We start from the raw sequence: 230,150 nt of genomic DNA on the forward strand, positions 1-230,150 counted from the left end.
CAGCCCCGCGTGTTGTCCATATTGCCTCGAATGTTAGTGTATCCATTTTCTATTTACAGCATTGATGGCAAGAAAAAAGCGCTGGAAAAAACGTTCCCCGCTTTTTTCCAGCGCCGCCATTACACCTGCGGTTCGGCCTCGGCCGCCGCTTTTTTGGCTCCTTTTCCTTTTTTAAGCTCCTGGCCCTTCCAAACGACCCAAAGCTGTGAAGCGATGCAAAGCGACGAATAGACTCCGCACACAAGCCCAACAAGCAGAGCGAGGTTGAAATTGCGGATGGCCTCGCTGCCAAAGAGGAGCAACGCGATGACCGTAAACAAGACGGTCAATACCGTGTTGACCGAGCGTGTAAATGTTTGCTGCAACGCCCGGTTGACGATATGTTTCAAGTCGTCGATCGTTTTCACTTTCCGCTTTTTCATCAAATCCCGGATGCGGTCAAACGTGACAATCGTGTCGTTGATCGAATAACCGATGATCGTCAGCACTGCAGCGATGAATGTCAAATCAACCTCAAGGCGCGTCAAGCTGAACACGGTGACAATGAAAAAGGCGTCATGCAACAGAGCGACGATCGCCGCCAGCGCCATCCGCCACTCAAAGCGGATCGTCACGTAAAGAATGATGCCGATCGAGGAAATCAGCACAGCAATAAGCGCATTGCGGGCGAGCTGCTTGCCGACGACCGGCGAGACGGTGCTGATGTTCGGTTCGCTTCCGTATACTTGCTTCAATTCATTTTTCAGCTTGGCAATTTCTTGCTTATCGAGCACGCCAATCAAGCGGACGACGCCTGTTTTCCCGTCCGTGCCGGATAAAACGACATCCTCCGGCTTGTAGCCGAGCCGCTCGAAATAGCCGCTCAGTTCCTTGGCGTCGATCGGCTGGTTGCTCGTCACCTCAACGCGCGTTCCGCTCGTGAAGTCAATGCCGAGATTCAGCCCCATCGCGAACAACGAGATAACGCCAGCGATCGTCAAGACGCTGGAAAATACGAAAAACTTTTTGCTATGTTTGACAAAATCCCAGTGGTCAAACTTCGTCGGCACTTCCGTTTCCTCGGTCGTTTCCGCAATGTTTAAGATTTCTGACTTCTTGACGCCGAACCACTCCGGCTTTTTATCGAACCAACGGCTTGACACAAGCAGGCCGAGCAACAGCCGCGTGCCGTAAACAGCGGTGAGGAAGCTGACGACGATGCTGATGATAAGCGTCGTCGCAAATCCTTTCACCGAGCTTGTCCCATAAATAAAAAGGACAGCACCGGCGATGATCGTTGTAAGGTTGGCGTCAAAAATCGTCGCAAACGACCCGCGGTTGCCGGCGCGGAACGCCGACAGCATCGACTTGCCGAGCTTGAGCTCCTCTTTGATCCGTTCGTACGTAATAATGTTGGCATCGACCGCCATCCCAACCCCTAAAATAAGGGCAGCAATGCCCGGCAGTGTCATGACAACATTCATCCAATCAAACAACAGCAAAATCAAATAAATGTACACTGACAGCGTAATGACGGCAATGATCCCGGGAAGCCGGTAAAACCAAATCATGAACAAGAAGATCGCCGCCACACCGATGATGCCGGCCAATACCGTTTTTTGCAGGGCGTTTTTTCCAAACTGAGCACCGACGGAGGTGGAGTAAATTTCATGCAGCTCAACCGGCAGCGCGCCGGCATTGAGCAAATCAGCCAGCTGCTGGGCTTCTTTGACCGTAAAATTGCCGACGATCGACACATCCGTCTGATTGAACACTTGATTGACCGAAGCGGCGGAAATAAATTTCGGATCGGCTTTGCCCGCTTCTTTCCGGTAGGAATCCACTCCTTCTTTAAAATCAAGCCAAATGACTAAAATGTTGTTTGGCGGCCCCATTTTATATACTTTTTCCGTCACTTGACGGAATTTGTCGGCGTCTTTCAATTTCAGAGCGACGCTTGGCCGGCCGTTTTCATCAAACGACAGCTTCGCTCCGCCTTGGACGAGGTCGCTCCCGTCCATAAGCACGTTGTCATTGACGTCGCGGAACGTCAATTTCGCCTGTGTGGACAAAATTTCGCGCGCCTCATTTTGGTCTTTCACTCCAGCGAGCTGGACGCGGATGCGGTTTCCTCCCTCGATGTCAACGCGCGGCTCGCTGACGCCAAGGACGTTGATCCGTTTATTCAGCGCGCTGACGGTGCTTTGCAGCGTCTCTTGGTCAATCTTGTCGCCCTTTTTGGCCGGCTTCACTTCATACAGCACTTCAAAACCGCCTTGCAAGTCAAGGCCCAGTTTGATGTTATGTACAATTCCTTGAACCGTCGGCCCCATCACTCCGGCGAACAAAAGCAGGAGCAGAAAAAAGGCGACGATGCGGCTTCGTTTTACCATTTCTCCTTAAGATCCTCCTTCAACTTGCCTCGGCGCCGTCCGCTATAGCACCAAGCAAAACATTAGCCTCGCCTTCCATTATGAAACAGCAGCCGGCCAGTGTCAATTTTCGGCTATAACAATTCCTTTAAAACCCACTCCAGCTCATCATCGCCGGCCGCCTGTTGTTTATACGAACGCATCGTCAAAAATGTCATATACTCGCCCGGCGAAAGAGAGAAAATGTCGCTGACCAACTCATGCAGCCTCTTTTCCGCCGGCCGATGTTTCCACTTGCGAGAACATAAGCATTCCCACAGTCCATCCATCGTCACTTGTGTATAGCCGAGCAGACGAAACTCGTCATACTTGCACTCAAGTGCTGGCATGAGTTGTTCGCGCAGCTTTCGGTTTTCATCCATCCCCCATCCCCCCTCATATCCAGTGCCGCCGGCCAATCTTGTCATGCTTGGCCATGGGCCTTGCATATATTGTATAAAAGATGGAGGCATTTGAGAAGGCAGGGGGAGAAAATGTCTAAATTTTTACAAGGTACGGTCATTTTAATCGCTGCTGGTTTTGTTACGAAAATCCTCGGCTTTATCAACCGAATTGTCATCGCCCGCATGATCGGCGATGAAGGAGTTGGGCTGTACATGATGGCCGTGCCAACGCTCGTTTTGGCCATTACCGCGACGCAGATCGGTCTGCCGGTCGCCATTTCGAAACTCGTCGCCGAAGCGGAGGCAGCCGGCGATCGGCAACGAGTGAAAAAGATTCTCGTCGTGTCGCTGGCTACCACGGGCGCGTTAAGCGTCGTGCTCCTGCCGATGCTCATCGCCGCCGCGCCGTGGCTTTCGCGGACGATGTTTACCGACCCGCGCACGTACTATCCGCTCCTTGCCATCGCTCCGGTCGTGCCGATCGTCGCCATCTCTTCGGTGCTGCGCGGCTACTTTCAAGGGCGTCAGCAAATGAAACCGTACGCCTATTCGCTCTTGTTGGAACAAATCGTCCGCATCAGCTTGATCGCCTTATGCACACGGCCGCTTTTGCCGTATGGCGTGGAGTATGCCGCCGCCGGCGCCATGGCATCTTCCGTTCTCGGCGAGTTGGCATCGTTACTGTATTTGCTGTTTTTATTTAAGGTGAAAAAATCGATTCCCCTGCGGACAAAGTTTTTTCACTACGTCCAAGCCGGCAAAGAAACGTTCGTCCGCCTCATGCGCATTGCCTTGCCGACGACCGGCGGTCGTTTGATCGGCTCGCTTTCTTGGTTTTTTGAGCCAATCGTCGTCGCCAACAGCTTGGCGTTGGCCGGCGTCGCCGCCTCCACTGCCACGAAGCAATACGGACAGCTTGTCGGCTACGCGCTGCCGTTGTTGACGTTGCCATCGTTTATTACGTACGCGCTCTCGACCGCGCTTGTGCCGGCCATCAGCGAAGCGATGGCACAAAATAAGCTGCTTTTGGTCGAATACCGGATCACCCAGGCAATGCGCTTGTCGCTTGTCACCGGCGGTTTTTCCACTGTTATTCTCTACTTGTTCGCCGAACCGCTTATGCGCTGGATGTACGGCACAGAGGAAGCGGCGATCTTCATCCAAGTCATGGCGCCGTTTTTCTTGCTTTACTATTTCCAAGGCCCGCTGCAAGCTATTTTGCAAGGGCTCGACTTAGCAAACGCCGCCATGACGAACAGCTTGATCGGAGCGATGGTGAAGCTCGCGTGCATCTTCGTCCTTGCTTCCCGTCCAAGTTTGGGCATTATGGGGGCGGCGCTGGCGACTGCAGTCAGCACCGTTCTTGTGACACTGCTTCACTTTGCCACGGTCGTCAAGGCAGTGTCGTTTTCCATCGATGGGCGCGAGTACATCAAAGCGCTTGGCGCCATCATCGCCGCTGGCGCAGTCGGCTATGCGCTCTTCCGCCATCCGCTTTTGGCCGTGCCCGCACCATTTTGGACGCTGCTTGCCATGGCCGCGACAGCCGCCCTATATGCCGCCTGCCTCATTCTGTTCCGGCTCATCCGGCGCGAAGAGCTCGTCTACCTTCCGGGGCTGCACTGGCTGGCCGGCAAAAACAAGCGAAAATAAACGTCTAAACCTGTCCGGTGGCGAATATATTGTGGTAAAAAGCGTTTTGGCCAAGGAGGGATTGCGGTGTCACGGCTTGGCAGCGCACTGGTGTATGGAATCGCTACAGTTTTTATGTTGGCGGCGCTCGTCAGCTTCATTTTTTCGTTGTTGCTGAAATGGACGGACATTCACGAATCGTCGCTCACCTGGATCATATTTGCCGCCTCAGTCGTCTCGCTGTTTATCGGCGGCATCGTCGCCGGCGGAAAAAGCCAAGAAAAAGGATGGCTCGCTGGCGGGCTGACCGGCCTCTTATTTACGGCGATCATCTTTTCATTTCAATTTCTTGGCATGGAAAAATCGTTTACCGTCGAACAATGGCTGTACCACCTTGTCTTTTTCGCCGCCGCTTCCTTGGGCGGCATCGTCGGGGTCAATTTGTCATCGTCGCGCCATGAACGGACGTAAAAACGACAAACCGGTGCAAAAGCAAAAGGTGTCCTCAAAGCAAACAGGACACCTTTTGTGATGGACGCAGCGCGATGGTTAAGAAGCGAAACCGCGTCTCGCTCGCGCTTTTCGCGCCGCCGTTCAAATCGGCGCCCGACTTGGGCGTCGATGGCCGCGCTTTCGCTACGCCTTGCTTTCCGCCACCACTTCTCTCACCGCGGAGCGGTCGAACGTCAGCCGCGTGCCGTCGCCGGCGCGAACGATGATTTTGTCCTCATCGACTGAGTCGATGATGCCGTGCAATCCGCCGATCGTGATGATTTTATCGCCTTTTTTCAAATTCGCCTGCATTTGTTGGATGGCGCGTTGCCGTTTTTGCTGCGGACGAATGAGCAAAAAGTAGAAAATCACAAAAAACAGCACAATCGGCAATAAATTGGCGATGGTCGCGTTCATGCAATCCCCCCTCCTTTCCGGTCGTCAAAAGTTTTTTGCATTCGGCTTATTGAAGCCGTAGCGTTCGAAAAATTCCTCGCGGAAATCGGCGAGCCGATCTTCGCGGATCGCTTGTCTCACCTGCTTCATCAATTTTATCAAAAAATAGACGTTATGGTAAGACGTGAGGCGGATGCCAAATGTTTCATCACATTTGATGAGATGGCGGATGTACGCGCGCGTATAGTTCCGGCACGTGTAGCAGTCGCAGTTCGGATCGAGCGGCGAGAAGTCGCGGGCGTACTGGGCGTTTTTGATCACCACCCGCCCTTCGCTCGTCATCACGGTGCCGTTGCGGCCGATGCGCGTCGGCAGCACGCAGTCGAACATGTCGATGCCGCGGATCGCCCCGTCGATGAGCGAATCCGGGGAACCGACGCCCATTAAATAACGAGGCTTGTCCGCCGGCAGAAGCGGCGTCGTAAACTCGAGCACCCGATTCATGACCTCTTTCGGCTCGCCGACCGACAACCCGCCGACCGCATAGCCAGGGAAGTCGAGCGACACTAAATCGCGGGCGCTTTGTCGGCGCAGTTCTTCGTATTCACCGCCTTGGACAATGCCAAACAGCCCTTGCTCCTTCGGACGGCGGTGCGCTTTCAAGCAGCGTTCCGCCCAACGGCTCGTCCGTTCGACCGATTGTTTCATATATTCATACGTCGCCGGATACGGCGGGCATTCGTCAAACGCCATGATGATGTCAGCGCCAAGTGCATTTTGAATTTCCGTCGCTTTTTCCGGCGACAAAAACAGCTTGTCGCCGTTTAAATGGTTGCGGAAATAGACGCCGTCCTCCTCAATGCGGCGGAATTCGCTGAGGCTGAACACTTGAAAGCCGCCGGAGTCCGTCAAAATGCCGCGATCCCAGTTCATAAACGCATGCAGCCCGCCCGCTTCCGCCACAATGTCATGCCCCGGCCGCAGCCAAAGATGATAGGTGTTGCTTAAAATGACACCGGCCCCCATTTCTTTCAATTCTTCCGGCGACAACGTCTTGACCGTCGCAAGCGTGCCGACCGGCATAAACATCGGCGTTTCAAACGAGCCGTGCGGCGTATGGAGAATGCCAAGACGTGCGCCCGTCTGCCGGCACGTTTTGATCAGTTCAAAGCGAATCGGTGTCGTCAACGTGTGGCTCTCCTTTCTCAAATGATGAGCATCGCATCACCGAAGCTGAAAAAGCGGTACCGCTCTTGGACCGCGACTTCATACGCGTGCAAAATGTTTTCGCGCCCGGCGAGCGCGCTCACGAGCATGATGAGCGTCGATTTTGGCAGATGGAAGTTCGTCACCAGCCCATCAATGCCTTTGAACTCATAGCCCGGATAGATGAAAATGTCGGTCCAGCCGCTTTCCGCGACAAACCGGCCGTTATGTTTGCCGGCGATCGTCTCGAGCGTCCGTGTCGACGTCGTACCGACGGCAATGATGCGGCCGCCCTGCCCCCGAACGCGGTTTAACGTCTCCGCTGTTTCTTCACTCATTTGGTAAAACTCGGCATGCATATCGTGCTTTTCGACTTCGTCCACTTGCACCGGCCGGAACGTGCCAAGGCCGACATGAAGCGTAATGAAGACGATCTGCACCCCTTTTTCGCGAATGGCATCAAGCAGCTCTTCGGTGAAATGCAAACCAGCGGTCGGCGCCGCCGCCGAACCGATTTCGCGGGCGTAAACCGTCTGATATCGTTCTGGGTCGTCAAGCTTTTCTTTAATGTACGGGGGCAGCGGCATCTCCCCAAGTTCAGCCAATACTTCATAAAACACGCCATCATACGAAAACTCGAGCACTCGCCCTCCATGTTCAAGCGTATCGAGGCAGACCGCTTCCAGCTTCCCGCCGCCAAAGGTGAGCTTCGTCCCCGGCTTGACCCGTTTGCCCGGCTTGACGAGCGTTTCCCAACGGTCGCCATCAAGCTGCTTTAAGAGCAGCACTTCAACCGTTCCGCCTGTTTCCGCTTTTTCCCCATAAAGACGCGCCGGCATGACGCGCGTATCATTTAAGACGAGGCAATCGCCCGGATTCAAGTACGAAATAATGTTGCGAAATGTTTCATGGCGGATGGCGCCGGTGCGTTTATCAAGCACCATCAGCCTCGACGCCGCCCGGTCTGGAAGCGGCGTTTGCGCGATCAATTCTTCCGGCAAATGGAAATCAAACAAATCGACTTTCATAAACGTCTCCTTCCTTCAGCGAAATCGTCCGAGTACATAAAAAATCAAAGAGAGCACAACACTCAGCAATATGGATGTCACAATAGGAAAATAAAACGTCATATTCCCTTTTCGGATGACGATATCCCCCGGCAGGCGGCCGAGTTTGACAAACTGCATGACAAACCCGACAATGATGAGCACAACGCCGATCGTCATGATCAACTTCGGCAAGCTGTTCACCGCTTCGGCACCTCCATTCCGAAATGGGTGTACGCCGCCGGCGTGACGACACGCCCGCGCGGCGTACGTTGCAAGAGACCGATTTGCATCAAGTACGGCTCATACACTTCTTCAATCGTTTGCGCTTCTTCACCGATGACAGCCGCCAGCGTTTCGAGCCCGACCGGACCACCGGCGAATTTTTCAATCATCGCTGAAAGCAGCTTATGGTCGATTTGGTCGAGTCCGAGCCGGTCGACTTGCAGCCGCTCGAGGGCTTCGACAGCGAGGGGCTGCGTAATGTCCCCATCCCCGCGCACTTGCGCGAAATCGCGGACGCGCCGCAGCAAGCGATTGGCGATGCGCGGCGTGCCGCGCGCCCGGCGGGCAAGCTCAAGCGCCGCTTCTCGATCAATGCCGATTTGCAAGATGGCCGCCGCCCGCTCAATGATTTGGGCAAGTTGGTCGACGTGATAGTATTCGAGCCGGCTGATGACGCCAAACCGGTCGCGCAGCGGCGCTGACAGCGCCCCAGCTCGCGTCGTCGCCCCAACGAGCGTAAACGGCGGCAAGTCAAGGCGGAGCGTACGCGCATCCGGCCCCCTGCCGATCGCGATATCTAAGCAATAATCCTCCATCGCCGGATAGAGCACCTCTTCCACCGCCCGCGACAGCCGGTGGATCTCATCAATAAAGAGCACATCCCCCGGCTCGAGCGACGTTAACAGCGCCGCTAAATCGCCGGGCCGCTCGAGCGCCGGGCCGGACGTCGCCCGCAGCTTGACGCCCATTTCATTGGCAATGATCACCGCCAGCGTCGTTTTCCCAAGCCCCGGCGGTCCATACAGCAGCACATGGTCGAGCGTCTCTCCGCGGAGCTTGGCCGCTTCAATGAACACTTTTAAGTTTTCTTTGATCTTATCTTGCCCGATATATTCATGCAAATATTGCGGGCGCAAACTTGGTTCAAACACAGCCTCTTCCCCTAAGACCTCCCCAGATACAAGCCGTTCCTCCACCGTTATCCCTCCCTTTGGCCGCTGTTTATCCCAAAAGCAGCGCCAGCGCCCGCTTCACATACTGTTCCGTCGACATCACTTCTTCGCGGAGCGCCGGAATGATTTTCTCAATCTCCCGTTCAGCATAGCCGAGCGCCTTGAGCGCCGCCACCGCCTCGGCGAGCGCACCAGAAAGCGGCGCGGCCGAACGCGTATCCGCCGGCGCCGCAAGCGTCCCGAGCTTCCCTTTTAAATCCAAAATCATTTGTCGGGCCGTCTTTTTGCCCACACCTGGAAACTTGCATAAAAACGCCTCGTTTTCTTCCTCGATGGCCCGCGCCAGTTCATCCGGACGCCCAGCCGCCAAAATGGCGAGGCCGCCTTTCGGCCCGATGCCCGACACTTGCAGCAGCTTGGCGAACAAGTTGCGCTCTTCGCGCGTTGGGAACCCGTACAAGGCGTGCACATCTTCGCGCACATATTCGTATGTATAGACGGTCACCGCTACCTCACGGCTTTCCTGAAACGCAAACGGGTTCGGCGTAAAGATCTCGTAGCCGATGCCGTTATGGTCGATGACGATATATTCCGGACAGACGTAATCAACATACCCACGAATAAACTCGATCAATGGTTGCTCCTCTCCTTTTTTCGTCCTTTCATTGTATCATATGATTCCATTATAGCAAAAAGAAATCCCGCAATGCGCTTTGCACCACGGGCTTTCGCTTCGCTTATTGGACGACCGCAAAATGGCGGTACATTTCGATCACTTGTTCATACTGTTCCTTCGAGAGGACGCGAATTCCTTGCTTCAACTTCTCTTGCTGGCGGCTTTCGAGCTTTTGCACGTCGATTTGGAAAAACGACTGGATGATTTCGCTCGACCGGCCCGGTTTGCCGTTGAAAATAGACAACGTGCCATCGTCTGTAATCCCGAAATAGCCGTTTGTTTTTAACAACGGCGAAATGTCGTTGATTGTTTTGCGAAACACGATCGTCTGATCATCGAGCGTCACGAGTTGCCAATCGCGATATTTTTTCCATATTTCTTTCAGCGAATCGACGGTTTCGGTGACCTTCTCTTCGCTCATCTCTCCGTCCAAATATTGCCGCTCGAGCACGATCGTCATCTTGACCGCTTCAGCGGAGACCGAATGAACCGGTGACACGATGGCGGCGATCCACAGTATGAAGAAAAGAATTCGCATCGTTTGTTCCTCTCTTCTCGGATGATGGTTCCTTTACACCACTAGTTTCACCAGCGGACGCCATTTTATTCCTTCCCCATCAGCTTTTTTGCAAGACAAGCTGCCGCGGATCCAAAAAGTGAGGCGAGGATTCGAGCCAATGGCGCTCGATCATCATATTCGATTATGTTCCGCGACCTTGGAACGTCTGCACAAAAAATCCGCCGGCTTCGCCGACGGACGTCGCTACTCTTCAAGCACTGATTCGTCCAAATTATGGTACACTTCTTGGACGTCATCATCATCTTCGAGCGTATCGATCAACTTCAACATTTTTTTCAAATCGTCGCCCTCAAGCATCGTATACGTTTGCGGAATCATCGTCATTTCGGCGCTCGCAAACGTGAATCCATGCTGTTCCAGCTCGTTTTTGACCGTTTCAAACGATTCGGGCGCTGTATAAATCTCAAACGATTCATCCGTTGTTTCCATCTCCTCGGCGCCCGCTTCAATGGCCAACAGCAGCAATTCATCCTCATCGACGCTGTGCTGTTCGCGGTCTATCACGAGCAGCCCTTTTCGCTCGAACAAATAGGAGACGCATCCCGTTTCCCCTAAATTGCCGCCGTTTTTTGAAAACGCCGCGCGCACATTGGCGGCGGTGCGGTTTTTATTATCCGTCAAGCAAACGACCATAACGGCAACGCCGCCTGGTCCATATCCTTCATAGCGAATTTCCTCATAGTTGGTATGTTCTTGGGTTCCAGTTGCTTTTTTAATCGCCCGTTCAATGTTTTCGCTCGGCATGTTGGCCGCCTTCGCCTTCTCAATGACAAGGCGCAAGCTCGGATTGGACGCTGGATCGCCTCCGCCACTTTTGGCAGCGACGTAAATTTCTTTCGCCAATTTCATGAACAGTTTGCCGCGTTTCGCATCTTGGGCATTTTTCCGCCGTTGGATATTTTTCCACTTCGAATGTCCAGCCATCGAAAGTTCCCCTCTCATCACAACGGAATGTTCCGACTATTACTATAGCAAAAAACGCGGAAAATGTCAGCTGAGCCCCGGCGGGAAGCAGCAAGGAAAGAAGGCGCCCCGTCTTTTAGGACGCCTTCCCTGCCCTTTGTCACCGGTTGTTTTCCGGCCGCTCTTGAATCGTGTCGCCGATAAAAATGGTGCGCAAGTCACGGCGGATTTCTTCCATATTGATCGGAGTCCCGCGTCGAAGCGCGTTGTCGATCGTGCGGATGCGATGGTACATGCTTGGGTTGGACGTGACGCGCACCCGCTTGCCGTCGGCATACGGAGCGACCGCTTGCTCGACACGCTTCTCAAGCCGCTCCGGATGGCGGTCGTCTGTCGCAATGGCAACAAGCGCCTGATCGCCATACACAACCGCGCGGGCATCGTCCACTCCACTCACCGCTGCAGCTCGGCGGGAAAGTTTTTCCGCTAGACCACCGTCATAGCTTCGATAGTACGACGGATGCGGATCGACGTTTAACGAATGCAAATGCCCGTGATAGTTGTAATCGCTATCGCCGAAATCAACATCGGGCGGAAGAGCCGGAACGTCGGTGTCAAAACGGGTCGCCGCCGGTCCGCCGAGACGGCCGCCGTCCGTCAAATAATCGGTGACCGGACCGCGGCGCGCCCATATATAACGGTTGTCATAATTGAGCGCATTCGTCCCGTATCGGCCATAGCGGAAATCGTCGCCCCGCTCTGTCGAGTAATAGCCAATCGGTCTCGCCGCATCGTTGTAGCGCTGAGCTCCTTCGTCATTCGCCCCGTAGTTGGCGCACGAAGCGAGCAAGCCGGCGGCCGACAGCACACCGATCCATTTGACCGCGTATTTCAATGGAAAACCCCCCTTGGTTTCCTTCACCCAAGGCTGGCACGAAGCCAGCCTTACGTTTAGCTTACGGAAAACGCGGGGGGTTTATCGCTGTCAGTTCACACCAATGAAGCAACGGCTAAAATTTCGGCGGCGCGATCGCCAAGCGCCGTTTATGATGCGAACGTTCATGAAGCTGTTCGATGATTTTTCGATCGCGTTCCGGAATGTCTTCCCCTTTTAAATATTTATCGATCATTTCATACGTCGTGCCCATTTCGCTTTCATCGGTCTGCCCTTCCCATAATCCGGCGCTCGGCGCTTTCACAATGATTTCTTCCGGAACGCCGAGCAGGCGGCCCATTTCGCGCACTTCGCCTTTTGTAAAGTGAATGAGCGGCACTAAATCGACCCCGCCGTCTCCGTATTTCGTAAAGTAGCCCGTATGCCACTCGGCGGCGTTGTCCGTACCGACGACGAGATAGCCGTAATTGTTGGCGACGGCATACAATGTCGTCATGCGCAAGCGCGCCCTTGTATTGGCATCGCCAAGCCGCGCACGTTCTTCCTTCCACTCCCCGATGGCTTTCAGCTCGGCCTCGACTGCGCCAAACAACGTCCGGTGCGCCTCGGTCAAATCAATGATCAAATGTCGGATGCCGCAACTCTTCACCACTTTCAGCGCGTCTTCCATATCTTTCGGATTGCTTTTGCACGGCATGATGAGTCCGAGCGAGTTGTCCGGAAAGGCGCGCTTAATCAAATGGGCGACGACCGCCGAGTCGATGCCGCCGCTGATGCCGACGACCGCCCCGTTCAACCCGGCTGATGAGACTTGGTCACGCAACCATTGCACGAGCTTGTCAATTTTTTCTTGCATCCGTCCTCGACTCCTTTTCCAAAGATTCCATTCTTCATTGTAGCATAGCATAAAGGCGGCGGACAAACCGTTCTCTCCGCTTGCGGTCAAACACAAGGGGGCGGCGGCGTGCGGCGGCTGACCGCCATTCGCGAAACACATCAGCCGGAAATAAGAGCGCATGCAAAAACCAGCGTGTTTCCAACCAACGGCGAAGCGGAGCGAAACGGGCAAGTGTTGAATAGGACCAGCCGATATACGGCAAAAGGCGATTGGCGTATTGGCAATAGTCAAGCCCGGGCGAGGCAAGAGCGGCCGCATCATAGTCGATGAGGTACATATGGCCGGTTGTGGTGCGCAAAAAATTATGGGAGGCGACATCACCATGAATGATGGCAGCAGAAGCCGCCGCCAACTCTGGAGCATGCTCGCGACATGTTGATAGACAGTAATCCGCCCAGCGCAGCGTAAACAAAATGTCTTCTTTGTCCATGATCGTTTCAACAATAGGCAAATGTCGGCAAAACTCCTCATAGCGATGCCGCCATTTGTCATACAGCTGCGCACGCGGCAGCCCCATCGCCTCCTGTTCGCTGCTGGCGATGTTTGCCGTTGCTGTATGGTAACGTTCAAGCAAACGAAGTCCGTCGGCGGCGTCAGCCCAAGCAGCAAGCGCGAGCGGACGCGCTCCGGCTACATATTCCGTCAGCAGCCAATAGCATCCGCCGGCTTCAACCACTCCCCCGCGCCCGATCGGCATAGGAGCCGGCGCGGAGGAAAAACCGGCCTTCCTTAAGGCGGCAAGAAGCCAGGCTTGCCGCGCGGCCGCAACAGGAAAGCGATACGCCTTGGCGACAAACATTCCTTGGCGGGCGGCAATGGCTAAGACATGCGGTTTCAATGCCACAACTTGTTGAATAACAAGCCCATATTGGCGGTCAAGAAGAAAAAAGAGACGGCCGGCGGCGTCTCTTTTCACTTGGTTATTGTTCCTCGCCATGCCCGCTCTCCTCATCCGGCGGTTCGCTAAACAAACGCGGACCGGCAGTCGGCGGAGCGGATGATGGCGGGTAGGATGGCGGCGCGTATCCCGCTGGACTTGTCGGGTAAACGACGCCTGGCCACGGAAGCGGCGGCGCTGACTGCGGCGCATATCCGTATGGACCCGGCAGGGCGTACCCTCCGTAGTACGGGGGCGGCGCATAGGCCGGCGCATATCCAAAAGGCGGATAGCCGGCAGGCGAAGTATACGCCGCAGGCGGCGCATAAACTGCCGTTGCAGCGCCGGGCGGTGGGAGAACGCCCCCTGTGGACGGGACAAACGGAGCGGCAACCCCAGGCCCAGAAAACGGCGGCTCTAATGATTCACTGCTGCTTTCGTGAATGCCGGGAAACGGCGCCGAACCGTTTTCCGGACTTTCACCGCTTTTCCCAACGGCCGACGGTGCAGACGATGGCGGATAGGACGACGGCATGATCGGCAGCGGCGGCACGTAAAATCCGCTCCCCGGCCAAACTGGCGTCACTGGCGTGCATCCTTGGTCAGTGCCAAATATTGGGGCCGTCGGCGGGGCGACAGGAACGTATGGAATGTTCGGCAGCGGCGGCGCGTCTTCGCTCTCAGCCGCCGGTTCCCCTTTCCATTCAGTTGGGCTTTCATTGTCCTCCTCTTTCATCACGTCAGGCAAAATATTGCTCGGCTTCGGTGGAATCGGCGGCACGTTGGCCAGCGATTGAGCGAACGAAAGCTGAGGAGGCGGGGCCACCGGCGGAATCGTATGCACAAGCGGCGGCACAGAGGCGCTTTTCGCTTTTGCCCCTTCTTTTGCCTCCGCTTTCGGCGTTTTTGGTGCTTCTTTTGCCGTTGCTTTTGGCGCTTTTTTCTCGACAGGCTTGGGCATTTCGCTCACCACCGCTTTCGGCGCCTCACCCATCGAGGCCTTTGGTGCTTCATTGATAGGCGCATTCGGCGTTTCGTTCACCGGTACATTTGGCGTTTCATTTACCGGTACATTTGGCGTTTCATTTACCGGTACATTTGGCGTTTCGTTTACCGGCACGTTCGGCGCTTCATTCACCACTGCTTTTGGTGCCGTTTTTGGCGCTTCCTTCTCGACAGCCTTTGGCGTTTCGTTCACTGGTGTTTTCGGCGCTTCATTCACTGGCATAGTCTCCGCCTTTTTCTCCGGCGCTTTCGGCGTTTCCTTTACGACCGATTTGGGCGTTTTCTTTACTGCTGCCCCGCCCTCCGGAGCAGGGGCGACAGCGGTGTCAAGCTCGGTATCCATGTGGAATGAGACAAACGGCTTTGCCTCCGCGTAGGGGTGCTCTTTCACATACATGTTTTTGGGTGATCCAGGCGCCTTCGCCTCTTTTTTGATCGGCACCCCTGCTGTCGGCACTTTGATTTTCATTCCAGGCATAATCATATTCGGGTCGCTCAAATGCCCATTTATTTTTTTCAGTTGTTCAAAATCCACTCCATATTTCTGGGCGATGTTCCAAAGGGTGTCGCCCTTTTGGACAATATGGATTTTCACTCCGTTCCCCTCCTAAACCGAGACTGTTTACGCTCGATCGAACCGATGCTTGTTTCCCGTTATCGTCTTTCAACACAATGTATGACGATGATCGTTGATTTATGATAAAAAAATCCCTGGCCAAACGAGATTCCTCTCATCAAGCCAGGGAAAAAGCTAGGCAAGTGAAAGCATGCGGTCGAGCGCCTCTTTTGCCTCTGCGGCAATGTCTTTCGCAACGGTGATTTGGTTGACGACCGCCCCCTGTTCCAACGATTCGAGCGCCCAGACAAAATGCGGCAAATCAATTCGATTCATCGTTAAACACGGACACATATATGGGTTGAGGGACACGATCTCTTTGTCTGGATGCTCGTGCTTCAGCCGGTTCACCAAATTCATTTCCGTTCCAACCGCCCACTGGGTGCCAGGTGGAGCATTGCGGATCGTTTCAATAATGTATTTTGTCGAACCGGCGTAGTCCGCTTGCTGGACAACTTCCCAGCTGCATTCCGGGTGGACGATCACGTTGATCCCCGGTTTTATCCGCCGAATATGCTCGATTTGCTGGACGGTGAAGTTTTCATGCACGGAACAATGCCCTTTCCAAAGAATGACCTTCACCTTGTCGAGATCGTCAGCGCCTTGGAGCGTCTCCTCATGCGGGTCCCACACCGCCATCTCATCAAGGCTGACGCCAAGTGCGTAAGCTGTATTTCTCCCTAAATGCTGATCCGGCAAAAAGAAAATTCGTTCCTTTTGTGAAAATGCCCATGCCATCATTTTTTTGGCATTTGACGACGTGACGGTCGCCCCGCCGTGGCGCCCGACAAACGCTTTGATCGCCGCGGTCGAATTGACGTACACAAGCGGTACGATCGTCTCGCCAAACCGCTCAGTAAGCGCCCCCCATGCCCGCTCGACTTGAAAAATATCGGCCATATCGGCCATTGAACAGCCGGCGCGCAAATCCGGCAAAATGACCGTTTGGTCGTCGCTCGTTAAAATATCGGCGGTTTCTGCCATAAAATGGACACCGCAAAACACAATATATTCCGCCTCGCTGTTTTTTGCCGCGAGTTGGGCAAGCTGAAGCGAATCGCCAGTCGCGTCGGCGAACTGAATGACTTCATCCTTTTGATAGTGATGGCCCGGGATGAAAAGACGCCGTCCGAACCGTTCTTTCACCGCGCGCGCCCGCGCTTCAAGCTCGCTTTGTTCCATTGTTTTATACCATTCCGGCATCTCATCCATCCGTTTCAACTGTTCAAGGACGTTCACGGTTCTCTCCTCCATTATCGCAAATTGAAACTTAGATCAAGCGCCGGGGCGGAATGGGTTAAACATCCGAGCGAAATGTAGTCGACTCCGGTCGCGCCGTACGCCGCCACATTCGCGAGCGTAATTCCCCCCGATGCTTCCGTGATGATCGGCTTCGGCACAAGCCGGACGAACGCCCGCACTTCATCCGGCGTCCGGTTGTCAAACATAATGACGTCCGCCCCGGCTTCGACCGCCTCGAGCACTTCGTCTTCCGTTTCCGTCTCCACCTCGATTTTCACCATATGTCCAAGGCGCTCCCGCACCATTTTGACAGCGCGGGCAATCGATCCACAAAAGGCGATATGATTATCTTTAATCATGACGCCGTCGTACAGGCCGAAGCGGTGGTTGTAGCCGCCGCCGCATGTGACGGCATATTTTTCAAGCATGCGCAGCCCCGGCGTCGTTTTCCTTGTGTCACAAATGCGCGTGTGGCTTTGGCCAATCAAGTCAACGGCCTGCCGCGTCACGGTGGCAATGCCGCTTAACCGCTGCAGCAAGTTTAGAATGACGCGCTCGCCGGACAACAGCGGCCCGACCGGCCCGGACACGGCGGCGATCGTTTCACCCGCTTGGACCCGTTCGCCGTCCTGTTTCATGATGGTTACTTCGACGCGTGGATCCAGCAACTGATAGCCCGCCGCAATAATGCCGACGCCGGCCACCACCCCGTCCGCTTTGGCCATAAACATGCCTGATGCCCGTTCATGAGCCGGAAAAATCATCTCGCTCGTCACATCGCCATCGCCAATATCTTCAAGAAAAAACTGTCGCAGCAGTTGTTCGAGCTTCAACCGGTTCATCTTTCATCCCTCCGTTTTCTTTGCCGCTTTACCGCCTAGCCCCAAGGCGGGCCCACTCTTCTTTCGTCCGCACAAGGCGCCGTCCCCGCCACTCCGGGCGTTCACGCGGAAAATCGCTCCGGTAATGACCGCCGCGGCTTTCCGTGCGCCCAAGCGCTGATGAGGCGACAAGCCAGCCCACTAGCAGCATATATCCTGTTTCAATCTCCTCTGCTGACAATCGTTCAAGGTCGCCATCCAGCCAATCCGGCAATGAAAACTGTTCCAACCAGTCGACCGCTTTGCGAAGCCGATCGCCGTCACGGACGATGCCAACAAGCGTTGACAGCTGTTCGCGAATCAACGCCCGCCCGGGCAGCCGCGGCGCAAACGAACGGCGCGGATGTGACGGGGCCGCCTGCCGCATCGTTTTCGGCCACGCGGCACGGCGGCGGATGGCGCAGGCCGCTCGGGATCCAAAGACGATCGCTTCAAGCAGCGAGTTGCTCGCAAGACGATTGGCACCGTGCACACCGGTGCACGCCGCTTCCCCGACGGCGTACAAGCCCGGCACCGTCGTCTGCCCCCACTCGTTGACGACAACGCCGCCCATTAAAAAATGGGCGCCCGGCGCAACCGGAAGGCGGCCGGCTTCAAGGTCGACGCCATAGGCCTCACATAGCGCGGCGATCGTCGGAAAGCGGCGGCGGAAGTGAGACACGCGGGAAATATTCAAATAGACGCGGCCGCCCCGGTCTTGCTCCGTTGCAATCGCCCGGGCGACCACATCGCGCGGCGCAAGATCGCCAAGCGGATGGATGCCGTCCATCAACGGCCGTCCGTCTTCGGCTTCAAGCACCGCCCCTTCGCCGCGCACCGCTTCCGAGACGAGCCCGACCGCTTTTCCGCCGGCAACGAGCATCGTCGGGTGAAATTGGATAAACTCCATATCCGCGACCGCCGCGCCGGCGCGGTACGCCATGGCAATGCCGTCGCCGGTCGCCGTCGGCGCGTTGGACGTCACCGTGTACAATCCCGCGCATCCGCCGGTCGCCAACACGACGGCCGACGCCGGCCAAATGGAGACCGAACCGTCTTCCCGCTTTGTTTTCACCCCGACGCAACGCCCTTCTTCCACAAGCAAATCGATCACCTGCTCGCCTTCTTCCATCCATACGCGTCCCTCGAGCCGCTCAAGCAAAAACGAAACGAGCGCCTTGCCCGTCTGATCGCCGCCGGCATGCAAAATCCGGCGGCAGCTATGCCCGCCTTCAAGGCCGAAACAAAGCCGGCCGCGTTCGTCCTGATCAAACGCCATGCCGGCGTTGATCCATTCTTGCAGCCGCCTCGGCCCTTCACGGACGAGCCGTTCGACCATTCGTTCATCATTATGAAAGCATCCGGCGACCATCGTATCGCGGAAATGAGCGCGCCAATCGTCGCTCTCTGCCAGCGCCGCGGCCACCCCTCCTTGCGCCCGCCATGAATTGCTGTCGGTGCGGCGCTTTTTCGTGAAAATGATCACATGTTCATGTTGCGACAAATGATCGGCGACCGTTAAAGCAGCCAGCCCACTCCCAACAATAATGACGCCACCTTCCTTCACTCTCGGACGCCCCTTTCTTTTCACCTGTCTTGACATATATATTTACACATATTTAAACTAATGACAAGAGGTTTAGCGAAAAAAATGATGCAAAGGCGGGGAGAATATGATTTATTTGGATTACGCGGCAACAACGCCAATGTGCCAAGAGGCGATCGCCGCTTACGCTGAAGCGGCTTCCGTTTACTTTGGCAACGAAAGCAGCCTGCATGACATCGGAACGAAAGCGAAACAACTGCTTTCCTTATGCCGGCGCGAACTCGCCGCCATGATCAACGGAGAAGCGGAAGGAATCTATTTCACAAGCGGCGGAACGGAAGCGAATGTTCTTGCGGTCCGTTCGCTGGCCGCCGCCTACCGGCATAAGGGAAACCACCTGATCACGACTGAAATCGAGCATGCCTCGCTCCATCATCTGTTCAAACAGTTGGAAACAGAAGGATATACGGTCACGTATTTGCCCGTTGACCGATTCGGGCGCATTCGGCTGGCCGATTTAGAACGCGCCATCACGCCGCAGACCATTCTCGTTTCCATTCAACATGCCAACTCAGAGATCGGCACGATTCAGCCGCTCGCCGACATCGGACGCCTCCTGCGGGCGCACGGCATCCTTTTTCATAGCGACTGCGTGCAAACTTTTGCTAAAATACAGCTAGATGTTCAAGCGATCGGGTTGGACAGCCTATCGGTCTCCGCACATAAAGTGTACGGCCCCAAAGGAGTCGGCGCCGTATACATCAACCCTCGCCGGTGTTGGAAGCCGGTGTTTCCGGGGGCAACGCATGAATCCGGTTTTCGTCCGGGGACAGTGAACGTTCCGGGGATCGCCGCCTTCATCACAGCCGCCCAACGTCTTCACGGGCGGATGGCGGACGAACAGGCGCACTTGGAACGGCTGCGGAATCGGCTGCTCCATACGCTTGCTGCCAAACGGTTGCCCGTGGCGGTGGAAGGGCATCCCCATTTCCGTCTTGCCCATATCGTCGGTTTGTCCGTCATGGGATACGAAGGGCAGTTGGTGATGCTTGAATGCAACCGCGCCGGCATCGCCATTTCCACCGGCAGCGCCTGCCAAGTCGGGCTGCAGGCGCCGTCGCGGACGATGCTCGCCGTCGGAAAAACACCGGAAGAAGCCAAGCAATTCATCCGCGTCTCGTTCGGTGAAGCGACGACCGAAACAGAGATTGACCAGTTCGCTTCCACATTGGAACGACTCATATCGGCGTGAAAGGAGGTATGTCAGATGAAGGAGGAAAAAAAAATTTTAGGAGAAAGGCGGCGCCAGCTTATTTTGCAATGGTTGAAAGAAAGCGAAGCGCCGCTTACAGGGGCTGAGCTGGCAGCGAAAACGAATGTCAGCCGCCAAGTGATCGTCCAAGACATTTCACTGTTAAAGGCGCGCAACGAACCGATCATCGCCACAAGCCAAGGGTATTTGTATTTAAAGCCGGCCGAACCGGCCAAAACGTACACGAGAACGGTCGCCTGCTTCCATACGCCGGAACAGACGAAAGAAGAGTTGTATTTGCTCGTCGACTGCGGTGTGACGGTGAAAGACGTCAAAATCGAGCATCCGGTCTACGGCGATTTGACCGCCTCGATCATGGTGAGCAACCGCCTGGAAGTCGACCAATTCATCGCCAAAATCGAAGCGACAAAATCGTCGTATTTGTTGCAGCTGACAGACGGCACGCATTTGCATACGCTGGAAGCCGATTCACCAGTGAAGCTTGACGCCGCCTGCCGCGCCTTGAAACAAGCGGGCTTTCTCATCGAAGCGTAAACTGGACCTAGCCGCGCGGCGGCTCATTCCCTGCGGAATACCGCGCGGCGGACCGTCTAAAATGGAACAGGCGGACGGCAACAGACCGCCCGCCTTTTTTTGTCTATGTCAGGCAAAATAATATGGATAGCTGCCCAACAGCTGCACTGTGCAGCCGAGCGCCTCAATTTCCGCGATCGCCCCCGGGATGAGGACGTCATCCATCGGCGCGTCGATGTCAATAATAAAAAAGTAGTTGCCAAGGCCCGTTTTTGCTGGGCGCGATTCAATTTTCGTCAAGTTGAGCCGCCGCCAAGCAAACGCCGACAATACTTGATGAAGCGCGCCCGGACGGTCTTGCGGCAGCATCACGACGACGGTCGTCTTGTCCCCGGCGTAGAGGGGCGAATCAGGCGAAAGCGGCTCTTTGCGCCGGCTGACAACGATAAAGCGCGTGTGGTTGTAATCATAATCGTGAATGTTTTCCTGCACGATCGCCAATCCATACTCATCCGCCGCCAGTCGATTGGCAATCGCCGCCACCGGCAAGTGCGGATGTTCGCTGACGAACTTCGCGGCAGCGCTCGTTGATGTCATCGGCACTTGCTTCGCCCCTTTCAGCACGGTATGCAAAAACTTGCGGCATTGGGCGATGGCATGTGAGTGAGAGTACACTTCTTTCACTTCGCGCCAATGCGGGGTGAAATACGGGTGCACCATCAAATGTTGTTCGATCGGTACGACGATTTCACCGATGATCGGCAACGGCTGTTCATGAATTAAATAGTCGAGTGTCAAATTAACCGATCCTTCCAAGGCATTCTCGAGCGGCACCACGGCTGCTTCGATCTCCCCGACCGCCGCGGCATCCATGCAGTCGGGAATCGTGTCATACGGCTCCCGCGGCTGCGACGGAAAAAGGAGAGCAGCCGCCGCTTCGGTGAACGTCGCCTTCGGTCCTAGATAACCGATTTTCATCTTGTTTGCCTCTCCCTTGCTTTAATACACTCCTGAACCGACAATTTCTACTTTTTCGACAAATTCAAGCTGTTTGAGCTTGGCAAGGAGCTCATCAATCTCCTCGTTCATATCGTTTGTGCTGACCGACAACGTCACGTTCGCCCGCCCTTGAAGCGGAATCGTCTGATGAATGGTCAGCACGTTGCAGCCGGCTGCTGCCACAACACCAAGCAACTGCGACAACGTTCCGGAGCGGTCTTCTAAATGGAAAAAGAGCGTGATGATGTTTTCTTTCGTCACCGCTTGGAACGGAAAAATGGCGTCGCGGTATTTGTAAAACACGCCGCGGCTGATGTTGGCGAGCTGCGCCGCCTCGGCGACCGAGGCGGCTTTTTTCCGCTCAAGCAGCTGTTTGGCGAGCACGACTTTCTTCATGGCTTCCGGCAGAACGTCTTCGCGCACCAAATAAAATTTTTTTTCCACCGCACTTTCCCCCGCTTTAGCTATTCATCCCAGTCGTCGACAAACTCAAACTCATAATCAAGCAACCGGATCGTGTCCCCGTCTTTCGCGCCGCGCTCGCGCAGGGCATCGTCGACGCCCATGGCCCGCAATTGGCGGGCGAAGCGGCGCACCGATTCTTCGCGCGAGAAATCCGTCATCTTAAACAACTTTTCCACTTTGTCACCAGACAAAATGAACGCTCCGTCGCTGGCGCGGGTGATCACAAACGGCGGTTCTTCTTTTTCGTATTTGTACACGACGCGTTGCACGGCCGGATCTTCTCGTTCATGGAGTGGGAATTCCGGCGTCGTTTCCAACAAGTCGGCGATGGCAAACAACAGCTCGCGCACTCCTTGCCTTGTCGCCGCAGAAATCGGAAAGACCGGCACCGCATCGCCGATTTTCTCTTTGAAGCGGCGCAAGTTTTCCTCGGCGTTTGGCATGTCCATTTTATTGGCGGCAACAATTTGCGGCCGCTCGGTCAAGCGCAAGTTGTACTGTTTCAGCTCTTCGTTGATGACGAGATAATCGTTGTACGGATCGCGCCCTTCGACCGCCGCCATGTCGATGACATGAACGATGACGCGAGTCCGTTCGATATGGCGCAAAAACTGATGCCCAAGCCCAACTCCCTGATGCGCTCCTTCAATCAGCCCCGGCAAGTCGGCCATCACAAAACTGCGTCCGTCCTCCGTTTCGACAACGCCCAAGTTCGGGACAAGCGTCGTAAAATGGTACTCAGCGATTTTCGGACGGGCTGCGGAGACAACCGACAGCAGCGTCGATTTGCCGACGCTCGGAAACCCAACAAGACCGACGTCAGCGAGCAGCTTCAGCTCTAAAATGATGTTGCGCTCTTCGCCCGGCTCACCGTTTTCCGCGATTTCCGGCGCTGGGTTGGATGCCGTCGCAAATCGGGTATTGCCGCGCCCGCCGCGTCCGCCTTTGGCGACGACAAATCGCTGGCCCGCCTCGGTCAAATCAGCGAGCACTTCGTTCGTATCTGCATCAATGACGACTGTGCCGGGCGGCACTTTGACGAGCAAGTCTTCCCCATTTTTGCCATGCTGGTTTTTCGACATGCCGTTTTCGCCGCGCGGCGCTTTAAAATGGCGCTGGTAGCGGAAATCCATCAACGTCCGCAGCCCTTCATCAACGACAAAGACGACATCGCCGCCTTTGCCGCCGTCTCCGCCGGCTGGTCCGCCTTTTGGGACATATTTTTCCCGGCGGAACGCGACCATGCCGTTGCCGCCGTCCCCGCCTTTCACATAAATTTTCACTTGATCAACAAACATGGCTGTTCCTCCGATTCGCTTTCATCATGGTATCATGGTGAAATGAGTACGACTAATACTTATTATTGTATACAGAGTCGATTCCATGATGTCAATATGTACCCAAGCACCGGCTGTCTGAGGGCTGGCGGGCGGTTCAAGCCCAGCCGCTGCTTTTTGGTCCGATTGGATCGAGACGTTCGCACCCCATGGACCTCGTCCATTCTCCTTCGTCCAACCAATGGTCAAGATTCCACTGCCAAAAGCTCAAGCTCCACCGTTAATTCGCCCTCACCAACGGCAAACGACGCGAGCCGAAGCGGCGGTGATGGTTCGCAGTGCTCAAGCCAAGTGCGAATGGCTTCGCCGTCCCGCCACGTGCCGCGGTAATCAAAAAACAGCGCCGCCCGTCGATCGGACAGCTCAATGGACAAACATAAATGGTTTTCTGTCCGCTCATCGGATTGCGCTTCGAGCAGGCGAAAAAAGTTGCGGCACCATTCAGCCAGCTGTTCATCGCACCGCGACCAATCGGCTTCGCCGTCCGTGATTTCATACTCAAGAAAAAGCGGGCGCGGCTCCCAGTTATAGGTCATGATCAGCTCAGCGAACCGCTCGGCCTTCAAGTTCGTCAACCGCGTTTCCTGATGCATCTCACCGATAATCTCTTCAATAATTTCCTGCACCCGTTCGATTTTATTAAGCGCCAAATGCCCTTTGATGAGCTGGATTTTGTTCAACCAATCATGGCGGGCATGGCGCATCACCTCAACGACAGTCCATCGTTTCTCCATCCGACGCTCCCCTATCCACTAAGCGCAGGCTCCAAGGCCCCGCTTGGACTTCCGCCTCCATGGGGGAGGCATGTACTTTTACTATAACATTTTTTGACATTGAACGGGAACGATTTTTTCTACGCCAAAAAGAAAAAACCCTAACCGAACGGTTAGAGTTTTTTCCACATCGATTACGCTTCTTGGCTGACCGGGTAGACGCTGACACGTTTGCGGTCGCGGCCGAGCCGCTCGAAACGGACGATGCCGTCGATTTTCGCATACAGCGTATCGTCGCCGCCGCGGCCGACGTTCAAGCCCGGATGGACTTTCGTTCCGCGTTGACGGTACAAAATCGAACCGCTGGTGACGAATTGGCCGTCAGCCCGTTTTGCGCCAAGACGTTTCGCGATCGAGTCGCGGCCGTTTTTCGTCGAACCGACCCCTTTTTTCGAAGCAAAAAACTGCAGGTCAAGTCTCAGCATGGCAGTCACCTCCTGCTAGATGGATGTCACGCGAATGAATGTTCCGTAATCGCGTTCGATCGTCTTTAGCGAAACGACCATCGCTTCCAACAACAACTGCACTTTCTCTGCCGCCGCTTCTTCCAGCTTCGGAAGCTCGCAGCGGAGGTAGCCGCCGTCTTTGCCGAGCGAAACATGAGGGCGGACGCCAAGGAGCGCCTCAATGGCGTTGATCGTGCCAAACGAGACCGCCGAAGCGCCGGCGCATACAATGTCCTTTCCGCGTTTCGCAAAATGGGCATGCCCTTCCATCGTAAACGCACGGATGCGGCCGTCCGCTTCTCGTTCAATCGTGACGCGAATCATCTTTACGCGTTGATTTTTTCAATAACGACTTTCGTGTACGGCTGACGGTGGCCTTGTTTGCGGCGATAGTTCTTTTTCGCTTTATATTTGAAGACGATAATTTTCTTTTGTCGGCCGTGTTTTTGCACCTTCGCCGTCACGGTTGCGCCTTCGACCGTCGGGTTGCCAATTTTCACCGTTTCCCCGCCGATGAACAGCACTTTGTCAAACGTGACCGTATCGCCTTCATTCGCATCCAATTTTTCGATGTAAATTTCTTGGCCTTCTTCGACTTTTACTTGTTTGCCGCCAGTTTCGATAATTGCGTACATGCATCGCACCTCCTTCATAGACTCAGACTCGCCAGCGCCAAGGCGGCCCAAGACGGAGCGCTTCATCGCCCGCGCTGAGCGGTTGTAGTGCGGGTGCGTCTTTTTGCGACAGCCGCCCTCTTTTGCCCTTGTTGACAGGACAAAAAGTCTACAACGTCATCTATCGTAACATAGAAACACCCAGCCGTCAACCACCATCTTCGTTCCCCGGCGAACGGCGATGAAACGGTGCAAACGACTACATAGAGAGACCATTTGAAGCTTTGTCATTTGCAGCTTTACCGAGTATTTGATCGACCGTTGAGCGACCGAACAACGCCGCTTTCAGTTCCATGTATAGGTCTGTGAAGCGGGCCGTTGTTCGGTCTTCCGTCACGCCTTGGCGTGACGGGGCAAGCCACAGTCTTGCCCTCGACAGTCGAAAAATAGATCAGCGACCTTTCCATCAAGGATCGATCAAACGTTTTCGCTGCATCCATGATATATAGCCACGATCAATAGATGAGAGCGCCAAGCGGCGCATCGGTCCGCTTTTCGGCAAAAAACGCATGCAGCAGCTCATTTTCATCGAGCGTCGCCCGTTCGCGCCCGTCGCGAACGACGATAATCGCATGCTTTTGTCCACGGTAAAAGCGGTGCAGCACGGCCGAGATTCGTTCGTCCGCCGGAGCCGTAATCGTCCGCAGCTTTGTATAGCCGCCTTTGTTTCCATAATACCGCTCAAGCAAAAAGCGCATGACAACATACGGATGCTGCTTTTTCTCCTGCCAAAGGGCATAGGCTAAAAAAGCAGCGATCGCCCATAAATCAAGCTGGCGCGGCGCCAACACAAACAAAAGAACGACGCCGACAGCAAGCACGGCGGCCGATACGGCGATCGTGTTTCGATGTGCATCGCTGAACGGACGGCGGTAGGAAAGCAGCAGGAACAACAATTTTCCCCCATCAAGCGGCCAGATCGGCAGCAAGTTCAAAGCGAAAATGGCCGCATTGTAGCGAAAAAAGAGCTCCCAGCTTCCGCCATCCATCATGCCGGCCTTCCACAAAAAAAACGCCGCCGCTACGAGCCACAGATGCTGGGCCGGCCCGGCGAGCGTCACGATCCACTCCTCGCGGAACGGCCGGTTGCCGTGCTCTTCGACTTCCGCTACTCCTCCGAACGGCAACAGCAAAATCCGCTTCACCCGCCAAGCGAAAAACGCGGCCGCCACCGCATGGCCGAGCTCATGAACGAGGACGATGAAAAACAACAGGCAAAGCTGCTTGAAATGGGCGGTAAGCACCGCGATACCGCCAATCAGCCATAACAGCGGGTGGATGTGCATCTTCCCGAGCAGCGCCATGTACTTATTCAAAGGAAATCACCTGAATCGGATCGATAAATTCATCTCCTTGTTTAATAGCAAAATAAAACAGCCCTTTCTGTTTATTTGTCTCGCTCGCCTCGGCCGTGCCAACTTCCTGCCCCATTTCAACAAAGTCATACAATTTCACCGAAATGGCCCCCAAATGTCCATACCACGTCTCCGTGCCGTCCGCATGTTGGATGATGACCGTTTTGCCAAGACGGTCTTTCGTACCGGCAAAGGTGACAATTCCTTCTTTCATCGCTTCCACTTTGGCTCCATTCTCGGTTTCGATCATCACTCCTTGCCCGTTTTGGTCAAAGCTCTCCAACACCCGGCCGGAAGCAGGCACAGCGTAGGAAGGCGAAGGTTTCGTCTTCGTTTCTTTTTGCGGCGCAAAAAAAGCGAGCGGCTCACCGAACGCTTTCTCATACCACGCTGAGACAGCCGCAAACTGAAACTCCGTTTCCATCGTCCGGGCAATAAACTGCCGCGCCGGCTCGAGCGAAGCGGAAGGATGCCGGAACAAAATGGCCGTCACTAGCACGAGACAAGCGGCGATGAGTGTTTGAAAAAGAAACCACTCTTTGCGAAACAGCGGATGCGGCTCTGATTCAAACGAATAGCGGTCATACGTGACGACCGGCAGCCCGTACCGTTCCTCGTCCAATGTTCCCCAATCCGGTTCCTTTTGACGTTTCGTCTCGTGTTGGCGCTCTTTTCGCCGCCGTTCAATCCGTTTTCTGATTTCCCGAACGCGTCGGTCCATACGTCCCCCCTCCACCTTTCCAACAACGTTTGTACTAATTTATGAGACAACCTCATGGAATATGAACGGGCGTTTTTCATTTGCCGGGCTAATCGGTTGGGAAGAGACGCAATGGGAACACTCTCCCACCTATGCTCACGATTAGAAGCGGGGGCTTCTCGGTTAGAAAGGACAAAAGGCCCTGACTCAAAAGATCTTCTTCCTTCAAGAAAGACCATATAAAAGGGAATTCGCCCCCAATATAGGCGATCCTAAAGGGGCGGACCCAAAAGATCGTCTTTCTTGCAGAGAGAGACAAGAAGGTGGTTCATGGGTATAGATCATAATGAGAAAAGGTGCCCCATTGCTTTGGGACACCCTCTTCTTTCATTTTTTATTTCAAGCTAAATATTTTCCGAATCTTTGAAAACAACCCCTTCTCCTCTTCCTCAAGCGGCGGCAGCGGCACCGACTCGCCGAGGATGCGGCGGGCAATGTTGCGGAAGGCGATCGATGCTTTGCTGTTTGGATCCAGCACAATCGGCTCGCCGCGGTTCGACGCTTTGATCACGTTTTCATCGTCGGCGATAATGCCGAGCAGCTCGATCGATAAATGCGAGATGATTTCGTCGACATCCAACATATCGCCGTTTTTCACCATATGGCTGCGAATGCGGTTGATGATAAGGCGCGGCGGTTTGACGTGCTCCTCAGCCTCAAGCAAGCCGATGATGCGGTCGGCGTCGCGGACCGCCGACACTTCCGGCGTCGTGACGACGATCGCTTCGTCCGCGCCGGCGACAGCGTTGCGATAGCCCTGTTCGATGCCGGCCGGACAGTCGATGAGCACATAATCGTATTCCTGCTTCAGCTCCTCAATGAGCTGTTTCATTTGCGCGGGGTTGACCGCCGACTTATCGCTCGTTTGCGCGGCCGGCAGCAAATACAAATGGTTATCGAACCGCTTGTCTTTCACAAGCGCTTTTTGCACCGTGCAACGACCTTCAACGACATCGACCAAATCATAAATAATTCGATTCTCAAGCCCAAGCACGACATCGAGGTTGCGCAGCCCGATGTCGGTGTCGACAAGGCACACCCGCTTCCCGAGAATGGCGAGGGCCGTCCCAAGGTTCGCGGTCGTCGTCGTTTTGCCGACGCCGCCTTTTCCGGAAGTGATGACGATCGCTTCTCCCACGGTCACATTCTCCTTTCTAAGCGCGTCAAATTCGGCCGCAAATGCATAAGCAGCTGAAGGCGGTCGACAACAATTTGGTTATGTTCATCAATATAGGCGCATTCCATTTCATTTCCTTCATCCGTTTTCGAATCGGGCGCCCGGCTCATGACGTCGCCGATGCGCAACTGCATCGGTTTCATGACCGATGCAGCGATGATCGCCTGTTTATTGCCGGCATACCCGGCATGGGCGATGCCGCGCAAGGCGCCGAGAATGAAAATGTTGCCTCCGGCAATGACCGTTCCGCCAGGGTTCACGTCGCCGATCAGCAGCAAATCTCCTTCGACATGAAGCACTTGTCCTGAACGGACAATGCGCGAAACGGGCACAATTTCCGTTTTTCTCATCCATTCTATCGCTTCTGCTTTCGACATGACATTGCTTTCGATCGAATCGACGACCAAATTTTTGGAACGGCGGATGAGCGCACGCACCTCTTCCTCTTGGGCAGGCGTCAAATAGCGGTTCCCGATTTTCAGATGAACGGAGACAAGCGGGCTGTCTGGCGCGACGCCAGCTTGTTTGACAAGCCGCTCCTCAATTTCTGTCAATAAATCATCATACGAGCAGCGGTCGTCGAGATGCAACGTCAGCCCATCTTTCGTCCCTTTAATCGTCACGTACTGCTGCTTTTGTTTCGCCACAACGTTCACCCCAACGAATAATTCTACAAAGCGGGCCGTTTTTCCTCTTTTATTCTTCCTGCTCAAACCGGCGAATTTTGGCCAACCGCCGTTCGAGCGGGTACGAAAAGACGAGCAAAAACGCAACGTTCAGAAGCAGCGTCGGCCATAGACGGCGTTCCCAAAAAACAGAAAACGACCAATCGGTCCGTCCGATCAACAACTGGATGCCGTAGACATAACTGTCAAGCAGCACAATGGAAAGCAGCGACAAGAGCGATGCAACGAACCAGTTTTGGTGGAACCATTTCATCGCTTTGCCCGCCAAGTAGGCAATAAGCGTATAGGCAAACGCATAAACACCGAGCAGCTCTGTGTAGACGCAGTCATACAGAAACCCGAAGATGAACCCGTACGCCATCGCCCGCGTCCCGCCGAAATGCATCGCTGTGAGCACGAGAAAAACAAGAAAAAACCGGGGAACAAAAAAATAGTGGATGTACAAGTCGCCTTTCGGCCATACATCAACAAAAAGACTCTCACTCACAAAACATAACACCGCAAGGAAAGGAAGACGCCACTTGTTCACTTTGCCTCCTCCTTTTCCTGCAGTGCTGCATCGATGGTTCGTTTCACAATCATGACATCGTCAATGTCATACAAGTTGGCAAACGGCTTGACATAGACGACTTTTGTCAAGCCGTATTGATCCGGCTTGACTTCCGTCACCTCTCCGATCGGCAGCCCTTTCGGAAACACGCCGCCAAGGCCAGACGTCAACACCTTTTGCTTTTTTTCCACTTTCGCGTCAATCGGAATTTCGCCAAGCAGCAACTCGCGCCGCTTCTCATCGTAGCCTTCAATCAGCCCAAACACATTTTCCTTCCCTTGGACATAAGCGGAAATGCGGTTGTTTTGGTCAAGCGCGCTTAACAGCTGCACAGTGGACGTAAATTGGGAAGCATGTTGCACCTTGCCGACAAGCCCCGCTGGGGTGATGACGGCCATATCTTTTTTCACGCCTTGTTGCTCGCCTTTGTTGATGATGATCGTTTCCCGCCAACGATCCGGGTTCCGCCCGATCACCGTCGCCTGAATCGAAACAAAATCACGCAAGCTCTCTTTTTTATCGAGCAACGCACGCAGCCGTGCGTTTTCTTGCCGCAGCGCCTCGACTTCGGTCTCAAGCGCCGCATATTCCTCAAGTCTTGTCTTCAGCAGCTCATTTTCCTTATATGTGCGGCGAAGATCGTTCACATTTTCAAAGAAGCCCGCGATTTCCTGTGCGGGCTTCCCAAACAGAAGCTGAACAAAACCGACCGTATCTTTGACAAACTGCTCCGGCCACGTCAACTCTTCGCGGTTGCGCAGGGAAAAGCCGATCAACATGACAAGGATGACGATGCTGACGAGCAAAAAAATGAGACGCTTATTCCCAAAAAGCTGTGGCATGCGTCACACCTTCTTACCGTCAGCGATGGTCTCTCGCTTTGTTTTTAAACAAGTCGATGTGGTCGAGCGCCTTCCCGGTGCCGATGGCCACGCAATCAAGCGGGTTTTCCGCAACGATGACAGGCATGTCCGTCTCTTGGCTGATGACCTTGTCCAAATTGCGCAACAAAGCGCCGCCGCCTGTCAGCACGATGCCGCGGTCCATAATGTCCGCCGCCAGCTCCGGTGGCGTTTTTTCGAGCGTGTTTTTCACCGACTCGACGATCGCATAAACGGTATCACGCAACGCTTCCGCCACTTCTTCGGCGCTGATCTCGATCGTTTTCGGCAGCCCCGTGAGCAAGTCGCGCCCGCGAATTTCCATGTTTCCGATTCCTTCCGGATTTCCGGCTGAGCCGATCTCAACTTTAATCGCCTCCGCCGTCCGTTCCCCGATCATCAAATTGTACGTTTTTCGGATGTATTGAATGATCGCCTCATCCATTTCATCGCCGGCAATGCGGATCGACTGGCTGGTGACGATGCCGCCGAGCGAAATCACGGCCACCTCAGTCGTGCCGCCGCCGATGTCGACGACCATGCTCCCGGTCGGCTCCCACACCGGCAAATTGGCGCCGATCGCAGCCGCAAACGGCTCTTCAATCGTGTAGGCGTCGCGCGCACCGGCCTGGCGCGTCGCATCGATGACCGCGCGCTCCTCCACCGCCGTGATGCCGTACGGCACACATACCATCACATACGGCTTGCTGGCAAACAGCCCTTTCGTTTTGACCGCCTTGCGAATGAAATATTTCATCATCGTCGCCGTCGTTTCATAATCGGCGATGACGCCGTCTTTCATCGGGCGAAGGGCCACGATGTTGCCCGGCGTGCGCCCGATCATGTTTTTCGCCTCATTGCCGACGGCGACGATTTGTTTCGTGTCGCGCTGAATGGCGACAACCGACGGCTCGCGCAGCACAATGCCCTTTCCTTTTACATAAACGAGCGTGTTCGCTGTTCCTAAATCAATCCCGAGATCTTTCGTTCCAATTCCAAACATATGATCCATCTTCCTTTCCGAAACGAAATGCATATGATTTTCTATTGACAACATGGACCCGATGTCAGTCATTTATAAATTGTACAACACCGCCCGAACGGATTCGGAAAAACTCATAGTTGATATTATAACTGATTCGACAAAAAATGAGAACCGTCAGACATAGCCTTTTTCTTTCAAACTGACGAATTTTTGATCGCCGATGATGAGGTGATCAAGCAACTCGATGCCGATGATGCGGCCGCATTCCGCGAGCCGTTTCGTCACATCGATGTCTTCGCGGCTTGGGGTCGGATCGCCAGAAGGGTGGTTATGCACGCAAATGACGGAGGCGGCGGAACGTTTGATCGCCTCTTTAAACACTTCGCGCGGATGGACAATCGAGGCGTTTAAACTGCCGATGAACACTGTTTTGCGGTGGATGACTTGATTTTTCGTGTTGAGGTAAATGGCAACAAAATGTTCCTGCGATAAAAAGCGCATATCTTCCATCACGTATTTCGCTCCGTCTTCCGGGCAGCGGATCACATAGCGGTCGGCACAGCCGGACTGGTGGATGCGTCGGCCGAGCTCCAACGCTGCCAAAATTTGCACCGCTTTCGTCGGCCCGATCCCTTTGATGTTTGTCATTTCTTCAACCGTTGCATCTTTGAGCGGCCTCAGCCCCTCAAAGTGGCGAAGAAGGCGCTGGGCGAGCTGCACGACCGATTCCTTTTTCGTGCCGGTTCGGAGCAAAATGGCAATCAACTCATGGTCGGATAAACTTTCCGGCCCCGACGACAACAGCCGTTCCCGCGGCCGGCTGTCTTTCGGCACATCGCGAATCATCCAAGCCATCATACTCCTCCTTTTTTGTTTTGCTTTATCGAAAGATGGAAAGGCTTAAACCGCCCCTCGGTACGCGAACACAATCTGTTTGCGAGGGATTCTTTTTTTCAAAAAGTTCCAGAAGGCAGCCGCCTTTGCTTTGGTCTATGCCGGCGGCCACCCGAGCCGGCGCAATTCCCTCACCGTCCGCGACAGCGGCAGGCCGACAACCGTCAAATAGTCGCCTTCGATTCGTTTGACAAACAGAGCAGCGCGGCCTTGGATGCCATACGCCCCCGCCTTGTCCATCGGCTCCCCGGTCGCAATATAGGCGGCGATTTCCTCGTCGGCCAACTCCCAAAACGTCACCGCTGTTTTTTCGGCAAACGAGGTGATGGACCCTTGAGGGAGTGCGATGGCGACACCGGTCCATACGTGATGCGTCCGCCCGGACAACTGACGCAGCATGGCGAATGCTTCTTCTTCCGTGCGCGGCTTCCCTAACAAGCGGCCATCGCACACAACGATCGTATCAGCGCCAAGAACATATGCATCGGGAAAAGAGGACATCACCGCCTCCACTTTCCGGCGGGCAAGAAGTTGAACCGCTTCATCAGGGGGCGTTCCGGGGGGAATCGTCTCATCGGCATGGCTTTCCTGCACATCAAACGGCCAGCCGGCCAGTTCGAGGATCTGCCTGCGTCGAGGGGAGCGGGATGCAAGCACGAACCGTGGAAGCATCGCTCATTCTCCTTTCGCTCGTTTCGGTTCGGAAGATTCACTTGTATCGTAGCAAATTTTGCAGTGAAAGGCAATTTTCTGTCCAGGTGCAATTGAACGTAATTCCGTAAAGAAGTCTCCCCTCAAGGAGCGTGAAGGGCGACAGCCCAGCGAGCCGATGGGAGATGAATGTCGGTTGGCTTTAGCCAAAGGTTCCTTTTCTCAACAGCTCTAAGATGGCAGCTGTTCGAGTGGGAATCCCATTTTTCTTCTGATATTGTTCCAATTTTTCTACTATCATCTTAGGCATACGAATTTCTACACGTTCTTTTTCTTCTTTCATGAGGATCACCTCCTATTAGATTGGACGGTATTTTTACGGTACAACCAAATATAGATATAAAAAAACGGGGCCTCTAGCTCCCTAGCGGCACCCATTGGATATAAGCGGCGAGCGCCTCGAGCAGCTGTTGCTGGGCTTTGGCCAACAGCGCTTCATCCCGTTGCTCTTTGTATGCGGCAAGGGCGACATATGCCTGCTTCAGCGCTTCGATATAGTCTCCCGCTGTTTTGCCGTCATCCATTTTGCTTTTTTCGAATGCGTCATACGCGGTTTGCAACGTCCGCCAATCATCCTCGCCGACATTCCGGCCGCTAAGCAAGGCAGCGGAGACTGACGCCATCTGTTTGTACAGAGCCTCTCCCTTTTGGACAACCTCTAAACGGCGCGCTTTTGCATCCGCAGAAAACACCAGCTCCTTGACGTACGTGCTCGACACCGCTTCGCGATATTTGTCGTTGACCGCCCGCAACGTTTCCTTATCCGCGCCGACGGCGATATAGAGCGCTGCCGGTTTTTGACCCGCGACAACGACCGGCACACCTGCTGTTTTGATCGATTCGGACGCCTGCTTGGCCGCCGCCGCATTCGAATAGACGCCCGCTTGAATGACCGCAATGGAAAACGGCGCGGCCAGCGCGCTTTTCCCACCCGCCGTTTCCGGTTCCGCCAGTTCTGTCATCGCTTCAGATGCCGGTGACAAAGCGGCTTTTTCCTTCGGAATGATGCGCAGCACCGTCATGCCCAACGCCATGCCAACCAACGCGGCGACCAACGCGGCGGCGAGCAGCGACTTGGCTTGAGCCGGCAGCCGCCATAGCCGCCGCTTGCCGCTTTTCTTTTGTTGGATCGCCTCGGAAGCGGAAATGATCCGTTCATCTGCCTCAACGGCGGCGGCTTCTTCCCGACCCCTGGCTTCTATATATCCCCTAACCTGATCGTCCTCTACGAAAGAGAAATCGGCTGACCGTTCATCCATGAATGGCTGTCGTTCTTGGAACGCGTTCGTCCGCGATTCCCCTTCGCCCATCCCGTTCGCCTGTCGCTCTTTCTGAAGACGATCGTCCATCCGGGGCCCACCCGACTCCTCGGACGGCCGTTCTTCCAATGAACGCTCCACGGTAAATGGGCGGGGCTTGCCATTGATATTCACCGTAATGTGCATGCGCTGCTTGTCCATTTTGCCACCGTCCTTCTTCATGCTTCGATTCCTTTCGCCTATCTTACCATAAACGAAAAAAAAAAGAACAAGACATTTGTCGTCTTGTCCCTGCTTCTGTTCTTCATTTTCCGACATCAACGGCTGCGAATCGCCTCGGCCCCCAGCGCTTCGACAGGAATCGGCTGCTCACGCCCCTCATAGGTGCAAAGCTGCTTTGTCTCGCCTTTCAAGCAAACGGCGTAATCGATTCCGCCGTCGTCGCGCTTCATCACCAACACGTACGACGGATTCGCCTCTGGCGCCAGCATACGGCCGGTGAACGGGTCTTTGATCGGTTCAAGCAGATCATGTTCTACCAGCTCCCGGTAAGACAGCACAGCAGAGGAGCGAGCGGGCAAAAACTCGACCTTTTCCGCGCCGACGTACAGCCGCGCCGCCTCATACAAACCGTACGCATCAGACACAAACGCCCGTTCGCGCGCCCTTTCCATCACCGTCAGCACGGCAACGGCAACGATCGCCGCCACAATGCCGACGATGGCCAGCACGGCCAACAATTCGATCAGCGTCATCCCCCGCTTCATGCGAATGAGCATATCGGCCTTCCACCATCCCCGCTACCGGCCCGAAGACGGCGCCACTTCCACGAGCGGATTGTCTTTGCCGCTTGGCGGAGGGACATCGCGGATGGGAATGAGTTGCTTCCATTTCTCAAGCTGCGGCGCGTAAAAGGCGCGGACATTGATGGAATAGGCGAGCGGTTGCACGTCGACAGCGGTGGATGTCAACTCCGGCGGACCGGTAAACGTCAATCCTTCCACCGCCAAAATGCGCTCGGAGTGCTCAAGCACTTCTAAAAACCGTTCGAGCTGGTAATAGGAAGGCGATTGCACCGTCAGCTGGGCGGTGATGGACTGGATGCCGCTTGGAGGAATCAACGCCTTGTCTCCGGAGGCCTTGCTTTCCCCCCCATTCACGTTTCCTGGCGAAGAAAATTCCCCGGTTCCTTGCCCTTCAGCGAAACTGACGCTCAATAGCCGGCTGTCAGAAATATATTCCGCTTTTTGAAACGCGAGCAACAGTTGGTCGGTGAACGGGCGCACCGGCACTTTCCTCTGCAAAGCCGCCAGGCTTTCTGCCGTTTCTTCTCGATTCCCCGCCGCCTGCTTTTTCATTGCAGCCAATACGTTTTTCTCGCTTTGTACGACCGCCTCGAGGCGCTCCATTTGTTCGTAGCGCGGCATGAGCACAAGAACATAGAAAACGACAAACAAAAGGGCGGCAAGAAGAAACACCCCGGTCAACACGAGCGGCCATTTGCCAAAACGGCCCATCATTCGTTGCCCCCCTCTTTTCCTGTCGGCTGAAGTTCCAACTCATATTGGGCGATATACCGCGGCACGATCGCTTCCCCCTCTGCCCTGCCGCTTTCGCCGCTGGCTGAGATGCCGGTCAATTTGACGGCTTTGACCAAATGAACTTTCTCAAGCCGCTCTAAATAATAGGCCGCTTCTTCCGCCGCATCAAACTGCACTGTCATCGTCACCGTCTTTTGACCGGCATAGGAAAAGTTCATGATAAAGCCACGCTCCGGCAGTTGTTTGGCCAACGCGCGCAACAGCGGCACCGTTTTGAGCGGATAACGGTTCGCCCATTCGACCGCTTTAGCAAGCTCTTGCTCAGCTTGCTGCTGCTCCGTCGTTTTTCCCTTCGCCTCCATCGCCGCCTGCTCGGCGCGCACCTGCCGAAGCTCCCCTTCAAGCGCCGCAAGCCGTTGATTGGCACGCTCCATCAGCCAATAGCCTCCCCCAGCGCCAAGCAGCAGAAGAAAAACGGCGAAGGCCGCCAGCACGGCGCCCGCCGCCCGGCGCGGCTCTTTGCGCGGCAGCAAGTTGATGTCAACGATCATGGTCAGCCATTCCTTCTTTCAACGCCAATCCCCAGGCGAGATGATAACGGTCGGGCAACGGATCAAGCGAGCGAGAAAGCCGCTCCAGCGGCACATCAAGCCGCTCTGACACAACGGCAAACACATCGTCAAGCCGCGGATGGTCGCCGGTGAGGAAGAGGCGCGTAATTTGCTGTTTTCCTTGCTGGAGGGAAAACGAATAAAAGCTCATCATCCGCTCGATTTCTTTATACACGTCAATAAACGGGTCGACGATCGCCGCCGTTGGCTCCCCGGGCGCCTCAAGCGGCACATGGCGCATAAACTGCGGCAAATGGCGGTGGAAGACGCTCAAATTGACAGCCGATTCGTCAAATTGGACAAGCAAAATGTGGTCGTCCACCGCGGCTTGTCCGGCAACAAAAAACGGGCGATAGGCGCAAAGCGGGGACACATCGGCCGCCACCGGGCGCAGGCCGGCTTCTTCCAAGAGCGCCGCATATTCGGCCACCGCCTCTTCCGGCGCGGCAAACAACAGCACGTTCAGCGCCTCGTTTGTTCTCTCGGCCACGACGTAGTCAAACACCGGATCGGCGAACGGAAGCGGAATCGATTCACCAAGCTCCATAAACAAATAGCCGCGGATGTCCTCGTCCAGCAAATGAGCGGGGAGCGGCAAATGGCGGATCATCACAAACGGATCGGGGACGACAAAGCGGACACGCCGCCCGTCAAGTTTCCATTCGTCAACACATTCGTCCAAAATCATTGCCAACGTTTCCCGATCGGCGATTTTTCCATCGCGAATGATGCCGGGCGGCAAGGCTCGCTCGCCCCATCGCCTTGCCTCGGGCGGCTGCCCCGGCTTTGCTTCCACATAGCGGAGGACATGATCTTTGATGACGATGTTCGCCTGTTTCGCCTTTCGCCGCCATAACGCCATCTTCATTCCGCTTCCTTTCTGCCGTCTTTACACAATGAGTGAAATATACGCGCGCACGATCGCTTCTCCGAAGAAAAACGCGGTCAACGCCCCGAGTGCGATCGCCGGCGCAAACGGCATCGGCTTGCCGCGCCGCACACGGCCGAGCGCCATGCCGACAAGCCCGATCACCGTTCCATACAACGTCGCCAAGAAAAACGCGAGCAACACCATTTTCCAACCGTGCACGAATCCAAGCACGGCAAACAGCTTCACATCGCCGCCGCCCATCCCGCCGTTGGACAGCACGGCGATCAGCCACAAAAGGAAAAAGCCGACCGCCGCGCCAAGAAGCATATCGGCCCACGGCAAAAACGGGATCACAAGCCGTTCAACCAAAAACAAACCGGCAAACACGAGAAGCACCCGGTCGGGAATGAGCATGTAGCGGAGATCAGACACGACGATGATCGCCAACAGGCTGATCAACGTCCACGCCACGATCAACCGCCCGCCCCAGCCGACCCACATCGGCGCGGCCGTAAACAAGGCAGCGGTGGCCAATTCCATCGCCGGGTAAAGAGGAGAAATGCTCCCCCCGCACCCTTTGCACCGCCCGCGCTGCACGACATACGACACAACCGGAATGAGCTCCCTCGCCGATAGCGTTCGTCCGCATGCCGGACAATGCGACCGCGGCCGGACGATCGACTTCCCGGCCGGCACCCGCAGCCCGACGACGTTGAAAAAGGAGGCGAGGAGGAGGGAACAGAGAAACACGAAAATGTATTGCATGTCACTTAAACCATTAACGAACTTCAGAACGTTTCAAATTTGATTCTGTAACTGCTGAACCATCAGCAGCACGGATACCACGACTGCTATTTATTAACTTGACGGAATAGCTTAATTTATTTGCACTATTTTGTATAAGTACATAGGAATAGGCAGCCTTAGGGTCAGCAGTCAAGCCTTTTTGGATTTGAGTTGCATCTTCACCTGTAGGTCCTTTATTGTACGATGTTGTATCCCCATCTGGATCCTTTACAGTCTCTAGGTATCCCTCATCTTCTAAATATTTAAGCGTAACAAGTGTATACTTCCCATTCGCCGGTATCAAATCCTTATCCGCCGTCACGGCGATTTTCGCTGCGTTGATCATTTGTTGTGCATTGGAAACGTGTGCATCTTTTTTCGAATTGTCAATCAATCCCCCGATCGCCGGAATGGCAATCGCCGCGATAATCCCTAAAATGACGATGACGGCGAGCAGTTCGATGAGCGTCAAGCCGCGCTCGCTTTTCAACACCCGTTTGAACATGGTTCTCTCTCCCTTTCTTTCATTTTTAGCATGTTTTCCCTATTATTCTACAACAAAGGAAGAGAAATAGGAATATATTCTTATTTTATTGTTGAATATGGTTGAAAATATCATACATCGGCACGATGATCGAAGTGACGATCGTCCCGACGACGCCGGCGAGAAGCACGATCATGAGCGGTTCGATGAGCGATTTCAACCGGTCGGTGGCCGCATCGACTTCCGCCTCGTAAAAATCGGCGACTTTGCCGAGCATGGCGTCAAGCGCACCGGTCTGTTCGCCGATCGTGATCATTTGCGCAACAAGCGGCGGAAACGCCCAATGGCGGCGGAGCGGCTCCGAGAGCGATTGCCCGCGCTCGAGGGAGGTCCGCGCTTGAGCAAGCACAGATGCGATCACTTCATTTTCAACGACGCGCCCAGCGATGGAAAGCGCCTCTAAAATCGGCACCGAGCTTGCAACAAGCGAGCTGAGCGTCCGTGTCAGGCGGGCGAGCGCCGCTTTTTGCACGAGCGTGCCAAACATCGGCATCCGCAAGGCGACATAATCCAAATAGTACTTCGTTGTCTTTTGCCGCCGAAGGGCCACAAACGATGCGTACACGCCGGCAAACAGCAGGACGACGGCCCACCAATACCGCTCCATCACACTGCTCGCCTTGAGCACAAGCTTCGTAATCGCCGGCAGTTCGGCGTGGAACTCGGCGAACATCTCGACAAACGTTGGCACAACGGCGACAAGCAAAAAAATGACGACCGCGGTGGCAATAATGGCAACGGCAATCGGATAGGCGAGCGCCGAGGCGATTTTTTGCCGCGTCCGATGCATTTTTTCAAAATGATCGGCCAAGCGGTCAAGCGTCTCGTCAAGCGTCCCGCTCGCTTCACCGGCGCGCACCATGTTGACAAACAGCGGCGGAAAGATGCGCGGATGATTCGCCGCTGCCGCCGAGAGCGGGTTCCCGTTGCGCAATGACTGTTCGATGTCAAGAAGCGTCTTAGCGAGCAGCTTGCTTTCCGTTTGCTCCGCCAAAATGCGGATCGAATCGACGATCGTCACCCCGGCGCGCACAAGCGTCGCGAACTGGCGCAAAAAGATGACAAAGTGCTGCAGCTTGACAGCGCGGCCGAACGAAATTTCTTTATTCCATATCGACGGCGGCACTTCGGCGAGTTCCAGCGGGCGAATTCCTTTTTCCCGAAGCTTTGCCGCCGCCTCGCTCCGTGAAACGGCAACGATCACTCCAACTTTTTTTCGTCCGCTCCGATCGCGCCCCTCGTACTTAAACTGCGCCATCGTCCCCACGCTCCCCTGCCAAATACACTTCAGCCGCCAACGGATCGATGCGTCCATCAGCTACAAGCTCCTTAACGCTCATTTCCATCGTCTGCATGCCGATGCTGCGGCTCGTTTGCATAATGTTGATGATTTGATGCTCTTTTTCGTTGCGGATTAAGTTGGCGACGGCCGCATTGTTGATTAAAATTTCCAGCGCGGCTGTCCGCCCGCTTTTGCGGCTGTTTGGAAACAAGCGCTGAGCGATGATGGCCACGAGCACGGAAGCGAGCTGCAGCCGGATTTGCGCCTGCTGGGCCGGCGGGAAGACGTCAATCATCCGCTCAATCGCCGCCGGCGCGCTCGCCGTATGAAGCGTGCCTAGCACTAAATGGCCCGTTTCCGCGGCGGTGATCGCCGTTTGGATCGTTTCCAAATCGCGCATTTCCCCGACTAAAATGACGTCTGGATCTTGACGAAGCGCAGCGCGCAACCCGGCGGCAAAACTGCCGGTGTCGAATCCCACCTCGCGTTGGTCGATGATCGACTTCCCGTGTCTATGCAAATACTCGATCGGATCTTCGAGCGTGATGATATGTTTCGACATCGTTTTGTTCATATAGTCGATCATCGCCGCCAATGTCGTCGATTTGCCGCTGCCGGTCGGTCCGGTGACAAGCACGAGTCCGTGCGGCTTTTCGGCAATGCGCTTTAACACATTCGGCAGGCCAAGCTCCTCCAGCGTCGGAATGCGCACCGGGATGAGGCGCACGGCGAGCGACACGCATGACCGCTGTTTAAACACGTTTAAGCGAAAGCGGGAAACGCCGGCAATGCCATACGAAAAATCAAGCTCTCCGGTTTCCTGAAACTGCTGCCAAAGCGACGCCGGAATGACGGCTTTCGCCATTTGCTCCGTTTCCTCCGGGCGCAGGCGTTCATGGCCGTAGGCTCTCAACTCCCCGTTCACACGAAAAATCGGCGGCGCGCCGACGGTCAAATGCACGTCGGAAGCGCGACATTCAAAGGCCGCGCGCAATAACGCCTCAAGCTTTTCCTTCATCCGTCTCACCCATCAATGCAAAATGGCCACTTTCAGCACTTCTTCAAGCGTGGTCAACCCTTGCTTCACTTTCAACAGCCCGTCATCCAGCAAAAAAATCATTTTGTTTTGCATAGCAAGCTCGCGCAATTTCGAAAACGGTTCATTGTTTAAAATGACGCGCCGCATCTCCTCGGTGACGACAAGCAGCTCGTGAATCGCCAGCCGTCCGCGGTAACCGGTCATGTTGCACGTCGGACAGCCGCGGCCACGGACGAGTTGGCGGACGTCGATGCCGCGGCGGGCGAAAATGTCCCGCTCCCGCTTCGTCGGCTCATACACCTCTTGGCAGTCGCGGCAGACGCGGCGCACAAGCCGCTGCGAGACAACGCCGGCAAGCGATGTGGCCACTAAAAACGGCTCAATTCCCATATCGATCAGGCGGGTAATCGTGCTTAATGCATCGTTCGTATGGAGCGTGCTCAACACTAAATGGCCCGTAAGCGAAGCGCGAATCGCCACTTCCGCCGTCTCGCGGTCGCGAATCTCCCCAACCATGATGATGTTCGGGTCTTGACGCAAAATCGAGCGGAGCCCTTGGGCGAACGTCAAGCCGACATTCGGGTTGACTTGAATTTGGTTGACGCCTTCGATCTGATATTCGACTGGATCTTCAATCGTAATAATGTTCACATGCTCGCTGTTTAAATGGTTGAGCGCCGCATAGAGCGTCGACGATTTCCCCGAACCGGTCGGTCCGGTGATCAAGACGATGCCGTTCGGCCGCTCGATCAAGCGAATGAACCGATCGAAATTAACCGGATTGAAGCCAAGTTTATGAATATCATTTAAAGCTGCACCCAAGTCGAGAACGCGCATGACGATTTTCTCGCCGTATACGGTCGGCAGCGTGGAAACGCGCAAATCGACCGGATGAAAATCGATGTCCATTTTGATCCGCCCATCTTGCGGCACGCGGTGTTCAGTGATGTCCATATGGGCCAAAATTTTAATTCTCGCCGTCAACATGCTTTGCATATGTTTCGGCAGCGCTCGTTCGGTGCGAAGCAAACCGTCGATCCGATAGCGGATGAGCACTTTCGTCTCCTGTGGATCGATATGAATGTCGCTCGCCCGCTGTTCAACAGCGAGCTGCAAAATTTGGTTCACCAAGCGAACGATGGGAGAATCGTCCTCAGCAGCCCGCTCGTCGACGCGCACCTCAGGGGGCGGCGTTTGCAAAAAATCCTCAAACGCTTCGTCGATGTCGTAATATTTATTGATCGCCCGCAAAATATCGTCTTTTGAAGCAATCGCCGTTTCAATTTGAAACCCGGTCGACAGGCGTAAATCGTCGATGGCGAAAAAGTCCATTGGATCGGCCATGGCAACGAGCAGACGATCGCCTTCCACCTTGAGCGGCATGACCATATGGCGGCGGGCAAACTCTTTCGGCACAAGGTTTGTCGCTTTTGGATCGATCGGGTAGCGGTACAAACTGACGTGCGGAATGCCGAGCTGAAACTCGAGCGCTTCAATCAACTGCTGTTCCGTGATGTAGCCGCGCTGCAGCAAGGCGTCGCCGAGCTTTTGTCCGGGCGCCTTCTCGCGCAGCGCCTCGGCCAGCTGGCTTTCGGTGATCAACCCCGCTTCGACAAGCAAATCACCAAGCCGTTTCCGTTCGTGCTTTTTGCTCATTTTTCCTTCCCTCCGCCCGCATCCGTCTTCTCTTCACTGCCAACGGCAGAGACCGATTCCCCGTTGCCTGCCTCATCGCCTTTCTTTGACGTGGTCCCCCTCTCTATATTCCTGCCGCTGTTTTCCGCAGTCGAATCCGGTTGATTCGCCGCTCCATTGTTTTCCGTCACCCCATTCGACGGCTCCATCGTTCCGCCTTCTCTGTCGCCGCTTTGCCCAACATTGCTTTCCGGCACTTCCAGGCCGCGCACGTGAATCGTATACGTTGGCGGATAAAAATCTTCGCTCACCGTTTCTTTGCGCACGAGCCGAGCGCCGTCGCGCACTTCGCGCTCCACCGTCACAACCAGCCCCGGCCGCCCGATTTGTTCCGTCCTCTTCTCGCCCGGCGCCAGGCGCGCGTCATAGCGGACGATGACACGCGGTTCGATGGACTCCGCCTCGCCCAGGCGGATGATATATTGATAGGCAAACGGCAAGCCAAGAATGGCAACATGCACTTTTCGCCCATCATGCCGGAGAAGAAGCGTGTAGTCGGTCGTGTTGGGGTTGAACCATTCCAAATCGCGGCCGCCGCTAATGGCCGCCTCAAAGCCGGGAGCCACTCCATCCGGCAACATACGGCTTGTATAGCGCTCCACGACAGTGAAATTGGTCGCCAGCACCGCCCGGTACACCGCTGAAGCGATCGCATCAGCCGCCTCATCGGACAAATCGGCCTTCACCCTTTTCATATAGTCGCCAAACGAAAACAACTGTTTCGCCTTGATCACCGCGCGCCGCTCGCCAGACAGCCAGCGGACGGCCGAAGAGTCAGGCAACGATGCGGCCGCTTCGCTGACGACTGGCTGTCGACCGTTTGCCAATGATATGTAACGAGCCAGGTCGATCGGAGATGATGGCTTTTGCAGCTGAGCCGCCTGTCCCTCTAAATCCGCCCCAAGCTTCTTGATGTCAAGCGCCGATAACGCCGCTGGAGGAACAATGGCCGCCGCCGCTTGGAGGCACTTTTCTAAATCAGCGATCACAAACAGCGGCGTGCGCCTCCCGTCGACAAACCGCTTCGTGCTCTCGGCAAGACGAAACGCAAACGCATCCGCCGGCAGGTCAATGCGCTTCTCTTGGTACTGCAAAGAAATGGAAGCGGTCGCCCGCCACTCGTTTACTCGCTCGGCAACCGCCTGTCGGGCTGTTTCCGGCGTCATGCCGGAGAGTGACACCGGACCGACGGCCGTGCCCGGGCCAAGGCGGCCGTCATCCGGGGCTAACGCATCATAGGCGAGGGTGCCCAGATGCGAAAAAGCGATAAAATAGACGGTGCAAACAGCCATGACAACAAACAATTTCCACGCGGCAGCCTTTTTCACCGCCGACCCTCCTTACATTACGCCTCCACATTCATCGAGACATCGACGATGACGCTTGGCCCCGCCTCTTGCGCCCTGCGCACATCCTCTTCACCAAGCAGAGCGCCCGCCTTAAACAGCAGGCGGCCGTCTGTATCATAAATGTCTTTTGTCAGCCGCTTTCCAGCCAACAACGCAACTTGTTTTTCCCTCAGCGACTGCAGCGCTTCAACATTTTCCGCACTTTCGGCCATCGCCTCTATTTGCGCGGAAACGTCCTCTTCCGCCATGCTGCCGGTTGGCTCGATGCTTTCTGCCTTCAACAACTGCGCTGGGTCATCAAGAAGCGATTCGTTCGCTCCGTCATTGACGACCAAAATATCTTTGCCGTACGTCAACACTTCCGAGGCCGGCAGCACCGCTTCCCCCTTCTCGAGCTGAAGAGCGATGCCGACAATATCCCCCGACTCTTCATCGACGAAAAACTCGCGGGCCTCGCCGAGCAGCTGCCCTTTGCGCGTGATGGCTTTCGTATTTTTAATGCGGATTTGCTTATTGACGAGCTGATTGGCGATCGGAATTTCTGAGAGGTCAATTACATCGTGCCCTTGCTCCACCGTCACGGCAAACTCGCCGATGCCGACGACTTTTTTAAACGGAATGGCCTTTAAACTGAGTTGCACATCGTCTTGTTCCACGGTCAAAAAATCGATCGATCCTTTGTCCGGGTTGATCACCAAACTTTTCACCGTGCCGATTTGTGCACCGTCAGCAATGCTGATGATCGGCAGTCCAATGATTTGCGCGCTAGCTTTCATCCTTTTCACCCCAACTGTTTGCTAGTGTTGCGGCAAACTGCCGCCAAAGCGCCAACTCTTCGGACACAACCGGATAGGCGTGAAAACGGTCAGCGAGCTCCTCAAGCCATGCTGCGAGCTTGGCGTACTGTTGTTCTACTGCATAATGTTCCATTAACAAACGGGCCAATACGTAATAGTCGCGGTCAGAAAGCGGAGCGTCCAAACATCGGCGGAGGCAGCGCTCGTAATCGGCGGCGCCCAACCGATGGCGGTTGAAGCGCAATTCAAGAGCGACCGCTTGCACGACTTCCGGACCAATCATTCGTGTTGCCCGTTCGCTCTCTTTCTCCCGCCGGCTTTCCGTTTGCCCATCTTCTTCCGGCTCACGGCGTTCGGTTGATTGTTCGCCTTCCGACCAGCCATGCTCCGCTCGATGCCCTTCCTGCCTGTCAGACCCTGCTTTCATCGCCTCCTCCTGACAGGGCGGTTCAGCAGCCTCGTCCGTTCCCGACAGCGAACGGTCGACAATACCTGGCATTGCTTCTTCCAAAAACGCCCCTTCACGCGGCATTGCCTGGCCGGAAGGCAGTCTGTTTTCTACAGCAAAAACGCCCGCCGAGCTAGAAGACATGAACGCGGAAAGTTGCGCCTCCTCTTCTTCATGGCTGAAATCAAGCACCTGCAACAGGCCGCGGCCGTCGTCGGCCGCTCCCGTCTGCATCACCGCCGCTTCGATGTCTGGCGTCATCGAGACCGGCAGCTCATCAAGCCAATCGCGCAGGCGGCGCGTTGGCTCGACATTCGGCCCGCCACCGTCACCCGTCATGGCGGCCGGCTCTGCTCCATTCAAATCCAAGGCGGACAACTTCTCCAGCTCCGCACGATCCGAATCCAACGGGAAAAACCCCTCTCGCTCGGCATCGTCTCGGTCCACGGAGCGCATTTTTTGCTCCGCATCGGCCGAATCCACCGAAAGCAGCTCCTCCAACCTCGTTTGATCCGCTCCGGGATCGGAAGCGGCTTCCTCTATGCCATCCATCGATCGAAGCAAGAAAGCAGTCTGTTCTTCCCGGCGCCCCTCGCTGGATTTCGGCGCCCGCTCCGTCTCCCCCGAAGTTGCTTCCGACTCTGCAAGCGACGCTCCTGAAACGGTGTTACCGGTTTCCTGTACGTGCGATCGCAACGCTTCCCCACTCGAGTCAGCGCCTTGAAATCCCCTAGAGGCGTCATTTTGTCCAAAAGCTGCCGTCCAGGCTGAATCGACTAGATTCTCCGTTGCATTCTGGACCATCGTCCTATCCCTATCGCCGGCCGCCGTCTGGTCACCACTCCCTTTCCATCCTCCCGTTCTCCGCTCGCCAGCTTCCTCCGTTTCCACCGATCGGTAAAGAAGCGGGCCGAACCAACGATCAAGCAAATACGATCCCGCCAACAGCAACCCTCCAACGAGCAGGATGATCTGCCACAAAGGAATCACCGATTCAGCCAACTGCGCCAGCCCCGCAGCCAAAAAAGCAGCCGCCACAACCGCCGCGCCCCCGGCCCGGCTGAAGCCAAGCGGCAACAGCCAAACAGCCAACAGCGCTACTATGAATGCAATAACGTAAACAACCGCCTCTTTCCACATGCCTACCCGTTCCTTCCCGGCGTATCATTGGCAATAACGCGCCAAATATGCCATTGCTCGTTCTCTTATCCTAAAATTCTACATGGTTCGACTCGAAAATATTGTATAATAAAGTTACATATTTTGAAAGAAGGTTATGACAAATGGCGGGAAGCAATTTTCCTCTTCCTAGTCGTCAAGCAGGATTTACGTTGATCGAAACGTTGCTGGCCATCACTCTTTTATCGGGCGTCGCAATCGGTTTGTTTTACTTTTTCACGAATGCGATGATGCATACGTCTTACAACCAAGGGCGGACGGTGGCCGTCAACGTCGCCCGCGGCGTCGCTGTCTATTTTGAAAAAAACACAGATTTCTCCCGGCTAAAAGAGTATATGGAAGACCATCAAACACCGTTTCTTGAGCTAACCAAAGACGACTGCGGCAACGAATCGTTGGCGGCGCTGTTTTTTGCCGGTGAATCTGGCCAACTGCATACGGTATGCGAAGCGCAGTTCATCCCGAAAATCAACGATGTCCGCTACGAAGCTTCCGTTTACCTTGTCCGATACGACAAGGAGGCATGGGATGCATTCACTTCATCGTCGGAATTCGCTTCCTTGCCTGCGCCGCTGCAGGCGCGCATCCGTGCTGAAACGAAAAAAGCAGCCGAATCAAACGCCGGCGGCTACATGACCAAATTATACACCACCGTCCGTTGGGGCGAACGAGCGAACGAAACAGCGTGGGTCGAAGGGGTGATCACCGATGAAACGATCCGCTAGAAGCGAAGCCGGCATGACGATGATCGAGCTGTTGGCCGCCGTTTCCATTTCTTTGCTCATCATCGGCGCTATCTACACCGTGTTTTTAACCGGCATTCGCGCCTACGAACGCATCGGCATCGAAAACGACTTGCGCAGCGAAGCGGACTACGCCATGGCCCGAATAATGAACGAGCTGTACATGCTCTCTCCGGATGGAATGGAAAGTCAAGAGGAGAACAAGCCGTTAACGGCCGTCACCTTTGTGAAAAACGAAGAATTCAAAGCCGATGCGGACACCGGGCTTGTCTCCCGTGAAGAGAAAAAGCCGGAAAGCATCGAGCGGATGACGCTGTCCATCCAAGACGGCGCGCTCGCGATCAATGGCGAAACGATCACCTCTTCCCGCTTTTTGCTGAGCGACTCTTCATCGTTTTCATTCCGTTGCGCACGAAAAGAAGGCAACCTTTGCCGCAGCGGCGTCATGACAATCCGTCTCATTGTCTCCGACCGTCGACACGCCGATCCGAGTGGTTGGCTGTATGTGCCGCCGTTTACATTGACAACGGAATTTGGTTTTTAAATATTGCATTCCGAAACTTTGTCTGCGAAAGGAGGGGCTGCGATGAACCGACTGCGCTTGAACGCCGCTGGCTACAGTTTGGTGACAACGATGCTCATGATCACCCTCTTTTTTTTGCTCGGCTTGACGATTTTTACAGTCGCCGTCCAGCAAGCGCGATTTACCACGGTGCGCGTCGAGAACATCGAATCGTTTCACGAAGCCAAAACAGCCCTTAATGAAGCAATTGCTGAGCTTAAAGCTGAGCTTTCAGACGATGATTTTTTTGTTCACCATGACATTTTCACCCCTAGTCAATGGGATGCATTTCTCGGTATTAACGAGGACACCCCCAGCCCGGAGACGATCGCCGGCAAGCTGAAAGCGCGCTACGGCGTGGAGGTGGAAGACGTGTCCTATCGCTTGTACAACATTCCGACGAACAAAGTGTTCCTCCGCGCGCTCAATTTGTCCAAACCGTTTACGGACGGCCATCGCGAGCGGAAAGTCAAACGGCTCGTCTTTTTAACGAATACGCCCAGTTTTCTCAAATACGCGCTCGGATCAAAAGAAACCGTCATCTTAAACGGCGGCGTCTACGTGGAGCAAGGGAACGTATACGCCGGACAAAACGCTTACATCAGCAACGCGGCAAACTACGTGAAAAAAAGCGGCGAGTTAACGATCGCTCCTATCGATGGCGGACTGCCTGCATCAATGAACGATTCGATTTGGCACATTCATGACAAGCTGCTGTTTTCATGCACGCAAACGAGCAGTTGTTGGAAGACTGGCGGCCGAACTTTCCAAATGGAAGAAGGCCTTTTCTTCCCAGGATGGCCGGACGATGGCGGCCCCCTCATTCAACAAGAGACGGACGATTTCATCGATACTGATTTCGAGCGCACCGTGAAAGATAAATTGCTTCAAGCGGCCGGTCTCTCGCCGTTGTCGCCTGAAACCCAACAAGCGTATATCGAGCGCATTGAAAACGATCACCAGCCGCCGCTCGATGTAGCGCGGGAGCTTGAGCAAGAAGGGAAATTGGCTCGGGTCGTGACAGACGACGAAACGCCGTATGAACAATCTATCAATCAGATGCCCAAAGACAAGCCGCTTTGGTTGGACGCAGAAGGGAAGGAGATCACCCTTTATCGCGGCATTGACGTGCAACAAAATGGCCAAAACCAATGGCTCATTGTCAATGGCAATCTCCGCATTGAAGGACCGACAAAATCAACAGCGGCTGTCCGCGGCAATTTGATCGTGTTCGGTGATTTGACGCTCACTGGAAACTTGGCGTTGAACGCGAGCATTTACGTCACTGGCAAGACGACCATTTACAACAGCCATATCGACGGAGTAGATGGAAAAGGGCTCGTGTTGTTGTCCAAAGGCACGCTCGATATCGCCCGCATCAATGAATTTCAAGACTCAAGCGAAATTCCGAACTTAAAAGGGTATTTTTATACAGACAGCAGCGCGACGATTTATGCTGTCGGGTCGTATTTGTACATTGAAGGCGGGTTGTTCGCCCGCGGGAACGGAGCGGCTGCTCCGGATACAGACATCAACGGGCTCGTCATCAACGCCTTTCGCGGCCGGATCGAGCCGAAAGACGGTGAGCCGTGGAACTTCATTCCAAGCTCTGACATGCGACAATCCCGTCTGATCGTCAAATATAATCCACGGGTGTTAGTCGAACAAGGAACAGGATTGCCATTTGTCAATCAAATCTCACTCGTCGCCGACCGGCTTGAAGTTGAGTGAACGAAGACGGCTAAATTCCCTCTCTCATGCTCTCGATCCCTTGGACACAATGAAAAAAAGCGGCTCTCCAATTCAGGAGGCCGCTTTTTCCATCATCACCAACGCCCACCACTGCTGCCGCTTCCCCCCTCATCTTCACGCGGTTGGACAAAGACCCACACTGAGGCTTGAATTGGCCTGCCATCCGGCGTTTTCGCGTTGGCGGTCGCCGTCACAACCGCGTAGCCGACATCCACTGCTTCCAAATACCATCGGCCATTTTCTTGGACAACGTCGACAAACCGGGAGTCAGACGATGTCAAAGAGCGGAGCGTTCGGTCGCTTGCATTTTCCGGAATAAAGCGGAGCTCTGGCGCCACCTCCAGCCGGTCGCCAACGTTCATGCGTACGATCGGGTTGCGGAACTCCATACCTTGAAGCGCCGGATTCATCACCTTGATGACCGCCGATGCCGACGCGTTGCTGCCGTCAGTCGCGCGGACGGTGATCGTCACCGTTCCAGGCTTTCGCGCTGTCACCATGCCGTTTTGATCTACGGATGCGACATTCGGGTCGCTTGATGTCCACGCAAGCGTTTTGTTCGTCGCGTCGCTCGGAACGATCGTCACTGGAATGGTTTGCATTTCGTCAACGTTCATCGTCGGTTTGTAATCGCCAAGCGTCAAGCTATGAACCTTAACAACGATCGAGATCGTGGCCGATTTTGCGATCGGCGGCTGCAGTTGCCCATACACATCGCGGTATGTCAACTCTGCGGTCAACGTATAGGTCCCTTTTTGCTTAAAGGAGACGGAAACCGGAATCGTAATAGGAGCCGGCGCCGGCTTCCCGACCTCATACGGAATCGAAAACGAAATATACGCATTTTGCTTATTTTCATCCAGCCATACTTGGCCGTTTTCCGCAACAGCGATATTGCCGCCAAACGACGAAAGCGGGATGCGGATCGTTCCGGTGATCGCCGGCGTGGTGGCAAGCTGGGAAAACTGTTGGAACAAGGCGGTCAAATTTTGCGTCGTTCCTTGCCGCGCCTCGCCGCCAGCAGTCGCGGACAGCGTTTGCAAAAAGCTCATATCGACTTCATCGTTGCTGCCAAAACCGATCGAATAAAGCGTAATATTGTTCATTCCGAGCGCCTTAGCCACGTTGATAGCATGATCACGAATTTTCTTCTCTATGCTGCTGTAACTAAATGGATAGTCGCTTCGACCTAGAGGGATATCAGCACCGTTTACATAGTCCCATCCGTCGCTTGTAAACAAGCGGGAAAAACCGCGTTTGTCGATAAAACGAATGCCGGCCTTTCCATTTGTATACAATTCGTACGTCAGCGGCAACGGCGCCGTGATTTTTTCTCCTGTATAGTAGTAGAACCAAAGAATCCGTTCGACTTCCCGATAGGTGATTGTTTCTGTTGCGTTAAGGGTGGTCGGCATCCCGTCTGTCAAGAAAATTACATACTTTTTGCGCACCGGGTCGTTAAAATACGACTGCGCAAGCGACAGCGCCGCCGAATAGTTCGTGCCGCCTCCAGCGGTCAAACTGTCGCCGACCGTCCGAATTTTCTCGAGTTGGGCGGCGACATTCGGCTGATCCCCAAACGGAACGACTTGTTTCACTTGGTCGGAAAACGGAATGAGGGCAAACCGGTCGTTCGGATGCGAATGGGCTTTAAAGTAATCGACAGCCGAACGGAGCGCCGTCTTGGCGCTCGAAAGCTTCTCCCATGTCATCGAGCCCGAGACGTCAAACACAAACACAACATCGATCGGCGGACGGACGGGCGACGAAACGGCCCCTTGTGGAATGAGCGTCACATCGAGCCGGCCTTGGGCATCGCCGTTCGGCGGCTTAGCGTATTCCGGCTGTGAAAACGCAAGGGAAAAATCCAATTTCGCCGTGCTCGCCTCCATTTGCCTCGTATATAGATAAGGCATCTGTGGAAATGAAAAATACACATCCTCTTTTCCATTTCCCAACACGCGATACGCATCGACAGTGATTTGGTAAGTCGCCCTTGTTCCCGAAGCCGACGGCCACTTCCCGCGCATATCAAGAGAAAACGTATATTTTTTCTCCCCGTTTCGGTCCGCCGGCGCTTCCACCGCTTCGGCTCGGTAGCTGACTGCCGCGCCGCTTTGTTCCTTCGGCTGAATGCGAATCATAAAGTAGCGAATGCTGTTCCCTTGCCCGTTGCCGCTCCCTGGTGCGGTCGCCCATCCCTCGATCTTCTCATCCGAAACGAACGTAATGGCCCCCTCTGTTTGATCGGCATACACAACACCTGCTTTCATCGGCCATAGGCTTGTCATCAGCCAAAACAACATTCCCCATAAAAGCCAGCCGCGCCACCGCTCCATGCGCCTCCCCTCCCACGCCAAAAGGACTATCTTTCTTCCATTATATCAAGCCTTTTCATCGCTTGGCATTATTTTTTTAAACGTTTTCGCACTTCAGATATAAAGTAAAGCGATCCCGTAATGAGCAGCAACTCATTTCTCCCCATTCGGTTTTTCTTCCCATCGACCCAGCCGATCCAATCACCTGTCACCGCTTTCTGCGGATGAGACGAAAGGTCCGCCAACTGTTCCGCTGCTGCCGCGCGCGGAAAATCAAACGTGGTAAACGTGATCGTATCCGCGAGCTCATCAAGCCGTTGAATCATCCGCTCAAGCGGCTTGTCCGCCAAAGCAGCAAACAAGACATGGACGCGTTTGTCCGGATAATGGGCGCGCACCGTCTCCACGAGCGAGCGAATCCCGGCTTCGTTATGGGCGCCATCGAGAATGATCAGCGGTTTGTCGCTCACCCGCTCAAACCGGCCGGGCCAAGCAGCTGCAGCCAGCCCATCGGCGATATGCTCCGGGTCGATCAAAAACGAATAGCCAAGCCGCAATAGTTCGGCCGCCATCACCGCCACCGCCGCGTTTTCGACTTGATGGGCGCCGGGCATGTGAATGCGCACATCGCGGTATTCAGAAAACGGCGTGACAAGCGAAAACTGCTCCCCTTCCACCGTCGCCTGCCGGTCGGAAACAATGAAATCGACGCCGAGACGATATGTTTTCGCTTTCCGCTCCGCGGCCGTCTTGGCGATCACCTCCCACGCCTCGGGCTCGTTGACGGCTGTCACGAGCGGCACCCCGGATTTGATGATTCCCGCTTTCTCGGCGGCAATTTGTCCGAGCGTATCGCCTAAAATGTTCATATGGTCATAGCTGACGTTCGTGATGACGGAAACGAGCGGGTAAATGACGTTGGTTGAGTCCAAGCGGCCGCCGAGCCCGACTTCAATGAGCACAATATCTTGAATCTGTTTTTTGCCGAAATAATACAACATCATGGCCGTGATCACTTCAAACTCGGTCGGCCCGCCAAGTTCTGTCCGTTCCAATTCGTCCGCAAGCGGTTGGATCGTTTGCACAAGCTCCACGATCTCTTCATCGCGGATCGGTTCGCCGTTGACGCTGATCCGTTCGTTGAACTGCTCGACATACGGCGAAGTGAACGTCCCGACCGAATACCCCGCCGCCTGCAAAATCGAGCGCAAATAAGCGACCGTCGACCCTTTTCCGTTCGTTCCGCCGATATGGACGGCGCGGACGCGGCGTTCCGGGTGGCCGAGCTTTTCCATCATCCATTCCATCCGTTTTAGCCCCGGCTTCATGCCAAGCCGCAGCCGCCCGTGAATCCAAGCGACGGCTTCCTCATATGTGCGGATCATATTCACGACTCCTCCCTTGAGAAGATCAAGATCGAAAGGCTGGCGATGGGCCAAGCAGCTTCCGCCAGCGAAAAAGACGAACCCGCATGATGGCGGATTCGTCTTCATCATAATCAACCAAACAATCGTTTGTCTACCGTTTCAGCTCAGCGAGACGCGCTTTCACCGCTTCGCGTTTTTCGATGTAGTCTTGCCGCTTGCGCCGCTCTTCTTCGACGACATGGGCCGGCGCTTTCGCCAAAAAGCCTTCGTTGGCCAGTTTCTTTTCGACGCGCTCGACTTCTTTGTTCCACTTGTCAAGCTCTTTTTCAAGCCGCTTGATTTCTTCTTCAATATTGATCAGCCCTTCAAGCGGCAAAATAAGCTCCGCTCCGGTGACGACAGCGGTCATCGCTTTTTCCGGCGCCGGGACATCGGTGTCGATGACCAGCTCGCTCGGATTGCAGAACCGTTCCAAATAAGCGCGGTTTTTCAAAAGCGCTTCCCGCACGCGCTCGTCTTTTGTCTTAATGTAGAGCGCAATCGGTTTGCTCGGCGGCGTGTTCACTTCAGCGCGAACGTTGCGGACCGCGCGGATGATGTCCACAAGCATCCGCATTTCTTCAGCCGCTTCTTCGTTCGACAGTTCGGGACGCACTTGCGGCCACGGAGCAACGGTGATCGATTCCCCTTCATGAGGCAAGTTTTGCCAAATTTCCTCGGTAATGAACGGCATGAACGGGTGAAGCAGGCGCATCGTGTTGTCGAGCACATACGCCAACACCGAACGCGTCGTCTTTTTCGCCGCCTCGTCATCACCGTACAGCGGCAGCTTGGCCATTTCGATGTACCAGTCGCACAAGTCGTCCCAAATAAAGTTGTACAGCGTGCGCCCGGCTTCACCGAATTCGTATTTCTCCGCGAGCTTCGTCACCGTGTCGATCGTTTCGTTTAAGCGCGTTAAAATCCAATGGTCGGCGACCGTTTTTTCGCCGCTCAAATCCAGCTCCTCGTACGTCATGCCGCCCATGTTCATCAAGGCAAAGCGCGAGGCGTTCCAAATTTTGTTGGCAAAATTCCACGTCGCTTCGACTTTTTCCGTGCTGAAGCGCAAATCTTGGCCCGGCGAGCTGCCGGTCGCCAAGAAATAGCGGAGCGCATCGGCGCCGTACTGGTCGATCACATCCATCGGATCGACGCCATTGCCGAGCGACTTGCTCATTTTCCGTCCTTGGGCGTCGCGGACGAGACCGTGGATGAGAACGTCCTTGAACGGCCGCTTCCCGGTGAATTCAAGCCCTTGGAAAATCATGCGCGATACCCAGAAGAAAATGATGTCATAGCCGGTGACAAGCACATCGGTCGGGTAATAGCGCTTGTAGTCCGGCGAGTCGGTATCCGGCCACCCCATTGTCGAGAACGGCCAAAGTGCCGAGCTGAACCACGTATCAAGCACGTCGGGGTCTTGCTCCCAGTTTTCAATGTCTTTCGGCGGCTCATGGTCGACGTAAATTTCCCCCGTTTCTTTATGATACCACGCCGGAATCCGGTGCCCCCACCAAAGCTGGCGCGAAATGCACCAGTCGCGGATGTTTTCCAGCCAGTGCAAGTACGTTTTTTCAAACCGCTCCGGCACGAACTGCACTTTTCCGTCCGTTTGCTGGAGCTTGATGGCGGCTTCAGCGAGCGGCTTCATTTTCACGAACCATTGCGTCGACAAATACGGCTCAACGACCGCGCCGCTCCGCTCGCTATGGCCGACCGAGTGCACGTGCTCCTCGATTTTAAACAGGACGCCTTGCTCCTGCAAATCGTGGACGATTTGCTTCCGGCATTCAAACCGGTCAAGCCCTTGGTATTGCATGGCGTTTTCATTCATCGTGCCGTCTTCATTCATGACGAGAATGCGCGGCAAGTTGTGGCGGTTGCCGATTTCAAAATCGTTCGGGTCGTGCGCCGGCGTAATTTTCACCGCCCCGGAGCCGAATTCCATATCGACATATTCATCGGCAATGATCGGAATTTCGCGGCCGACGATCGGCAATTTCACCATTTTGCCGATCAAGTGCTTATATCGCTCATCATCTGGATGAACCGCAACAGCCGTATCGCCGAGCATCGTTTCCGGACGGGTCGTCGCCACTTCGATGTAGCCCGAGCCGTCAGCGAGCGGATAGCGCAAATGATAGAGCGCGCCTTTTACTTCTTTATAAACCACCTCAATGTCCGACAACGCCGTTTTCGTCACCGGGTCCCAGTTGATGATGTACTCGCCGCGGTAAATGAGCCCTTTCCGGTAAAGCGAGACGAACACTTCGCGCACCGCTTTGGAGAGCCCTTCATCCAGCGTAAACCGCTCGCGCTTGTAATCGAGGCCAAGCCCTAACTTCGCCCATTGGCTGCGAATATGGCCGGCGTATTCTTCCTTCCACTTCCACGTTTCTTCTAAAAATTTTTCCCGGCCTAAATCGTAGCGCGACAGCCCTTGGCTGCGCAATTTTTCCTCCACTTTCGCCTGGGTGGCGATGCCGGCATGATCCATCCCTGGAAGCCAAAGAACGTCATAGCCTTGCATCCGCTTCATGCGGGTAATGATGTCCTGCAGCGTCGTATCCCACGCATGCCCCAAATGCAGTTTGCCGGTGACGTTCGGTGGCGGAATGACGATCGTAAATGGTTGTTTGTCCGGATCGCCGGTCGCTTCAAAAAACTTGCCTTTCAGCCACCATTCATAACGCCCCGCCTCAACGGCGCGATGGTCGTATTTGGGCGGCATTGACACTTCATGCTGTGCCATAATCATTCCCTCCTTCGACATGATGGACAATGCGGCCGACGGCGGCTTTCCTGCTTGGCAATGCCGCGCCGCCGGCAAGCAAAAAAGCCCCTTTCATCCGAAAAGGACGAAAGGAGCTGCTTTCGCGGTACCACCTTTTTTCTTAAGCCTGGAGGCTTAAGCGCTTCATTGGCATAACGGCATGATGCCGGCTTCCTCTACTTGGCGGCAGCGCCGTTCAAAGAAGCAGCTCAAGGGCGACCTTCCAGCAGCCGTCATCCTAGGAAATCTCGCAGCTTCTGATTTCCCTCTCTGCAGGCGCGGACCGCTGTACTCCTCCCCGTCTTCGCTTTTGTCGTCATCGTTCGATTATTATACTACCATTGTCCATCATCTTTGCCAAGTTTTTATTTATTTATTCCATCCGTGTGCATTTGGTGACAAACCATCGCACATTTCATATTGTATAGTAAACCGGAGAAGGAGGGAATGTCGATGCGGCGATTCAATCCGTATTCGTGGCCGCCGTGGCTTCGGCAAGTACGCGCCGTCTGCGCCCAAGTGATCATCCCGCTCACCATTTTTCAAGCGATCCGCACCATTTTTCTGCCAACAACGTTTGATGTCATTTTATTGGCCATCTTCGTTTTCATTGCGGTGGCGCTCCATTTGGAATGGATTTAGTGCGACGCCGTTTTGTTGGGCTGGATTCAAAATCCATTTAACCATTGCTGCTTTCATCCGCCGGCTGTTCATTATCCATCGCCTCTTCCTGCTGCGCGGCGTCGCGTTGGACAAGATGCATGACAACGGCCTCCATGTTTTTGAACGCCCAGTAACAACGTTGCAGCGCGGTCACATATTCCCGCTCGTTCCGCTCGTTCCGCGAAGCGGCCTCATATCGCTCCAAACAACGGACAAACCCGCGCGGCTCCGCCAAATGGCTGTATAAAAACGCCCGCTCCCCGTCGGACAGCGGCAGCTCCTTCTCGTACTCCTCCATCCCTTCAAGCCACTCGCGCCCCAGCGGCGGCATCGTTCGCACGTGAAAACGGAGAGCGGCGATCACGTCAAAGAGCGGTGAATTCCAATGCGCCCGCTCCCAACTGATCCAATACGGCGGGAGATGGTGGGAGAGACGCGCTTTGCCATGCACCCAAGCGATGCGCCATTGCTTCGTCTCTTTCAGCGTCTCTTCCCAGGCATCGAGCCGCTCCTCAGCAAACGCGTACGCGCGCATCACCTCATGAAAATAGGTGCAACATTGAAGTTGAAACGGTGACATGTACCACGCCGCTTCGTACCGTTCGACCCGCTCTTCCCATACGGCTCGCGTCCGTTGCCATTCGTCCCTTTTTTGCTTTCGGTACGCCGCCGCCTCTTCCTCACCCACCTCGATCGTGCGGACGGTGGCGCGATGGAGGCGGGCGAGTTCGCGAAAAAAGGTGTGGATCACATCCTTCTCTACCTTCGATTCGCCGTCATGCCATGCTTGCAAATAATAAAGGCGCCTGCCTTCTGTGGCAAACAGCGACCGCTGCTGCGTAAAGTACAATGGGAGGCAGCGGCGGCCGCCATGTTGCAGAGACTGCCAAATAGCAGCGGCTTCTTGCTCGCTTTCAAGCGGCTTTAAGGCGAAAACACCGCGGTTCGTGTATACCTTGACGGCTTTGCCTCGCTGCTCCATGCGCTCTGGACGAAGACCGTACTGGGCGAGCACAGCCTCATATCGGTCAGCCTGTGCGGCCATTCGTTACGCCCCCTTACTGATCGGCAAAAGAAACGGAAAGCGTTCCTTTCATGAGAAAGGACGGCTTCCCGCCATGGCCGGAATATAGAGCAGCTGCCCCTCGTGCACGTCATCTGGGCCTTCCAAATCGTTGGCGCGCAAAAGCTGCGAGACGGTCACATCATACCGTTCGGCAATCTTGTCCAATGAATCTCCTTGCTGGACGATGCAAATTTTCAGTTTCGTAAACTCTTCTGCCTCGCTTTTCGCAAACAGCTTCGTCAAGTAAAGCGCATTTTCGCTTTTTGTTTTCGTTTCTTCTTCCTCTTCTTCCTCTGCCACCTTTTTCGCCGCCCCGATCGATACTTTCGCCTCAGTTGGCGGCAGCAATGAAGCGATGTCTTCCTCCGTCTGTGCGCTGACCGCCTTCGTTTCCGTCTCGAGCGGCAAAAACGGCTCTTTGGCCTCCTCTTCTTCCTCAGCCTCCGCTTCTTCATGGCGCATAGCGGCTGGCTCCATGACGGAGACCGGCGTTTCGTCGGCGGCAAACGCGGGCTGTTCAGCCGCCTCATCGGCGAGATCATCCGCCGAAGCAAACACTTCCTCACCGGCCGCTTCCTTGCGGGCGATCGATTCAAACGGGGCAAACAGCGGCTCATCGTCCTCCTCATCGTCCGGCAAATCATCGTCAAGCGGCGCTTCACTGATCCCACTGATCGAAATGTCGGCAGTGATCAGCAATCTTCCGTTTTCATCCAAATCATAATCAAACGATTCAACCGTCACGTATACATCCTCAAGGGAACGAATGCGGTTTTTTGGAATCGTAATATCGATTGGAAACCGGTGCGACAGTTCGCTGATCCCGTCTTCGCGCACCGCAATGTGCTGAATGAACCGATAGCTGGCCAGCTCAAACACGTCGTCATCCGCTTCGGCCTGCCCTTCGTCCGCTTGGCGGAATTCGCCGCTCAACTCAAGCGCGCCGCGGATCGTAATATATTGGTCGTACTCATCGACGGAAATGACCGGATCAAGAGAAATGGATAAAAACTCGGCGACTTCCTGTCCTCTTTTAAACCAGACCGATTCTTCCAATGAAAAACGCAAATACGATTGCTCCAACCGGGCCTCCTCCTTCCGTCCCTTCGGCAAATGGTTTCTATGACATTATCCATTGTATGAACGGAAAAGAGGCGGTATGATAAAAAATTGGGCTGCCGACCGTCGGCAGCCCCTTTCCTTATCCACGCAGACGGGCAAACACCCGCTCAGCAGCGGCAATCGTATATTCAATATCATCATCACTGTGCGCCGTCGACAAAAACAGCCCCTCAAATTGCGACGGCGGCAGGAAAATACCCTCATTCGCCATTTCCTGATAATAGGCGGCAAACAGCTTCAAGTCGGACGTTTTCGCTGTCTCGTAGTTGACCACCGGCTCGTTCGTGAAGAAAAAGCCGATCATCGATCCAGCGCGGTTGATCGTATGCGGAATGCCGTACTTCTCCGCCGCCTGATGAAGACCGTCCGCAAGGCGCGCCGCTTTGCGGCCAAGCTCTTCGTACGTTTCCGGCGTCAGCTGGCGGAGCGTCTCGTACCCGGCCGTCATGGCGAGCGGGTTGCCGGAAAGCGTGCCGGCTTGGTACACCGGGCCGCTCGGCGCGACAAGCTCCATGATCTCGGCTTTGCCCCCGTACGCTCCGACTGGCAAGCCGCCACCAATCACTTTGCCAAGGCACGTCAAATCCGGCTCAATGCCGTAATACCCTTGGGCGCAATGGTAATCGACGCGGAATCCGGTCATGACCTCATCAAAAATCAATAAAGCGCCGTATTGTTTCGTCACCTCGCGCAGCCCTTCCAAAAAGCCAGGCACTGGCGGAACGACGCCCATGTTGCCGGCGACCGGTTCGACGATCACCGCGGCGATGTCTTCGCCAAACCGCTCAAACGCATAGCGGACGCTGTCCAAGTCGTTGTACGGCACGGTGATCGTATGCTGGGCGATCGACTCCGGCACGCCCGGGCTGTCCGGCAGGCCGAGCGTCGCCACGCCAGAGCCGGCTTTAATGAGCAGCGAATCGCCATGGCCATGGTAGCTGCCTTCAAATTTGATAATTTTGTTGCGCTTCGTATAGCCGCGCGCTAAACGGAGGGCGCTCATCGTCGCCTCGGTGCCGGAGTTGACCATGCGCACAACCTCGACGGACGGCACCCGCTCGATGACGAGCTTAGCGAGCTCATTTTCAAGCAATGTCGGAGCGCCAAAACTCGTGCCTTGTTCCGCCACGCGCTTCAACGCTTCCACGACCTGCGGGTTGGCATGCCCTAAAATGAGCGGACCCCATGACAGCACATAATCGATGTATTCATTGCCGTCAATATCGTAAATTTTCGCTCCTTGGCCGCGCGCCATAAAAATCGGCGTCATCCCGACCGACTTGAAGGCGCGCACCGGGCTGTTCACCCCGCCTGGCATCAATTTCACCGCTTCTTCGTATGCTGCCTTTGACCGTTCATAGCTCCGCATCATTCCGTCCTCCTCTTTATTCCGCCAGCCAGCGGGCGACATCTTTAGCAAAATACGTAATGATCAAATCCGCGCCCGCCCGTTTCATCCCTGTCAACATTTCCATGACGACCGGTTTCTCATCGATCCAACCGTTTTGTGCCGCCGCTTTGACCATCGCATACTCGCCGCTCACATTATAGGCGACAAGCGGAAGCGGAAAACGATTTTTGATGTCGCGGATGATGTCCATATACGCAAGAGCTGGCTTCACCATCAAGAAATCAGCGCCTTCTTTGACATCCGACTCCGCTTCACGGAACGCCTCAAGGCGGTTGGCCGGATCCATTTGGTACGTCTTCCGGTCGCCAAACTGCGGTGCGCTGTCGGCAGCATCGCGGAATGGACCGTAAAACGCCGACGCGTATTTGATCGCATACGACATGATCGGCACATACTCAAACCCTGCTTCATCAAGCCCTTGGCGAATGGCGGCCACAAAACCGTCCATCATATTCGACGGCGCGATGATGTCAGCGCCGGCTTGCGCTTGGCTGACAGCTGTTTTGACAAGCAAATCAAGCGACGGATCGTTCAGCACGCGCTCGTTTTCGACAACGCCGCAATGGCCGTGACTCGTATATTCACATAAACACGTATCGGCAATGACGACTAGATCTGGGTGTTCGGCTTTGATTTGGCGGATCGCCCGCTGAACAATCCCTGTGTCGCAATACGCCTGTGAACCGACTTCATCTTTTTCATTTGGCACTCCAAACACCATGACGGCAGGGATGCCAAGCCTGGCGATGTCGTCCATTTCCTCAGATAAACGGTCAAGCGACAAATGATAAACCCCTGGCATCGACGGCACTTCCCGCTTCATGCCGCTTCCCTCGACTACAAACAGCGGATAAATGAGATCCTCGACGCGAAGATGCGTCTCACGCACCATCGCCCGAATCGCAGCCGTTTGCCGCAGACGGCGATGGCGGTCAAATGACAGTGCCATTCATCGTCCCTCCATGGAAAAATATTGTTCCATCGCTTCCATTATACCATCGGTCGTGTAATCCGTCGGACAAATATGGACTGGAATGCCCGCCCGTTCAGCCGCTTCTTTCGTCACCGGCCCAATGCAGGCGACCGCAACACCGGAAAGAAGGGCGTCCGCTTCTTGATCGAGAAGGCGGGCAAGGCTGTCGACCGCCGACGGGCTCATCAACGTCACCACATCAATCTTCCGACTGTGCAAAAGCGCCAATAGCTGCTCCCGGCCGCTTTCATCAGGCTCGGTCTCATACACCGTGAGTTCGTCGACGACAGCGCCGGCGCTTCGCAACGCCTCAGACAAGGTCGGACGAGCCAAATTGCCTTTGACAAACAGCACTCGATCGCCTTGTTTGACGTGCGGCATAAGCAAGTCAGCCAACCGTTCAGCCGTGTAATCGTCCGGCACGAGCGCCGGGGAAAGGCCGTATTCGGCGAGCGCCGCCGCCGTTTTCCGCCCAACGACAGCCATCTCCGGCAGTGGACGCGGCAATGAAACATGTGGAAAAAAGAAGCGAACAGCGTTGGCACTCGTGAAGATGAGCCAACGATATTCACCAAGCCGCCCAGCCGCAGCGGCGATTTCTTCCGGCGCCGTCGGTCGGATGGCAATGAGCGGGATCTCGACCGGCACGGCGCCGACAGCGCGCAGCTTGGCAGAAAACGATGCCGCCTGCTCCTTGCCACGCGTCACGAGCACCGTTTTGCCAACGAGCGCGCTGTATGTCATGATTGACTCAACTCCTCTTTTACTCGCTCAATGAGCGCTTTCGCCCCTTGATCGCTGAGCATCGCGGCCGCCTGCCGGCCGACCGCTTCTGGATCAGCGCCGGTGACGATTTCTTTATACCTTTCTTTGCCATCCGGTGAAGCGACAAGGGCCGTGAGGCGCACCATGCCGCCGTCTGCTTCGGCGTAACCGGCAATCGGCACTTGACAGCCGCCTTCCATTTGTTGCAAAAAAGCGCGCTCCGCCCGAACAGCCCGCTCGGTTTGCTCGTCGTTCAGTCGGTTGAGCCATTCACGCAATTCCTCATCCTCTTCGCGGCACTCGACGGCGAGCGCCCCTTGACCGACCGCTGGAACGCAGACGTCAAGCGGCAAATAATCGCTGATCACCTCATCGCTCCAGCCCATGCGCGCAAGACCCGCCGCCGCTAACACGATCGCATCGTAATCTTCGTTCTCGAGTTTCGCCAATCTCGTATCAATATTGCCGCGAATCCACTTAATCGTCAAATCCGGGCGATAGGCAAGCAGCTGCGCCGAGCGGCGCAGGCTGCTCGTGCCGACAACCGCTCCTGTTGGCAAGTCGGACAACGGGCGGTTTTGCTTGCTGATGAGCACATCGCGCGCATCTTCGCGGCGCGGCACCGCGCCGATCACTAAACCTTTGGGCAGCACAGCCGGCATATCTTTCATGCTATGGACCGCCATATCGATGCCGCCGGCGAGCAATTCGTGCTCGATCTCTTTCACAAACAACCCTTTGCCCCCCACTTTCGAGAGCGTAACATCAAGCACCCGATCGCCTTTCGTGACGATTTCTTTCACTTCAAACGTAAACGGCGCCCCAAGCTGTTTCAACTCGTTGATCACCCACTTCGTCTGGGTCAAAGCAAGCTTGCTGCGCCGCGAGCCAACGACAATGTTCCGCATCTCGTTCCACCTCAATTATGAATACCAAAAATGAAATTTTGACAAACTGCCAAACAAGAAAAAGTTGACAAGCAAAAATAAAAACGAGCCAATGTTCCATAGCGCGATCGCCTTTCCTTGCATCTGCCGGACGGCTCGCTTGTAAAAATAGACGCCATAGACGAGAAGAACGACAAACGACCCGAGCACTTTCGCATCATACCAATGGAAATGGTCGATTTGAATGTACGCCCAAATCACGCCAAGAATGAGCCCTAATAACAACATAGGCAAGCCGAGCACATTTAAAACATAGGACAAAAAATCAAGCCGCGACAAATCCGCCATGCGCCAAAGACGCGCCCCCCACTTTTTCTTTTTCAGCAAACTGTACTGCAACATGTAAAGCACCGAAAACAGAAACGACAGGGTAAACGCCGCATACGCTCCGAGCGAAAGGGTGATGTGGATGATCAGCAGCTCCGAAACGAGCCGCTCTGCAACAGCCGGCGACTGGGAAGACGGTGCGAACGTATGAACGGCCAAAATAAAAAACGCCAGCACATTGGTAAAAAAAACGATGAAATCTACGCGCAGCAGCCGATTGATGACGAGCGACAGCGTAATGAGAAGCCAGGCGTAAAAATAAAGCCCTTCCGACACTGTTAAAATCGGAAAGCGCTTCGTCTCCATGATGCGAGAAACAAACGTCACTGTCTGCAAAAGCCAAACAATAGAAAGCAACCAGAAGGCGATGTCGTTCGCCTTCCGGTTTTGCTGCAAAAAATCGATGAAGTAGAAAAGGATCGAGGCGATGTAAAGCAAAATGGACAGCTCATACAACAGCGCCACCATCCATCCCACCTTACAGCTGCCATGATGGGCGGGCGGCACGGACCGCTTCCGCGTCTTGTTCATCGCGCTGCACGGATTTTGCCTGCTGCATATGCCGCTCGGATTTCACCGCATCTTCGATATTGAAAATTTTCATAAACAGCTGAAGCGCCTCCTCGGCATTCGGGCCGGCGGCGAGTTCCTTCGCCTGCAAAATCGGATCGCGAAGCAGCTGGTTAATAATGCTTTTTGTATGCTTATTCAACACTTTCCAGTCACGCTCCGACAAATGCGGCAGTTTCCGCTCCAAACTTTTCATTGTTTCCGCTTGGATAGCCAGCGCCTTTTCGCGCAAGGCGGCGATGACTGGAACGACGCCGAGCGTCTGCAGCCATTGGCTGAACGCCATAAGTTCCGCTTCGATCATCCTTTCAATGCGAGCCGCTGCCTTTTGCCGTTCCGCCAAGTTAGCCGCCACCACATCTTGCAAATCGTCAATGTCGTACAAAAACACGGTTTCCAAATCAGCCAACGCTGGATCCAAATCGCGCGGCACCGCGATGTCGACCATAAAGAGCGGGCGGCCTTTGCGCATTTTCTCAAGCGGCGCCACCATTTCTTTCGTCAAAATATAGCCTTTGGCTCCCGTCGAGCTGATGACGATATCCGCTTCCAGCAAAGCGCATGACAATTCACCAAGCGGCTTCGCTTCGCCGGCAAACTGCTTAGCCAGCTGTTTCGCTTTTTCAAACGTCCGATTGACGACCGTCACCTTGCCGACGCCGCTGCCGTACAAGTTTTGCGCCGCCAGCGTCCCCATTTTGCCTGCCCCGATAATCAGGACGTGCTTGCCGGCAAGGCGTCCGAAAATCTTCTTCGCCAGCTCAACCGCCGCATAGCTGACCGATACAGCATGCGCGCCGATGCCCGTTTCCGAGTGGGCGCGTTTGGCAAACGTCACCGCCTGCTTGAACAGATGATTGAAAATCGTGCCGCTCGTCCCGACCTCTTGAGCGAGCAAATAGCTGTCTTTCACTTGCCCTAAAATTTGCGTTTCCCCAAGCACCATCGAATCAAGGCCGGCTGCCACGCGGAACAAATGCTGGATGGCCGCCTCTCCTTCAAGCACACGCAAATACGGAGCAATCGCTTCCACTCCAACGTCAAACCATTCGGCTAAAAATGCTTTGATATAGTAACGGCCGGTATGCAGTTGATCGACCACTGCATAAACTTCCGTCCGGTTGCACGTCGAGACGATCACATTTTCGAGCACGCTTTTTTGCTTGGCGAGCTGTTTCATCGCCGCACCGAGTTCCGCTTCGGCAAACGCGAGCTTTTCGCGGATTTCTACAGGGGCGGTTTTATAGTCGACGCCAACGACTACGATTTGCACGATGCCAACCCCCTTATTGACCGAATCCCTTTTATCATTATATCACAACCGTCCATCGTTCCAGTTTGAAAAAATTGTGAACATGCCTCTAAAGCTATGCTAAACTGTAGACAGTGATCATTCTATCATAAACATGTCCAAAAGGGAAACGGAGGACGCGACGATCATGAAAACCCGAACGGTATTCTCCGCCATCTTGTTCATCGGCCTCGGGCTGTATTTTCTTGCCGGACAGTTGGAAACACCCTTTTTCCGTTTCTTTCAAGGGTGGCCGGCCTTGCTTGCCATTTGCGGGGCAGCTTTGCTCGGCCAAGCGCATGCAGCGCGCGAATATGCTTACCTTTTCCCCGGCTTTCTTTTGCTTAGCTTTGGCGCCCAGCTGTTGCTCTCCGGGGCGTTTTCGTTTTGGCCCCGCGGCGTGAACATGTTTTTTTTCCTCATTGCGCTCGCTTTTTTCGCCAGCAGCCGGAAACAAAAAGGTGGAGCCGGCTTCGGCGTGCTTTTTTTGCTTCTCGCTGTCGTGCTGACGTTTTCCGGGCGCGGCCAGCCGTTCTTTCACCTCGTCCAAGCCGGTCTTTCCTCTGTCTGGCAATTTTGGCCGCTCGGACTCATCGCCATCGGCGTCTATCTATTATGGGCTAGGCGAAAATAGCCTTGAAAGTGAAAACACCAGCCGAATCGCTGGTGTTTTCATCATGAGGACACAAACGGCAAAAGCGCCGCCCATGCTTCGTCTTTCCCTTGCCCGGTCTCCGCGGAAAACAAAAGGAGCGGGTCGCCGTCAGCCATTCGCAGCGTCTCGCGCGCGATTTTCGCGTGTTTTTGATGCTTGCCGCGCGGCACTTTATCCGCTTTCGTCGCGATGACGATCACCGGGATCTCGTAATGTTTCAAAAACTCGTACATCATCACATCGTCTTTCGTCGGCGGATGGCGCAAGTCAACGAGCAGGACCGCCGCCTTAAGCGTCTCGCGCGTGGTAAAGTACGTCTCCATCATTTTCCCCCATTTTTGCCGCTCCTGCTTCGACACGCGGGCAAAGCCATAACCGGGCACGTCCACAAAGTAAAACGAGTCGTTAATCAAATAAAAATTCAATGTCTGCGTTTTGCCTGGCTTTGAGGAGGTGCGCGCTAAGTTTTTTCTGTTGATCATTTTGTTGATGAATGATGATTTGCCGACGTTCGAACGGCCAGCGAGCGCCACCTCCGGCCGTCCGCCGTCCGGATATTGTTCTGGCTTGACGGCACTGGTCACAAGCTCTGCTTTCTTCACATTCATCGCTTCCACCCCACCAGCGCGTGCGGCAGCACCTCATCGAGATGGGAGACGAGCACAAAGCGCAAGTCGCTCTTCACCGTTTCTGGAATGTCAGCCAAATCTTTTTCATTGTCTTTCGGCAAAATGACTGTTTTCAATCCGGCACGGTGGGCGCTTAACGTTTTCTCTTTCAACCCCCCGATCGCAAGAACGCGGCCGCGCAGCGTAATTTCCCCGGTCATGCCGACGAAGCGGCTCACCGGCTTGCCCGTCAACGCGGAAATGAGTGCGGTCGCAATCGTGATGCCGGCCGATGGCCCATCTTTTGGCACCGCGCCTTCCGGGACATGAATATGGATATCGTACGTTTCATGAAACTTCGGGTCAATGCCGAGCTCCTCGGCGCGCGAACGCACATAGCTGAACGCCGCTTGCGCCGACTCTTTCATCACATCGCCGAGCTTCCCGGTTAACACGAGCTTGCCGTTGCCTTTTGCAAGCGACACTTCAATCGCAAGCGTATCGCCGCCAAACGCGGTGTAGGCAAGCCCGGTCGCCACGCCGACTTGGTCTTCCGCTTCGGCCTGGCCGTAGCGGTATTTTCGCTTCCCTAAAAATTCCTCAAGATTGTTTTCTGTGATCACCACCCGCTTTTTCTCGCCGGAGACGATGAGGCGGGCCGCTTTTCGGCAGATAGCGGCGAGCTGCCGCTCCAGCTCCCGGACGCCGGCTTCGCGCGTGTAATGGCGGATGATAGCCAACATCGCCTCATCACGAACTTGGAGCGCCGCCTTTTTCAGCCCGTGCTCGGTGATTTGTTTCGGCAGCAAATGCCGCTTGGCGATATGCAGCTTCTCCACTTCTGTGTAGCCTGGTATGTGGATCACTTCCATCCGGTCCAAGAGCGGCTGCGGAATCGCCGCCAAATGGTTGGCCGTGGCGATAAACATGACTTTCGATAGATCGTACGGCTCTTCAATGTAATGGTCGCTGAACGTATGATTTTGCTCCGGGTCAAGCACCTCCAGCATGGCCGCCGATGGATCGCCACGAAAATCGCTCGACATTTTGTCAATTTCATCAAGCAAAAAGACAGGGTTGATCGTACCGGCTTTTTTCATTCCTTGGATAATGCGGCCCGGCATGGCGCCGACGTACGTGCGGCGATGACCGCGAATTTCCGATTCGTCGCGGACGCCGCCGAGCGAAACACGGACGAAGCGGCGGCCGAGCGCTTTGGCGATCGATCGGGCGAGCGACGTTTTGCCGACCCCCGGCGGTCCGGCAAGGCAAAGAATCGGGCCTTTTAACGATTTCGTCAGCTGCTTGACGGATAAAAATTCAAGCACTCGTTCTTTCACTTGATCGAGCCCGTAATGCTCCTCGTTTAAAATCGCTTCCGCCCGCTTAATGTCGTGGATGTCTTCCGTTTCTTTCGACCACGGCAAGGCGATGAGCCAATCGAGGTAGTTGCGGATGACCTCGCTTTCCGCTGAGGTGGCCGGAATTTTTTCATAACGGTCAAGCTCCTTCAATGCCGTTTGTTTCACGTGCTCCGGCATGCCGGCCGCCTCAATTTTTTCTTTCAGCTCCTCAACTTCGCCTGTTTTTCCTTCTTTTTCGCCAAGCTCTTTTTGAATCGCCTTCATTTGCTCGCGCAAATAATACTCTTTTTGCGTCCGCTCCATCGACTGCTTGACGCGGGCGCTGATCTTTTTCTCAAGCTGGAGCACTTCTTTTTCGTTGTGCAAAATTTGGATGATTTTATTGAGGCGCTCTTTCACGTCGATCGTTTCTAAAATGCGCTGCTTTTCCTCAAGCTTAAGCGGCAAGTGCGAGGCGATGATGTCCGCCATTCGCCCCGGCTCATCGATGTCGACGATCGAGGCGTAAATGTCGACCGACAGTCGCTTGGACAAGTTTATGTACTGCTCGAAATATTCCAGCATCGTCCGCTTGAGCGCCTCATCTTCTAAATCTTTCGCCGCCCGGTCGGCAAACTTTTCAACTTTGACGAGAAAGTACGGCTCCTCGCTGATCACTTCCGTGATGAGCGCCCGGGCGACGCCTTCAACAAGCACGCGGAACGTGCCGTTCGGGAGTTTTAGAAGTTGCTTGACGCGCGCGATCGTCCCCATTTTATATAAGTCATCCATATCCGGTTCGTCGATGGCAACGTCTTTTTGTGACGTCAGCAAAATCATATGATCCTCGACCATGGCTTGTTCGAGCGCTTTGACCGATTTCTCGCGCCCGACATCCAAATGGAGCACCATCGTCGGAAACACGAGCAGCCCCCGCAGCGGCAAAAGCGGAACGACCGTCTCCTTTTTCTTTCCGTTCACGCCGAACACCTCCATCTCTCGCTTCTATTCGTTTATTGTATAGTACGGTAGCCGGGTTTGTAAAATTTGACGAATGAGAAAGAGCGCGACACTCCGTCTGCAGGCAAAGAAAAACCGACTTCAGCGACGATCCGCTTGCGCCGAAGCCGTACATAAAAGAGGGGCCGGGCGAACCGCCCGACTCGGTTACGAGCGGACCGCCCGCTTTGGTTGCCAATCGTTCGCCTTGCCGCCGTTTCCTTTGGCTAGACGAGCTTTTTCTCCGAGCGGTCCATAGCTGCGGGCAGCAGCGCGGGGCCGCGGCGGAGCGCCTCTTCGCCGAACACATGGACGAGCACTTCCTCAAGGCGGCGGACGGCGATGATTTGAATGCCGTTGACTTCGCCTAGAAGCGATTGCATATTCTCAATCGGGATGATGACTTTTTTCGCCCCGGCTTGTTTGGCCGCTTTGATTTTGGCGAACACGCCGCCGACCGGTTTCACGCAGCCGCGGATGCTGATTTCTCCGGTCATCGCGACCGTATGATCGACTGGCAGCTGGTAAATGGCGGAATAAATGCCGACCGCAATCGCCACTCCGGCTGAAGGACCGTCAACCGGCGCCCCGCCCGGAAAGTTGACATGAATGTCGTAGCGGTCCGCTGGCACGCCCATCGCTCGCAACACTGTAATGACGTTTTCCGCCGAGCCGCGCGCCATGCTTTTGCGCCGCACCGATTTTTCTGCGCTGCCGATGCTTTCCTCTTCGATAATGCCGGTGACATTGATCGATCCTTTTCCTTTCGCCGGCAAGGCGGTCACCTCAATTTCGAGCAGCGCACCGGTGTTCGGACCGTACACGGCAAGGCCATTGACGACGCCGACCGCCGGGGCAGACGCAATTTTCTTCTCATAACGCGGGGTCATCTGACTTGATTGAATCACCCATTCAATATCTTTGTCTAAAATTTTCTCCCGGTTTTCTGTAATAGCGAGACCAGCAGCGATTTGCATCATGTTGACCGCCTCCCGTCCATTGCGCGCATAGGAGGCAAGGAGGCGAATGCCGCTTTCTGACACATTCAAGCGAATTTTTTCCGCCGCCTTTCTGGCGATCAAGGCGATTTCGTCTTGATCGAGTTCACGGAAAAACACTTCCAAGCAGCGGGAGCGAATGGCCGGAGGAATTTCGTTCGGCGTGCGAGTCGTCGCCCCGACAAGACGGAAATCAGCCGGCAGCCCATTTTGGAAAATATCGTGAATATGGCTTGGGATTTGCGGATTTTCTTTGCTGTAATAGGCGCTTTCAAAAAATACTTTCCGGTCCTCCAACACTTTCAACAACTTGTTCATTTGGATCGGATGAAGCTCGCCGATTTCGTCGATGAATAAAACGCCGCCGTGGGCGTTCGTCACCGCCCCTTGCTTCGGCTGGGGAATGCCGGCTTGCCCCATCGCCCCGGCCCCCTGGTAAATCGGGTCGTGCACCGAGCCGATGAGCGGGTCAGCGATGCCGCGCTCGTCAAAGCGCGCCGTCGTCGCGTCAAGCTCCACGAACACCGCATTTTTCTTAAACGGGGAGAGCGGGTTTTTTTTCGCTTCCTCAAGCACAAGACGAGCCGCCGCTGTCTTGCCGACGCCAGGGGGGCCGTAAATGATGACATGCTGCGGGTTTGGCCCGCATAAAGCCGCTTTTAACGCCTTGATGCCATCTTCCTGACCGACAATGTCAGCAAAACTTTTCGGCCGCACTTTTTCCGCCAGCGGCTCGGTGAGCGAAATCGAACGCAGCTTGCGGAGCTGTTCCATCTCTTTGCGCGACTCTTTATCAATCGAGACTTTTTGCACACGCTGCCCTCTTAGCAAATTCCAAAAATAAAGGCCGATGATGACCCCGAAAAACAGCTGAATAAGAAGCACGATGTTCGTCCAATCCATGCCCCGATATCCTCCTGCCTCTAGATGGTATGTAGTATGATAGTATCTCCGTGAACGGACGGGAATAAACAAAAAAAGCGCCGGCCGGCGCCCAGGGCATGGGCGGCAAAAAAAGAAACCGCCGGAAAAAGGCGGTTTTCCATCAGGCAGATGTTTTCCGTTCCAACTCGATGACGGTGCCGTCATGGCGGATGAGTGTCGGCGGCTTCGTGCCGCGCACGGTCTCTAGGGTAATAATGCATTTTTGCACATCTTCGCGCGACGGCAACTCAAACATCACATCGAGCATAATCCCTTCGATGATCGAACGAAGACCGCGCGCGCCCGTTTTCCGTTCAATCGCTTTTTTCGCGATTTCGCGAAGCGCCGCTTCCTCAAACTCAAGCTCAACACCGTCAAGCTCAAGCATTTTTTGGTATTGCTTGACAATGGCATTTTTCGGTTTCGTCAAAATGTCAATCAACGCCTGTTCGTCGAGCGGCTCGAGCGTCGTAATGACCGGCAGGCGGCCGATGAACTCCGGAATGAGCCCAAACTTGAGCAAGTCTTCCGGCAGCACTTTCGACAACAAGTTTTTCTCGTCGACATCCGTCTGGTTCATTTCCGCGCCAAACCCGATCACTTTTTTGCCAAGGCGGCGCTTGATGATCGGCTCGATGCCGTCAAACGCCCCTCCGCAAATGAACAAAATGTTCGTCGTGTCGATTTGGATGAACTCTTGATGCGGATGTTTGCGGCCGCCCTGCGGCGGAACGCTGGCAATGGTCCCTTCTAAAATTTTCAACAGCGCCTGTTGCACGCCTTCACCGGATACGTCACGGGTGATGGAAGGGTTTTCCGATTTACGGGCGATTTTGTCAATTTCATCGATGTAAATGATGCCTTTTTCCGCCCGTTCGACGTCATAATCAGCCGCTTGGATGAGCTTTAACAAAATGTTTTCGACATCCTCGCCGACGTAGCCCGCTTCCGTGAGCGACGTCGCGTCAGCGATGGCAAACGGCACGTTCAAAATGCGCGCCAATGTTTGCGCCAACAGCGTTTTCCCGCTCCCGGTCGGCCCGATCATCAAAATGTTGCTTTTCGACAGCTCAACATCGTCGATTTTGCTGCCGGAATTGATCCGTTTATAATGGTTGTAAACAGCAACGGCGAGCGATTTTTTCGCCTCGTCTTGACCGATGACGTACTCATCTAGAATTTCCCGAATTTCCAACGGTTTCGGCACGTCTTTAAATTCAAATTCTTCCTCATTGCCAAGCTCTTCTTCCACAATCTCGGTGCACAATTCGATGCACTCATCGCAAATGTAAACGCCCGGACCGGCGACCAGCTTGCGCACTTGATCTTGTGTTTTGCCGCAGAACGAGCATTTCAATTGCCCTTTTTCATCATTAAACTTAAACATGTCATTTCACCCCTTGCCAACGAAATCGCACGTGCGTATGTATCGTGTCTCGCCACCCTTTGTTGCAAAAACGTATGTATTCGCTATTTTACCATAAACATTTGTGAAAAAGCGAATGAAAAAACTGTTATTCGTTAGAAAAGTTTGAAAATTGCTGTTCAGCTGCCATTGGTGAGAGAAAGAACAAGGCACGAACGTCTCGCGCCTTGTTCTTTCCTTACATTTATTATTATGCCGCAACCTTGCTGTGCTCTACAAGAAAATCGACCGTTTTTCGCCATTTTAAATCTTCTTTGACGCCATCTAAGCTGCCGAGCAGCTCTTTGATCTTGTCGACGCTCAGCTTGTAGGCTTCCGCCATTTTTTCCAGCTCTTTGTTCACTTCCTCATCGGTTACTTCGATGTTTTCCGCTTTCGCGATCGCCTCGAGCGTCAGCGCCGCACGCACCCGTTTTTCAGCATCCTCTCTCATTTGCTCGCGCAATGCCGCTTCGTCTTGGCCGGAGAACTGATAGTACATTTGCAAGTTCATCCCTTGCATTTGCAGGCGCTGATCAAACTCGCGAAGCATCCGGTCTGTTTCATTTTTGATCATGACCTCTGGAATATCCATTTCGGCGTTGGCCGCCGCTTTTTCGACAACCGCGTTGCGCAGCGCGGTTTCCGCTTCATTCTTTTTCGCTTCTTCCAGCCGAGCGCGGATTTTCGCCTTCAGCTCGTCGAGCGTTTCGACTTCGTCATCGACGTCTTTGGCAAACTCATCGTCAAGCGCTGGCAGCTGTTTCGCTTTCACTTCATGCACTTTCACTTTAAATGTCGCCGCTTTGCCGGCCAATTGCTTCGCATGGTATTCGTCCGGAAACGTGACTTGAATTTCTTTTTCTTCACCGGCTTTCATGCCGACAAGCTGCTCTTCAAAGCCCGGAATGAACGTTCCAGAGCCGATTTCAAGCGAATAGTTCTCCGCCTTGCCGCCTTCAAACGGTTCGCCGTCAACAAACCCTTCGAAATCGATGACGACCGTATCGCCGTTTTCCACCGTCCCGTCTTCTTTAACGACAAGTTCGGCGTAATTTTCTTGCAAACGTTTCAATTCGTTTTCGACATCTTCGTCCGCCACGGTTGTATCCATTTTTTCCACTTCAAGCCCTTTGTATTGACCGAGCTTCACTTCCGGCTTTACAGTCACTTTCGCTTTGAAAATTAAACTTTTGCCTTTTTCCATTTGCTCAATGTCAATCTCTGGCATTGACACCGGTTCGATGCCTGCCTCTTCGACCGCTTTGGCATACGCCTCTGGCAGCAAAATGTCGAGCGCATCTTGATAGAGCGCTTCAACGCCGAACCGTTTTTCAAACAGAACGCGCGGCACTTTCCCCTTGCGGAAGCCCGGAAGCGTGATGTTTTTCACCACTTTTTTAAACGCGGCGTCCAAGCCTTTGTTCACTTTCTCGGCGTCAACCTCAACGGTCAATACGCCTTCGTTCCCTTCAAGCTTTTCCCATTTGACTGACATCCTTGTTCCCTCCACCTGAAATCATTGCTCGGACCATAGCGCAATCCGCTTGTCCATGACTTTTTATGATGCCCGATTATGTAGACCATTATGCGAAAACAGATACATAGCACAGCCATTATATTATAACATACAAAAGCCATGTTTCAACAGAGAACGAGTCATTAGAGGAAGGAAAGTTCTTCGATTTCGTATAGCTTTTGGCAAAGCCTTGCCATCTTCGCCTCCTCCACACCATAGCGATCGGCCAAAGCGGTTGTGTCAGCATCCAAGCCTAAAAACCGATTCGCCATCCAATGAAGGGCGGCAAGCCATGCATCGACGTCCGCCGGATCAGGCGGGAACGGATACAAAACGTATGCATAGCGAAGCCAAATTTCCGCCGCTGTTTCGTATAAGCTCGGGCTTTCCGCCGCAAGCTGCTGTTCAAGCCGACTCAGCAGCGATGAAGCAAATTCCGTCTCCGTCTGTTCGTCCAACATGGACGGGACGACCTCCACACAACGGCCAAACTTTTCAACCGTCACCGTTTCGCTGACTCGCTTCCCTGTCAACAAGCGAAGAAGCATCGTTTTCGCCATCGGGCTTTTTTCCGGTGTGCATAAATATTGCTTGAGCAGCGGGAGCACCGGGGTGATGTCTTCTTTTTCGAGCTGCTTAATGAGCTGCAGCTGCTCCGCAATGTCCCCAGACTCAAGCAGCCGTTTCACCTGCTTCCACTCCGCTGGCGGAAGCGTGCGGGCGTTCATTTTTTCACTGAAGCGAAGCAGCTGGTGAAGCTGTTCGCGCAACGAAACGGATAGGGACGGACGGCGCAAGGCGTTGTGGATCACCATTTCCGCCTTGCTGTATCGGTTTGTTTGCAACAGCACGGCGAGATACATTTGCAACAGATCGCTGTTGTTCGGCTGTTCGTCAAGCAAGGCGGCGAGGCGCCGCTCCGCCTCATCGTATTCCCCAAGCTCATAGCAACAAACAGCAAGCCCAAACCGGATGGGGAAGCTGTCATCACCGAGCTGCTCAGCGGTGCGCAAAAAGCGGAGCGCTTCCTTATACCGCTTCGCCTCGAGCGCGGCAAACGCCTCTTCCATCAGCCGTTCTTTCGTTTGCGGAAACATGATGATTTTTCCTTTTTTTTCGTTCATCTTCGCCCGCTCCTATGTGTGTTTACCACAAGTGTAACAAGTTTTCTTAACCGAAACAAGCTGACCCTTTTGGCACTTGCTGCCGCCATCCGTTTTCTTCATCCTCCTATAGGCAAAACAAATCGGCTGTTCCTGCCAAAATAACGGCGGAACAGCCGATGTTTGCCGCCACGTTGCACCGCAAAAGACAGACGCTTACGGCCGTGGGCTATGCTGTTGTTCATACGCTTGAATATACGGTTCATATACAAACGTTAAATCAATTTCATCCCATCCTTTTAACAGCAGCTGTTTTCGATACGGGTCGATGTCAAACCGACGCGAAAACCCTTCATCGTCAAATACCCGCTGTTCTTCAAGCGAAATGGTCAGTTCATAATCGGGGCGCTCGCTTTGGCGCAACAGGTAGCGGACGTCCGCTTTATCCAGCCGGATCGGCAACAGCCCATTTTTTAAGCAGTTGTTGTAAAAAATGTCGGCGAACGATGGAGCAATGATTGCGCGGAATCTGTAATCTTGCAGCGCCCACGGTGCATGTTCGCGCGATGAGCCGCAGCCGAAGTTTTCATCGGCGACTAAAATCGTCGCCCCTTCGTTTTCCGGGCGGTTGAGCTCAAACTCTGGATTTGGCGTGCCGTCGCTCAAATACCGCCAATCGTAAAAGAGAAACTGGCCAAAGCCGGTGCGTTCAATCCGCTTCAAAAACTGCTTTGGAATGATTTGATCGGTATCAATATTCGCCCGATCGATGCCGGCGGTTTTTCCACGGTGGATTGTAAACGGCTTCATCGTCCTTTCCCCTTCCGTTATGGATGTCACTGATGGCGGAGGGGCGCGGCCTCCTAGGATGCCGCGCCGCCCCTTTTGCAGTCACGATCGTCGATTTAACAGACCGGCTCGGCTTCAAGCTGGCGCACATCGACAAAATGTCCGTAAATCGCGGCCGCCGCTGCCATCACTGGGCTGACGAGATGCGTGCGCGCTCCTTTTCCTTGCCGCCCTTCAAAGTTGCGGTTCGACGTTGACGCACAGTGCTCGCCTTCGGGGATGATGTCCGGGTTCATGCCCAAGCAGGCGCTGCAGCCGGAGTCGCGCCATTCAAAACCGGCGTCAATGAAAATTTGCGCCAACCCTTCCGCTTCGGCTTGCTTTTTCACTTGCTGCGACCCAGGCACGACGAGCGCCCGTACGCCTGGGGCTACTTTTTTGCCTTTGACGATGCTCGCCGCCGCGCGCAAATCGCTAAGGCGCGAGTTCGTACATGAACCGATGAAGACGTGCTGCACCGGAATATCCGTAATCGGCGTGCCCGGCTTGAGCCCCATATACTCAAGCGCCCGACGCACCGCGTTTTGCTCTGTTTTGCTTTCAAATTGCTCGGGATGCGGCACGACACCGTCAACCGATGTGCTCATCGCCGGGTTCGTGCCCCACGTCACCATGGGGGCGATCGTCGAGGCATCGATTTCAATCGTTCGGTCGTATTCCGCCCCTTCATCGGTGGCAAGCGCCTTCCACCGCTCCACGGCCTTGTCAAACTCCTCACCTTTTGGCGCATATTTGCGCCCGCGCAAATAGGCAAACGTCGTTTCATCCGGGCTGATGAGTCCAGCCCGGGCCCCGGCTTCGATCGACATGTTGCAAATCGTCATCCGCTCTTCCATCGACATGCGGCGAATGGCCTCCCCGGTAAACTCGATGATGTAGCCGGTGCCGACGCCGACGCCATAGCGGCCGATGATGGCCAAAATGACGTCTTTCGCCGTCACCCCTTTGCCAAGGCGGCCGTTGATGCGGATTTGCAGCGTTTTCGGCTTATGCTGCCAAAGCGTTTGGGTCGCCAGCACGTGTTCGACTTCGCTCGTGCCGATGCCAAACGCCAAGGCGCCAAACGCCCCGTGCGTCGAGGTGTGGCTGTCGCCGCAGACGATCGTTTTTCCCGGCTGAGTCAAGCCGAGCTCGGGGCCGATGACGTGAACGATCCCTTGCTCGTCGCTATGCAAATCGGCGAGTGGAATCCCAAATTCGCGGCAGTTGCGCTCCAAGGCGGCAATTTGGTTGCGCGCCACTTCGTCGGTAATCACAAATCGGTTAACGGTCGGCACGTTATGGTCCATCGTCGCAAACGTCAAGTCCGGCCGCCGCACCTTCCGCCCTTTTTGCCGCAACCCTTCAAACGCTTGCGGCGAGGTCACTTCATGCACTAAGTGCAAATCAATGTACAATAAATCCGGTTTGCCCTCCTCACGGTAGACGACGTGGTTTTCCCAAATTTTATCAATAATCGTTTTCGGCTTCATTGGCTTTCACCTCGCGCATCTTAGGCATAAACGGTCATAATTTGCGCAATGGCTGTATCATCCAGCACCGCCGTTTTGATTTCTTCGACCATTTCGTTCGTTGATACGACGCGGCCGCCGCTTGGCGCCAAGTCGGCAGTGCGCAAACCTGCCTCAAGCGCCTGATGCACCGCCTGTTCGATCGCTTCCGCCTCGGTGGCAAGCCCGAACGACAGGCGAAGCATCATCGCAGCGGACAAAATCGCCGCGATCGGATTGGCTTTGTTCATGCCGGCGATATCAGGCGCTGAACCGTGCACCGGCTCATACAAGCTCGGACCGGAAGCGGATAAGCTGGCTGACGGCAGCATCCCGAGCGATCCGGACAACATGGAGGCTTCGTCGCTTAAAATATCGCCAAACATGTTTTCCGTCACGATGACGTCAAACTGCTTCGGCGCGCGGATGAGCTGCATGGCCGCATTGTCGACAAGCATATGTTCAAGCTCGACATCTGGGAATTGTTTGGCCACCTCCTCGGCCACTTCCCGCCATAGACGGCTTGACGAGAGGACGTTCGCCTTGTCGACCGACGTCACTTTTTTCTTCCGCCCGCGTGCAAGTATAAACGCCATGCGGACGATCCGTTCGATTTCCTCCTTTTTATATAGCAAGGTATCCACTGCTTTTTCTTCGCCGTTTTCGACGACGCGGCCGCTCGGCTGGCCGAAGTAAATGCCGCCGGTCAGCTCACGGACGATGACAAAATCGACTCCTTGCACGAGATCCGGTTTTAACGGCGAAGCGGAAGCCAAACGATCATAACAAACAACTGGCCGCAAGTTGGCATATAAGTCAAGCTGCTTGCGAACGGCAAGCAATCCTCTTTCCGGGCGCAAATGCGGAGGGTTGTCATCCCACTTCGGACCGCCGACCGCCCCGAGAAGCACCGCATCGCTTTCCCGACAAAGGCGAAGCGTTTCCTCAGGGAGCGGCGTCCCCGTTTCATCGATTGCCGCTCCGCCGATCAATCCATATTCAAACGTAAATTCGTGGCCAAAGCGAATCCCGACCGCTTTCAATACCTCTACCGCTCCGGCCGTCACTTCTTGGCCGATGCCGTCCCCTGGCAAGACAGCAATCCGATAGTTTCCCATGCTGACCCCTCCATTTTATGGTGTTGTTACTTTCTCGTTTTCGCCGCGCATCGCTTCGATCATAAACACACGGTTGATGGCGTTGATGTACGCTTTTGCAGATGCTTCCAACACGTCTTGCGCGGTGCCGCGCCCGCTCGTCTCGATGTCATGGGCGCGCACTTTGACAAACACTTGCGCCAACGCATCGCGGCCGCCGCCGACCGATTCAATCCGATAGTCAAGCAGCATCACCGGCGTTTGGAAACAACGTTCCAATGTATTGTACAGCGCCTCGACGCTGCCGGCGCCGGTCGCCGCTTCTTGGATTTCGTTCCCCTTCCCGTCTTTCAGCACAACAACCGCCGTCGGAATTTGATTGGTCCCGTATTGCACTTGAATGGAAGACAATTGATAAAAATCTTTGAAGTGGTCGAACTTCTCTTCGAAAATCAACGCGATTAAATCGTCGTCGGTAATGTCCTTCTTTTTGTCGGCCAATTCTTTAAAACGGACAAACAGCTGATTGATTTCTTCGTCGGACAACGTGTAGCCGAGCTCCTCGACCCGATTGCGGAGCGCATGGCGGCCGGAATGTTTGCCGAGCACCATCGAGTTTGACGGCACGCCGACAAGCTCCGGAGAAATGATTTCGTATGTCGTTTTTTCTTTTAAGACGCCGTCTTGATGGATGCCCGATTCATGCGCAAACGCGTTTTTGCCGACCACCGCTTTGTTCGGCGGAACGACCATCCCAGTCAGCTTGCTGACAAGATTGCTTGTGCGCTTAATTTCCTGCAAATTGAGGCGCGTTTCCACCTGATAGTAGTCTTTGCGGATGTGAAGAGCGACGGCGATTTCCTCGAGCGCCGCATTGCCGGCCCGCTCGCCGATGCCGTTGATCGTACACTCGACTTGCGTCGCCCCGTGTTCAATGGCCGACAGCGAATTCACCACCGCCATCCCCAAGTCATCATGACAATGAGCGGAGAGTGAAACATTTTCAATATTCGGAACATTGTTTCGTAAATAGAGGAAAATCTCCCCGTATTCTTTCGGCGTAATATAGCCGACCGTATCGGGAATGTTGATCACCGAGGCGCCCGCTTTAATGACCTCGGCGACGATTCTCGCCAAAAACGGCAACTCGCTCCGGCACGCGTCTTCCGCCGACCATTGGACGATCGGGAAAAAGCGTTTGGCGTATTTCACCGCTTCCACTGCCGTCTCAATCACTTGTTCCGGCGTCATCCGCAATTTATGCACCATATGGATCGGCGAGGTGGCGATGAATAGGTGGAGCCGCGGCTCTGCGCCGCCCTTTAACGCCTCCCATGCCGCATCGATGTCGCTTCGGACCGAGCGCGACAACCCGGTGACCGAGCATGTTCTCACCGTTTCCGCGATTTGTTTGACCGCCTCAAAATCCCCTTTGGATGAGGCGGGGAAGCCCGCCTCGATGATGTCCACCCGCAGCCGTTCAAGCTGGCGGGCAATTTCTAATTTTTCTTGCAAATTCAAATTCACGCCAGCGGATTGTTCCCCGTCACGCAATGTGGTATCAAAAAACTTAATGTTTCGCACCTGGCACCACCGCCTCCACTTGTTTTGCTTTCACAAACGGCATCATGCTTCGCAGTTCGCGTCCGACGATTTCGATCAAATGCTCGTTTTCACGCCGGTTGATGGCGTTGAACTCCGGACGGTTCGCTTGGTTTTCCAAAATCCAGCTCTTCGCGAATTTGCCGGTTTGAATGTCATCGAGCACCTTTTTCATTTCCTCTTTCACCGCGTCATTAATAATGCGCGGGCCGGTGATAAAGTCCCCCCATTGCGCCGTATCAGAAATCGAATACCGCATCCACGACAACCCGCCCTCATAAAGGAGGTCGACGATTAGCTTCATTTCGTGCAAACATTCAAAATACGCGACTTCCGGTTGATACCCGGCTTCAACAAGCGTCTCAAACCCCGCTTTAATGAGCGCGGTCAGCCCGCCGCAAAGCACCGCTTGTTCCCCGAACAAGTCCGTTTCCGTTTCTTCTTTGAACGTCGTCTCCAGCACTCCAGCCCGAGTGGCACCAATCGCCTTCGCGTAGGCGAGCGCCGTTTCTTTGGCGTGTCCGGTCACATCCTGATAGACAGCGATGAGCGCCGGCACGCCCGCTCCTTCGGCATACGTGCGCCGCACGAGATGGCCTGGACCTTTCGGCGCAACCAAGAAGACGTCAACATGATTCGGCGGGACGATTTGGCTGAAATGGATGTTAAAGCCGTGCGCGAATACAAGCGCGTTGCCCGGCTCGAGCGCCGGCTCGATTTCCTCTTTGTACACGGCCGGCTGCTTCTCATCCGGCAGCAGCACCATGACGAGATCCGCCTGCTTCGCCGCTTCGCGGACTGAATACACCTCAAATCCGTCTTGTTCTGCCTGCTCCCATGATTTTCCTTTCCGCAGTCCGACGATGACGCGAACGCCGCTGTCGCGCAAGTTTTGCGCATGAGCGTGGCCTTGCGAGCCGTAACCGATGATCGCGACCGTTTTCCCTTGCAGGTATTGTTCGTTTGCATCCCCGTTATAGTAGACTTTTGCCATGATTACCCTCTCCTTTGTTCTGTAGTTTGACCATCCCTACGCTTGGCCGCCCCTTGTTTGGCGGTTCCATGAAGCGATCAGCACGGTTTTGTTATGATAGCTGTTAAATCATGAACACCGTTTTTTGATGCGCGTTGAAAGAACAAGCGCTGGCGCTGGCGAGCAAGATTTAAATAATGAACGCCGTTTTCTGATTCGTCGTCGCTTTTTGCGCCCCGCGGGTAAACGCGGTCGTTCCCGTGCGCGCCACTTCTTTGATGCCATATGGGCGCAGCAGTTCAATCAGCGCCTCGACTTTGTCCGGCTCGCCGGTCACTTGAATGACAAGGCTGTCTTTGCTGACGTCGACGATCGAGGCGCGGAACGGCTCGATGAGCGTGTAAATTTCCTGGCGGACCGAAGGCGGAGCAGACACTTTAATGAGCGCCAGCTCGCGGGCGACGATCGCCTGGTCGGTGATGTCATTGACTTTCAACACGTCGATCTGCTTGTTCAGCTGCTTGATGATTTGTTCCGCGGTCCGTTCGTCGTCGACATTGACGACAAATGTCATCCGCGAAATCCCCTCGATTTCCGTATGGCCGACGGTGATGCTTTCGATGTTGTAATGCCGCTTCGTAAACAGCCCGGTGATGCGGTTTAAGACGCCGGGGCGGTTGTTGACGGTCATTGTGATGATTCTTCGCATGCTTTCACCCCCACCATTTGATGAAGCCCTTTGCCGGGCGCGACCATCGGATAGACGTTCTCGTCGGCGCGGACATGAAAGTCAAGCAGCACCGGACCGTTGATGGCAAACGCCTGTTTTAACACGTCGGCCGCTTCCGCCTCGGTCTTCGCCCGCAGCCCCAGCATGCCGTACGCTTCGGCAAGCTTGACGAAATCCGGTTGGTTCGGAATGAGCGAATGGGAGTACCGTTTGTCATAAAACAGCTCCTGCCATTGCCGCACCATGCCGAGCGCTTGATTGTTGACGATGACGATTTTGATCGGCAGCTGCAATTCTTGAATGACCGACAGCTCTTGGAACGTCATTTGGAAACCGCCGTCGCCGACGATCGACACGACCGTGGCGCTCCGGTCGGCGAGCTGGGCGCCGATCGCCGCCGGAAGACCGAACCCCATCGTGCCGAGCCCCCCGGACGTCACCCACCGATGCGGCCGGTTGAATTTGTAATATTGCGCCGCCCACATTTGATGCTGGCCGACGTCAGTCGTCACGATCGCCTCGCCGTTTGTCATTTCATAGATCATCTCGATCAGTTTTTGCGGTTTGATCGCGCCGGCTTCCGGTTCGTAATGAAGTGGGAAGCGCCGCTTCCATTCATCAAGCTGCGCAAGCCACGCCGCCGTGTCCGCCGGCTTGCCTTGCTGGGCGATCAGCTCTTGCAAGGCGGCTTTCGCATCGCTGACGATCGGAATCTTCGTCGGCACGTTTTTGCCGATCTCCGCCGGGTCGATGTCAATATGGGCGACCGTCGCCTTTGGCGCAAAATCCTTTAAATTGCCGGTGACCCGGTCATCGAATCGGGCGCCGATGTTGATGAGCAAATCGCATTCGTACAGCGCCATATTCGCCGTATACGTACCATGCATGCCGGCCATGCCGAGGAAAAGCGGATGGTCGGCCGGGAAGCCGCCAAGGCCAAGAAGCGTATGGACGACCGGAATGTTTTGCTGCTCGGCGTATTGCCGCAATTCGTCAGCCGCATTGGCGTGCAAGACGCCGGCGCCGGCTAAAATGACCGGCCGCTTTGATTGGCTGACCGCCTCGACAAGCCGACGGATTTGCCAATGGTTCGGCTGCGTCGTCGGCTGATAGCCAGGCAAATGAACGTCTTGATCATAATCAAACTCCCCTTCGGCCGTCGTAATGTCTTTTGGAATGTCGATCAACACCGGCCCCGGCCGCCCGGTCGTCGCAATGTGAAACGCCTCTTTGATGATCCTTGGCAACTCGCTGATGTCGCGCACTTGGTAGTTGTGCTTGGTGATTGGCATCGTAATGCCGACGACGTCCGCCTCTTGAAACGCGTCCGAGCCGATGACGCTTGTCGCCACTTGCCCGGTAAAGACGACGAGCGGCAACGAATCCATCATCGCATCGGTCAATCCGGTGACGAGGTTGGTCGCCCCCGGGCCGGAAGTGGCGATGACGACCCCCGGTTTCCCCGAAATGCGCGCGTATCCTTCCGCTGCATGAATCGCCCCCTGCTCATGACGAGTCAACACGTGAAACACTCCCGCCTTATACAGCTCATCATACAGCGGGAGCACCGCCCCGCCCGGATAGCCGAAAATGACTTCCACCCGCTCCGCTTTCAGCGCCTCAATCAACATCAATGATCCGTTCATTCTCGTTTTCGTCTTCGCCTTTTCCTGTTCCTCGACCTTCATTTTTGCCATCATCCATCCTCCCCGTTGTTTGTCATGCATATAAAAAACCTTTTCGCCCACGATGGCTGGTATTTTCCAGCCAAAGGGGCGAAAAGGTTTCCTTTCCGCGGTACCACCCTTCTTCACGGCCATGACGGCCGCCTCAGGAGCGGCCAGTCAAAACCGGCCGCTCATTTTGGTAACGAGTGAAGCGCGCGTCTTCACTCGTCCAGCCCTACTAACCGTCCGGCGTTCAGGCTGGCGCTCAGAGGTGAGTTCATCAAGCGGCAACATCACCGGTTCGCAGCTCCCCCGGCTCTCTGTGGATGTTGGCCCCGCTGACTACTTATCCTCGTCAACGCTTTTTCGCTATCCACTTGTCATGGACGATCAACCGACATTGGCGTTCGTCGGATACACTTTCACTCCTTCGACGACCACGCGGCGGCGGAACTCTTCAAGCAACCGCTTTGTATGCGGACCCGGCGCCCCGTCGCCGATCGTCCGGCCGTCGACTTTAATGACGGAAATGACTTCGGCCGCCGTCCCTGTCAAAAACACTTCATCCGCGACATACACATCATGGCGGGTGAACGGCTCCTCTTTCACCGTATAGCCGAGATCCCCAGCGATTTCGATGATCGCTTGGCGCGTGATGCCTTCAAGCGCCCCAACATACCCAGGCGGCGTATAAATGACGCCGTTTTTGATGATGAACACATTGTCTCCCGAACCTTCCGCGACATAGCCTTGATCGTTTAAGATGAGCGCTTCGCTCACATTCGCCAAATGGGCCTCAATTTTGACCAGCACGTTGTTTAAATAGTTGAGCGATTTGACTTTCGGACTCAACACATCGGAGCGGTTGCGGCGCGTCGCCACTGTCACCACTTCGATGCCGGTTTCATATAAATGTTTTGGAAAGAGTGCGAGCGGTTCGACGATAATGACGACCTGCGGCGTTTTGCATTTGTACGGATCCAGCCCTAAATCGCCGACCCCGCGCGAGACGACTAAGCGAATGTACGCATCTTGATAGCCGTTGCGGCGGATCGTTTCGAGCACGTGGCCAATCATTTCGTCCTTTGTATATGGAATGTCAAGCAAAATCGATTTCGCTGAATTGTACAGCCGATCGATATGCTCTTCAAGACGAAATACGTTGCCGCTGTAGACGCGGATGCCCTCAAACACTCCATCGCCGTACAAAAACCCATGGTCATACACAGAAATTTTGGCGTTTTCTTTCGTGACAAATTCCCCGTTTAAAAAGATCCATTGTTCGCCCACTTCGGTTCCCCTCTTCCTTGATCAGTCAGCAGTTGCTTTGAACGGCTCGATCATCGTGTTGAGTCGTTTCTCTTATTTGAAAATTATAATAATCCGAAACCTTTGCGCCGTCAATAACGTTTTTTGAAAATTCGGATTGGTCAAACTATTTGAATGCGCTTACATTGTGATAGAATCAAGGTTTTGCCGATATAAAAAAATTTTTTCTTTCTTTGCCGTCTCATAGAAAACGCCCTTGAGCGCAGTTCGCTCCTCATTCGATATGAACATAACGGGCTCAAGGCGCGCTCATTTTTCTGATAGAAAAGATCAGATCCGTAAGCAACGTTCGCTTCTCACTCGGACATGAAAATGGCGAATCAAAACGATGCGCCTTTTTCCACTTCATCTCCCCAAAACGAAAAAAGGCGGCCCAAACACGGGCCCCCTTTCCAAACACGCTATATGACACTTCCATTTTGAAAGCGAACCTATTGAAGCGGCCTTGCTTACCGTGAAAAAGCCGGCGGTTTTGCCGGCTTAGATAGAAAACGTTCGTTCCATTTTGAGAATAGGCTGCCCATCCACTTCATAAAACTGGACGTGCGCCCGTCCGCTGTCGACCGTCAGCACCGCGTACGTTTTTTCTTTTCTTCCCCGGGGCAAGGCGATGCTGCCGGGATTGATGAACAGCAACCCATCGATTTGTTCAGCACCGGCCAAATGCGAGTGGCCGAAACAAATGACATGTGCCCCTGTTTCTTGCGCGCGATAGGATAAACGCAAAAGCGACGTTTTCACCCCATATAAATGGCCGTGGGTGACAAAAAACCGAACGCCGCCTACCTCTTCGATGCGCTCGGCAGGAAACGCGGCGAAATCGCAATTGCCGCGCACGACGGCAAATGGGGCGATCTCGTCTGCCCCCACCTCCAGCTCCGAGTCGCCGCAATGGATAAACAAATCCGCTTCATGGCGATGGCGTTCAACAATGCGGCGAAGTTCGGCCGTCAACCCATGGCTGTCGCTCACAATGACCGCCTTCATTCCGTCCGCCCCTTTCCACCGACGATCTCCTCCCACTGCTCATCGAGCTTCGCCAGCGCCTTGGCGCGATGGCTAATTTGATTTTTTTCCTCCGGCGCGAGCTCCGCCATTGTTTTTCCTCGTTCTGGAAGATAAAAAATCGGATCATAACCGAAGCCGCCTTCCCCCCGCGGCGCTTCGGCGATATAACCATCGCATGTCGCTTCAACGACGGCGGTAGGCCGCCCTGGGATTGCGACCGCGAGCGCGCAATGAAAGCGGGCTGTGCGCCGCCCCATTGGCACTCCGTCAAGCTCGCGAAGCAACTTGGCTATGTTGCGTGCATCGTTTTTATCTTCGCCGGCGTAACGGGCCGAATGGACGCCCGGCCGGCCGCCGAGCGCATCGACCACGAGCCCGGAATCATCAGCGATCACCGGCCGCTTTAGACACCGCGACGCTGTTTCTGCTTTGAGCACTGCATTTTCTGCAAAGGTGTTCCCCGTTTCTTCGATATCCGGGACGTCTGGAAAATCAAGCAGCGATTTCACGCGGATGCCTCGCTTGGCGAACAAAGCGGCGAATTCGCGCGCTTTGCCGGCGTTTTTGGTCGCAATGACGATCTCCTTCACTCTCCCTCTCCCTCTCTGTACGCTTCGTTCTGCCCGCCACCGATCTGCGCTGCCCACTCACCCAACGCGCGGCGCTGAAGCGCAATGAGCTGTATGATTCCCGCTTGCGCCGCTTCCAACAATTCGTCAAGCTCGGCGCGCGAAAAAGACGCTTCCTCTCCAGTCCCCTGAATTTCGACGAATTGACCGCTTCCCGTCATGACGACGTTCATATCGACTTTCGCCCGCGCATCCTCGATGTAATTCAAATCGAGAACGACCCCATGTTCCGGATCGATGCCGACCGATGTCGCGGCAAGGAAATCGCGAACCGGAAGCGTCTCGAGCCTCCCTTCTTCGACCAGTTTCGCAAGCGCCAACACGAGCGCGACATACGCACCAGTGATTGACGCCGTCCGCGTTCCGCCATCCGCCTGAATGACATCGCAATCAATCCAAACGGTCCGCTCGCCCAGCCGCTCGAGATCCACCACCGAGCGAAGCGCGCGGCCGATCAAGCGCTGAATTTCCATCGTCCGCCCTGAAACTTTCCCTTTGCTCGCCTCCCTCGCATTCCGCTGCTCTGTCGCCCGCGGCAGCATCCCATATTCGGCCGTAATCCATCCTTTGCCGCCGCCGCGCATAAACGACGGCACTTTCTCTTCGACCGTCGCCGTGCAAATGACTTTCGTATCACCGATTTCAATGAGCACTGAGCCTTCCGCGTGTTTCATATAATGCGGGTGTATATGTACAGGGCGCAGCTCGCGGTTGCTTCGTCCGTCCATTCTCATCAGCTGGATCCTCCTTTTCCATCTTCCATTCATCTCCATACGCTGACACGTTGCATACCGCCCGGCTGAAAAAAGAAAGAGGCGGAATTGTTCCACCTCTTTGTTATACCATAACAGCCTATTCGTTTCCAGCTTGCCAAGCGTCAACCAGGCGAACCGCCCGCCACCTGCGCTTGGCGGAGAGGGGCAGGCTTCAAGCAGCTTGTATGTGTTCGTTGAACGGCAAGCCACACACCAAAACCCTTTCGCTTCCCTTCGTTGCGAAGGCGTCCGTTCTAACCATATATGATCTCCGATTGGTTGGCTATCACCAACCGAAAATTCATCTCCCACTTTCACTCCGCCTTCGAAGTGGAAGACTTCTTTCGGAACTATGTTAAAACGTTCCGGTATTGACGTTTTGCGGCCGGGCAACCGGCTTGGTGAGCGGCTTGCCATCCTCTGTAACGAGATTGGCTTTTCCGTTGACTGTAATCGCCACGCTTTCGACTCCCTTTTGCTCAGTGAGCGACAAAACGAGGGAATTCAACACGACGTCGGAAATGACGTTTTTCTTGTTGCTGCCATAAATGCCTTCGTTAAAGTTGAGCGTCACTTTGCCATCCTCATATTTCGGGGCATCGACAAGCTTCGCGTCCGGCTGAAAGACACCGACAAGCCCGCTTCCTTGTTCCGGCCCTTGAATCAGTTCGTTGACGGCCGCGGCAATATCATCTTTCTCCTTGTTGGACACACGCCGCGTCACCGGCACATAGTATGTGTTGTTCCCTTGTTGGGCGACAAAATAAACGGTGACCGGATGCGTATTCGTAATGTCTGGCACACCGCTCGCTTCCATATTGATGCCATCGGCGCGGCTCACCCCGTCTTGAATCGGTGTTTTATTGACCGGCATCACGTTTTGATCGTAGCCGTTGATGCGGATTTTGACGCGCTTGATATTGTCAAATTGCGTCAATGTCCACGTAATCGCCTGCAAAATTCGTTTTTCGTCCTCCGGCTTATAGTTTTTAAACTCCGGTGAAAAGTCGGCGATCAATGTTCCATCTTTTTCTAATTTTGTACCAAGCACCGTTGTGCCTGCCGGAATGACGGCGCGGAAGCCGTTCGGCAACATTTCTGACACAGGTCCGTCTTCAACCAAATATTCGAGTACTTGTTTCGCCACGGCCTGCGTTTTCGGCAATTCTACTGTTTGCGGCACGACAAAGCCGTTTTTGTCAATTAAATACAGCTCTCTTTTCACCGTCTCGGTGGCCTTCGCTTTCTCTTTTCCTTCCTTTTGGCTTTCCGTCGTTTCCTGAAGCGCTTGGCCGTCTTTGACATAACTCGTCTCTTGCGGCGGATCGATCTCCTTCACCGCCTCATCTCGCCCAAACAAGCCGCAACCGCCAAGCAACAACAGCGAGGCGAGCAGCGGCGCCGCCCATATGTGAGTCGTCCGATTCATTGACGTTCCCTCCTACTCGTAGTTTGTACTACTATGTATACGAGCCGTTTGCCAAAATAGAATAAAAAAATCCTTTAGCGCATGGACGCTAAAGGATTTTTGCTTACAGCCGAATCGCCTCAACCGTGCCGATCGGCTTGCCAAACCACTTCCCGGAAATCTTTTCAAACAGCTCTTTCGGCCCAGTCGTGAAAAACAAATGCTCCGGTTCGCGCTCACCGGTGTAAAGGAGCTGGCTGTGATGCAAAATCGCGCTCACTTCACGAGCTGTCTCACCGCCTGAGCAAATGAGCTTCACGCGTTTGCCCATATACGTGCGAATGAGCGGCGCGAGCAACGGATAATGCGTGCAGCCTAAAATCAGCACATCGATCGGCAGCGGGCGGAGCGGAGCGAGCGATTCGGCGACGATCGCCATCGCCTCCTGCCCTTCAAAGTCGCCGCTTTCCACCAGCGGAACGAACTTCGGACAGGCCAAACTCTCGACTTGGACGCGCGGATTGATCGATTGAAGCGCCTTTTCATACGCCCGGCTTCGGATCGTGCCAATCGTGCCGATGACGCCGATGTGCCCGTGCCTGGTCGCTTTCAGGGCGGCGCGAGCGCCGGGATGAATGACGCCAAGCACAGGAATGTCCAGCTTCGCTCGCACATCGTCAAGCGCGACCGCCGTGGCGGTGTTGCAGGCGATAACAAGCATTTTCAACGGATATTGCCGCAAGTAATCGATCATTTGCCACGTAAATCGACGGACTTCTTCCACCGGCCGCGGCCCGTATGGGCAACGCGCGGTGTCTCCTAAGTAAATAATTTGTTCTTTCGGCAGCTGCCTCATAATTTCTTTGGCGACGGTCAAACCGCCGACTCCTGAGTCAATGACACCAATTGCTCTTTCCAAGTGATCGCCTCATTCTTTCGTCATTTCTTGATGCAATTTGCGCAAACAACGCTCAAAGACGACGATTTCCTCGTCTGAAAAGCTTTCCAGCACACTGGCTAGATCGCGCTGGCGTTTCTCAATCACTTCTTCGATAATGCGCTCCCCTTTTTCAAGCAAGTGGATGCGGACGACGCGGCGGTCGTGTTCGTCGCGGACTCTGGCGACAAGTCCATTCCGCTCCATGCGGTCGACCAAGTCGGTCGTTGTGCTGCACGCCAAATACATTTTGTTCGATAACTCGCCGACCGTCAAGTCCCCTTCTTCAAGCAGCCATTGCAAAGCGACAAACTGCGGGGGCGTGATCGGATAGTTGGTTAAAATTTCACGGCCGCGCTGTTTCAAATTGGCGGCGATATAGCGAAGCAATTTTTCTAACTCAGCAACCGTTCTTTCATTCATCGCAGACGGCATACCATCTCTCCTTGATCGTTTCCGCGGCCAGCCTCAAACGGCGGCTTGCGTCGACAGCTATTCTTACTTTTCATTTTACAACACCGGCAAAGATAATCAACATAAAAAATGCGGCGGCTGCCGCGGACGAAGGCCGGACGGGCGCCAAGCCTCGTCCGGCCGCAAGGGAACATAACAGCCGGCTGTCCAACAAGGAAAGCCGGCATCGTTTATAGTTCAAGTTCGCCCATTCGAAGCAATTCGATGACAGCTTGCGAGCGCCCCTTGACCCCAAGCTTTTGCATCGCATTCGAAATATGGTTGCGAACTGTTTTCTCGCTGATAAACAGCTCTTTGGCGATCTCTTTCGTCGTCTTGTCTTGCACGAGCAATTCGAAGACTTCTTTTTCTCTTTTTGTCAAAAGCGGCTTCGATTGAAACGATTTGTCCTTCAACGGTTGTAACCCTCCTTGCTCTCAATGGGCCCGAACTGCCGGATGGGTATTTCCTCGCCATATCGTATGTGAGAGCAAGAACGGCGGTGACGAAAATTTGCTTATCTAATAGAAAAATGGGTCTTTTTTCTTCATCTTTCGGTTCGCCGGAGACGGTTAGCTTCCGCTTGTCCAGCAAAACAAAAAAATCCCCCTCATGTCTATTTCGAATGAAGGGGATTTTGATTCCGCCGCTACACTTCGTCGCTGCCAAAGAAATCGCGGAACATTTGAATCGTCGTTTCGCGGTTTAACGCCGCAATCGATGTCGTCAACGGAATGCCTTTCGGGCACGATTGCACGCAGTTTTGCGAGTTGCCGCAGTTGGCCAGTCCGCCGTCGCCCATAATCGCCCGCAACCGTTCCGCTTTATGCATCGCCCCGGTCGGATGGGCGTTAAAGAGCCGCACTTGCGACAGCGGAGCCGGGCCAATAAAGTTCGACTTGCTGTTGACGTTCGGACACGCTTCGAGGCAGACGCCGCACGTCATGCATTTTGACAGCTCGTACGCCCATTGCCGCTTCCGCTCCGGCATGCGCGGCCCCGGACCCAAGTCGTACGTTCCGTCGATCGGAATCCAAGCTTTCACTCGCTTCAACGCATCAAACATCCGGCTTCGATCGATGACCAAATCGCGGATGACCGGGAACGTGCGCATCGGCTCAAGACGGATCGGCTGCTCGAGCTTGTCAATGAGCGCGGCGCACGCCTGGCGCGGCTTGCCGTTAATCACCATCGAACAGGCTCCGCACACTTCTTCCAAACAGTTCATTTCCCAAGCGACCGGCGTCGTTTTTTCCCCTTTGGCGTTGACCGGATTGCGGCGGATCTCCATGAGCGCCGAGATGACGTTCATGTTCGGGCGATACGGAATCACAAACTCTTCTTCATACGGCGCAGAATCCGGACGATCTTGGCGCGTAATGATCAAACGAACCGTTTTGTTCTCGCTCATCTTACTTCACTTCCTCTTTCTTTTTGCTGTAATCGCGCTTGCGCGGTTTAATCAACGAGACGTCAACATCTTCATAATGGAACGCCGGACCGTCTGGCGTGTAGCGAGCCATCGTCGTTTTCAGCCACTCTTCGTCATTGCGCTCCGGAAACTCCGGCTTATAATGCGCCCCACGGCTTTCATTGCGATGGTAAGCGCCAAGCGTAATGACGCGGGCGAGCTGCAACATGTTGTACAGCTGACGGATAAACGTCGCTCCTTGGTTGCTCCATCTCGACGTATCGGTGACGCTGATGTTTTTGTAACGCTCCATCAGCTCCTGAATTTTTTCATCCGTCTTCAACAGCCGGTCGTTGTAGCGGACGATCGTCACGTTCGCCGTCATCCATTCACCGAGCTCTTTATGCAGCACATAGGCGTTTTCAGTGCCGTCCATCGCCAAAATGTTTTCCCACTTTTCTTGCTCTCGTTTCACATAGCTGTCGTACAGCGTCGACGGCATTGCATCCGCCGATTTCTCAAGACCGCGGATGTAGCGAACGGCGTTCGGACCAGCGACCATTCCGCCGTAAATCGCCGATAGCAGCGAGTTCGCCCCGAGGCGGTTCGCCCCATGAATGGAATAATCGCACTCGCCGGCGGCGAACAGCCCTTTGATGTTCGTCATTTGATCATAATCGACCCATAAGCCGCCCATCGAGTAGTGAACGGCCGGGAACACCTTCATCGGCACTTTGCGCGGGTCTTCGCCCATGAACTTCTCGTAAATTTCGATAATGCCGCCGAGCTTGACATCCAACTCTTTCGGATCTTTATGCGACAAATCCAAATACACCATGTTCTCGCCGTTGATGCCGAGCTTCAAATCGACGCACACATGGAAAATTTCCCGAGCCGCGATGTCGCGCGGCACCAAGTTTCCGTAAGCCGGATATTTTTCCTCAAGGAAGTACCACGGTTTCCCGTCTTTATATGTCCAAATGCGTCCGCCTTCCCCGCGCGCCGATTCGCTCATAAGGCGGAGCTTGTCATCGCCTGGAATGGCCGTCGGGTGGATTTGGATGAACTCGCCGTTCGCGTAGTAAACGCCTTGCTGATAAGCGATCGAAGCCGCGGAACCGGTGTTGATCACCGAGTTCGTCGATTTCCCGAAAATGATCCCCGGGCCGCCGGTCGCCAAAATGACGGCATCGGCTGGAAACGCTTTGATTTCCATGGATCGCAGATCTTGTGCGACGATGCCGCGGCAAATTTGCTCGTCATCCAAAACGACGCCTAAAAACTCCCAATGTTCGTACTTCGTGACGAGCCCGGCCACTTCATGGCGGCGCACTTGTTCGTCAAGCGCATACAAAATTTGCTGGCCAGTCGTCGCCCCCGCATAGGCGGTCCGGTGGTGCTGCGTCCCCCCGAAACGGCGGAAGTCAAGCAATCCCTCCGGCGTCCGATTGAACATGACGCCCATCCGATCGAGCATGTAAATGATCCCCGGCGCCGCTTCACACATCGCTTTGACCGGAGGCTGATTCGCCAAGAAGTCCCCGCCATAGACGGTATCGTCAAAATGCTCCCACGGAGAGTCGCCTTCTCCTTTTGTATTGACCGCTCCGTTGATGCCGCCTTGGGCACAGACAGAGTGAGAACGCTTTACCGGAACGAGCGAAAACAGTTCGACAGGCACTCCTGCTTCAGCGATTTTAATCGTGGCCATCAAACCGGCCAACCCGCCGCCAACAACGATGATTTTTCCTTTTTTCATAGCTACTCACTCCCTAATAGATTGCTGCTTTTGCTTGCATGCCGCACGTTTTGCCTTGCCGTCCCGCCATCGACCAAGCGATCGTTCGGCGAACGGCTAGGGCGCGATCCGTCACGAGCCAACGCAGCGGTTCATCGTCGAATCATTCCCCAGGAATGGAATGGTTGTCTCACGCAAACGCCAAAATGGCGCGAATGCCGACAATGGAAAGCGCGACGAAAATGATCATCGTAATGTACGTAAATACTTGCTGCGAACGAGGGGACACCGTCAACCCCCAGCTGACGCAGAACGACCATAAGCCGTTGGCGAAGTGAAAGACCGTGGACAAAATTCCAACAATATAAAATCCAAGCATAAACGGATTGTCGACAATGTTGGCCATCATGTCGTAGTTCACTTCGGCGCCGAATGCGGCTTGCACCCGCGTCTCGTACACGTGCCAGACGACAAAAATCAATGTAATGATGCCGGTGATCCGCTGAAGCATAAACATCCAGTTGCGGAAATAGCCGTACTGGCGGGTGTTGAATTTCGCTGTAAACGCGATATAAATGCCGTATACAGCGTGGAACAGCAATGGGAGAAAAATAACAAAAATTTCAAGAAAATAGCGGAACGGCAAGTTTTCCATAAACGCCGCCGCCCGGTTAAACGCTTCCGGCCCACGCGTCGCAAAATGATTGACGACCAAGTGCTGCACTAAAAAGATGCCGACGGGAACAACCCCCAGCAGCGAATGGAGCCGGCGATAGTAAAACTCGCGATTCCCTGCCATTATGTAAACCCCCTTCAATGGAATAAAAAATATGCCCCTCTCGCTCGCCATGCAGAAACGGAAACGCCTTCCATTCCCTTATTCGCTTTGTCACATTCATTGTACTCCCACATTGTACAAGCGTCAAGAAAACACTGCCACAAAATGTTCAAACATTCTCATAGTTGCGCCGACATCGAAAAAACGTATGAGCAACGTGTGTTCTCTACCCAAGCATGAAAACGGCGGCTTCGGGCGCATGCATTTTTGCGCAAAAGAGGATGCACGGCGAGGGCAATTCCGCTATAATGGGAAAATGGAAAGAAAGAGGGGGACATAATGAAACAGCCATCATTAGAGGATCAGTATCAAGCGTTTAGCGCGATCACGCAGTCCGCCTTCGGGACGGAGCTGCTTCGCCATTCGCTTCTTCCTGAGCTGCTTGGCAAAGACGCCGCTTCACTGCTGTACTGGGCCGGCAAACAGTTGGCGCGGCGCTATCCGCTCAACACGCTCGACGATGTCGCCCTGTTTTTTGAACGAGCGGGATGGGGAGCTTTGTCGGTTGGCGAAGAGCGGAACGACGAACTATCTGTCGAGTTGTCAGGCCCCATCATCGCCGCCCGCTTTTCCTTGTACGGCAGCTGCTCGTTCCAGCTTGAGGCTGGATTTCTCGCCCAGCAAATCGAACATCAAAAGCGGTTCGTCACCGAAGCGGTCGAGCTGCCGCCAAAGCGGGATGGCAAAGCGCGCATTTTAGTGAAATGGGATCGGAAGCAGGGGGTCGATTGACAAAGGGCTTCGGCGGCAGCTGATGAATAAAGCCGAAGGGCGCCCCGAAAGACGAAGGGCGCCCTTTTGTCCGCTATTCATGCAGCTTTTCGTAGATTTTCTCCGCCACCGCCCGCGGAATGTTCGCCCGCTGCAGCTCCTCCACCGTCGCCTCTTTCATCTTTTTCACCGAGCCGAAATAATTCAAAAGCGCTTGTTTCCGCCTTTCCCCAACACCTGGGATGTCATCCAGCACGGAATGAAGCATCGTTTTCTGCCGCGTCTTTCGGTGGAAGGCAATCGCAAACCGGTGCACCTCATCTTGGATGCGTTGCAATAGATAAAACTCTTGGCTTTGCCGGTCAAGCGGCACGACCGCCGGCGGGTCGCCGGCCAAAAGCTCCGATGTGCGATGTTTTTCGTCCTTCGCCAATCCGACAAGTGGCACGTCAAGGCCGAGCTCGTTTTCGAGCACATCGCGCACCGCCGACAAGTGGCCCTTGCCGCCGTCGATGATGATCAAATCAGGGAGCGGCAATCCTTCTTTCAACACGCGCGTATAGCGGCGGCGCACGACTTCGCGCATCGTTTCATAATCGTTCGGGCCTGCAACCGTCTTTACCTTGTATTTCCGATATTCTTTTTTCGCCGGCTTGCCGTCCAGGAACACGACGAGCGCCGAGACCGGATCAGCTCCGTATATGTTTGAGTTATCGAACGCCTCGATGCGGCGCGGCGTCGGAATGCCGAGACGCTCTCCGAGACGCTCGATGGCTTTGATCGTCCGTTCTTCGTCCCGCTCGATGAAATAAAATTTTTCTTTCAGAGCAATGGCCGCGTTTTTGCTTGCCAGCTCAACAAGCTCTTTTTTCTTCCCTTTTTTCGGCTGGATGACGGCAACGCCGAGCAGCTCGCGGGCGAGCTCGCCGTCGATGTCGGACGGGAGGACGACTTCTTTTGGCTTCAAATGATGCGCTTTCGCATAAAACTGGCCTAAAAACGTAAGCATTTCCTCATCCGGGTCCTGATAGAGCGGAAAGATCGACACGTCGCGCTCGATCAACTTCCCTTGGCGGAGGAAAAACACTTGTACGCACATCCAGCCTTTGTCGTACGCATATCCGAATACATCGCGGTCAATGAAGTCATTGAGCACCATTTTTTGCTTTTCCATCGTCATCTCAATCGCCGCGATTTGATCGCGGTATTCCTTCGCTCGTTCAAACTCGAGCGCTTCCGCCGCCTCGTACATTTTCTCCGCGAGCTCCCGCTTGACCTCTTCGTATCCGCCGTTTAAAAAGCGGACGATTTGCTCCACCATCGCCTTGTTCTGCTCGTCTGACACCGGATGAACGCACGGGGCCAGGCATTGGCCCATATGGTAATACAAACAGGCGCGCGCCGGCATCGTCGAACATTTACGGAGCGGATATAAGCGGTCGAGCAGCTTTTTTGTTTCGTTCGCCGCCTGCACGTTCGGATAGGGGCCGAAGTATTTGCCGCCGTCTTTTTTTACTTTGCGGGTGATCAATAGGCGCGGATGTTTTTCCGCAGTGATTTTAATAAACGGATAGCTTTTGTCATCCTTCAGCATGACGTTGTATTTCGGATCATGCTTTTTGATCAAATTCATCTCTAAAATGAGCGCTTCAGCGTTTGACGAAGTGACGATGTATTCGAAATCGGCGATTTCCTCCACGAGCCGCTGCGTCTTGCCGTCATGCGTCCCGGTAAAATAGGAGCGGACGCGCGTTTTCAGCGATTTCGCTTTGCCGACGTAAATGACCGTTCCGTGTTTGTCTTTCATTAAATAGCAGCCCGGCTGCTCCGGCAGCACAGCCAGTTTTTCTTTCAGCCGCTCGTTCATTGGCCATCACCTCACTGCTCCATCCACCCATTCGTACAGCGTAATCGTCCCATACACTGGATCGGCAAGCAAACTGGAACGATACGTTTTCACTTTGCGCACATGGCGGGAAACATCGATCCCTTGGGCCTTGAACCCTTCGATAACGTGATTGGTCATATAGATCGCAGCATGGCGGTAGTTTTCTTTGTCTTGCAAAAAAAAGGAAAAATGGAGCACCTCTTTATGCGGAAACGGCACGCGCAAATAATCAAACACGCGCGTCTCTTCCCACGTATATACCACAAACGGTTGCCGTTTGTCACGCAAATCATCGGCCAGCTGATACACCGCCGGCGGCGTCACCACTTGCTCGCGCAGCTGCCCGATGCCGACGGCCGCCTGCAGCAGCACAGCCGCTGCCGCCAACGCTGCCCCCCATGGCCGCGGCGAGGCAAAAAAGCGGCCCCACACATAAAACAGTGTAAAATGAATCAACGGAAGAAGGTGGCGCGGTTTTTCAATGTTTTGCGCCAATAGCGCCCAGACGGCATACAGCAGGGCGGAAACGACAAGTGCGCGCGGCAGTCGAAACCGCCCGGCGCGCCAGGCGATGGCGCCGATTGCCGCATAGGCGGCCAGCAGCCAAGCGTTTTGGCAGGCGATTCCTGTCCAAAGAAAGTTGTCGATCAAAAACCGTTGCACCCGCTCGGAAAACGGAAGCGGGCTCGCTGCCGCCGTTCCGCCCCAATCGCTGAAATGGCCGTGGACAAACGCCCAGCCGAGCTGAAAAAACGAGAAAAGGCCGCCCTCTGTGCGCGCCGCCGCCGCCACCCAAATCAACTGAAACAACGCAGCCGCCAAAACGGAGGCCGCCACCCGGCCAAAGCGGCGATGCCTGTTCCAGTCTTCATGCCAAAGGAACAAAAGCGCGGCGCCAAACGGAGCATACGACAGGCGAATGCCCATGAGCACGCTGAAGAAAGCGGCCGGCAACAGTTGCGCCTTCCATGTCTTCTGTCGGTGCGCCCGCTCCACCGCCCACATGTACCACCAAAGCACGCCGAGCGCCGCACCGTCAGACATCGGTCGGGCGGAGGCAAGAAGCACATAGCTTGAAGAAAGCACCGAAAGCGCCGCCCATAACGCCGCTGGACGCGGCATATGCCGAGCAAGCAGCAAAACGATGGGAAAGGCGGCGGAAAACAACACGAGCACATTCAAGATCGAAAGCGCTTTGGCCGGATTGGCAATGAAAGCGTGCACCGCCATGCCCCCGAGGACGAAATACGGATAGCCTGGGAAATGCGGCTGCATGGCTAACACGTCATAGCGCTCAAGCGCCAAGGAAAAATCGACTTCATCCCATGTGGCCGCATACGGGCTCGCCCAATACAAACAGGCGCCAACCAACAAAGCGGCCGTTCCGACACCAAAGCCAATCCAAAAGCGGTCGCCGAACCGTTTGTTCACCGTGTTCCCCTCCAAAGAAAAAGTACAAGGCGCAGCTGCCTTGTACGTTACATGACGTTTTTTGCTTTTTCCTCCAAAGCGGCAATCGCCGGTTTCTCGACCACTGCGCTCTTTTGACCGCGGCGGCTCGTCACCAGCAAATACACGACGGCGAAGTAGCCGATATAGGCGATCACTTCTTCAAGCGACGGCATCGCTGAATAGCCAAACAACGCTTTTAAAAAGACGCCGACTTCGCCGGAAAAGACGGGGGCGACGCCATGATCGCGCACGTAATGTTCGTAGTCAATCGGATGTTCTGGAAGCAGCCATGTCAAATCATATACATGCGGCATGACGCTGCCGATGAGCCCAATGTCCTGCATCATCGAAATGGCTTGCACGAGCAGGCCAGCGGCGATCAAGACGATAAAAGCTCCGGTTACTTTAAAGAAAGCTTTCAGCGGAATGCGCATCGTTCCTTTAAAGAAGAAGTAGCTGACCAAAGCGGCAATGGCGATGCCTGTCGCCGCTCCCCAGCCTTGCAGCGCCGCGCCGATGTTGCCGTGCGTGATGGCGGCGAAGAAAAAAACGGTTTCCACTCCTTCGCGCAGCACGACTAAAAACGAGTGAATGACCATGCCGGCGACATTACCGGCGGTAATAAACTGGTCCATTTTCCCTTCAACGTTTTGTTTCATGTCCCGGCTATGCTCGGCCATCCAAAACACCATCTGCGTCAAGAGCAACGCGGAGACGATCATGATGCCGATTTTTAAGTAGATTTCACTGCCCATCGCGGCAAATCCCGTGAACACCACTTGAAACAAAATGGCCGCCCCGATGCTCGCCAACACGGCCAAACCAGCACCAAGCCATACGTACTTCGTGTATTCGCGGTGATCGACACGTTTCAAATACGATGTAATGATGCCGACGATCAGCAACGCTTCCAGCGCTTCACGAAACGTAATGAGCAGCGCTTGGACTTCCATGTCTCCGCCTCCCCTTATATTTGGACTAAGCCCGTTTCCGACGCCGCACATAAATGAGAGCCGCGCCGAGAACCACAATAACGATGACAACGAGCGGAATCCAGTTTTTTACTTTAGACAAATCGGTCCACTCTTTCTTTTGCACTGCATCCGGCTTTTCTGCAGCGTTTTCCGAAAAATGGCCGACTTTTAGGCTTTTCAGGCCGAATTGCTTCTGCAGCGTTGTTAAAATCGTCTCTTTGCTTTTCTTAAACACGTTGATATCCAATTTTTTCTCGCCGACACCGAACAGCCCCGGGTTGCCAAGCGACTGAAGCGCCTTGTCAAACTCGGTGCGCAGCTGTTTATCAAGTGCAGGGTCTTTCCCTTGGATGACCGGCGACAGCGCTTCATACGTCGCAAACGCCTTCGCCAACAGCCGCTTGCTCGTGTCGTACTGATCAAAGTTTGCCTCAATATTGTCCAAACGGCGAGCGATATTGAGCACTAAAATGTTTTCCATGTCCTTGATCACCGTTTGACGGTCCTTCTCTTCGATGGCCGCAAGCACCGCCTTGGACGGCTCAGGTCCCATATGCATGTCGATTTCTTCTTTTACGGTTTCGAAAATTTCCTTCGCTGCAGCAAAGTTCGGTGGCTGCTCGTTCAACTTTTCTTTCATCTCTTTATACGCCTCAGCAACCGCCTCTTTGTTCGGGTCTCCATACGAATAGGCGAACGCTTTCAGCGGAATGAGATTGAGAATAACTATCACTGCTATGTAAAAAAAGAAACGAAACGATTTCACGTTCCCTTCTCCCTCCATCAAGATCAATGATAATCATTATCATACTTATTGTCAATAAAAAATCATCCATCGTCGAAAAGGCTGGTGAAAAAACGATCATCTTCCTCAATCCATCGTTCGCGATTAGAGAGAAAAACAGGATTCCTCAAGTTGAGAAGTAGATCCGCATGTCTCATGACATCACCCGCCTTCTAAAAGGCTGGTGATTTAGTGCAAAATACTACTGATTCCATCTATTTCTCAATTAGAGAAACCTCGCAGAATCAGCTTTCTGTTCTGATGAAAATGCCGCCGATTGGCGCGTGAATGCAGTTTTTCGCCTGCCTTCTAAGCACGAACTGCCTTACGAGCAATGGCGCGCCCGCTCTTGGGAGCGCCCATGCGCTTCTCGATCGACGGCCACCTTTTTCACCGGACGGCGCATTTCCTTCCATATGGCCGGAATGACCGCGGTCATATAGGCGGTGAATTTGATGAACGAACGGCCGGTCGTCCGCACTTGATAGCGGATCGGCACTTCTTTCAAGCGAAACCCTTTGCGCACCAAGTTGAGCGTCAGCACTTGGGCGTAGTTGTAATCGTGGATGATTTCCGCCTCCTCCATCGCTTGGCGCGAAAAGGCGCGCATCCCCGACTGTCCGTCATAGAGCCGCTGTCCGAGAAGCAGCGACTGCAGCCAAGTGAACAAATAATTCCCGAGGCGGCGATGCCATTTCATGCCGCGAATCGTGCCAAGGAAGCGCGAGCCAATCGTATAATCGGCCTCGCCGGCAAAAATCGGCGCCAACAGGTCGGGGATTTGTTCCGGCGGATATTCGTTGTCAGCGTCGATCATCACGCCGATATCGGCGCCGAGGCGGACACACTCTTCAAGCCCCCGCCGCACCGCCGCCCCGAGGCCGCGGTTTTCCGGCAAGCGGCAAATGATATCGGCCCCCGCTTCTTTCGCTACTTCGGCCGTTCGGTCCGTCGATCCATCATCAATGACCAAGACGCTGACCTCTACATCGGGATGAAAATGACGCGGAATGCGGCGGATGACGTCGCCAATCGCTTCTTCTTCATTGTGCGCCGGCAAAAAGACGATGACGCGCTGCTTCTTCATCGCGCTCCTCCTTTCGTATCGCCTCAATTAAAACCGGGCCGCGGCTATGGCTCGGATATGGCGCCCCAAGCAAATAGGCGATCGTCGGCGCCAGCGAAACGAGGCTTCTTTTCTCGTCGATTCGTTTTCCTCGCTCAATCGCCGGACCGTATAGAAAAAACGGCACATACCGCTCCCCTTCATCGAGGTGGCCGTGGCCGCCGATGCCATCCGCTTGGCCATGGTCGGCGCAGACGATCAATGTCGCGCGCTCGAGCTCGCCCCGTTCCTCAAGCCAGCTGACAAACTCAGCGATCAAGGCGTCCGCTTCTTCAATTTTTTCGATATACTCATCATACAAGACACCGCGGCTATGACCGGTCTGATCGGTGGCGATCAATTGCACGACGAGCAAGTCCGGGTTTTGTTCCTCGACGATGCGCTTCGCCCGCTCGATAATATAACGATCGGCCAGGTCGTTCGGCATGACGGCCGTCACCGTTTCGACATCGTCGCCGAACGAATCGACCAAATGGGCGATGCCGAGCAAGCGGCCGGTTTTTCCGATTTTCCGAAGCGAATCGAAAATCGTCTCCACTTTCGCCCCAAGCTTCCATACCATATTGGACCGGATGCCGTGCTCAAACGGATACGTCCCCGTCAGCATCGAGGTGAAGCAGACGACGGTGCGCGCCGGATAGACGGTTTCCATTTGCGCAAATTCCGTTCCTTGCGCGCGCAGCCGTTTCAAAAACGGGGCGTTCGCCGCTTCAAACCGGTCTTTGCGCATCCCGTCAATCACGATGACGTACACTTTGTCACTGACCGGCGCGGTGGGACTCGGCACGTTGCTCGTGTAAGTCGGAATGATCTCCGGCTGCCAGTCAAACAAATGACGGTGCAAAATCCATGAAAACAGCCACACCGCAGCGGCAAACAGCCAAAACGGCCCGCACAGCGGCAGCCAATCGGCTCCGCCTTCCGCCAAAGACGCCGCATATTCCCACACCGACAGCAAAAGGAACAATTTCGGCAGCTGCTCTTGGGCGTTGCCGCTCGTCGAATCACTGTTTTTCAGCACCAGTTTCCAAAAGCGGGTGAAATTCCACCATGACGTGCCGATGCGCAAATGGTAATACAGCGTCCCCCAAAAAAAGACGGTAAAGAAAAAATAGAGCCCGGCCGAAAGCAGCAATAAGGCAACATCGGCAAACGACCACACGATGAGAAAGACCATATACGGAATCCATAAATAATTGCGCAAAAACAGCGGATAATCGTAAACGTAGTAGACAACAAAAAGTGGCAGCGCCGCCGCCAAGCCGAGCAGCCAAGCCAAAGCGTGCCCATGAATGAGGTCAGCGGCATGACCGATGACCATCACCCCGAAAGCGAAAATCGGCGTGAACGGCTTTCCTTCATTCAACAAATTCCAGCAGCGCGCCGCAATTTTTTCGAATCGTGATGCTTCTTTCATCGCTTCTCCCTTCCCTTTTTCCACACGCCCTGCACCACCTGCCAGTCGGACCGCCAAAACGCGAGCACAACGGCCCCGGCCGCGTAGGAAAATAGAAATTTCACCGCATGGGTGACTACGGCCGCCGCATAGGCGCGTTCTCCTGAGGCCCCCAACGTCGTCAGCGCAAACGCCATCACCGCCTCATACGTTCCGAGCCCGCCGGGAGCCACTTGGACGATTTGGCCGGAAACGGTCGCGCTGTTGACCCATACCGCCTGCCAAAAGGAAAGCGAAAGGCCCACGGTCTCAGCGACCGCGCCAATGACCGCCGCCTCGCACAGCCAGCTCGCCGCCACCGCCGCGACGATCCCCACTCCGCGGCGGCCCTGAAACACCGTCCGCCAGCGCCGCCATAACCGCTCGAGGCGGAGCGGGCGGCGAAGCACGACCACGGTCAGCGCGAACGCGGCGGCAACGGCCGCTGCCAAGAGCGGAACCCGGGGAATATGATGGCTATACGCATACGTCCCAATGACCGTCCATCCGCCCAGCATCGCCATATCAAGGAACCGCATCACCGCCACCGATTCCACCGCCTCGCCGAGCGAAACGCCGGGCTGGCGGGCGAGCACGGCGACACGGGCGGCATCGCCGATTTTCACAGGGGCGACATGATTGACAAACAAACTGAGGAGCACGGCGCGCCCATAGACCGACAGCCCAAGCGGCTTCCCGACATATTGCTTCCACGCCCACGCCCGCAGCCAAAACGAAGCGCCATACACAAGCAGCACAGCGGCGAAGCGAACGGGCTGGCGGGCCAGTTCTGCGAGAGGGGCAAGCAAGAGGCGGCCGTCAAAATAGCGATGCGTCAGCCAGGCGAACAGCACGATGAGCGCCGCGCCAACCATGGCGCGCGCCAAACGGGCCGCCCGCTTACCGTTCATGTTCGCGCGCCCACGCCACCGTCCGCGCCAACCCTTCGGCAAACGGTACGTTTGGCTCATAGCCAAACGCCTGCTTCGCCTTCGTAATGTCCGCCCACGTCGCTTTCACATCACCTTTCCGCTCCGGCGCCTGCACGATTTTCATATCGGGAAAATGCTTCCGCAGCTCAGCGAGCAGCTGCTCCATCGTAACGGGCGACCCCGCCCCCAAGTTGAACACTTCGCTTCGTCCGCCGCCGCGGTGAAGCGCTGCGATCATACCGGCGACGATATCATCGATGTACGTATAATCGCGCGCCGTCCCTTGGCCATATACGACAATCTCCTCGCCTGCCAACAACCGGTGCAAAAACGTGCCGATCGCCATATCGGGCCGCCCCCACGGGCCATACACCGTAAAATAGCGGAACATCGTCATCCGGTATCCGTACAAATGCGCGTACGCGTGACAAAACGACTCTGCTCCGTATTTCGCGGCTGCATACGGCGAGACGACGCGGCCGTCCGCCATTTCTTCCTTGAGCGGGACATTGCCGCGGTCGCCGTACACCGATGACGACGAGGCGAACAACACATGGCCGGTTCCCGCCTCTCCCGCCGCCGCCAAAACGTTCACGGTCGCCTTAATGTCATAATCGATGTAAGCGAGCGGATGCGCCAACGAATACGGCACGCCCGGCAGCGCCGCCAAATGAAAGACGACATCAGGGCGAAACTGGCTGAACCAGCGCTTCGTCGCTTCCCCATCAAGCAAGTCGAAGCGGGCAAGCGGCACCCGGCCGCCGGTGAGCGCGTGAAACTGCCGCTCCTTCCGTTCAGCAGGATAATACGGATGAAAACAATCGATCGCTGCCACTTCATGACCTTGTTCGTGCAGACGAGCGGCCAAATGGCTGCCAATAAACCCCGCTCCCCCGGTCACCACCACTTTCATCGCCTTCACCTCATCATCTTCCATTGTCCATTAGCATCTTACCATAAACCGCCGGGGAACGTCGTGGCGAACCGGCAAAAACCAAATATTTTCATTTCCCGCCTTGGCTTGAGCGTTTCCCAATTCACCATGACGCCATCCTCAAAACCAACTGTATTTATTCCGCCTTTGGCGCGGTGAAGCAGCAGTTTAGCCAGCGCGGCCTTCGCCCGGGATGGACGCCTGCAAAAAAAGGGCGCCGCGCCGGACACCCTTTCTGATCATTTAGTTCGCTTTCTGGATCACTTGCTGAAGCGCAGCCTCGATTTGAGGCAGCCATTTGTCGGCCTCCGCTTTGTTTTTCGCCTTCGCCGCTTCTAAGTAGCGTGTCGCTTGATCGTTCAAATCGGCGTACGCCTTGTCGCCGAGCAGCGTTTTGATATCCTGCTCGATCATGTGAATAAAGAGCGCGCCTTCCAAAGCGGTAATCACCGATTTGTCCTGCCCCCAATTTTCTTGGCTTTCTTCATATTCGTGAAGCGCCACTTTCGCCCAGCCGCGCACGAACGCGTGGTTTACTGCTTTCGGGTCGAGCGTTTTGACGTCCGTCTGCAAGTCGAACTGTTTCAAAATATAATCGGCTTCCTCGGCCGCATGCCGTTTCATATACGGGTAGACGGACTGATAAAACGCCCAGCCTTCCGCCTGTTCCACTTTGGCTTCCTCGGCGTTTTCCTTGGCCGCAGCCGCCGCCTTCGCCGCATAGCCGTGCGGCAGCGCTCCGCTCGCTAAGTAGAATGTTTTCATCAATGTTTTGTCCACCACTTGCTTGCCGAGGGCAAATGAGAGCGCATCATCGTTTTGGACGGCTTGCTCCATTTGCGCAAACGCGCCGTTGATTGCGTCAGCGAGCTTCGTTCCATACGCCGCATCGCGTTTTTCCACGGTCGGCTGCAAAATCGCATAAAACGCTTTTGCTTCCTCGATCTCTTCTTTCACTTCTTCTTTGTCGGCCCAATGCTCCTCTGCCTCGGTAAACTCGTGTTTGATCGTTGTGTAAAACGCTTTTTGCATCAACTTGTCAAAAATTTGCTTGACGACCAACGGCTCAAGCGACCCGTCCTTGCCGGCGGCCAGGGCGGTGGTAATATGTTCGTCAACCGCATCCTCAAATTCGGCGTCGCGTTTTTGCACAAGCGGCTGCAGCGTTTCTTTGTAGATGCTCTCCACCTTGCCGAAGTCAACCGCCCCGCCTTGCTTCGCTTTCTCAAGCTCGGCCAACGCTGCGCTGAACGCACCGGCGTAATCCACTTCCGCCTGTTCGTTTTCCCCTTCTGCTTTCGTCTCCGTGTTCGGCTTTTCTTGTTTCTCTGCGGCCGTTTTGTTTTCTTTTTCTGTCCCCGCTGTCTGTTCACTTTGGCCGCATGCACCAAGTGCCAACGCTGCTACGGCGAATACGGCCAGCCATTTCCACTTCAATGTCATTATGTATCCCCCCGTTTACACACCAAAAAATGATAATCAATATCAATGCAATAAGATTATAAGAGAAAATGAATTTCAATGTCAATATATGTTGAAAAAGAGAGGACTCCCTCGTTACAGGGCATCCTCTCTTTCTCGATCGATCACACTTTAATCACATTAGGGAAAAATTCATGGCCCACAACCTCTCCGCGAATCGATGGAGAAGGAATATTCAAAGGCAACAATGGGAATAACAGCTCCGCCACTCGATACGCCTCTTCCAGATGCGGGTAGCCGGATAAAATGAAGTAGCGGATGCCCAGCTGCTCATACTCGCGAAGACGCTCGGCCACGGTTTCCGGATCGCCGACAAGAGCGGTGCCGGCTCCGCCGCGCACAAGTCCAATGCCCGCCCAAAGATTCGGACTGATCTCCAACGCTTCTTTTCTGCCGCTGTGCAGCTGCCGCATCCGTTGCTGCCCGACCGAATCGTACCGGGCAAAGACCCGCTGCGCTTCTTCAATCGTCCGCTCATCCACGTAGCGAATCAATCGCTCCGCCGCTTCCCATGCTTCCGTTTCCGTTTCGCGCACGATAATGTGAAGGCGAATGCCAAATTCGATTTCTCTTCCCGCTTGGCGGGCAAGTTCTTTTACTTGTTCGATTTTCTCTTTCACTTGTTCCAGCGGCTCTCCCCAAGTCAAATATACATCCGCATGGCGGGCCGCCACCCGTTGCCCCGCCTCTGACGATCCGCCAAAAAAGACGCGTGGATACGGTTTTTGCACCGCTGGAAACAACAGCTTGGCTCCTTGGACGGACACATGCTTTCCCGTCAACGTCACTTCCTCTCCCGCGAGCAATCGACGCCAAACGGTCAAAAACTCATCTGTTGCCTCGTAGCGTTCATCATGGGATAAAAACAAGCCATCGCCCGCAAGTTCAACCGGATCGCCCCCGGCGACCACGTTGACGAGGAGCCGCCCGTTCGAAAGGCGATCCAACGTCGACGTCATGCGGGCCGCCAACGTCGGCGTCATCAGTCCTGGACGAACAGCGACAAGAAAGCGCAATCGTTCCGTTTCGGCCGCCAATGCCGAAGCAAGCAGCCACGGATCTTCGCACGATTTGCCGGTCGGAATGAGCACACCCGTATATCCTAAGCGGTCAGCCGCTTGAGCCACTTGTTTAAAATAGCTGTATTCAGGAGAGCGGCCGCCTTTCGTCGTCCCTAAATATCGCCCATCCCCGTGAGAAGGAATAAACCAAAGCAATTCCATCGTGAATCGCCTCCTTATGAAACGGCCCGATCTTGATTGAGTTGAGAAACCGCATGAATGACTTCCTGCATGCGTGATAGCAAGTCATCCGAAAGCACAAGCCGACCTTCATCATCATGACCCAACGTCCAGTCTAAAATAAAGACGCCATGCAAAATGTCTCGGGCTCCCAAAATGGAGAAAATCGGTTTGAGCGCATATTCGAGCGCCAACAAATGAGCAATGGTTCCTCCGGTGACAATCGGCACAACGAGTTTTTCTTTAAACGCTTTTTCCGGCAGCAAATCCAAATATGCTTTTAAAATGCCAGTATAACTTCCTTTATACACAGGGCTCAACACAATGATCGCTTTCGACTGCTGGATCCAATCATGTGTTTTGGCGATCGGCTCACTTGAGTCGTTCGCATAAAGCAAATCTTCAGCAGGCAAATCGCGTAAACGAATGAGATGCACGGTGTGGCCAAGCAGTTGCAGTTGCTCCTTCACCCATTCAGCTACACGATTCGTTTTGGAAACACGTGATGGGCTTCCCGAAAGGATGGTCACCGTTGTCATTGGCCTTCCCCCATTCTTTTTCCTCATTGTCTGAGTAGGACGTTTCCCGCTCATCGTTCAAGCCCCCAACTTTGGTCCATGAAACGGCTCGGATCGATGAATGCTTGCGTCATTTTGTCTTCCGCTCTTCCTTGACAAACACAACCGCCTCGTTTACATTGACTCGTTTCGAAACCAATCCGGCTTTATAAAACTGATCGGCAATGCGTTGTTGAGCCGCGATCACCTCCTTGGTCAGCGGGAACACGCCATATCCCCTTCGACTCAACGTCCGTTTCCAAACGGCTGCATCAATTTTCGTTTCTTTGGCCAATAATTTCGCAGCTTCGTCTGGAGAAGAATGGATTTCTTGATGGACGTGGTTCAGTTGGTCAATCACTGTTTTCGCTACATTGGCATACTGTTTCACGTATTGGTTTCGTGCCACAATAAATCCATATTGTTTCGGCAATCGGTTCGCATCGATCAATATACGTGCTCCCCCATTCACCTCTGCATCAGCCAAAAAGGGATCCCAAATCACCCAAGCGTCCACATCGCCGCGCTCAAATGCAGTGCGCGCCTCAGCTGGTTGTAAATACACCGGGGTAATATCGTTCAACGTCAGTCCGGCCGTTTCCAAAGCGGTCAAGAGTGTATAGTGAGCGCTTGACCCTTTCCCAAAAGCCACTTTTTTTCCTTTTAAGTCCGCTACCGTATGGATCGATGATGTTTTCGGCACAATGATCGCCCGCGCCACTTCGGGTTCATATGCAATATAAGCCAATTGCGAATGCGGATTCGCTTGCGCCAGTATGGCCGGCGCACCTCCCACATATCCAATGTCGATTTGTCCACTATTTAATGCCTCAAGCAAGGGCGGACCCGATTGAAATTCAAACCATTTTACTTGCACACCGTGCTTTTGCAATTGTTTTTCCAAATACCCCTTCTCTTTTAAAAAGAGGGAAAACGATGATTTTTGATAGCCGATATGCAATTCTTCCGGCCATGAATCGACGGATGCCGCGCCCTTGGACGCGGAGGAAGAGGTGCTTCGTTCTTGGCCGCACGCCGCTAGCAGCAGGCACACGAATGCGCTGAACCCAAGCAGCCAACTGAACCTCTTTTTCATCTATAACGCCCTCCTTTTTTCACCGAGCGAACTGGCAGCGACAGCGCCCCGTTCGGATTCAGGCCCCAAAATGCGGCGCAAAATCGCCTCCACCAAATCCGCAAACGCCGCATCGCCGCGCTGCCGCGGCCGCGGCAGGCGCACCGGCCAATCAAACGCGCACGTTCCGTTTTCAATCAGCACCACGCGGTCCGCCAACATCACCGCTTCATCGACATCGTGCGTGACCAACAAAGCGGTGAAACGTTGTTCCTGCCATAGCCGTTCGATCAACCGTTGCATGTCAATTCTCGTCAAGGCGTCGAGCGCACCAAGCGGTTCATCGAGCAACAATACCTGCGGCTGACTGATCAGCGCACGGGCGAGCGCCACCCGTTGCCGTTGGCCGCCGGACAGCACCGACGGCCACTCATTGGCGCGCTCTGCTAACCCGACTTGTTCAAGCGCCTTGGCCGCCTGTTCCCGCCAATTCCCTTTCAAACCGAGGCCAACGTTGTCGATGACGCGCCGCCATGGCAACAGACGAGCATCTTGAAACATGACCCGGGCTTTCGTATTGATTCCTTGGAGCGGCTCGCCATCGAGTTGAATGATTCCCGATGTGGGCTCCTCCAAGCCGGCAGCCAAGCGCAATAACGTGCTTTTGCCGCAGCCGCTTCGTCCGATGATGGCGATAAACTCCCCGCGTTTCACCGTCAAATCGATGCCGCTTAACACCGATTGAGCACCAAATCGCTTGGCCACTTGAACAAAGACCAGTTCTGCTCCTTGCCCTGCCCCCATTTTTGCCTTCCCCTTTCCTCGCAGACTTGCACCCTACGGCCGATGTTGATAGTTCACATTCCAGCGAAGCAAACGGCTTTCCAAAAAACGGGCGATGCTGTCGGCGAGCTTGCCAAACAGCGCGTAAAGCAAAATACTGAAGACGACGACATCGGTTTGCATAAACTCGCGCGCATTCATGGCCAAATACCCGATGCCGCGGTCGGCGGCGATCGTTTCCGCTACGATTAAGGTCAACCACATGATGCCGAGCGCATAACGCACGCCAACCAAAATCGCTGGCAACGCTCCCGGCAGCCAGATGCGCCAAAACAACGCCCACGGCCCCAACCCATAGACCCGCCCCATTTCCAGCAAGCCCGCATCCACATTGCGAATGCCATGCCACGTGTTGACATAAATCGGAAAAAGAACGCCAAGCGCGACGAGAAACACTTTCGCCTCTTCACCGATGCCAAACCATAAAATGACGAGCGGAATCATCGCCAAATGCGGAATATTGCGAATCATTTGGATCGATGTGTCCAACAAACGCTCCGCCGGGCGAAACACCCCGTTGACTAGGCCAAGAAGAAAACCGATAGACCCGCCGATCGCAAATCCAGCCACCGCCCGCCCAAAGCTGATGGATAAATGCTGCCATAGCTCCCCGTTCGACCCGAGGTTCCAAGCGGCCGCCATGACGGCGGTCGGCGCCGGCAGCACCCGCGAAGACAACCAACCGGTTTCTACAGCCACTTGCCATGCCACAAGCAGAGCAACAGGCAACACCCACGGCACCGCCTTCCCCCAGGTCCATTCTGTCCATCTCGACGATTTCATCGCGTTCACCCCGCCTTCCTAGTGTGGTTTCTCATCCAAGCTGCCGCCGTCCTTCACCCTTGTTGACGGATGACGCTGCGGACGAAGGCAGCCAATGATCCTTTTGTCAAGAGTCAAACCCGTTTTCTCTCCCCATTCCGTCTCCGCTTCATTTGGCTTCACGCCAAACCGCTTCGTTTACATCGATTTTCTTTGGCAACAACCCTAGCTGGTAAAATTGATCTGCAATCGTTTGCTGTTGGGTGATGACCTCGTTTGTGATCGATTCCAGGCCATACGTGCGGCGTTTGGATGCGACTTCAAGCGCCGCTTCATCAATGCCGAGTTCCGGCGCCAAAAACGTTGCCACCCCTTTCGGATCGCGGTTTGCCCACTGGTCGACTTTCTTCAGCTCCTCTAAGATGACATGCACGACATCGACATGCTTTTGCGCAAACGAACGCGAAGCGAAGAAAAACTCACGGTTCGCCACCAACCCTTGACCGTCAGCGAGCACGCGAACCTTTCCCGTTTGTTCGGCCGCGGCATAAAACGGATCCCAAATCACCCAAGCGTCAACGCTTCCTTGCTCAAAGGCGGCACGGGCATCGGCGGGCGGCAAATAAACGGGACGAATGTCAGAAAGCGTCAATCCAGCCTTGCTGAGCGCCTGGACAAGCAGATAATGGACGTTCGACCCTTTGTTTAACGCCACTTTTTTCCCTTTCAAATCGGCCACCGTCCGAATCGGGGAATCACGCCGAACCAAAATGGCTTCCGCCTTTGGGTTCGGCGGAGTCGTTGCCACATACAGCAACGGCGTCCCAGCCGCTTGGGCGAACACAGGTGGCGCCTCACCGGTATGGCCGAAATCAAGGCTGCCGGCATTCATCGCCTCCAACAATTGCGGCCCGCCCGGAAATAATGACCATTGCACCGTATAACCGAGCTGTTTTAATCGTTGTTCCAAGTCGCCGCGCGCTTTCAACATATTGAGCGTGCCGTATTTTTGATAGCCGATGCGGATGACTTCTCCCTCCTCCTTCTTGGTGGGAGATGCTTTCTGGGCATTGGCGGATTCGCTATGTCCTCCGCATCCCGAGACCATCCCTAACAAAACCGCCATGAGCACGAGCCATTTCCCCATTTTCCATTTGTTCATCATCGTTCCCCCTCGTTTCTTCTTAAAATCACAGCGGGAAGGTTGGTGAAAAACAGCGCTCACCCCTCGCTCACGTCGGATACACGAAACTTGAAGCCGATGCCGCGAAGTTTCTCCATTTGAGAAGAGCGACTTGCTCGTTTGATCACCGGTCTTCTAGATTTCGTGAACCATTCTCACCCCCTAAAAATAACTATATAGATAGGAAAACTATGAATAACAACGATAAAAACCAATATATCCAATAGGATTTATTGGTTATTACTATAAAAAAATCATCCCCGTCTGTCAACCATTTTTTTCATATGGAAAAAAGAAAAAATCCAGAGGTTTCTTCCCCTCTGGATTTTCCTGTTTCTCCGTCATGATACATACTTGCCAACAAGCTGCGCTAATGCCTCTTTCGGTTGATAGCCGATCGCTTTATCGACGAGCTCGCCGTTTTTGAACACAAGCAGCGTCGGAATGCTCATGACGCCGAATTTTGAGGCCGTTTCTTGATTTTCGTCGACATTCACTTTGACGATTTTCACTTTGTCGCCCATTTCTTGGTCGAGCTCCTCAAGCACCGGGGCGATCATGCGGCACGGACCGCACCATGGCGCCCAGAAGTCAACGAGCGTGACGCCGTCTTTCGTTTCCGCGGCGAACGTTTGATCTGTCGCATTGACAATGGCCATGCGGATTTCCCTCCCTGTTCGAAAATGCTGCAAGCAAAGTATACCATGGAAATCGACAGCGGTGCGAATGTTTTGCTTTCGTTTCTAATATTCGCTCCGCACCGGAATTTATCCAAGAAAAACGGGCGGCGCGCGCCACCCGTTTCAGCGATTACGAATGCACTTTCAGTTTTTTGAATTCTTCCGTGAGAAGCGGAACGACTTCAAACAAATCGCCGACAATGCCGTAATCGGCGACTTTGAAAATGTTCGCTTCCGGGTCTTTGTTAATCGCCACGATGACTTTTGAGTTCGACATGCCCGCCAAGTGTTGGATGGCTCCGGAAATGCCGCAGGCGATGTACAGATCCGGCGTGACGACTTTCCCTGTTTGCCCGATCTGCAGCGAATAGTCGCAATAGCCGGCATCGCACGCCCCGCGCGACGCGCCAACCGCGCCGCCCAACACTTCGGCCAGCTCTTTGAGCGGCTTGAAGCCTTCGGCGCTTTTCACCCCGCGGCCGCCGGCGACGATCACTTTCGCTTCCGTCAGGTCGACGCCTTCCGCCGTTTTGCGGACGACTTCTTTGACGATCGCACGTAAGTCTTTGATCTCAACGGCGAGCGCTTCCACGTTGCCTGTGCGCGACTCATCGCGCTCGAGCGGCGCAATGTTGTTCGGACGCACCGTCGCAAAGATGATGCCGCTTGTGACGATTTTCTTTTCAAACGCTTTGCCGGAGTAGATCGGGCGCGTAAACACAATGTTGCCGCCCGCTTCTTCGACCGCGATGACGTCGGAAACGAGGCCGGCGTCGAGCTTGATGGCCAATTTCGGCGATAAGTCTTTGCCGAGCGCCGTATGGCCGAAGACGATGCCTTCCGGCTGTTCTTTGTCAATCACGGCTTTTACCGCCTGTGAATAACCGTCGGATGTATAAAATTTCAAATTCGGATGCTCAACGACAACGACGCGATCCGCACCGCGGTAAATGAGTTCGTTCGCATGCGCCGCGACTTGATCGCCGACGAGCACCGAGACGACTTCCCCGCCTTCGGCGATCGTTTTGGCTGCTGCGATGGCTTCAAACGAAACGTTTCGCAGCGATCCGTCGCGTACTTCCGCCAATGTCAAAACTTTGCGTGCCATTCTTTCAGTCCCCCTATCCTTTGATTCCCTGTTGTTTTTCATCCGAACGCCGACAGCGGTTCCGGCTTATACCACTTTCGCTTCAGAACGGAGCAGCTGAACGAGTTCCTTCACTTGATCGGCGATCTCACCTTGCAAAATTTTTCCTGCTTCACGCTTCGGCGGCAAGAACACTTCGATCGTTTTCGTTTTCGCTTCGACGTCGTCTTCGTCAAGATCCAAATCGTCAAGCTCCAACTCGTCAAGCGGCTTTTTCTTCGCCTTCATAATACCCGGCAGCGACGGATAGCGCGGTTCATTCAGCCCTTGTTGAGCCGTGACAAGGAGCGGCAGCGACGTTTCGATGATTTCCTCATCCCCTTCCACATCACGCACAACGGTCACTTTGCCGCCGTCGGCAATATCCAGCTTCGTGATCGTCGTCACATACGGAATGCCGAGCAATTCCGCGACGCGCGGACCTACTTGCCCCGAACCGCCGTCAATAGCGACGTTGCCGGCCAAAATCAAATCCGGATTTTTATCTTTCAAATACTCGGCAAGCACTTTCGCGGTCGTATATTGGTCCTGTTCTTCGACATCATCGTCAATGTTGATGAGCACCGCTTTATCGCAGCCCATGGCGAGCGCCGTGCGCAGCTCTTTTTCCGCCTCTTCGCTTCCGACAGTGACGACCGTCACTTCGCCGCCATGTTTGTCGCGCACTTGAATGGCCTCTTCGATGGCGTATTCGTCATATGGATTGATAATGAATTCAGCGCCTTCCTCATTGATCTTGCCGTTAGCGATCGAGATTTTTTCCTCTGTGTCAAAGGTGCGTTTCATGAGGACAAAAATATTCATGTCGTTTCCCTCCTCAGTTTGATCCAACATTGTTTCAGTTGCCAACATTCAGACATTGATGGCGATTATTTTCCTTGAAAGACGGGCGGCCGTTTTTCCAAAAACGCCTGCACGCCTTCTTTTGCATCCTCGGATACAAACACGCGGCCAAACCATTCCGCTTCCTCGCGCACCGCCTCGGCGAACGATTTTTCCTTCGCGGCGTTGAGCAGTTCAATGGTTGCCCGAACGGAAAGCGGGCTTTTGGCGGCGATCTTTTTCGCCAACGCTTTTGCCTCGTCAAGAAGCCGCTCTTCCGGCACCGCCTTGTTGGCCAGCCCCCATTCGACCGCTTCGATTCCGGTGATCGGTTCGCTCGTCCACATCATTTCCGCCGCTTTGCCAAAGCCAACGCAGCGCACGAGCCGCTGCGTGCCGGCAAAACCAGGAATGAGTCCGAGCTGCAGCTCCGGCAAACCGAGCTTGGCGTTTTCGGCAACAAGGCGAATATGGCAGCTCATCGCCAGCTCCAGCCCTCCGCCTAACGCCGCCCCATGAATCGCCGCGATCACCGGTTTCGGGAAACGTTCGATCCGCTCCATCACGAGTTGGCCGTTGCGCGACAAGACCGATGCCTCCTCAGCGGAAGCGATGGACGTGAATTCTTTAATATCGGCGCCGGCTGAGAAAAAACGCCCCTCGCCATGAAGCAGCACGACGCGCACTTCCGGATCGGTCTCGAGCTCGTCCAATATGGTTGAAAGCTCTTTCAAAACTGCTGATGAAAGGGCGTTCGCCGGCGGCCGCGAAAACGTCGCGATGGCGACGAACTCCTCTTTCGCTACGCGAAAATGCTCCACGAAGCCTCTCCCCTTTCTGCCTTTCCTAACGCCCGGCGGCGCACCCTTTGATCAACAGTTCATACACCGGACCAGCGAGGGCGACCAAGTCATACTTTTGCTCGTTCATCACCCACGTCGTCACGGTTTCATCCAAGGTGCCGAAGATCATTTGCCGGGTGAGCCGGACGTCTAAATCTTGGCGAAACTCCCCTTTTTCCATCCCTTCGATAATGATGCGGTCAATGAGACGCAAGTATCCTTTCAGCACCTCATTGATGCGATGGCGCAGCTCTTTATTCGACTGGCGCAGCTCGAGCTGCGTCACGACCGCCATATGCGGATCAGCGGCAAGGGCGGAAAAATGAGTTTTCACCAATACATACAATTTCTCTAGGGGGCTTGAAATTCCTTCTGTCTCTTGTTCAATTTTCTCGATGAACGCCCCCATCTTTTCTTGAAAAAGCGAAATTAAAATATCCTCTTTGTTTTTAAAATAAAGGTAGATCGTGCCGTCGGCGACACCGGCCTGCTTGGCGATTTTCGACACTTGGGCTTGATGGTAGCCGTGCTCGGCGATGACGACGACGGCAGCGTCAATGATTTGTTTAAACTTCGGCTTTTCCCTCCGCAATATCGATTCTCCTTTTCTCACTTTCCATCCGCCAAATGAATGAACCATCATTCATATTTTCATTTTACGGTCAATTCTGCCGATTTGTCAAGCTTCTTTTTCTCCTCTTCGACCAACACGCGACGCAAAATTTTTCCAACTGCCGTCTTCGGCAGTTCGCTGCGGAACTCATACAGACGTGGCACTTTGTAAGCAGCAAGCCGTTCGCGCATAAACACATCAAGCTCCTGTTCGCTGCACGTTTCCCCCGGTTTTACCACGACGAACGCTTTCACCGTCTCCCCGCGGTACGGATCAGGAACGCCGATCACGGCTGCTTCCTGCACTTTCGGATGCTCATACAGCGCTTCTTCGACTTCGCGCGGGTAAATGTTGTAACCGCCGGCGATAATGACATCTTTCTTGCGGTCGACGATGTAAAAATAGCCGCGCTCATCCATATATCCGATGTCGCCGGTGTACAGCCATCCGTCGCGCAGCACTTGCTCGGTCTCTTCCGGGCGGTTCCAGTAGCCTTTCATCACTTGTGGACCGCGCACGACCAGCTCTCCGACCTCGCCAGGCTTTCCTTCTTCCCCCGTTTCAAGCAAAACGATTTTCGCTTCCGTATCCGGCCATGGGACGCCGATGCTTCCTTTCACCCGCTCCCCATGCCAAAGGAAGTTGCTGTGGGTGACAGGGGACGCCTCGGTCAACCCATATCCTTCAATGAGTTTTCCGCCCGTCGCCCGCTCAAACTGCTCCTGCACTTCGACCGGCAGCGGAGCGGAGCCGCTGATGCAGACGTTGATTGAAGATAAATCATATTTCGGCAAATCTGGGTGGTTCAACAAAGCGATGTACATCGTCGGCGCGCCTGGAAACATCGTCGGCCGGGTGCGCTCGATCGTTTTCAATGTTTGTTTCACATCAAACCGCGGGAGCAGCACCATTTTGCTTGCCATCATCACGGACAAATTCATGACCGTCGTCATGCCGTACACGTGGAAAAACGGAAGCACGCCGAGCACCGTTTCCTTGCCTTTTTTACACTTATACACCCAATGGGCGCACATGAGTGTATTCGCAATCAAATTGCGATGCGTCAACATAGCCGCTTTCGGATGCCCCGTCGTGCCGCCTGTATATTGCAGCAGCGCCACATCGTCCACCGGATCGATGTTCACCCCGATCGGCGCCGTTTCCTTCCGGCTGACGATCGTGCGGAACAAATGAACGGTTTCGCTTTCCTCGATGCGGACGATGGGCATGTTTTGCTTCCGCTGCACAAACGGATACAGCCATTTCTTCACCGTGGGCAAATACTCTTGCATTCTCGTGACAATCCAATGTTTGACCAGCGTTCTCCCTTTCAATCCTTCCGCCTTTGGATACAGAATATCCATCGTCACGAACACCGAGGCGCCGCTGTCGTTGAGCTGGTATTCAAGCTCATGCTCGGTGTAAAGCGGGTTCGTCTGCACGACAATGCCGCCAGCCATGAGCGTCCCGTAGTAGCTGATGACCGCCTGCGGGCAATTCGGCAGCATAATCGCCACCCGATCCCCTTTTTTCAATCCGATCGTCCGCAAATAATGCGCGAATGTCAATGCTTGCTCGTACAGCTGGCGAAACGTCATCGTCTTGCCCAAAAAGTCGATCGCCTCATGGTCTCCGAATTGCTCCGCCGTCTCCCGCAAATAATCAGAAAGCGTTTTCCTTGGATAGTCAAGCGTATGCGGAATCTCCGGCGGGTAATGAGCAAGCCATGGTTTTTCCATCCCAATCCCCCCTTGCCTTTATTTTATTTCACTTTTTCTAATTTTTCATCAAAAAAAGAACGCCAGGCTTGAACCCGAGCGTTACCAAAACCAGTACACTAAGCCAATAAAGAAAAAACACGCGCAGATGGCAAACAAGATTTTCGCCAGTACATCGACTGACCGATTGCGCACCGCCATATAGACGATGCCGGCGATCAACAGCAGCCCGACCGCGATCAACAACCATTTGACTACTGCGTTCATTCGTTGTTCCCCTTTACTGAATGCCTTCGCCGATGACAAACGACAAGCCGACGGAAATGGACAGCGAAATGAATCCGACGGCCCGGTTGTCATTGGCAATTTCGTCATCAATATTGAATTTCGGCGTCAAAAATTCATAAATAAAGTAAGCGGCGAGCAGAAGAAAAAACCCATACATTCCCCAGCCGATCATCGACGGCAGCGACTCATGGCGGGCGAGTGCATAGCGAAAAATGTTGGCGATGCCGAAAATTTTCCCGCCGGTTGCCATCGCCACCGCCACATTGCCTTTGCGAATCTCTTCCCAGTTTTTGTACTTCGTCACCAATTCAAATACGGCTAAAAAGACGACGATGCACAACACGGCAACGCTGAAATTGGCCGCCGTTTTCACCATGTCTTGCTCCCAAAACGATGCCATTGCCATCGCCCCCATCATTTCAGTTCCACGATCGTCACTCCGGTGCCGCCTTCATTCGCCTCTCCGAACCGGAAGCTTTTCACCGCTCGGTGTTGTTTTAAAAACTGCTGCACTCCTTGACGGAGAGCGCCCGTCCCTTTGCCGTGGATGATCGAAACGCGCGGGTAGCCGGCGAGCACGGCATCATCCAAGTATTTCTCAAGCCGAATGAGAGCGTCTTCGTACCGTTCGCCGCGCAAGTCAAGCTCGAGGCTCACATGGGCGTCCTTGCCTTTCACCGTCGCAACCGGCGTCACTTCGTTCGCCGGCGCGCTGCCCATATACTCCAAATCGCGCTCATGAATTTTCATTTTCAAAATGCCAAGCTGCACTTGCCATTCGTCGTCCGACACTTTTTCGATCAAATAGCCTTTTTGGTTGAGGCTCGTGACTCTCACTTCATCGCCCGGCTGGAACACATGGCGTGAGACGGCCTTTTTCGCCTTTTTCCGCTTCTCCACTTTTGGCACCGCAGCAGCGAGCCGCTGTTTCGCCTCGACGAGCTCCTGCTCGTTTACTTCCGCCCGCTTTTCTTTTTGCAAGCGGCGCAGCTCCTTTATGATCCGCTCCGCCTCGCTCTCAGCCGCACGGATGATGTCAGTTGCCTGCTTCGCCGCTTCAGCAAGCCGCTCTTCTTTTTCCTCTTCCAGCGCCTCGAGCTTTTGCTCCCACTCAGCGCGCATCCGCTCGGCTTCCTCAAGCGCCGCGCGCGCCCGCGCTTCGTCTTCCTCGGCTTGCTTTTTGCTTTTCTCCAGCGAGGCGATCATGTTTTCCACGCTATGGCTTTCCGCGCTCACTTGGGCTTTCGCCCGCTCGATAATCCGCTCATCAAGCCCCAAGCGGCGTGAAATGTCAAAGGCGTTGCTGCGTCCGGGAATGCCGATCAACAGTTTATACGTCGGGCGGAGCGTTTCGGTGTCAAATTCGACGCTCGCATTTACCACGCCCGCGCGGTTGTAGCCGTAGGCTTTCAACTCGGGATAATGCGTCGTCGCCACCGTCCGCGCCCCGCGGCCGTGCACTTCATCCAAAATGGCGATCGCCAGCGCCGCTCCTTCCTGCGGGTCGGTGCCGGCCCCAAGCTCGTCAAACAACACGAGGCTTTCGCCATCGACATGGCGCAAAATGTCAACAATATTGACCATATGGGACGAGAACGTGCTCAAGCTTTGTTCAATCGACTGCTCATCGCCAATATCAGCGAAAACAGAACGGAACACCGCCGCTTCCGATCCGTCGGCCGCCGGGATGAACAGCCCCGCTTGCGCCATTACTGTCAACAAGCCGATCGTTTTTAACGTCACCGTTTTCCCGCCGGTGTTCGGTCCGGTGATGACGATCGTCGTATAATCGCCGCCCAGCTCAATGTCATTCGGCACCGCCTTCTCTTGATCAAGCAGCGGATGGCGAGCCTGGCAAAAGCGAAGGTAGCCGCGGTTGTTGACGGCTGGTTTGGTCGCCTGAATCCGGCGGGCGTACTTCGCCTTGGCGAACGCAAAATCAAGCGCCGCGAGCGCTTCGACCGCCCGCGCAAGCGGCTCGGCCTGTGCGGCGACTTTGGCCGAAAGTTCGCGCAAAATGCGTTCGATTTCCTGCTTTTCTTTCATCCGCGCCTCGCGCAGCGCGTTGTTTAACTCCACGACCGCCTGCGGCTCGATAAACAGCGTCGCCCCGGACGCCGACTGGTCATGGACGATGCCGCCGTAAGCGCTTCGATACTCTTGTTTCACCGGGATGACGTACCGGTCGTTGCGGATCGTAACAATGGCGTCCGACAGCCGCTTTTGCGCCGACGGCGAGCGGATGATGCTCTCGAGTTTCTCGCGGATGCGCGCTTCCACTGACCGAATTTGCCCGCGCAGCGAGCGAAGGCGGTCGCTCGCCGCATCCAATACTTCGCCATGGTCGTCGATCGAGCGGCGAACGTCATGCTCGAGTTCCGGCGCCTCGGCAAGCTCATCGGCATACGAAGCAAGGCGCTCCAGGCCGCCGTGCTCCTCTTGCAGATCGGTGATCAGCCGCTTCATTTGCCGGCTTGCGGCCGCTGTCGCCGCCACTTCCAGCAGCTCTTGTGGGCTGAGCGTACCGCCGATCGCCGCCCGCTTCAAATGCGGACGAACGTCGACCACCCCGTCGAGCGGCGCATAGCCGGCCAGCCGCAAGACCGCAGCGGCTTCATCCGTTTCCTCGAGCCAAGCGGACACCTCCTTGAAATCAGAAGACGGTATGAGCGCATCGATTTTTTCCAAACCGAGCGGCGAGGACGCATGCTCGGCCAACTGCGCTTTCACTTTATCGAATTCTAGGGTGTGAAGCACTTTTTGTTGCACGTATCTAACCCCCAGCTGATTCATTTCTTTCGTTTGTCGCGCAAAAACTGTTGCAGCTTCTCAAGCGGCCATGTGTTGACGACCGTGTCTTTCTTGATCCAGCCTTTCCGGGCCGTGGCCACCCCCACCGCCATATCGTCAAGCATGTCCAAATGGTGGGCGTCCGTGCTGATGGCGATGTACGCCCCTGCTTCCTCCGCTTTTTTCACATAAGCAGCCGACAAATCAAGCCGGTTTGGATTGGCATTCAGCTCAAGGATCGTCTTTGTCTCCGCCGCCAGCTCGATCAGCCGCTCGATATCGACGTCATAGCCGGCGCGCTGGCCGATCAGCCTGCCGGTCGGGTGGGCGATGACATCGACGCACGGATGGCGAAGCGCCGCTTCCAACCGCTTCATGATCGTCTCACGCGGCTGTTTGAACCCGGAATGAATGGCGGCGATGACAAAATCAAGCTCCTCGAGCACATCATCATCATAATCTAGCGTTCCATCCGGCAAAATATCCATTTCGACGCCGGCCAAAATCGTCAAATCCGAATAGCGCGCGTTCAGCCGCTCAATTTCCTCGCGCTGGCGCCGCAGCCGCTCCGGCGTCAAGCCGTTGGCGACCTTCAAATAGTGCGAATGGTCGGTAATGGCGATATACCGGTAGCCGCGGCGGCGGCACGCCTCGGCAAGCTCCTCGAGCGAACACGCGCCGTCGCTCCATGCCGAATGCATATGCAAATCGCCTTGCATGTCTTCAAGGCGCACAAGCGGCCAATCAGCCGAAAACCGCTCCACCTCCGTGCCGTCTTCACGCAGCTCAGGCGGAATATACGGCAGCCCGAAATGGGCGTAAAACGCCGCTTCATTCGGGAACGTTTTCACCTTGCCTGTCGTTTGGTCTTCGACGCCGTATTCGCTGATTTTTTCCCCGCGTTCTTTGGCGAGCTGGCGCATCCGCACATTATGGTCCTTCGATCCAGTGAAATGGTGAAGAGCGGTCGCAAATTGCGCTTCGCTGACCAACCGGAAGTCCGCGGCGATCTCATCCTCATACTGAAACAGAAGCGACACTTTCGTCTCCCCGGCGGCGATCACCTCGCGGATGTGCGGCAGCCGAAGCAGCGCCTCGCGCACCACCGCCGGGCGGGCGGTGGCAATGACATAGTCCAAATCTTTCACCGTTTCGTTCCAGCGCCGCAAACTGCCGGCCCGCGAAAAGCGAACCACCCCATCCATTTCGGCAAGCTGGCGCTCGATATCGGCCGCCATCGGCAACACCCGGGCAAGCGGCAGCCGCTCGGGGCGTTTGCCCGCCTCTTCCATGGCCATCAGCAGCTTTTCCTCCGTTTTCGCGCCGAAGCCGGGAAGCGCCCGCACCTTTCCCGCCAGGCACGCTTCTTTCAATCCGTCCATATCGACAATGCCCAGCTCTTGATGCAGCTTGGCGATTTTTTTGCCGCCAAGCCCCGGGATCTTAAGCAAGGCGAGCAGCGTTTCCGGAATATCGCGCTTTAATTCTTCGAGCACCGACGATGAACCGGTTTCGACAAACTCGGTGATGATCGCCGCCGTGCTTTTGCCGATGCTGGGAATGGCGGTGAAATCGCCGATTTCCGTCAGGCTTCGTTCGTCCGTTTCCAAGGCGTTCGCCGCTTTGCGAAACGCGTTCACCTTAAACGGATTTTCCCCTTTGATCTCCATATACAATGCGATCGTTTCGAGCAGGCGGATAACCTCTTTTTTATGGACGTTCATTCTCGTCCCCTTCCTTTCCCAAAACACCGCGGCCGCGCTCGGTCAGACGCGGCCATGAATCCACCAATGGTCAAGCATCTCCGACAACACCGGCGTATGTTTCACAATCGCGGTTGCCATGAGCGAACGCTGCAGCTGCTCTTGGACGCTGTCAATCGGCACGAGCGCGCCGATATACAAAAGCAAAAAGACAAGCAAATACACTTCCGCAAATCCGAGCGCCGCCCCGGCCAAGCGGTTGACGCTGCGCAACAGCGGCAGCTGAGCGACGAAATCGAGCATCGAGCCGATGATCTGAAGAACGATTTTCACCACAAAAAATAAAAGTGCAAAAGAAATCGCCCGATAATAGGCATCATCTAAATGGGTGCTCTGAAACAACAGCTTCACCGTCTCCGGGTCGCCAAACGTCGGATACGGAATCCAAAGACGCAATGTCGGCACAAACCGCTCATAATAGCGGTAGGCGACGAAAAAAGCAATGAAAAACCCGGCCATATGAATGAATTGGAGAATAAAGCCGCGCTTTAAGCCAATCATCGCTCCGAGCAACAGGACAAACAGCAACACGACATCAAGCATCGCGTCCCCCATCCTTCTCCTTCTTCAGCTGTTCACGAAGCCGGTTGTATTCTTCCTTTAACTTTAAATACTCACTAGCAATATTGACGGCCGTCAAGACGGCCAGTTTCGGCACATCAAGCATCGGGTTTCTTTCGCTGAACTCATGCATTTTATCGTCAACGAACGCCGCCACAAGCCGGATATGGGCCGGGCTTTCCGTGCCGACGATCGTATAGTCTTGACCGTAGATGCGGACGCTCACCCGCGTTTTTGGCTGTTCTGTCAAGCTTTCTCCCCCATTTCGCCAAATCCTACTGTTTATCATATCACGAACGCTGGTATAATGGAAAGATGCGACACAAAGGGATCCAGAAGAGGATAAAGGAGAGAGGGAACGTTGTCAAACTATGTGATTCAAGCCGACCGACAGCTTCTTGACGCCTTGCGCGCTCACTACCAAGACGCCTTGTCCGACCGGCTTCCACCCGGAGCGTTGTTTGCCGTCAAGCGCCCGGATGTCGCGATCACCGCCTACCGCTCGGGGAAAGTGCTGTTTCAAGGGAAAGCGGCGGAACAAGAAGCGGCGAAATGGATGGGGAAGCAGGGAGCTGACCCAGCCAAACGACAGGGGAGAGAGAGCACCTCGCCCCCATTGGAACATAGGCTCGCGAAGCTTTCTGCCATCGGTTCGGATGAAGTCGGCACCGGGGACTATTTCGGCCCGATCGTCGTCGCCGCCGCCTACGTTGATCGGCCGCATATCGCCAACATCGCGGCGCTCGGCGTGAAAGATTCGAAACAATTGAACGATGAAGCGATCAAACGGATCGCACCGGCTATGATGGAAACGACGCCGCATGCGGTCACCGTGCTCGACAACGCCGCATACAACCGCTGGCAGCGAAGCGGCATGCCGCAGACGAAAATGAAGGCGCTCCTTCACAACCGGACGCTCGCGAAACTCGTTGACGCCATCGCGCCCATCGAACCGGAAGCGATCATCATCGACCAATTTTTAGAACGCGACTTGTATTTCCGCTACCTCGCGGATGAAACGCGCATCGTCAGCGAGCGGGTGCATTGCCTGCCGAAAGCAGAAAGCGTGCACGTGGCGGTCGCCGCGGCTTCGATCATCGCCCGCTATGTGTTTTTAGAAGAGATGGAGCGATTATCCCGCACCATCGGCCTCCCGCTTCCGAAAGGGGCCGGCGCCATCGTTGACGAAGCCGCCGCCCGAATCATCCGCGTGCGAGGGGAAGAGATGCTTGAGACGTGCGCCAAGCTTCATTTTGCCAATACGAAAAAGGCGCTTGCCATCGCCAAGCGCCGGTAATCGTTTCGATCCGCGCCCATGGGAAACGTTAGCGCCGGCTCCGCTGCAACGGCCAATCCGCCGCGGCTGAACGACACCAATGACACCGTTTCCCATTTTTCCCGCGTGTCTTCGTTTTTGCAGGTATTTTCAAACGAAAAAGGCTGTCCGATCCGGCAAGCCGGGTGTTTCGGACAGCCTTTTCCCCTAGAAGGCTGGTGAAAAACCGCTGATTCCTTTCATCAATGGGAGAATGAGCGAAAAGCAGGACCGATGTAACAAGGTTTTTCTAATTGAGAAATAACATTGTAAAGCGGTATCCACGATTAAATCACCAGCCTCCTAGGTTACCGATGGCCAACGACCGGATGCGGCACATACGGTTCTTCTAAATAAGCGATTTCTTCCGGCGTTAATGAAACGGATAGCGCACCGACAGCCTCTTCGAGATGGGACAGCTTCGTCGCCCCGACGATCGGCGCGGTGACCGGTTCTTTATGCAGCAGCCAAGCAAGCGCGATTTGCGCGCGCTTCACGCCGTGTTTTTTGGAGAGCTCAGCGACCCGTTCGATGATCACTCGATCCGCTTCGGCCGTGGTGTCGTATTTCGACCGTTGGATTTGATCGGTTTCCGAACGATGCGTTGTTTCCGATGCGTCGCGCGCCAGTCTTCCTGACGCCAGCGGGCTGTATGGAATGACGGCAATGTTTTCTTCTTGGCAAAGCGGCAACATTTCCCGTTCTTCCTCGCGATATATGAGATTATAATGATTTTGCATCGACACAAATTTCGTCCACCCGTGTTTTTCTGCTGTGTGGTTGGCTTTCAAAAACTGCCAGGCGTACATCGAAGAGGCGCCGATGTACCGCGCTTTTCCCGCTTTCACCACGTCATGCAGCGCTTCCATCGTTTCTTCAATCGGCGTATCGTAATCCCAGCGGTGAATTTGATACAGATCGACATAATCAGTGCCTAGACGTTTCAAACTTTTGTCGATCTCGCTCATGATGGCTTTTCGGGACAGCCCTTTCCGATTGGGTCCTTCGTGCACAGAGAAATACACTTTCGTGGCGATGACGATTTCCTCCCGATTGGCGTACTCTTTTAAAATGCGCCCGATAATTTCCTCACTCGTTCCGTCAGAATACACATTGGCCGTATCAAAAAAGTTAATCCCCAACTCCAGAGCTTTTTTGATGATCGGACGGCTTTTCTCCTCATCCAACACCCACGGGTGAATCCATCGATCGGCGACGCCGAAGCTCATGCAGCCAAGGCAAATGCGCGACACGTCCAAACCGGTGTTGCCAAGTTTCACATATTCCATATCATTCCACCCCATCCTTTCCCTCTGTTTGCTCGACACTGTTTGCAATCATTCGTTGTCGAAACGGTGTGAAAAGCACGAAAGAAACGACCACAGCCAATGCGCTGCATCGAAAACATGTCCCCTGCGCTCCACAGCCGCATGAATGAGCGCAATCATCTCTTTTTTGTCCGCAGCCGGTCCATAGCCGTAGCTCATCCCCATGCAGCCGAGTCCAATCGCGGACACTTCCAATCCGCTTTCGCCTAGTTGACGTTTTTGCATCCTTTTCCCCCCCTTTTTATTCCCCATTAAATTTCCAATCGGTACTGGCAGAGCCATTTCACGAATTCCGGGTCGCGATGGGAAAAGAACAAGCTTTGCTTCGTATCAAGTGCGGCGATTTTGTTCATATCGTCTTGATCAAGCTCAAAATCAAAGATTTGGAAGTTCTCCACAATGCGCTCTTTATGCACCGACTTAGGAATCGCTACAATCCCCCTTTGTGTCAGCCAACGCAAAATGACTTGGGCAACCGATTTATGATGCTTTTTCGCGATGGATACTAACACTTCATTTTGGAAGATGCCGTTTCTTCCTTCCGCAAACGGCGCCCACGACTCAAGTTGGACATTGTGCTGTTTCATCCATTCTGCACTCTCCGTTTGCTGGCAGAACGGATGCGTCTCAATTTGGTTGACGGCTGGAGTCACTTCATGATGAAGAATCAAATCGATGAGACGATCCGTGTGGAAGTTGCTCACGCCAATCGCGCGAATTTTCCCTTCGCGATACAGTTCTTCCATGGCGCGCCATGAGCCGTATATATCACCAAATGGCTGGTGAATTAAATACAAATCAACATAATCGAGCTGCAACCGCTCGAGCGATCTCGCAAAGGCTCGTTTCGTGTTCTCATAGCCGGCGTCTTGAATCCACAGCTTCGTCGTCACAAAGATGTCTTCCCTTGGAATGCCGCTCCGTTTGATCGCCCGCCCGACCGCCTCTTCATTTTGATAAGCAGCTGCTGTGTCAATGAGGCGATAGCCGGTCATGAGCGCATCATAGACGCATTGTTCGCACAAATCGAAATCGGTGATTTGATATACACCAAACCCTAGGATCGGCATCTTAACACCATTGTTCAACGTAACGGTTTGCATCGCACTCTCCCTTTCATCGTCATTTAGGTCACTCATATCGCCCAAAGGATGCGCTAGCAAGCTTCATCCTTAGCGCGCACCGGACAATGTTATTATGCTCCCTTTTGCCCAGCAACCGGTATCACAATCCTCGCAAATCATTGCCTAATTCTCTCAGACCTCTTTCGGTTGTGGAAGAAGTTTGCGTAAAATAAATTGTAGTGGAAGGGGGAAAAACAATTGAAATCAATCATTGAACAACAACATGAATTGGTGGTGCTCATCGAGCGCCATACAGGAAAAGACGGCGTTTACGAAACAGAGATTCCATCGCTTCTTCTTTTTCGCGAATCGCATCCCACAACACCGAAACATGGCGTCCAACGCCCGGCGTTTTGTCTAATCGTGCAAGGCAGAAAAGATGTCTGGCTGGCGGGGGAACGGTTTACGTACAATCCGACTCACTATCTTGTCGCCTCTGTCGACTTGCCAGTTATTTCCCAAGTGGTCGAAGCAAGCGAACAGACGCCGTATTTGGCCTTGCGGATGGAATTTGCGCTCCATCAAATCGTCGAACTGCTGCAGCACACCGACAACGACGTTTCCCTGCAAAAAAAGCCAAAACGAGCAATGTTCGTCAGTGCGGTTGAGCCTCCGCTGCTCGATGCGGTCATGAGGCTCGTGCGCCTGCTCGACACCCCAGAACATATCGACGTCTTAGCACCGATTTACAAAAAAGAAATTTTGTATCGCGTTTTGCACGGGCCGTATGGCGATGTCCTCCAACAAATGGCCGTCCAAACCAGCCATGCCCGCCAAATTTATCATGTCATCGAATATATTAAAGAACACTATCATCAACCGATCCGCATCGAAGAGCTGGCTGATTTATCTCATATGAGCGCAGCATCGCTCCATCGTCATTTTAAAGAGGTGACAGGGATGAGCCCGATTCAGTTTCAAAAACAGCTGCGGCTTCAGGAAGCCCGGCGGCTCTTGTTAACAGAGTTGATCGATGCCGCTGATGTCGCTTTTCAAGTCGGCTATGAAAGCCCGTCACAGTTCAGCCGCGAATATTCCCGCCTATTCGGACGACCGCCGAAAGAAGATGCGAAACGTTTGCGGGCTGAATATGGAGACAGAGCGAATGCGTAAATGAAAGAGAGGCCGGTTTGTTCACAGGCCTCTCCTTGCTTCTTGCGCGAACATCGATTCGCCTGATGTCGCGCCGTCTTCCTTTCTTGTTCATGCCAGCTGCTCGCCTGTCCATCCCTCGCATGCCTCCTGCAAGACGATGGAGCGCCTTCGTTGTTCAAACGTCACCGGCAAATTGTTTCTCTACGAAAATCAATATTGATTCAATAATCAACATTCGTTTATTATTATCAAAAAAGCGGGTATGCGTCATCATTTGGCGATGATTCGATCAAAAATAGTCGACAATCTTTAGGAGAGGTGGGGAATTCAGTCATGGCGAAAATCGACCGCAGAGTCATCAAAAGCCAAGAAGCCATTAAAAATGCCGTTATTGAATTGATGGCGGAAAAACCGTTTGACGACATTACGATTCAAGAAATCGCCGATCGGGCAAACGTGAACCGGGGAACCATTTATCTCCATTACACGGATAAATACGATTTATTGGACAAGATGATCGAAGAACATATGGACAATTTGCGGCAGCTTTGCCGCGAGGCTTCCGATTTGACGTTTGAGGAAGGAAATTATATCTGGTACGAATACTTTGAACGCCATCGGCTCTTTTTCTCGACGATGTTATCGAGCAAAGGCGCTCCTCACTTCCGTCATCGTTTTTTACAGTTGGTGATCGAGGAATTCAAACCGGACGTCGACACATCGAACGGAAAGAACAAGGGGCTTAGCGAAGATCTTGTCTTGCAATTTTTTGCTTCCGCCGTCGTTGGAATTGTCGAATGGTGGTTCAAGCACGGCATGCCGCTTCCGGCGCGCGTCATCGCCGAACAGACAGGGCGGCTGTTGGACCGCAATTTTGACTAACAAAAAGCGTCACCGACCATTGCCTGTAGACGGTTGTCGGTGACGTTTCTGAAGCATTTAGCGTGGAACGATTTTGACCGTCGCCGCCCGAGCGCGGGTGCTGATCATCGCGTCGAGATACGGGCTTCCTTTGTACTTTTCCCGGTACGCGTCATCGATGAGGTCGTTGATAGATCCAGCAACCGGTTCGAATGCGACTTCTTTCGTCATGCCGGCGACTGTAATCCGTCCAGCCCTTTGCCGGATGGCCGCTTGATACCAACGGGATTGCTGACCATGATAGGCGCGCACATAAAGAGAATCGCCGACAATCACCGACCAAACCCATGTCGGCGTTCCATACGTTTTGCCGTCCTCGCGGAACGGCGAAATGTGAAGATCATCAGCCGCAGCGATTTGGTGCAGCTCCTCGTTTGACCATGACGCCACGTTTTCCGCCCCCTATTCACTCTTGTGATATTGCTCATCAGTCACTTTTTCGAGCCACTCGACCCCTTTGCCGTTGGCAACTCCCGTTAAGGCGATATGGGTCATCGCCGTGGTTGGCGTCGCTCCGTGCCAATGCTTGACGCCCGGCGGGAACCAAACGACATCCCCCGCCCGCACTTCACGAACGGGTCCACCCCATTCTTGCACCCACCCAACGCCGTAGGTAACGATCAATCGCTGCCCCGTCGGATGGATGTGCCATGCCGTGCGAGCCCCTGGCTCAAAGGTAACATACGCCGCCGAGTACGGGGCGAACTCATTTTCTTGAAAGAGTGAATCAACACGGACATAGCCGGTAAAATAGTCTTCTTGCCCTTTCGTTGACGGCTGGGCGCCGTTGCGGATGACCTCGATGGTTTCTCCCATTCTCGTTGGCTCCTTTCCGTTGTCATTCAGGCTGGCTGGCATTCCTCAACGTTTTTGAAAAGCTCAGCCTCATCGTGACATTTGTTTATTATGATAGCAAAGTTCAACTTCCAATCAATGGTTAAAATAGAGCAATTTGTTGATTAATGAACACGGATACGAAATTTGTAAAAAAGAAGACGCGCCTCGCTGTTTGGGCGCGTCTTGTCCTTGACGAGCGGCCGTACGTTCCGCTCGTCTCTCCAACTGTCTGTCATTCGCTTCCTCATGCCCGTTCTTCGAGCGCCGCGACGACTTTTTCCGCCGTGCTCCGGCTCGATTGCGGGTTTTGCCCGGTGATCAAGTTGCCGTCGCGCACCGAGAAATCGGTCCATTTCTCGCCGCGGACGAAATTCGCCCCGCGCAGGCGCAAGGTCGACTCAAGCAAAAACGGCATATGCACATCAAGCTCGACCTCGCGTTCTTCCTCATCGGTAAACGACGTGACCGTTTTCCCTTTCACGATCGGCGCCCCGTCTTTGTATGTCGCGTTCACCAACCCTGACGGCCCATGGCAGACAGCGGCGATGATCCGGCCGTCTTCGGCGAATTGCTGCAACACGTATTGCAGCGTTTCGTTGTCCGGGAAATCAAACATCGTCCCGTGTCCCCCGGGGAGAAAAATGGCGTCAAATCCGTTCGCGTCATCTTTGCTTAAACGTGCCGTGTTTTTCAGCGCCGCTTCCGCCTCGGCCCAAGACGGGTCTTTCTCATTGATGCTGCGCGGATCCAACGGCACGTCGCCGCCTTTGATGCTCGCCACTTTCACGTCATACCCTTTTTCTTTAAACACCAAATACGGCACGGCAAACTCTTCAAGCCAAAGCCCAGTTTTGTGATCGTCGGTGATCGTCGTATGGTTCGTCACCACCATAAGCACTCGTTTCGTCATGCCCGCCTTCCTCCTTTACAATCTGGAATGTTCTCTGCTTCTCATCATACTTTACATTGGGCAAAATAGGGAAAAAATATGCTTGTGCAATCGAATCGCTCTTGATCAAAATCAGTGGAGGAAACGAAACATCATTCCCCCACTGCTTCTTTCACTTTCGCTTTGAACGCCTTTACCTCTTCAGGTTTATAAATCTCCAGCAAATCCTTTTCTTTCGTCTTTAGCACCACTTGGTTGTTCTCAAGGGCAAAGAAAAACGGATCTCCAACACTGTAATAGCGGCCGGTCAAATTCGATTTTTTGACAAAAAAGATATAGGTTTGTCCGGATGTCAAACCGATGTAATGCTCATCCACAACCATCGGCTCGTCCTTGCCTAACTTCGTTTGCTTTTGTTCCGTGACAAGAACATGAGAATCTGCTTTCCCTTTCAAGACTTCGATCACTTTTACGTTATAGTCCACTCCTTCAACATAAATATTCGGATCTTCTTCGGCTGGATCGTTTGGATTGCGCGCCAAATTTCGTGTGCCAGCCACTCCTTCAACAGTTCCGACAAAGATGCAGTCGGACGCCTTGCCCAAGTCCTTTATATTTGTATATTTTGGGCGATCAGAATAGCTGACGGTATGAGTCTGTCTGGCTACGTTGGCAGACCCTATTTGTTTATCGGTATTCCCTCCATCTTTTATGAAATAGACGACTCCGCCCATAAAGATAACACCAAGCGTCACGATGGACAGCACCATTTTTTTCATCCTCTTCTCCTCCCCATGGATAGATGAACAATTAATATCTTGCATTCACACCATTAATATCATCTTGCTGTGGAGTATAGATGCGTGTCCGATCACGGTTCGAGTTCATAATCGCTGTTGCCGTGGAATGATCCAGTCCAATTCCGTGTCCTAATTCATGCCCGGCTGCACTCCGAGCCACGTTGCTTTTTCCGATATTGATATTTCCCGCGTTGACCATAGCTGTAAAGCGGAGTATCTCACTGCCTGAATACGTGATGTTGCAAACGCCATATTCGGAAGAATCGGAAACATAGTAGGAGTTAAGCGTGTTGGAAGAACTGCTGCTGTAGGAAAACCAAACGGGGGTTGGCGTTCCATTCCAATCGGAGAGGGCATTTTCAAAAGCCGTCCGAATCACCGTGCCGGAAGTTTGAAGATTGCTTCCCCATTTGTACGTGAGGCCGGTTACTCCATTCTTCCAATAGTAAGGTTCTAAAACATAGGCGCGCACCATTAGTGGTGCTATCAAAATAGCTAACGTCACCGAGAATAGAACGGCGATTTTCCCCAACTTCATTTTCATCACCCCAGTATTCAATATTTCATAGCCATTTTAACAAAAAAAAATAAATAATATTCAATATATTTAAACAAAATATTCTTTTCTATGCGCCATGCTATCCGCATTCACGGGGGAAAGAATCAGGGAAAACAACTAGACATTGTACATAGAATATACGTTCCTGTTGAATCAAACAGAGCGCCTCGCTTTCTTTTTATACCTACAGGACTAAGAAAAAGAGGCTGATCCAAGAGGGTAATGCTCCTTAAACACAACATATTGTTTTCTATCAACCATTTTGCTTCTACATACATTAATAAGAAAGGGTGTCCCAGTCTGTTGGAACACCCTTGTTGACTCGCCTTCCTAACTGATTTTTTGTTGTTCGAGCCCATCCGCTTCGCTCACCGGCTGCCCAAACGGCCACCAGTTGGCGCGGCCGAACGTGTGGACCATGACCGGGACAAACAGCGGCAGGACGACAAGAGCGTAAAGCAAAAGCCCTGTCAATACAATCGTCGCGATTTGCAAGAGCGACAGAACGCCGGACGGATACATCGCAGCAAACGTCCCGCCCAAAATGACGGCGGCCGAGATGATGACCGTCCCCATATGGCCCATCGCTGACAGCATCGCTTCTCTCACCGGCCGGTCGCGGTATTCATTGAACCGGTCCATCAGGAAGATGCTGTAGTCGATGCCGAGGGCCATAAGCAGGACGAAGGCGAAAAACGACACCGCCCAGTTCAAGCCGGCGTAGCCAAGGCCGTTGACGAAGATGAGCTCGGTGACGGCCATCGACGTGTAATACGTCAACACAAGCGACAAAATCAAGTAGAGCGGCATGATCAACGACCGGAGCAGGGCAGCCAGCACGATGGCGATCCCCGCTAGCATGAGCACCGCTGTGTGCCGATAGTCGGCGTTCGAAATCGCCCGCAAATCGGCATACGTGCTTGTGACGCCGCCGACGGCGATGCTCACCCCGTCCAGCTTTGCTCCTTTCACCGCCCGTTCGGCAGCGGCGCGAATGTCATCGATGCGGCCGAGCGCCGATATGGAATACGGATTTTCTTTGAAAATGACATCAAATGTGACGATGCGCCGGTCTTTTGACATATACGCGTCTTTCGCCTGCGCAAATTCTTTGCTTTCAAGCGCCGCTTTCGGCACATGCCAGCCGGCCATGTCCTTCGCCGGCGCCGATGACAAATCGGCCAAATACGTTTCCGCCGTTCCCAGACCGCTGGCCACCTTCTGCAAGCCGGACGCGCTTTGGTCCAAGCCGTTGACAAGCTGGCCGAGCTGGCCGCCAAGGGCCGAGAAGTGCTCAAGCAGCTGCCGCTGGCCGCCGTTGACTTGCTCGAGGCCGGACGCGAATCGCGGCAGTTGATCAACGGCTTGTTGTTGGCCGTCGGCCGCTTTCGTCAAGCCGGCTTCAAGCTCGCCAAGCCCGGCGATGATTCGATCCAAACCGCCGTTAATCGCGGCTTGCCCGGCCGCCAGTTGGGCAAACGACTCATTCGCTTTCGCCAAGCCGGCGCGCGCTCGCTCAAGCGCCCCGTTCAACTGCGCCAAGCCGTTGGCCATGTCGTTCGTCTGGCCGACTAAGGAGGCGACGGTCATTTTCGCTTGTTGATATTGCGCGTCTTCGCCGAGCTCCGGATGCGACTGCTCGACTTGCGCAAGCAGCGTTTGCACGGCGGCGAGCTGATCAGCGACCGCCTTGAGGCCCGTTTCGACTTGCCGGTATTGGCTGCTGATCGTCGCCAAGCCTTGTTCCGCCTGCTTGTAGCCGCCAAGCAGCTGGTTCGCGCCCGCTTGCAGTTTTTTGGCATTGGCGCGCAGGGTCGCCAAGCCGTTTTTCAGCTCGCCGGCCCCGATCGCTCCGCGGCGCACGCCTTGTTCAATTTGGCTCAAGCCGCTTTGCAGCTGGCGCAGGCCGTTCTCAAGCCGCTCCGTTCCCGAGACGAGCTGGCCGATGCCGGATGACGCTTGCTTCAGCTGCGGCGCGGAAGCGGAGAGCTGATTGCTTGCCGTCTCGAGCCCGGCGCCGATTTTCTCGATGCCGTCTTTGCCGGCGCCAAGGCCGTTTTTCAGCTGTTTCGCCTGCTCGGTGACAAACAGCTCTTTGATCGGCTCGCCTGTGGGCCGCGTTGCCGAGCGGACGCTCGCCACGCCGTCGACGTTTTCGACTTCGCGGCTGATTTTTTCGATCAACGCCATCCCTTCTTCAGAATCAAGCGGCTCTTTGCTTTTCAACACAATTTGTGTCGGCATGGCGTCTCCGGGATGAAAGTGGTCGGCAATGATGTGAAACGCTTTGACCGAGCGATAATGGTCGCCGATCTCTTCCATTGAATCAAACGACAGTTTGCCATCGTACGTCACGAGCACCGGCACCGTTACCGCTGCGACGATAGCGAGCGCGAGCAGCGGACGGGCGAACGCGAACCGGCCTGCCGCCAGCCAAAGCCGGCTTTGTCCGTGCTCGAGCTTCCCGCGAACCGGCCAAAACAGCTTCTCGCCAAGCACCGCCATAAAAAACGGCACGAGCGTCATAAGCGCCATAAGCAGCACCGCCACCCCAACGGCGACGGCCGCCGCTGATTGATAGAGCTGAAACGTCGACAAACCGATCGCGGCAAAACCGATCATGACCGCCAATCCGCTCGCCGCCACTGTTTTTCCCGCCGTCCGGTACGTGGCGATGACCGCTTCCGTGCGGTCACCGTGTTTCACTAGTTCTTCCTTAAACCGGCTTAAAAGCAAAATGCAGTAATCCGTTCCGATTCCGAACAACACGGCCACCAAAAATGTCTGCGTAAACGTCGACAGCGGAAAGTTGACCTCATCGACCAAAAACGCGACGATCGACTGGGAAACGACGTACGTCGCTCCGACCGTCAACAACGGAATCAACGACGCGACCGGCGAACGGAATACGGCCAACAGCACGATCAAAATAAAGACAACGGTAATTCCTTCCGTCTTTTTCACGCCTTCAAGCGAGCTGGTCACCACATCTTCATCGATCATCCACCCACCGGTGAAGTAATGCTCGACCTTGACGCCGTCCACAGCCTGATAGAGCGCGTCCGTCAACTGTTTCGCCGTCCGTCCGGCCGGGTCGATGCTGATCGAAATGAGCATCGTCGTCCCGTCTTTGGACACCAGCTTTTTTTCCAGCTCCTTGTTGGCCAGCGGCGAAACGATTTCGGTAATATGCAGCTCGCTTTTTTTCTTTTCCAGCGCTTGAACCGCCTGTTCGATTTCCCGTTTGTCTTCCGGCGTCAATCCGTCTTTCTGATAAAAAACGAGCACGGCGGAGCGCTCATGTTCTTTGTTTTCCTGTTCGTTCGCCACTTTGATCCATTTCGCTGCCAATGACGACGAATAGCCGTCCGGCACGCTCAGCTGCCCTTTCTCCCGAACGAGCTCGCCCATGTTCGGCGCGGTCATCATGAGCACCGCCGCGATGATGATCCACCCGATGAGCACGAACCATTTCCCTTTGATGATTGCTCTCATTTCGCTTCTTCCACCTCCTGCAACACGCGGGCCAACCGTTCATACGTGCGGATGAACGTTTCAATTTCTTCTTCCGGGAAGCGGGCAATCACTTCTTCCACGAGCCGATAGACGTTCCGGTCCATTTCCGCAATCCATGCTTCCCCTTGTTCTGTCAGCGATAAGACGATGACGCGGCGGTCGTTCCCGTCACGCTCGCGGCGCAGCCAGCCTTTGTCGACGAGGCGGTTCGTCATCGCCGTCACCGCGCTTTTGTTCACGCCGAACATCGCCGCCAGCTCGGTTGACGTGCACGTCCCCCGCCGGCGAATATAGCGAAGCAAATAATATTGGTCGTGCGTCATCTCTTCGCAAAGGCTGTCTTTGACAAGCGCCGCCCCGCGCTTCATCACGAGAAATGATACGGACAAATAACGGTCGATCCACTCGTCGATGTTTCGCCTTGCCACTTCTTCACCTCCCAGTCGTTGTATCCATCTTGGATCGTCCATTTGGTTCAACAATTGAACTATTAATCAATGTATCAGGCCAAAGAAAAAAAGTCAATGAAAGAGGAAGTGAACGTTTGGAACCATTCTTTACAAAACCGTTACATGGAATTCATCCCCATTTCATATGCCGCTTGTACAATCAAAATGACAAAATCATCTGAAAAGGGAGAGGAGAACGATGTTCCGAATGAAACGCCGCACGGCTTTGCTTATGGCCGGACTGAGCGCCGGGCTGACGCTGTATGCCGCCGGACAACACACATGGGCTGCACCGGATAAGCCGGACAAGCCAGCCGGGCCACCGGCAGTGAAAAATGTCATCCTTTTTGTCGGCGACGGCATGGGCACCGCCCATCGCGATGCGATCCGCCTAGCCACGAAAGGGATCACGGGAGAATTGGAAATGGACGACATGCCGTACAGCGGGCTCATCCATACGAACTCCGCCGATCCGAAATCGTTCATCACCGACTCCGCCGCGGCAGCGACAGCGATAGCGACGGGCGTCAAAACGTACAACGGCGCCATCGCTGTTGATTTGCAAGGAAAACCGGTGGAAACGATTCTCGAACAAGCGAAAAAAGCCGGAAAAGCGACCGGGCTCGTCACGACCGCCCAAGTGACAGACGCCACCCCAGCGGCGTTCGGCGCCCATACCGCCAAGCGCTCGGCGCAAAGCGATATTGCCAAACAGTACATCGAACAAACGAAAGTGGACGTCATATTGGGCGGCGGCGAAGACTACTGGTATCCGGCCGGACAGCCCGGCTATTACCCCGACCATCCCGCTGAAGATCCCGAAGAAGGAAGCAAAGGCACGCAAGGAAACTTAGTGGAGCGCGCCAAGCAGCTCGGCTATACGTACGTCCGCACCGCCGATGAGCTGAAACAGGCAACGGACCGCAAGCTGCTTGGGCTGTTTGCCAACGAGGAGATGTTCCAACAACGCCCCGAAGGAGAAGGGGATGTGTACAATCCCGCCGTGCCGCTGCCCGATATGACAAAAAAAGCGCTTGACGTGCTGTCGCAAAATAAAAAAGGCTTTTTCCTCGTTGTTGAAGAAGAAGCCATTGATGAAATGAGCCATGAAAACAACGGACCGCTCATGATCAAAGCCGGCCAGCAGCTTGACGAAGCGGTCGCCGTGGCGAAATAGTACGCCAAGCGCCATCGGGATACGCTCGTCCTCGTGCTCGCCGACCATGAATGCGGCGGCTTAACGGTGGAAACGCCAGGCGGCGCCGATGAGTCGGGAGACGGCAAAACGATTTCTGGCGAAGACGGCCCCTTTTCCATCGCTCATTCTGCGCAAACGTTCGCCTTGGACTGGACGACCACCGGCCACACCGCCGCCGATGTGCCGCTGACTGCCATGGGTCCGGGGGCGGAACGGTTTGTCGGCGTTTATGAAAATACGCGTATTCATGACATTCTCGAACAAGTATTGTTTGCGAAAAACAGAAGATAACGCCGTCTCCCTTTCGCTCGTTTCCCCGCTCGTTCCTTGCTTGTGGACAGGGCGGGGAAGATTTTTTGATCCATTCAACCAGTGCTTCTCCGCTCATGCGCCGTTGCGTTTGCCCCTATCTTCCGCGCCGGCCCGAACTGAGGAACAAGGCCGCGCCGCTTTTCCTCTGGCGGCTCATTGACCGACAGGGCTGCCTCATTTGCCCTAGTTGCCATCCAAACGGCAAGCGCGGCGGAAAAAGGCTTCAAGCTGACGTTCCTGCCTCATTGCCCTAGCTGCCAGCCAAACCATGCCAGCAGGATTCCGCAGGAGTAAGTGGCCGCCACATAACCGATCACCTTCGCCCATTGGCGTTGCTGCATCATTTGCACGCTTTCCCATTTGAACGTGGAAAACGTCGTGAACGCGCCCATAAAACCGGTGCCGATCAGTAGTTTTTCAGCATCGGCGGCGCCGCTTCCAGCCAGCCACCCGAGCAAAAACGAGCCAAGTAGGTTCACAATGAGCGTGCCGAGCGGGAAGCGCGGCGAGCGCCGGGCGGCCCAGCGGCTGACGGCGTAACGGCAGATGGCGCCAAAAAAACCGCCGAGCATCACCAATAGCAGTGCCATCATCGGGCCATTTCCCCCTTTCGCTTTGGATGGGCGGCAGCGGAGCCCGCCCATGCCGCGGTTAGACCGCCGAACAAACTGGCGGCGATATAACCAGCGGCCATGCCCCATCGCCCTTGTTTCAGCAATTCGACACACTCGACGCTAAGGGTGGAAAACGTCGTATACGAGCCGACAAAACCAGTCGTCATCGCCGTTTGCAGCCATGGCGGCCACGCCGGGCGGCGGGTGAATGTGACCGTGAGCCAGCTGAGCAAAAACGAGCCTGTCCAATTGATGAAAAGCGTCGCAAACGGAAAGCCATGGGCGGCGGGAACAAGCAAACCGAGCCCATAACGGACAAGCGCGCCGATCATGCCGGCGATGCCGACGGCGAGATAGACCAATCAGACCCCCTCCTTCCGAAAAATGAACAGACTCCTGCCGCTTCCATTCGCAGCAGGAGTCATCAGCCGGAAACCGGCGGTTATGGCGAACTCCATCGCCTATGAAGTTCGGTTTTTCTTCATTGTACCATATGTCTCCGCTTGCTGTGAAGACCACCCTAGAAGGATGGGGATTGAAGCCGGCATGTCGCTTCCCCGCATCGTTTCTCACATAGCCCCCTGTAGCATCGGTGCTGCTTTTCCCACATTCCCCCATCGATGAAGGGAAACAGTAGGCTTTCACGCGCTTTCTAACGGGCGCGGCGGAACCCGTGTTGTTCGAAGGTGTGGAGCGCCTGTTCACTCGTCAAATAAGAGTAAAACTCCCGTGCCTCCTTGAGATGTTTGCTCGTTTTGACCACACCGAGCGGATAGACGATCGGGCCGTGCATACGGCTTGGCACCGCGGCGGCGATGTTGACGTTGTCGGACACGAGCGCATCCGTCCGATACACAAAACCGGCGTCGACGTTGCCGGTTTCCACGTAGGTCAGCACTTGGCGCACGTCTTTCGCGTAGACGAGCTTCGGCTTGACTTGCTTCCACAGCCCGGCCTGCTCTAGCGTTTGTTTCGCGTACATGCCGGCCGGCACCGACTCCGGAATGCCGATCGCCACCCGTTTGGCGCGAATCAGGTCACCGAGCGACCGAATCGCTCCTTCTCCTTGTTTTGGCACAATGAGCACCAGCTCGTTGGCGAGCACCGTTTTTTCGTGCCCGGAATCGATCAGCCCTTCTTGTTTCAGCTTCGCGAACGGCTCGACCGCGGCGGAGAAAAACAAATCGACCGGCGCCCCTTCAGAAATTTGTTTTTGCAAAGCGCCCGATGCGCCAAAATTATAGTGAATGCGGATGTTCGGATGCTTTCGTTCAAACGCCGTTTTCGCTTCTTCCAGCGCTTCTTGCAGACTGGCCGCGGCGGAAACAATCAGCTCTGCTTGGCCCGCTGATTCCATTCGCTCGGCGCGTTCTTTTCGATCGCCGCCGCAGCCATACAAACCGAACAACAAAAACACCGCGATGAGCCATGCCATGTTTCGCATTTACATCCCCCTTATCTTCGCCTAGAAGATCAGTGATTTCAGCAGAAAATCAGCGCAAAACCGGCCCTTCCCAATTGCGAAACGCTGACATACGCGCCGAAACGAAACGGAGGGTGTCCCAACAGGATGGAAACACCCTCTTTCGCTGCGATCTTGTTTTTGCCCGACGATAGGTTGCGCCCTATCCTAAGGGCAGGCGACCTCTTCGGTCAGTTTCGGCGGTTCCTGTCACCCGCGCAACACCGCGCCAAACTGCTCTTCGACCGCAGCCAATACCCGCTCGTGAACGGTCGTGACTTCTTCATCGGTGAGCGTCCGCTCCGGATCATAGTAGCGGAGCGAGAAGGCGAGCGATTTTTTCCCGGCCGGCAGACGGTCGCCTTGGTAGACGTCAAAGAGGGAGACGTCTTTCAGCAGCGGCTTCCCGGCTTCTTCGATCGCTTGCTTGAGGGCGCCGGCTTCGACGTTTTCGTCGACGACTAAGGCGATGTCGCGCACGACGGACGGGAAGCGCGGAATCGACTCGTAGCGGATCGCTTCTCCTTCCGCGTTCAACAGCTCGGCCAAGGCGAGCTCAAAGACGTACGTTTCTTTCAAATCGTACTCTTTTTGCACGGCTGGGTGGAGCTGGCCGACAAAGCCGATCACCGTTCCGTCAAGCGCAATCTCGGCCGTCCGCCCCGGATGCAAATCGGCGCGCTTCGCCGGGCGGTAGCTGATGCGATCAGACAGCCCAAGCAGGTCGAACAAGCCGTCAAGCACGCCTTTTGCAACATAGAAATCGGCTGCTTTTTTCTCCCCTTGCCAAAGGTGAGCATGCCATAAACCGGTGATGACGCCGGCGAGCCGCTCGTTTTCCGCCGGCTGGACGTTTTCCCCGCGCGACAAATAGACGGAGCCGATTTCGTATAAGGCGACGTTCTCGACTTGGCGGGCGCGGTTGTAGCTCGCCGCTTCAAGCAGATGCGGAATCAAGCTTTGCCGCAAAACGCTCCGCTCTTCGCTCATCGGCAGCGCCAAGCGGATCGGTTCCGCCGTCTCGAGCGCAAAACGCGCCGCTTTGTCCGGGCTCGTCAATGAATACGTGATCGCTTGGAACAAGCCGGCTCCTTCCAAATAGCGGCGGACGCGGCGGCGCTTCGCCTGGTACGGCGTGAGCCCGCCCGGTTTCGCCTCGGCCACCGGCAACGTCGCCGGCAAATGGTCGTAGCCGTACAAGCGGGCGACTTCCTCGATGATATCTTCTTCGATGGCAATGTCACGGCGGCGCGATGGGACATGAACCGTGAACGTTCCGTTGTCTTCGGTGAACGGAAATTGCAAGTTCGCCAAAATCGCGGCCACTTCCTCTTTCGACATCGCCGTGCCGAGGACGCCGTTGATCCGTTCAAGCGTGACCGTCACGACCACCGGCTCTTCTTTCCATGTGCTGGCTTCGACGATGCCGCCGACGACCTCACCGTCGGCGTATTCGGCCATCAACGCCGCGGCGCGTTCAAGCGCTTCTTTTGTCCGCGCCGGATCGATCCCTTTTTCAAAGCGGGTGCTCGCCTCGCTGCGCAGCCCGTGGTCTTTCACCGCCTGGCGGATGACCGGGCTCGCAAAATACGCCGCTTCAATGAACACCGTCTTTGTGTCATCGCGCACTTCCGAATTGGCCCCGCCCATTACGCCGGCTAAGGCGACCGGCTCGCGGCCGTTCGTGATGACCAGATGATTGTCGGTCAGCTTCCGTTCGACATCGTCAAGCGTCACAATCGTTTCGCCTTCCTTCGCGCGGCGGACGACGATCTCCCGCGAACCGAGGCGGTCGTAGTCAAACGCGTGCAGCGGTTGGCCGTACTCAAGCAAAATATAGTTCGTAATGTCGACGACGTTGTTGTGCGGGCGAATGCCGGCGGCCATCAAGCGCGCCTGCATCCAAAGCGGCGACGGGCCGATCCGGACGTTTTTCACGATCCGCCCGGCGTACAGCGGATTGTCTTCCGGCGCTTCGACGCGGACGGAAATGTAGTCGTGGATCATTTCATTGTTTTCTTTGACCGCCGCTTCCGGCAGCTTCACCGCGCGGCCGAGAATGGCGGCCACTTCATAGGCGACGCCGATCATGCTTAAGCAGTCAGCGCGGTTGGGCGTTAACGAGAGTTCGAGCACTTCATCGTGCAAGCCGAGCCATTCCAACGCATCGGCGCCGACCGGCGCGTCGCTCGGGAAGACGAAAATGCCGTCGGCGTATTCTTTTGGCACGACTTTCGTTTCGACGCCGAGCTCTTGGAGCGAACAAATCATGCCGTTCGATTCTTCGCCGCGCAGCTTGGCCCGTTTGATTTTAAAATGTCCCGGCAGCACCGCCCCGACTTTGGCGACGGCGACGTTTTGCCCTTTCGCGACGTTCGGGGCGCCGCAAATGATTTGCACCGGCTCGCCATCACCGAGATCAACAAGGCACTTCCGCAGTTTGTCGGCATTCGGATGCGGCTCGCATTCAAGCACATGACCGATGACGACTCCTTTCATTCCCCGGTCGAGCGCTTCGACCCGCTCGACTTCAATGCCGCTTTTGGTGATGCGGTCAGCGAGCTCTTTGGCGGTGATGCCGGTCAAATCGACATACTCGCTTAGCCAACGGTAAGACACGAGCATTTATAACCCCTCCTTTTTCTGCTATACACGCAAAAATTGCCGCAAGAAACGTAGATCGTTTTGATAGAAATGGCGGATGTCATCAATGCCATACTTCAGCATCGCGATCCGCTCCGGTCCCATGCCGAACGCAAAACCGGTGTACGTTTTCGAATCAAAGCCAGCCATCTCAAGCACGTTCGGATGCACCATGCCGGCGCCTAAAATTTCGATCCAGCCCGTGCCTTTGCAGACGCTGCAGCCATGCCCTTCGCAGCGGAAACAGGACACGTCGACCTCGACCGACGGCTCGGTGAACGGGAAAAAGCTCGGCCGGAAGCGGATGTCGCGCCCTTCCCCGAACAGCTTGCGGGCGAATTCGCGCAGCGTCCCTTTCAAGTCGCTCATCCGGATGTTGCGGTCCACCACCAAGCCTTCAATTTGTGTAAACTGGTGCGAATGGGTCGCATCGTCGGTGTCGCGGCGGTACACTTTGCCCGGGCAAATGATTTTCACCGGGCCGCGCCCGCGGTGCTTCTCCATCGTCCGCGCTTGCATCGGCGATGTATGGGTGCGAAGCAAAATCTCTTCGGTGATGTAAAACGAATCTTGCATGTCACGGGCCGGGTGCCCTTTCGGCAAATTAAGGGCTTCAAAGTTGTAGTAGTCGGTCTCGACTTCCGGCCCTTCGGCGATTGTGTAGCCCATGCCGATAAACAAGTCTTCGATTTCCTCGATCACACGCGTCAGCGGATGCGCATTGCCGAGCCGCACCGGCCAGCCCGGCAGCGTCACATCGATCGCTTCGGCCGCCAATTTTCGTTCGATTTCTTCTTCTTCCAGTTTCGTTTGTTTCGCCTCAAGCGCCTGTTGAATCGCCTCTCTCACTTCGTTGGCCAGCGCGCCGAGTTTCGGGCGTTCCTCCGGCGGCAGCGCCCCCATGCCGCGCAGCACTTCGGTAATCGGCCCTTTTTTGCCTAAGTAGGCGACGCGCACCTCATTGAGCGCTTTTAAATCGCCAGCTTGTTCAATTTTGGCAAGCGCTTCTCGCTCTAGTTCATGCAACCGTTCTTTCACGCCTATCCCTCCTCGTTTCAAATAAAAAAACCCGCCCCAGTAAGGGACGAGTTGTTGCTCGCGGTACCACCCTTGTTAACAGCACAAGCGTGCTGTTCCCTTCATTGCGATAACGGTCGAAAGCCGGACCACCTTTACATCCCACGCTGGGATGGTCCCGGTGTCAACTCGGGAGGTGAACTTCACTTGCGTCAGCCATAAAAACGCTCCCAGTCTATGGCGTTTTCTCCCTGGATGGCGAGCAGCAAGCTACTTTTCTCCGTCATCGTTGTTGTCGGTATGGGAAATGTCGCTATTCATTATACGCAAATGGGCGGGCAAAGGCAAGGTCAGGCCGAAATTTCTTTAGGCAGCTCATCGATTTCCGCTTCCTGTTCAATCGAGCGGATCGCAAGGCGCTCCATCATTTTTTCCTTCCGCACTTGCCCTTCCTTGAGCGCGGCAACATCTTTTTTGACCACTACCATGTCTTTTTTCATGGCGTCCATGTCTTTTTTGATGACATCCACATCACGTTGAAGGCGATCGACTTTGTCTTCGAGTTGTTTCACGCTTCCTTGCAGCTTGACAATATCCATGCGCATTTGTTCGATGTAGGTCCCCCGAACGTCAAGACGCTCAAGCACCGCGTTCAACAGCGCCCGCAGTTCGTCATCCATACGCCTCCGCTCCCTTTTCCGATTGATTTTCAAATTTTATTTTACCGCACCGCCCGCAAAGAATAAAGCAAAATTCCGGCCGCCACCGCGACGTTGAGCGACTCCGCCTGGCCGTAAATCGGAATGCAGACGGTTTCCGCCGCCATCGCCAGCAGCTCGCGCCGGACGCCGCTTCCTTCGTTGCCGACAAGCAAGGCGAACGAAAGCGACGGACGAACGGTGCGGTAATCGACGGCGTTCTCCAAGGCGGTGCCGTACACAGGAATGCCCCGCTTTTGGAAACGCGCGATCCACTGCGCCAGATCGCCTTTGACAACCGGAAGGTGAAACAGCGATCCTTGCGTCGCACGGACGACTTTCGGGTTGTACAAATCGGCGCATCCTTCCCCTAAAATGACCGCATCGATGCCAGCCGCATCAGCCGTGCGAATCATCGTGCCGAGATTGCCGGGATCTTGCACGGCGTCAATGAGCAGCGCCGTGTTCACATCACCAAGCTCGGCCGCGGCTTGCCGGCAGACAGCCATGATCCCTTGCGGCGTTTCCGTGCTGCTGATCGCCTTCATCACCGCTTCCGTTACAATCACCACCGGAACATCGCTGACGTTCCATCCCGGCGGAATGGCGGCCCGCTCATCCACAATCAGCTCAACAAGCGGCGCTTGGCTTTTTAGCGCCTCTTCGATGAGATGAAATCCTTCGAGCAAAAACCACCCGGTTTCGTCGCGCCCTTTTTTCGTCAGTAACTTTTTCCATTGCTTCACGCGCGCGTTTTTTGGCGATTCGATCCGCTTCACCGCTTCGCCCCCCAATGTTTGGCGATAAATTCGTCGCGGCCGGAAGCGGCCCGGTCTTGCTTGTAATGTTCCGGATTTTTCTTATGGTAGTTTTGATGGTACTCTTCCGCCGGATAAAACGTCGTGGCCGGCAAAATTTTCGTCACGATCGGCTTCGAGAAGCGCCCGCTTTCTTCCAACGCCCGCTTGGACTGCTCAGCGAGCTGGCGCTGTCTTTCGTTATGGTAAAAAATCGCCGTCCGGTATTGCGGGCCGCGGTCGTGAAACTGGCCGCCGTCATCGGTCGGATCGATTTGACACCAATACAGCTCCAAAAGCCGCTCATATGGGAACACGTCCGGATCGAAGGTGATTTGCACCGCTTCGTAATGGCCGGTCGTCCCGGTTTTCACTTGCTCATACGTCGGATTCTCGACATGCCCGCCCGTATAGCCGGAGACGATGCCGTAAATGCCGTCGAGTTCTTCAAACGGCGTCACCATGCACCAAAAGCAACCGCCAGCGAATGTCGCTTTTTCCATTTGTGTCGTCACCTCATGCGTCAAGTTTCTTCTTTCTGATTATAGCAAACGGTGTACGATTGTCATCTTTCACGCCCAAAGCCAAGTTCCTTCACAAAGCCAGACGCGTTCCGTTCCGCACGCCAGCCGCTCATGTCTCCGAGTCAAGCCGTTGTTTCATTTCGGCAAGCAAGCGGTCAAACAGCGGGATATAGTCGGTGCGAATGCGTTCATAAATGTCCATCGCCGTTTCTTCATCATACGTATGGGACGTCCGGTTGCGGTCTTCCAGCATGCGAAGCCATGTCTCTCCGTCTTCAATCAACCCTTTCCGAAACGCCTCGCGCTGAAACAGATGAATCAGCTGGCGAAACACCGCTCGCTCGAATCCATATCTTGTTTGAGCCGCCATCCTCTCTTCCCTCGTTTCCAAGATCTTTGCCTTCATTATACCATAGTCTGGCAAGCGCAACGACTTCGACCGCCGATGCATAAATCCGCCGCCATCGGCAAACGATAAAGATGTACCATACGGCTAACGAGGTGAGACAGATGGATTTGAACTTGCGGAAAGCCATTATGCACAATGTCGCCAACAATTCCAAAGAACAGCTTGAAAACACGATTGAAGACGCGATCCAACGCGGCGAGGAAAAATATTTGCCCGGCCTCGGCGTCCTGTTTGAAGCCATTTGGACGCACGCCACCGAGCAGCAAAAAGACATGATGCTCACGACACTCGAGCAGGCGGTGAAACAATAACCGCCTGCTTTGTTTCTGGTCGGAACGTTTGGGAAATCCAAGTCCCCGTTCCTTCATTAATCATGACGGGGATCGGTTCCTTTTTTCTATTTACCAACTATACAAATAGCTGGAATAATGACAATAAATTATGATAAAATAAACAAAAAATAGAAAGGGTTGATTATTTTGAAAACTAAAAAATGGACAACCCTCTTTCTCTTCGTGCTTTTGTTTTTCGTCCCGCTCCGCGTGTCCGGCGCCGGTTCATCCGCTCTGACGGAAGCGGTAAACAAGCAGTTTAAAGACACGTTGACTTACTACAAAGATGGTTCTGTCCAAATCCTCGACAGCATGACCACATCAACGGAAGTAACCGAAAACGACACGAAAACGACAAAAACCGTGCAAGTCGTGTTCGCTCAAGGGAGCGAGATCAGGGACAGCGTGTTCGTTTTTCATGCCAAACAAATTTTCTATTACGATGCTGATAGCCAAAAGCTGCTGGATTCCGCTTCCCTTTCCAAAAATGAGGCCATCAAGCAATTTGAGAAAAAGCATAAAGGTGAACTGGGCAAAAAGCTGAGCCCGTTCTCCTTTACCGTTTTGCTCGTTGCTTTGCTGCTGACCATCACATTTCCGCCGCTTGTGGCCATTTGGTTCTACGGCGATGCTTCGATCTCGCATCGCTATACATCCAAAGCGGTAAGCATGAAAGCTTGATCTCCGCCCTCGCGTCGTCTGCGGGAGAAGCCGAAAACAGCTGTTCCGCCAAGGATATGTTAAACTTCTTCGTTGCATCTATAAAGGCCGGTGAAAAACGATGATGTTTGTCAAATCGATAGAGTTTGTCAGGAAAGTAAGAGCCGATTTGACAAGACTTCTCCTTTTGAGAAGAATCGGTCTGAAATGGCTTTTCTCATGAAATCACCAGCCTTCTAAGGGAGGCTGTGTTTCAACCGGCGCCCTGCCGTCTGCCCCGCCGCAATATCAAAAAACACCGGCCGCTTGGGCCGGTGTTTCCATTAGTCAAACGTCAGTTGCTTCACTTTGTCGGCATCAAGCCGTTTGATCACTTCGACAAGCAGCTTGACCGTATTTTCGTAGTCATCACGGTGCAAAATGGCGGCGTGTGAATGAATGTAGCGCGTCGGGATGGCAATCGTCAGCGACGGAACACCGCTGCCGGTCAAGTGGATCGCCCCCGCGTCCGTGCCGCCGCCCGGCATGGCGTCAAAATGATACGGAATGTTCAGCTCTTCGGCCACCTCGATGACAAACTCACGCAAGCCGCGGTGCGAGACCATCGTCGCATCGTACAAGACGATGTGCGGGCCGGCGCCGAGTTTGCCCATCGCTTCTTTTTCTGACACCCCCGGCGTGTCGCCAGCCACGCCGACATCAACAGCAAAGGCAATGTCTGGCTGGATGGACTGGGCCGCTGTGCGCGCGCCGCGCAAGCCGACTTCTTCCTGCACCGTGCCAACGCCGTATACCGTGTTCGGATGGTCGACGCCCTTCAGCTGCTTGAGCACATCGATGGCGACCGCACAGCCGATCCGGTTGTCCCACGCTTTGGCCAGCAACATTTTTTCATTGTTTAACACCGTGAATTCAAAATACGGCACGATCATATCGCCCGGGCGGACGCCCCATTCCATGGCTTCCTCGCGGCTCGTCGCGCCGATGTCGATGAACATGTCTTTGATGTCGACCGGCTTTTTGCGCGCTTCCGGCGGAAGAATGTGCGGCGGCTTCGAACCGATGACACCGGTGATGTCGCCTTTTTTCGTCACAATCGTCACGCGCTGGGCAAGCATCACTTGGCTCCACCAGCCGCCGAGCGTCTGAAAGCGGATGAACCCCTTGTCATCGATTTGCGTCACCATGAAGCCGACTTCGTCCAAATGGCCGGCGATCATCACTTTCGGTCCACCGGATTTCCCTTCTTTTTTAGCGATCAAGCTGCCGAGCCCGTCAGTTGTCACTTCATCGGCATAAGGAGCTATGTACGTTTTCATCACCTCGCGCGCTTCCCGTTCGTTGCCCGGCACGCCTTTGGCATCGGTCAGCGCTTTCAGCATCGTCAACGTTTCGTCCAACTTGGACATCTTGGCACCCCTTTCCGTTTTTGTCCACTTTTTTATTATACTTCTAACGGTTGGCAATATTCAATCATTCGTCCTTCGAAAAAATCAGTTAATACCGTTCATTTTGCCGTTGGTGGTTCACTTCATTTTTCCGTCGATACGCGGCGGCAACCGCCTCGGACGAAAAGCCGAGCGTCACGCCGAGACGCCAATATTCCGTGAACAGCGCATCATAATCTTCAGGCGCTTTCGTCTCCCCAAATCGGTCAGCGTGGCGGAACACGGCGAGAAACTGTTCAACAGGCAGCCGCTCAACCGACGGGATCTCTCTCTTTTCGTAGAAAAATCCGCATTCCAGTCCGAGCGATAAAAGAAAATGCAAACCATCCACATACTCCTCGAGCACCCGCTCCATCGGCGCCGGCGGCTTCACGCTCCAAAACTTAAAACAACGCGTCTCGTTGGCCAGTTCGCCAAGTTCGACGAGAAAAGCAAGCATTTTTCGGTCGAACAGATCTTCATGCTCAAGGCCGTGTTCCGTTTCAATCCGCTCATCCAAGGCGCGCTGCAGACGGTAAAGCGAAGGCCAGTTCATTCTCTTTTCCCCCTTCTACGATATCCATTTCCAACAAAAAAGCCATTCCGCGATCGACAACAGCGGCAAACCATAGCGAAACGTCCGATGGCGCGTTTTATGGCGGAATGCATACATCCCGACGGCGGCGCCGGTGGCGCCCCCAGCGAGCGACAACAGCCACAGCGTCCGCTCGGCGATGCGGAAGCGGCGATGTTTTGCCTTGAATTTGTCGAGCCCCATCATCAAAAACGCGAGGACGTTGATCACTATTCCGTATTGTACCATATCGATCCCTTCCTTTGGTTAAGAAAAACGGCCATCCCGATCCAGGATGGCCATCGTTGTTACTTATTCAAATTTGCTTTTGCCAAGTCAGCAAGTTGGGCAAACGCCGCTTGGTCGTTCACCGCCAAGTCGGCGAGCATTTTTCGGTTCACTTCCACACCAGCCAGTTTCAAGCCGTGCATCAGACGGCTGTAAGACAGGCCGTTTTGGCGGGCTGCAGCGTTGATGCGGGCGATCCACAATTTGCGGAAGTCGCGCTTCCGTTGACGGCGGTCGCGATACGCATACATGAGCGATTTCATCACTTGCTGGTTCGCGACTCTATATAACGCGTGTTTCGCGCCGAAATAGCCCTTGGCAAGCTTCAATACTTTTTTGCGACGTCTGCGCGTCACTGGTCCACCTTTTACGCGTGGCATAATCGTTCCCTCCTATAGTCGGTCATTATTTCAAGTTGTCGAGCATTTGGCGGATGCGTTTGAAATCGCCAGGCGAGACGAGCGTCGCTTTGCGAAGATGACGCTTTTGTTTTTTCGTTTTATTGGCAAACAAATGGCTCGTATACGCATGGCCGCGTTTTAATTTGCCGCTCGCCGTTTTTTTGAACCGTTTCGCCGAGCCGCGGTGAGTTTTCATTTTAGGCATCCCAAGTTCCTCCTTACTTGTTGTCATTTTTCGGTGCGAGCACTAAAAACATGTTGCGCCCGTCCATTTTCGGCGCCGTTTCGACGATGGCGATGTCGGCGCACGCTTCGGAGAAGCGGTCAAGGACGCGCTGCCCGATTTCTTTATGGGTGATGGCCCGCCCTTTAAAACGGATCGTCGCCTTCACTTTATCGCCTTTTTCGAGAAACTTGCGCGCGTTGCGCAGCTTCGTGTTGAAATCATGCTCCTCGATCGTCGGGCTAAGGCGCACTTCTTTCACATTGATGACTTTTTGCTTTTTGCGCGCTTCTTTTTCTTTCTTTTGCTGCTCGAAGCGGAATTTGCCGTAATCCATGATGCGGCAAACGGGCGGTTTGGCGTTCGGCGCAACAAGCACGAGGTCCAAATTGCGCCTTGCCGCAATCTCAAGCGCTTCCTGCTTCGACTTGATGCCAAGCTGTTCGCCGTTTTGGTCGATCAAGCGCACTTCCCGGGCACGAATTTGTTCGTTGATAATAAAATCTTTGCTAATAATGAGCCACCTCCAAGGTTTTTTCCGACTGGCTTGTTTGCCAGCAGAGCTCCGCTTCCAGCAAAAAAGCGCGGGTGCACAAAAGCACCCGCGCACGACGTTCGAACAAAAAGGCTGGCGAACCGTAACAACCTGCCAACAGCCGCCCTGGCGTCGGTCAGGTGAGAAGCGGGCGCTTCTGCTTTCGTTACAAACAAGCAATCATTCCACTTTATAAACTATACCACCTTGGCGATGGCGTGTCAAGGAGCGGCTCTTGATAAACACAACGCTCTTCATTATAGCGGAACATCTTTTTGTTGACAAGAGAAAACTTATGATTTTTTGCAAAAAAGTTTTGCTGTCCTTCTCTTCCCTGTTTTCTGTGCAACGCGGCCGTCCTCCATGAAACAAACGCGGCCCGGCAAGCGGGCATGCCGCCTGCGGGCCGTCGTTGGTTCATCGTTCTTTCGCCCGTTTTTGCCGCACCTCTTCCGCAAGCGCAGCGATAAACTCTTCAAGCCCCATCGTCCGGCTCTCTTTTTCGCCATAGCGGCGGACATTGACCGCTCGTTCAGACACTTCTTTATCGCCGACAACGAGCATATACGGGATTTTTTGCATTTGCGCCTCGCGGATTTTATAGCCGATTTTTTCATCGCGCTCGTCGACTTCGACGCGGAATCCGTGTTCTTTCAGGGTCCGATGCACGTCATACGCATAGTCAAGATGCGCTTCCGGCGACACCGGAATCACTTTCACCTGCACCGGGGCGAGCCACGTCGGGAACGCGCCTTTGTATTCTTCGATCAAGAAGGCGACAAACCGCTCCATTGTCGAAACGACGCCGCGGTGGATGACGACCGGGCGATGCGGCTTTCCGTCTTCGCCGATGTACGTCAAATCAAAGCGCTCCGGCAAGAGGAAGTCAAGCTGCACCGTTGAGAGCGTTTCGTCTTTGCCGAGCGCCGTGCGCACTTGCACATCGAGCTTCGGCCCGTAAAACGCCGCTTCCCCCTCAGCCTCATAGTAGTCGAGGCCGAGCTCGTCCATCGCTTCGCGAAGCATGCGCTGCGCTTTTTCCCACATTTCATCGTCGTCGTAATATTTTTCCTTGTCATGCGGATCGCGGTATGACAAACGGAACGAGTATTCCTGAATGCCGAAATCCTTATAGACTTCCAAAATCAAGTTCACGACGCGTTTGAACTCGTCTTTGATTTGATCGGGGCGCACGAAAATATGAGCGTCATTGAGCGTCATGCCGCGGACGCGCTGCAGTCCGGTGAGAGCGCCCGACATTTCATAGCGGTGCATCGTGCCCAATTCGGCGATGCGGATCGGCAGCTCGCGGTAGCTGTGCAGCTTGCTTTTGTAAATCATCATGTGATGCGGGCAGTTCATCGGCCGCAGCACGAGCTGTTCATTGTCCATCTCCATCGGCGGGAACATGTTTTCTTTGTAATGGTCCCAATGGCCCGATGTTTTGTACAGCTCGACGCTGCCGAGCACCGGCGTGTAGACATGATCGTACCCGAGCGCCACTTCTTTATCGACGATGTACCGTTCAATGATGCGGCGGATCGTCGCTCCTTTCGGCAGCCAAAGCGGCAGCCCTTGTCCGACTTGCTGCGACGTCATAAACAGCTCGAGCTCTTTGCCGAGTTTGCGGTGGTCGCGCTCTTTCGCTTCTTCAAGCAAGTGCAAATAATGATCCAAATCTTCTTTTTTGAAAAAGGCCGTGCCATAGATGCGCTGCAGCATTTTGTTGCTGCTGTCGCCGCGCCAGTAGGCGCCCGAGATGCTGAGCAGCTTAAACTCTTTGATTTTGCCGGTCGACGGCACGTGCACGCCGCGGCAAAGGTCGAAAAACTCGCCTTGCTCGTAAATGGAAATCGTCTCGCCTTCCGGAATGTCGCGGATCAACTCGAGCTTCAATTCATCGCCGATTTCTTCATACCGCCGGATGGCTTCTTCGCGGCTCACTTCTTTGCGGACGATCTCGAGATTTTCTTTGACAATGTTGCGCATTTCCGCTTCGATTTTTGGAAGATCGTCTGGCGTCAGCTTATGCTCCATGTCGATATCATAGTAAAAGCCGTTTTCAATGACCGGACCGACGCCGAGCTTGACGTTGCCGTACAGCCGCTTGATGGCCTGCGCCATTAAATGGGCAGCGCTATGGCGCAAAATGTCAAGCGCTTCCGGCATGTCTTGAGTAATAATGACCAGTTCACCGTCTTCGTGAAGCGGCGTGCGCAAATCAACGAACCGGCCGTTCCATTTTCCAGCGATCGCTTTTTTCTTCAGCCCCGGGCTGATCGAGGCAGCGATGTCTTCCGTCGTCGTCCCCTTTGGAAACTCCTTTTCCGCCCCGTCTGGGAACGTAATGCGAATGACGTCTGGCATCGGCAATCACTCTCCTTTATCATGATGATGAAAAAGAAAAAAACTCCTCCCTCCGAAAGGGACGAGTTTTCATCGTGGTTCCACCCTTCTTCCCATGGCAGTGTCTCGCCATGCCATGGCTCAACAAGGATAACGGCCGTCCACCGGCGGCAACTACTGGGCATTGCGTTCGCTGCCGCAGCTCTGAGGGGGTAAGCGCATTTTTCGTGTTAGGAAGGTTCCAGCCGCTGCCTTCCCTCTCTGGAAACCGTAAAAATGCGCCCATGTCCTCGTCATCGCTTGTATTCATCCATATTCATGACGACATTATAGCGAAAACAGCAGGAAAAATCAAGCTTCTCCTCCATTTCCAGCGTTGGCGGCAAACAAGCGGGAAAAATCGGCGCGGCGGCAGACCGTCAGCCGTTCTTGAAACACGTTTTGCAGCGTCTGCACCATGCCATCATCCGGATGATCGGTGTACAGCTCAATTTCCGCCGGAGCAAGCGAGACAAGCGGAGCAAGCACCGATGCATCAATATACATCGGCTGGCTGAACACGAGATGGCGATCGATCAACTGTCTCACTTCCGCCGTCGACAGCTCCCGCTGCTCGCTGTCGTAAAACACGAAGTGCGGCGGATCGTGCACCAAATACAGGCGCGGCCATTGCGGCGCCCGGCCAGCCAAGCAGTCGCGCAGCATTTGCACAAAATTTTGATACTCCTGCTCCAGCTTGTATTCATCGATCGCCAGCTCGACATAATGTTGGAGGCGCTCCATATACGGCTTCAACCGGAACGTAACGAACGAAGAAAACGAAAACGACAAGCCGTCGCGCAAAAAGGAGGCGAAAGCGTCGCGCAACATCGCGGTGCGCGAGGCGGCAAACGCCGCGCTTTTCCGGTAATCGCGCCGCTCGCCGTCCAAAAACGAATGAGCGAGGGCCAAAATTTGCTGCTGTTCTTCGACATCGCGGAAATAAAAAACATTGGCAATGATGGATAGCAGCAGCCGGTCTTCCATCACCTCCTGCATAAATGCGGTCATCGCTGGGACGATTTGCGACTCAAGCACATATTTCTCTTCGCCGTGTATGTAAACGGCCACCGTTTTCTTCCCATCATAGGCGGCATGAAACAGCGGACTGTCATCCGGTTGCGGCCGGTGATGCAACAGCCAAAACAGTTTTTCCGCCTCGCTTGCCTCGTCGAAATGGATTTCGATCACCCGCCGTCCCCCCTTTGGTTCGAAAGGAATGCTTGGTTTATATATATGGGGACAACCGGCCATTTAGACTAAAAAAGCACAAAGCTTGGCGGAGTTGATTGTTCGAGGAGGGGGGCCCCAAACGAATCGGGGCCCCCTTTCTTATTACCGTATACAGGCATAAAACAATATGTGTTGTGTTTGGTTTATAAGGAAATTCCCCTTTTTATCCCGTCCCTGTCGACAAACGAACCGCTTGCCGGCTGCAGCAGAAAAGTTATATAGATGCAATGAAGAAGTTGAACACATCCCTTGACGGAAAAGCGATTGGTCCATTTTCGACTGTCGAAGCAGGCCTGTGGCTTGGGAGACCGAGCAACCGCCCGCTTCACAGCCCCATCGATGGGTCTGGAAGCGGCGTGGTTCGGTCGCCCGACAGTCGATTAAATCCTCGGTAAAAACTCCAAATGGGAACACTTCAAATGGCATCTATCCTGAAAATACCCGAATTCGAAAATGGGCAAAATATAGAGGGATATTTTCATCCTTCCATTGGTGACCAATTTTTTCCGTCATGGGAGTCTATATCGTTTTTATTGGTTCATCAACATGTCTGTGCAAACGATAACGTTTCAAATCGCCTTTATATATTTTGCTCGCGGCGGTTCGGCCCGGTGATTTCAATCGGATAGGCCAAATAGCGGATTCGTTCCATAATGCGCGCCGCCTTCACCTTCTCTTCTTCGCCGCGCTGCGAATACGTTAAATGGTGGGAAAGCTGCTGCATATTAAAGTTCGACGTGAAAAACGTCGGCAAGTTTTCAAACATCCGGTATTGCAAGATCGGGCCGAGCACATCATCGCGCACCCAGCTTGACATCGCCTCCGCCCCGAGGTCATCGAGCATCAGCACCGGCACTTTTTTGATATAATCGAGCTTTTCGTTCATCGTCTGGTCTTGAAGCGAATGTTTCATCTCACGAAACAGCTCGGGCACGTAGACGATCAGCGACGGGACGTTCCGCTTCGCCAACTCGTTGGCGATCGCGGCGAGCAAATACGTCTTGCCCACCCCAAACGATCCGTGCAAATACAAGCCTTTCATTTTTTTCCCTGGCTCATATTCCGACACAAACCGCTCGGCAAATCGGATCGCTTTGATCCGTCCATCGTCATTGAGATCAACGTCAGAGAGCGAAGCACGCAAAATTTCACGCGGCATGAACATGCTTTGAATGAGCGACTCTTGCCGCTTCCTCTCGTCGTATTGCACTTTTTTTGGGCAGCGGTCATACTCAATCTCAATCCGGCCGCTGCTGATCACCAAGTTCGGCCGATACCCTTGCAGCATGTTCGGGCACCGCTCGAGCCCCGGACATTGGCGGCAATTCCCGTGCTGCTCGATGAATTCATGCAGCTTCATCAAGCTGCGGTCAACTGCATCGGCCGACAATTGCCGTTCGTGCGCCCGCAAAAACGGCTGCACGTCCGGATGCTCCAAAATGTAGCGTTTCATTTGTTCGTAGCGTTGTTTAAACCGTTGATTGCCAAGCAACCGCTGCAACAGGTGGTTTACTCGTTCCATGGCTTTTCCCTCTATGATTCATCACGGTATTTTTTCAGCCGTTCCTCCAGCTCTTTGCGCGCCTGTTCGACATCAAAATCATCATTCTCCGGCTGGCTGTAATCCATGTTCAGCCAGTCGGGGACGATTTCCGTGCGCACGACTTTGCGCACCGCCCTCGTCCCTTTTTCCTTTTCGTTCGCCCAGTTTTGGTATGTTTTCGCCTCTTCTTTCGCCAGTTCCATTGCTTCCTTCACCGTTTTCACTTTCTTGCGCGCCCAATGGCTGGCGATTTTTTCTACGTACTTTTTCGACAGCTTCATATTCGTCCGGAGCATGACGTAATAAATGAGCACGTTCACAACTCCCGGGAGCAGCTGCTGCTTAAACATCACATCTTCGATCAGCTGCAAATCAGCGAGCGACGGCTCAACGCCGCCTGAAATTTCCTTGAGCAGCTGGCGTGGGGAAATCGTTTCCAGCTGTTTCATTAGTTGCTCCTCTTTTGTGCGCGGTTCGATGTTTTCCATCGTCCGATAGGCGAGCGGCTGCACTCGTTCCACGAGACGCGGCTCGACACCGCCATGTTCGAGCTCATACCATTCGCGCGCCGCTCGGCGCAACGCGTCAATATCGATATGATAGGCCGGATCGATGACGCCAAGAACCAGTTTTTGCATCTCCAGCGGCGGAATGCCGTATAAAAACGCCAGCTTTTTAATCGCTTCCTTCACTTTTGCTGTCACAGCCCGGCGCGGCACCAGCTGCTTGGACAGGCCGGCAAAAAACAGCTCAAAGTCGAATACATCATCATCGAGCACATATGACGACTCCTCCCGCCCGATGTGATCCTTCCCCTCAAGCAGCTCGGGCCCGGCTTCTTCGCTAAAGCCGGCGACGATTTGTTCAGCAGGCACAGCCGAAAACACATCGGAAAACGACCGCGTCACTCGGGTGAATTTCGTTTCATCAATGGACGGACGGGCAAAAAAGTTGCTCAGCTGAATAAACAAATGACGGCCGACTTGCCGATGCAAAAAAGCGCTCAACATCTCATCGCGGAAAAACTGGTCTGGCGCCAACGGCGGGCGCAGCTCATAAAGAAACAGCTTCGGTTCATCCGCCTCTGGAGCGTGGACGTATGTGTTGAGCAGCCCGATTCCTTCGAGTTTCAACCGTTCACTGTAAATGTCCGGCAGTCCGCACTGCATGAGCGCCATGAGCCGATGATGGGTCGCTTCCTGGCCGTCAAGCAGCTCAAGCTCTCCCCAAAGCGTCATATAAAGCGCCAACGCGCGGCAGCCGATGAGCGGCTGGTAAAGCAGCGTCAGCACTTTTCGGTCCACCTCATGCAACACCCCACGGCTTTGCACGGTATAACGGTCGACAGCAATCAGCTCTTTCCAATGGTGTTGCATCGCTCCGACCTTCCATTCCGCCCTATTCGTTTCAAACCGGCTCTCCCCTTTCCTGCCGAAAAGACGTTGAAAAAAGGGCTTGCCGCCTAATGCCAAAGCCCTTTTTACCGTTGCCCTTTTTTAATCAACTCTTTCAGTTCTTCAATGAACACATTAATATCTTTAAACTGACGATAGACGGAAGCGAAGCGGACATAAGCCACCTCATCGATGTGTGATAGGCGCTCCATCACCATTTCGCCGATCGTTTCGCTTTTCACTTCCGAAACGCCTTGATTGCGCAGCTCTCGCTCGATTTCCTGCGTCACTTTTTCAAGCTCCTCGAGCGCCACCGGCCGCTTCTCGCATGCTTTGATCAAGCCGCGCAAAATTTTCTCCCGGCTGAATTCTTCGCGCGTTCCTTCTTTTTTCACGACAATCAGCGGCGGCTCCTCGATTCTCTCAAACGTCGTAAACCGATAATGGCACTGTTCGCACTCCCGGCGGCGGCGGATTGAACGACCCTCTTCAACCGGGCGCGAGTCAAGCACGCGCGTACCTTGATGATGGCATGAAGGACATCGCATAACATCCACTCCGTTGATTTTCTTATTCTCTATCATACCGGAATGGACGAAAGCAGACAAGATATAGTTAGCTGTTCAGTCCAGAACCGATATATGGCAAGCGGGCGTTGAGCTTCCGATACAAATCGAGAATGACCGCTCGGCTATGCCCAAAATCAAACGGCAATAGCTTCGTCTCCGTCGTCACGGAAAAGTCGACTGCCGTTTCAAACGGCCGCACAGAAATGACGGTAGCGACGATGAACAACTTTTTGCCGCGCCTTGTTTGCGCACAAATTTCACCGCGCTCTTCGGAAACAGAAACGAGCTCGGCGCCGGGCAACGACGAGAGCAGCTCTTTGACCGCATCGATGACGGCGCGGTTCGTCGCTTTGTAATAATGGCTCCTTAGCTCTTCGTCTTCATGATTTTCCCGCGTTTCACAATGGTTTGTGAAGGCGTATTTCAGTGTTTTCCACATGCTCATGGCCACGTCTCCCTAAAGTCATTCTTTTTCTTCCATCATACCATGATTTTCGCCGCCGTTGCACCGCCAAGGACGCAAAAAAAGGAGCGTCTCGCTTACGCTCCTTTTGGTTCCATCCTTATTCCATTACAGCGCCTGCGCCTTTTTCACTTCGATCGGGCGCATGCCGCGCGGAAGTTCAATCGTTTCCCGCGTTTGCGCGCCCAGCATTTCGGCAATGTAATCGGCGGCAATCGTCGGGTCTAAATGGCCGCATGTATACACATCAATGCTCGCATAGCCGTGTTCGGGAAACGTATGAATCGTCAAATGCGATTCCGAAATAATGACAACTCCGCTTACGCCTTGCGGAGCGAATTTATGGAACGCCACTTCACGAATCTCCGCTCCCGACTTTAACGCGGCGTCAACGAACGTTTTTTCAATAAAATCCATATCATTCAGTTTGTCAAAGTCGCATCCCCAAAGTTCCGAGATAACGTGACGACCCATCGTGTCCATGAAAAGAATCCCCCTTTTAACCAATTTTCTCAAACAAATAAAAAAACAGAAAGTGAGCTGCAAAATGGCATGTATAACTACCACGGGGGAAAGTTAGTCCTAAGAGGTCCTAACCCTTTAAGTAGTCACATTACCCTTGCCGTTAAGAAGTTCACGAGACATAGTATACTTTGTTTAGGTTTTTTTTGCAACAGGCTTTTTTAATTTTTTTGCATGAAAAAAAGAAAAAGCGCCACACCCGCGCCGTGGCCCGATCCGTTTGTGCGGATCGCAAAGGCCATAGCGCGGGCAGCGCGCTTCGCATCGGACCGCCGCCAAGGCGGGGGGTCCATTACGCATTGACGCTGAGGCGCTCATTCATTTTGGCTGCGACAAGGTGAGCTAAATCGACGACGCGGCACGAATAGCCCCACTCGTTGTCATACCAGGCAAGCACTTTCACTTTTCGTCCTTCCATCACCATCGTCGACAAGCCATCAATGATGGCAGAGTGCGGATTCGTGTTGAAATCGATCGAGACAAGCGGTTCCAATGTGAAATCCAAAATGCCGTTGAGCGGACCGTTAGCGGCGCGGATGAACGCTTCGTTCACCTCATCAACCGTCACGTCGCGCTTCAAATCCACAACCAAATCGACAAGCGAGACGTTCGGCGTCGGGACGCGGAGCGCCATGCCGTGCAATTTTCCCTTTAAATGCGGCAAAACGAGCCCAAGCGCTTTCGCCGCTCCCGTTGTCGTCGGGATGATCGACTGCGCGCATGAGCGAGCGCGGCGCAAATCTTTATGCGGGTTGTCGATGTTTTTTTGGTCGTTCGTATACGCATGAACCGTCGTCATCAGGCCGTTTTCAATCCCAAACGCTTCATCGAGTACTTTGACGACCGGAGCCAAGCAGTTGGTCGTGCACGAAGCGTTCGAAATGATAAAATGGCGGTCGATGTCCAGCATATGCTCGTTGACGCCAATGACGATCGTTACATCTTCATTTTTGCCCGGGGCAGTTAAAATGACGCGTTTGGCCCCAGCCTCAAGGTGAAGGCTTGCCTTTTCGCGGTCGTTGAATTTTCCTGTTGCTTCAATCACCATATCAATATCAAGCTCTTTCCACGGCAGCTGTTTTGGGTCGCGCGAGTTTACTAGCTTCACTTTTTTGCCGTTGACCAGCAGGCCATCTTCCAAAGCGATGACCTCGCCGTCAAATTTGCCGTGGTTGGAGTCATATTTCACTAAATGGGCTAACGTTTCCGGCGGGTAGCTGGCGTTTACCGCCACAATGTCGAGTTCAGAAGAATGGATGGCGCGCCGAAAGACCATCCGTCCGATTCGTCCGAAACCGTTAATCGCCACTTTCGCCTTCATTGACTTTGTTCTCCCTTCATATATGTCATACTATTTTCTTGTTTCTGTATAAATAGTATATCATATTTTTAGGAAATGTGGAGAACAAAATAATCAAAACGAAACAAAAAAGACGCCTATTTTTCCAAGGCGTCCCATTGTTTCAAAATCGTCAATAGCTGACGACGTGTCTCTTCCCTTGTCCCGTTATTGTTGATGACTGCGTCGGCCTGTTTGATTTTTTCCGCCAACGGCCATTGGGCGCGGATGCGGGCGCGCGCTTCTTCCTCTGTAAACCCGTTCCGCTCCATCAGCCGACGGAGCTGGACGTCATCATCGACGTAGACGACCAATATTTTATCAACCCAAGCAGTCAACCCGCTTTCAAATAAAAGCGGAATGTCCAGCACGATCGTTTTCGCCCCAGAGCGGACGAGCGCTTCTTTCTCCGCCAGCATTTTCCGACGCACGGCCGGGTGAACGATGGCGTTTAGCTTTTTCCGTTCTTCTTCGTCGTGGAACACGATCGCCCCGAGTTTCACCCGATCGATCTCTCCGTTGGCCTGCACGATGTCCGGACCGAAGGCAGCGACAATCTGTCGGTAGGCCTCTTCCCCCGGCCGGACGACGGCGCGCGCCGCTTCGTCAGCATCGATGACGGGAAGGCCGAGCTCGCGCATCATCGCGCTCACCGTGCTTTTGCCGCTGGCGATCCCACCGGTCAGCCCGATCGTCAACGTCATGGTCTCTCTCTCCTTTTTACGCGCCGCCTAGCGCTGGCAGCGCGGACAATAATGCGTGCCGCGGCCGGCGACGACTATTTTTTCAATCGACGTGCCGCATCGTTTGCACGGCTGGCCTTGGCGGCCATACACGTACAAATGATGTTGAAACGTGCCGGCCTCACCTTGCGTGTTCACGTACGTGCGCACCGTGCTCCCCCCTTTCATGACCGCCTCGCCGATCGTCGCCACCATTTCCTTATGCAGGCGCTCGATCTCTTTGCCGGAGAGCGAGGCGGCTGGCCGTCTGGGAAGAATGCCGGCGCGAAACAGCGATTCGTCGACATAAATGTTGCCGAATCCGGCGACAACCGTCTGGTCAAGGAGCAGCGCCTTGACCGGCCTCTTCGTTGTCATCGCCCGCTCGGCCAATACGGCCGGAGAAAACGCCGGGGAAAGCGGCTCCGGCCCAAGCTCAGCAAGCGGCGGCCGGCGGTCAGCTTCCTCTTTCTCATAAACGTGCATCGTGCCGAACTTGCGCACGTCGCGGTAACGGAGTTCGCTGCCGTCAGCGAAGCGAAACACCACGTGCGTATGCGGTTCGAGCGGCTCCAGAGCAGAAGCGACAGCATAGCGTCCTTCCATGCGCAAATGGGAAATGAGCACATCTCGGTCGAGCAGAAATTTTAAAAATTTTCCTCTCCGCTCCACACCGCGCACCGTCTGTCCGATCATTCTGGCCGCGAATACCTTGGGGTCTTGTGGATGGCGGATGATGTTGGGCCAAAAGATGCGCACATCCTCAATCGTTTTGCCGACCACAAGCGGCAAAAGCGTCCGGCGGATCGTTTCCACTTCCGGCAATTCCGGCATGATTCCCCCTCCTTTCCTTCCTTTGCATCGCTTCAGCCGATGCTTTCGCATGGACGCCGGTCCAGCCAACGTGAGAAAGATTTTTCATGAGGCGGCGGCCGTTTCGCGCCCATTCATCGGCCCTCGGCCGCGAATCGTCGCCTTGAAAGATTCTTCACGGAGTGCCAGCGTTTCATGCCAAGGACTCTTTTTATTTCGCGTCATACCACGTCGGCCCGTAATGGTAGTCGACTTTGAGCGGCACGCGAAGCGCAACGGCTTGCTCCATCACCTCGGGAACGAGCCGGCACAGTCGCTCGATCTCTTCTTTCGGCGCTTCCAAAATGAGCTCGTCATGCACTTGCAGCAAAAGGCGCGCTTGCAGCCGCTCTTCCTTCAGCCTCGCGTGCAAATCGATCATCGCCTTTTTGATAATGTCAGCCGCGCTTCCTTGAATCGGCGTGTTCATCGCCGTCCGCTCGGCAAAGCTGCGGACATTGAAGTTGCGGCTTGTAATATCCGGCAAATAGCGGCGCCGGTGCAACAACGTCGTCACATACCCTTTTTGTTTCGCTTCTTGCACAATATGTTCCATATACCGCTTCACCCCAGGGAAGCTTTCGAAATAGCGCTCGATGAAGTGGGCCGCTTCTTTGCGCGAAATATTTAAGTTTTGCGCCAAGCCGTAATCGCTGATACCGTAAACGATGCCGAAGTTGACTGCTTTTGCCTGGCGGCGCATATTGGGCGTCACCTCATTCTCGCTTACATGGAAAATGTCCATCGCGGTTTTCGTATGAATGTCCAAATCGCGGCGGAACGCTTCTATTAAATTGTCATCTTCGGCAATATGGGCGAGAACGCGCAACTCAATTTGCGAGTAGTCAGCGGCGAAAATAAGCCAATCCGGCTCCGACGGCACGAACGCTTGGCGGATTTTCCGTCCTTCCTCAAGCCGAATCGGAATGTTTTGCAAGTTCGGCTCCGTCGAGCTGAGCCGCCCGGTCTGCGTCAGCGCCTGGTTGAAAATCGTATGCACCTTCTTTGTATCGGGGCGCACGACTTTCAACAACCCTTCAATGTACGTCGATTGCAGTTTGCCAAGCTGGCGGTAATGCAAAATGTTTTCGACAATTTCATGATACGGCGCCAATTTTTCCAGCACGTCCGCCGAAGTGGAGTAGCCGGTTTTCGTTTTTTTCAACACCGGCAGCTGCAGTTTTTCAAATAAAATGACGCCGAGCTGTTTCGGAGAATTGATGTTGAACTCCTGGCCGGCGAGCTCATAAATGCGCTGCTCGACCGTGCGCAGCTGCTCGGCGAGCTCTTCTCCCATCTGTTCGAGCCGCTTCGTGTCCACTTTCACCCCGGCAAATTCCATTTCCGCCAAAATTGAAGACAACGGCTGCTCGAGCTCGACAAGCAACCCATCTTGTTCATTGCGGCGCAGCTCATCCAAAAACAGCCGTTCGAGCGACCAAATCGCCTCCGCCTTGCGAACGAGATGCTCGGCGAGCACTGACTCATCCGGCACGACCCGCTTCGCCCCTTTGCCATACACCGCTTCATCCGGCCGCACCGCTTCGTATTGTTTCATTTTTGCTGCGGCAGCCACGTCATCAGCACCTTGGGCCGGATCAAGCAAATAGGCGGCCAGCAATAAATCAAAGGAAACGCCGCATAGCTCAATTCCTTTCCATTTTAAGGCGACTGCCGCGCGCTTTGAGTCAAACATACTTTTTTTCTTCGTTTCATCGCCAAGCCAAGCCACAAACTGCGGATCAGAAAGCGCCGCCTCCGGGCGCAGGAAAAACCGTCCATGTTCATTGACGAGAGCGATGCCGACGATCGGCGCATCATGATAATTTTCCTCGACCACCTCAACGACAAGCGCCGCCTTGTCAGCAAGCATCTCCTCTGTTACGCGATCGGCCATCGCGAAGGCCATCTCCGCGAGTGGTTTTTCCTCTTCTGATGATGGCAAATCCATTTTCTCTAAAAATGATTGAAACCCAAGCTCTTTAAATAACGCGATCACTTTCTCCCGGTCTTCGCCTTGATAGGCAATGTCATCAAGCGAGAGCTCGACCGGGGCGTCGCGGCGAATGGCGGCGAGCTTTTTGCTTAACAGCGCCATATCGCGGTGTTGGCGCAGCGTTTCTTTCAACTTTTCGCCTTTGATCTCATCAATGGAGGCGAGCACGTTTTCAACCGTGCCGAATTGCCTGAGCAACTTGACCGCCGTTTTTTCCCCGATGCCCGGCACCCCAGGAATATTGTCCGACTTGTCGCCCATCAATCCTTTCAAATCGACGATTTGCTCCGGGGATAAGCCATATTTTTCGCGGACCGTCTCCGGCGTGTACGATTCAATATCGGTAATCCCTTTTTTCGTAATGTCCACCATCACATGGGGGGAAGCGAGCTGGGTCAGGTCGCGGTCGCCGGAAATGACTTTCACCTCAAACCCTTCCTGCTCGGCGCGGACGGCGAGCGTCCCAATAATATCGTCCGCTTCGTAGAGGTCGAGTTCATAGGCGGGGATGCGATACGCCCTCAGCAGCTCGCGCAACAGCGGGAACTGTTCCGACAGTTCCGGCGGCGTCTGTTGCCGCCCGCCTTTATAAGCTTGAAACGTTTCATGCCGAAACGTCGTTTTCCCCGCGTCAAACGCGACAAGCATATGGGTTGGCTCTTCTTCCGCCAAAATTTTATTCAACATCATCGTAAATCCGTAGACGGCGTTCGTATGGATGCCTTTGTCGTTATGCAGCAGCGGCAAAGCGAAAAACGCGCGGTACGCCACGCTGTTGCCATCGATTAAAACCAACTTTTTTTTCAATCTCATCCCTCCTCGGATGCTTCCTTGTCCTATTGTACCATGCCCGCCCCCTGTCTTGAACGCTCACCCATCACGATGAGCGGTGCCCATTCACTCCCCACTGACATTCCCGCTGAAAAGCGGGGTTTCTCGGTCGGAGAGGATAAAAAAAGAGGCCGGCTACCGCCCCGGCTTTGGAAAATGAATGGTAAACACGGTGCCGCGCCCCACTTGGCTCGCTACGGTAATATATCCGTGGTGAGCCTCAACCAAATGTTTCACAATCGCAAGGCCCAACCCCGTTCCGCCGGAATCGCGGCTGCGCGCCTTGTCGACGCGGTAAAAACGTTCAAAAATGCGCGGGATTTCCTTTTCCTCAATGCCGATGCCGGTGTCTTTCACATGGATCCGCACTTCTTTCTCTGCCTCTTCCGCCTCGACGGCAACCCTCCCCCGCTCCGGCGTATACGTAATGGCGTTGGCGAGCAAGTTCAGCAAAATTTGCTTCATCCGATTTCTGTCACCGCGGATGACAAGCCCGGGTGGCGATGCGATATGCAAATCAATTTGTTTTTCCGCCGCTTTTTGGCGAAACACAGCAGCTGCTTCGGCGATGACTTGAGCGATATCCACGTCTTCGAGTTGCAGCTGAAACCCGTGTTGCTCGATTTTCGACAAGTCCAACAGTTCCTCAACGAGCGTTTGCAGCCGTTCGCTTTCTTTTAAGATGATGGTCAAAAAATGTTCGAGCGCCTCTTCATCCTTCATAGCGCCATCCAATAACGTTTCAGCGAATCCTTTAATGGACGTCACCGGCGTTTTCAATTCGTGCGACACGTTGGCGACAAAGTCTTTGCGGATTTGCTCGAGCCGCTTCAGCTCCGTAATATCGTGAAACACGACGACAATCCCTGTCCATTCGGCGTTCGTGCCGATGATCGGGGCCCCGTATACATCGAAATGTTTCCGCTCGATGCCAACCGTCAGCCGCATATGCTGACGCATCGTCGTTTCGGTGATGAAAATATCGTCGATAAACCGGACGATGTCACGGTGCGGCAGCACATCGGCATACGGACGGTACAAACAATCCGACGGATCGAGATGAAACTGAGTCTGAAACGCCCGATTGATGAGAGAAATATGTCCGCGGTGGTCAATAAACAGCAGGCCGCTGCCGACGTTTTCAATGAGCGTATGAAGCCGATCGGTCTGAATTTCGCGCGCCCTGCTCATCTCCTGCAAATGGCGAGCCAGTCGGTTGATCGAACGCACAAGCATACCAGCCTCGTTATATTCACCATCAGGCACACGGGCGGCGTAATTGCCTTTTTCCAGCTCAAACGCCACTTTCGTCGCTTCTTCAATCGGCTTCATATATTGATTAGCGATTTTCCAGACAAGGGCGATGATGACAACGAGCGCCATTCCGAGGCTGCTCGTGAGCACACCCCAAATTTGCTCGTTTACTTTTTGAAGTGAGCTCGTCGGTGTGCTTAAAACGACGTACCCGCTCCGTTCACCGCGCTCGTACGGGACGATGTAGTAATAGACGTCGTTTGTTTTTTCAATTACGGAAAAGCGAGGAAACTGCTTTTTGCGCAAAATCGCCCGGACGATGCGCTCATGGTCTTTGTCGCTGATCGTTGCGACGCGACCGCTGTCAAACCTCACCCGTTCTTCTTTATCGAGCACGGTGATGCGGGACGACAGCTCATTCCCCATTTCCTGCAAATCGGCGCGGATTTGCTCGAGCGGTTCATTTTCAAGCAAAATCGCAAGCGCTTGAGCCTCTTTTTCCATACGCTTGTTCATCGTCTCGGTGTAAAAGTCTTTCAGCAATTGCCCAAGCAAAAGCCCGAGGGCAATCAACACCGTAGCAATGAGCGTCACAAGCCAAAACAAAAGGCGGGTGCGGAAGCTATTCATGCCGCTTCGGTTCCTCCAATTTGTAACCAAGGCCGCGCACCGTTTTAATATATATCGGTTTTCTCGTATCGGTTTCAATCTTCTCACGCAAGTGACTGATATGGACGTCGACAATGCGTGTATCGCCGGCAAACTCATAGTTCCATACAGCGCTGAGCAACTGGTCGCGTGTCAACACCCGCCCTTTATGGCGAGCCAAATAAAGGAGCAGCTCAAACTCTTTCGGTGTCAGCTCAAGCGGCTTGCCTCCTATGGTCGCCTCATAGCGATCTGGAAAAATTTCCAGCTCGCCAACAACAAGTCGCTCACTCGATTCAGCCGCCGGCTGAACGAGCTCCGTGCGGCGCAAAATCGCCTTGACGCGCGCAATGACTTCGCGCGGGCTGAACGGCTTCGTCATATAATCGTCAGCGCCAAGCTCAAGGCCAAGCACTTTGTCAAATTCATCATCTCGAGCCGTCAACATTAAAATCGGCGTCATGATTTGCTGCTGGCGAAGCCGCTTGCATACATCCACGCCGTCAAGCTTCGGCAGCATCAAATCCAAAATGATGAGCGCCGGCTGTTCGGACGCCACTTTCGCAAGCGCCTCTTCCCCATCGTGAGCGGTCACGACATGAAATCCGGCTTTCTCCAAATTGTACGACAACAGAGTCACGATTGGCTGTTCGTCATCGACAACTAAAATTTTTCGTCCCATGCCGCTCCTCCATCCCAATCAATGGTTTCTGCCTTTATGATACCACAATTGACGCTTTGATTCGGACAAAAAAGAAAAAAAGGGAGTTTTCCTGCAGACCGGTCACCCGCGGAAAACTGACCCTCGCGTTTTGTTGGCTTCTTTTGGCGGAAAACGGCACGAAACTTCCCCTTTGTTTCGAAGTGAAGAACTTCTTTCGGAAATGACGTTAAAAGTTCTCGAACACACGCCCGTCTAGGCGCGGGAGGGTATGCGGCGGACAAACGGACAACGCCCCTTCCAACACCGTCTCTGCGCCGCGCGTCGCCATGACGGACAACGTCACGCAATGACCCGCCTCATCGACATCGGCGACTTCGAGCAAAAATTCGAGCGTTTCATAATGATACACTGGCCGGAGAAAGCGAATGTCCTGCCGTGTAATATAGCTGCCCGGACCTGGCAAATATTTAGAAACCGCCGACGTGATCATCCCCGTCAACATGACCGGCGGAACGACTGGTTTTCCAAACGGCGTCTGTGAAGCATAATCGTGCTGAATGTAAAGCGGATTGGCGTCATCGGTCAGTCCAAGATAAAGAAGCAAATCTTTGTCTTCGATGGCGGCTTGGAACACGAGCTTTTCCCCCGCTTGAATTTCCCCGATCCTTCTTCCGATTTTTCGTTTTTTCAACATGTTCCCACCCCTTTGCTTTCTAGAAAGCGCTTTCATTGACTGTGGGCAAAAACCCGGGACAATGCCCGAATTTTTGCCCTGCTGCTATTCCAGCATACGCATGACATTTTTGACGGATTCGACGGATTTAGCGAGCGCCGCTTTTTCCTCTTCGGTCAGCTCGAGTTCGATCACTTTCTCGATGCCGTTGCCGCCAAGGATCGTCGGCACACCCAAATAAATGCCGTCATAGCCGTATTCGCCTTCAAGGTAGGCGATGGCCGGCAAAATGCGGCGCTGGTCTTTCACAATCGCTTCGACCATTTCGGCAAGCGACGCAGCCGGTGCATAGTAGGCGCTGCCGTTGCCGAGCAGGTTGACGATTTCACCGCCGCCTTTGCGCGTCCGCTCAACGATGGCGTCCAAACGATCTTTCGGAATGAGTTTTTCAAGCGGGATGCCGCCGGCGTACGAATAGCGGACGAGCGGCACCATGTCGTCGCCATGGCCGCCGAGCACAAACCCGGTGACATCCTTCACCGAAATGTTCAGCTCCTGGGCGACGAACGTACGGAAGCGCGCCGTATCGAGAACGCCTGACTGCCCAATGACGCGGTTTTTCGGAAACCCGGACTCTTTAAACACCGTGTATGTCATGGCATCAACCGGGTTCGTCAAGACAATGATGTAGCAGTTCGGCGAGTATTTGACGACTTCTTTCGTCACTTGCTTCATAATTTTCTGGTTCGTCGTCACCAAATCGTCGCGGCTCATTCCCGGTTTGCGGGCGATGCCAGCTGTGATGACGACGATGTCCGAATCGGCTGTGTCAGCGTAATCCGATGTGCCAACGATGTTCGCGTCAAACCCAAGCACCGGGCTCGACTCCAGCATGTCGAGCGCCTTTCCTTTCGTTGGGTTTTCGAGCTGCGGAATGTCAACCAACACGACGTCGCCAAGCTCTTTTTGCGCCAACAGGAATGCCGTCGTCGCCCCCGTGAATCCGGCGCCGATCACCGAGATTTTTTTCCGTTTCATCGCCATCGTTTTGCCATTCCCTTCGTTAAATTAGTCCATGTTGCGGATGAGCGCATCAGCAAATTCGGAGCATTTCACTTCCGTCGCCCCTTCCATCAGGCGGGCGAAGTCATAGGTGACGATTTTCGCGGCGATCGTTTTCTCCATGGCTTTGATGATCAATTTCGCCGCCTCGTTCCAGCCGAGATGCTCAAACATCATGACGCCCGAGAGAATGACGGAGGACGGATTGACTTTGTCAAGCCCTGCGTATTTCGGCGCCGTGCCGTGCGTCGCTTCGAAAATGGCGTGGCCGGTTTCATAGTTGATGTTGGCCCCCGGCGCGATGCCAATGCCGCCGACTTGAGCCGCGAGCGCGTCGGAAATGTAGTCACCGTTTAAGTTCATCGTCGCGATGACGTCAAATTCGCGCGGACGCGTCAAAATTTGTTGCAGGAAGATGTCGGCGATGACGTCTTTGATAATGATTTTGCCGGACGCTTCCGCATCAGCAAGCGCTTTGTTCGCCGCTTCTTTTCCTTCCGACTCGACGATGCGGTCGTATTGCGCCCACGTGAACACTTTGTCGGCGAATTCTTCCTCCGCCAATTCATAACCCCAGTTTTTAAACGCGCCTTCAGTGAATTTCATAATATTCCCTTTATGAACGAGCGTCACCGACTTGCGGCCGTGTTCGATCGCGTAGTTGATCGCCGCGCGCACAAGCCGTTTCGTCCCTTGTTCGGAAATCGGCTTAATGCCGATGCCGGACGTTTCCGGGAAGCGGATTTTGCGCACGCCCATTTCGTTTTGCAAAAAGTCGATGACTTTTTTCACTTCCGGCGTCCCTTTGGCATATTCAATGCCGGCGTAAATGTCTTCCGTATTTTCCCGGAAAATGACCATATCGGTGTCTTCCGGGCGTTTCACTGGCGACGGAACGCCTGGAAAGTAGCGGACCGGGCGCAGGCAGACAAACAGGTCGAGCTCTTGGCGAAGCGCGACGTTCAGCGAGCGGATGCCTCCGCCAACCGGCGTCGTCAGCGGCCCTTTAATGGCGATTATGTATTCGCGGATCGTCTCGAGCGTTTCATCCGGAAGCCAGTTGCCCGTCAGCTTGTATGCTTTCTCGCCGGCGAGCACTTCCTTCCAGACGATTTTTTTCTCGCCTTTGTATGCTTTTTCCACTGCTGCTTCGAGCACGCGCGAAGCGGCCGCCCAGATGTCCGGGCCGGTTCCATCCCCCTCGATAAACGGGATGATCGGGTTGTTCGGAACGTTGAGCACACCATTTTGGACTGTAATTTTTTCTCCTTGCGTCACGAGCAAAACCCCCAATGCCATTTTTTTATAAAAAGGCGTGAAGGCACGCCTTCACCGCCTTGTCCACGTGTTTTAGCCGCGCTCGTCGATCGGCACGTACACCCGTTTGCCCGGGCCGGTGTACTCGGCGCGCGGACGGATGAGACGGTTGTTGTCATATTGCTCTAAAATGTGGGCCAACCATCCAGACGTGCGGCTGACGGCAAAAATCGGCGTAAACAAATCATGATCGATTCCTAAACAATGGTAAACCGAGGCGGAATAAAAGTCAACGTTCGGCGGCAACGCTTTTTCCGATGTGACGATTTCTTCAATCTTCGTCGACATTTCATACCAATGCGGCTCGCCGACGAGCTTCGTCAGTTTTTCCGACATTTTTTTCAAATGTTTGGCGCGCGGGTCGCCTTTTCGGTAAACGCGGTGGCCGAAGCCCATAATTTTTTCTTTGTTGGCCAGCTTGGCGCGGATGTATGGCTCGACGTTGTCGACGGTGCCGATTTCCTTCAACATTTTCATCACCGCTTCGTTCGCCCCACCGTGAAGCGGCCCTTTCAAGGCGCCGATCGCCGCGGTGATGCCAGAATACATATCGGACAGCGTGGCGACGCAGACGCGCGCTGTGAATGTCGACGCGTTCAACTCGTGGTCGGCATGCAGCACGAGCGCCTTGTTGAACGCTTCCACAGCAATGGGATCTGGTTCTTTGCCGGTCAGCATGTACAAGAAATTGGCAGCAAAGCTCAAATCTTTGCGCGGCGCAACCGGTTCCAGCCCTTTGCGCACGCGGGCGAAGGCGGTGACGATCGTCGGGATTTTCGCCTGCAGCCGAATCGCTTTCCGATAGTTCGCCTCTTTCGTCATGACATCCGCCTCTTCGTCATACAAGCCGAGAAGCGATACCGCGGTGCGCAAAGCCGCCATCGGATGCACTTTGTCAATGGGATACAGCTTGAAATGTTCAATGATTTCGTTTGGAATTTCAGCGTTTTCCGCTAATTGCTGCTTTAATTCCTCAAGCTGCTCTTTCGTCGGCAGTTCGCGATGCCAAAGCAAATAAACGACTTCTTCGAAGGAAGCGTTTTCGGCTAAATCATCAATGTCATAGCCAACATACGTCAACGTGTCATCGATGATCGAACTGATGCTTGACGTCGTGGCCACGACTCCTTCTAAACCACGGGTTACTGTCATGTTCAATCTCCCCTTCTTTTCATAAGTTCCGGCCATGATGACGAATGGCCGGTGAGCGCCTGCTCGAAATGGAGGCAAAAACAAACGCGCGCGAAAGTGCTTACATGGCGCCGGCGACAACCGCTCCGTTGCAACAGCTGCACAATGCTTGGCCGAAAACTCACTCTCGTTCATTATTATAAACAATTATCAGACTTTTGTCAGCTGTCACACGTCAAAAGAAATGATGATCAGGAACAAAATGGAAATCCATTCGTTTCAAAACAGAGGATCCGACGCACCGCCTGATGATCAAAAATATTCTATCATTTTGATGACCGTATAGGCAATGCCGGCGCCGATCAAGGGCCCAACCGCCACCCCGTGAAACAAGGATACGGCAATGATGGTGCCGAACACAAGCGCTGCCGTCATATGGGGGTCATTGGCCAGCATCTCCACCCCCTCTTTGGCGATCAAGGCGACGAAAACGCCGGATAAAAGAGCGACCCAGGCCGACAACGACTGCAGAGAGCTGACAAGCTGCTTAAAGCCGATCTCCCCCGAAGCGATGGGAGCGAGCACAGCGATCGTAATGACCGTCACCCCCCAATGGATGCCTTTCGCTTGAATGATTGGCAGCATTTTTTGATCCAACCCCGTGAATTTGACGGCCAGTAGCACAGCGACCGCCACAATAAGCGATTCGTTTTTCGCCAGAAAACCGAGTGCGAGCAACAAAAGCAAAAACCATACCGGTTCGTTCACGCTCGTCCATCCTTTCCTATGAAACTTGTCTTTTTGCTTCCCCGTAAGAAAACGTGTAATATATCAATATGGAACATCGTTGGAGGTGAAACATTGTCCCGAATATACGCTGAGCGTCTTTTGCGCTTTTTTCTCGTCGTCGCCGCTCTAGTCCTTGGCATCATCGCCGCATACTACATTTCGACCGTAACGTATCCGTTCATCATCGCCTTTTTCATCGCGATGATCATCAACCCGCTCGTCGATGTTTTGGAACGGAAGGCGAAAATGCCGCGGTGGCTCGCAGTCAGCGTCACGCTCATCATTTTGTTTGCCGCAGTCGCCGGTTTGGTCACGCTTCTCGTTGCTGAAATTGTTTCGGGAACGCAATATTTAGCCAACGTCGTGCCAGAAAAATTTCAAACATTGATCACATACATGGAGACGTTCGTCGCCGACCAAATCATCCCGATTTACAAAGATTTGGCCGGGATGTTTAAAAGTTTAAGCGCCGCCCAACAGGATACGATTATGCAAAATATTCAAGCCGTCGGAAAAAAAATTGGAACGACGGTTGGCGAATTTGTCCAGAGCATCCTGCAAAACATTCCGCAGCTCCTCGCTTGGCTGCCGAATGCCGCGACCGTATTTATTTTTTCGCTGCTGGCGACGTTTTTCATCAGCAAAGACTGGCACCGCTTAATGCGCATGGCCCAGCAATGGCTGCCGGCGAAAGCTCGCACAAGCGGAAAAACGGTGTTTCTCGACTTAAAGCGGGCGCTGTTTGGCTTTATCAAAGCGCAGGCGACGCTCATTTCGATTACGACCGTCATCGTGCTGATCGGCCTGCTGATTTTGCGCGTTGATTACGCGATTACGATCGCGTTGATCATCGGGTTCGTCGATCTTTTGCCATATTTGGGAACGGGGATTGTATTTGTTCCTTGGATCATTTACGCCGCTGTGAGCGGCAACATTCCGTTTGCGATTGGGCTTGGCGTGCTGTATATCGTTGTCCTCGTCCAACGGCAAATCATGGAGCCAAAAGTGCTTTCTTCAACGATCGGCCTCGACCCGCTCGCCACGCTCATCGCCTTGTTCGTCGGTTTCAAGCTGCTCGGTTTTCTCGGCTTGATTGCCGGTCCTGTCACGCTTGTCATCATCCGCACGCTCCATAGCGCCAATGTGTTTCGCGATCTTTGGCGCTTTATTATCGGCAAACCGACCGCGTAATCGAAGGGAGCTGTCTCAAAAGCTCGGCTTTCCCTAAATGGATATCGATCGTTTAACGTAATTTCCGACAGAAGTCTCCCACCTCAAGGAATGTGCAGGGCAAAGCCCAATGAGTAGGTGGGAGATGAATGTCGGTTGATGATCGCTGACGGATGTGGTCATCTATTGTTCGAACGGACGCCTTCGGAGCGAAGGAAAGCGTAAAGGGTTCTTGTGTGTGGCTTACCGTTCGGCGAACACGCACAAGTCGCTTGAAGCCTCCACCTCTAAGTGAAGCGTAGGTGGCGGGTAGTTCACTAAAAGTGCTTAATGCATATATATGGCGATACGAAAGGGTGTCCCGCTGCTTTTTGGGACACCCTTTTTTTGCTGCATCGTCCGTTACAACACGCTTGCATGGCCGCGGTACACGGCGCCAAAGCCGCCATCAACCGTGATCTCTTGCCCATCTTTAAACAAGTTGGTGGCATTTTCCACCCCGACGACGACCGGAATGCCAAGGCTTAAGCCGACGACCGCCGCATGGCTCGTCAATCCGCCTTCCTCGGTGATGATCGCCGCCGCTTTTTCGAGCGCCGGCATCATATCAGCATCGGTGCTGATGGTGACTAAAATGCCACCTTCTACCATTTTTCGGCATGCCTCTTCTGCCGTTTTGGCAACGACCGCCTTGCCGAACGCCGACTTGCGGCCGATGCCTTGCCCTTTGGCAAGCAAGTCGCTGATGACGTGCACTTTCATTAAGTTGGTCGATCCTGTTTCGCCGACCGGCACGCCGGCGGTGATGACGACCAAGTCGCCGTGCTTGACCAAGCCGGAGCGCACCGCTGCGTCGACCGCCACATCGAGCATTTCATCGGTCGTATTGACATGCGGGGCTTCTTTCGTATACACGCCCCAAATGAGCGCCAAGCGGCGCGACACTGCTTCGTTCGATGTCACGGCGATGATCGGTGCTTTCGGGCGGTATTTCGCCACCATCTGCGGTGTTTTCCCGCTCACCGTCGGTGTCACGATGGCCGCCACATCCAAATTGAGCGCCGTGTGAGCGACCGATTGGCCGATGGCATCGGTGATCGTCGTTCGGCTCTCTTTCGTGCGCTGGGACAAAATGTCGCGATGCTCCAACGCCTGCTCGGTGCGGAGGGCAATTTGGTGCATCGTTTTTACCGCTTCGACCGGATACTGGCCGGCTGCCGTTTCCCCGGAAAGCATGACGGCGTCCGTGCCGTCAAAAATGGCGTTGGCGACATCGCTTGCCTCCGCCCGCGTCGGCCGCGGATTTCGCTGCATCGAATCAAGCATTTGCGTCGCCGTGATGACCGGCTTGCCAAGCATGTTGCACTTTTTAATAAGCATTTTTTGAATGAGCGGCACTTCCTCAGCGGGAATCTCCACGCCAAGGTCACCGCGCGCCACCATGAGGCCGTCGGCGGCTTCCAAAATTTCATCGATGTTGGCGACGCCTTCTTCATTTTCAATTTTCGCGATGATTTGGATGTGCAGGGCGTCATTGGCCTCGAGCAGCTCACGGATTTCGAGCACATCAGACGCCCGACGCACAAACGAGGCAGCGATGAAGTCGATGCCTTGGCGGATGCCAAACAAAATATCCGCTCGATCTTTCTCGGTGATGCCCGGCAAATTGACACGCACGCCCGGAACATTGACTCCTTTTTTGTTTTTGAGCACGCCGCTGTTGAGCACGGTCGTGACAATTTCCCCAGCTTGCTTGTCGACCGCGTTGACTTCAAGGCCGATCAGTCCATCGTCGAGCAAAATTTTCGAACCAACGGACACATCATCAATCAGCCCCGGATAGGTGACCGAGATTTTTTCCGGCGTGCCAAGCACTTCGCTCACCGAAATGATGAGCTTGGCCCCCTCCTTCAGTTCGATGGCGCCGTTCTCCATATTGTGCGTGCGGATTTCCGGTCCTTTCGTATCGAGCAAAATGGCAACCGTTTGGCCCGTTCGCCGCGCCGCCTCGCGAATGTTGGCGATGCGCCGCCCGTGTTCCTCGTGATCGCCATGCGAAAAGTTGAGGCGCGCCACGTTCATCCCCGCTTCGATCAATTGCACGAGCTTGTCTACGCTCTCGCTTGCCGGCCCGATCGTACAGACGATTTTCGTTTTCCGCTTCATCACTTCTTCTTCCTTTCCCATCGGGAATTAAATCGACAGCTCTTTCGATAAGGCATACATGCGTTGATCGACGGTATGTGTTTTCGCTAACGCCTCGGCAATGTCATGGTCAACGATTTGGTTGTTTTGGATGCCAACGCAACGGCCGCCTTTGCCTTCAAGCAAAAGCTCGACCGCACGGGCGCCGAGGCGGCTCGCTAACACGCGGTCAAACGCCGTCGGCGATCCGCCGCGCTGCACATGGCCAAGCACCGTCACACGCGTCTCAAAGCCGGTCGCTTCTTGAATTTGCCGACCGAAGTCAACGCCGCTGCCGACTCCTTCGGCGACGATGATGATGCTGTGTTTTTTGCCGCGTTCATGACCGCGCTTCAGGCGAGCGATGATGTCGTCCATGTCGTAGTCCGCTTCCGGAATCAAAATCGTCTCCGCCCCGCCGGCAAGCCCCGACCATAACGCGATATCGCCGGCATGGCGGCCCATCACTTCGACGACGTACGTCCGTTCATGCGATGTCGCCGTGTCGCGGATTTTGTCAATGGCATCGATGACCGTATTGAGCGCTGTGTCAAAGCCGATCGTAAAATCGGTGCCCGGAATGTCGTTGTCGATCGTCCCGGGCACGCCGACGCACGGGAAGCCGTGCTCCGTCAATTTTTTCGCCCCTTGATACGACCCGTCGCCGCCGATGACGACCAGCCCTTCAATGCCGTGCTTTTTCAGCTGTTCGATCCCTTTTTTCTGTCCTTCTTCCGTCTTAAACTCCGGGCAACGGGCGGTGTAAAGGATGGTGCCGCCGCGATGGATGATGTCCCCGACATCCCCGACTTCCAACTTTTTGATATTACCGGCAATCAACCCGGCATACCCGTGGTAGATTCCGTACACCTCCACCCCATGATAAATCGCTTTGCGGACGACAGCGCGAATGGCCGCATTCATGCCCGGCGAGTCGCCGCCGCTTGTCAACACACCAATCCGTTTCATCGTTTCCACCTCATTTGCATCGAATTGCACACGTCCGACCTCATACGTCTTCTTGAACATTCCTAATGTACCATGAACAACTGCGGAACACAATATAGAAGCTATCGCTGAAACGGCTTACAAACGCAGTTTTCTCCGGTTGGTCCTCTTGTTCTTTCCACCAGTGCGGGCGGAAGAGAGGTTGGAAAACAAGCGGCCTGCTTGTCGATCACGCCATCCCACTGGGACAAAACCTCGCTGATGAGAAAAGCTGCCCCGCAGATGGAGACAGCTTTTTCCCTATCTTGCCCGAATCGTTTCCGGCAAAAACGACACTTGGCCCATTTGTTTAAATTTTTCGTAGCGCTGCCGGACGAGCTCTTCGCCGTCAAGCGCCAACAGCTGCTTGAGCGAACGACGCAGCACGCGGTCAATTTCCTTTGCCTGCTCGTCAGCGTCGCGGTGAGCGCCGCCTTTCACTTCTGGGATGATTTCATCAATGACGCCAAGCGCTTTTAAGTCATGGGCGGTGATTTTCATCGTTTCCGCCGCCCGCTGCGCCAATGAGGCGTCTTTCCACAAAATCGCCGCCGCCCCTTCCGGCGAGATGACCGAGTACGTGGAGTTTTCCAGCATATGAATATGGTTGCCGACGCCAAGCGCCAGCGCCCCGCCGCTTCCGCCCTCTCCGATGACGATGCAGACAACCGGCACGGTGAGCCCCGCCATTTCAAACAAGTTGCGGGCGATCGCCTCGCTTTGCCCGCGCTCTTCCGCCGCTTTCCCCGGATAGGCGCCTTTCGTGTCGATAAAGCAGATGATCGGCCGAGAAAACTTTTCCGCCTGTTTCATGAGCCGCAGCGCCTTCCGGTATCCTTCCGGATGCGGCATGCCAAAGTTGCGGCGCAAATTTTCTTTCGTATCTTTGCCGCGCTGGTGGCCGATGACCGTCACGGGGAGTCCATCGTATTTGGCGATGCCGCCGACGATCGCTTCGTCATCGCCAAAGCAGCGGTCGCCGTGGCACTCAAGAAAGTTCGTAAACAGCCGCTCGATGTAATCGAGCGTCGTCGGCCGCTGCGGATGGCGGGCGATTTGCACGCGATCCCATGGCGTCAAATTCGCATAAATCTCGTTTTCCAGCTTGGCGAGGCGCGCCTCAAGCTTTTCGATTTCCGCCGATAAGTCAACGTCTGCCGTTTTCATGAACTCTTTCAACTCTTGAATTTTGCGGCGCAGCTCGACAAGCGGTTTTTCGAATTCTAATTCCGCCACCATCCCTCTTCCCCTCCTTTTTGATGAAGATCCAAAACGACCGCAAGCGTTTCTTTCAGCTCGTGGCGGTGAATGACAGCATCCAACTGCCCGTGCTTCAGCAAAAACTCCGCCGTCTGGAAGTCTTCCGGCAGCTCTTCGCGCACCGTCTGCTCGATGACGCGGCGGCCGGCAAAACCAATGAGCGCCCCCGGTTCGGCAAAGTTATAATCCCCAAGCGAGGCAAAGCTCGCCGATACACCGCCGGTCGTCGGATGGGTCATGACGGAGATGAACAAGCCGCCGTCGTTGCTGAACCGTTTGAGCGCCGCGCTCGTTTTCGCCATTTGCATGAGGCTTAACACCCCTTCTTGCATGCGGGCGCCGCCGGAAGCGGTGAAAATGAGAAACGGCATCTGCTGTTCACGCGCCTGCTCGACGGCGCGGGTGATTTTTTCGCCGACAACCGATCCCATGCTGCCCATGCGGAACGACGAATCCATGACGGCAATGACGAGCGGATGGCCGTCAAGCGTCCCTTCGCCGGTGACGACCGCCTCGTTCAGTCCCGACTTGCGCCGGTCTTCTTCCAGTTTTTCTATGTAGCCCGGAAAGCCGAGCGGATTGACCGAGATCATATCGGCGTCATACTCGCGGAAGCTGCCGTCATCCAGAAGGCTTGCAATCCGTTCACGCGCCGGCATCGGGTGATGGTAGCCGCAGCTTAGGCAAACGCGCAAGTTTTTGACCAACTCTTTTGTATACATAATTTTCTTGCATTGCGGACATTTCGTCATCACGCCCTCCGGCACTTCATGCCTCACTTGTTCTGAAGGCAGCGGTGCATACTTTTTCTTTTTCCCAAACAAGTCTTTCCACACGAGGGAGCTCCTCCTTTGCGTTTTCGCCTCTCTACTACTTTATCGAAAATGGACATCATTGTTTGTCAAACGATGTCTGGCCTGTTTCGACAACGGCGAAGGCCGCTGCGCCTCCCAGACGGCGGCAATCTCCGCCGGATCTTGCCTTTCCAACGCGGCGAGCAGCTGTTCATAGCCGGCGTCGTCAAGGGGCGGCTCGGACGCAAACGAAGCAGCAAACCCCGACAGCACCCACCAAATGCGGGCGAGCAAAACATTGCCAGCCGCTTCGGCCACCGTCTCGAAAAATCGCGCGAAATCAATCGGTTTTTGACGAACGATTTTTTTTAACTCGTTTACGTCCACTGCGCTCCGGCGTCGGCATGCAAGCACAAGCAACAGGCGCTCAATGAGCCATTTTGTTTCCGCCCAATCGTCCTTCGCCCGTTCGTTTTCCAACAAAAACATCGCCAACAGGTCGATCGGCTGGCGGCTGCCGACCTCACGCATATACCTTCCCTCGCCACGCCGCGTTTCAATCAAGCCGAGAAATTCAAGCGCCCGCAACGCCTCGCGCACTGATGAACGCCCGACGCCGAGCCGTTCGGCCAGCTCTCGCTCCGACGGCAGCTTGTCGCCAGGGGCTAGGTTGTCTTCTATCATCATGCGGCGGATATGTTTCAACGTCTCCGCATATACGTTCTCGTCTTTGATACCATGATCCCTCTTCCTTCGCTTTATCCACTGGTCTGACCACCTAATGGTTATACGATATAACAAAATAATGAAATAGTAAAGAGCGATTTACTTGACGGCCACGCGTCCGAAGCCGAACAAGGAAAGCAGTTCATCGACAAGCAGCGCGGTGAGATCGGCCGCGTACCGTTCGGGAAGACGGAGAAGCTTCCGCTTTGCTTCGTCGTACAAATACACCGGGGTGCGGCCTCGGTGTCGTTCCAACAGCGGCTTCAGCGCGGCAAGACGCTCTTTGTCTTGGCGGCTGACGTCGATATACAGCGCCGACGCCGTCAAGCGTTCGGCTCGGCGGATGGTGAGCTGGGGCCGTCCGCCACGCGCGTCGACCGTTCCAGCAAGCAACACGAAATTTCCTTCCTTGAGTTCATCGGACGCCCGGCGATAAACGGCCGGAAACGCCACCGCCTCCAATTCCCCACTTTCATCGCTCACCGTCAGAAACGCCATCTCTTCACCAAATTTCGTTCTCGTTTTCCGCAGACGGACGATTGATCCGCCGACAAACGCCGACGACCGTTGCACCTCAGCAACAGGCGCCGCTCCAGCCGCTTGCAGCAACGGGCGAAGCACCACCGCCGGGTGCGGGGTGACAGCGAAGCCAAGAAACTCCGCTTCCCGCCGACGCCGCTCAGCCGGCGATAGGGGAGGCGCATCAGCGCATTTCGGCTTTAACGACAGCCCTCCGGCTTGCAGCGCCTGAACCCATTGCGCATGTTCGATCGCAACGTCAATGCTGGCAAGAAGCGAAGCCCGATCTGTGCCGAACTCGTCAAACGCCCCAACGGAAATCAGCGCCTCGAGCGCCGGGCGCCCGAGGCCTTTTGGCAGCAGGCGGACGGCGAAATCGAAGAAATCAGCAAACGGCCCGTTCGCGTTCCGCTCTCGGACAATCACCTTCGCCGCTTGGCCGACTTGCTTGACCATCGCGAGCCCCAGGCGAATGGCGCCCCCTTCGATCGAAGCATGAACCCCGCTTTCATTGACCGATGGCGAGAGAACGCGGATGCCTTTATGCGCCGCCTCCCGATAGTACAACGCGGCTTTTTCCCGGTCTCCGGAAGCGCCATCAAGCATGACCGCATAAAAACAGAGCGGGTGATGGGCTTTCATATAAGCCATGGCATAGGACAACCGCGCATAGCTGACCGCGTGGCTTCGGTTGAAGCCGTAATCGGCGAAACGGGCGATGTGCTGATACAATTCTTCAGCGATTTCTTGCGGATAGCCGTTCGCCGCGCAACCGGCGATAAACGCCTGGCGCCGCTCATCAAGCAGCGCTTTTTCTTTTTTCGCCACCGCCCGGCGCAGCACGTCCGCTTGTCCGAGCGAAAAGCCGGCAAGCCGGGCGGCGATTTGCATAATTTGCTCCTGATAGATCAATACCCCGTATGTCGGCGCCAAAATCGGCGCAAGGTCGGGATGGATGTACTCGACCGGCTCCTCGCCGCGCTTGCGCCGGATGTAAACGGGGATCATTTGCATCGGCCCCGGTCGATACAAAGCATTGACGGCGACGACATCTTCAAACTCGGACGGCTGCAGCTCGGCGAGAATGCGTTTCATCCCGCTTGATTCGAGCTGGAAAACGCCGTTTGTATCCCCAGCGCCAAGCAGTGCGTACGTTTTTTTATCATCGAGCGGCAGCGTGCGGATGTCAAACGGCTTTCCCGTCTGCCGCTCGATCAAGCGCGCGATCTGCCCGATCAACGTGAGCGTGCGCAAACCGAGAAAGTCAATTTTCAACAATCCGAGCGCTTCAAGCGCCCCCATGGCGTATTGCGTCAACGGCCATTCGCCATGGCTTGGCTGCAACGGCACAAGGCGCACAAGCGGCTCCGGGCTGATGATGACGCCGGCGGCGTGAATCGACGTATGGCGCGGCAGCCCTTCCAGTTTTTGCGCGACAGCGAACCATTCTTCCCCTTGAGGAACGGCAGCCATCGCGCGGCGAAACGCGGCGGACTCGGCATGCCATTGGCGGAGCGTCACACTTGGTTTGTTCGGCAGCAGTGAAGCGATCTGTTCCACCTCCCCCACAGGGATGCCAAGCGCTTTGGCCGTCTCGCGCAGCGCCGCCTTGGCGCCGAACGTGCCGAACGTAATGATTTGCGCGACGCGATCGCGCCCGTATTTATCCGCCACATAGCGAATCACTTCCTCGCGCCGGTCATCGGGAAAATCGAGGTCAATATCAGGCACCGACACCCGCTCCGGGTTTAAAAACCGTTCAAACAAAAGTCCGTACTTGATCGGGTCAACGTCGGTGATTGACAGAGCATAGGCGACGAGAGACCCGGCCGCCGAACCTCGGCCCGGGCCGGTTAAGATGCCGCGCCGGCGGGCGTAGTCGACCACATCGGCGACGATCAAAAAATAGTCGCTGAAATGAAGCGACTGAATGATGTCAAGCTCATGCGCGAGGCGCCGCCGATAGCGCTCATCGGCCGACGGCACACGGCGGGCGAGCCCTTGTTCGCACAGGCTGCGCAAATAACGGTCGGCCGTTTCTCCGTCCGGAACGGGGTACGCCGGCAGCCGCCAGCCGCCAAACTCGATCTGCAGCTCGCATTGATCAGCGATCGCCAAGCTGTTCTTCAGCGCCTCGGGCAAGTCGGCAAACCGCCGCGCCATCTCCTCTCGCCCCGCCAAATAGCGGCTGTCATCGTCCTCAATGTCAGCGAGCAGCGCGCCGCGGTCGATGGCCTGCAAACAGCGCCACGCCACGGCATCACTGCGCTCCACATAACGGACGTCGTTCGTTGCCACGATCGGCACGCCAGTTTCCTCCGCCAGTTGCAACAACCCTGCTTCATACAGGGCGCGCGTTTGCTCGCCGCGCTGAACGGCGACATACAGCCGTCCAGGAAACAACCGCTGGTAGCGAACAAGCGCCTCTTTCGCCCGCTCCCATTCCCCAGCGGCCATAAGCGACTCGACGCGTCCCTCGCTTCCGGGAGTGATGGCGATGATTCCACCGCTTAAACGTACAAGAGCAGCTTCCTCAACATACTTTGTTTCCCCCATTTGCATCATGGTGCTGATTTCAAGCAAATGCCGGTATCCCTCTTCATTGGCGGCCAACAGCACGAGCGGAAACGCCTCGTCCCCAAAAAGAGCGACATCAGCCGTCATGCCGATGATCGGGCGGATGCCGTGGCGCTGGCATTCCCGGTAAAAGGAAACGGCGCCATACAGCACATTCCGGTCAGTGAGCGCAAGCGCTTGATAGCCAAGTTGCTTCGCCCTCGCTACAAGCCCCTCCACCGTCGCCGCACTTTGAAACAAACTGTATCCGCTCAACACATGCAAGTGGACGAACATAGTGACCATCCCTCCCTCATCCGTGCGCTTGACGGGCGAAAACTTCTCTTTCGGCTACATACTCCGTCCACCCTATCGATATACATAGATAAGAGAGAAAGAAAGGACGGGAAAACGCATGAACGAAAAAGCGGCCTTTTTGCCGGCGTTTATTCAAAGCTATTTTATCGCCGTCGGCGTGCTGCTTGGCGGCGCCATCATCGGCGCGCTCGGCGCGTTTTTGAGCGGCGGCCAGCCGTTGACGGCCATGTACCGATTTGCCGGCGATTTGCGCATTTGGGCGGTCGTCGCCGCCATCGGCGGGACGTTTGACACGTTTTACGTCGTTGAGCGAGGGCTGTTTTTAGGGGAAACGAAAGACATCGTGCGGCAATTTTTGCTCATTTTGTCCGCTATGGGCGGAGCACAGACGGGAGTGGCCATCATTACGTGGCTGACACAGGAGCACATTTCGCCATGAGAATTCCTCCGTACTACCAATCCCCGTCATGGCAACGCTTTTTCGCCGGCGCGGCGATCGGAGCGCTCATCAGCTGGTTTGTCTTTTTGTATGTTTTCGGCGTCTTGCAGGAAAAACAAGTGCGGCACGTCAATGAGCTCAACGAACAGATCGCCGATTTGCAAAACGAAATTCGCATTTGGCAGGAAGACTATATTCATTACAACAAGGAAATGAAAAAAAAGCTGACCGTGCAGGACGTTTCCGTCCATCTCGCCAACGCCGAGCAATATAAACTTGATTCATACACGACGTTTCGCATTGAAGACAGCGTCAAAGAAGATTTGTCCCATTTGATTACGAAAGATATCGAAACGGTGTACAACAGCCGCGAACTGATTGAGCGGGCGATTGAAAACAAAACGTATACGATCCACGAGAAGCGATACCGGCTTGAACTCCACACACTCACGATCTTTACCTTGCTGGCCGTCGAAGTCAAGCTGACGCCGCTTCCATAGAGCGCTCCTTGCCGCCGCGGCGATGCCAAACAAGCGCGTCTTGAGGGAAAAGAGGGTGTCCTGAAAGCCTTCAGGACACCTTCTCTTATCAACATGACGCTTCGCCGAAACAACATTTTCTAAAACCATCCGGGTTCGTCACCGCTCAGCCCGGCAGACTTCTTTTACATCTTCCATCACGCGATCCGCTTCCTCCCAAGAAGCAATGGACGCGCCGGCTGCGAGCGGATGGCCGCCGCCGCCGTAGCGTTTGGCAACGACATTGATGATGGGGCCTTTGGAACGGAAGCGGACGCGGATTTCCCGTTCTTCCTCTACAAAAAACACCCAAGCGACGATGCCGTCAATATTGCCGAGCAAACTGACGAGCTGCGACGCCTCAAGCGGGGTGACTCCATATTCCTCAAGCAGCGCCCGCGGCATTTTGACGGCCGCCACTCCTTCCTCGATCGTAAAGTTCGACAGCACATAGCCGCTTAAGCGGGCAAGCGGCAAGCTCGTTCGATACAATCCGTCGTACAATTCCGTCAGCGAAAAGCCGTACGAAATGAGCTCCCCAGCGTAGCGGAACGTTTTTTCGCTCGTGCGCGGAAATAAAAAGCGGCCCGTATCGCCGACAATGCCGGCGTAAATGAGGCGCGCCGCCTCAGCGGTCATCGTCAGCCCTTCATCTTTCCCCGCCAAATACAACTCATAAATCATCTCGCTGGTCGAACTGGCGTCGGTGTCGACCCACATGATGTCGCCATACGGCGTGTCGTTCGGATGATGATCGATTTTAATGAGCTTTCGCCCGAGCCGATAGCGGCTGTCGCAAATCCGTTCTTCATTCGCCGTGTCGCAGACGATGACGAGCGCCTGCTCATAGACCACATCGTCAATGACATCCATTTGGCGTAAAAATGACAACGACGGGTCGTCCGTCCCCACCGCATACACCCGCTTTTTTGGAAACGACGCCCGCAACAGCGCCGCCAACCCGCCTTGCGACCCGTACGCGTCCGGATCCGGACGCACGTGGCGGTGGATGATGATCGTGTCAAATTCACGAATCGCATCAAGAATTTGTTGATGAACCGGTTTCATTTGTTTTTCCCCTTTAGTCACCTGTCATAGTCAACCGCTGGCCTTTTTCCCTGCTTCTATGTACAATGGAAAAAGAAATGGACAACGGAGGGATCAACCATGCCAGCCCTGGTTATTTTCATTATATTTTCCTTTTCGTTTTACGTCTATTATAAAATCCGCTACGTCCGTTCCGAACGTCCGATCGAGCGCCGCTTTCTCTCGGCGAAATCGAGCATGGCGCTCGGACTGTTCGTCGCCTTGTTCGGGATCAACCAATTGTTTTTGTATCAGACAATGGTGACGTATATCATCTCCGCCATTTTTATCATCTTAGGCTTCGGCAGCGTCTGGGCCGGCTACCGCGCCTACCGCTACTACTTGCCGCAGGCGGTCGAAGAGGCGGAGGAGGCGGCCAAACAAAGGTAATGTCGTTTGGCGTATACACCGGCCAACGGTACAAGGAAAAGGATGTCCCCATAAGAAAGTGGGCATCCTTTTCGTTTGCCTTCCCGTTTACCGGTCGATCAGCTGGCACATCATCATCGCTTTGCCGACAAGATCGCCTTCGTTATACACTTCGACATCCACTTTCCCGAACTTGCGCCCGAGCTCTAAAAGCTTTGCCCGCACGTCGACCGTGCTGTCGATTTGCACCGGTTTGATGAAGTAGACAGTGATGTTTTCCATCACCAAATCGCCGCGTTTGTACGCCCGAAGCATGCGCGCCGCCGCTTCGGTGACGATCGTCGTAAACACGCCGTACGAGAGCGTCCCTAAATAGTTCGTCATCTGCGGCGTGATCGTGCAGCGGAACAGCGTTTCTTTGTCGCCTGACTCACGAAACTGAGCAGTGATGAGATCATCGATCGTCTCCCCGACTTGCGGCTGGCGCTGCGCCATTTGCAGCGCTTTTAACACGTCTTGGCGGCTGATGATTCCTTGCAGCCGGTTATAGTCATCCACCACCGGGAGAAGCTCAATTCCTTCCCATACCATGATATGAGAAGCGAACGCAACGGATGTTTTCCCGTTCACCGTAATCGGCTGCTTCGTCATCACTTTTTCGATCGGCAGCTGCCGATCGACATCCAGCACGTCTTTTGCCGTCACAACCCCTTGCACTTTCAACTCATCATCGACGACCGGGAATCGGCTGTGGCGTGTTTCCTTGTTTAGTGCGTACCAGCGCTCAACCGGATCATTGACGCGCAAGTATGCTGTCTTGTCAAGCGGAATGAGAATATCCTCGACCAACACAATTTCTTTTTTGATGAGCTGGTCGTAAATCGCCCGGTTGATCATTGTCGCGACCGTAAACGTGTCATAGCTCGTCGAAATGATCGGCAGCTGCCGCTCATCGGCGAGCTTTTTGACGTGGTCGGCCGTGTCAAACCCGCCCGTGATGAGCACCGCCGCCCCGGCTTGAAGCGCCAGCTCGTGCGCCTTCGTCCGGTTGCCGACGATCAACAGATCCCCTGCACCGGTATAGCGCATCATCGCCTCAAGCTGCATGGCGCCGATGACAAAGCGGTTGAGCGTCTTATGCAGCCCTTCACGTCCGCCAAGCACCTGCCCGTCCACAATGTTGACGACCTCGGCATACGTGAGCTTCTCAATGTTTTCCTTCCGCTTCTTCTCAATCCGGATCGTGCCGACGCGTTCAATCGTGCTCACATACCCTTTGTTCTCGGCATCCTTGATCGCCCGGTACGCCGTTCCTTCGCTCACGCCCATTTCCTTGGCAATTTGCCGGACAGAAATTTTTTCACCAATCGGCAGCCGGTGGATATATTCCAAAATTTGCTCGTGTTTTGTCGCCAACGGTTCTTCACCCTTTACGCGTTGTTACTTTCATTATACCGGGCCAAGCGGCGGGGATTCAACGGTCGCGCCGACCATTAGAAAGCGCCCTTCCCAAAGCGGGAAGAGCGCCTCTGTTACAGCTCGATGCTTTCTCCTGGTTTCAACGCGCGGCCAACGCCCGGCGGAAGGAGCGAGATGAACCGCTCGGGATCTTGGGCAATCGGCGGGAACGTGTTGTAATGGATCGGCACGACCAGTTTGGCTCCGAGCCACTCGGCGGCAACAGCCGCATCTTCCGGCCCCATCGTGAAGCTGTCCCCAATCGGCAGGAAAGCGACATCGATGTGATGGCGCTCGCCGATCAGTTTCATGTCGGAAAACAGTCCGGTGTCGCCGGCATGGTAAATCGTTTTGCCTTCGGCAGTGAACAAAATGCCGGTCGGCATGCCTAAATAAATGATTTGCTTGTCATTCGTCACAAACCCGGAGCTGTGGAACGCCTGCGTAAACTTGACCGTGCCAAAGTCAAATTCGCGCGCCCCGCCGATGTTCATGCCAAACGTCTCGACGCCTTGCCAGCTTAAATACGTCGCCAACTCAAACGTCGCCACGACAAGGGCGTTGTTCCGCTTTGCGATCTCCACCGTATCGCCGACATGATCCCCGTGCCCATGAGTCAACAAAATGACATCCGCTTTCACATCCGCTGCGTTTAAATCGGTCGTCGTATTGCCGGTGATGAACGGGTCGATCAAAATCGTTTTTCCGTTCGTCTCAATGCGGACAACCGAATGGCCGTGGTAGCTGATTTTCATCGCCACATCTCTCCTTTCCACTACACATGTTTCGCCGCCGCCCATCCATTTCCTTCTTTTCCCGCCTGCCCATTTACAAGCGGCCTGTTTCTTGGTACGCTCAAAATGGACAACAGCAAAAATAAGGAAGGAAGGGAACGATGAACAAACGGCTGCAAGCATTTTCCTCTTGGCTTCAACATCAACATAGTTCATTCGCCTTCATCACGTCAAGCGCGAACGTGTTTTATTTGAGCGGATTTTGGTGCGACCCGCACGAACGGCTGTTGGCGCTTTTGGTTTTCCCTGACGGCGAACCGGCGCTCGTTTGCCCGCAAATGGAGGTCACGCGCGCCCGCCGGAGCGGCTTTGGGTGTACGGTGATCGGCTATGACGACAGCGCCGACCCGTGGGACGAGATCCGCCGCCATCTCGAAGCGCGCGGCATCAAGGCTGTCTCGATTGCCGTCGAAAAAAACGATTTGTCGTTCGCCCGCTTCGAGCGGCTCTCGGCGTTGTTTCCAAACGCCAAATGGCACGACGCCGAAGAAAAACTGCGCCAGCTTCGCCTCTTAAAAGACGAACAGGAAATGGCGCTTTTGCGCCAGGCGGCGAAGTTGGCCGACAAGGCGGTCGAAATCGGCGTATCGGCCATCCGCCCCGGCGTGACGGAGCTCGAACTTGTCGCCGTCATTGAATATGAGCTGAAAAAACTCGGCGTCGAAGGGATGTCGTTCCCCACGACTGTGCTCACGGGCGCGAAAACGGCCGACCCGCACGGCGTACCGGGAACGACGGCGATCGCACCGGGTGATTTCGTCTTGTTCGATTTAGGCGTCATCGTGGACGGGTATTGCTCCGACATTACCCGCACCGTCGTCTGCCAGACGGCGAGCGACGAACAGCGGCTCATTTACGACACCGTCCGGCGCGCCCAGCAGGCAGCGATCGACGCCTGCTGCCCGCAAACCGCGATGAAGGAGATCGACCGCGCCGCCCGCAACATCATCGAACAAGCCGGCTACGGCCCGTATTTCACCCACCGCGTCGGCCACGGCTTAGGGATCGAAATCCACGAATACCCGTCACTTCATGGCGCCAACACCGAACCGCTTGCCCCCGGCATGGTGTTTACGATCGAACCGGGCATTTACATTCCGTCCATCGGCGGCGTGCGCATTGAGGACGACGTCGCGGTTACGGATCACGGAGTTGAGGTGTTGACGTCGTTTTCGAAGGAATTGCTCATTGTCTAACAAGAGGGGGCACTGGCAAAGGCGGCCGCGAATGAGCGCATCAAAAAAGCTGTCCGCCGGCTCTGTCCGATCTCGACCGTCAATAGACAAGCGCAAAAAGGCCTCTCCCCTTTTTTGAATCAAGGGCGAGAGGCCTGGCCTAGCCGCTGTCGAACCCGGTTCATCCTCGCAGCAACGAATGAACATCCGTATACGGCATGTTGTGCGCCGCCGCCACTGCTTCATACACGATGTGCCCGTCAAGCGTGTTGATCCCTTTCAACAGCGCCGGATTGTCAAGGCAAGCGGCGCGGTAGCCTTTGTTGGCGATTTGCAAAGCATAGGGGATCGTGACGTTCGTCAGCGCGAATGTCGACGTGCGCGGGACAGCGCCCGGCATGTTGGCAACCGCGTAATGGACGACGCCGTGCTTGACATATGTTGGATCGTCGTGCGTCGTGACGCGGTCGGTTGTTTCAAAAATGCCGCCTTGGTCAATGGCGACGTCGACCAACACCGAGCCTGGCATCATCGAGCGCACCATTTCTTCCGTCACCAGCTTCGGCGCTTTCGCCCCTGGGATGAGAACAGCACCGACGACCAAATCCGATTCGCGCACGCATTCAGCGATATGGTACGAGTTGGACATCAATGTCGTTACCTGATCGCCGAACAAATCATCGAGCTCGCGCAGCCGCTCAGCGTTAATGTCCAAAATGGTCACATCCGCCCCAAGGCCGACTGCGATTTTCGCCGCGTTCGTTCCCGCCGTTCCGCCGCCGATGATCGTCACTTTGCCGCGCCGCACCCCGGGGACGCCGCCAAGCAAAACACCTTTCCCGCCGTGCGGCTTCTCGAGAAACTGGGCGCCGACTTGCACCGACATGCGGCCGGCGACTTCGCTCATCGGCGTCAACAGCGGCAGCGATCCGTTCTCAAGCTGCACCGTCTCGTAAGCGATGCCGACCACCTTTTGCTCGACGAGCGCTTTCGTGAGCGCTTCGGCCGCGGCCAAGTGCAAATACGTAAACAAAATGAGCCCAGGACGGAAATAGCGGAACTCTTCCGGGAGAGGCTCCTTCACTTTCAACACCATCTCCGCCGCCCAGGCATCTTCCGCGTTCGACACGATCACCGCTCCGGCTTTTTCATACTCGGAATCGGAAAACCCCGACCCAGCGCCGGCTTCTGTCTCCACATACACGTCATGCCCGGCTTTGACGAGCGTCATCACGCCAGCCGGGGTGATGGCGACGCGGTTTTCATTGTTTTTGATTTCTTTTGGAATGCCGATCTTCATCGCTTTTTCCTCCTTTTTCCTTCCCGCTTCTCCTTTTATTGTGCCCCGTTTCGCGCGAAAGCAAACGAAAAAGGAGGCGCTGTTCTCAACGGAAAAAGTGGCGGTAAATGACGTTCGCTCCACCGGTGACGTCAATGACGGCGCCGGTGATGAAGTCGGAATCGTCGTCGCACAAGAACGCGATGACGCGGGCGATATCTTCGCCGGTGCCCGGGCGTCCAATGGGCGTTTCGTCGTCGCGCTTTTTGCGGGCATCGGCGATCCCGGCCTCTTTCATCTCGCCGACAATGTTGCCCGGGCACACCATATTGGCGGTGATGCCGTACTCCGCCTCTTCGAGGGCGATCGTTTTCGTCAACGACACCAACCCGACTTTCGCCGCGCCGAACGCCGAGCGGTGCACCCAGCCCGGGGCATCCGCCGCTCCTTGAAATCCGTACGTAATGATGCGGCCAAACCTCTGTTTTCGCATAATCGGGATCGTCCGTCTCACTAAATGGAAGACCGAGCTCAAATTGCCTTCAATCATTTCATACCATTCGTCTTCCGTATAATCGGCCAGCTTTTTCCGCTCGAAAATGTACGGTCCCGCGTTGTTAATCAAACAGTCAATGCGGCCGAACTGCTCCATGGCGGCGTCCACGATCCGTGATAAATCCTCTTTGTTCGTCACATCGCCTTGCACAAACTGGAGGCGGTCAGCGGCGCCGCGGTACTTCTCGGCAAGCGAGCGCACCGCCTGTTCATCGCTCCGGTAGTTCACCGTCACCGAGTAGCCTTTATCAAGCAGCAGCTCGGTCACTTTTCTCCCCAATCCTTTCGCTCCGGCCGTAATCAAGGCGTGCCGCACCCTTCTCCCTCCTCGTCGCGATTTGCTGTCTCATTTTTACTTTACTACAAACCGGGGCGAATACAAAAAAATAACCATAACGCATAGGCGCTATGGCTATTCACCGACTTCGCGGCGCGGGTCGTAATGCGATTCATCATCGTCAACCATGCCGCTTTCATACGACTCAGTAATTTGCTCGGTGATCGTCCGCACTTCCTCCTCGTCGTACTGCCAGTCGTTATACCGCTTTTCCATTGCTCTTCCTCCCCTGTTCACAAAATCTCAATTATATGGCCTAGTTTCTCGTCAAAGGGCGATGGGTATACCATATATAGAGATAGCATTTTTCACCAAAGGGAGGGGAGAGCATGACCATGACGTACCAAACGATCGTCGTCGCCGTCGATGGGTCAAAAGAAGCGGAATGGGCGTTGAAAAAAGCGATCCAAATCGCCAAACGAAACGGAGCGAAACTCATTTTGTCCCACATCATCGATGTGCGCGGGTTCACAACCGTTCAAGCGCACGATTACATCCTCGCCGAACGGTCGGAGCAATATGCGAACGAGCTGCTCGAACGGTATAAAAACGAGGTCATCGCCGCCGGACTCAACGATGTCGAGACCGACATCGAATTCGGCTCGCCGAAAGCGAAAATCGCGAAAGAGGTGGCTCCGAAATACAAAGCCGATTTGATCATTTGCGGGGCAACCGGGTTAAACACCGTCGAACGGCTGCTCATTGGCAGCGTCTCAGAAAACATCGTCCGCCATGCGGAATGTGACGTGCTCGTTGTCCGGACGCCAAAAGAGTAAAAGTTGCCCCCATTGATACGGCCAAAAAAGAACACCCCGCCGTTACGGGGTGCTAAACAACTGTTTCGCCTTCGCCAGCGCCGCGCGCACTTCGGCAAAACCGGTGCCGCCGGCGCTGTTGCGGCGGTTGACGGCCGTGCGCGGGTTCAAGGCGTCATAAATGTCTTCTTCAAAGAGCGGCGACGCTTCTTGATACACCTCAAGCGGCAAATCGGCCAAAAAGACGCCTTGTTCGATGCAGCGCAAGACGAGCTTGCCGACGATTTCATGCGCTTCGCGGAACGGCACGCCTTTGGCGGCCAAGTAGTCGGCGAGCTCCGTGGCGTTCGAAAAGTCTTGTTTCGTCGCCCGCTCCATGACGTCCGCGCGCACGTTCATCGTTTCAATCATGCCAGTGAAAATTTTCAGCGACCCGATGACCGTCTTCACCGTATCAAACATGCCTTCTTTATCCTCTTGCATATCTTTGTTGTAAGCAAGCGGCAGCCCTTTCATCACCGTGAGGAGCGCCATTAAGTGGCCGTACACGCGGCCCGTTTTGCCGCGGATGAGCTCGGCCATGTCCGGGTTTTTCTTTTGCGGCATAATGCTGCTGCCGGTCGCGAATGCGTCATCGAGCTCAATGAACTGGAACTCTTGGCTTGACCAAAGGATGAGTTCCTCAGCGAGCCGCGACAAGTGCATCATGAGCATCGAACTGTTGCTTAAAAATTCGATGATGAAATCGCGGTCGCTCACGGCGTCCAAGCTGTTTTCGTAAATATCGGCAAAGCCCAAAAGCTCCGCCGTCCGCTGCCGGTCGATCGGAAACGTCGTGCCGGCGAGCGCACCGGCGCCAAGCGGCGACTTGTTGATGCGCTTTTGCGACTCAGAAAATCGCTCATAATCGCGCTCCAACATCCAAACATACGCCAGCAGATGGTGGGCAAACGAAATCGGCTGCGCCCGCTGCAAATGCGTATACCCCGGCATGATCGTTTCAACATGCTTCTCGGCCTGAGCCGCCAACGCCCGCTGCAGCCCGCGGATGAGGCCGAGAATCTCTTCGACGCGCTTGCGCAAATATAGATGCATATCGGTCGCCACTTGGTCGTTCCGGCTCCGTCCGGTGTGCAGCTTGCCGCCGACCGGGCCGATGTCGTCAATCAACATTTTTTCAATGTTTAAATGAATGTCTTCATACGCGACGGAAAACTCGAGCTCCCCCCGCTTCGCTTTTTCGAGCAGGCGCAAAAGCCCGCCTTTAATTTTTTCGACGTCGTCCGCCGGCAGGATGCCGCACTCGCCGAGCATCGTCACATGGGCGAGGCTGCCTTCAATATCTTCTTCGACGAGCTCTTGGTCGAACGGGATCGACGCGCCAAACTCGTCGACCCATTCTTCCGCTGTTTTCGTAAACCGTCCACCCCAAAGCTTTTTCACGCCTCACGCCGCAGAGGAATGCGACTTCCTCCTTCCTTTTCTCTCCATTTTTATTGGCCGGTCGACACCGACGCTTTGTTTTGCTTGTTCACGATGCTGTTGACTTTGGTCGGCAAGCCGTACAGCGAAATGAAGCCGACCGCCGCTTGATGGTCAAATTCATCTTCCGACGTGTACGTCGCCAATTTCTCATCGTAGAGCGAGAACGGCGATTTACGCCCTTCGACGATCGCATGGCCTTTAAACAGCTTCACGCGCACGACGCCGGTGACGTTTTTCTGCGTTTCTTTCAAAAACGCGACCAACGCGTCTTTAAGCGGCGAGAACCAAAGGCCGTTGTAAATGACTTCGGCGATTTTTTGCTCGATGAGCGGTTTGAAATGGGCGACTTCCCGCACAAGCGTCAAGTCTTCCAGCTCTTTATGCGCTTTGATCAACGTGATCGCCCCCGGGCATTCGTACACTTCGCGCGACTTGATGCCGACAAGGCGATTCTCAACATGGTCGATGCGGCCGACGCCGTGCTTGCCGGCGAGCGCGTTCAACTCCAAAATCAATTGCGCAAGCGGGTACGCGTTTCCGTTTAACGTCACCGGCACGCCTTGTTCAAAGCCGATCTCGATGACATCCGGCACATCCGGCGCGTTTTCAAGCGAAGCCGTCAGCTCGTACGCCTCTTCCGGCGGCGCGGCCCACGGATCTTCCAAAATGCCGCATTCGTTGCTGCGGCCCCATAAGTTTTGGTCGATCGAAAACGGGCTGTCCAGATCAACCGGGATCGGAATGCCGTGTTTTTTCGCGTATTCGATTTCTTCCTCGCGCGACCAGCTCCATTCGCGCACGGGGGCGATGACGTCCAAATCCGGATTGAGCGCTTTGATCGACACTTCAAAACGCACTTGGTCGTTCCCTTTCCCCGTGCAGCCGTGGGCGACCGCCACGGCGCCTTCGAGCTCGGCGATTTCGACGAGTTTTTTCGCGATGAGCGGACGCGACAGCGCCGAGACGAGCGGATATTTCCCTTCATACAGCGCATTCGCCTGCAAAGCGATGAGCGCATAGTCGTTTGCAAACTCGTCTTTGACGTCGATGACGTACGATTTGATCGCCCCGACTTTGAGCGCTTTTTCTTTCACGAAATCAAGATCTTTTCCTTCCCCAAGGTCCAGGCAGCACGCGATCACATCGTACCCGCGCTCCTGAAGCCACTTGATCGCCACCGATGTATCTAAACCACCAGAGTATGCCAGCACCAATTTCGGATTTGCCATGGTCGTTCTCCTCTCCTGTCACATAAATATACTTAAATATAAATAAATATTCAAATTGGATACATTAATCACTTTATCAGCTTTCGGCTCATTTTTCAATACGTATTCATGAAAAAGCATAAAAATTCCACCACGCTCTAAGGAGACGTTTTGTATAATAGAGGAAAAGGGGGACATGAGAATGAAGGGCATCTTCATCGAAGACAAACGGCTCGGCATCCGCGTGCCGCAGTTGGACAAACATTGGGAAGACTACAGCGCCGAGGAACAGGAGGCGATTTTGCTCGAGTGGGAAGCGATCCGCGGCTTGATCCCTGACCGCATCGCCGCGTTGGAACGGGAAATCAATGAAAAGCAAGACGCGCTCGGCCGCGAAACCGACTTCGAGCGCTCGTGCCGGCTGAATGCGGAAGTGGCCGAACTCGCTTCCATCATCAATGATTTGTGGATTTGGTATCGGATCAGTCCTACTATTTCCTTTGAAAAAGCAGCGGCGGTAAAAAGCAAAACACGCTGACGAAACCGGCCGCCTCTTTTTTGTCCAGGGCCTCGCCTGCCATCGTTGCCGGAGCTTTCGAGACCATCTGCTTTGCCTGTGTTGTGTGCAAACAGATTCACTTGCTATGACACTGTTCTTTAACAATATGTTGAATTTTAGTTCTATTTGAATTATTATTAATTTGACTCCTTTTCACACAACGGAGGGATCAGACATGACCAACCATCCATCACCTGTTTCAATCATTCAATCGTTTTCTTGGGATCATGCATTTGCTCATTACGACTGGGATCCCCGCAGCCGGTTCAACGCCGCTCATGAAGTATGCGACCGGTATGCCGAGGATCCGAACCGCATTGCGCTCTTTTATGAAAACGCTTTAGGAGAGCAAAAAACGATCACCTATCGGCAATTGCGCGATTGGTCCAACCAAATGGCGAACGTGTTCCGCAAACTCGGAGTGAAAAAAGGGGATCGCGTCTGCGCGCTCATGCCGAAAAACCCGGCTCTTGTCGTCTACATTTTGGCGGCTTGGAAAGTCGGCGCCGTGTATGTGCCGCTCTTTACCGCGTTTGGCCCGCAGGCAATCGAATATCGCATCAACCATTCCGAGGCGAAAGTCCTCTTGACGAACAACGAACAGCGCGCCAAACTGCCGGAAAAGGAAAAAATGCCGACGCTCGAACACATTTTTGTCATTGATGAGCCGTCTCATGATCAAGACCAGCCGTTTTGGGAAACGCTTTCAAAAGAGTCGACTGAGCACTCGATCGAAGAAACGACGGTCGACGATCTGCTTGCGATTCAGTATACGTCCGGCTCCACCGGAATGCCCAAAGGCGCCATGTGGCCGCACAACGTGCTCATCAACATTTATCCGTATATGCGCTATGCGATCGGCCTGCGCGATGATGATGTCTTTTTCGGCGGGGCGGATCCGGGCTGGGCGTACGGGTTGATCTTTTGCACCTTTGCGCCGATGGCGTTCGGCGTGCCGATCGTCTTTTATGAAGGGCCGTTTCAACCGGAAACGTGCTATTCCTTGATGGAAAAATACCGGGTGACCAATTTCGCGTACGCCCCGACCGCGTACCGGGCGATGGCGGCGGCCGGCGCGGACGTTATTCGCCGCTATCAGCTGAACGTGCGCGCCATGAGCTCAGCCGGCGAACCGCTCAATCCGGAAGTCATTCGCTTTTTCCAAGAGCACGTGGGGGTCACGATCCACGACCATTATGGCTTGTCGGAAACGTTGATGCTGATTGGAAACCTCAACGCCGCCGCGATGGACATCCGTCCAGGCTCGATGGGATGGCCGCTTCCGGGCTTTGACATCGCCTTGCTCGATGAGAATGGGAATCCGGTCGCCGACGGCCAAGTCGGACAAATTGCCTTTAACACCGACTCGATTCCAAACGTCTTTAAGGGGTATTGGAAAGATCCTGAAAAAACAGCCGAACGGCTTGTCGGCCATTGGTTTTTGACCGGCGATTTAGCAACCAAAGACGAAGACGGGTATTTCTGGTTTCAAGGGCGGGCGGATGACATCATTTCAAGCGCCGGCTACCGCATCGGACCATTTGAAATCGAAAGCTGCCTCCTTGAGCATCCGGCCGTCGTCGAAGCGGCCGCCGTCGGGAAGCCGGATCCCATCAAAGGAGAGATCGTCAAAGCGTTTGTCGTGCTGAAAGAAGGCTTTGCGCCGTCGGACGAGCTGGCCGAAGAGCTGTCTTTGTTCGTCAAAACGCGCTTATCCAAACATGAATACCCGCGCGAAGTCGAATTTGTCGCCGAACTCCCGAAAACGCCGAGCGGCAAAATCCAACGCTTCATCCTTCGCAATCAAGAAAGGGAAAAACAGAAAAACGCCTGATCAAACTTCGTGTCCGTTCTCACCCGAACGGACACGTGTTTCTTCACCGGTCTTTCCGAATCTCTCTTATAACATGCCCGAGCTCCGGCAAAATGAGTTTCGTCATCGCCAGGCGCACCGCTCCGGTGGAGCCGGGGGTGCAAAAGATGGCGGTGTCCATCGCCACGCCGGCGACGGCGCGCGACAGCATGGCGGCGGCGCCGATGTCTTCGGTGTAGCTGAGGAAGCGGAACAGCTCGCCAAAGCCGACGAGTTCTTTCTCCAACAGCGCGCTCACCGTTTCGATCGTCACATCGCGCTTGGCGATGCCGGTGCCGCCGTTGGTGAGCACCGCGTCGACATCAAGGCGGCGGCATCCGTCGAGCACCGCCTCGCGAATAGCGTCCGCTTCATCTTTGACGATCTCATAGCTGACGACCTCATGCCCGGCTTCCGCGAGCAGCTCGATCATCAGCCTGCCGCTGCGGTCGGTTTCCTCGGTTCTCGTGTCGCTGACGGTGATGACTTTGCAGCGGACGGTTTTGGGGGCTTCTTGTTTATGTTCGATGGTGCTCATTCGTTCTCTCTCCTTGTTTTTCAATTGTGCCGTTGGCTATAGTATAGCAAAAAGCGGCCCTTTGCTTCTCGCCGGCGAAACGAAAGGAAAAGACCCCATCTTGAAATCGAGGTCTTCGATCTATGACCTATGAAGACCATCAATGAGCTGTTCCGAAGGCGCGCTCGGCCGTTTTCAGACGGCCATCTTTTTTGTACACTTTTGGACAAAACTATTTGTGATATAATAGACAGAATTGTTATAATATTAACACATAGAAAAAAAACCAAATGGTTCACTTATGGATAACGGACAAGTCGGCAAAAGGAGGGAAAAGCGGTGCATCGTACGCTAAGTGAAAAGCTGCAGGCCATTTTGCAAGATGGGATGGCGATCATCGGACGGCACCGCGAATCGATCGTTTCCCGTTGGAATGCAAAATTATGCGAACTAAAGAAAAAGCAGCATATCGCGGCCCCTTCGCTTGAAGCGGCCATTGAACTGCTTTGCGAACACACAGCGGAAGCGAATGGCGAGGCGCGCGAATGGCTGAAAACCGTCGGTGAAGCATGGCGCAGCCATTCATGTTTTTCGCCGTCCAACAAAATGACGTTTGTCTTTACGATGCTCGAAAATGCGGTTCATGAAGTCGTTCAAGCCATCCCCGGCAGCACATTTCATGATCATCAAGCCGTTCAATATTTGTTTTCCAAACTGTATGAGGCCGTTTTTTCCCCAACGGTCGACAACCAGCCGGACATCGGGCGGTTTTTGGAACAGCTTGCCGCCTCAAGACAAATGCCCATCCATTGGATCGCCGAACTGGACAAGATGGACGGCCGCTTTTACGTTAAAAAACTATACGGAGAAACAGAGTGGCTGCCGACAGCTATTCACGTATTGGAAGCTGACACCATTTTTTCCTTAGGTGAACAGTTGCTTGCCTATATGCCAAAGGCGAGAGGAAAGAAACGCGTCATTCCGCTTCCATGGGAAGAAAGCGTTTTCTTGTTTTGCACAGATGAAACGGATCATCAAGTTCTTCCGTTTCTCCTTCATTCGTTCGAACTGTTTCACGCCGGGGGAATGGCGCTTGAGCAAACGAAACAAGACCAAATTTGGAAAGATGCCGTCATTTTATTCGATCGATGGATCATGCGCGCGAAATCATTGCAGCAGGCGGTGGAATACATTTCGTCCGGTTTTGTCGCCTATTTGCCGTTTGAACGCTGCGCGCTGTTCGCCTACTCGAGTGAGAATGAAAGCGGATTCGGTCTTTACGGATACAAGCTTGATAACAAACAAATCAAAAACATTCGCGAGAACATCAACGCTTTGCCGCTTATTAAACAGTACGTGCAGCAGCTGCAGCTGCTCGGCAATCATATGGCGAATGTGCCGCCCATCTACTTGCCCGATGCGTCGGAAGGGCTGCCCACCAAATACATCGAGCAGTTCCAGCTCGAATCGATCGTCATCGCCCCGATTTACGCCCCGTCAGAAAACCGGCTCATCGGTGCGGCCATTTTGGATCAAGGCCCCGGACGCCCGTTCACGTTATCGAGCGACATTTTCACCGCGGTCATGAAATTCGGCCAAAGCGCCGGCGAAGTGCTGGCGAAATTCAGCGGCGGCCGTCCGGAGCTCGTTCCATCGACGCCTCACCTGTCGCCGCGGGAAATCGAGGTGCTGAAGCTCGTCGCCGAAGGGGCGTCGACCTATGAGGCCGCGAAACGGCTCCATTTGAGCGAGTATACGGTGCGCGACTATGTGTCGGCCATTTTGCAAAAAATGAACGCCAAAAACCGGACGGAAGCCATTGTGAAAGCGATCCGCGACGGCATTATTTGAAGCGCTTTCCTCCTTAGCGGGAGAAAAAGGCAGCGCGCCGCTTGTTTTTCGTCATGCGCCGCCATCGAAAGGGAAACGCCTCTTTTCGGCGGCTAGCGCAGCGCGAATCCGGCGCACTGCCTTTTCTTGCTCCAGAAAGACGGTGATTTCATTTCATGAAAAAGCAGCTCAAAGCAGGTCTTTCTCAAGTTGAGAAGCTTTGTAACATCAGCTCTTCCTTCCTGAAGAACTCCATCGATCCGGCAGAAATAATCGTGTTTCACCAGTCTTCCAGAAAAGATGGGAAGGGAAGCGGACACGCCGCTACACACAGGATTCTCTTTTTGCGCGCCCGTCTGTTGCTTTGAGAAGGCCTTTGCCCTTCGCCAAGCTTTTAGGGCAGCACCCGCATCCAGCGTTTCAGCTCATTCTTCTGTTGTTCGAGCTGTTGTTTCACTTTCTCAAGCTGCGCTTCATACTGTTGAATGCGTTCCGACACCTGTTCGATCATCCCCTTTCCTTCTCCCGCATCGGAAAGCGGCGCAGGCAATTCCTGCGTCGGCGGCTGTTGTCCGCTCCCTGCCTCATCCGGCGGCTTATGCTCTCTTAACTCCTGCTGCATGTTCTTCCACTGTTCATTTGTCTGTTGCCAGATAGCATCGATTTGTTCCAGCTGTTCAGTCAGCCGGTCCGTCTGGCTGCGGATCAGCTGCTCGATGCCATCGAGCGTCTTCTCGCTTGCCGAGGATTTCACCGCGTCGCTGATTTGATCGATCAGCTCGCTCGTTTTTTTCTGTTCGTCTTTCACTTCCTCGATCAACCCGCCCACCGAGTCAGGCGCTGGAGGAGGGATGGTTGACGGCGGCTCGGCAGGAGCAGTCGGGCTTGGGGGCGCTTCTTCGTTTCCAGGCGTCGGTGGAGCGGATGATGGATCGCTTCCATCCCCTGATCCGTTGCTGCTTCTGTCCGCCGGTTTCCTGCTCGGCGTTGTAGAAGCCGGTTCGTTCGGTGACGCGCTCGGTTCCGATGGCGCGGTTGGCTTTTGTTCTGATGACGGCGCAGTCGGCTGATCGGTTTTCGTTGACGTCTCTGACAGTTGACCCCCATCCGATTCCATCGAACTGCCACCATCCACGGAAGCCGTTCCAAACGATGCCTGCGCCGATAGCTGCGGAATGGCAAGCTCATCCGCTGTCAGTTCCGTCGCCACGACCGTTACATCTTTCAAACATTGCTCAACAAGCGGCACGCCGTCTGTGCACAGCCCACCGATCTCCATTTTTTTCACTCTCATTTTCATCCATTTCGTCCGCGCAACTTGATCGGTGTGGAACGTAAACGACACGGTGCGCCCGGCCATCGTTTGTTGTTTCTTCAATGTCATCCCATATATTTTCGCTTGCATAAAGGCGATCGGCATATCTCCCTTGAAAATGACCGGGACCTTAAGAATGATTCCACCTAAATCAATTGTCCCTACCACTTTATCGGCATGAATGACAAATCCTTCCGGTTCCTGTCCTTCCGCTGCCGCCCGGCCGGCGCCGCCCAACAGCCAGCCGGCAACGGCAGCCAAAACGGTCACAACGGAAAGGGCAACAAGTTTTCTCAAGCGTTCCGCCATCTTCATCCCCCTGTCGGCAACCTTGCTCCGGTTTTCAACGTTCCGCCTCGCTCAACGTTTTTTCCAGCTCCTCGACGCTGTCATACCGCTTCGCTCGGCTGATTTGTTTTTTGCGAATGTTGAACTGCTTGATGACATAGTTGTTCAGCATCTCATAGTCGATTTCCAACGCATATGTGCGGGCGAGCTGCTGCTGGCGCTGTCCGAGCTCGGTCAAATAAGCGACATAGCCGACAACATGAGGCCATAATTCGTCCATATATTGGATGAACAAATCGTAATACCGCTCGTCTTCGTTGACGAGCCGCTGGATCGTGTACAGGCCGAACTGAATATGGCGGCCCTCGTCCATGTTCAAATAGTCGATGCCTTGGAGCAGCCCTGGGAACAGCCCGGCTTTTTTGTAAATTTGCCGGAACGTATAATACCCCGATTCGGCGAGCGTCCCTTCGACAATCATGTTGTAGACAGTGGCGGCGCGGATGACCGCTTCCGGCGAATCGTCGGTATACAGCCGGTTCATCGCTTCCGGCAGCGCTTCGTAAAAGATGCGTTTGTAATGGTCGTTATGGAAGACGGACAAGTCCATTTGTCCAATGCCGACGGCTTGCTGCCAGCGGGAAAACATCTCGACATGTTTCGCTTCATCGTGCATAAACGTCGTTAAAAACAGGACATCCTCAAGCCGCCCTTGGCGCGCGAGGGCATTGGCCATCGGCAAAATATCGAGCGTCACCGCCTCTTCTCCGGCAGAAAAACCGGCGACGAGCGGCAGCGCCGCGATCTTTTCTTCGCTTGTCAAACGGGCGAAATCTTCTTTGTCTTGGCTGAAATCGATGTCGGCCGGATTCCATTTCCCATTCCGCTTCGCTTTTTCATACAATTTGTACATCGGATGCTCCCAATCGATCGTTCCTTTCACCGTTTGAAATCCGTCATGATGGACCATCGCGTTCTCCCTCCTTGAAATGCGTCATGGGTGAGCCGTCGTGTTTCCGCCTTAAAACAAGGTCATCGGCCGTTCGTTGAGATCGCAAATGATCGTTTTCGTCTCCCAATACGGCTCAAGCGCCTGCACCCCGAGCTCGCGGCCGAGGCCGCTTTGCTTGTAGCCGCCAAACGGCGCGGTCGGCGACAGCACTTGGTACGTGTTGATCCAGACGGTTCCGCTTTTCACCCGCCGAGCGAGGCGGAGCGCCCGTTTGATGTCGTTCGTCCACACCGCGGCCGCCAAGCCATACATCGTATCATTGGCAATGGAAGCGGCTTCTTCTTCATCCTCGAACGGAATAACCGCCGCCACTGGACCGAAAATTTCTTCACGGGCGATGCGCATCGACGGCTTGACATCGGCAAAGACCGTCGGCTCGATAAAATAGCCGCCGCCAAGTCCGTCTAAAGCGCTCCCTCCCGCAACGAGCTTCGCCCCTTCCTGCTTGCCGATGTCAATGTAGTGCAATACTTTCTCGTATTGCTCCCGGCTGATGACGGGGCCAAGGTCGTTGCGCGCATCCGTGCCGGGCCCGACTTTCAGCTTTTTCGCTTTGCGGGCCAACAGCTCGACAAACGTTTCGTAAACCGGCCGTTCCACTAAAATGCGGCTTCCCGCTTGGCAGACTTGCCCTGAATTGTAGAACACGCCAAACAGCGCGCTTTTCGCCGCCTGTTCAAGATCCGCGTCCGCAAAGATGATATTCGGCGACTTCCCACCAAGCTCGAGCGTCACCCGCTTAATGTGGGGAGCGGCCGCTTGCAAGATGCGGCGCCCGGTTTCCGTTTCGCCGGTAAACGCGATTTTCGGCACGCCAGGGTGGCTGACGAGCGCTTTTCCGGCCTCATCGAGTCCAGGCAGGACGTTGATGACGCCCTCCGGCACGCCGGCCTCATGGCAAATCTCAGCAAGCTTCAACGCCGTCAGTGGCGTTTCCGGCGCCGGTTTTACCACCATCGTACAGCCCGCCGCCAGCGCCGGGGCGATTTTCCACGTCGGCATGAGCAGCGGAAAATTCCATGGGGTGATGAGCCCAGCCACCCCGATCGGCTCTTTCATCGTCCACGCCATATAATCCGGCGCCGAGCCGGCAACGGAAAACGGCAGCACCTCCCCTTGCGGCTTGACGACGAGCGAAGCGAAAAAGTCGAAGCAGTCGGCGGCAAGCGGAATTTCAATAAACAACGCGAGATTGATCGGCATGCCGTTTTCCCGTGTCATGAGCTGCGCGAGCTCGTAATGATGCTGGCGGATCAGTTCGGCGATTCGGCGCAAGATGCGCCCGCGCTCGAGCGGCGGAATCGACAGCCAACGCCGGTCCGAAAACGCCTCTTCGGCGATGGCGACCGCCGCGTCGACATCTTTTTCCCCGGCGTTGGCCACACGGGCCGTCACTTGGCCTGTCGCCGGGTCGACGACGTCAAACAGCGCGCCATCCGCCGCCGGCCGCCATTCTCCTCCAATCCATAAACCTGCTTCTGTTGTTTTCACAGAAATCATTGTCGTTTCTCCTTTCCCAACCGCTATATCGGGCGCAAAGCCGATGGAGACAGCGCGTTTCCAAGTGCTTACAGCGCCCCTGGCGACATCCCGCCCGGCATTCCCAAGATCGCCGCTATGGCAGCAAGTCGCTCCGTCCGATTTCCTGCAAATAGTCGTGGTACGCCGGGTAAATGGCGTCAAGCTGCGGCAATACTTTCAAGGCGTTCACAAGCGGCCCTTGCACTTTGATTTGCTGGCGGGCGAGCGCCTGCTGCAAGTCGAGCTTCCCAAGCCAAAACTTATGCCCGACATCCGCCGTCTGCTCAAAAATGAGCTCCGGCCGCAAGTCTGTCTCGCCGCAGACGATTTTCAGCCTCCCGTTTTCGTGTGTCCACGTAATTTTCGCTTCCGGCTTATGAAAAATATATTGGACATACGCGTCATAGCCGGGGCTTAGCTCTGTCGAGGCGATCAATTCCTTCGACTCGTCCGTCTCCGCCACCTTTTCAAAAAAGCGGCCGAGCACATCATACAACTCTTGCTCGCTTTGAAACACCGGCATATCAATCCCCCTCTCGTCTCGATCGTTCTACGTTTTTTCGATCCCTTTGTTTGCCCACTTTTCATCCAAGGACAGAGAAAACGCTCTCTTTCCGACCGCCGAACGGCTTCTCTTGTTTGTTCACCCCAACGCACGCGGGGGCGGATTGTCGTCTCATTCTTCAAAGCGAATAAGGCCGCGAATGTTTTGCCCGCTCTTTAAGGCAGCGAATCCGTCGTTGATTTGCTCGAGCGAATAGACGGCGCTAATGAGTGGTTCGAGCTTCAACTTGCCCGCCGCGTACAAATCAAGCAGCTTCGGGTAGTCAACCGGCGGATTGCCTTGGCCAAGCCAAGAACCGGTCAACGTTTTCGATTGGGACGGCAGCGAAAAGGCGTTGATCTCCACCGTTTCATGCGGCGCGGCGATGCCGACGATGACCGTCGTTCCCGCTTTTCGCGTCATGTTGTATGCGTCGGCCATCGTCTCTGGACGGCCGATCGCTTCAAAGGCATAGTCGACGCCAAGGCCGTCAGTCAAGTCGAGCACGGCGCTGACGGCATCTTCCTCGCGGGCGTTTACGGTGTGCGTCGCCCCGAACGTTTTCGTCATCGCCAATTTTTCCTCGACGACATCAATGGCAATAATTTGTTTCGCCCCCGCTAACGCGGCTCCTTGAATGATATTGAATCCGACGCCGCCGGCGCCAAGGACCGCAACTGTGCTGCCCGGGCGAACGCGGGCCGTATGAATGACCGCCCCCACCCCGGTCATGACGCTGCAGCCGATCAAGGCCGCCAGCTCAAACGGCACATCCCGGCGGATCGGGATGACCGCCTGCTCCGGCACGATGGTGTATTCGCTGAACGCACCAGCGGTTAAAAACTGATACACGGGCTTCCCTTGCCACGAAAAACGCGTCGTCCCATCCGGCAGCGTGCCGGTCGCCGTCAGCCGCGCCGCCTCCTCGCATAGATCGGGCCGCCCGGTGCGGCAGTCGCGGCAGCGGCCGCATGACGGCACCCAATTGAGCACCACATGGTCGCCTTGCTTGACATTTGTCACGCCTTCTCCGACTTCCTCGACAACGCCCGCTCCTTCGTGGCCAAGCACGATCGGCAGCGGCAGAGGGAGCTTGCCTTCGACGACGTGCCAATCGCTATGGCAAAGGCCGGCCGCTTTCAGTTTCACCTTGACTTCCCCGCGCTTGGGGCCCGCCACCTCCACTTCTTCGATTGTCAGCGGCTCCCCATAGCGTTGCAATACCGCGGCTTTCGCCATGTCGTTTCCTCCTTTTCCATCCCCTCATTACGCCCGCTTGCTGGCCATATCCGCTTCCTCTTCACGGACGGCGCCGCGGCCTCGCACTGCATCCAAATAGGCGTCCCATTCCTGCTTGAGCGTTGCTTTCAGCTTGAAAAGGCCGATGACGAGCGGTCGGGTCGAATGGTCTTGCAAAAACACATCGCGGATGACATCCTCAAACTCTTCCTTTTTCCCCGGCAGCCCGTGGTCTTTCCCATACAGCAAATGTCTATCGAGCAGCCGCCGGATCGTCGGGTTTCCCGGTCCGCCGCTTTGCCGGTAAAACGCTTCGATTCGTTTGGACATCGTCAGTTGTTCTTGTTCGTCGTCACGCATGCTTTCTCCCCCCTCCCCGCTTCTCGTTTGTCCCCGTCGTCCTTGACGCGCTTTTTCCCTTTGGCGAACGTTCGCCGAGGGCGAATCCCGCTCTGATCGTCTCCTCATTCCCTATCGGATCTCGTGTGGAGTGTCCCTCCCATTTTCGACGCTCTCGTTAAAACCATGGCCGCTGCTTGCGGGTGCGGAACAGCCGCCAGCCAAGAAAAACGACCAAGATGGCAGAAGCGGCCAACCCGATGTTGGCGATCGTCATTTTCTCCATGCCGAGAAACGTTCCGCCCGGGATGCTGGCGATGATGAACCCGGTGGCCATAATGATGGCAAACGCGATGAGGGAAAGCGCCAAACGATTGGCGATTTGGTTGAGTGTGTTGCGCGTCACTGGGTCGGTTTGGACTTGCACGGTCATGCGCCATTTGTTTTCGGCCATCGTCTCGAGCACTTTGTTGAACCGGCGCGGGAAGGTGGCGATCATTTCCGCCGTTTCGGCGACAAGGCTGGCGTTGGCGCGGAAATTAAAGCGCTTTCCAAGAATGCTTTTTAAAATCGGGATTTCATACGCCTCGACGACTTCGCCGTACGAAATTTCCGGACAAATCCAGCGCGCCGTTCCTTCGGTGGCGGAAAATCCTTTCGCCCAAAGCGCCAGGCCGTTCGGGACTTTGCAGTAGTTGCGGAGCCCGATCACCGTCGCTTCAAGGACGAGGCGACCGTAATTGTAGCGGCTGCTTCCCTGGTGGGCGTTGACGTAGTTCAGCGTCAGCGTCCGCAGTTCATCTTTCAATTTGACGACATCGGTGTAGATGGTCGGCGACATGAGCTCCATAAACACTTCGGCGGCGTCTTCCGCTTGGTTGAGCTGGATGTGCAAAATGACGCGCATTAAAATTTGCGCCATCACGCTGTCCATCCGCCCGGTCATTCCCCAGTCGATGATGACCGCCTTTTTCGTTCGCTTGTCGATCATGATGTTGGAACCGTGAGCATCGGCATGGTAATGGCCATCGAGCATCGTCTGTACATAATGGTGAACGAGGTCGATCATGATGTTGACCCGCTCTTCAAAGGTGAGAAAATCAACGGGGAAATCTTTAATGAGCCAGCCGTCAATGTATTCCATAATTAAGACGCTTTTCGTCGCTTCGTACACGTGCGGAACCGTGACATGTTCGGCCCTCCTTTCGTATTTTTGCTTCATCTCTTGCATTTTTCGCGCTTCTTCCGTCATATCCAGCTCATCCATGGCGCTGCTGTAGTAATCTTGCACGAGCCCCCCGAGGTCAAGGGCGGCCTGCAATTCGGGCGGCAGTCGCTTTTGCAGGCGGGCGGCCATTTTTTTGATGATGGAGATGTCGGTTTGAAACAGCTTTTCGACCGTCGGGCGCACCACTTTCACGGCGACGACCGGCCCGTCTTTCAGCTTGGCTTTGTATACTTGGGCAAGCGACGCCGAACCGAGCGGCGTTTCTTCGATCCATTCAAACGTCTCAAGACCGTCGGGCAGCTCACGTTCGAGAATGTATTGAATTTTGGCGAACTCGATCGGCGGCACCCGGTCGAGCAATTTCTCCAGCTCGATCGTGATCGGCTCCGGCAAGATGTCCTGTCTTGTGACGAGCACCTGCCCGAGCTTGATGAACGTTGGGCCGAGCTCCTCAAACGCCAGGCGCAGCCTCCGGCCGATATGGTGCAAATATGGTTTGTCTCCCTCGTTCCCTCGCAGCTTGCGGGCGATGACATCGCCCAGCACCATGCCGAGCCCGTTTTTGGCGATCGTCGCAATAATCTTTCTCCTCCGCCTTCCGATGGTGATGGCGGCCAGTTCCTCTTCAATGGCGGCGCCGATAGCCGCCAAGTCGGGCGTCGGTGTTGTTTTGGCCGTTTCAAGTGATGCGTGCAACCCGCTCCCTCCTTTCTGCTTACAGCCGCTCGATAATCGTGGCGGTCGCCATGCCAAAGCCGATGCACATCACTTGCAGGCCGTAAGTCCCGTTCATATCTTCGAGTTCATGAAGCAGCGTCGTCAGCAGCCGCGCCCCGCTCGCGCCAAGCGGGTGTCCGAGGGCGATCGCTCCGCCGCGCGGATTGACTTTCGCCATATCCGGCTCAAGCTCCCGCTCCCACGCCTTCACGACCGAAGCGAACGCTTCATTGATTTCGATGACATCGATTTGGTCAAGGCGCAGCCCCGCTTTTTCGAGCACGCGGCGCGTGGCTGGGATGACGCCCGTAAGCATCAGAATCGGATCTTCGCCGATGACCGTGCGGGCGACGATGCACGCCCTAGGCCGCAAGCCAAGCTGCCGGGCTTTATCCGACGACATGAGCAGCACGCCGGCCGCTCCGTCGCTCACTTGGCTTGAGTTGCCCGCCGTAATGACGCCGCCTTTCGGCTGGAATGACGGTGTTAACGCCGCTAACTTTTCGAGCGAGGTGTCGCGCCGAATCCCTTCATCACGGGCAAATGTCATCGTTCCGTTTTCGCCTCGCACTTCAAGCGGGATGATTTCCCGCGCAAACATCCCGCCGTCGGCCGCCGCGGCCGCTTTTTGGTGGCTTTCGAGTGAAAACGCATCCAACTCTTCCCTCGACAACCCCCATTTTTTCGCGATCATCTCGGCGGAAATCCCTTGCGGCACGATGTTGTACCGACTTGTCAGCTGGCGGCTGAACCGTCCCATGTCGCTTCCCATCGGCACGCGCGTCATGCTTTCGACCCCAGCGGCGATGGCGATGTCGATGTCGCCGGCCAAAATCGCCTGCGCCGCGCTGTGAATCGCCTGTTGGCTCGAACCACACATCCGGTTTAAGGAAAACGCCGGCACTTCGACCGGAAATCCGGCGGCGAGCACCGCTTGGCGGGCGATGTTGCCCCCTTGCTCCCCGGTCATCGTCACGCAGCCGACGATGACATCTTCCACCAGGCCGGCATCCAGCCCATTCCGGTCGACAAGCGCCCGCAGCACCGGAACGAGCATGTCAACCGGATGGACGTTGGCAAGCGCTCCTTTTTTCTTGCCGATCGCCGTGCGCACGGCGTCAACAATGACGACTTCCCTCATGCCGCTCCTCCTGTTCCGTATCAAAATCAAACCCTTTTCCCTGCGCGGCCAGAGCCGCTGCAGGCCTCTCCTTCTTGTCCCAATCGCTATCCAAATCGGGCGCTGATTCATCTAGAACGTAAACAGTTCGATGCCGCCGGAAACATTCAACCCAATCCCCGTAATGTATTTCGCTTTATCGGAACAAAGGAACACGATGGCGTTGGCGACGTCTTCCGGTTCACCCGGGCGGCGGAACGCCGTGCGCTGGATCATCCGTTCGTTCATTTTCGGGTTGCCCATGCGGAACGCTTCCGTATTGATAATGCCCGGCACGATGGCGTTCACCGTAATGCCGTAGCGCGCTCCTTCCAGCGCCATGCTTTTCGTAAAGCTCAACACCGCTCCTTTCGTCGCCGAGTAGCTCGCCTGCCCGAAGCCGCCGAGCGTGCCGGCGACGGACGACATGTTGATGATCCGTCCCCATCCTTGCTCCTTCATGTACGGCCACACGGCTTTCGTGCAATTGTACGTGCCGGTCAAGTTCACTCGCAAATCGCGCTCCCACAACTCATCATTTTGCTTTTCAATCTGCGAAACATGATCGAGCGTCCCCGCGTTGTTGACCAAAATGTCGATCGATCCGAACTCCTCTTTGACGCGGGCAAACACGTCCTTCACTTGCTCGCGGTCGGTGACGTCCATTTTGATCGCCATTGCCCGCCGCCCCATGGCGCGGATTTCTTCCGCCGTTTTTTCCGCGTACACGACGTTCGTGCTTTGCATCACTTGGGAGAGCGGTCCGTATTTTTGCGCCGTTTGTTTGCTTTCTTCATCCGATTCAAGCAAAATATCGGTGATGACGACATCCGCTCCCGCCTCGGCAAGCGCCAAGGCGTCCGCCCGCCCGAGGCCGCGTGAGGCGCCGGTGACGACCGCTACTTTTCCTTTCAGCAGTTCCGCCCATGATGACATCAAGATTCCCCCCATTTATCGCAAAAATTGCGGTTGTTTCTTTTGGAAAAACGCGGCCAGCCCGATCGCCGGCTCTCCCGTCTTAAACGTGGCCGCAAATGACGACGCTTCGATGCCAAATCCGTCTTCTGGAAGCCCCTCGGCCACATAGATGGCCCGCTTGGCCAGCCCCATCGCCCGCACCGCGCCTTCGGACAACTGTTCGGCAAACGATGCTACTTCTTCGTTCAGCCGTTCCGGAGCGATCACGCGGTGAACGAGGCCGAACGCGAGCGCTTCTTGCGGGTCGAGCCGTCTGGCGAGAAAAATAAGCTCCGTCGCTTTCGCCCGTCCGACAAGGCGCGTCAGCCGCTGCGTGCCGCCCGCGCCGGGAATGAGGCCGAGGGAAACTTCCGTGAGACCGATTTTGCCCCCGCCCATGATGCGGAAATCGCAAGCGAGCGCCAATTCGCAGCCGCCGCCGAGCGCATAGCCGTTGATGGCCGCGATGACCGGCTTTGGCATCGTCGCGAAGCGGTCGAAGCAGCGCTGCATGCGGGCGCTTTGTTCGGCGATGCTGGACTCATTGCCGGCCAACTGGCTTCCCCGCCGAATCATGTCCTTTAAGTCGGCGCCGGCGAGAAACGTTTTCGGATGGGCCGACGCGATGACGACAACGCGCACACCACGGTCGGCTTCCAATTCGTCGGCGGCTCGTTCCAATTCTTCCATCAGCTTCTCGCTAATGGCGTTTGCCGGCGGATGGTCGATGACAATCCACGCGACTCCTTTCGCCCGCCGCTCGATGCGCAACGTTTCATAAGGCATCGGAATTCCCCCTTTTTCATTCGATCAAACCGGCAACTTCACAAATGATCATCGTTCTCCACCGCGAGCGGAGATGCTTGGACCGCCGTCTCTCCCTTCTAGACGTGCACGCCGTATGGCGCATACAGCCGTCGGGCGGTGACGAGGCGCTGGATTTGCTGTGTGCCTTCGAAAATGTCAAACACTTTCACATCGCGGTACAATTTCTCGACCAAATGCCCATCAAGACCGGCCGGGCCAAGCAGCTCAAGGCACATGGCGCATACATGAAGCGCCATTTTTCCCGCCACGGCCTTGCAGATGGCCGCTTCCATGGCGTTCGGTTCGCCGATGTCGGCTTTCCACGCGGCTTCCCAGGTGAGCAGGCGGGCCGCCTCGATCTCTTGCTCCGCCTCGGCGAGCAGCTCAGCCGCTTCATAGTACAAACGACCTTGCCTTGGATATTCGCGTTTGACGACCTCAAGCGTATATTCGTACGCCGCGCGGGCGATGCCAACCGCCATGGCGGCGACGATCGGCCGCGTGCTGTCAAACGTCTTCATCGCCACTTGAAAGCCGGACGGACGATTGGCGTTGGCGCTGTACAGCTCTTCGCCGCCAAGCAAATTGTCGTCAGGGACGAAACAGTCTTCAAACAAGAGTTCCGCCGTTTCATTGGCGCGCAAGCCCATCTTCTGAACCGTGCGGGTGGCCGTAAATCCCGGCGTTCCTTTTTCGACGACAAAGGCCCGGTGCCCGGCGCGGCCGAGCGACGGGTCAATGGTGGCGAACACGACGACCCACGAAGCGCGGGCTCCGTTCGTGATGAAAATTTTTTGCCCGTTTAATACATAGCCGCCGTCGACTTTCCTCGCGGTCGTGCGGATGCCAGACGCATCCGACCCGGCTTCCGGTTCGGTCAACGCATAGGCTCCCCAGCGCGGTTCATCTTTCGTGAAAATCGACAAAAACCGCTGTTTTTGCTCGGGCGTGCCGCTCGATTGAACCGGCGGTCCCCCAAGGCCAGGTCCGGGAAGGGACAAGGCGACGGCTGGGCAGCCCCACGCGAGCTCTTCGGCGGCGATCACCGCGATGCGGTTGCCTTCGCGCTCTTTTTTTTCCTTTTTCTTGTCCGAGACGGACGGTGCACGTCCCCCGCTGAACGAGGATGCATTCAGCTGGATGCCCATTTTGTTCACTTTCTCAAGCCACTCATCCGGCACCCGTCCCAGCCGGTCCGCCTCCAGTGCGATCGGACGCACTTCATGTTTGGCGAACCAATGGACGAGCTCTTTCATTTGTTTTTGCTGCGGTGATAAGGTAAACGAAATCATGGCGCCACCCTCTCTTTCCGTTCGCTGAGCAGCTGTTCGCCGCGGCGGATGAGCCAGTCTCGCTCCCGGCCATACAGCATCACTTGCGCCTCGGCGTCGCGCATCCATTTTTCGACTGGATATTCTTGCACGTATCCGTGTCCGCCGAGCATTTGCACCGCTTGGTCGGTGACATAGCGCAGCGAACGATGAGCGCACGCCAGCGCACGCCATGCAAATCCGTCCGCCTGTTCATCTCCTCGGTCAACCGCAGAAGCGGCTTGCCATACAAGACATTTCGCCCCGCGACAGGCAAACGCCATCTCCGCGATCGTAAACGACACGCCTTGAAACTTGGCGATTTCTTGCCCGAACGCCTTTCTCCCCGCGGTGTATTCAATGGTGTAATCAAGCGCCGCCTCCATCAAGCCGACTTCCTTCGCCGCTTCGATGACTTGATTTCGGGCGCGCACCCGATTGAGCCATGCGTCCGCCTCCGGGCCGCGGGCAACGAGTTGTTCCGGACCGGCGTACACTTCCGCAAATCGAAGGCGAGCGATGCCGGAGGCAAGAAGCCCCAGCCTTATATCCCCTTCTTCGATCTCCCATACTCGCTCATCCAAAGCGAGCAAAACCGTTTCTTCTTCATCCCTCGCGGCGATGACCACCCAGTCGGCTTTCGACGCCAGGCGGACTGGAGACGACACTCCGTCCACCACGTACCCGCTGCCGCGCCGGCGCACGCGAATGGGTTGCTTCAACGGTTCCTTTTGTTCCGCTTCGTCGACCCAGGCAACAGTCGGCCATTGTCCTCCTTTTGCGATCTCCCGGTACCGATGCCATGCACGGTGCTCGGAAGACAGACGAAAGAGGGAAGACGCCTCCCCAGCCCCGGGAAGCCCTTGAATGACGCCTAAATCGCCATAGCTGAGCCCTTGCCAAATGATCGCTTGCGACAGAAGCGGCAGTTCCAGACCTCCCCACAATTCTGGAAGCTCGAACGCTGACAGGCCAAGCTCATTCACTCGGGCAATCAAGTCAGCCGAAACAGTCCGGCGTTTCTCGCACTCTCTTGCGGCCGGGCGGATCTTCTCGACGGCAAGACTGCGGGCGACTTGAAAAAACGCCTGTTCTTCTTCAGTCGGTTGAAACGAAATCACCTTGTCCCTCTCCTTTTCCATTACGATTGAACAGCGGAAATAAACTCGCTGGCCCATTCACGCAGCTTCTTTTTGTCGATTTTGCCGATCATGTTTTTCGGCAAGTAGCCGACCTTTTTCAAAAAACGCGGGCTTTTGTATTTCGCCACCCGCTTTTGGCAAAACTCGATCAGCTCCGCTTCCGTCACTTGGGACCCACGTCGGACGACGACATATGCGGCGACTTCTTCGCCCATTTTCGGCGAAGGAACACCGACGACGCCGGCTTCCAGCACATCCGGATGGGACATGAGTAGTTCCTCGATATCGCGCGGGTAAATGTTGAATCCGCCGCGGATGATGACATCTTTTTTCCGGTCGACGATAAACACGTACCCGTCTTCATCGATGCGCGCCATATCGCCGGTATATAGCCAGCCGTCGCGCAGCGCTTGGCGCGTCTCTTCGTCTTTTCGGTAGTAGCCTTGGAAAATATTCGGGCCGGAAACAATCAGTTCTCCGACTTCGTTTGGCGGCAGGCGGTTGCCGTGTTCATCGACGACTGCCACTTGCACGCCAGGCAGCGGAAGCCCGACCGACCCCGGCTTGATCGGCTTCGTCGGATCGGTCGCCGTCACAATCGGCGCCGCCTCGGACAGTCCGTATCCTTCCAAAATCAAGCAGCCGAATTTGCGCTGAAACTGCTCCGCCAATGAGCGCGGCAATGACGCCGACCCGGACACGCACGCGACCAAACTGGACGTGTCATAGCGGTCCGCCTCGGGGCAATAGCACAACGCATGGAACATCGCCGGCACCATTGCCGTATGCGTCACCCGATACCGTTCGATCGTCTCCAGCACTTTTTTCGGCTCGAAATACGGCAGGAGGACGATCTTGTCGCCCAACAACAGCGCGACATTCATCATCGTGAAGCCGAACGCATGGGAGATCGGCAGCACGCCAAGACCGACGCGATCATATTCGGTCGGCAGCCGCTTCGCCATCTCGGCCGCTGCTTCCGCGTTGGCATACAAGTTGCGATGCGTCAGCACGACCCCTTTCGGTTGACCGGTCGTTCCTGATGTGTAAAGCAAGGCGGCAGGAGCGTTTTCGGTGACTGCCGCCAGCGGCATGCTGGCAGGAGCTTGTTCCACTCTTGTCCGTAAAGAGCGCGGGGAATCAAGATCATCCAGCGTAAATATCATCGGAGACGCCGGCAATCCGTTCGCCGCGTCTTTCACCTTCGTCCACAGCATTTCCGCTGTCAGCACGACTTTCGGTTCGCAATCTTGAAAAATGTAATGGAGTTCCTGCGTCTGCAACAGCGGCAGCACCGGCACGACAACGGCTCCTGCCTTCAAGACGCCGCTGAAAGCGACGACCACTTCCGGGCTGTTTGGCATCGTCACGACGACGCGGTCGCCCGGCTTGACCCCAAGTTCAATCAACACATGAGCCAGCTGGGACGAACGGGCATCGCAGTCCACGTTCGTATATTCATTTCCCTCAAAAATCAGTGCCGGATAAGGACCGAACTGCTCGATACTTTTCGTCCAAACCGTTCGTAAATCCATTCCCCCGTCTCCTTTAACCAAATTGGGCGGGCCTGCGAAAAAGGCCAAGCCCGCTGCCTTTTGTCTCCTTCCTTCTGACGGTCGGTGCTGTTGTCAATGCACGGAACAACATGCTGGCCGTTTTTCTTGGTGTGCTTATTGGTTTTGATTGGCGCTGTTATAGGCGGACAGCACTTCTTGAAGACGCAGCGCCAGCCCCATATCCCCATCAATGCGAAGCCGCCCGCTCATAAACGCTTCCGTTCCGTTGAGCTCGCCGTCGACCATTTTTTTAAAATCGTCGCTGTCCATGCTGAGCGTGCAATCCGGTGTTTCTTGCTCTCCTTCAATGACAAATCCCGCATCTGGACGAAGGACGACTTGGTACACCCCCGCATCAGACCCGCTTAAGTTAAACTGGTACACCGCGACAATCCCGTCAGCGCGGGATGGGTCTTCTCTCAATTGCGAATCGATCAGTTGGAAAATGTCTCTTACCGTCGTCATCTTCATGACCTCCTTAAAATTTAGAACTATCTGAAATATCGTTTTGTACTTTTACTATATCGCCTTTCCGTTTCACGTCCTATCCCGAAAATCGTCGGAACTTTCTTTCCTCCTGCGCGGCGCTCCCCGATGTTTTTATGCTTTTAAAGCATGGAGAAGCGCGCGCTCACCAATCAGTTCCAAATAGCGCCGATAAAGTGGAAACGCCGGCACGATGCGCGGCAACAGCTGGAGCGCCTTCGCTTTCGATCCTTTTGCCTTCATTTTTCCGGTCATGAGCGCCAATGGAACGTTGATGTTGCCGCCCCAAAATTGGTGGGCGACATCCCCGGTTGTCACAATGGCGACATCAGGCTGATCAAGAACCCGGCCGAACAGCACTTCGTAATGTTCGCCGGGCTTTGGCCGCCTCGCATCGATGCTGATGACCGCCTCCGGATCGGTCAAATAAAAGACGAACGCGGCGCGGGAACGGCGGATTTGCTCGCCGATGCGATTGATTTGCTCCAATTCGTTCCCTTGTTCATAATAGGCGGGATGATGCCCCCACCATGCGCGCAGCTCTTCCCATGTTCGTTCACGAGTCGCAATATTCATGAATTCACCGATGACCCGATAAAAATGGACATCATCACGAAAAATAGGCACGTCCATTCCCTCCTTCCATACCTTTCTCCCCTTCCACCATAAGTCAAAACAAAACGATGCACCATTCCGAATTTTGAGGGGGAAACAAACCAGCCAAGATACCGGGATAGCCGCCGGCCCCCCCTCTCCAGAAGCGAAAAATCGATGTTGCTGCACATATGAAATATCCCTCACATCATTCATCCTGCTAACCGTTGCCACACAATTCGGCGAGCTTGGCCAGGTTCAGATTATGGTTGCGCCATACTTTCGGTTCTTAGGCAAAACAATGAGGGCAGATCTAAAGTATGCTGCAAGCATGTTGGTTCTTTTCCCCTCTCCTTTCGAGCTTCGACCACCTCCAGGGCTAGTTTTCTTGATTGAAGATAAACTGTTTTTCAATGGTGGCCTGACTTCCATGGAAGGCACTGAATTCTACCTCCAAAAAAAAGATATAAAATATAAATTGACATTTACATTCATTTTATATAAAATTCCAAATGAAATATAATATCATTACAGAAAGAGAGGGATTATACATGCAAAACACCAATATGAAAAGATGGTGGATTCTTGGTTCATTATCACTAGGTTTGATTGCAGTAGGGCTAGATATCACGATTTTGAATGTAGCGTTGTCAACTTTAGCCACAGAACTCCATGCGTCAACAAGCGATCTTCAATGGTTTGTAGATTCGTACAATTTGGCCATGGCCGCCTTCCTTCTTCCAGCCGGCATGCTAGGTGACCGTTTCGGTCGGAAAAGGCTGCTGTTATTTGCCTTATGTTTATTTGGATTGGCTTCTATAGGCTGCGCTTATTCCAATTCTCCGGAAATATTGATCTGGATGAGGGCATTTCTTGGATTAGGAGCCGCTTTTCTGATCCCATTATCGATCTCCATTCTTCCTGTGCTGTTTTCCGAACGGGAGCGCACGAAGGCAATGATGATTTGGGCGACAGCGAATATGTTGGGGATTCCGCTTGGCCCCATTGTCGGTGGATGGTTGCTTGAACATTACCAATGGGGATCGGTCTTCTTATTGAATCTTCCCTTTGTTGTTGTCGCGCTTGCAGCGGTCTCTTGGCTCATGCCGGAGTCGCGCAGCCCTCATCATTCTAAACTCGACTGGCTCGGAGTCTTGACATCAAGCACCGGTCTTGTATCGATCACGTATGGAGCCATTAAAGCTGGAGAAAAAGGATGGAGCCATAATGAAGTCATTCTCTTTCTGGCCATTGGATGCTTCATGCTGTCTGTGTTTGCCATATTGGAGAAAAAGGTCAAACATCCACTTGTTGATCTGTCCCTTTTTCGTTCCCGCAGCTTTACTTTCGGGGCGATATTAGCCACATTGGCCACATATGCGCTGTTCGGTCTCTTATTCACGTTGCCCCAATATTTCCAATCAGTAGAAGGCAACGATACACTGGAAACAGGTTTGCGTTTGCTCCCTCTCATTGGAGGGCTGATCGTCGGAGCCAAGTCGGCCGATTTCCTCTTGGAAAAAATCGGACCCAAAAGCAATGCCTTCATCGGTTTTGTCTTTCTTGCCATCGGGTTAGGCATCGGCGGAACGACGCAGATCGACCATCCATACAAATTTATCGCTCTTTGGATCACGATAGTGGGGATCGGCTTAGGATTAGCGCTTCCCACTGCCATGGATGCAGCTTTAGGAGAACTGTCGGCGGAACGAAGCGGTGTTGGTTCAGCACTCATTATGGCATTGCGGCAAGCCGGAGGGTCGATTGGAGTAGCCGTTTTAGGCACGATTGTAAATTCACAGTATCGCAGTCGTATAGAAGCAATCCAGTTGCCGAGTCAGCTTAAACATATAGTGAAACAAAGCGTATCAACAGGGGTGGAAGCAGCACATCAAATCCAATCGATGCAACTACTCTCTTCTGTGCGCAAAGCTTTTGTTCATGGAATGGAGGCCATGCTATGGACGTGTTGCGGAATCGCGATATTGGGCGCAATTTTGTCGTTCGCCTTTTTGCCTAACCAATTCTCTAGCAAATCAAAACAAAGAATGTCAGTCCATTAAATGACGGATTTGTGCCCCTGATGAAAAAGCTGTACACTATAGATAAAGACAATATCTCTTATTTTCCTCAGACAATCTATGGGGCGGAGGTGAAATGATGTCTTCACAGGAGCAACCTCAATCAGGGCTAAGAGAGCGAAAAAAAGCGAAGACAAGAGCACTCATTCAACAAAGCGCCTTGCGCCTCTTTCGCGAGCAAGGCTACCATGCAACAACAGTCGAGCAAATCGCGAATGCGGCCGAAATCTCGCCCAGCACCTTTTTTCGTTATTTTCCAACAAAAGAATCGGTTGTGTTAGACGACGATTATGATCCGCTGATCATAGATGCATTCCGGAAACAACCACATCACCTTCATCCGATTCAAGCGTTTCGTCTGGCGCTGAAAGAAGTGTTTAACAGTCTGTCTGAAGCTGAGCGTTCTGCCATTCGCGAGCGCATCGAACTTGCTTTGACAGTGCGGGAACTGCGGGCAGCGGCATTTCATCAAGTCACCGCAACCGCGGAAATGATTTCTCGACTGTTAGCCGAACGTATGAGCCGCAAGCATGATGACATTTTTGTGCTCACTCTTACTGGAGCATTAATGGGAGCAGTATTATCAATGCAATTTTATTGTGTCCAGCATCATGAAACGGACTATATGAAGGTAATCGACGAAGCATTGGGATATTTAGAAAAAGGATTTGCTTTGCCAACCTAGCGGCTGTTCCTTTTCCACATGTTTTCTGTTCAGCTTGCTCAATAATGAAAAGGCTGTTCCAAAAGGTCAAAATACGATCTTTTGTGAACAGCCTTTTGTTTGTTGATTTATGAAACTCCTTGGCTCTTTGTTTACAAATTCGCCAACCGCATCACATCGCGGGCGATCATCAACTCTTCATTGGTCGGGATGACGAGCACTTTGACCGGCGAATGAGGATAGCTGATGAACGCTTCCTTGCCGCGCACTTTGTTGAGGATCGGATCCCAGTAAACTCCCATAAACTCGAGGCCGCGCAAGACTTTCGCCCGCACGACTTCGCTGTTTTCGCCGATGCCGGCGGTGAAGATGATGGCATCGACCCCGCACATGCGCGCCGCATACGAGCCGATGTATTTATGAATCCGGTTCGCAAACACTTCAAGCGCGAGTTCCGCGCGCGCATTTCCTTCGGCGGCCGCTTTTTCCAAGTCGCGCAAATCGCTCGAGATGCCGGACAGGCCGAGCATGCCGCTCTTTTTGTTCAGCACCTCAATCACTTCATCGGCGGTCATTCCCGTTTTTTCCATAATGTACGGGATGAGCGCCGGGTCGATGTTGCCGGAGCGCGTCCCCATCGCCACGCCGGCTAATGGCGTAAAGCCCATGGACGTGTCGATCGACTTGCCGCCCTCAACCGCCGCGATGCTCGCCCCGTTGCCTAAATGGCACGAGATGAGGCGCAGCTGTTCGATCGGCCGGCCGAGAAGCTCCGCCGCCCGCTGGGTGACGTATTTGTGCGACGTGCCGTGGAAGCCGTATTTGCGAATGCCGAATTTCGTGTAATACTCATACGGCAAGCTGTATAAAAACGACTGTTCCGGCATCGTTTGGTGAAACGCCGTATCAAACACCGCCACCGCCGGCACGTTTGGCAGCACTTCCTGAAACGCCCGAATGCCGACGAGGTTGGCCGGGTTATGGAGCGGAGCGAGCTCGGACACTTCTTCAATTTGCTTGATAACATCCTCGGTGATGAGCACCGAATCGCTGAACTTTTCGCCGCCGTGGACGACGCGGTGCCCGATGCCGTCGATCTCGTCAAACGAACGGATGATGCCGTAGCGAATGAGTTTATCAAGCAGCATTTTCACCGCCGCGGCATGATCCGGAATCGCCGTCACTTCTTGATGTTTTTCGCCGTTCACGACGATGGTGAAAATCGCGTCGTCAAAGCCAATCCGTTCGACAACCCCTTTGGTCAACACCGTTTCCGCCGGCATCTCAAACAGCTGAAACTTCAACGAGGAACTTCCTGCATTAATGGCTAGCACTTTCGCCATCGAAAACACAGCTCCTTTTTTGCCAAAATCCGATCACGCTTACCGTTAGTGTGCGCGATTGAGCGCCGTTTCACTATGCCTTTTTCATTGTATGCCTCCCGTTTTCCCGTTTCAAGCGCGGCTTTGTTTCGCAACCGGTTGCAAGAAAAAGTTTTTATGTTGCGAAAAATGAAAACGACGCTGATCAAAAAGGGCGGTGAAAGAGCGGCCTTGATCATCGAGAAACCCCTCTTCCACGCGTGAGCGCAAGGAGGGAGGAAGAGGCAACTTCCCGTTTGGCGAATGGGCTTGACGGGTCAGTGATCAAAAAGGGTGTCCCGTTGCCATTGGGGACACCCTCTTGTCACTGTTCTTTTTCCGCGGTGATCCAGGCGTCGATTTTTGCCATCATCGCCTGCATCGCTGATTTGTTGGAAAATCTAGGCAAATCGACAAGCAGCACGTGTTTTGGCTTTTTGACGTTCGGCCCTTTCTTTTGCAAAATAAACACGCTTTTGGCCGCCTGATCGTTTTTAAACATCGACAGCGGCAGCTGCAAGACTCCTTGGACGATGGCCGCCTCTTTTAAAAATTCGTTCAGCTGCCCCGCCTGCGGGCTCGAGAACAACGTATTCGGGATGAGGAAAAACAAGTAGCCCCCCTCTTTCGTATAGCGCAAGCTTTGCTCGATGAACAAATGGTGGGCGTACGACTTTCCTTCGTTTGCTTTTAAGGCGAAGCGGGCGGCATTGTCGTCATCCGGGTAATAGCCGACCGGCAGATCGCAGACGACAACATCAACCGGCTCGACAAACAGCGGCCTTAGACTGTCTTGGTTAAACAGTTGCACCGGATGCTTTTGCAAGTTCGCGTTGACATAGGCCAATTTGATGAGCAGGTCGTCGACATCGCTGCCGTAGCTGGCCGCCTGTTTGCCCCGAAGGCCGTTTAACACCGCCGTCAATAAATTCGCCGTGCCGACGGCCGGGTCGAGGACCGTCACCGCCAAATGCGATCGCGTAAACTCGCGGACTAAATGGGCCAAAAACAAGCTGACCGCATCCGGGGTCATTTGATGATGCGGCTGGACATGCTTTCGCATCCCTTTTAGCACCGCCAACTGGAACGCTTTGCGGATGTCTTCGTTTTGAAACCGTTCCAGCATCAGTTCGCGATACTGCTTTTTCAACCGTTTCGCGTTCAGCTCACTCACTTCGTCTTGCAACACGTCGCCGTGAAACAAATTTTCCCCCGTCTCCGCAACGGCTTCCAAATACGTGCATTGCAATTCTTCTTGCAAAATCTGGGCCGTCTCGTCGAATACGGTGAACAACCGTTCGACTGGCGTCATCATCTATACGTCCCCACCTTTCTGCCAACGTCCCTTCTGTATATTGTACGACCGTCCGTCTCACGCCGCAAGAAAGGCGCCGATAGAAACGAGAAAAGGCCCCGAACGAGTCGGGGCCGCTGTGATCAAAGCGAGCAACCTATGCAGGCGGATGTCCGCCGCTCATCGTTATTTCGCCGCTTTCGCCGCTTCAATCGCCGCTTCGTAGTTCGGGTGGTTCGTCACTTCCGGCACGTATTCAACATACGTCACCGTGTCATTGCTGTCGATGACAAACACGGCGCGGGCAAGCAGGCGCAGCTCCTTGATCAAGACGCCGTATGCCTGTCCGAACGAGACATCGCGATGGTCGGACAACACTTGCACGTTCTCAATGCCGGCGGCGCCGCACCACCGCTTTTGCGCAAACGGCAAATCGACGCTGATCGTCAACACTTTCACGTTGTCCAGCTTCGCCGCTTCTTCATTGAATCGGCGCGTCTGCGCATCGCAAACCCCGGTATCGAGCGACGGAACGACGCTGATCAGACGGACGTGCCCTTTCGTATCCGCGAGCGTCACTTCCTGCAAGTTTTGATCAAGCACGGTGAAATCCGGCGCTTTGTCGCCGACTTTCACTTCGTTGCCGACAAGCGTCACCGGCTGCCCTTTAAACGTCACATGGGCCATGGGCTCTCTCCCCCTTTAGAAAAATATGTACTACTTCCATACTAAAACGTGGAACGGAATTTTTCAACGATTTTGTCCGGTTGCGCCGCCAAACGGAAAAACGCCGGACGCCAGCGGTCCGGCTAAATGTCAAAGTCGTTCGCTCTTTCGTGTGCGACACCGTCTTTCTTGTTTTTCTTCAGCATCGCCTGAATCTTCTCGAACGCCTGCGGAGCGACATCGAGAATTTTTTCGTATAAGTGCGTGCTTTCGTCCAGATGGAGCAGCTTCACCCCAGACGAGTTGACGACGAGAAACGCAATCGGCGTAATCGACACGCCGCCGCCGCTGCCGCCGCCAAACGGATGTCCGTTCCCTTGAGCCTGCCCGTTTCCGCCGGCTTGTGTTCCTTGATGGCCATTTTGTTGGCCGTCAAGCATAAACTCGCTGCCGCCAGCGGCAAAGCCAAACCCGACTTTCGAGACAGTTAAAATGACGCTGCCATCCGGCGTCTCGACCGGGTCACCGATAATCGTATTGACGTCAATCATTTGTTTTAAGTTTTCCATCGCTGTTGTCATCAGCCCTTGAATCGGATGGTTCGTCATGCTCATTCCTCCTAGTAGCCTTCATTTGCCTGCTTGGCCGCCAATGGATTCCGCTTTGGCGGCTGCCGTCCGCGCCAATGTTTGATCACTCGCCATCCTGCTACCATAGCATGCCCGATTCGAAAGTGAATCATACATAAAAACATTGTTTCCGAGGCAGTCCGGTCATATGCCGGCATGACGGCGACAGCGGGGGTCGTTTTCATGTTCATGCAGCGGCTGGCGGCGCCGATGATCATGTATTTCAATGACCAGCCAAGCCCCACAAGCAAGCCGGTTAACGCGGCGTCGCCGGTGCCGATTCTCGTTTTCCATTCCCATTTCGTAATCGTCACGTGGCGGTAAAATTGTTTCATAATTTCATGCAAGTCGACGACTTGCTCGAGAAACCGTTTCAGCTGCCGAAACAGGTCGGCGATTTTTTGCGGCGTCACTGTTCCTCTCTTTTCCTCTTTTCCGCGCGTCCCCCCCATTCCTTTTTTATGGAGAAACGCCACCCCCGGCGCATCCGGGTCCATATCCACCTTGATCAACGGGATGCGAACCGTGTAGCGGAGGAGGCCAAAGAGCGTGCGCACGACAATTTTGGCTTCGTCATCATCTTGCCTATGCCGAAACACAATCGTCACCGATACTTTCATCCAAGCGACGAGAAGAAGCAAAAGAACAACCGTTGCGATGACCGCGATGACTGCTTTCAATGTCCGTCCTCCCTTTCATCATCCATTGTCGCCATCTGAAAAAAAAATAAACCTGCCGTTTCGGCAGGTGGCCATCTTATACAACTTCTTCCCGTCGAGGCGGGCGGATCACTCGCGGATGACGATCGTATCGGCAAACTGATCGTGCATTCCTTTTTTCTTTTCGGAAAAAGCTACGAACAAAAAGCCGATAAAAAACAACGTCTTGGAAATGAACTTGCCGATGACTTCGCGGAACAGCACAGTAAGCCATGTCAAAGGCTCGCCGCGTTCATCGGCCACTTTCAGGCCGAACACCATTTTGCCAAGCGTCTGTCCGAACCATTTTGTCATCAACACGAAATAGGCGTAAAAGACGACCGCTGCCGCAACCGCCGCCGGCGCGAACAAACCGTCCCGCGTAAGCGGCCAATCGAACAGGCGGAAAAGCGGCCAGACGACAAGCCGGTTGAGGCTCGAGACGACGATGACATCGAGCCAATACGCCCAAAAGCGGAGCCAAAAGCCGCCGTAGCAGAGGGGGCGTTCCGCCGGCGGAAGAGGGTCCATCGGCGGCGCCGTCGCTTGCATGTCTGTCATGTTCCCACTTCCTTTACTCAGCGTATAAATACATGAGCCGCGGCGAGGAGGGACGCGACAGCAGGCGGATCAGCCCCGCCGCCTCGCTGTCCGGCTTCATCCGGTTCGACGCCATTTCCAACAGCGAACTCCACGGCGCATCGTTTACGTATTTTACGACTTGGGCGCCGGTTAAATGATGCTCTTTTTTGAGCGCAGCGATGGCGTCATCCAAGTAGCCGAACTCGTCGACAAGGCGGAGCGCCTTCGCCTGGCGGCCATCATAAATGCGGCCGTCCGCCAGCTTGCGCACCGTGTCTTCCGGCAGCTTTCTCCCTTTGGCTACCACATCAACAAACGCTTCATACGACTGGTTGATCAGGCGCTGCAAAAGATCGCGCTCCGCCTCGGTCATTTTGCGCGCCGGATTCATGATGTCTTTGTACGGCCCGCTTTTGATCGTGACAAGCTCCACGCCGTACTTCTTTGCCAGCCCTTCATAGTTGACGCTTTGCATGATGACGCCGATGGAGCCGGTGATCGTCTCCGGGCTGGCGAAAATTTTATCGCCGGCTGTCGCGATGTAGTAGCCGCCGGAAGCCGCCATCGCTCCCATCGATACGTACACCGGCTTATGGGTTTTCTTTTTCAGTTTCATCAGCTGATCGTAAATTTCCGCGCTTTCCGCGACCCCGCCGCCCGGCGAATTGATGCGCAAGATGATCGCTTTGACGTCTGAATCTTCTTTCGCCTGTTGGATCATTTGCAAAAACGTCTGGTGGTTGTACGTCGATGAGGAAAGAAGCGACTCGGCTTCCCCCGCCTCTTGAATGACGCCGTTCACTTCCAGCACGGCGATTTTTTTCAGTGGATCGCCGTCTTCCACCACTTCTTCCGTAAACGGCGCCTCAATGAGCGCCAGCCAGCTTTCCGACCAGCCGCCGGCCTTGTCAGACAAGAGAGCGCCGACCGCTTGAACGAGCACCGAGATCACAAACAAGGCCGCGGCGATGGCCAACGCCGTCCATCGTTTTCGATTCATCGTTCTCCCCCTGAATCAGTTCCCATATTTTTAGAATGGATGGAAAATGTGGTACAATATTTATTGTACACGGAAACACGGAATCATGCCAGCAGGAGGGCAAAACATGGATATGGAACGCAACCGTCTTTATTTTTTTTATAAGCGCGACGACGAGCTTGTCGAGCGGGTCAAGCCGCTTGTGAAACTGGCGGAGCGCGGGCCGTTTGTGGTCGTCGACGACTATCGGGAAGCGAACATCATCGTCAGCATCGGGGATGACGGCGCGTTTTTGCAGGCGGTGCGGCAGACGGGATTTCTTCCCGACCGTTTGTACGTCGGCGTGTCCGTCTTGCCGGCGCGTGGATTTTACTGCGATTTCCATATTGACGACATCGATCATATGGTGGAAGCGGCGAAAAATTGGAAGCTCGAGGTGCGGCGCTACCCGATCATCGAAGTGACAATCGACGGTGCGGCTTCGTTTTTCTGCTTAAACGAATGTTCGATCCGTTCGCAAATCATTAAAACGATGGCGATCGACGTCTTCATCGATGACTTGCATTTCGAGACGTTCCGCGGCGACGGCATCATCGTGTCGACGCCAACCGGCAGCACCGGCTACAATAAATCGGTGCACGGGGCGGTCGTCGATCCGCTCCTGCCGTGCTTTCAAGTGAGCGAGCTCGCCTCGCTCAACAGCAACCGCTATCGGACGCTCGGTTCGCCGTTCATTTTGAGCGGCTCGCGGACGTTGACGCTGAAAATGTCAGAGGAAACCAGCCATTTCCCGATCATCGGCCTCGACAATGAAGCGCTCAGCATCCAGCATATTGAACGGATTGACATCCGCTTGAGCGACCGGGTGGTCAAAACGGTGCGCCTAAAAGACAATTCGTTCTGGGATAAAGTAAAACGCGTCTTTTTGTAAGACGCTTGAAAAAAGGGTGCTCTGCTGAGGCAGAACACCCTTTTTGATTGCCAAACGACTCACAGAGCGGCATTTTTCGCTGCGCGGACATCGCTCTGCTTCCGGCAGCGGCCAGCTCAACCGGCTCTTTCCGCTTACGACGACCGGCCGGCAAAGCGGGCTTCCCGCTCGCGCAGCTCGACGCGGCGAATTTTTCCAGACGCCGTTTTCGGCAAATCATCGACAAACTCGATTTTGCGCGGGTATTTATACGGCGCCGTCAACTGTTTCACATGTTCTTGCAGGGCTGGAATCAAAGATGGATCGTCTTTGTCGATCCCGTCGCGCAGCACGACGAACGCTTTCACCACATGGCCGCGCACTTCATCCGGACTGGCGACGACGGCGCACTCTTTGACGGCTGGATGCTTGACAAGCGCGTCTTCCACTTCAAACGGGCCGATCGTATAGCCGGCGCTGATGATGATGTCATCCCCGCGGCCTTCAAACCAGAAATAGCCGTCCTCGTCTTTGCGCGCTTTGTCCCCCGTGATGTAGTAGTCGCCGCGGAACTGCATCGCCGTCCGCTCTGGATCTTTGTAATAATACTTAAACAGCGCCGGCGTTTCGATATGAACGGCGATGTCGCCGACTTGTCCGGGCGGGCACGGCTCGCCGTTTTCATCGATAATTTCGACGCGGTTGCCCGGCGTCGGTTTTCCCATCGAACCCGGCTTGATGGGCATTCCTTTCATGACGCCGACAAGCAGCGTGTTCTCCGTCTGCCCGTAGCCGTCGCGCACTTCGACGCCGAAATGCTTGGCGAACGTGTCGATCACTTCGCGGTTGAGCGGCTCACCGGCGGACACGGCGCTGTGCAAATGGGATAGGTTATAACGGCCGATGTCCGGCACTTTCGCCATCAAACGATACTCCGTCGGCGTGCAGCACAGCACATTGATGTTGTATTTTTCTAATAGCTGTAAATATTTTTCCGGCTCAAAGCGGCCGTAGTAGACGAAACCGGTCGCCCCCGAGCCGAGCACCGATAAAAACGGACTCCAAATCCATTTTTGCCATCCCGGTCCGGCTGTCGCCCACACAAGGTCGCCCTCTTCAATGCACAGCCAGTTTTTCGCGGCGGTGCGCAAATGGGCGTATGCCCAGCCATGGCAATGGACGACTCCTTTCGGATTGCCGGTTGTGCCGGACGTGTACGACAAAAACGCCATATCGTCGCGCGAGGTGTCCGCCGCCTCAAGCGTTGCGCTCTCGCCCGCCATGGCGTCTTCAAGCGGAATCCATCCGTCCCGGGGTTCTCCGATGACGAACTTCGTCAAACGGTCGATGCCGTCAATCGGCGCAAATTCGTCCGTATACGGCGCATACGCGACGACCGCTTTCGCTTCGCTATGGACGAGCCGATATTGCAAGTCTTTCGTCCGCAGCATCTCCGAGCTTGGGATGACGACAAGCCCGGCTTTGAGCGCCCCTATATATACTTCGTATGTTTCAATGAGGCGCGGCATCATGACGAGCACTTTATCGCCTTTTTCGAGACCGTGCGATAAGAAAGCGTTTCCAATTTGGTTGGCGCGCGCCATCAGACGGCCGTATGTAATCTCTTTCGTTTCTCCTTGCTCGCTCTCCCATTTCAATGCGATCCGATCCGGGTGAGCCGTCGCATGCCGTTCCATTTCCGATGTCAAATTGTAGCGCTCGGGAGCAATCAAATCTTCCCGCCTCATCTTTCCTCTCCCCCTCTATCTTGTTTCGCCGCGGTCGGCATCTCTATTATACAAAATAGTCGTTCTATTTTGAATACCATTTTTCCCATACGAAAGCGGCGGGGGATGCCCCCGCCGCGCAAGCCATCGGTATGAAATTAGAATTGGCGTGCGCCGCCCAATTGTTGCTGCGCCATGGAGACAAGACGTTTCGTGATCTCGCCGCCAACCGAACCGTTGGCGCGCGAAGTCGTGTCAGCGCCTAAGTTCACGCCAAATTCTTGAGCGATCTCATATTTCATTTGCTCCAGCGCTTGTTGCGCACCTGGAACGAGCAGTTGATTGCTGTTGTTGCGTGCCATCTGTTTTCACCTCCTTGTACCTATAGAATGTGTGAAAACAGATGGCGATATGCAGAGATGCTTTTTGGTAAATTTTGAGATTCAAAACAACTCGGCAAACTCGTCCGCCCGTCCGTTTTCTTCGTCAATGACCAGCGTCTCCGTGTCATTGACCGCCTTCTCGAGAAGCGGAGCGAGATCGAGCTGGCTCTCATAATGGAGCACTTTTTCTTTTTTCGGCTTCGTTTTCGGCGCTCTTGGCGTAAAAATGGTGCAACAGTCTTCATAAGGAAGAATGGAAATATCGTGAGTATCGATTCGTTTAGCAATCTCGATAATTTCCATCTTATCCATGGAAACAAGCGGGCGCAAAATTGGGGTGTTGGTCACCTCATTGATCACGTACATGCTTTCTAGCGTCTGGCTTGCGACTTGGCCGAGGCTTTCGCCCGTAACAATCGCCAACGCCCGCTGGCGGCGGCGCAGCTCGTCGGTGATCTTCAGCATCGCCCGCCGAGTCGAAATCAACGAGTACTCGTTTGGAACGCCTTGATAAATGGCTTGTTGCACTTCCGTAAACGGCACGATGTGAAGCTTGATTCTCCCGCCGTATGTCGTCAGTTTGCGCACAAGGTCAATCACTTTTTGCTTCGCCCGTTCGCTTGTAAACGGGGGGCTGAAAAAGTGAACGGCTTCAATTTCCAAACCGCGCTTCATCGCCAAATAACCCGCAACCGGGCTGTCGATGCCGCCGGAGAGCATGAGCATCGCCTTGCCGCTCGTCCCGACCGGCAGGCCGCCGGCGCCGAAAATGTCGCGGCACGTGATATACGTCCCGTCTTGGCGCACTTCAATGCGCACATCAAGATCCGGCTCGCGCACGTTGACCGTCAGTCCGTCCGTATGCCGCAAAATGTGCGCCCCCACCTCGTAGTTCAGTTCGTCGCTTCGATACGGAAACTGCTTGTCGACGCGGCGGGCGCTCACTTTAAACGTTTTTCCTTGGTATGGAAGCTGGCGGACGGCGGCGAGCGCTGTTTTCTTAATGGCGTCAAGATCGTTTTCACACTTCATCGCCAGGCTGAACGAATGAATGCCAAAAACGGTTTTCAGCTTTTCGATGATCGGTTCATGCGGCTCGCCGTTTAATAAAATGTACATTCGGTCGCGCATATATTCAATCTGAATCCGCTCGAACGCCTGCAGTTTGCGGGCAATGTTGTTTTTAAGACGCCGGACGAAGATGTTCCGGTTTTTTCCTTTCGTCGTCATTTCCCCGTAGCGGATCAAAATGCGGTCATAGTTCATCATCTTATTCCGTTACCTCGCTTAACGTTTTGATCGCCTGTTTGATCGCTGCCACTGCGGGCGCGATTTCTTCCCGGCTGTTGTCAAACGACAAGCTGATGCGAATGCCGCGCTCGGCGCGGCCCTCGCCGAGCCCCATGGCCAAAAGCGTCTTGCTCGGCGCCTTCTTTTTCGACGAACAGGCCGACGTCGTGGAGACATAGATTCCGCTTTTCTCCAGCTCGTGAACAAACACTTCCGGCTTGATGCCGCTTTTTAGCGAAAAATTGATGATGTGGGGGGCGGCGCCATCACGCGGCGTGTTGATCTCGATGTCTGGAATCGCCGCAAGCGCTTCAAGCCACTCGTCTTTCAATGCTTGAAGCCGGCCGATGTCCCGCTCGTAGCGCTCGAGCGCCAAGCGAAGCGCCTTCGCCATCGCGACGATGGCGGCGACATTTTCCGTTCCGGACCGAAGCTGCCGCTCCTGCCCGCCGCCGGCAATCAACGGCGCTAGGCGGACGCCTTCGCGGACGTAAAGCAAGCCGGCGCCGCGCAATCCGTGAAATTTATGCGCTGATATCGTGCATAAATCAACGCCGGCTTGCTTCAAGTCGAGCGGCACTTTGCTGATGCCTTGCACCCGATCGACGTGAAACAACGTTTTCGGATAGTGGGCTAAAAGCGCTCCGATTTCTTCGATCGGCTGCACCGTGCCAACTTCGTTATTGACGTGCATCACTGACACGAGAATCGTATCGTCGCGCAGCGCGCGTTCCACTTGCTCAACCGACACCCTTCCTTCGCGGTCGACCGGCAAGTACGTCACCTCAAAACCAAGCTCCTCGAGCTGGCGGCACGGTTCAGCGACAGACGGATGCTCGATTTTCGTCGTAATGATATGGCGGCCGCGCCGCTGATATTGCCAGGCGACTCCTTTGATGGCGAAATTGTTCGCCTCCGTTCCGCCGGAGGTAAAAACGATTTCGTTCGGCTTGACGCGCAACATGGCGGCGATTTGTTCGCGCGCCTGCGCCAAGAGCCGCTCCGCTTTCATGCCCAACCCATGGAGCGACGACGGATTGGCAAAATAGTTCGTGGCGACGGCGACGAACGAATCGACCACTTCGGGAAATGGTTTGGTCGTCGCGCTGTTGTCAAGATAAATCATCGCTTCCATCCTCCGCTTGTCCTTAGCAGAATATACTTGAACGCTCTCCCAAACCGAAGTCGATCGGCTTTATGCATGACCTTCCCTCCAGCAAAAAGGAACACACGTTCCTATCGCGTTATTCTATACCATCTGTTCTTTTCGTGCAAGAGGAACATCCGTGATGGGAGAAACCGTTTCAGTCCCACTTACGCTCACGCTAGGAAGGGGGGCTTCTCCATTGGAGATGATAAACAAAATGAGCGCCAATCGGCAACGAAAACATACAATCATTTACATTATTCACCAAAAACCCGATAAATATCGCTGAAAGCCGACATTTATCGGGTGGTTGATCACTGCTCCCGGCTGTGATCCTCCTGCCATAGTTTCTGCACACGGTCAAACGCGCCCGGCTCGACTTCTTCAACGGCCGCCACCGCCTGCCGGAGCGCCTCCTCATAATCATAATGGCGAAATAAACATTCGGCTTCTTCCAGCCTTTGGCGGACCGCTGGATAGCGGCGGCGGTAGCGGTTGCCGTATTGAATCGTCCGCTCCGCCAGCGTCGCCTGTTCAATCATTTCCACCGTCCGCTCATACAGCCGTTCCACAGCCGCTTTCGCTTCCTCCAGCGCCTGATCGACTGCCGGCATGTCAAGCGGCTTTTCCTCCAGGCGCGCGGCGACGGCCTGCAAGCTGCGTCTCGCTTCCGCCAGTTCGAGCGAATACGGCTCAGGCAGTCCCGGCAGCCGGCTTTTTTGCACAAGGCGGAGCGCCTCGGCCAATGTTTTTCGCATAGCCTCAAGCTTTTCGCGGGCGATCAATTCGTCTTTGCGCAGCGTCTGCAGCATCGTTCGAAACTGTTCATGCTCTTCCTTCATGAGCTCGATTTGGGACACAAGCTGCTCAAGCTCCTCTTTCAGGAGCGAATACGCTGTTTTCGCCTCAGCAACGCGGTCTTGAATGAGAAAAAACCGCTTTTGCAACTGGTGCAGCTGCTTTTCGATGCTCCGGTATTTTTCGAGGTCGCTTGGCGCCAAATGGTAGCTTTGCTGGACGAACAGCGCCTCGGCCTCGGTTTCCTTCGCCTCGGTGGCGAGCTCCTGAAGCATGCTGCCAATGCGCGGCATTTCCGTTTGCACATATTGATGCGCGAGCACTTCGTTTTCGAGCAAATCGTAGAGCGCGTCGATCTCTTCTTTCAGCTCAGCGGCAATCTGCTTCGCTTCTTCGATGCGTAGCTCATGGATCATGGCCAGACATCGCTCCATTTTTTCCCGCTTTTCCTGAAGCGTGCGCTCCATGTGCAAGTGGTCAAGGATGTATCCGCGCTCTTCCATCTCTCGATAGCCATCCGCCAACTCAGCGAGCTGAGCGGGCAATGACGTTTGGCATTCGCCAAGCAGTTTAGGAATTTCTTCCATCATGGCTGTGAGCCGGCCGAGCTCTTCCTTCAGTGTCAGAACCACATCGCGCGCCGCCAAATAGTTGCCGGCTTCCGTCAATTCGGCAAACCGCTGAAACTGCTTTTCCGCTTCCGTTAAACGGACGTCAAGCAAGTCGGCAGCCGAACCGAACGTATAACGGTAAGCAATCAGCACCTTTTTCGCTTCCCGGTGAGCCGCACGCAGCTCTTCGATCTCCGCCCGGCTTTGTTCCTCGCTGCCGATCAACTCATTCACTTCATGAATGATTTCATGCACTTCTTCCTCAAGACAACGCAATCCGTCGGCGATCTGCCCAAGCAGCCGGCGCGCCTGCCGGTAGCGGTATTTGTCGAGCAGCCGCTCCGCGTCAAACAGCTGTTCTTCCACATTCGGCAGCTTCACTGCCACAATGTCGTCCCATTGCTGGCGCCATCGTTCAAACAGCTGCTCCGTCTCCCCTGTCATATTCAGCTGTTTCACTTTCGCCAGCTCATCTGGGACCGGCCGGTTCATCACATTGATTTTCCATTCCTCAAGCCGATCGATTTCCCGGTACATCTGCTTCCGGTACACATGATTATATATGAT

Annotated in this window: 221 protein-coding genes, 2 pseudogenes, 1 riboswitch and 6 other annotated features (1 of these 230 running past the window's edge); of the genes and pseudogenes, 29 read left to right on the forward strand and 194 right to left on the reverse strand. The window is 54.6% G+C overall.

From position 1 onward, the window contains the following. Positions 1-119: 119 nt before the first annotated feature. The gene (secDF, locus tag ETC05_RS04350; protein ID WP_031408056.1) at positions 120-2,372 is read right to left on the reverse strand and encodes a protein translocase subunit SecDF; all 2,253 of its coding nucleotides are present in this window, start codon (positions 2,370-2,372) and stop codon (positions 120-122) included. Between the two features lie 113 nt (positions 2,373-2,485). After that, positions 2,486-2,773: a post-transcriptional regulator gene (locus tag ETC05_RS04355; RefSeq protein ID WP_031408054.1), complete on the reverse strand. Its 288-nt coding sequence runs from the start codon at positions 2,771-2,773 to the stop codon at positions 2,486-2,488. 111 nt (positions 2,774-2,884) lie between these two features. Between ETC05_RS04355 and spoVB the strand changes: the two genes are divergently transcribed. After that, on the forward strand, positions 2,885-4,447 hold the full coding sequence (gene spoVB, locus ETC05_RS04360) for a stage V sporulation protein B (RefSeq protein WP_031408052.1): 1,563 nt from the start codon (positions 2,885-2,887) through the stop codon (positions 4,445-4,447). A gap of 66 nt (positions 4,448-4,513) precedes the next feature. After that, entirely contained in the window at positions 4,514-4,897 is a 384-nt protein-coding gene (locus ETC05_RS04365) for a TIGR04086 family membrane protein (protein WP_171660441.1), read from the forward strand. A 165-nt stretch (positions 4,898-5,062) separates the two neighbouring features. Here the strand turns inward: ETC05_RS04365 and yajC are convergent, their stop codons facing one another. From yajC to nadB, 15 genes are all read right to left on the reverse strand, one after another. Further along, positions 5,063-5,335: a preprotein translocase subunit YajC gene (yajC, locus tag ETC05_RS04370; RefSeq protein WP_013144634.1), complete on the reverse strand. Its 273-nt coding sequence runs from the start codon at positions 5,333-5,335 to the stop codon at positions 5,063-5,065. A 24-nt stretch (positions 5,336-5,359) separates the two neighbouring features. Next, positions 5,360-6,502, reverse strand: coding sequence for a tRNA guanosine(34) transglycosylase Tgt (gene tgt / locus ETC05_RS04375; protein ID WP_031408047.1), 1,143 nt, complete (start codon positions 6,500-6,502; stop codon positions 5,360-5,362). A gap of 17 nt (positions 6,503-6,519) precedes the next feature. Further along, positions 6,520-7,548 carry a tRNA preQ1(34) S-adenosylmethionine ribosyltransferase-isomerase QueA gene (queA, locus tag ETC05_RS04380; RefSeq protein ID WP_171660442.1) on the reverse strand — a complete coding sequence of 343 codons (1,029 nt, stop codon included), beginning with the start codon at positions 7,546-7,548 and terminating at the stop codon, positions 6,520-6,522. A gap of 15 nt (positions 7,549-7,563) precedes the next feature. Continuing rightward, positions 7,564-7,770: a DUF2905 domain-containing protein gene (locus tag ETC05_RS04385; RefSeq protein ID WP_031408043.1), complete on the reverse strand. Its 207-nt coding sequence runs from the start codon at positions 7,768-7,770 to the stop codon at positions 7,564-7,566. Next, the gene (gene ruvB / locus ETC05_RS04390) at positions 7,767-8,768 is read right to left on the reverse strand and encodes a Holliday junction branch migration DNA helicase RuvB (protein WP_031408041.1); all 1,002 of its coding nucleotides are present in this window, start codon (positions 8,766-8,768) and stop codon (positions 7,767-7,769) included. Before ruvB ends, ETC05_RS04385 begins: the two co-directional genes overlap by 4 nt. A 25-nt stretch (positions 8,769-8,793) precedes the next feature. Further along, on the reverse strand, positions 8,794-9,378 hold the full coding sequence (gene ruvA, locus ETC05_RS04395) for a Holliday junction branch migration protein RuvA (RefSeq protein WP_031408039.1): 585 nt from the start codon (positions 9,376-9,378) through the stop codon (positions 8,794-8,796). 103 nt (positions 9,379-9,481) lie between these two features. Continuing rightward, positions 9,482-9,958, reverse strand: a complete 477-nt coding sequence (locus ETC05_RS04400) for an intercompartmental signaling factor BofC (protein ID WP_031408036.1) — start codon at positions 9,956-9,958, stop codon at positions 9,482-9,484. A gap of 225 nt (positions 9,959-10,183) precedes the next feature. Next, positions 10,184-10,924 carry a YebC/PmpR family DNA-binding transcriptional regulator gene (locus ETC05_RS04405; protein WP_031408000.1) on the reverse strand — a complete coding sequence of 247 codons (741 nt, stop codon included), beginning with the start codon at positions 10,922-10,924 and terminating at the stop codon, positions 10,184-10,186. A gap of 139 nt (positions 10,925-11,063) precedes the next feature. Next, positions 11,064-11,798, reverse strand: a complete 735-nt coding sequence (locus ETC05_RS04410; protein ID WP_031407998.1) for a YhcN/YlaJ family sporulation lipoprotein — start codon at positions 11,796-11,798, stop codon at positions 11,064-11,066. 115 nt (positions 11,799-11,913) lie between these two features. Next, on the reverse strand, positions 11,914-12,654 hold the full coding sequence (nadE, locus tag ETC05_RS04415; protein ID WP_031407996.1) for an NAD(+) synthase: 741 nt from the start codon (positions 12,652-12,654) through the stop codon (positions 11,914-11,916). Between the two features lie 34 nt (positions 12,655-12,688). Continuing rightward, positions 12,689-13,633: a phosphotransferase gene (locus ETC05_RS04420; RefSeq protein ID WP_171660443.1), complete on the reverse strand. Its 945-nt coding sequence runs from the start codon at positions 13,631-13,633 to the stop codon at positions 12,689-12,691. Beyond that, positions 13,617-15,173: a SafA/ExsA family spore coat assembly protein gene (gene safA / locus ETC05_RS04425; protein WP_171660444.1), complete on the reverse strand. Its 1,557-nt coding sequence runs from the start codon at positions 15,171-15,173 to the stop codon at positions 13,617-13,619. Before safA ends, ETC05_RS04420 begins: the two co-directional genes overlap by 17 nt. A 156-nt stretch (positions 15,174-15,329) precedes the next feature. Beyond that, entirely contained in the window at positions 15,330-16,433 is a 1,104-nt protein-coding gene (nadA, locus tag ETC05_RS04430; RefSeq protein ID WP_031407990.1) for a quinolinate synthase NadA, read from the reverse strand. Positions 16,434-16,447: 14 nt separating this feature from the next. Then, on the reverse strand, positions 16,448-17,278 hold the full coding sequence (nadC, locus tag ETC05_RS04435) for a carboxylating nicotinate-nucleotide diphosphorylase (protein ID WP_031407988.1): 831 nt from the start codon (positions 17,276-17,278) through the stop codon (positions 16,448-16,450). 28 nt (positions 17,279-17,306) lie between these two features. Continuing rightward, on the reverse strand, positions 17,307-18,899 hold the full coding sequence (gene nadB / locus ETC05_RS04440; protein ID WP_171660445.1) for an L-aspartate oxidase: 1,593 nt from the start codon (positions 18,897-18,899) through the stop codon (positions 17,307-17,309). A 70-nt stretch (positions 18,900-18,969) separates the two neighbouring features. Between nadB and ETC05_RS04445 the strand changes: the two genes are divergently transcribed. Beyond that, positions 18,970-20,094 carry an IscS subfamily cysteine desulfurase gene (locus tag ETC05_RS04445; protein ID WP_171660446.1) on the forward strand — a complete coding sequence of 375 codons (1,125 nt, stop codon included), beginning with the start codon at positions 18,970-18,972 and terminating at the stop codon, positions 20,092-20,094. Positions 20,095-20,109: 15 nt separating this feature from the next. Beyond that, a complete protein-coding gene (locus ETC05_RS04450) occupies positions 20,110-20,649 on the forward strand; it encodes a transcription repressor NadR (RefSeq protein WP_013144620.1) in 540 nt (179 codons plus the stop codon). A gap of 108 nt (positions 20,650-20,757) precedes the next feature. On the opposite strand, the gene pheA is transcribed toward ETC05_RS04450, so the two are convergent. The 30 genes from pheA to ETC05_RS04600 form a co-directional block, all read right to left on the reverse strand. Continuing rightward, positions 20,758-21,606, reverse strand: coding sequence for a prephenate dehydratase (pheA, locus tag ETC05_RS04455; RefSeq protein WP_031407981.1), 849 nt, complete (start codon positions 21,604-21,606; stop codon positions 20,758-20,760). Between the two features lie 21 nt (positions 21,607-21,627). Next, complete coding sequence (locus ETC05_RS04460; RefSeq protein WP_031407980.1) at positions 21,628-22,071, reverse strand: ACT domain-containing protein; 444 nt, start codon at positions 22,069-22,071, stop codon at positions 21,628-21,630. Between the two features lie 20 nt (positions 22,072-22,091). Continuing rightward, positions 22,092-23,390: a GTPase ObgE gene (gene obgE / locus ETC05_RS04465; RefSeq protein WP_171660447.1), complete on the reverse strand. Its 1,299-nt coding sequence runs from the start codon at positions 23,388-23,390 to the stop codon at positions 22,092-22,094. Positions 23,391-23,614: 224 nt separating this feature from the next. Next, positions 23,615-24,163, reverse strand: coding sequence for a Spo0B C-terminal domain-containing protein (locus tag ETC05_RS04470; RefSeq protein ID WP_171660448.1), 549 nt, complete (start codon positions 24,161-24,163; stop codon positions 23,615-23,617). A gap of 173 nt (positions 24,164-24,336) precedes the next feature. Further along, positions 24,337-24,627 (reverse strand): 50S ribosomal protein L27, encoded by a 291-nt coding sequence (gene rpmA / locus ETC05_RS04475; RefSeq protein WP_011232084.1) that lies wholly within the window; start codon positions 24,625-24,627, stop codon positions 24,337-24,339. A 15-nt stretch (positions 24,628-24,642) separates the two neighbouring features. Further along, on the reverse strand, positions 24,643-24,972 hold the full coding sequence (locus ETC05_RS04480) for a ribosomal-processing cysteine protease Prp (protein ID WP_031407973.1): 330 nt from the start codon (positions 24,970-24,972) through the stop codon (positions 24,643-24,645). Positions 24,973-24,974: 2 nt separating this feature from the next. Continuing rightward, positions 24,975-25,283 carry a 50S ribosomal protein L21 gene (gene rplU, locus ETC05_RS04485; protein WP_031407971.1) on the reverse strand — a complete coding sequence of 103 codons (309 nt, stop codon included), beginning with the start codon at positions 25,281-25,283 and terminating at the stop codon, positions 24,975-24,977. Between the two features lie 14 nt (positions 25,284-25,297). Beyond that, positions 25,298-25,377: a sequence feature (ribosomal protein L21 leader region), on the reverse strand. 400 nt (positions 25,378-25,777) lie between these two features. Next, positions 25,778-26,638 (reverse strand): site-2 protease family protein, encoded by an 861-nt coding sequence (locus ETC05_RS04490; protein WP_171660449.1) that lies wholly within the window; start codon positions 26,636-26,638, stop codon positions 25,778-25,780. Next, positions 26,631-27,398, reverse strand: coding sequence for a M23 family metallopeptidase (locus ETC05_RS04495; RefSeq protein WP_031407967.1), 768 nt, complete (start codon positions 27,396-27,398; stop codon positions 26,631-26,633). Before ETC05_RS04495 ends, ETC05_RS04490 begins: the two co-directional genes overlap by 8 nt. A 373-nt stretch (positions 27,399-27,771) precedes the next feature. Further along, positions 27,772-28,575, reverse strand: coding sequence for a septum site-determining protein MinD (gene minD, locus ETC05_RS04500; RefSeq protein ID WP_011232089.1), 804 nt, complete (start codon positions 28,573-28,575; stop codon positions 27,772-27,774). 2 nt (positions 28,576-28,577) lie between these two features. Next, complete coding sequence (gene minC, locus ETC05_RS04505) at positions 28,578-29,270, reverse strand: septum site-determining protein MinC (protein WP_368668026.1); 693 nt, start codon at positions 29,268-29,270, stop codon at positions 28,578-28,580. Positions 29,271-29,310: 40 nt separating this feature from the next. Further along, positions 29,311-29,829, reverse strand: coding sequence for a rod shape-determining protein MreD (mreD, locus tag ETC05_RS04510; RefSeq protein ID WP_031407961.1), 519 nt, complete (start codon positions 29,827-29,829; stop codon positions 29,311-29,313). Beyond that, complete coding sequence (gene mreC / locus ETC05_RS04515; RefSeq protein ID WP_171660451.1) at positions 29,826-30,692, reverse strand: rod shape-determining protein MreC; 867 nt, start codon at positions 30,690-30,692, stop codon at positions 29,826-29,828. Before mreC ends, mreD begins: the two co-directional genes overlap by 4 nt. Before the next feature lie 19 nt (positions 30,693-30,711). Then, a complete protein-coding gene (locus ETC05_RS04520) occupies positions 30,712-31,734 on the reverse strand; it encodes a rod shape-determining protein (protein ID WP_031407957.1) in 1,023 nt (340 codons plus the stop codon). Between the two features lie 156 nt (positions 31,735-31,890). Beyond that, complete coding sequence (gene radC, locus ETC05_RS04525; RefSeq protein WP_305792244.1) at positions 31,891-32,571, reverse strand: RadC family protein; 681 nt, start codon at positions 32,569-32,571, stop codon at positions 31,891-31,893. A gap of 135 nt (positions 32,572-32,706) precedes the next feature. Then, a complete protein-coding gene (locus tag ETC05_RS04530; protein WP_171660452.1) occupies positions 32,707-33,282 on the reverse strand; it encodes a Maf family protein in 576 nt (191 codons plus the stop codon). 181 nt (positions 33,283-33,463) lie between these two features. Further along, positions 33,464-33,604 (reverse strand): ribbon-helix-helix domain-containing protein, encoded by a 141-nt coding sequence (locus ETC05_RS04535; protein WP_156961386.1) that lies wholly within the window; start codon positions 33,602-33,604, stop codon positions 33,464-33,466. Between the two features lie 73 nt (positions 33,605-33,677). Then, positions 33,678-34,781, reverse strand: coding sequence for a hypothetical protein (locus ETC05_RS04540; RefSeq protein ID WP_031407951.1), 1,104 nt, complete (start codon positions 34,779-34,781; stop codon positions 33,678-33,680). A 116-nt stretch (positions 34,782-34,897) separates the two neighbouring features. Further along, entirely contained in the window at positions 34,898-35,359 is a 462-nt protein-coding gene (locus tag ETC05_RS04545; RefSeq protein WP_171660453.1) for a prepilin-type N-terminal cleavage/methylation domain-containing protein, read from the reverse strand. A 21-nt stretch (positions 35,360-35,380) separates the two neighbouring features. Continuing rightward, on the reverse strand, positions 35,381-36,100 hold the full coding sequence (locus ETC05_RS04550) for a pilus assembly protein PilO (RefSeq protein WP_171660454.1): 720 nt from the start codon (positions 36,098-36,100) through the stop codon (positions 35,381-35,383). Next, on the reverse strand, positions 36,097-36,672 hold the full coding sequence (locus tag ETC05_RS04555) for a PilN domain-containing protein (protein WP_031407945.1): 576 nt from the start codon (positions 36,670-36,672) through the stop codon (positions 36,097-36,099). The genes ETC05_RS04550 and ETC05_RS04555 overlap by 4 nt, the downstream gene beginning before the upstream one ends. Further along, positions 36,662-37,600, reverse strand: coding sequence for a type IV pilus biogenesis protein PilM (gene pilM, locus ETC05_RS04560; RefSeq protein WP_171660455.1), 939 nt, complete (start codon positions 37,598-37,600; stop codon positions 36,662-36,664). Before pilM ends, ETC05_RS04555 begins: the two co-directional genes overlap by 11 nt. A 21-nt stretch (positions 37,601-37,621) precedes the next feature. Next, positions 37,622-38,368, reverse strand: a complete 747-nt coding sequence (locus ETC05_RS04565) for a prepilin peptidase (protein ID WP_171660456.1) — start codon at positions 38,366-38,368, stop codon at positions 37,622-37,624. A 13-nt stretch (positions 38,369-38,381) separates the two neighbouring features. Next, positions 38,382-38,894, reverse strand: coding sequence for a prepilin-type N-terminal cleavage/methylation domain-containing protein (locus tag ETC05_RS04570; protein WP_171660457.1), 513 nt, complete (start codon positions 38,892-38,894; stop codon positions 38,382-38,384). An 85-nt stretch (positions 38,895-38,979) separates the two neighbouring features. After that, entirely contained in the window at positions 38,980-40,191 is a 1,212-nt protein-coding gene (locus ETC05_RS04575; protein WP_171660554.1) for a type II secretion system F family protein, read from the reverse strand. After that, positions 40,178-41,233, reverse strand: coding sequence for a type IV pilus twitching motility protein PilT (locus ETC05_RS04580; RefSeq protein WP_171660458.1), 1,056 nt, complete (start codon positions 41,231-41,233; stop codon positions 40,178-40,180). The genes ETC05_RS04575 and ETC05_RS04580 overlap by 14 nt, the downstream gene beginning before the upstream one ends. A 12-nt stretch (positions 41,234-41,245) precedes the next feature. Continuing rightward, a complete protein-coding gene (locus ETC05_RS04585) occupies positions 41,246-42,910 on the reverse strand; it encodes a GspE/PulE family protein (protein ID WP_031407935.1) in 1,665 nt (554 codons plus the stop codon). After that, positions 42,907-44,277, reverse strand: coding sequence for a G5 domain-containing protein (locus ETC05_RS04590; RefSeq protein ID WP_171660459.1), 1,371 nt, complete (start codon positions 44,275-44,277; stop codon positions 42,907-42,909). Before ETC05_RS04590 ends, ETC05_RS04585 begins: the two co-directional genes overlap by 4 nt. A gap of 17 nt (positions 44,278-44,294) precedes the next feature. After that, entirely contained in the window at positions 44,295-45,074 is a 780-nt protein-coding gene (locus ETC05_RS04595; protein WP_171660460.1) for a PRC-barrel domain-containing protein, read from the reverse strand. Beyond that, positions 45,064-46,683 (reverse strand): putative sodium/potassium/calcium exchanger, encoded by a 1,620-nt coding sequence (locus ETC05_RS04600; RefSeq protein ID WP_171660461.1) that lies wholly within the window; start codon positions 46,681-46,683, stop codon positions 45,064-45,066. Before ETC05_RS04600 ends, ETC05_RS04595 begins: the two co-directional genes overlap by 11 nt. Before the next feature lie 143 nt (positions 46,684-46,826). Between ETC05_RS04600 and ETC05_RS04605 the strand changes: the two genes are divergently transcribed. From ETC05_RS04605 to ETC05_RS04615, 3 genes are read left to right on the forward strand one after another with little or no spacing between them, the layout of a single operon-like run. Beyond that, on the forward strand, positions 46,827-47,447 hold the full coding sequence (locus tag ETC05_RS04605) for a type IV pilus modification PilV family protein (RefSeq protein ID WP_171660462.1): 621 nt from the start codon (positions 46,827-46,829) through the stop codon (positions 47,445-47,447). Further along, positions 47,431-48,009, forward strand: coding sequence for a PilW family protein (locus ETC05_RS04610; protein WP_031407926.1), 579 nt, complete (start codon positions 47,431-47,433; stop codon positions 48,007-48,009). The genes ETC05_RS04605 and ETC05_RS04610 overlap by 17 nt, the downstream gene beginning before the upstream one ends. A 42-nt stretch (positions 48,010-48,051) precedes the next feature. Next, positions 48,052-49,758, forward strand: coding sequence for a hypothetical protein (locus ETC05_RS04615; RefSeq protein ID WP_171660463.1), 1,707 nt, complete (start codon positions 48,052-48,054; stop codon positions 49,756-49,758). Positions 49,759-49,853: 95 nt separating this feature from the next. On the opposite strand, the gene ETC05_RS04620 is transcribed toward ETC05_RS04615, so the two are convergent. From ETC05_RS04620 to ETC05_RS04630, 3 genes are all read right to left on the reverse strand, one after another. Then, positions 49,854-52,118 carry a VWA domain-containing protein gene (locus tag ETC05_RS04620; RefSeq protein ID WP_171660464.1) on the reverse strand — a complete coding sequence of 755 codons (2,265 nt, stop codon included), beginning with the start codon at positions 52,116-52,118 and terminating at the stop codon, positions 49,854-49,856. A 68-nt stretch (positions 52,119-52,186) separates the two neighbouring features. Then, complete coding sequence (locus ETC05_RS04625; RefSeq protein WP_031407920.1) at positions 52,187-53,482, reverse strand: bifunctional folylpolyglutamate synthase/dihydrofolate synthase; 1,296 nt, start codon at positions 53,480-53,482, stop codon at positions 52,187-52,189. Positions 53,483-53,615: 133 nt separating this feature from the next. Next, entirely contained in the window at positions 53,616-56,258 is a 2,643-nt protein-coding gene (locus tag ETC05_RS04630; RefSeq protein WP_171660465.1) for a valine--tRNA ligase, read from the reverse strand. Between the two features lie 99 nt (positions 56,259-56,357). Then, positions 56,358-56,593 (reverse strand) — a binding site (T-box leader). 139 nt (positions 56,594-56,732) lie between these two features. On the opposite strand from ETC05_RS04630, the gene ETC05_RS04635 reads away from it, so the two are divergent. Further along, a complete protein-coding gene (locus ETC05_RS04635) occupies positions 56,733-56,921 on the forward strand; it encodes a hypothetical protein (protein WP_011232115.1) in 189 nt (62 codons plus the stop codon). A 37-nt stretch (positions 56,922-56,958) separates the two neighbouring features. Here the strand turns inward: ETC05_RS04635 and ysxE are convergent, their stop codons facing one another. From ysxE to hemA, 8 genes are all read right to left on the reverse strand, one after another. Then, on the reverse strand, positions 56,959-57,987 hold the full coding sequence (gene ysxE / locus ETC05_RS04640; protein ID WP_031407916.1) for a spore coat protein YsxE: 1,029 nt from the start codon (positions 57,985-57,987) through the stop codon (positions 56,959-56,961). Between the two features lie 48 nt (positions 57,988-58,035). Then, the gene (spoVID, locus tag ETC05_RS04645) at positions 58,036-59,091 is read right to left on the reverse strand and encodes a stage VI sporulation protein D (protein WP_031407914.1); all 1,056 of its coding nucleotides are present in this window, start codon (positions 59,089-59,091) and stop codon (positions 58,036-58,038) included. Positions 59,092-59,209: 118 nt separating this feature from the next. After that, positions 59,210-60,499, reverse strand: a complete 1,290-nt coding sequence (gene hemL, locus ETC05_RS04650) for a glutamate-1-semialdehyde 2,1-aminomutase (protein ID WP_171660466.1) — start codon at positions 60,497-60,499, stop codon at positions 59,210-59,212. A 16-nt stretch (positions 60,500-60,515) separates the two neighbouring features. Next, on the reverse strand, positions 60,516-61,490 hold the full coding sequence (hemB, locus tag ETC05_RS04655) for a porphobilinogen synthase (protein ID WP_031407910.1): 975 nt from the start codon (positions 61,488-61,490) through the stop codon (positions 60,516-60,518). Further along, positions 61,491-62,258 carry a uroporphyrinogen-III synthase gene (locus ETC05_RS04660; RefSeq protein ID WP_031407908.1) on the reverse strand — a complete coding sequence of 256 codons (768 nt, stop codon included), beginning with the start codon at positions 62,256-62,258 and terminating at the stop codon, positions 61,491-61,493. Beyond that, positions 62,255-63,187: a hydroxymethylbilane synthase gene (gene hemC / locus ETC05_RS04665; protein WP_031407906.1), complete on the reverse strand. Its 933-nt coding sequence runs from the start codon at positions 63,185-63,187 to the stop codon at positions 62,255-62,257. The genes ETC05_RS04660 and hemC overlap by 4 nt, the downstream gene beginning before the upstream one ends. Before the next feature lie 15 nt (positions 63,188-63,202). Continuing rightward, positions 63,203-64,021 carry a cytochrome c biogenesis protein CcsA gene (ccsA, locus tag ETC05_RS04670; RefSeq protein WP_031407903.1) on the reverse strand — a complete coding sequence of 273 codons (819 nt, stop codon included), beginning with the start codon at positions 64,019-64,021 and terminating at the stop codon, positions 63,203-63,205. Positions 64,022-64,031: 10 nt separating this feature from the next. After that, entirely contained in the window at positions 64,032-65,396 is a 1,365-nt protein-coding gene (hemA, locus tag ETC05_RS04675) for a glutamyl-tRNA reductase (RefSeq protein WP_031407901.1), read from the reverse strand. 166 nt (positions 65,397-65,562) lie between these two features. Between hemA and ETC05_RS04680 the strand changes: the two genes are divergently transcribed. Next, positions 65,563-66,048 carry a LiaI-LiaF-like domain-containing protein gene (locus ETC05_RS04680; protein WP_031407899.1) on the forward strand — a complete coding sequence of 162 codons (486 nt, stop codon included), beginning with the start codon at positions 65,563-65,565 and terminating at the stop codon, positions 66,046-66,048. A gap of 41 nt (positions 66,049-66,089) precedes the next feature. Here ETC05_RS04680 and yihA read toward each other — a convergent pair whose 3' ends face one another. The 24 genes from yihA to ETC05_RS04800 all read right to left on the reverse strand — a co-directional run bounded on the left by yihA (position 66,090) and on the right by ETC05_RS04800 (position 93,843). Further along, positions 66,090-66,677, reverse strand: coding sequence for a ribosome biogenesis GTP-binding protein YihA/YsxC (gene yihA / locus ETC05_RS04685; RefSeq protein WP_031407897.1), 588 nt, complete (start codon positions 66,675-66,677; stop codon positions 66,090-66,092). Further along, positions 66,674-69,016 carry an endopeptidase La gene (gene lon, locus ETC05_RS04690; RefSeq protein ID WP_171660467.1) on the reverse strand — a complete coding sequence of 781 codons (2,343 nt, stop codon included), beginning with the start codon at positions 69,014-69,016 and terminating at the stop codon, positions 66,674-66,676. The genes yihA and lon overlap by 4 nt, the downstream gene beginning before the upstream one ends. Before the next feature lie 230 nt (positions 69,017-69,246). After that, positions 69,247-70,920, reverse strand: a complete 1,674-nt coding sequence (gene lonB / locus ETC05_RS04695; protein WP_171660468.1) for an ATP-dependent protease LonB — start codon at positions 70,918-70,920, stop codon at positions 69,247-69,249. Between the two features lie 142 nt (positions 70,921-71,062). Then, complete coding sequence (clpX, locus tag ETC05_RS04700) at positions 71,063-72,328, reverse strand: ATP-dependent protease ATP-binding subunit ClpX (protein ID WP_031407892.1); 1,266 nt, start codon at positions 72,326-72,328, stop codon at positions 71,063-71,065. A 229-nt stretch (positions 72,329-72,557) separates the two neighbouring features. Then, entirely contained in the window at positions 72,558-73,844 is a 1,287-nt protein-coding gene (tig, locus tag ETC05_RS04705; RefSeq protein WP_171660469.1) for a trigger factor, read from the reverse strand. Positions 73,845-74,008: 164 nt separating this feature from the next. Beyond that, entirely contained in the window at positions 74,009-74,989 is a 981-nt protein-coding gene (locus tag ETC05_RS04710; protein WP_031407888.1) for a tetratricopeptide repeat protein, read from the reverse strand. Between the two features lie 195 nt (positions 74,990-75,184). Then, entirely contained in the window at positions 75,185-75,778 is a 594-nt protein-coding gene (leuD, locus tag ETC05_RS04715) for a 3-isopropylmalate dehydratase small subunit (protein WP_171660470.1), read from the reverse strand. Positions 75,779-75,873: 95 nt separating this feature from the next. Further along, a complete protein-coding gene (gene leuC, locus ETC05_RS04720) occupies positions 75,874-77,289 on the reverse strand; it encodes a 3-isopropylmalate dehydratase large subunit (RefSeq protein WP_171660471.1) in 1,416 nt (471 codons plus the stop codon). 20 nt (positions 77,290-77,309) lie between these two features. Next, positions 77,310-78,425, reverse strand: a complete 1,116-nt coding sequence (gene leuB / locus ETC05_RS04725; protein WP_171660472.1) for a 3-isopropylmalate dehydrogenase — start codon at positions 78,423-78,425, stop codon at positions 77,310-77,312. 15 nt (positions 78,426-78,440) lie between these two features. Further along, positions 78,441-79,988 carry a 2-isopropylmalate synthase gene (locus ETC05_RS04730; protein ID WP_031407881.1) on the reverse strand — a complete coding sequence of 516 codons (1,548 nt, stop codon included), beginning with the start codon at positions 79,986-79,988 and terminating at the stop codon, positions 78,441-78,443. Beyond that, positions 79,975-81,000 carry a ketol-acid reductoisomerase gene (gene ilvC, locus ETC05_RS04735; protein ID WP_171660473.1) on the reverse strand — a complete coding sequence of 342 codons (1,026 nt, stop codon included), beginning with the start codon at positions 80,998-81,000 and terminating at the stop codon, positions 79,975-79,977. The genes ETC05_RS04730 and ilvC overlap by 14 nt, the downstream gene beginning before the upstream one ends. Positions 81,001-81,169: 169 nt before the next feature. Beyond that, a complete protein-coding gene (gene ilvN / locus ETC05_RS04740) occupies positions 81,170-81,688 on the reverse strand; it encodes an acetolactate synthase small subunit (protein WP_031407878.1) in 519 nt (172 codons plus the stop codon). Next, positions 81,667-83,406, reverse strand: a complete 1,740-nt coding sequence (gene ilvB, locus ETC05_RS04745) for an acetolactate synthase large subunit (protein WP_171660474.1) — start codon at positions 83,404-83,406, stop codon at positions 81,667-81,669. The genes ilvN and ilvB overlap by 22 nt, the downstream gene beginning before the upstream one ends. Before the next feature lie 71 nt (positions 83,407-83,477). Further along, positions 83,478-83,744, reverse strand: a binding site (T-box leader). Between the two features lie 22 nt (positions 83,745-83,766). Beyond that, positions 83,767-84,666, reverse strand: a complete 900-nt coding sequence (gene ilvE, locus ETC05_RS04750; protein ID WP_031407874.1) for a branched-chain-amino-acid transaminase — start codon at positions 84,664-84,666, stop codon at positions 83,767-83,769. 519 nt (positions 84,667-85,185) lie between these two features. After that, positions 85,186-85,692, reverse strand: coding sequence for a metallophosphoesterase family protein (locus ETC05_RS04755; RefSeq protein ID WP_031407873.1), 507 nt, complete (start codon positions 85,690-85,692; stop codon positions 85,186-85,188). Then, entirely contained in the window at positions 85,689-86,303 is a 615-nt protein-coding gene (locus ETC05_RS04760; RefSeq protein ID WP_031407871.1) for an XTP/dITP diphosphatase, read from the reverse strand. The genes ETC05_RS04755 and ETC05_RS04760 overlap by 4 nt, the downstream gene beginning before the upstream one ends. Continuing rightward, positions 86,300-87,076, reverse strand: coding sequence for a ribonuclease PH (gene rph / locus ETC05_RS04765; protein ID WP_031407869.1), 777 nt, complete (start codon positions 87,074-87,076; stop codon positions 86,300-86,302). The genes ETC05_RS04760 and rph overlap by 4 nt, the downstream gene beginning before the upstream one ends. Positions 87,077-87,452: 376 nt before the next feature. Beyond that, positions 87,453-88,526, reverse strand: coding sequence for a GerMN domain-containing protein (locus tag ETC05_RS04770; protein WP_031407867.1), 1,074 nt, complete (start codon positions 88,524-88,526; stop codon positions 87,453-87,455). A 103-nt stretch (positions 88,527-88,629) separates the two neighbouring features. Continuing rightward, positions 88,630-89,424, reverse strand: coding sequence for a glutamate racemase (racE, locus tag ETC05_RS04775; RefSeq protein WP_031407865.1), 795 nt, complete (start codon positions 89,422-89,424; stop codon positions 88,630-88,632). Between the two features lie 9 nt (positions 89,425-89,433). After that, a complete protein-coding gene (locus tag ETC05_RS04780; protein ID WP_031407864.1) occupies positions 89,434-89,877 on the reverse strand; it encodes a MarR family winged helix-turn-helix transcriptional regulator in 444 nt (147 codons plus the stop codon). A gap of 209 nt (positions 89,878-90,086) precedes the next feature. Continuing rightward, positions 90,087-90,311, reverse strand: a complete 225-nt coding sequence (locus ETC05_RS04785) for a helix-turn-helix domain-containing protein (RefSeq protein WP_008881129.1) — start codon at positions 90,309-90,311, stop codon at positions 90,087-90,089. A gap of 233 nt (positions 90,312-90,544) precedes the next feature. Then, a complete protein-coding gene (gene sdhB, locus ETC05_RS04790; RefSeq protein ID WP_011232145.1) occupies positions 90,545-91,306 on the reverse strand; it encodes a succinate dehydrogenase iron-sulfur subunit in 762 nt (253 codons plus the stop codon). Between the two features lies 1 nt (position 91,307). Continuing rightward, positions 91,308-93,065 carry a succinate dehydrogenase flavoprotein subunit gene (sdhA, locus tag ETC05_RS04795; protein WP_011232146.1) on the reverse strand — a complete coding sequence of 586 codons (1,758 nt, stop codon included), beginning with the start codon at positions 93,063-93,065 and terminating at the stop codon, positions 91,308-91,310. Positions 93,066-93,234: 169 nt separating this feature from the next. Next, positions 93,235-93,843 (reverse strand): succinate dehydrogenase cytochrome b558 subunit, encoded by a 609-nt coding sequence (locus tag ETC05_RS04800; RefSeq protein ID WP_013144567.1) that lies wholly within the window; start codon positions 93,841-93,843, stop codon positions 93,235-93,237. Positions 93,844-94,161: 318 nt separating this feature from the next. Between ETC05_RS04800 and ETC05_RS04805 the strand changes: the two genes are divergently transcribed. Further along, positions 94,162-94,614 (forward strand): YslB family protein, encoded by a 453-nt coding sequence (locus ETC05_RS04805; protein ID WP_171660475.1) that lies wholly within the window; start codon positions 94,162-94,164, stop codon positions 94,612-94,614. 73 nt (positions 94,615-94,687) lie between these two features. Here ETC05_RS04805 and uvrC read toward each other — a convergent pair whose 3' ends face one another. The 27 genes from uvrC to zapA form a co-directional block, all read right to left on the reverse strand. Continuing rightward, positions 94,688-96,460 carry an excinuclease ABC subunit UvrC gene (uvrC, locus tag ETC05_RS04810; RefSeq protein WP_171660476.1) on the reverse strand — a complete coding sequence of 591 codons (1,773 nt, stop codon included), beginning with the start codon at positions 96,458-96,460 and terminating at the stop codon, positions 94,688-94,690. A gap of 6 nt (positions 96,461-96,466) precedes the next feature. Continuing rightward, the gene (locus ETC05_RS04815) at positions 96,467-97,912 is read right to left on the reverse strand and encodes a nucleoporin-interacting protein (RefSeq protein ID WP_171660477.1); all 1,446 of its coding nucleotides are present in this window, start codon (positions 97,910-97,912) and stop codon (positions 96,467-96,469) included. 47 nt (positions 97,913-97,959) lie between these two features. Beyond that, positions 97,960-98,886, reverse strand: coding sequence for an FTR1 family iron permease (locus tag ETC05_RS04820; protein WP_031407855.1), 927 nt, complete (start codon positions 98,884-98,886; stop codon positions 97,960-97,962). A 25-nt stretch (positions 98,887-98,911) separates the two neighbouring features. Beyond that, the gene (locus ETC05_RS04825; RefSeq protein ID WP_171660478.1) at positions 98,912-99,673 is read right to left on the reverse strand and encodes a hypothetical protein; all 762 of its coding nucleotides are present in this window, start codon (positions 99,671-99,673) and stop codon (positions 98,912-98,914) included. Between the two features lie 343 nt (positions 99,674-100,016). Next, entirely contained in the window at positions 100,017-100,778 is a 762-nt protein-coding gene (locus ETC05_RS04830; RefSeq protein WP_031407851.1) for a glycosyltransferase family 2 protein, read from the reverse strand. After that, on the reverse strand, positions 100,735-102,234 hold the full coding sequence (locus ETC05_RS04835) for an alkaline phosphatase family protein (RefSeq protein WP_031407849.1): 1,500 nt from the start codon (positions 102,232-102,234) through the stop codon (positions 100,735-100,737). The genes ETC05_RS04830 and ETC05_RS04835 overlap by 44 nt, the downstream gene beginning before the upstream one ends. Continuing rightward, positions 102,231-103,163 (reverse strand): lysylphosphatidylglycerol synthase transmembrane domain-containing protein, encoded by a 933-nt coding sequence (locus ETC05_RS04840; protein WP_171660479.1) that lies wholly within the window; start codon positions 103,161-103,163, stop codon positions 102,231-102,233. The genes ETC05_RS04835 and ETC05_RS04840 overlap by 4 nt, the downstream gene beginning before the upstream one ends. Continuing rightward, the gene (locus ETC05_RS04845) at positions 103,153-104,097 is read right to left on the reverse strand and encodes an NAD-dependent epimerase/dehydratase family protein (RefSeq protein ID WP_031407845.1); all 945 of its coding nucleotides are present in this window, start codon (positions 104,095-104,097) and stop codon (positions 103,153-103,155) included. The genes ETC05_RS04840 and ETC05_RS04845 overlap by 11 nt, the downstream gene beginning before the upstream one ends. A gap of 264 nt (positions 104,098-104,361) precedes the next feature. Beyond that, positions 104,362-105,561: a hypothetical protein gene (locus tag ETC05_RS04850; protein WP_171660480.1), complete on the reverse strand. Its 1,200-nt coding sequence runs from the start codon at positions 105,559-105,561 to the stop codon at positions 104,362-104,364. 143 nt (positions 105,562-105,704) lie between these two features. After that, the gene (ssuD, locus tag ETC05_RS04855; protein ID WP_171660481.1) at positions 105,705-106,823 is read right to left on the reverse strand and encodes an FMNH2-dependent alkanesulfonate monooxygenase; all 1,119 of its coding nucleotides are present in this window, start codon (positions 106,821-106,823) and stop codon (positions 105,705-105,707) included. A gap of 14 nt (positions 106,824-106,837) precedes the next feature. Further along, positions 106,838-107,380 carry an NADPH-dependent FMN reductase gene (gene ssuE / locus ETC05_RS04860; protein ID WP_171660482.1) on the reverse strand — a complete coding sequence of 181 codons (543 nt, stop codon included), beginning with the start codon at positions 107,378-107,380 and terminating at the stop codon, positions 106,838-106,840. Positions 107,381-107,489: 109 nt separating this feature from the next. Beyond that, complete coding sequence (locus ETC05_RS04865) at positions 107,490-108,494, reverse strand: aliphatic sulfonate ABC transporter substrate-binding protein (protein ID WP_171660483.1); 1,005 nt, start codon at positions 108,492-108,494, stop codon at positions 107,490-107,492. Then, positions 108,495-109,277: an ATP-binding cassette domain-containing protein gene (locus tag ETC05_RS04870; RefSeq protein ID WP_171660484.1), complete on the reverse strand. Its 783-nt coding sequence runs from the start codon at positions 109,275-109,277 to the stop codon at positions 108,495-108,497. It abuts the gene before it with no gap. A gap of 33 nt (positions 109,278-109,310) precedes the next feature. Then, a complete protein-coding gene (gene ssuC / locus ETC05_RS04875; RefSeq protein WP_171660485.1) occupies positions 109,311-110,099 on the reverse strand; it encodes an aliphatic sulfonate ABC transporter permease SsuC in 789 nt (262 codons plus the stop codon). Between the two features lie 148 nt (positions 110,100-110,247). Further along, a complete protein-coding gene (locus tag ETC05_RS04880) occupies positions 110,248-111,243 on the reverse strand; it encodes a sulfonate ABC transporter substrate-binding protein (protein WP_171660486.1) in 996 nt (331 codons plus the stop codon). A gap of 359 nt (positions 111,244-111,602) precedes the next feature. After that, positions 111,603-111,920 carry a thioredoxin gene (trxA, locus tag ETC05_RS04885; protein ID WP_031407827.1) on the reverse strand — a complete coding sequence of 106 codons (318 nt, stop codon included), beginning with the start codon at positions 111,918-111,920 and terminating at the stop codon, positions 111,603-111,605. Between the two features lie 151 nt (positions 111,921-112,071). Next, complete coding sequence (locus ETC05_RS04890) at positions 112,072-113,049, reverse strand: electron transfer flavoprotein subunit alpha/FixB family protein (protein ID WP_171660487.1); 978 nt, start codon at positions 113,047-113,049, stop codon at positions 112,072-112,074. A gap of 66 nt (positions 113,050-113,115) precedes the next feature. Further along, the gene (locus ETC05_RS04895) at positions 113,116-113,892 is read right to left on the reverse strand and encodes an electron transfer flavoprotein subunit beta/FixA family protein (RefSeq protein WP_171660488.1); all 777 of its coding nucleotides are present in this window, start codon (positions 113,890-113,892) and stop codon (positions 113,116-113,118) included. 65 nt (positions 113,893-113,957) lie between these two features. Then, complete coding sequence (locus tag ETC05_RS04900; RefSeq protein ID WP_031407822.1) at positions 113,958-114,731, reverse strand: enoyl-CoA hydratase; 774 nt, start codon at positions 114,729-114,731, stop codon at positions 113,958-113,960. A 25-nt stretch (positions 114,732-114,756) separates the two neighbouring features. Beyond that, positions 114,757-115,344, reverse strand: coding sequence for a fatty acid metabolism transcriptional regulator FadR (locus ETC05_RS04905; protein ID WP_031407820.1), 588 nt, complete (start codon positions 115,342-115,344; stop codon positions 114,757-114,759). 59 nt (positions 115,345-115,403) lie between these two features. Next, the gene (locus tag ETC05_RS04910; protein ID WP_031407817.1) at positions 115,404-117,104 is read right to left on the reverse strand and encodes a long-chain-fatty-acid--CoA ligase; all 1,701 of its coding nucleotides are present in this window, start codon (positions 117,102-117,104) and stop codon (positions 115,404-115,406) included. Positions 117,105-117,185: 81 nt separating this feature from the next. Then, positions 117,186-117,350 carry a hypothetical protein gene (locus ETC05_RS04915; RefSeq protein WP_167332998.1) on the reverse strand — a complete coding sequence of 55 codons (165 nt, stop codon included), beginning with the start codon at positions 117,348-117,350 and terminating at the stop codon, positions 117,186-117,188. A gap of 13 nt (positions 117,351-117,363) precedes the next feature. Further along, the gene (locus ETC05_RS04920) at positions 117,364-117,771 is read right to left on the reverse strand and encodes a DUF350 domain-containing protein (protein WP_031407815.1); all 408 of its coding nucleotides are present in this window, start codon (positions 117,769-117,771) and stop codon (positions 117,364-117,366) included. Positions 117,772-117,785: 14 nt separating this feature from the next. Then, complete coding sequence (locus ETC05_RS04925) at positions 117,786-120,140, reverse strand: endonuclease MutS2 (RefSeq protein WP_368668027.1); 2,355 nt, start codon at positions 120,138-120,140, stop codon at positions 117,786-117,788. 20 nt (positions 120,141-120,160) lie between these two features. Beyond that, on the reverse strand, positions 120,161-121,885 hold the full coding sequence (polX, locus tag ETC05_RS04930; protein WP_171660490.1) for a DNA polymerase/3'-5' exonuclease PolX: 1,725 nt from the start codon (positions 121,883-121,885) through the stop codon (positions 120,161-120,163). Between the two features lie 42 nt (positions 121,886-121,927). Beyond that, on the reverse strand, positions 121,928-122,467 hold the full coding sequence (locus ETC05_RS04935) for a CvpA family protein (RefSeq protein ID WP_171660555.1): 540 nt from the start codon (positions 122,465-122,467) through the stop codon (positions 121,928-121,930). After that, on the reverse strand, positions 122,460-122,735 hold the full coding sequence (gene zapA, locus ETC05_RS04940) for a cell division protein ZapA (RefSeq protein ID WP_031407808.1): 276 nt from the start codon (positions 122,733-122,735) through the stop codon (positions 122,460-122,462). The genes ETC05_RS04935 and zapA overlap by 8 nt, the downstream gene beginning before the upstream one ends. Before the next feature lie 111 nt (positions 122,736-122,846). Here zapA and rnhC point away from each other — a divergent pair, with 111 nt between their 5' ends. After that, positions 122,847-123,782, forward strand: coding sequence for a ribonuclease HIII (gene rnhC / locus ETC05_RS04945; RefSeq protein WP_031407806.1), 936 nt, complete (start codon positions 122,847-122,849; stop codon positions 123,780-123,782). Positions 123,783-124,108: 326 nt separating this feature from the next. On the opposite strand, the gene ETC05_RS04950 is transcribed toward rnhC, so the two are convergent. From ETC05_RS04950 to ETC05_RS04960, 3 genes are read right to left on the reverse strand one after another with little or no spacing between them, the layout of a single operon-like run. Then, a complete protein-coding gene (locus ETC05_RS04950; RefSeq protein ID WP_031407804.1) occupies positions 124,109-125,089 on the reverse strand; it encodes an aldo/keto reductase in 981 nt (326 codons plus the stop codon). Between the two features lie 48 nt (positions 125,090-125,137). Beyond that, entirely contained in the window at positions 125,138-125,353 is a 216-nt protein-coding gene (locus ETC05_RS18275; RefSeq protein WP_253263945.1) for a hypothetical protein, read from the reverse strand. A 26-nt stretch (positions 125,354-125,379) separates the two neighbouring features. Then, complete coding sequence (locus ETC05_RS04960; protein ID WP_171660491.1) at positions 125,380-126,231, reverse strand: aldo/keto reductase; 852 nt, start codon at positions 126,229-126,231, stop codon at positions 125,380-125,382. Between the two features lie 219 nt (positions 126,232-126,450). Between ETC05_RS04960 and ETC05_RS04965 the strand changes: the two genes are divergently transcribed. After that, the gene (locus ETC05_RS04965) at positions 126,451-127,365 is read left to right on the forward strand and encodes an AraC family transcriptional regulator (protein WP_171660492.1); all 915 of its coding nucleotides are present in this window, start codon (positions 126,451-126,453) and stop codon (positions 127,363-127,365) included. A 315-nt stretch (positions 127,366-127,680) separates the two neighbouring features. After that, entirely contained in the window at positions 127,681-128,229 is a 549-nt protein-coding gene (locus ETC05_RS04970) for a TetR/AcrR family transcriptional regulator (protein ID WP_171660493.1), read from the forward strand. Positions 128,230-128,286: 57 nt separating this feature from the next. On the opposite strand, the gene ETC05_RS04975 is transcribed toward ETC05_RS04970, so the two are convergent. The 7 genes from ETC05_RS04975 to ETC05_RS05005 all read right to left on the reverse strand — a co-directional run bounded on the left by ETC05_RS04975 (position 128,287) and on the right by ETC05_RS05005 (position 135,297). Further along, positions 128,287-128,658 (reverse strand): DUF2255 family protein, encoded by a 372-nt coding sequence (locus tag ETC05_RS04975; RefSeq protein WP_171660494.1) that lies wholly within the window; start codon positions 128,656-128,658, stop codon positions 128,287-128,289. Positions 128,659-128,670: 12 nt separating this feature from the next. Further along, positions 128,671-129,084: a (R)-mandelonitrile lyase gene (locus ETC05_RS04980; protein ID WP_171660495.1), complete on the reverse strand. Its 414-nt coding sequence runs from the start codon at positions 129,082-129,084 to the stop codon at positions 128,671-128,673. 265 nt (positions 129,085-129,349) lie between these two features. Further along, positions 129,350-130,015, reverse strand: a complete 666-nt coding sequence (locus tag ETC05_RS04985) for a type 1 glutamine amidotransferase domain-containing protein (protein WP_171660496.1) — start codon at positions 130,013-130,015, stop codon at positions 129,350-129,352. 131 nt (positions 130,016-130,146) lie between these two features. Continuing rightward, on the reverse strand, positions 130,147-130,773 hold the full coding sequence (locus ETC05_RS04990) for a hypothetical protein (RefSeq protein WP_044743513.1): 627 nt from the start codon (positions 130,771-130,773) through the stop codon (positions 130,147-130,149). 31 nt (positions 130,774-130,804) lie between these two features. Further along, complete coding sequence (locus ETC05_RS04995) at positions 130,805-131,338, reverse strand: matrixin family metalloprotease (protein ID WP_044743514.1); 534 nt, start codon at positions 131,336-131,338, stop codon at positions 130,805-130,807. A 345-nt stretch (positions 131,339-131,683) separates the two neighbouring features. Beyond that, the gene (locus ETC05_RS05000) at positions 131,684-134,848 is read right to left on the reverse strand and encodes an MMPL family transporter (protein ID WP_171660497.1); all 3,165 of its coding nucleotides are present in this window, start codon (positions 134,846-134,848) and stop codon (positions 131,684-131,686) included. Continuing rightward, entirely contained in the window at positions 134,845-135,297 is a 453-nt protein-coding gene (locus tag ETC05_RS05005; RefSeq protein WP_031407786.1) for a MarR family winged helix-turn-helix transcriptional regulator, read from the reverse strand. Before ETC05_RS05005 ends, ETC05_RS05000 begins: the two co-directional genes overlap by 4 nt. A 220-nt stretch (positions 135,298-135,517) precedes the next feature. On the opposite strand from ETC05_RS05005, the pseudogene ETC05_RS05010 reads away from it, so the two are divergent. Continuing rightward, positions 135,518-136,807: pseudogene (locus ETC05_RS05010) on the forward strand (alkaline phosphatase). Positions 136,808-137,070: 263 nt separating this feature from the next. On the opposite strand, the gene crcB reads toward ETC05_RS05010, so the two are convergent. From crcB to ETC05_RS05055, 9 genes and pseudogenes are all read right to left on the reverse strand, one after another. Next, a complete protein-coding gene (crcB, locus tag ETC05_RS05015; protein WP_171660498.1) occupies positions 137,071-137,421 on the reverse strand; it encodes a fluoride efflux transporter CrcB in 351 nt (116 codons plus the stop codon). Further along, positions 137,418-137,804 (reverse strand): fluoride efflux transporter FluC, encoded by a 387-nt coding sequence (locus ETC05_RS05020; RefSeq protein WP_171660499.1) that lies wholly within the window; start codon positions 137,802-137,804, stop codon positions 137,418-137,420. The genes crcB and ETC05_RS05020 overlap by 4 nt, the downstream gene beginning before the upstream one ends. Before the next feature lie 46 nt (positions 137,805-137,850). Beyond that, positions 137,851-137,913, reverse strand: a riboswitch (Fluoride riboswitch). A gap of 181 nt (positions 137,914-138,094) precedes the next feature. Beyond that, complete coding sequence (gene modA / locus ETC05_RS05025) at positions 138,095-138,886, reverse strand: molybdate ABC transporter substrate-binding protein (RefSeq protein WP_171660500.1); 792 nt, start codon at positions 138,884-138,886, stop codon at positions 138,095-138,097. A gap of 228 nt (positions 138,887-139,114) precedes the next feature. Beyond that, the gene (gene pheT, locus ETC05_RS05030) at positions 139,115-141,529 is read right to left on the reverse strand and encodes a phenylalanine--tRNA ligase subunit beta (RefSeq protein ID WP_171660501.1); all 2,415 of its coding nucleotides are present in this window, start codon (positions 141,527-141,529) and stop codon (positions 139,115-139,117) included. A gap of 21 nt (positions 141,530-141,550) precedes the next feature. Then, entirely contained in the window at positions 141,551-142,585 is a 1,035-nt protein-coding gene (gene pheS / locus ETC05_RS05035) for a phenylalanine--tRNA ligase subunit alpha (RefSeq protein WP_171660502.1), read from the reverse strand. A 39-nt stretch (positions 142,586-142,624) separates the two neighbouring features. Then, positions 142,625-142,860, reverse strand: a binding site (T-box leader). 54 nt (positions 142,861-142,914) lie between these two features. After that, entirely contained in the window at positions 142,915-143,244 is a 330-nt protein-coding gene (locus ETC05_RS05040; protein WP_171660503.1) for a hypothetical protein, read from the reverse strand. Positions 143,245-143,285: 41 nt separating this feature from the next. Next, positions 143,286-144,041: a TrmH family RNA methyltransferase gene (locus ETC05_RS05045; protein WP_171660504.1), complete on the reverse strand. Its 756-nt coding sequence runs from the start codon at positions 144,039-144,041 to the stop codon at positions 143,286-143,288. Next, positions 144,038-144,562 carry a peptide-methionine (S)-S-oxide reductase MsrA gene (gene msrA / locus ETC05_RS05050; RefSeq protein ID WP_144975825.1) on the reverse strand — a complete coding sequence of 175 codons (525 nt, stop codon included), beginning with the start codon at positions 144,560-144,562 and terminating at the stop codon, positions 144,038-144,040. Before msrA ends, ETC05_RS05045 begins: the two co-directional genes overlap by 4 nt. A gap of 130 nt (positions 144,563-144,692) precedes the next feature. Next, a pseudogene (locus ETC05_RS05055) lies at positions 144,693-144,887 on the reverse strand (HI0074 family nucleotidyltransferase substrate-binding subunit); the annotation flags it as partial. 206 nt (positions 144,888-145,093) lie between these two features. Between ETC05_RS05055 and sspI the strand changes: the two are divergent. Next, positions 145,094-145,303, forward strand: coding sequence for a small acid-soluble spore protein SspI (sspI, locus tag ETC05_RS05060; RefSeq protein WP_031407766.1), 210 nt, complete (start codon positions 145,094-145,096; stop codon positions 145,301-145,303). Positions 145,304-145,471: 168 nt separating this feature from the next. Then, entirely contained in the window at positions 145,472-146,005 is a 534-nt protein-coding gene (locus ETC05_RS05065; RefSeq protein WP_237746889.1) for a hypothetical protein, read from the forward strand. A 302-nt stretch (positions 146,006-146,307) separates the two neighbouring features. Here the strand turns inward: ETC05_RS05065 and ETC05_RS05070 are convergent, their stop codons facing one another. The 24 genes from ETC05_RS05070 to ETC05_RS05185 form a co-directional block, all read right to left on the reverse strand. Continuing rightward, complete coding sequence (locus tag ETC05_RS05070; RefSeq protein WP_031407762.1) at positions 146,308-147,393, reverse strand: M42 family metallopeptidase; 1,086 nt, start codon at positions 147,391-147,393, stop codon at positions 146,308-146,310. An 88-nt stretch (positions 147,394-147,481) separates the two neighbouring features. Continuing rightward, entirely contained in the window at positions 147,482-147,967 is a 486-nt protein-coding gene (locus ETC05_RS05075) for a dUTP diphosphatase (protein ID WP_171660505.1), read from the reverse strand. Between the two features lie 15 nt (positions 147,968-147,982). Beyond that, positions 147,983-148,234, reverse strand: a complete 252-nt coding sequence (locus ETC05_RS05080) for a DUF1294 domain-containing protein (RefSeq protein ID WP_031407759.1) — start codon at positions 148,232-148,234, stop codon at positions 147,983-147,985. Positions 148,235-148,293: 59 nt separating this feature from the next. Next, a complete protein-coding gene (rplT, locus tag ETC05_RS05085) occupies positions 148,294-148,653 on the reverse strand; it encodes a 50S ribosomal protein L20 (protein WP_011887944.1) in 360 nt (119 codons plus the stop codon). A gap of 25 nt (positions 148,654-148,678) precedes the next feature. Beyond that, positions 148,679-148,879 carry a 50S ribosomal protein L35 gene (rpmI, locus tag ETC05_RS05090; RefSeq protein WP_011232191.1) on the reverse strand — a complete coding sequence of 67 codons (201 nt, stop codon included), beginning with the start codon at positions 148,877-148,879 and terminating at the stop codon, positions 148,679-148,681. Between the two features lie 13 nt (positions 148,880-148,892). Continuing rightward, a complete protein-coding gene (gene infC / locus ETC05_RS05095) occupies positions 148,893-149,414 on the reverse strand; it encodes a translation initiation factor IF-3 (protein WP_071880206.1) in 522 nt (173 codons plus the stop codon). Between the two features lie 53 nt (positions 149,415-149,467). Then, positions 149,468-149,601, reverse strand: a sequence feature (ribosomal protein L20 leader region). Positions 149,602-149,849: 248 nt separating this feature from the next. Continuing rightward, on the reverse strand, positions 149,850-151,799 hold the full coding sequence (gene thrS / locus ETC05_RS05100; RefSeq protein ID WP_171660506.1) for a threonine--tRNA ligase: 1,950 nt from the start codon (positions 151,797-151,799) through the stop codon (positions 149,850-149,852). A 54-nt stretch (positions 151,800-151,853) separates the two neighbouring features. Continuing rightward, positions 151,854-152,084 (reverse strand) — a binding site (T-box leader). Positions 152,085-152,129: 45 nt separating this feature from the next. Then, positions 152,130-153,008 carry a putative sporulation protein YtxC gene (ytxC, locus tag ETC05_RS05105; RefSeq protein WP_171660507.1) on the reverse strand — a complete coding sequence of 293 codons (879 nt, stop codon included), beginning with the start codon at positions 153,006-153,008 and terminating at the stop codon, positions 152,130-152,132. A 622-nt stretch (positions 153,009-153,630) separates the two neighbouring features. Next, positions 153,631-154,572, reverse strand: a complete 942-nt coding sequence (gene dnaI / locus ETC05_RS05110) for a primosomal protein DnaI (RefSeq protein ID WP_031407742.1) — start codon at positions 154,570-154,572, stop codon at positions 153,631-153,633. A gap of 11 nt (positions 154,573-154,583) precedes the next feature. After that, a complete protein-coding gene (locus ETC05_RS05115; RefSeq protein WP_171660508.1) occupies positions 154,584-155,969 on the reverse strand; it encodes a replication initiation and membrane attachment family protein in 1,386 nt (461 codons plus the stop codon). Positions 155,970-156,073: 104 nt separating this feature from the next. After that, positions 156,074-156,535 carry a transcriptional regulator NrdR gene (nrdR, locus tag ETC05_RS05120; RefSeq protein WP_013144522.1) on the reverse strand — a complete coding sequence of 154 codons (462 nt, stop codon included), beginning with the start codon at positions 156,533-156,535 and terminating at the stop codon, positions 156,074-156,076. A 67-nt stretch (positions 156,536-156,602) separates the two neighbouring features. Then, positions 156,603-157,001 (reverse strand): aminotransferase class IV, encoded by a 399-nt coding sequence (locus tag ETC05_RS05125; protein ID WP_031407737.1) that lies wholly within the window; start codon positions 156,999-157,001, stop codon positions 156,603-156,605. A gap of 126 nt (positions 157,002-157,127) precedes the next feature. Further along, positions 157,128-157,502 carry an adenosylmethionine decarboxylase gene (speD, locus tag ETC05_RS05130; RefSeq protein WP_031407735.1) on the reverse strand — a complete coding sequence of 125 codons (375 nt, stop codon included), beginning with the start codon at positions 157,500-157,502 and terminating at the stop codon, positions 157,128-157,130. Positions 157,503-157,833: 331 nt separating this feature from the next. Further along, complete coding sequence (locus tag ETC05_RS05135) at positions 157,834-158,862, reverse strand: glyceraldehyde-3-phosphate dehydrogenase (RefSeq protein ID WP_031407733.1); 1,029 nt, start codon at positions 158,860-158,862, stop codon at positions 157,834-157,836. A gap of 116 nt (positions 158,863-158,978) precedes the next feature. Continuing rightward, entirely contained in the window at positions 158,979-159,584 is a 606-nt protein-coding gene (coaE, locus tag ETC05_RS05140; protein ID WP_171660509.1) for a dephospho-CoA kinase, read from the reverse strand. 27 nt (positions 159,585-159,611) lie between these two features. Further along, on the reverse strand, positions 159,612-160,436 hold the full coding sequence (gene mutM, locus ETC05_RS05145) for a DNA-formamidopyrimidine glycosylase (protein ID WP_031407730.1): 825 nt from the start codon (positions 160,434-160,436) through the stop codon (positions 159,612-159,614). A gap of 190 nt (positions 160,437-160,626) precedes the next feature. Then, on the reverse strand, positions 160,627-163,263 hold the full coding sequence (gene polA, locus ETC05_RS05150; RefSeq protein ID WP_253263946.1) for a DNA polymerase I: 2,637 nt from the start codon (positions 163,261-163,263) through the stop codon (positions 160,627-160,629). 153 nt (positions 163,264-163,416) lie between these two features. After that, positions 163,417-165,165, reverse strand: coding sequence for a two-component system histidine kinase PnpS (gene pnpS / locus ETC05_RS05155; protein WP_171660511.1), 1,749 nt, complete (start codon positions 165,163-165,165; stop codon positions 163,417-163,419). Further along, positions 165,158-165,865, reverse strand: a complete 708-nt coding sequence (locus ETC05_RS05160) for a response regulator transcription factor (RefSeq protein ID WP_171660512.1) — start codon at positions 165,863-165,865, stop codon at positions 165,158-165,160. The genes pnpS and ETC05_RS05160 overlap by 8 nt, the downstream gene beginning before the upstream one ends. 208 nt (positions 165,866-166,073) lie before the next feature. Then, on the reverse strand, positions 166,074-166,541 hold the full coding sequence (locus tag ETC05_RS05165) for a MaoC/PaaZ C-terminal domain-containing protein (protein WP_031407723.1): 468 nt from the start codon (positions 166,539-166,541) through the stop codon (positions 166,074-166,076). Between the two features lie 84 nt (positions 166,542-166,625). After that, a complete protein-coding gene (mdh, locus tag ETC05_RS05170; protein WP_031407720.1) occupies positions 166,626-167,564 on the reverse strand; it encodes a malate dehydrogenase in 939 nt (312 codons plus the stop codon). 24 nt (positions 167,565-167,588) lie between these two features. Next, entirely contained in the window at positions 167,589-168,860 is a 1,272-nt protein-coding gene (gene icd / locus ETC05_RS05175; protein ID WP_031407718.1) for an NADP-dependent isocitrate dehydrogenase, read from the reverse strand. 72 nt (positions 168,861-168,932) lie between these two features. Continuing rightward, the gene (gene citZ / locus ETC05_RS05180) at positions 168,933-170,051 is read right to left on the reverse strand and encodes a citrate synthase (protein ID WP_031407716.1); all 1,119 of its coding nucleotides are present in this window, start codon (positions 170,049-170,051) and stop codon (positions 168,933-168,935) included. 291 nt (positions 170,052-170,342) lie between these two features. After that, entirely contained in the window at positions 170,343-170,798 is a 456-nt protein-coding gene (locus ETC05_RS05185; protein ID WP_031407714.1) for a DUF441 domain-containing protein, read from the reverse strand. Between the two features lie 93 nt (positions 170,799-170,891). Here ETC05_RS05185 and ytvI point away from each other — a divergent pair, with 93 nt between their 5' ends. After that, a complete protein-coding gene (gene ytvI, locus ETC05_RS05190; RefSeq protein ID WP_031407712.1) occupies positions 170,892-172,010 on the forward strand; it encodes a sporulation integral membrane protein YtvI in 1,119 nt (372 codons plus the stop codon). Between the two features lie 381 nt (positions 172,011-172,391). On the opposite strand, the gene pyk is transcribed toward ytvI, so the two are convergent. The 6 genes from pyk to dnaE all read right to left on the reverse strand — a co-directional run bounded on the left by pyk (position 172,392) and on the right by dnaE (position 181,312). Then, positions 172,392-174,155, reverse strand: coding sequence for a pyruvate kinase (pyk, locus tag ETC05_RS05195; protein WP_031407710.1), 1,764 nt, complete (start codon positions 174,153-174,155; stop codon positions 172,392-172,394). A gap of 27 nt (positions 174,156-174,182) precedes the next feature. Continuing rightward, positions 174,183-175,142 (reverse strand): 6-phosphofructokinase, encoded by a 960-nt coding sequence (pfkA, locus tag ETC05_RS05200; RefSeq protein WP_031407708.1) that lies wholly within the window; start codon positions 175,140-175,142, stop codon positions 174,183-174,185. 279 nt (positions 175,143-175,421) lie between these two features. After that, positions 175,422-176,399 (reverse strand): acetyl-CoA carboxylase carboxyl transferase subunit alpha, encoded by a 978-nt coding sequence (gene accA / locus ETC05_RS05205; protein WP_031407706.1) that lies wholly within the window; start codon positions 176,397-176,399, stop codon positions 175,422-175,424. Continuing rightward, positions 176,384-177,256 (reverse strand): acetyl-CoA carboxylase, carboxyltransferase subunit beta, encoded by an 873-nt coding sequence (gene accD / locus ETC05_RS05210; protein ID WP_171660513.1) that lies wholly within the window; start codon positions 177,254-177,256, stop codon positions 176,384-176,386. Before accD ends, accA begins: the two co-directional genes overlap by 16 nt. 39 nt (positions 177,257-177,295) lie before the next feature. After that, positions 177,296-177,901 carry a FadR/GntR family transcriptional regulator gene (locus ETC05_RS05215; RefSeq protein ID WP_253263954.1) on the reverse strand — a complete coding sequence of 202 codons (606 nt, stop codon included), beginning with the start codon at positions 177,899-177,901 and terminating at the stop codon, positions 177,296-177,298. A 138-nt stretch (positions 177,902-178,039) separates the two neighbouring features. Beyond that, positions 178,040-181,312, reverse strand: a complete 3,273-nt coding sequence (gene dnaE / locus ETC05_RS05220; RefSeq protein WP_171660514.1) for a DNA polymerase III subunit alpha — start codon at positions 181,310-181,312, stop codon at positions 178,040-178,042. A gap of 118 nt (positions 181,313-181,430) precedes the next feature. Here dnaE and ytrH point away from each other — a divergent pair, with 118 nt between their 5' ends. Together ytrH and ytrI are read left to right on the forward strand one after the other, a co-directional pair. After that, positions 181,431-181,772: a sporulation membrane protein YtrH gene (gene ytrH / locus ETC05_RS05225; protein ID WP_011232219.1), complete on the forward strand. Its 342-nt coding sequence runs from the start codon at positions 181,431-181,433 to the stop codon at positions 181,770-181,772. Next, positions 181,769-182,272, forward strand: coding sequence for a sporulation membrane protein YtrI (gene ytrI, locus ETC05_RS05230; RefSeq protein WP_171660515.1), 504 nt, complete (start codon positions 181,769-181,771; stop codon positions 182,270-182,272). Before ytrH ends, ytrI begins: the two co-directional genes overlap by 4 nt. A gap of 138 nt (positions 182,273-182,410) precedes the next feature. On the opposite strand, the gene ETC05_RS05235 is transcribed toward ytrI, so the two are convergent. Further along, positions 182,411-183,358 carry a DHH family phosphoesterase gene (locus ETC05_RS05235; protein WP_171660516.1) on the reverse strand — a complete coding sequence of 316 codons (948 nt, stop codon included), beginning with the start codon at positions 183,356-183,358 and terminating at the stop codon, positions 182,411-182,413. Between the two features lie 99 nt (positions 183,359-183,457). Between ETC05_RS05235 and ETC05_RS05240 the strand changes: the two genes are divergently transcribed. Then, positions 183,458-183,766: a YtpI family protein gene (locus ETC05_RS05240; RefSeq protein ID WP_031407693.1), complete on the forward strand. Its 309-nt coding sequence runs from the start codon at positions 183,458-183,460 to the stop codon at positions 183,764-183,766. Between the two features lie 87 nt (positions 183,767-183,853). Here the strand turns inward: ETC05_RS05240 and ETC05_RS05245 are convergent, their stop codons facing one another. Then, complete coding sequence (locus ETC05_RS05245) at positions 183,854-185,161, reverse strand: CBS domain-containing protein (RefSeq protein ID WP_031407691.1); 1,308 nt, start codon at positions 185,159-185,161, stop codon at positions 183,854-183,856. Between the two features lie 116 nt (positions 185,162-185,277). Then, positions 185,278-185,958, reverse strand: a complete 681-nt coding sequence (locus ETC05_RS05250; RefSeq protein ID WP_031407689.1) for a metal-dependent hydrolase — start codon at positions 185,956-185,958, stop codon at positions 185,278-185,280. Positions 185,959-186,098: 140 nt separating this feature from the next. Between ETC05_RS05250 and ETC05_RS05255 the strand changes: the two genes are divergently transcribed. Then, complete coding sequence (locus ETC05_RS05255) at positions 186,099-187,193, forward strand: M24 family metallopeptidase (protein ID WP_031407687.1); 1,095 nt, start codon at positions 186,099-186,101, stop codon at positions 187,191-187,193. A gap of 160 nt (positions 187,194-187,353) precedes the next feature. Here ETC05_RS05255 and ald read toward each other — a convergent pair whose 3' ends face one another. The 3 genes from ald to ETC05_RS05270 all read right to left on the reverse strand — a co-directional run bounded on the left by ald (position 187,354) and on the right by ETC05_RS05270 (position 189,559). Next, positions 187,354-188,472: an alanine dehydrogenase gene (ald, locus tag ETC05_RS05260; protein WP_031407685.1), complete on the reverse strand. Its 1,119-nt coding sequence runs from the start codon at positions 188,470-188,472 to the stop codon at positions 187,354-187,356. Between the two features lie 85 nt (positions 188,473-188,557). Beyond that, the gene (locus tag ETC05_RS05265; protein WP_031407683.1) at positions 188,558-189,322 is read right to left on the reverse strand and encodes an SDR family oxidoreductase; all 765 of its coding nucleotides are present in this window, start codon (positions 189,320-189,322) and stop codon (positions 188,558-188,560) included. A 96-nt stretch (positions 189,323-189,418) separates the two neighbouring features. After that, a complete protein-coding gene (locus tag ETC05_RS05270; protein ID WP_167332997.1) occupies positions 189,419-189,559 on the reverse strand; it encodes a hypothetical protein in 141 nt (46 codons plus the stop codon). A gap of 113 nt (positions 189,560-189,672) precedes the next feature. On the opposite strand from ETC05_RS05270, the gene ETC05_RS05275 reads away from it, so the two are divergent. Next, a complete protein-coding gene (locus ETC05_RS05275) occupies positions 189,673-190,119 on the forward strand; it encodes a universal stress protein (RefSeq protein ID WP_031407681.1) in 447 nt (148 codons plus the stop codon). Between the two features lie 42 nt (positions 190,120-190,161). Here the strand turns inward: ETC05_RS05275 and argH are convergent, their stop codons facing one another. Both argH and ETC05_RS05285 read right to left on the reverse strand, forming a co-directional pair. Beyond that, a complete protein-coding gene (argH, locus tag ETC05_RS05280; protein ID WP_171660517.1) occupies positions 190,162-191,541 on the reverse strand; it encodes an argininosuccinate lyase in 1,380 nt (459 codons plus the stop codon). Between the two features lie 50 nt (positions 191,542-191,591). Continuing rightward, positions 191,592-192,812 (reverse strand): argininosuccinate synthase, encoded by a 1,221-nt coding sequence (locus tag ETC05_RS05285; RefSeq protein ID WP_171660518.1) that lies wholly within the window; start codon positions 192,810-192,812, stop codon positions 191,592-191,594. Between the two features lie 181 nt (positions 192,813-192,993). Here ETC05_RS05285 and ETC05_RS05290 point away from each other — a divergent pair, with 181 nt between their 5' ends. Then, a complete protein-coding gene (locus ETC05_RS05290) occupies positions 192,994-193,329 on the forward strand; it encodes a hypothetical protein (protein ID WP_171660519.1) in 336 nt (111 codons plus the stop codon). Between the two features lie 196 nt (positions 193,330-193,525). Continuing rightward, the gene (locus ETC05_RS05295; protein WP_171660520.1) at positions 193,526-195,184 is read left to right on the forward strand and encodes an acetate--CoA ligase; all 1,659 of its coding nucleotides are present in this window, start codon (positions 193,526-193,528) and stop codon (positions 195,182-195,184) included. Between the two features lie 43 nt (positions 195,185-195,227). On the opposite strand, the gene ETC05_RS05300 is transcribed toward ETC05_RS05295, so the two are convergent. After that, positions 195,228-195,740, reverse strand: coding sequence for a MogA/MoaB family molybdenum cofactor biosynthesis protein (locus tag ETC05_RS05300; protein WP_171660521.1), 513 nt, complete (start codon positions 195,738-195,740; stop codon positions 195,228-195,230). Between the two features lie 318 nt (positions 195,741-196,058). On the opposite strand from ETC05_RS05300, the gene ETC05_RS05305 reads away from it, so the two are divergent. Continuing rightward, positions 196,059-197,570 carry a response regulator transcription factor gene (locus ETC05_RS05305; protein ID WP_171660522.1) on the forward strand — a complete coding sequence of 504 codons (1,512 nt, stop codon included), beginning with the start codon at positions 196,059-196,061 and terminating at the stop codon, positions 197,568-197,570. Between the two features lie 155 nt (positions 197,571-197,725). Continuing rightward, positions 197,726-197,917, forward strand: coding sequence for a hypothetical protein (locus tag ETC05_RS05310; protein ID WP_031407667.1), 192 nt, complete (start codon positions 197,726-197,728; stop codon positions 197,915-197,917). A 26-nt stretch (positions 197,918-197,943) separates the two neighbouring features. Here ETC05_RS05310 and ETC05_RS05315 read toward each other — a convergent pair whose 3' ends face one another. From ETC05_RS05315 to ETC05_RS05385, 15 genes are all read right to left on the reverse strand, one after another. Beyond that, positions 197,944-199,173 (reverse strand): AAA family ATPase, encoded by a 1,230-nt coding sequence (locus tag ETC05_RS05315; RefSeq protein WP_171660523.1) that lies wholly within the window; start codon positions 199,171-199,173, stop codon positions 197,944-197,946. Positions 199,174-199,207: 34 nt separating this feature from the next. Further along, on the reverse strand, positions 199,208-200,122 hold the full coding sequence (locus ETC05_RS05320) for a R2-like ligand-binding oxidase (protein ID WP_031407663.1): 915 nt from the start codon (positions 200,120-200,122) through the stop codon (positions 199,208-199,210). 51 nt (positions 200,123-200,173) lie between these two features. Beyond that, on the reverse strand, positions 200,174-201,664 hold the full coding sequence (locus ETC05_RS05325) for an aldehyde dehydrogenase family protein (protein ID WP_171660524.1): 1,491 nt from the start codon (positions 201,662-201,664) through the stop codon (positions 200,174-200,176). A gap of 115 nt (positions 201,665-201,779) precedes the next feature. After that, the gene (locus ETC05_RS05330; protein WP_171660525.1) at positions 201,780-202,208 is read right to left on the reverse strand and encodes a hypothetical protein; all 429 of its coding nucleotides are present in this window, start codon (positions 202,206-202,208) and stop codon (positions 201,780-201,782) included. Between the two features lie 153 nt (positions 202,209-202,361). After that, on the reverse strand, positions 202,362-203,468 hold the full coding sequence (locus ETC05_RS05335; protein WP_031407659.1) for a Zn-dependent alcohol dehydrogenase: 1,107 nt from the start codon (positions 203,466-203,468) through the stop codon (positions 202,362-202,364). A gap of 27 nt (positions 203,469-203,495) precedes the next feature. Continuing rightward, a complete protein-coding gene (locus tag ETC05_RS05340) occupies positions 203,496-203,828 on the reverse strand; it encodes a hypothetical protein (RefSeq protein WP_031407657.1) in 333 nt (110 codons plus the stop codon). Positions 203,829-203,985: 157 nt separating this feature from the next. Beyond that, complete coding sequence (locus ETC05_RS05345) at positions 203,986-205,731, reverse strand: ABC1 kinase family protein (protein ID WP_171660526.1); 1,746 nt, start codon at positions 205,729-205,731, stop codon at positions 203,986-203,988. Between the two features lie 19 nt (positions 205,732-205,750). Next, on the reverse strand, positions 205,751-206,893 hold the full coding sequence (locus ETC05_RS05350) for a thiolase family protein (protein ID WP_171660527.1): 1,143 nt from the start codon (positions 206,891-206,893) through the stop codon (positions 205,751-205,753). A gap of 111 nt (positions 206,894-207,004) precedes the next feature. Beyond that, the gene (locus ETC05_RS05355) at positions 207,005-207,847 is read right to left on the reverse strand and encodes an SDR family NAD(P)-dependent oxidoreductase (RefSeq protein WP_031407654.1); all 843 of its coding nucleotides are present in this window, start codon (positions 207,845-207,847) and stop codon (positions 207,005-207,007) included. Positions 207,848-207,862: 15 nt separating this feature from the next. Further along, positions 207,863-208,654 (reverse strand): enoyl-CoA hydratase/isomerase family protein, encoded by a 792-nt coding sequence (locus tag ETC05_RS05360; protein ID WP_171660528.1) that lies wholly within the window; start codon positions 208,652-208,654, stop codon positions 207,863-207,865. Positions 208,655-208,752: 98 nt separating this feature from the next. Further along, a complete protein-coding gene (locus tag ETC05_RS05365) occupies positions 208,753-209,967 on the reverse strand; it encodes an acyl-CoA dehydrogenase family protein (protein WP_031407650.1) in 1,215 nt (404 codons plus the stop codon). Next, positions 209,964-211,106, reverse strand: a complete 1,143-nt coding sequence (locus ETC05_RS05370; RefSeq protein WP_171660529.1) for an acyl-CoA dehydrogenase family protein — start codon at positions 211,104-211,106, stop codon at positions 209,964-209,966. The genes ETC05_RS05365 and ETC05_RS05370 overlap by 4 nt, the downstream gene beginning before the upstream one ends. A 20-nt stretch (positions 211,107-211,126) precedes the next feature. Continuing rightward, positions 211,127-212,662, reverse strand: a complete 1,536-nt coding sequence (locus ETC05_RS05375) for a class I adenylate-forming enzyme family protein (protein ID WP_171660530.1) — start codon at positions 212,660-212,662, stop codon at positions 211,127-211,129. A gap of 135 nt (positions 212,663-212,797) precedes the next feature. Next, positions 212,798-213,148 (reverse strand): SCP2 sterol-binding domain-containing protein, encoded by a 351-nt coding sequence (locus ETC05_RS05380; RefSeq protein WP_031407646.1) that lies wholly within the window; start codon positions 213,146-213,148, stop codon positions 212,798-212,800. A 135-nt stretch (positions 213,149-213,283) separates the two neighbouring features. Next, positions 213,284-213,796 (reverse strand): hypothetical protein, encoded by a 513-nt coding sequence (locus ETC05_RS05385; protein WP_171660531.1) that lies wholly within the window; start codon positions 213,794-213,796, stop codon positions 213,284-213,286. Positions 213,797-214,314: 518 nt separating this feature from the next. On the opposite strand from ETC05_RS05385, the gene ETC05_RS05390 reads away from it, so the two are divergent. Continuing rightward, positions 214,315-215,826 (forward strand): DHA2 family efflux MFS transporter permease subunit, encoded by a 1,512-nt coding sequence (locus tag ETC05_RS05390; RefSeq protein WP_171660532.1) that lies wholly within the window; start codon positions 214,315-214,317, stop codon positions 215,824-215,826. 97 nt (positions 215,827-215,923) lie between these two features. Further along, positions 215,924-216,529 carry an acyl-CoA-like ligand-binding transcription factor gene (locus ETC05_RS05395; RefSeq protein ID WP_031407642.1) on the forward strand — a complete coding sequence of 202 codons (606 nt, stop codon included), beginning with the start codon at positions 215,924-215,926 and terminating at the stop codon, positions 216,527-216,529. Positions 216,530-216,660: 131 nt separating this feature from the next. Here ETC05_RS05395 and ETC05_RS05400 read toward each other — a convergent pair whose 3' ends face one another. From ETC05_RS05400 to sppA, 7 genes are all read right to left on the reverse strand, one after another. Beyond that, complete coding sequence (locus tag ETC05_RS05400; protein ID WP_171660533.1) at positions 216,661-217,851, reverse strand: acetate kinase; 1,191 nt, start codon at positions 217,849-217,851, stop codon at positions 216,661-216,663. Between the two features lie 343 nt (positions 217,852-218,194). Then, a complete protein-coding gene (locus tag ETC05_RS05405) occupies positions 218,195-219,184 on the reverse strand; it encodes a class I SAM-dependent methyltransferase (protein ID WP_031407639.1) in 990 nt (329 codons plus the stop codon). A 165-nt stretch (positions 219,185-219,349) separates the two neighbouring features. Next, a complete protein-coding gene (gene tpx / locus ETC05_RS05410) occupies positions 219,350-219,850 on the reverse strand; it encodes a thiol peroxidase (protein WP_031407638.1) in 501 nt (166 codons plus the stop codon). A 122-nt stretch (positions 219,851-219,972) separates the two neighbouring features. Further along, on the reverse strand, positions 219,973-220,437 hold the full coding sequence (gene ytfJ, locus ETC05_RS05415; protein ID WP_031407637.1) for a GerW family sporulation protein: 465 nt from the start codon (positions 220,435-220,437) through the stop codon (positions 219,973-219,975). Between the two features lie 11 nt (positions 220,438-220,448). Next, positions 220,449-221,138 (reverse strand): DUF2953 domain-containing protein, encoded by a 690-nt coding sequence (locus tag ETC05_RS05420; RefSeq protein ID WP_171660534.1) that lies wholly within the window; start codon positions 221,136-221,138, stop codon positions 220,449-220,451. Positions 221,139-221,246: 108 nt separating this feature from the next. Next, positions 221,247-221,717 (reverse strand): RDD family protein, encoded by a 471-nt coding sequence (locus tag ETC05_RS05425; RefSeq protein WP_031407635.1) that lies wholly within the window; start codon positions 221,715-221,717, stop codon positions 221,247-221,249. 13 nt (positions 221,718-221,730) lie between these two features. Further along, positions 221,731-222,738 (reverse strand): signal peptide peptidase SppA, encoded by a 1,008-nt coding sequence (gene sppA / locus ETC05_RS05430; protein WP_031407634.1) that lies wholly within the window; start codon positions 222,736-222,738, stop codon positions 221,731-221,733. A 106-nt stretch (positions 222,739-222,844) separates the two neighbouring features. On the opposite strand from sppA, the gene ETC05_RS05435 reads away from it, so the two are divergent. Beyond that, the gene (locus ETC05_RS05435) at positions 222,845-223,648 is read left to right on the forward strand and encodes an NAD kinase (protein ID WP_031407633.1); all 804 of its coding nucleotides are present in this window, start codon (positions 222,845-222,847) and stop codon (positions 223,646-223,648) included. Between the two features lie 134 nt (positions 223,649-223,782). Here the strand turns inward: ETC05_RS05435 and mbcS are convergent, their stop codons facing one another. The 5 genes from mbcS to ezrA form a co-directional block, all read right to left on the reverse strand. Further along, positions 223,783-225,375, reverse strand: coding sequence for an acyl-CoA synthetase MbcS (gene mbcS / locus ETC05_RS05440; RefSeq protein ID WP_031407632.1), 1,593 nt, complete (start codon positions 225,373-225,375; stop codon positions 223,783-223,785). A 137-nt stretch (positions 225,376-225,512) separates the two neighbouring features. Further along, entirely contained in the window at positions 225,513-225,716 is a 204-nt protein-coding gene (locus ETC05_RS05445) for an alpha/beta-type small acid-soluble spore protein (protein ID WP_031407631.1), read from the reverse strand. Positions 225,717-225,797: 81 nt separating this feature from the next. Further along, positions 225,798-227,003, reverse strand: coding sequence for a tRNA uracil 4-sulfurtransferase ThiI (gene thiI, locus ETC05_RS05450; RefSeq protein ID WP_031407630.1), 1,206 nt, complete (start codon positions 227,001-227,003; stop codon positions 225,798-225,800). Between the two features lie 4 nt (positions 227,004-227,007). After that, positions 227,008-228,153, reverse strand: coding sequence for a cysteine desulfurase family protein (locus ETC05_RS05455; RefSeq protein WP_031407629.1), 1,146 nt, complete (start codon positions 228,151-228,153; stop codon positions 227,008-227,010). 335 nt (positions 228,154-228,488) lie between these two features. Next, a protein-coding gene (gene ezrA / locus ETC05_RS05460; RefSeq protein ID WP_171660535.1) for a septation ring formation regulator EzrA crosses the window boundary here: on the reverse strand, positions 228,489-230,150 show its 3' portion. 42 nt of this gene lie beyond the right edge of the window; the window shows 1,662 of its 1,704 coding nt (coding positions 43-1,704); its start codon lies off the right edge, out of view; the stop codon is at positions 228,489-228,491.

This window comes from Geobacillus sp. BMUD (assembly GCF_013096845.1).
Taxonomy (GTDB): Bacteria; Bacillota; Bacilli; order Bacillales; family Anoxybacillaceae; genus Geobacillus; species Geobacillus vulcani.

What these genes read in the sequence shown, in the direction of transcription:
- secDF (WP_031408056.1), bottom strand. Translation starts at nt 2,372, where the DNA reads ATGGTAAAACGAAGCCGCATCGTCGCCTTTTTTCTGCTCCTGCTTTTG.
- ETC05_RS04355 (WP_031408054.1), bottom strand. Translation starts at nt 2,773, where the DNA reads ATGGATGAAAACCGAAAGCTGCGCGAACAACTCATGCCAGCACTTGAG.
- spoVB (WP_031408052.1), top strand. Translation starts at nt 2,885, where the DNA reads ATGTCTAAATTTTTACAAGGTACGGTCATTTTAATCGCTGCTGGTTTT.
- yajC (WP_013144634.1), bottom strand. Translation starts at nt 5,335, where the DNA reads ATGAACGCGACCATCGCCAATTTATTGCCGATTGTGCTGTTTTTTGTG.
- queA (WP_171660442.1), bottom strand. Translation starts at nt 7,548, where the DNA reads ATGAAAGTCGATTTGTTTGATTTCCATTTGCCGGAAGAATTGATCGCG.
- ETC05_RS04400 (WP_031408036.1), bottom strand. Translation starts at nt 9,958, where the DNA reads ATGCGAATTCTTTTCTTCATACTGTGGATCGCCGCCATCGTGTCACCG.
- ETC05_RS04405 (WP_031408000.1), bottom strand. Translation starts at nt 10,924, where the DNA reads ATGGCTGGACATTCGAAGTGGAAAAATATCCAACGGCGGAAAAATGCC.
- nadE (WP_031407996.1), bottom strand. Translation starts at nt 12,654, where the DNA reads ATGCAAGAAAAAATTGACAAGCTCGTGCAATGGTTGCGTGACCAAGTC.
- ETC05_RS04420 (WP_171660443.1), bottom strand. Translation starts at nt 13,633, where the DNA reads ATGGCGAGGAACAATAACCAAGTGAAAAGAGACGCCGCCGGCCGTCTC.
- nadC (WP_031407988.1), bottom strand. Translation starts at nt 17,278, where the DNA reads ATGAACCGGTTGAAGCTCGAACAACTGCTGCGACAGTTTTTTCTTGAA.
- nadB (WP_171660445.1), bottom strand. Translation starts at nt 18,899, where the DNA reads ATGTCAAGACAGGTGAAAAGAAAGGGGCGTCCGAGAGTGAAGGAAGGT.
- ETC05_RS04445 (WP_171660446.1), top strand. Translation starts at nt 18,970, where the DNA reads ATGATTTATTTGGATTACGCGGCAACAACGCCAATGTGCCAAGAGGCG.
- ETC05_RS04450 (WP_013144620.1), top strand. Translation starts at nt 20,110, where the DNA reads ATGAAGGAGGAAAAAAAAATTTTAGGAGAAAGGCGGCGCCAGCTTATT.
- pheA (WP_031407981.1), bottom strand. Translation starts at nt 21,606, where the DNA reads ATGAAAATCGGTTATCTAGGACCGAAGGCGACGTTCACCGAAGCGGCG.
- obgE (WP_171660447.1), bottom strand. Translation starts at nt 23,390, where the DNA reads ATGTTTGTTGATCAAGTGAAAATTTATGTGAAAGGCGGGGACGGCGGC.
- ETC05_RS04470 (WP_171660448.1), bottom strand. Translation starts at nt 24,163, where the DNA reads ATGGAGAAACGATGGACTGTCGTTGAGGTGATGCGCCATGCCCGCCAT.
- rpmA (WP_011232084.1), bottom strand. Translation starts at nt 24,627, where the DNA reads ATGCTGAGACTTGACCTGCAGTTTTTTGCTTCGAAAAAAGGGGTCGGT.
- ETC05_RS04480 (WP_031407973.1), bottom strand. Translation starts at nt 24,972, where the DNA reads ATGATTCGCGTCACGATTGAACGAGAAGCGGACGGCCGCATCCGTGCG.
- rplU (WP_031407971.1), bottom strand. Translation starts at nt 25,283, where the DNA reads ATGTACGCAATTATCGAAACTGGCGGCAAACAAGTAAAAGTCGAAGAA.
- ETC05_RS04495 (WP_031407967.1), bottom strand. Translation starts at nt 27,398, where the DNA reads ATGGACCGACGCGTTCGGGAAATCAGAAAACGGATTGAACGGCGGCGA.
- mreC (WP_171660451.1), bottom strand. Translation starts at nt 30,692, where the DNA reads ATGCCACAGCTTTTTGGGAATAAGCGTCTCATTTTTTTGCTCGTCAGC.
- ETC05_RS04520 (WP_031407957.1), bottom strand. Translation starts at nt 31,734, where the DNA reads ATGTTTGGAATTGGAACGAAAGATCTCGGGATTGATTTAGGAACAGCG.
- radC (WP_305792244.1), bottom strand. Translation starts at nt 32,571, where the DNA reads ATGGCTTGGATGATTCGCGATGTGCCGAAAGACAGCCGGCCGCGGGAA.
- ETC05_RS04530 (WP_171660452.1), bottom strand. Translation starts at nt 33,282, where the DNA reads ATGCTTCCACGGTTCGTGCTTGCATCCCGCTCCCCTCGACGCAGGCAG.
- ETC05_RS04535 (WP_156961386.1), bottom strand. Translation starts at nt 33,604, where the DNA reads ATGAAAGAAGAAAAAGAACGTGTAGAAATTCGTATGCCTAAGATGATA.
- ETC05_RS04540 (WP_031407951.1), bottom strand. Translation starts at nt 34,781, where the DNA reads ATGGACAAGCAGCGCATGCACATTACGGTGAATATCAATGGCAAGCCC.
- ETC05_RS04545 (WP_171660453.1), bottom strand. Translation starts at nt 35,359, where the DNA reads ATGCTCATTCGCATGAAGCGGGGGATGACGCTGATCGAATTGTTGGCC.
- ETC05_RS04550 (WP_171660454.1), bottom strand. Translation starts at nt 36,100, where the DNA reads ATGATGGGCCGTTTTGGCAAATGGCCGCTCGTGTTGACCGGGGTGTTT.
- ETC05_RS04555 (WP_031407945.1), bottom strand. Translation starts at nt 36,672, where the DNA reads ATGATCGTTGACATCAACTTGCTGCCGCGCAAAGAGCCGCGCCGGGCG.
- pilM (WP_171660455.1), bottom strand. Translation starts at nt 37,600, where the DNA reads ATGAAGATGGCGTTATGGCGGCGAAAGGCGAAACAGGCGAACATCGTC.
- ETC05_RS04565 (WP_171660456.1), bottom strand. Translation starts at nt 38,368, where the DNA reads ATGCAATACATTTTCGTGTTTCTCTGTTCCCTCCTCCTCGCCTCCTTT.
- ETC05_RS04570 (WP_171660457.1), bottom strand. Translation starts at nt 38,894, where the DNA reads ATGTTCAAACGGGTGTTGAAAAGCGAGCGCGGCTTGACGCTCATCGAA.
- ETC05_RS04575 (WP_171660554.1), bottom strand. Translation starts at nt 40,191, where the DNA reads ATGGCGCAGTTTAAGTACGAGGGGCGCGATCGGAGCGGACGAAAAAAA.
- ETC05_RS04580 (WP_171660458.1), bottom strand. Translation starts at nt 41,233, where the DNA reads ATGAAGGAAAAGCTTGAGGCGTTATTGCGCGCGGCCTTTGAATGTCGC.
- ETC05_RS04585 (WP_031407935.1), bottom strand. Translation starts at nt 42,910, where the DNA reads ATGAGCAAAAAGCACGAACGGAAACGGCTTGGTGATTTGCTTGTCGAA.
- ETC05_RS04595 (WP_171660460.1), bottom strand. Translation starts at nt 45,074, where the DNA reads ATGAAAGCTAGCGCGCAAATCATTGGACTGCCGATCATCAGCATTGCT.
- ETC05_RS04600 (WP_171660461.1), bottom strand. Translation starts at nt 46,683, where the DNA reads ATGTGGAAAGAGGCGGTTGTTTACGTTATTGCATTCATAGTAGCGCTG.
- ETC05_RS04605 (WP_171660462.1), top strand. Translation starts at nt 46,827, where the DNA reads ATGGCGGGAAGCAATTTTCCTCTTCCTAGTCGTCAAGCAGGATTTACG.
- ETC05_RS04610 (WP_031407926.1), top strand. Translation starts at nt 47,431, where the DNA reads ATGAAACGATCCGCTAGAAGCGAAGCCGGCATGACGATGATCGAGCTG.
- ETC05_RS04615 (WP_171660463.1), top strand. Translation starts at nt 48,052, where the DNA reads ATGAACCGACTGCGCTTGAACGCCGCTGGCTACAGTTTGGTGACAACG.
- ETC05_RS04620 (WP_171660464.1), bottom strand. Translation starts at nt 52,118, where the DNA reads ATGGAGCGGTGGCGCGGCTGGCTTTTATGGGGAATGTTGTTTTGGCTG.
- ETC05_RS04625 (WP_031407920.1), bottom strand. Translation starts at nt 53,482, where the DNA reads ATGATCCGCACATATGAGGAAGCCGTCGCTTGGATTCACGGGCGGCTG.
- ETC05_RS04630 (WP_171660465.1), bottom strand. Translation starts at nt 56,258, where the DNA reads ATGGCACAGCATGAAGTGTCAATGCCGCCCAAATACGACCATCGCGCC.
- ETC05_RS04635 (WP_011232115.1), top strand. Translation starts at nt 56,733, where the DNA reads ATGCGGCGATTCAATCCGTATTCGTGGCCGCCGTGGCTTCGGCAAGTA.
- ysxE (WP_031407916.1), bottom strand. Translation starts at nt 57,987, where the DNA reads ATGGCCGCACAGGCTGACCGATATGAGGCTGTGCTCGCCCAGTACGGT.
- hemL (WP_171660466.1), bottom strand. Translation starts at nt 60,499, where the DNA reads ATGCGGAGCTATGAACGGTCAAAGGCAGCATACGAAGAAGCGGTGAAA.
- hemB (WP_031407910.1), bottom strand. Translation starts at nt 61,490, where the DNA reads ATGGCACTGTCATTTGACCGCCATCGCCGTCTGCGGCAAACGGCTGCG.
- ETC05_RS04660 (WP_031407908.1), bottom strand. Translation starts at nt 62,258, where the DNA reads ATGACATACAGCGCGCTCGTTGGCAAAACGGTGCTCGTGACGCGTGGC.
- hemC (WP_031407906.1), bottom strand. Translation starts at nt 63,187, where the DNA reads ATGCGGAACATTGTCGTTGGCTCGCGGCGCAGCAAGCTTGCTTTGACC.
- ccsA (WP_031407903.1), bottom strand. Translation starts at nt 64,021, where the DNA reads ATGGTGGCGCTGTTGTATGAGCTGTCCATTTTGCTTTACATCGCCTCG.
- ETC05_RS04680 (WP_031407899.1), top strand. Translation starts at nt 65,563, where the DNA reads ATGAAAACCCGAACGGTATTCTCCGCCATCTTGTTCATCGGCCTCGGG.
- yihA (WP_031407897.1), bottom strand. Translation starts at nt 66,677, where the DNA reads ATGAATGTGAAGAAAGCAGAGCTTGTGACCAGTGCCGTCAAGCCAGAA.
- lon (WP_171660467.1), bottom strand. Translation starts at nt 69,016, where the DNA reads ATGGAGGTGTTCGGCGTGAACGGAAAGAAAAAGGAGACGGTCGTTCCG.
- lonB (WP_171660468.1), bottom strand. Translation starts at nt 70,920, where the DNA reads ATGGATTGGACGAACATCGTGCTTCTTATTCAGCTGTTTTTCGGGGTC.
- clpX (WP_031407892.1), bottom strand. Translation starts at nt 72,328, where the DNA reads ATGTTTAAGTTTAATGATGAAAAAGGGCAATTGAAATGCTCGTTCTGC.
- tig (WP_171660469.1), bottom strand. Translation starts at nt 73,844, where the DNA reads ATGTCAGTCAAATGGGAAAAGCTTGAAGGGAACGAAGGCGTATTGACC.
- ETC05_RS04710 (WP_031407888.1), bottom strand. Translation starts at nt 74,989, where the DNA reads ATGAACGAAAAAAAAGGAAAAATCATCATGTTTCCGCAAACGAAAGAA.
- leuD (WP_171660470.1), bottom strand. Translation starts at nt 75,778, where the DNA reads ATGAAGCCGTTTACAATCCACCGTGGAAAAACCGCCGGCATCGATCGG.
- leuC (WP_171660471.1), bottom strand. Translation starts at nt 77,289, where the DNA reads ATGAAGCCGAAAACGATTATTGATAAAATTTGGGAAAACCACGTCGTC.
- leuB (WP_171660472.1), bottom strand. Translation starts at nt 78,425, where the DNA reads ATGGGAAACTATCGGATTGCTGTCTTGCCAGGGGACGGCATCGGCCAA.
- ilvC (WP_171660473.1), bottom strand. Translation starts at nt 81,000, where the DNA reads ATGGCAAAAGTCTACTATAACGGGGATGCAAACGAACAATACCTGCAA.
- ilvN (WP_031407878.1), bottom strand. Translation starts at nt 81,688, where the DNA reads ATGCGAAGAATCATCACAATGACCGTCAACAACCGCCCCGGCGTCTTA.
- ilvB (WP_171660474.1), bottom strand. Translation starts at nt 83,406, where the DNA reads ATGGCAAAAATGAAGGTCGAGGAACAGGAAAAGGCGAAGACGAAAACG.
- ETC05_RS04755 (WP_031407873.1), bottom strand. Translation starts at nt 85,692, where the DNA reads ATGAAGGCGGTCATTGTGAGCGACAGCCATGGGTTGACGGCCGAACTT.
- rph (WP_031407869.1), bottom strand. Translation starts at nt 87,076, where the DNA reads ATGAGAATGGACGGACGAAGCAACCGCGAGCTGCGCCCTGTACATATA.
- ETC05_RS04770 (WP_031407867.1), bottom strand. Translation starts at nt 88,526, where the DNA reads ATGAATCGGACGACTCACATATGGGCGGCGCCGCTGCTCGCCTCGCTG.
- ETC05_RS04780 (WP_031407864.1), bottom strand. Translation starts at nt 89,877, where the DNA reads ATGCCGTCTGCGATGAATGAAAGAACGGTTGCTGAGTTAGAAAAATTG.
- sdhB (WP_011232145.1), bottom strand. Translation starts at nt 91,306, where the DNA reads ATGAGCGAGAACAAAACGGTTCGTTTGATCATTACGCGCCAAGATCGT.
- sdhA (WP_011232146.1), bottom strand. Translation starts at nt 93,065, where the DNA reads ATGAAAAAAGGAAAAATCATCGTTGTTGGCGGCGGGTTGGCCGGTTTG.
- ETC05_RS04800 (WP_013144567.1), bottom strand. Translation starts at nt 93,843, where the DNA reads ATGGCAGGGAATCGCGAGTTTTACTATCGCCGGCTCCATTCGCTGCTG.
- ETC05_RS04805 (WP_171660475.1), top strand. Translation starts at nt 94,162, where the DNA reads ATGAAACAGCCATCATTAGAGGATCAGTATCAAGCGTTTAGCGCGATC.
- uvrC (WP_171660476.1), bottom strand. Translation starts at nt 96,460, where the DNA reads ATGAACGAGCGGCTGAAAGAAAAACTGGCTGTGCTGCCGGAGCAGCCG.
- ETC05_RS04820 (WP_031407855.1), bottom strand. Translation starts at nt 98,886, where the DNA reads ATGGAAGTCCAAGCGCTGCTCATTACGTTTCGTGAAGCGCTGGAAGCG.
- ETC05_RS04830 (WP_031407851.1), bottom strand. Translation starts at nt 100,778, where the DNA reads ATGAAGAAGCAGCGCGTCATCGTCTTTTTGCCGGCGCACAATGAAGAA.
- ETC05_RS04835 (WP_031407849.1), bottom strand. Translation starts at nt 102,234, where the DNA reads ATGAAAGAAGCATCACGATTCGAAAAAATTGCGGCGCGCTGCTGGAAT.
- ETC05_RS04840 (WP_171660479.1), bottom strand. Translation starts at nt 103,163, where the DNA reads ATGAACGGTAAGCGGGCGGCCCGTTTGGCGCGCGCCATGGTTGGCGCG.
- ETC05_RS04845 (WP_031407845.1), bottom strand. Translation starts at nt 104,097, where the DNA reads ATGAAAGTGGTGGTGACCGGGGGAGCGGGGTTTATTGGCAGCCATTTG.
- ETC05_RS04850 (WP_171660480.1), bottom strand. Translation starts at nt 105,561, where the DNA reads ATGACATTGAAGTGGAAATGGCTGGCCGTATTCGCCGTAGCAGCGTTG.
- ssuD (WP_171660481.1), bottom strand. Translation starts at nt 106,823, where the DNA reads ATGGAATTGCTTTGGTTTATTCCTTCTCACGGGGATGGGCGATATTTA.
- ssuE (WP_171660482.1), bottom strand. Translation starts at nt 107,380, where the DNA reads ATGACAACGGTGACCATCCTTTCGGGAAGCCCATCACGTGTTTCCAAA.
- ETC05_RS04865 (WP_171660483.1), bottom strand. Translation starts at nt 108,494, where the DNA reads ATGAAAAAGAGGTTCAGTTGGCTGCTTGGGTTCAGCGCATTCGTGTGC.
- ETC05_RS04870 (WP_171660484.1), bottom strand. Translation starts at nt 109,277, where the DNA reads ATGGGGGCAGGGCAAGGAGCAGAACTGGTCTTTGTTCAAGTGGCCAAG.
- ssuC (WP_171660485.1), bottom strand. Translation starts at nt 110,099, where the DNA reads ATGAAATCGTCGAGATGGACAGAATGGACCTGGGGGAAGGCGGTGCCG.
- ETC05_RS04880 (WP_171660486.1), bottom strand. Translation starts at nt 111,243, where the DNA reads ATGATGAACAAATGGAAAATGGGGAAATGGCTCGTGCTCATGGCGGTT.
- trxA (WP_031407827.1), bottom strand. Translation starts at nt 111,920, where the DNA reads ATGGCCATTGTCAATGCGACAGATCAAACGTTCGCCGCGGAAACGAAA.
- ETC05_RS04890 (WP_171660487.1), bottom strand. Translation starts at nt 113,049, where the DNA reads ATGGCACGCAAAGTTTTGACATTGGCGGAAGTACGCGACGGATCGCTG.
- ETC05_RS04895 (WP_171660488.1), bottom strand. Translation starts at nt 113,892, where the DNA reads ATGAATATTTTTGTCCTCATGAAACGCACCTTTGACACAGAGGAAAAA.
- ETC05_RS04910 (WP_031407817.1), bottom strand. Translation starts at nt 117,104, where the DNA reads ATGGAAAAACCATGGCTTGCTCATTACCCGCCGGAGATTCCGCATACG.
- ETC05_RS04915 (WP_167332998.1), bottom strand. Translation starts at nt 117,350, where the DNA reads ATGAACGCAGTAGTCAAATGGTTGTTGATCGCGGTCGGGCTGCTGTTG.
- ETC05_RS04920 (WP_031407815.1), bottom strand. Translation starts at nt 117,771, where the DNA reads ATGGCATCGTTTTGGGAGCAAGACATGGTGAAAACGGCGGCCAATTTC.
- polX (WP_171660490.1), bottom strand. Translation starts at nt 121,885, where the DNA reads ATGAACGTCCATAAAAAAGAGGTTATCCGCCTGCTCGAAACGATCGCA.
- ETC05_RS04935 (WP_171660555.1), bottom strand. Translation starts at nt 122,467, where the DNA reads ATGCTTGATGTCGTGTTGCTGTTTGTCCTGTTGCTCGGAGCGATGATT.
- ETC05_RS04950 (WP_031407804.1), bottom strand. Translation starts at nt 125,089, where the DNA reads ATGGAATATGTGAAACTTGGCAACACCGGTTTGGACGTGTCGCGCATT.
- ETC05_RS18275 (WP_253263945.1), bottom strand. Translation starts at nt 125,353, where the DNA reads ATGCAAAAACGTCAACTAGGCGAAAGCGGATTGGAAGTGTCCGCGATT.
- ETC05_RS04960 (WP_171660491.1), bottom strand. Translation starts at nt 126,231, where the DNA reads ATGCAAACCGTTACGTTGAACAATGGTGTTAAGATGCCGATCCTAGGG.
- ETC05_RS04970 (WP_171660493.1), top strand. Translation starts at nt 127,681, where the DNA reads ATGGCGAAAATCGACCGCAGAGTCATCAAAAGCCAAGAAGCCATTAAA.
- ETC05_RS04980 (WP_171660495.1), bottom strand. Translation starts at nt 129,084, where the DNA reads ATGGGAGAAACCATCGAGGTCATCCGCAACGGCGCCCAGCCGTCAACG.
- ETC05_RS04985 (WP_171660496.1), bottom strand. Translation starts at nt 130,015, where the DNA reads ATGACGAAACGAGTGCTTATGGTGGTGACGAACCATACGACGATCACC.
- ETC05_RS04990 (WP_044743513.1), bottom strand. Translation starts at nt 130,773, where the DNA reads ATGAAAAAAATGGTGCTGTCCATCGTGACGCTTGGTGTTATCTTTATG.
- ETC05_RS04995 (WP_044743514.1), bottom strand. Translation starts at nt 131,338, where the DNA reads ATGAAAATGAAGTTGGGGAAAATCGCCGTTCTATTCTCGGTGACGTTA.
- ETC05_RS05000 (WP_171660497.1), bottom strand. Translation starts at nt 134,848, where the DNA reads ATGAGAGCAATCATCAAAGGGAAATGGTTCGTGCTCATCGGGTGGATC.
- crcB (WP_171660498.1), bottom strand. Translation starts at nt 137,421, where the DNA reads ATGATGGCACTGCTATTGGTGATGCTCGGCGGTTTTTTTGGCGCCATC.
- modA (WP_171660500.1), bottom strand. Translation starts at nt 138,886, where the DNA reads ATGCGAAACATGGCATGGCTCATCGCGGTGTTTTTGTTGTTCGGTTTG.
- pheT (WP_171660501.1), bottom strand. Translation starts at nt 141,529, where the DNA reads ATGCTCGTGTCTTACCGTTGGCTAAGCGAGTATGTCGATTTGACCGGC.
- ETC05_RS05040 (WP_171660503.1), bottom strand. Translation starts at nt 143,244, where the DNA reads ATGGATGACGAACTGCGGGCGCTGTTGAACGCGGTGCTTGAGCGTCTT.
- msrA (WP_144975825.1), bottom strand. Translation starts at nt 144,562, where the DNA reads ATGGAAAAAGCGACATTCGCTGGCGGTTGCTTTTGGTGCATGGTGACG.
- sspI (WP_031407766.1), top strand. Translation starts at nt 145,094, where the DNA reads ATGGATTTGAACTTGCGGAAAGCCATTATGCACAATGTCGCCAACAAT.
- ETC05_RS05070 (WP_031407762.1), bottom strand. Translation starts at nt 147,393, where the DNA reads ATGTCCAAGTTGGACGAAACGTTGACGATGCTGAAAGCGCTGACCGAT.
- ETC05_RS05075 (WP_171660505.1), bottom strand. Translation starts at nt 147,967, where the DNA reads ATGAACTGGCCTTCGCTTTACCGTCTGCAGCGCGCCTTGGATGAGCGG.
- ETC05_RS05080 (WP_031407759.1), bottom strand. Translation starts at nt 148,234, where the DNA reads ATGGTACAATACGGAATAGTGATCAACGTCCTCGCGTTTTTGATGATG.
- rplT (WP_011887944.1), bottom strand. Translation starts at nt 148,653, where the DNA reads ATGCCACGCGTAAAAGGTGGACCAGTGACGCGCAGACGTCGCAAAAAA.
- rpmI (WP_011232191.1), bottom strand. Translation starts at nt 148,879, where the DNA reads ATGCCTAAAATGAAAACTCACCGCGGCTCGGCGAAACGGTTCAAAAAA.
- thrS (WP_171660506.1), bottom strand. Translation starts at nt 151,799, where the DNA reads ATGCCAGACGTCATTCGCATTACGTTCCCAGACGGGGCGGAAAAGGAG.
- dnaI (WP_031407742.1), bottom strand. Translation starts at nt 154,572, where the DNA reads ATGGAACGAGTAAACCACCTGTTGCAGCGGTTGCTTGGCAATCAACGG.
- ETC05_RS05115 (WP_171660508.1), bottom strand. Translation starts at nt 155,969, where the DNA reads ATGCAACACCATTGGAAAGAGCTGATTGCTGTCGACCGTTATACCGTG.
- nrdR (WP_013144522.1), bottom strand. Translation starts at nt 156,535, where the DNA reads ATGCGATGTCCTTCATGCCATCATCAAGGTACGCGCGTGCTTGACTCG.
- ETC05_RS05125 (WP_031407737.1), bottom strand. Translation starts at nt 157,001, where the DNA reads ATGAGCATGTGGAAAACACTGAAATACGCCTTCACAAACCATTGTGAA.
- speD (WP_031407735.1), bottom strand. Translation starts at nt 157,502, where the DNA reads ATGGACACGATGGGTCGTCACGTTATCTCGGAACTTTGGGGATGCGAC.
- ETC05_RS05135 (WP_031407733.1), bottom strand. Translation starts at nt 158,862, where the DNA reads ATGAAGGCGAAAGTGGCGATTAACGGTTTCGGACGAATCGGACGGATG.
- coaE (WP_171660509.1), bottom strand. Translation starts at nt 159,584, where the DNA reads ATGACGTTGACGATCGGGCTGACCGGTGGGATCGCCAGCGGCAAAAGC.
- mutM (WP_031407730.1), bottom strand. Translation starts at nt 160,436, where the DNA reads ATGCCGGAATTGCCGGAAGTGGAAACGATCCGCCGGACGCTTTTGCCG.
- polA (WP_253263946.1), bottom strand. Translation starts at nt 163,263, where the DNA reads ATGAGATTGAAAAAAAAGTTGGTTTTAATCGATGGCAACAGCGTGGCG.
- pnpS (WP_171660511.1), bottom strand. Translation starts at nt 165,165, where the DNA reads ATGAATAGCTTCCGCACCCGCCTTTTGTTTTGGCTTGTGACGCTCATT.
- ETC05_RS05160 (WP_171660512.1), bottom strand. Translation starts at nt 165,865, where the DNA reads ATGGGACGAAAAATTTTAGTTGTCGATGACGAACAGCCAATCGTGACT.
- ETC05_RS05165 (WP_031407723.1), bottom strand. Translation starts at nt 166,541, where the DNA reads ATGTTGAAAAAACGAAAAATCGGAAGAAGGATCGGGGAAATTCAAGCG.
- mdh (WP_031407720.1), bottom strand. Translation starts at nt 167,564, where the DNA reads ATGGCGATGAAACGGAAAAAAATCTCGGTGATCGGCGCCGGATTCACG.
- citZ (WP_031407716.1), bottom strand. Translation starts at nt 170,051, where the DNA reads ATGACAGTAACCCGTGGTTTAGAAGGAGTCGTGGCCACGACGTCAAGC.
- pyk (WP_031407710.1), bottom strand. Translation starts at nt 174,155, where the DNA reads ATGAAGCGGAAAACGAAAATCGTCTGTACGATCGGGCCGGCAAGCGAG.
- pfkA (WP_031407708.1), bottom strand. Translation starts at nt 175,142, where the DNA reads ATGAAACGGATTGGTGTGTTGACAAGCGGCGGCGACTCGCCGGGCATG.
- accA (WP_031407706.1), bottom strand. Translation starts at nt 176,399, where the DNA reads ATGGTGGCGGAATTAGAATTCGAAAAACCGCTTGTCGAGCTGCGCCGC.
- ETC05_RS05215 (WP_253263954.1), bottom strand. Translation starts at nt 177,901, where the DNA reads ATGATGATAGAAGACAACCTAGCCCCTGGCGACAAGCTGCCGTCGGAG.
- dnaE (WP_171660514.1), bottom strand. Translation starts at nt 181,312, where the DNA reads ATGTTCGTCCACTTGCATGTGTTGAGCGGATACAGTTTGTTTCAAAGT.
- ytrH (WP_011232219.1), top strand. Translation starts at nt 181,431, where the DNA reads ATGAACGAAAAAGCGGCCTTTTTGCCGGCGTTTATTCAAAGCTATTTT.
- ytrI (WP_171660515.1), top strand. Translation starts at nt 181,769, where the DNA reads ATGAGAATTCCTCCGTACTACCAATCCCCGTCATGGCAACGCTTTTTC.
- ETC05_RS05235 (WP_171660516.1), bottom strand. Translation starts at nt 183,358, where the DNA reads ATGAAACCGGTTCATCAACAAATTCTTGATGCGATTCGTGAATTTGAC.
- ETC05_RS05240 (WP_031407693.1), top strand. Translation starts at nt 183,458, where the DNA reads ATGCCAGCCCTGGTTATTTTCATTATATTTTCCTTTTCGTTTTACGTC.
- ETC05_RS05250 (WP_031407689.1), bottom strand. Translation starts at nt 185,958, where the DNA reads ATGAAAATCAGCTACCACGGCCATTCGGTTGTCCGCATTGAGACGAAC.
- ETC05_RS05255 (WP_031407687.1), top strand. Translation starts at nt 186,099, where the DNA reads ATGAACAAACGGCTGCAAGCATTTTCCTCTTGGCTTCAACATCAACAT.
- ald (WP_031407685.1), bottom strand. Translation starts at nt 188,472, where the DNA reads ATGAAGATCGGCATTCCAAAAGAAATCAAAAACAATGAAAACCGCGTC.
- ETC05_RS05270 (WP_167332997.1), bottom strand. Translation starts at nt 189,559, where the DNA reads ATGGAAAAGCGGTATAACGACTGGCAGTACGACGAGGAGGAAGTGCGG.
- ETC05_RS05275 (WP_031407681.1), top strand. Translation starts at nt 189,673, where the DNA reads ATGACCATGACGTACCAAACGATCGTCGTCGCCGTCGATGGGTCAAAA.
- ETC05_RS05285 (WP_171660518.1), bottom strand. Translation starts at nt 192,812, where the DNA reads ATGGCAAATCCGAAATTGGTGCTGGCATACTCTGGTGGTTTAGATACA.
- ETC05_RS05290 (WP_171660519.1), top strand. Translation starts at nt 192,994, where the DNA reads ATGAAGGGCATCTTCATCGAAGACAAACGGCTCGGCATCCGCGTGCCG.
- ETC05_RS05295 (WP_171660520.1), top strand. Translation starts at nt 193,526, where the DNA reads ATGACCAACCATCCATCACCTGTTTCAATCATTCAATCGTTTTCTTGG.
- ETC05_RS05300 (WP_171660521.1), bottom strand. Translation starts at nt 195,740, where the DNA reads ATGAGCACCATCGAACATAAACAAGAAGCCCCCAAAACCGTCCGCTGC.
- ETC05_RS05310 (WP_031407667.1), top strand. Translation starts at nt 197,726, where the DNA reads ATGAAAAAGCAGCTCAAAGCAGGTCTTTCTCAAGTTGAGAAGCTTTGT.
- ETC05_RS05315 (WP_171660523.1), bottom strand. Translation starts at nt 199,173, where the DNA reads ATGGCGGAACGCTTGAGAAAACTTGTTGCCCTTTCCGTTGTGACCGTT.
- ETC05_RS05320 (WP_031407663.1), bottom strand. Translation starts at nt 200,122, where the DNA reads ATGGTCCATCATGACGGATTTCAAACGGTGAAAGGAACGATCGATTGG.
- ETC05_RS05325 (WP_171660524.1), bottom strand. Translation starts at nt 201,664, where the DNA reads ATGATTTCTGTGAAAACAACAGAAGCAGGTTTATGGATTGGAGGAGAA.
- ETC05_RS05330 (WP_171660525.1), bottom strand. Translation starts at nt 202,208, where the DNA reads ATGCCGGTGTTTCAAAGCGAGCAAGAGTTGTATGATGTGCTCGGCCGC.
- ETC05_RS05335 (WP_031407659.1), bottom strand. Translation starts at nt 203,468, where the DNA reads ATGGCGAAAGCCGCGGTATTGCAACGCTATGGGGAGCCGCTGACAATC.
- ETC05_RS05340 (WP_031407657.1), bottom strand. Translation starts at nt 203,828, where the DNA reads ATGCGTGACGACGAACAAGAACAACTGACGATGTCCAAACGAATCGAA.
- ETC05_RS05350 (WP_171660527.1), bottom strand. Translation starts at nt 206,893, where the DNA reads ATGAGGGAAGTCGTCATTGTTGACGCCGTGCGCACGGCGATCGGCAAG.
- ETC05_RS05355 (WP_031407654.1), bottom strand. Translation starts at nt 207,847, where the DNA reads ATGTCATCATGGGCGGAACTGCTGAAAGGAAAAGTAGCGGTCGTCACC.
- ETC05_RS05360 (WP_171660528.1), bottom strand. Translation starts at nt 208,654, where the DNA reads ATGCCTTATGAAACGTTGCGCATCGAGCGGCGGGCGAAAGGAGTCGCG.
- ETC05_RS05365 (WP_031407650.1), bottom strand. Translation starts at nt 209,967, where the DNA reads ATGATTTCGTTTACCTTATCACCGCAGCAAAAACAAATGAAAGAGCTC.
- ETC05_RS05375 (WP_171660530.1), bottom strand. Translation starts at nt 212,662, where the DNA reads ATGGATTTACGAACGGTTTGGACGAAAAGTATCGAGCAGTTCGGTCCT.
- ETC05_RS05380 (WP_031407646.1), bottom strand. Translation starts at nt 213,148, where the DNA reads ATGACGACGGTAAGAGACATTTTCCAACTGATCGATTCGCAATTGAGA.
- ETC05_RS05390 (WP_171660532.1), top strand. Translation starts at nt 214,315, where the DNA reads ATGCAAAACACCAATATGAAAAGATGGTGGATTCTTGGTTCATTATCA.
- ETC05_RS05395 (WP_031407642.1), top strand. Translation starts at nt 215,924, where the DNA reads ATGTCTTCACAGGAGCAACCTCAATCAGGGCTAAGAGAGCGAAAAAAA.
- ETC05_RS05400 (WP_171660533.1), bottom strand. Translation starts at nt 217,851, where the DNA reads ATGGCGAAAGTGCTAGCCATTAATGCAGGAAGTTCCTCGTTGAAGTTT.
- ETC05_RS05405 (WP_031407639.1), bottom strand. Translation starts at nt 219,184, where the DNA reads ATGATGACGCCAGTCGAACGGTTGTTCACCGTATTCGACGAGACGGCC.
- tpx (WP_031407638.1), bottom strand. Translation starts at nt 219,850, where the DNA reads ATGGCCCATGTGACGTTTAAAGGGCAGCCGGTGACGCTTGTCGGCAAC.
- ytfJ (WP_031407637.1), bottom strand. Translation starts at nt 220,437, where the DNA reads ATGACGAACCATCCGATTCAAGGGCTGATGACAACAGCGATGGAAAAC.
- ETC05_RS05425 (WP_031407635.1), bottom strand. Translation starts at nt 221,717, where the DNA reads ATGACAGACATGCAAGCGACGGCGCCGCCGATGGACCCTCTTCCGCCG.
- sppA (WP_031407634.1), bottom strand. Translation starts at nt 222,738, where the DNA reads ATGAATCGAAAACGATGGACGGCGTTGGCCATCGCCGCGGCCTTGTTT.
- ETC05_RS05435 (WP_031407633.1), top strand. Translation starts at nt 222,845, where the DNA reads ATGGATATGGAACGCAACCGTCTTTATTTTTTTTATAAGCGCGACGAC.
- mbcS (WP_031407632.1), bottom strand. Translation starts at nt 225,375, where the DNA reads ATGAGGCGGGAAGATTTGATTGCTCCCGAGCGCTACAATTTGACATCG.
- ETC05_RS05445 (WP_031407631.1), bottom strand. Translation starts at nt 225,716, where the DNA reads ATGGCACGCAACAACAGCAATCAACTGCTCGTTCCAGGTGCGCAACAA.
- thiI (WP_031407630.1), bottom strand. Translation starts at nt 227,003, where the DNA reads ATGAACTATGACCGCATTTTGATCCGCTACGGGGAAATGACGACGAAA.
- ETC05_RS05455 (WP_031407629.1), bottom strand. Translation starts at nt 228,153, where the DNA reads ATGATTTATCTTGACAACAGCGCGACGACCAAACCATTTCCCGAAGTG.